The organism is Goekera deserti, from assembly GCF_010685995.1.
Taxonomy (GTDB): Bacteria; Actinomycetota; Actinomycetes; order Mycobacteriales; family Geodermatophilaceae; genus Goekera; species Goekera deserti.
In genome coordinates this window covers 1-224,597 of sequence record NZ_JAAGWK010000005.1, presented here as the reverse complement: position 1 = coordinate 224,597, position 224,597 = coordinate 1, and the positions used below count along the sequence as shown (strand labels likewise).

At 74.2% G+C, this 224,597-nt stretch carries 232 protein-coding genes and 4 tRNA genes (1 of these 236 running past the window's edge); 173 read left to right on the top strand and 63 right to left on the bottom strand.

Annotated features, from left to right (window positions below; genetic code table 11):
* Window positions 1–1,183, bottom strand: partial view of a PHP domain-containing protein gene (locus G1H19_RS02630; protein WP_152731982.1) — the 5' portion only. The gene continues 518 nt to the left of window position 1, outside the view; 1,183 of the gene's 1,701 nt are visible here — the first part of the coding sequence; the start codon lies at window positions 1,181–1,183; the stop codon falls past the left edge of the window.
* A 302-nt stretch (window positions 1,184–1,485) separates the two neighbouring features.
* On the opposite strand from G1H19_RS02630, the gene G1H19_RS02625 reads away from it, so the two are divergent.
* The 3 genes from G1H19_RS02625 to ppk2 are packed head-to-tail and all read left to right on the top strand — an operon-like array spanning window position 1,486 to window position 4,689.
* Entirely contained in the window at window positions 1,486–2,424 is a 939-nt protein-coding gene (locus G1H19_RS02625; RefSeq protein WP_152731984.1) for a lysophospholipid acyltransferase family protein, read from the top strand.
* Window positions 2,421–3,632, top strand: a complete 1,212-nt coding sequence (locus G1H19_RS02620) for a glycosyltransferase (protein ID WP_217269503.1) — start codon at window positions 2,421–2,423, stop codon at window positions 3,630–3,632. Before G1H19_RS02625 ends, G1H19_RS02620 begins: the two co-directional genes overlap by 4 nt.
* Window positions 3,633–3,675: 43 nt before the next feature.
* Window positions 3,676–4,689 carry a polyphosphate kinase 2 gene (gene ppk2 / locus G1H19_RS02615; protein WP_235910609.1) on the top strand — a complete coding sequence of 338 codons (1,014 nt, stop codon included), beginning with the start codon at window positions 3,676–3,678 and terminating at the stop codon, window positions 4,687–4,689.
* Here ppk2 and G1H19_RS02610 read toward each other — a convergent pair.
* The 3 genes from G1H19_RS02610 to G1H19_RS02600 form a co-directional block, all read right to left on the bottom strand.
* Entirely contained in the window at window positions 4,643–5,074 is a 432-nt protein-coding gene (locus G1H19_RS02610; protein ID WP_152731985.1) for a hypothetical protein, read from the bottom strand. The genes ppk2 and G1H19_RS02610 overlap by 47 nt on opposite strands.
* Window positions 5,075–5,137: 63 nt before the next feature.
* On the bottom strand, window positions 5,138–6,055 hold the full coding sequence (gene mshD / locus G1H19_RS02605; RefSeq protein WP_268895187.1) for a mycothiol synthase: 918 nt from the start codon (window positions 6,053–6,055) through the stop codon (window positions 5,138–5,140).
* A gap of 47 nt (window positions 6,056–6,102) precedes the next feature.
* A complete protein-coding gene (locus G1H19_RS02600) occupies window positions 6,103–6,864 on the bottom strand; it encodes a winged helix-turn-helix transcriptional regulator (protein WP_152731989.1) in 762 nt (253 codons plus the stop codon).
* 162 nt (window positions 6,865–7,026) lie between these two features.
* Here G1H19_RS02600 and G1H19_RS22875 point away from each other — a divergent pair, with 162 nt between their 5' ends.
* The 7 genes from G1H19_RS22875 to G1H19_RS02565 all read left to right on the top strand — a co-directional run bounded on the left by G1H19_RS22875 (window position 7,027) and on the right by G1H19_RS02565 (window position 11,680).
* Window positions 7,027–7,848, top strand: a complete 822-nt coding sequence (locus G1H19_RS22875) for a hypothetical protein (RefSeq protein ID WP_152731991.1) — start codon at window positions 7,027–7,029, stop codon at window positions 7,846–7,848.
* Window positions 7,845–8,531, top strand: a complete 687-nt coding sequence (locus tag G1H19_RS22870) for an LmeA family phospholipid-binding protein (protein ID WP_162393143.1) — start codon at window positions 7,845–7,847, stop codon at window positions 8,529–8,531. Before G1H19_RS22875 ends, G1H19_RS22870 begins: the two co-directional genes overlap by 4 nt.
* Before the next feature lie 45 nt (window positions 8,532–8,576).
* Entirely contained in the window at window positions 8,577–9,038 is a 462-nt protein-coding gene (locus G1H19_RS02585) for a TlpA family protein disulfide reductase (RefSeq protein WP_235928168.1), read from the top strand.
* 175 nt (window positions 9,039–9,213) lie between these two features.
* Window positions 9,214–9,678 (top strand): DUF4395 domain-containing protein, encoded by a 465-nt coding sequence (locus G1H19_RS02580; RefSeq protein ID WP_152731993.1) that lies wholly within the window; start codon window positions 9,214–9,216, stop codon window positions 9,676–9,678.
* 46 nt (window positions 9,679–9,724) lie between these two features.
* The gene (locus G1H19_RS02575) at window positions 9,725–10,558 is read left to right on the top strand and encodes a sulfurtransferase (protein WP_152731994.1); all 834 of its coding nucleotides are present in this window, start codon (window positions 9,725–9,727) and stop codon (window positions 10,556–10,558) included.
* Window position 10,559: 1 nt separating this feature from the next.
* Complete coding sequence (locus G1H19_RS02570; protein ID WP_162393142.1) at window positions 10,560–10,853, top strand: DUF1416 domain-containing protein; 294 nt, start codon at window positions 10,560–10,562, stop codon at window positions 10,851–10,853.
* Window positions 10,854–10,969: 116 nt separating this feature from the next.
* Entirely contained in the window at window positions 10,970–11,680 is a 711-nt protein-coding gene (locus G1H19_RS02565; RefSeq protein ID WP_152731997.1) for a VOC family protein, read from the top strand.
* A gap of 9 nt (window positions 11,681–11,689) precedes the next feature.
* Here the strand turns inward: G1H19_RS02565 and G1H19_RS02560 are convergent, their stop codons facing one another.
* Window positions 11,690–12,439: a DUF4184 family protein gene (locus G1H19_RS02560; RefSeq protein WP_152731998.1), complete on the bottom strand. Its 750-nt coding sequence runs from the start codon at window positions 12,437–12,439 to the stop codon at window positions 11,690–11,692.
* A gap of 228 nt (window positions 12,440–12,667) precedes the next feature.
* Between G1H19_RS02560 and G1H19_RS23765 the strand changes: the two genes are divergently transcribed.
* Genes G1H19_RS23765 through G1H19_RS02550 form a run of 3 tightly spaced genes read left to right on the top strand, consistent with a single transcriptional unit; the run spans window position 12,668 to window position 15,089 of the window.
* Window positions 12,668–12,793, top strand: a complete 126-nt coding sequence (locus tag G1H19_RS23765) for a hypothetical protein (RefSeq protein WP_268895180.1) — start codon at window positions 12,668–12,670, stop codon at window positions 12,791–12,793.
* Window positions 12,790–13,362: a heme-binding beta-barrel domain-containing protein gene (locus G1H19_RS02555; RefSeq protein ID WP_152732000.1), complete on the top strand. Its 573-nt coding sequence runs from the start codon at window positions 12,790–12,792 to the stop codon at window positions 13,360–13,362. The genes G1H19_RS23765 and G1H19_RS02555 overlap by 4 nt, the downstream gene beginning before the upstream one ends.
* Window positions 13,359–15,089, top strand: a complete 1,731-nt coding sequence (locus G1H19_RS02550; protein WP_152732002.1) for a DUF885 domain-containing protein — start codon at window positions 13,359–13,361, stop codon at window positions 15,087–15,089. The genes G1H19_RS02555 and G1H19_RS02550 overlap by 4 nt, the downstream gene beginning before the upstream one ends.
* A 74-nt stretch (window positions 15,090–15,163) precedes the next feature.
* On the opposite strand, the gene G1H19_RS02545 is transcribed toward G1H19_RS02550, so the two are convergent.
* The 10 genes from G1H19_RS02545 to G1H19_RS02500 form a co-directional block, all read right to left on the bottom strand.
* Window positions 15,164–15,535, bottom strand: a complete 372-nt coding sequence (locus G1H19_RS02545) for a DUF6992 family protein (protein ID WP_152732006.1) — start codon at window positions 15,533–15,535, stop codon at window positions 15,164–15,166.
* Window positions 15,532–16,266 (bottom strand): hypothetical protein, encoded by a 735-nt coding sequence (locus G1H19_RS02540; RefSeq protein ID WP_162393141.1) that lies wholly within the window; start codon window positions 16,264–16,266, stop codon window positions 15,532–15,534. The genes G1H19_RS02545 and G1H19_RS02540 overlap by 4 nt, the downstream gene beginning before the upstream one ends.
* A gap of 360 nt (window positions 16,267–16,626) precedes the next feature.
* Entirely contained in the window at window positions 16,627–17,994 is a 1,368-nt protein-coding gene (gene nhaA, locus G1H19_RS02535) for a Na+/H+ antiporter NhaA (RefSeq protein WP_162393140.1), read from the bottom strand.
* Between the two features lie 72 nt (window positions 17,995–18,066).
* Window positions 18,067–18,948 carry an aminotransferase class IV gene (locus tag G1H19_RS02530; protein WP_162393139.1) on the bottom strand — a complete coding sequence of 294 codons (882 nt, stop codon included), beginning with the start codon at window positions 18,946–18,948 and terminating at the stop codon, window positions 18,067–18,069.
* A gap of 41 nt (window positions 18,949–18,989) precedes the next feature.
* A complete protein-coding gene (gene rbsD, locus G1H19_RS02525; protein ID WP_162393138.1) occupies window positions 18,990–19,373 on the bottom strand; it encodes a D-ribose pyranase in 384 nt (127 codons plus the stop codon).
* Window positions 19,370–20,296, bottom strand: coding sequence for a ribokinase (locus G1H19_RS02520; protein WP_162393137.1), 927 nt, complete (start codon window positions 20,294–20,296; stop codon window positions 19,370–19,372). Before G1H19_RS02520 ends, rbsD begins: the two co-directional genes overlap by 4 nt.
* A complete protein-coding gene (locus G1H19_RS02515) occupies window positions 20,293–21,231 on the bottom strand; it encodes a substrate-binding domain-containing protein (protein ID WP_152732008.1) in 939 nt (312 codons plus the stop codon). Before G1H19_RS02515 ends, G1H19_RS02520 begins: the two co-directional genes overlap by 4 nt.
* A gap of 58 nt (window positions 21,232–21,289) precedes the next feature.
* Window positions 21,290–22,273, bottom strand: a complete 984-nt coding sequence (locus tag G1H19_RS02510; protein WP_152732011.1) for an ABC transporter permease — start codon at window positions 22,271–22,273, stop codon at window positions 21,290–21,292.
* A 110-nt stretch (window positions 22,274–22,383) separates the two neighbouring features.
* On the bottom strand, window positions 22,384–23,892 hold the full coding sequence (locus G1H19_RS02505) for a sugar ABC transporter ATP-binding protein (protein ID WP_152732013.1): 1,509 nt from the start codon (window positions 23,890–23,892) through the stop codon (window positions 22,384–22,386).
* Window positions 23,889–24,947 (bottom strand): LacI family DNA-binding transcriptional regulator, encoded by a 1,059-nt coding sequence (locus tag G1H19_RS02500; protein ID WP_162393136.1) that lies wholly within the window; start codon window positions 24,945–24,947, stop codon window positions 23,889–23,891. The genes G1H19_RS02505 and G1H19_RS02500 overlap by 4 nt, the downstream gene beginning before the upstream one ends.
* Before the next feature lie 166 nt (window positions 24,948–25,113).
* Here G1H19_RS02500 and G1H19_RS02495 point away from each other — a divergent pair, with 166 nt between their 5' ends.
* The 8 genes from G1H19_RS02495 (at window position 25,114) to G1H19_RS02460 (ending at window position 31,177) form a co-directional block, all read left to right on the top strand.
* Window positions 25,114–25,551 (top strand): Fur family transcriptional regulator, encoded by a 438-nt coding sequence (locus G1H19_RS02495; protein WP_235928167.1) that lies wholly within the window; start codon window positions 25,114–25,116, stop codon window positions 25,549–25,551.
* A complete protein-coding gene (ygfZ, locus tag G1H19_RS02490; RefSeq protein ID WP_152732017.1) occupies window positions 25,548–26,753 on the top strand; it encodes a CAF17-like 4Fe-4S cluster assembly/insertion protein YgfZ in 1,206 nt (401 codons plus the stop codon). The genes G1H19_RS02495 and ygfZ overlap by 4 nt, the downstream gene beginning before the upstream one ends.
* Window positions 26,750–27,661: a beta-keto acid cleavage family enzyme gene (locus G1H19_RS02485; protein ID WP_235928166.1), complete on the top strand. Its 912-nt coding sequence runs from the start codon at window positions 26,750–26,752 to the stop codon at window positions 27,659–27,661. The genes ygfZ and G1H19_RS02485 overlap by 4 nt, the downstream gene beginning before the upstream one ends.
* A complete protein-coding gene (locus G1H19_RS02480) occupies window positions 27,658–28,218 on the top strand; it encodes an RsiG family protein (RefSeq protein ID WP_162393135.1) in 561 nt (186 codons plus the stop codon). Before G1H19_RS02485 ends, G1H19_RS02480 begins: the two co-directional genes overlap by 4 nt.
* 147 nt (window positions 28,219–28,365) lie before the next feature.
* A complete protein-coding gene (locus G1H19_RS02475; RefSeq protein WP_235928165.1) occupies window positions 28,366–29,331 on the top strand; it encodes an asparaginase in 966 nt (321 codons plus the stop codon).
* A 165-nt stretch (window positions 29,332–29,496) separates the two neighbouring features.
* Window positions 29,497–29,949: a helix-turn-helix domain-containing protein gene (locus tag G1H19_RS02470; RefSeq protein ID WP_162393134.1), complete on the top strand. Its 453-nt coding sequence runs from the start codon at window positions 29,497–29,499 to the stop codon at window positions 29,947–29,949.
* The gene (locus G1H19_RS02465) at window positions 29,946–30,764 is read left to right on the top strand and encodes a hypothetical protein (protein WP_162393133.1); all 819 of its coding nucleotides are present in this window, start codon (window positions 29,946–29,948) and stop codon (window positions 30,762–30,764) included. The genes G1H19_RS02470 and G1H19_RS02465 overlap by 4 nt, the downstream gene beginning before the upstream one ends.
* A gap of 128 nt (window positions 30,765–30,892) precedes the next feature.
* On the top strand, window positions 30,893–31,177 hold the full coding sequence (locus G1H19_RS02460) for a DUF2516 family protein (protein WP_152732022.1): 285 nt from the start codon (window positions 30,893–30,895) through the stop codon (window positions 31,175–31,177).
* Between the two features lie 39 nt (window positions 31,178–31,216).
* On the opposite strand, the gene G1H19_RS02455 is transcribed toward G1H19_RS02460, so the two are convergent.
* The 3 genes from G1H19_RS02455 to G1H19_RS02445 all read right to left on the bottom strand — a co-directional run bounded on the left by G1H19_RS02455 (window position 31,217) and on the right by G1H19_RS02445 (window position 33,828).
* Complete coding sequence (locus tag G1H19_RS02455; RefSeq protein WP_152732023.1) at window positions 31,217–31,417, bottom strand: PspC domain-containing protein; 201 nt, start codon at window positions 31,415–31,417, stop codon at window positions 31,217–31,219.
* A gap of 37 nt (window positions 31,418–31,454) precedes the next feature.
* Window positions 31,455–32,333, bottom strand: a complete 879-nt coding sequence (locus G1H19_RS02450; RefSeq protein ID WP_162393132.1) for a spermidine synthase — start codon at window positions 32,331–32,333, stop codon at window positions 31,455–31,457.
* A 214-nt stretch (window positions 32,334–32,547) separates the two neighbouring features.
* Window positions 32,548–33,828, bottom strand: a complete 1,281-nt coding sequence (locus G1H19_RS02445; RefSeq protein ID WP_162393131.1) for a lipase family protein — start codon at window positions 33,826–33,828, stop codon at window positions 32,548–32,550.
* A 290-nt stretch (window positions 33,829–34,118) separates the two neighbouring features.
* Here G1H19_RS02445 and G1H19_RS02440 point away from each other — a divergent pair, with 290 nt between their 5' ends.
* Window positions 34,119–34,577 carry an NUDIX hydrolase gene (locus tag G1H19_RS02440; protein WP_152732027.1) on the top strand — a complete coding sequence of 153 codons (459 nt, stop codon included), beginning with the start codon at window positions 34,119–34,121 and terminating at the stop codon, window positions 34,575–34,577.
* Between the two features lie 19 nt (window positions 34,578–34,596).
* On the opposite strand, the gene G1H19_RS02435 is transcribed toward G1H19_RS02440, so the two are convergent.
* Window positions 34,597–35,463, bottom strand: coding sequence for a methyltransferase domain-containing protein (locus G1H19_RS02435; RefSeq protein WP_162393130.1), 867 nt, complete (start codon window positions 35,461–35,463; stop codon window positions 34,597–34,599).
* Between the two features lie 84 nt (window positions 35,464–35,547).
* Between G1H19_RS02435 and G1H19_RS02430 the strand changes: the two genes are divergently transcribed.
* The gene (locus G1H19_RS02430; RefSeq protein WP_162393129.1) at window positions 35,548–36,672 is read left to right on the top strand and encodes a UDP-N-acetylmuramate dehydrogenase; all 1,125 of its coding nucleotides are present in this window, start codon (window positions 35,548–35,550) and stop codon (window positions 36,670–36,672) included.
* Between the two features lie 54 nt (window positions 36,673–36,726).
* Here G1H19_RS02430 and G1H19_RS02425 read toward each other — a convergent pair whose 3' ends face one another.
* Window positions 36,727–37,512, bottom strand: coding sequence for an SDR family oxidoreductase (locus tag G1H19_RS02425; RefSeq protein WP_152732029.1), 786 nt, complete (start codon window positions 37,510–37,512; stop codon window positions 36,727–36,729).
* Window positions 37,513–37,691: 179 nt separating this feature from the next.
* Between G1H19_RS02425 and mshA the strand changes: the two genes are divergently transcribed.
* From mshA to G1H19_RS02405, 4 genes are read left to right on the top strand one after another with little or no spacing between them, the layout of a single operon-like run.
* Entirely contained in the window at window positions 37,692–39,059 is a 1,368-nt protein-coding gene (gene mshA, locus G1H19_RS02420; RefSeq protein WP_235928164.1) for a D-inositol-3-phosphate glycosyltransferase, read from the top strand.
* Window positions 39,056–39,625: a type III secretion system chaperone family protein gene (locus G1H19_RS02415; RefSeq protein ID WP_162393128.1), complete on the top strand. Its 570-nt coding sequence runs from the start codon at window positions 39,056–39,058 to the stop codon at window positions 39,623–39,625. Before mshA ends, G1H19_RS02415 begins: the two co-directional genes overlap by 4 nt.
* A gap of 42 nt (window positions 39,626–39,667) precedes the next feature.
* Window positions 39,668–39,967, top strand: coding sequence for a hypothetical protein (locus tag G1H19_RS02410; protein ID WP_152732031.1), 300 nt, complete (start codon window positions 39,668–39,670; stop codon window positions 39,965–39,967).
* A 16-nt stretch (window positions 39,968–39,983) separates the two neighbouring features.
* On the top strand, window positions 39,984–40,739 hold the full coding sequence (locus G1H19_RS02405; RefSeq protein WP_152732032.1) for a phosphoglyceromutase: 756 nt from the start codon (window positions 39,984–39,986) through the stop codon (window positions 40,737–40,739).
* Window positions 40,740–40,790: 51 nt separating this feature from the next.
* Here G1H19_RS02405 and phoU read toward each other — a convergent pair whose 3' ends face one another.
* On the bottom strand, window positions 40,791–41,453 hold the full coding sequence (gene phoU / locus G1H19_RS02400) for a phosphate signaling complex protein PhoU (protein ID WP_162393127.1): 663 nt from the start codon (window positions 41,451–41,453) through the stop codon (window positions 40,791–40,793).
* Between the two features lie 175 nt (window positions 41,454–41,628).
* Between phoU and G1H19_RS02395 the strand changes: the two genes are divergently transcribed.
* Together G1H19_RS02395 and G1H19_RS02390 are read left to right on the top strand one after the other, a co-directional pair.
* Window positions 41,629–43,116, top strand: a complete 1,488-nt coding sequence (locus G1H19_RS02395; RefSeq protein ID WP_162393126.1) for a sensor histidine kinase — start codon at window positions 41,629–41,631, stop codon at window positions 43,114–43,116.
* Complete coding sequence (locus G1H19_RS02390) at window positions 43,113–43,793, top strand: response regulator transcription factor (protein ID WP_152732034.1); 681 nt, start codon at window positions 43,113–43,115, stop codon at window positions 43,791–43,793. Before G1H19_RS02395 ends, G1H19_RS02390 begins: the two co-directional genes overlap by 4 nt.
* A gap of 195 nt (window positions 43,794–43,988) precedes the next feature.
* On the opposite strand, the gene G1H19_RS02385 is transcribed toward G1H19_RS02390, so the two are convergent.
* Together G1H19_RS02385 and G1H19_RS02380 are read right to left on the bottom strand one after the other, a co-directional pair.
* The gene (locus G1H19_RS02385) at window positions 43,989–44,216 is read right to left on the bottom strand and encodes a DUF3072 domain-containing protein (RefSeq protein WP_152732036.1); all 228 of its coding nucleotides are present in this window, start codon (window positions 44,214–44,216) and stop codon (window positions 43,989–43,991) included.
* A gap of 10 nt (window positions 44,217–44,226) precedes the next feature.
* Window positions 44,227–44,433: a hypothetical protein gene (locus tag G1H19_RS02380; RefSeq protein ID WP_152732038.1), complete on the bottom strand. Its 207-nt coding sequence runs from the start codon at window positions 44,431–44,433 to the stop codon at window positions 44,227–44,229.
* An 81-nt stretch (window positions 44,434–44,514) separates the two neighbouring features.
* Between G1H19_RS02380 and G1H19_RS02375 the strand changes: the two genes are divergently transcribed.
* Window positions 44,515–45,636, top strand: a complete 1,122-nt coding sequence (locus tag G1H19_RS02375) for a helix-turn-helix domain-containing protein (protein ID WP_152732039.1) — start codon at window positions 44,515–44,517, stop codon at window positions 45,634–45,636.
* On the opposite strand, the gene G1H19_RS02370 is transcribed toward G1H19_RS02375, so the two are convergent.
* Window positions 45,538–46,365, bottom strand: a complete 828-nt coding sequence (locus G1H19_RS02370; RefSeq protein WP_174277983.1) for a hypothetical protein — start codon at window positions 46,363–46,365, stop codon at window positions 45,538–45,540. The two genes, G1H19_RS02375 and G1H19_RS02370, sit on opposite strands and share 99 nt — an antisense overlap.
* Window positions 46,366–46,452: 87 nt before the next feature.
* Between G1H19_RS02370 and G1H19_RS02365 the strand changes: the two genes are divergently transcribed.
* From G1H19_RS02365 to G1H19_RS24305, 10 genes are all read left to right on the top strand, one after another.
* Window positions 46,453–47,397 (top strand): Ppx/GppA phosphatase family protein, encoded by a 945-nt coding sequence (locus tag G1H19_RS02365; protein WP_152732042.1) that lies wholly within the window; start codon window positions 46,453–46,455, stop codon window positions 47,395–47,397.
* A complete protein-coding gene (locus G1H19_RS02360; protein ID WP_152732044.1) occupies window positions 47,397–48,164 on the top strand; it encodes a hypothetical protein in 768 nt (255 codons plus the stop codon). The genes G1H19_RS02365 and G1H19_RS02360 overlap by 1 nt, the downstream gene beginning before the upstream one ends.
* Before the next feature lie 287 nt (window positions 48,165–48,451).
* Window positions 48,452–48,598 carry a hypothetical protein gene (locus G1H19_RS02355; RefSeq protein ID WP_162393125.1) on the top strand — a complete coding sequence of 49 codons (147 nt, stop codon included), beginning with the start codon at window positions 48,452–48,454 and terminating at the stop codon, window positions 48,596–48,598.
* Complete coding sequence (gene proC / locus G1H19_RS02350) at window positions 48,595–49,440, top strand: pyrroline-5-carboxylate reductase (RefSeq protein ID WP_235928163.1); 846 nt, start codon at window positions 48,595–48,597, stop codon at window positions 49,438–49,440. The genes G1H19_RS02355 and proC overlap by 4 nt, the downstream gene beginning before the upstream one ends.
* Before the next feature lie 467 nt (window positions 49,441–49,907).
* Window positions 49,908–50,255: a helix-turn-helix domain-containing protein gene (locus G1H19_RS24940; protein ID WP_235910613.1), complete on the top strand. Its 348-nt coding sequence runs from the start codon at window positions 49,908–49,910 to the stop codon at window positions 50,253–50,255.
* A 262-nt stretch (window positions 50,256–50,517) separates the two neighbouring features.
* Entirely contained in the window at window positions 50,518–50,682 is a 165-nt protein-coding gene (locus G1H19_RS24935) for a 30S ribosomal protein bS22 (protein WP_456071372.1), read from the top strand.
* Between the two features lie 4 nt (window positions 50,683–50,686).
* The gene (locus G1H19_RS02335) at window positions 50,687–51,793 is read left to right on the top strand and encodes an NAD-dependent epimerase/dehydratase family protein (protein ID WP_152732046.1); all 1,107 of its coding nucleotides are present in this window, start codon (window positions 50,687–50,689) and stop codon (window positions 51,791–51,793) included.
* On the top strand, window positions 51,786–52,691 hold the full coding sequence (locus G1H19_RS02330; RefSeq protein WP_152732048.1) for a lysophospholipid acyltransferase family protein: 906 nt from the start codon (window positions 51,786–51,788) through the stop codon (window positions 52,689–52,691). The genes G1H19_RS02335 and G1H19_RS02330 overlap by 8 nt, the downstream gene beginning before the upstream one ends.
* A gap of 17 nt (window positions 52,692–52,708) precedes the next feature.
* Window positions 52,709–53,482, top strand: coding sequence for a hypothetical protein (locus tag G1H19_RS24310; RefSeq protein ID WP_202925936.1), 774 nt, complete (start codon window positions 52,709–52,711; stop codon window positions 53,480–53,482).
* The gene (locus G1H19_RS24305; protein ID WP_202925935.1) at window positions 53,464–54,273 is read left to right on the top strand and encodes a GNAT family N-acetyltransferase; all 810 of its coding nucleotides are present in this window, start codon (window positions 53,464–53,466) and stop codon (window positions 54,271–54,273) included. Before G1H19_RS24310 ends, G1H19_RS24305 begins: the two co-directional genes overlap by 19 nt.
* Window positions 54,274–54,279: 6 nt before the next feature.
* On the opposite strand, the gene G1H19_RS02320 is transcribed toward G1H19_RS24305, so the two are convergent.
* Genes G1H19_RS02320 through G1H19_RS02310 form a run of 3 tightly spaced genes read right to left on the bottom strand, consistent with a single transcriptional unit; the run spans window position 54,280 to window position 57,026 of the window.
* A complete protein-coding gene (locus G1H19_RS02320) occupies window positions 54,280–55,281 on the bottom strand; it encodes an HAD family hydrolase (protein WP_152732050.1) in 1,002 nt (333 codons plus the stop codon).
* A gap of 51 nt (window positions 55,282–55,332) precedes the next feature.
* Entirely contained in the window at window positions 55,333–56,271 is a 939-nt protein-coding gene (locus G1H19_RS02315) for a DUF5667 domain-containing protein (RefSeq protein ID WP_152732051.1), read from the bottom strand.
* Window positions 56,268–57,026 (bottom strand): sigma-70 family RNA polymerase sigma factor, encoded by a 759-nt coding sequence (locus G1H19_RS02310; RefSeq protein ID WP_202925934.1) that lies wholly within the window; start codon window positions 57,024–57,026, stop codon window positions 56,268–56,270. Before G1H19_RS02310 ends, G1H19_RS02315 begins: the two co-directional genes overlap by 4 nt.
* A gap of 206 nt (window positions 57,027–57,232) precedes the next feature.
* On the opposite strand from G1H19_RS02310, the gene G1H19_RS02305 reads away from it, so the two are divergent.
* From G1H19_RS02305 to G1H19_RS02235, 15 genes are all read left to right on the top strand, one after another.
* Entirely contained in the window at window positions 57,233–58,780 is a 1,548-nt protein-coding gene (locus G1H19_RS02305) for an AMP-binding protein (protein WP_162393124.1), read from the top strand.
* Window positions 58,773–59,027 carry a glutaredoxin family protein gene (locus G1H19_RS02300; protein ID WP_152732055.1) on the top strand — a complete coding sequence of 85 codons (255 nt, stop codon included), beginning with the start codon at window positions 58,773–58,775 and terminating at the stop codon, window positions 59,025–59,027. The genes G1H19_RS02305 and G1H19_RS02300 overlap by 8 nt, the downstream gene beginning before the upstream one ends.
* A gap of 231 nt (window positions 59,028–59,258) precedes the next feature.
* Window positions 59,259–59,990 carry a redox-sensing transcriptional repressor Rex gene (locus tag G1H19_RS02295; protein WP_202925933.1) on the top strand — a complete coding sequence of 244 codons (732 nt, stop codon included), beginning with the start codon at window positions 59,259–59,261 and terminating at the stop codon, window positions 59,988–59,990.
* Window positions 59,987–61,408: a glutamyl-tRNA reductase gene (locus G1H19_RS02290; protein WP_152732058.1), complete on the top strand. Its 1,422-nt coding sequence runs from the start codon at window positions 59,987–59,989 to the stop codon at window positions 61,406–61,408. Before G1H19_RS02295 ends, G1H19_RS02290 begins: the two co-directional genes overlap by 4 nt.
* Entirely contained in the window at window positions 61,405–62,358 is a 954-nt protein-coding gene (gene hemC, locus G1H19_RS02285; protein WP_162393123.1) for a hydroxymethylbilane synthase, read from the top strand. The genes G1H19_RS02290 and hemC overlap by 4 nt, the downstream gene beginning before the upstream one ends.
* Before the next feature lie 109 nt (window positions 62,359–62,467).
* Window positions 62,468–64,036 carry a bifunctional uroporphyrinogen-III C-methyltransferase/uroporphyrinogen-III synthase gene (locus G1H19_RS02280; protein ID WP_152732060.1) on the top strand — a complete coding sequence of 523 codons (1,569 nt, stop codon included), beginning with the start codon at window positions 62,468–62,470 and terminating at the stop codon, window positions 64,034–64,036.
* Window positions 64,033–65,040: a porphobilinogen synthase gene (gene hemB, locus G1H19_RS02275; RefSeq protein WP_162393122.1), complete on the top strand. Its 1,008-nt coding sequence runs from the start codon at window positions 64,033–64,035 to the stop codon at window positions 65,038–65,040. The genes G1H19_RS02280 and hemB overlap by 4 nt, the downstream gene beginning before the upstream one ends.
* Before the next feature lie 6 nt (window positions 65,041–65,046).
* Complete coding sequence (locus tag G1H19_RS02270; RefSeq protein WP_193616557.1) at window positions 65,047–65,649, top strand: hypothetical protein; 603 nt, start codon at window positions 65,047–65,049, stop codon at window positions 65,647–65,649.
* A complete protein-coding gene (hemL, locus tag G1H19_RS02265; RefSeq protein WP_162393121.1) occupies window positions 65,646–67,022 on the top strand; it encodes a glutamate-1-semialdehyde 2,1-aminomutase in 1,377 nt (458 codons plus the stop codon). The genes G1H19_RS02270 and hemL overlap by 4 nt, the downstream gene beginning before the upstream one ends.
* Window positions 67,019–67,711, top strand: coding sequence for a histidine phosphatase family protein (locus tag G1H19_RS02260; protein WP_162393120.1), 693 nt, complete (start codon window positions 67,019–67,021; stop codon window positions 67,709–67,711). The genes hemL and G1H19_RS02260 overlap by 4 nt, the downstream gene beginning before the upstream one ends.
* Window positions 67,708–68,316: a TlpA family protein disulfide reductase gene (locus G1H19_RS02255; protein WP_152732061.1), complete on the top strand. Its 609-nt coding sequence runs from the start codon at window positions 67,708–67,710 to the stop codon at window positions 68,314–68,316. Before G1H19_RS02260 ends, G1H19_RS02255 begins: the two co-directional genes overlap by 4 nt.
* Window positions 68,309–69,229 carry a cytochrome c biogenesis CcdA family protein gene (locus G1H19_RS02250; protein WP_152732063.1) on the top strand — a complete coding sequence of 307 codons (921 nt, stop codon included), beginning with the start codon at window positions 68,309–68,311 and terminating at the stop codon, window positions 69,227–69,229. Before G1H19_RS02255 ends, G1H19_RS02250 begins: the two co-directional genes overlap by 8 nt.
* Complete coding sequence (gene resB, locus G1H19_RS02245) at window positions 69,226–70,893, top strand: cytochrome c biogenesis protein ResB (RefSeq protein ID WP_162393119.1); 1,668 nt, start codon at window positions 69,226–69,228, stop codon at window positions 70,891–70,893. The genes G1H19_RS02250 and resB overlap by 4 nt, the downstream gene beginning before the upstream one ends.
* The gene (ccsB, locus tag G1H19_RS02240; RefSeq protein ID WP_162393118.1) at window positions 70,890–71,867 is read left to right on the top strand and encodes a c-type cytochrome biogenesis protein CcsB; all 978 of its coding nucleotides are present in this window, start codon (window positions 70,890–70,892) and stop codon (window positions 71,865–71,867) included. Before resB ends, ccsB begins: the two co-directional genes overlap by 4 nt.
* A gap of 209 nt (window positions 71,868–72,076) precedes the next feature.
* Entirely contained in the window at window positions 72,077–72,493 is a 417-nt protein-coding gene (locus tag G1H19_RS02235; RefSeq protein WP_152732065.1) for a hypothetical protein, read from the top strand.
* Between the two features lie 271 nt (window positions 72,494–72,764).
* On the opposite strand, the gene G1H19_RS02230 is transcribed toward G1H19_RS02235, so the two are convergent.
* Window positions 72,765–72,992: a hypothetical protein gene (locus G1H19_RS02230; protein WP_162393187.1), complete on the bottom strand. Its 228-nt coding sequence runs from the start codon at window positions 72,990–72,992 to the stop codon at window positions 72,765–72,767.
* Window positions 72,993–73,109: 117 nt separating this feature from the next.
* Between G1H19_RS02230 and G1H19_RS02225 the strand changes: the two genes are divergently transcribed.
* Window positions 73,110–73,538 carry an Lrp/AsnC family transcriptional regulator gene (locus tag G1H19_RS02225; RefSeq protein WP_235928162.1) on the top strand — a complete coding sequence of 143 codons (429 nt, stop codon included), beginning with the start codon at window positions 73,110–73,112 and terminating at the stop codon, window positions 73,536–73,538.
* Window positions 73,531–73,842, top strand: coding sequence for a DUF4229 domain-containing protein (locus tag G1H19_RS02220; RefSeq protein ID WP_152732067.1), 312 nt, complete (start codon window positions 73,531–73,533; stop codon window positions 73,840–73,842). Before G1H19_RS02225 ends, G1H19_RS02220 begins: the two co-directional genes overlap by 8 nt.
* A 160-nt stretch (window positions 73,843–74,002) precedes the next feature.
* On the opposite strand, the gene G1H19_RS02215 is transcribed toward G1H19_RS02220, so the two are convergent.
* Together G1H19_RS02215 and menE are read right to left on the bottom strand one after the other, a co-directional pair.
* The gene (locus G1H19_RS02215; protein WP_152732163.1) at window positions 74,003–74,875 is read right to left on the bottom strand and encodes a 1,4-dihydroxy-2-naphthoate polyprenyltransferase; all 873 of its coding nucleotides are present in this window, start codon (window positions 74,873–74,875) and stop codon (window positions 74,003–74,005) included.
* Window positions 74,876–74,878: 3 nt separating this feature from the next.
* Window positions 74,879–76,069, bottom strand: coding sequence for an o-succinylbenzoate--CoA ligase (gene menE, locus G1H19_RS02210; RefSeq protein ID WP_162393670.1), 1,191 nt, complete (start codon window positions 76,067–76,069; stop codon window positions 74,879–74,881).
* An 87-nt stretch (window positions 76,070–76,156) separates the two neighbouring features.
* Between menE and G1H19_RS02205 the strand changes: the two genes are divergently transcribed.
* Both G1H19_RS02205 and menD read left to right on the top strand, forming a co-directional pair.
* Window positions 76,157–77,164, top strand: coding sequence for an o-succinylbenzoate synthase (locus G1H19_RS02205; protein WP_162393669.1), 1,008 nt, complete (start codon window positions 76,157–76,159; stop codon window positions 77,162–77,164).
* Complete coding sequence (menD, locus tag G1H19_RS02200) at window positions 77,161–78,930, top strand: 2-succinyl-5-enolpyruvyl-6-hydroxy-3-cyclohexene-1-carboxylic-acid synthase (RefSeq protein ID WP_162393668.1); 1,770 nt, start codon at window positions 77,161–77,163, stop codon at window positions 78,928–78,930. Before G1H19_RS02205 ends, menD begins: the two co-directional genes overlap by 4 nt.
* Before the next feature lie 67 nt (window positions 78,931–78,997).
* Here the strand turns inward: menD and G1H19_RS02195 are convergent, their stop codons facing one another.
* On the bottom strand, window positions 78,998–80,287 hold the full coding sequence (locus tag G1H19_RS02195; protein WP_174277984.1) for an isochorismate synthase: 1,290 nt from the start codon (window positions 80,285–80,287) through the stop codon (window positions 78,998–79,000).
* Window positions 80,288–80,325: 38 nt separating this feature from the next.
* On the opposite strand from G1H19_RS02195, the gene G1H19_RS02190 reads away from it, so the two are divergent.
* The 18 genes from G1H19_RS02190 (at window position 80,326) to G1H19_RS02105 (ending at window position 101,743) form a co-directional block, all read left to right on the top strand.
* The gene (locus G1H19_RS02190) at window positions 80,326–81,060 is read left to right on the top strand and encodes a demethylmenaquinone methyltransferase (protein ID WP_235928481.1); all 735 of its coding nucleotides are present in this window, start codon (window positions 80,326–80,328) and stop codon (window positions 81,058–81,060) included.
* A 275-nt stretch (window positions 81,061–81,335) separates the two neighbouring features.
* Window positions 81,336–82,619, top strand: a complete 1,284-nt coding sequence (locus G1H19_RS02185; RefSeq protein WP_235928478.1) for a geranylgeranyl reductase family protein — start codon at window positions 81,336–81,338, stop codon at window positions 82,617–82,619.
* Window positions 82,620–82,860: 241 nt separating this feature from the next.
* A complete protein-coding gene (locus tag G1H19_RS02180; RefSeq protein WP_407647201.1) occupies window positions 82,861–83,223 on the top strand; it encodes an NADH-quinone oxidoreductase subunit A in 363 nt (120 codons plus the stop codon).
* Between the two features lie 91 nt (window positions 83,224–83,314).
* Window positions 83,315–83,983: a NuoB/complex I 20 kDa subunit family protein gene (locus G1H19_RS02175; protein ID WP_152732162.1), complete on the top strand. Its 669-nt coding sequence runs from the start codon at window positions 83,315–83,317 to the stop codon at window positions 83,981–83,983.
* The gene (locus G1H19_RS02170; protein ID WP_162393667.1) at window positions 83,980–84,672 is read left to right on the top strand and encodes an NADH-quinone oxidoreductase subunit C; all 693 of its coding nucleotides are present in this window, start codon (window positions 83,980–83,982) and stop codon (window positions 84,670–84,672) included. The genes G1H19_RS02175 and G1H19_RS02170 overlap by 4 nt, the downstream gene beginning before the upstream one ends.
* A gap of 31 nt (window positions 84,673–84,703) precedes the next feature.
* Complete coding sequence (locus tag G1H19_RS02165; RefSeq protein WP_152732161.1) at window positions 84,704–86,026, top strand: NADH-quinone oxidoreductase subunit D; 1,323 nt, start codon at window positions 84,704–84,706, stop codon at window positions 86,024–86,026.
* Window positions 86,026–87,075, top strand: coding sequence for an NADH-quinone oxidoreductase subunit NuoE (gene nuoE / locus G1H19_RS02160; protein ID WP_152732160.1), 1,050 nt, complete (start codon window positions 86,026–86,028; stop codon window positions 87,073–87,075). The genes G1H19_RS02165 and nuoE overlap by 1 nt, the downstream gene beginning before the upstream one ends.
* A gap of 3 nt (window positions 87,076–87,078) precedes the next feature.
* Window positions 87,079–88,407, top strand: coding sequence for an NADH-quinone oxidoreductase subunit NuoF (nuoF, locus tag G1H19_RS02155; RefSeq protein ID WP_152732159.1), 1,329 nt, complete (start codon window positions 87,079–87,081; stop codon window positions 88,405–88,407).
* Complete coding sequence (locus G1H19_RS02150; protein WP_152732158.1) at window positions 88,404–90,917, top strand: NADH-quinone oxidoreductase subunit G; 2,514 nt, start codon at window positions 88,404–88,406, stop codon at window positions 90,915–90,917. Before nuoF ends, G1H19_RS02150 begins: the two co-directional genes overlap by 4 nt.
* Complete coding sequence (nuoH, locus tag G1H19_RS02145) at window positions 90,914–92,425, top strand: NADH-quinone oxidoreductase subunit NuoH (RefSeq protein WP_152732157.1); 1,512 nt, start codon at window positions 90,914–90,916, stop codon at window positions 92,423–92,425. Before G1H19_RS02150 ends, nuoH begins: the two co-directional genes overlap by 4 nt.
* Window positions 92,418–93,071 (top strand): NADH-quinone oxidoreductase subunit NuoI, encoded by a 654-nt coding sequence (nuoI, locus tag G1H19_RS02140; RefSeq protein WP_152732156.1) that lies wholly within the window; start codon window positions 92,418–92,420, stop codon window positions 93,069–93,071. The genes nuoH and nuoI overlap by 8 nt, the downstream gene beginning before the upstream one ends.
* Window positions 93,068–93,922: an NADH-quinone oxidoreductase subunit J gene (locus G1H19_RS02135; RefSeq protein ID WP_152732155.1), complete on the top strand. Its 855-nt coding sequence runs from the start codon at window positions 93,068–93,070 to the stop codon at window positions 93,920–93,922. The genes nuoI and G1H19_RS02135 overlap by 4 nt, the downstream gene beginning before the upstream one ends.
* The gene (nuoK, locus tag G1H19_RS02130) at window positions 93,919–94,218 is read left to right on the top strand and encodes an NADH-quinone oxidoreductase subunit NuoK (RefSeq protein ID WP_152732154.1); all 300 of its coding nucleotides are present in this window, start codon (window positions 93,919–93,921) and stop codon (window positions 94,216–94,218) included. The genes G1H19_RS02135 and nuoK overlap by 4 nt, the downstream gene beginning before the upstream one ends.
* A gap of 73 nt (window positions 94,219–94,291) precedes the next feature.
* Window positions 94,292–96,196: an NADH-quinone oxidoreductase subunit L gene (nuoL, locus tag G1H19_RS02125; RefSeq protein WP_174277985.1), complete on the top strand. Its 1,905-nt coding sequence runs from the start codon at window positions 94,292–94,294 to the stop codon at window positions 96,194–96,196.
* A gap of 58 nt (window positions 96,197–96,254) precedes the next feature.
* A complete protein-coding gene (locus G1H19_RS02120) occupies window positions 96,255–97,805 on the top strand; it encodes an NADH-quinone oxidoreductase subunit M (protein ID WP_152732153.1) in 1,551 nt (516 codons plus the stop codon).
* The gene (gene nuoN, locus G1H19_RS02115; RefSeq protein WP_152732152.1) at window positions 97,805–99,397 is read left to right on the top strand and encodes an NADH-quinone oxidoreductase subunit NuoN; all 1,593 of its coding nucleotides are present in this window, start codon (window positions 97,805–97,807) and stop codon (window positions 99,395–99,397) included. Before G1H19_RS02120 ends, nuoN begins: the two co-directional genes overlap by 1 nt.
* Window positions 99,397–100,464: a polyprenyl synthetase family protein gene (locus G1H19_RS02110; protein WP_152732151.1), complete on the top strand. Its 1,068-nt coding sequence runs from the start codon at window positions 99,397–99,399 to the stop codon at window positions 100,462–100,464. The genes nuoN and G1H19_RS02110 overlap by 1 nt, the downstream gene beginning before the upstream one ends.
* Before the next feature lie 67 nt (window positions 100,465–100,531).
* Window positions 100,532–101,743, top strand: a complete 1,212-nt coding sequence (locus G1H19_RS02105; RefSeq protein WP_152732150.1) for a PQQ-dependent sugar dehydrogenase — start codon at window positions 100,532–100,534, stop codon at window positions 101,741–101,743.
* Here G1H19_RS02105 and G1H19_RS02100 read toward each other — a convergent pair.
* Window positions 101,727–102,452 carry a pyridoxamine 5'-phosphate oxidase family protein gene (locus tag G1H19_RS02100; RefSeq protein WP_235928476.1) on the bottom strand — a complete coding sequence of 242 codons (726 nt, stop codon included), beginning with the start codon at window positions 102,450–102,452 and terminating at the stop codon, window positions 101,727–101,729. The two genes, G1H19_RS02105 and G1H19_RS02100, sit on opposite strands and share 17 nt — an antisense overlap.
* A gap of 252 nt (window positions 102,453–102,704) precedes the next feature.
* On the opposite strand from G1H19_RS02100, the gene pdxR reads away from it, so the two are divergent.
* Complete coding sequence (pdxR, locus tag G1H19_RS02095) at window positions 102,705–104,117, top strand: MocR-like pyridoxine biosynthesis transcription factor PdxR (protein WP_235928187.1); 1,413 nt, start codon at window positions 102,705–102,707, stop codon at window positions 104,115–104,117.
* A gap of 83 nt (window positions 104,118–104,200) precedes the next feature.
* Here the strand turns inward: pdxR and G1H19_RS02090 are convergent, their stop codons facing one another.
* Both G1H19_RS02090 and G1H19_RS02085 read right to left on the bottom strand, forming a co-directional pair.
* Complete coding sequence (locus G1H19_RS02090; protein WP_235928188.1) at window positions 104,201–105,325, bottom strand: 2-oxoacid:ferredoxin oxidoreductase subunit beta; 1,125 nt, start codon at window positions 105,323–105,325, stop codon at window positions 104,201–104,203.
* A complete protein-coding gene (locus tag G1H19_RS02085; RefSeq protein ID WP_152731627.1) occupies window positions 105,322–107,301 on the bottom strand; it encodes a 2-oxoacid:acceptor oxidoreductase subunit alpha in 1,980 nt (659 codons plus the stop codon). The genes G1H19_RS02090 and G1H19_RS02085 overlap by 4 nt, the downstream gene beginning before the upstream one ends.
* Window positions 107,302–107,501: 200 nt before the next feature.
* Here G1H19_RS02085 and htpX point away from each other — a divergent pair, with 200 nt between their 5' ends.
* Complete coding sequence (gene htpX, locus G1H19_RS02080; protein ID WP_202925953.1) at window positions 107,502–108,374, top strand: zinc metalloprotease HtpX; 873 nt, start codon at window positions 107,502–107,504, stop codon at window positions 108,372–108,374.
* A gap of 40 nt (window positions 108,375–108,414) precedes the next feature.
* Here htpX and G1H19_RS02075 read toward each other — a convergent pair whose 3' ends face one another.
* Window positions 108,415–108,906, bottom strand: coding sequence for a YajQ family cyclic di-GMP-binding protein (locus tag G1H19_RS02075; protein WP_152731629.1), 492 nt, complete (start codon window positions 108,904–108,906; stop codon window positions 108,415–108,417).
* 91 nt (window positions 108,907–108,997) lie between these two features.
* Here G1H19_RS02075 and G1H19_RS02070 point away from each other — a divergent pair.
* Window positions 108,998–109,079: transfer RNA gene (locus tag G1H19_RS02070), tRNA-Tyr, on the top strand.
* A gap of 57 nt (window positions 109,080–109,136) precedes the next feature.
* Here G1H19_RS02070 and G1H19_RS02065 read toward each other — a convergent pair.
* Window positions 109,137–109,565, bottom strand: coding sequence for a pilus assembly protein TadG-related protein (locus tag G1H19_RS02065; protein WP_162393202.1), 429 nt, complete (start codon window positions 109,563–109,565; stop codon window positions 109,137–109,139).
* Window positions 109,566–109,663: 98 nt separating this feature from the next.
* On the opposite strand from G1H19_RS02065, the gene G1H19_RS02060 reads away from it, so the two are divergent.
* The 9 genes from G1H19_RS02060 to G1H19_RS02020 all read left to right on the top strand — a co-directional run bounded on the left by G1H19_RS02060 (window position 109,664) and on the right by G1H19_RS02020 (window position 117,942).
* Entirely contained in the window at window positions 109,664–109,945 is a 282-nt protein-coding gene (locus tag G1H19_RS02060; RefSeq protein WP_152731630.1) for a hypothetical protein, read from the top strand.
* Window positions 109,942–112,074: a hypothetical protein gene (locus tag G1H19_RS02055; RefSeq protein ID WP_152731631.1), complete on the top strand. Its 2,133-nt coding sequence runs from the start codon at window positions 109,942–109,944 to the stop codon at window positions 112,072–112,074. The genes G1H19_RS02060 and G1H19_RS02055 overlap by 4 nt, the downstream gene beginning before the upstream one ends.
* A gap of 560 nt (window positions 112,075–112,634) precedes the next feature.
* Window positions 112,635–115,034: a putative bifunctional diguanylate cyclase/phosphodiesterase gene (locus G1H19_RS02050; protein ID WP_152731632.1), complete on the top strand. Its 2,400-nt coding sequence runs from the start codon at window positions 112,635–112,637 to the stop codon at window positions 115,032–115,034.
* Between the two features lie 125 nt (window positions 115,035–115,159).
* Window positions 115,160–115,232 (top strand) — tRNA-Thr (locus tag G1H19_RS02045).
* 46 nt (window positions 115,233–115,278) lie between these two features.
* Window positions 115,279–115,352: transfer RNA gene (locus G1H19_RS02040), tRNA-Met, on the top strand.
* Window positions 115,353–115,438: 86 nt separating this feature from the next.
* On the top strand, window positions 115,439–115,603 hold the full coding sequence (gene rpmG / locus G1H19_RS02035) for a 50S ribosomal protein L33 (protein WP_152731633.1): 165 nt from the start codon (window positions 115,439–115,441) through the stop codon (window positions 115,601–115,603).
* 28 nt (window positions 115,604–115,631) lie between these two features.
* Window positions 115,632–116,078, top strand: a complete 447-nt coding sequence (locus tag G1H19_RS02030) for a MaoC family dehydratase N-terminal domain-containing protein (protein ID WP_152731634.1) — start codon at window positions 115,632–115,634, stop codon at window positions 116,076–116,078.
* Complete coding sequence (locus G1H19_RS02025; RefSeq protein ID WP_162393203.1) at window positions 116,075–116,503, top strand: MaoC family dehydratase; 429 nt, start codon at window positions 116,075–116,077, stop codon at window positions 116,501–116,503. Before G1H19_RS02030 ends, G1H19_RS02025 begins: the two co-directional genes overlap by 4 nt.
* Window positions 116,500–117,942, top strand: coding sequence for a M1 family aminopeptidase (locus G1H19_RS02020; RefSeq protein WP_235928189.1), 1,443 nt, complete (start codon window positions 116,500–116,502; stop codon window positions 117,940–117,942). Before G1H19_RS02025 ends, G1H19_RS02020 begins: the two co-directional genes overlap by 4 nt.
* Here G1H19_RS02020 and G1H19_RS02015 read toward each other — a convergent pair.
* On the bottom strand, window positions 117,939–119,192 hold the full coding sequence (locus G1H19_RS02015; RefSeq protein ID WP_152731636.1) for a pyridoxal phosphate-dependent aminotransferase: 1,254 nt from the start codon (window positions 119,190–119,192) through the stop codon (window positions 117,939–117,941). The genes G1H19_RS02020 and G1H19_RS02015 overlap by 4 nt on opposite strands.
* 207 nt (window positions 119,193–119,399) lie before the next feature.
* Between G1H19_RS02015 and G1H19_RS02010 the strand changes: the two genes are divergently transcribed.
* From G1H19_RS02010 to rplA, 5 genes are all read left to right on the top strand, one after another.
* A tRNA-Trp gene (locus G1H19_RS02010) sits at window positions 119,400–119,472 on the top strand.
* A 94-nt stretch (window positions 119,473–119,566) separates the two neighbouring features.
* Entirely contained in the window at window positions 119,567–120,178 is a 612-nt protein-coding gene (gene secE, locus G1H19_RS24300; RefSeq protein ID WP_162393204.1) for a preprotein translocase subunit SecE, read from the top strand.
* A gap of 49 nt (window positions 120,179–120,227) precedes the next feature.
* A complete protein-coding gene (gene nusG, locus G1H19_RS24820) occupies window positions 120,228–121,151 on the top strand; it encodes a transcription termination/antitermination protein NusG (RefSeq protein ID WP_162393205.1) in 924 nt (307 codons plus the stop codon).
* A 112-nt stretch (window positions 121,152–121,263) separates the two neighbouring features.
* Complete coding sequence (rplK, locus tag G1H19_RS01995; RefSeq protein ID WP_152731637.1) at window positions 121,264–121,692, top strand: 50S ribosomal protein L11; 429 nt, start codon at window positions 121,264–121,266, stop codon at window positions 121,690–121,692.
* 141 nt (window positions 121,693–121,833) lie between these two features.
* On the top strand, window positions 121,834–122,553 hold the full coding sequence (rplA, locus tag G1H19_RS01990) for a 50S ribosomal protein L1 (protein ID WP_152731638.1): 720 nt from the start codon (window positions 121,834–121,836) through the stop codon (window positions 122,551–122,553).
* An 82-nt stretch (window positions 122,554–122,635) separates the two neighbouring features.
* Here rplA and G1H19_RS01985 read toward each other — a convergent pair whose 3' ends face one another.
* Window positions 122,636–123,469, bottom strand: a complete 834-nt coding sequence (locus tag G1H19_RS01985; RefSeq protein WP_152731639.1) for a DUF1295 domain-containing protein — start codon at window positions 123,467–123,469, stop codon at window positions 122,636–122,638.
* Window positions 123,470–123,599: 130 nt separating this feature from the next.
* Window positions 123,600–124,916: an SAM-dependent methyltransferase gene (locus G1H19_RS01980; protein WP_235928190.1), complete on the bottom strand. Its 1,317-nt coding sequence runs from the start codon at window positions 124,914–124,916 to the stop codon at window positions 123,600–123,602.
* 343 nt (window positions 124,917–125,259) lie between these two features.
* Here G1H19_RS01980 and rplJ point away from each other — a divergent pair, with 343 nt between their 5' ends.
* The 4 genes from rplJ (at window position 125,260) to G1H19_RS01960 (ending at window position 134,413) form a co-directional block, all read left to right on the top strand.
* Window positions 125,260–125,901 (top strand): 50S ribosomal protein L10, encoded by a 642-nt coding sequence (rplJ, locus tag G1H19_RS01975; RefSeq protein ID WP_152731641.1) that lies wholly within the window; start codon window positions 125,260–125,262, stop codon window positions 125,899–125,901.
* A gap of 16 nt (window positions 125,902–125,917) precedes the next feature.
* The gene (rplL, locus tag G1H19_RS01970; protein ID WP_152731642.1) at window positions 125,918–126,307 is read left to right on the top strand and encodes a 50S ribosomal protein L7/L12; all 390 of its coding nucleotides are present in this window, start codon (window positions 125,918–125,920) and stop codon (window positions 126,305–126,307) included.
* 576 nt (window positions 126,308–126,883) lie between these two features.
* Window positions 126,884–130,384: a DNA-directed RNA polymerase subunit beta gene (rpoB, locus tag G1H19_RS01965; protein ID WP_217269506.1), complete on the top strand. Its 3,501-nt coding sequence runs from the start codon at window positions 126,884–126,886 to the stop codon at window positions 130,382–130,384.
* Between the two features lie 120 nt (window positions 130,385–130,504).
* Window positions 130,505–134,413 carry a DNA-directed RNA polymerase subunit beta' gene (locus G1H19_RS01960; RefSeq protein WP_152731643.1) on the top strand — a complete coding sequence of 1,303 codons (3,909 nt, stop codon included), beginning with the start codon at window positions 130,505–130,507 and terminating at the stop codon, window positions 134,411–134,413.
* A 133-nt stretch (window positions 134,414–134,546) separates the two neighbouring features.
* On the opposite strand, the gene G1H19_RS01955 is transcribed toward G1H19_RS01960, so the two are convergent.
* From G1H19_RS01955 to G1H19_RS01945, 3 genes are all read right to left on the bottom strand, one after another.
* Window positions 134,547–135,587 (bottom strand): LLM class F420-dependent oxidoreductase, encoded by a 1,041-nt coding sequence (locus G1H19_RS01955; RefSeq protein WP_162393206.1) that lies wholly within the window; start codon window positions 135,585–135,587, stop codon window positions 134,547–134,549.
* 157 nt (window positions 135,588–135,744) lie between these two features.
* Window positions 135,745–135,960: a hypothetical protein gene (locus G1H19_RS01950; protein ID WP_162393207.1), complete on the bottom strand. Its 216-nt coding sequence runs from the start codon at window positions 135,958–135,960 to the stop codon at window positions 135,745–135,747.
* 112 nt (window positions 135,961–136,072) lie between these two features.
* Complete coding sequence (locus G1H19_RS01945; RefSeq protein ID WP_152731644.1) at window positions 136,073–137,080, bottom strand: serine/threonine-protein kinase; 1,008 nt, start codon at window positions 137,078–137,080, stop codon at window positions 136,073–136,075.
* Between the two features lie 707 nt (window positions 137,081–137,787).
* Here G1H19_RS01945 and rpsL point away from each other — a divergent pair.
* The 36 genes from rpsL (at window position 137,788) to truA (ending at window position 160,969) form a co-directional block, all read left to right on the top strand.
* Window positions 137,788–138,162 (top strand): 30S ribosomal protein S12, encoded by a 375-nt coding sequence (gene rpsL, locus G1H19_RS01940; protein ID WP_029340027.1) that lies wholly within the window; start codon window positions 137,788–137,790, stop codon window positions 138,160–138,162.
* A gap of 1 nt (window position 138,163) precedes the next feature.
* Entirely contained in the window at window positions 138,164–138,634 is a 471-nt protein-coding gene (gene rpsG / locus G1H19_RS01935; RefSeq protein WP_152731645.1) for a 30S ribosomal protein S7, read from the top strand.
* 86 nt (window positions 138,635–138,720) lie between these two features.
* On the top strand, window positions 138,721–140,820 hold the full coding sequence (gene fusA, locus G1H19_RS01930; RefSeq protein WP_152731646.1) for an elongation factor G: 2,100 nt from the start codon (window positions 138,721–138,723) through the stop codon (window positions 140,818–140,820).
* 88 nt (window positions 140,821–140,908) lie between these two features.
* Window positions 140,909–142,102: an elongation factor Tu gene (tuf, locus tag G1H19_RS01925; RefSeq protein ID WP_162393208.1), complete on the top strand. Its 1,194-nt coding sequence runs from the start codon at window positions 140,909–140,911 to the stop codon at window positions 142,100–142,102.
* 117 nt (window positions 142,103–142,219) lie between these two features.
* On the top strand, window positions 142,220–142,525 hold the full coding sequence (rpsJ, locus tag G1H19_RS01920) for a 30S ribosomal protein S10 (protein WP_012950483.1): 306 nt from the start codon (window positions 142,220–142,222) through the stop codon (window positions 142,523–142,525).
* A gap of 13 nt (window positions 142,526–142,538) precedes the next feature.
* Window positions 142,539–143,204: a 50S ribosomal protein L3 gene (rplC, locus tag G1H19_RS01915; protein ID WP_152731647.1), complete on the top strand. Its 666-nt coding sequence runs from the start codon at window positions 142,539–142,541 to the stop codon at window positions 143,202–143,204.
* Window positions 143,201–143,974, top strand: coding sequence for a 50S ribosomal protein L4 (rplD, locus tag G1H19_RS01910; RefSeq protein ID WP_162393209.1), 774 nt, complete (start codon window positions 143,201–143,203; stop codon window positions 143,972–143,974). The genes rplC and rplD overlap by 4 nt, the downstream gene beginning before the upstream one ends.
* A complete protein-coding gene (gene rplW, locus G1H19_RS01905; protein WP_152731648.1) occupies window positions 143,971–144,273 on the top strand; it encodes a 50S ribosomal protein L23 in 303 nt (100 codons plus the stop codon). Before rplD ends, rplW begins: the two co-directional genes overlap by 4 nt.
* Before the next feature lie 69 nt (window positions 144,274–144,342).
* Window positions 144,343–145,176: a 50S ribosomal protein L2 gene (rplB, locus tag G1H19_RS01900; RefSeq protein WP_152731649.1), complete on the top strand. Its 834-nt coding sequence runs from the start codon at window positions 144,343–144,345 to the stop codon at window positions 145,174–145,176.
* A gap of 23 nt (window positions 145,177–145,199) precedes the next feature.
* A complete protein-coding gene (rpsS, locus tag G1H19_RS01895) occupies window positions 145,200–145,481 on the top strand; it encodes a 30S ribosomal protein S19 (RefSeq protein ID WP_152731650.1) in 282 nt (93 codons plus the stop codon).
* A gap of 19 nt (window positions 145,482–145,500) precedes the next feature.
* Window positions 145,501–145,965, top strand: coding sequence for a 50S ribosomal protein L22 (rplV, locus tag G1H19_RS01890; RefSeq protein ID WP_152731651.1), 465 nt, complete (start codon window positions 145,501–145,503; stop codon window positions 145,963–145,965).
* Window positions 145,965–146,897, top strand: coding sequence for a 30S ribosomal protein S3 (gene rpsC / locus G1H19_RS01885; RefSeq protein ID WP_162393210.1), 933 nt, complete (start codon window positions 145,965–145,967; stop codon window positions 146,895–146,897). The genes rplV and rpsC overlap by 1 nt, the downstream gene beginning before the upstream one ends.
* Before the next feature lie 2 nt (window positions 146,898–146,899).
* Window positions 146,900–147,316 carry a 50S ribosomal protein L16 gene (gene rplP / locus G1H19_RS01880; RefSeq protein WP_152731652.1) on the top strand — a complete coding sequence of 139 codons (417 nt, stop codon included), beginning with the start codon at window positions 146,900–146,902 and terminating at the stop codon, window positions 147,314–147,316.
* A complete protein-coding gene (rpmC, locus tag G1H19_RS01875) occupies window positions 147,316–147,549 on the top strand; it encodes a 50S ribosomal protein L29 (RefSeq protein ID WP_152731653.1) in 234 nt (77 codons plus the stop codon). The genes rplP and rpmC overlap by 1 nt, the downstream gene beginning before the upstream one ends.
* Window positions 147,546–147,836 carry a 30S ribosomal protein S17 gene (gene rpsQ, locus G1H19_RS01870; protein ID WP_152731654.1) on the top strand — a complete coding sequence of 97 codons (291 nt, stop codon included), beginning with the start codon at window positions 147,546–147,548 and terminating at the stop codon, window positions 147,834–147,836. Before rpmC ends, rpsQ begins: the two co-directional genes overlap by 4 nt.
* Before the next feature lie 210 nt (window positions 147,837–148,046).
* Entirely contained in the window at window positions 148,047–148,415 is a 369-nt protein-coding gene (gene rplN / locus G1H19_RS01865) for a 50S ribosomal protein L14 (RefSeq protein WP_026844850.1), read from the top strand.
* Window positions 148,416–148,417: 2 nt separating this feature from the next.
* A complete protein-coding gene (gene rplX / locus G1H19_RS01860; protein ID WP_174277986.1) occupies window positions 148,418–148,753 on the top strand; it encodes a 50S ribosomal protein L24 in 336 nt (111 codons plus the stop codon).
* A gap of 5 nt (window positions 148,754–148,758) precedes the next feature.
* Complete coding sequence (rplE, locus tag G1H19_RS01855; protein ID WP_152731655.1) at window positions 148,759–149,370, top strand: 50S ribosomal protein L5; 612 nt, start codon at window positions 148,759–148,761, stop codon at window positions 149,368–149,370.
* A 19-nt stretch (window positions 149,371–149,389) separates the two neighbouring features.
* A complete protein-coding gene (locus tag G1H19_RS01850; protein ID WP_152731656.1) occupies window positions 149,390–149,575 on the top strand; it encodes a type Z 30S ribosomal protein S14 in 186 nt (61 codons plus the stop codon).
* Window positions 149,576–149,767: 192 nt separating this feature from the next.
* Complete coding sequence (gene rpsH / locus G1H19_RS01845; protein WP_456071373.1) at window positions 149,768–150,172, top strand: 30S ribosomal protein S8; 405 nt, start codon at window positions 149,768–149,770, stop codon at window positions 150,170–150,172.
* Window positions 150,173–150,187: 15 nt separating this feature from the next.
* On the top strand, window positions 150,188–150,727 hold the full coding sequence (rplF, locus tag G1H19_RS01840; protein WP_152731658.1) for a 50S ribosomal protein L6: 540 nt from the start codon (window positions 150,188–150,190) through the stop codon (window positions 150,725–150,727).
* Window positions 150,727–151,143 (top strand): 50S ribosomal protein L18, encoded by a 417-nt coding sequence (rplR, locus tag G1H19_RS01835; RefSeq protein WP_152731659.1) that lies wholly within the window; start codon window positions 150,727–150,729, stop codon window positions 151,141–151,143. Before rplF ends, rplR begins: the two co-directional genes overlap by 1 nt.
* A 64-nt stretch (window positions 151,144–151,207) precedes the next feature.
* Entirely contained in the window at window positions 151,208–151,843 is a 636-nt protein-coding gene (gene rpsE, locus G1H19_RS01830; RefSeq protein ID WP_152731660.1) for a 30S ribosomal protein S5, read from the top strand.
* A 1-nt stretch (window position 151,844) separates the two neighbouring features.
* Window positions 151,845–152,027: a 50S ribosomal protein L30 gene (gene rpmD / locus G1H19_RS01825; RefSeq protein ID WP_152731661.1), complete on the top strand. Its 183-nt coding sequence runs from the start codon at window positions 151,845–151,847 to the stop codon at window positions 152,025–152,027.
* Between the two features lie 16 nt (window positions 152,028–152,043).
* Window positions 152,044–152,487 carry a 50S ribosomal protein L15 gene (rplO, locus tag G1H19_RS01820; protein ID WP_152731662.1) on the top strand — a complete coding sequence of 148 codons (444 nt, stop codon included), beginning with the start codon at window positions 152,044–152,046 and terminating at the stop codon, window positions 152,485–152,487.
* Between the two features lie 164 nt (window positions 152,488–152,651).
* Window positions 152,652–153,962: a preprotein translocase subunit SecY gene (secY, locus tag G1H19_RS01815; protein ID WP_162393211.1), complete on the top strand. Its 1,311-nt coding sequence runs from the start codon at window positions 152,652–152,654 to the stop codon at window positions 153,960–153,962.
* Window positions 153,962–154,573, top strand: a complete 612-nt coding sequence (locus G1H19_RS01810) for an adenylate kinase (protein WP_162393212.1) — start codon at window positions 153,962–153,964, stop codon at window positions 154,571–154,573. The genes secY and G1H19_RS01810 overlap by 1 nt, the downstream gene beginning before the upstream one ends.
* A 66-nt stretch (window positions 154,574–154,639) precedes the next feature.
* Complete coding sequence (map, locus tag G1H19_RS01805; RefSeq protein ID WP_152731663.1) at window positions 154,640–155,443, top strand: type I methionyl aminopeptidase; 804 nt, start codon at window positions 154,640–154,642, stop codon at window positions 155,441–155,443.
* A gap of 284 nt (window positions 155,444–155,727) precedes the next feature.
* Complete coding sequence (gene infA, locus G1H19_RS01800; protein ID WP_012950459.1) at window positions 155,728–155,949, top strand: translation initiation factor IF-1; 222 nt, start codon at window positions 155,728–155,730, stop codon at window positions 155,947–155,949.
* Window positions 155,950–156,036: 87 nt separating this feature from the next.
* Entirely contained in the window at window positions 156,037–156,150 is a 114-nt protein-coding gene (gene rpmJ, locus G1H19_RS01795) for a 50S ribosomal protein L36 (protein WP_012950458.1), read from the top strand.
* A gap of 13 nt (window positions 156,151–156,163) precedes the next feature.
* Window positions 156,164–156,544 carry a 30S ribosomal protein S13 gene (rpsM, locus tag G1H19_RS01790; RefSeq protein WP_152731665.1) on the top strand — a complete coding sequence of 127 codons (381 nt, stop codon included), beginning with the start codon at window positions 156,164–156,166 and terminating at the stop codon, window positions 156,542–156,544.
* 225 nt (window positions 156,545–156,769) lie between these two features.
* A complete protein-coding gene (gene rpsK / locus G1H19_RS01785; RefSeq protein ID WP_152731666.1) occupies window positions 156,770–157,174 on the top strand; it encodes a 30S ribosomal protein S11 in 405 nt (134 codons plus the stop codon).
* A gap of 34 nt (window positions 157,175–157,208) precedes the next feature.
* Entirely contained in the window at window positions 157,209–157,835 is a 627-nt protein-coding gene (rpsD, locus tag G1H19_RS01780; RefSeq protein ID WP_162393213.1) for a 30S ribosomal protein S4, read from the top strand.
* 97 nt (window positions 157,836–157,932) lie between these two features.
* Window positions 157,933–159,003 carry a DNA-directed RNA polymerase subunit alpha gene (locus tag G1H19_RS01775; RefSeq protein WP_152731667.1) on the top strand — a complete coding sequence of 357 codons (1,071 nt, stop codon included), beginning with the start codon at window positions 157,933–157,935 and terminating at the stop codon, window positions 159,001–159,003.
* Window positions 159,004–159,288: 285 nt separating this feature from the next.
* Complete coding sequence (gene rplQ / locus G1H19_RS24930) at window positions 159,289–160,068, top strand: 50S ribosomal protein L17 (protein ID WP_152731668.1); 780 nt, start codon at window positions 159,289–159,291, stop codon at window positions 160,066–160,068.
* 4 nt (window positions 160,069–160,072) lie between these two features.
* On the top strand, window positions 160,073–160,969 hold the full coding sequence (gene truA, locus G1H19_RS01765; RefSeq protein ID WP_152731770.1) for a tRNA pseudouridine(38-40) synthase TruA: 897 nt from the start codon (window positions 160,073–160,075) through the stop codon (window positions 160,967–160,969).
* 12 nt (window positions 160,970–160,981) lie between these two features.
* Here truA and G1H19_RS01760 read toward each other — a convergent pair whose 3' ends face one another.
* Together G1H19_RS01760 and mobA are read right to left on the bottom strand one after the other, a co-directional pair.
* Window positions 160,982–161,647, bottom strand: coding sequence for an NAD(P)H-binding protein (locus G1H19_RS01760; protein ID WP_152731669.1), 666 nt, complete (start codon window positions 161,645–161,647; stop codon window positions 160,982–160,984).
* 28 nt (window positions 161,648–161,675) lie between these two features.
* The gene (gene mobA / locus G1H19_RS01755) at window positions 161,676–162,278 is read right to left on the bottom strand and encodes a molybdenum cofactor guanylyltransferase (RefSeq protein ID WP_152731670.1); all 603 of its coding nucleotides are present in this window, start codon (window positions 162,276–162,278) and stop codon (window positions 161,676–161,678) included.
* Window positions 162,279–162,319: 41 nt separating this feature from the next.
* Between mobA and fdhD the strand changes: the two genes are divergently transcribed.
* Entirely contained in the window at window positions 162,320–163,147 is an 828-nt protein-coding gene (gene fdhD, locus G1H19_RS01750; protein ID WP_162393214.1) for a formate dehydrogenase accessory sulfurtransferase FdhD, read from the top strand.
* A gap of 283 nt (window positions 163,148–163,430) precedes the next feature.
* Here fdhD and brig1 read toward each other — a convergent pair whose 3' ends face one another.
* The 5 genes from brig1 to G1H19_RS01725 form a co-directional block, all read right to left on the bottom strand.
* The gene (brig1, locus tag G1H19_RS01745; RefSeq protein ID WP_152731672.1) at window positions 163,431–164,216 is read right to left on the bottom strand and encodes an anti-phage DNA glycosylase Brig1; all 786 of its coding nucleotides are present in this window, start codon (window positions 164,214–164,216) and stop codon (window positions 163,431–163,433) included.
* Window positions 164,217–164,728: 512 nt separating this feature from the next.
* Window positions 164,729–165,229 carry a MogA/MoaB family molybdenum cofactor biosynthesis protein gene (locus G1H19_RS01740; RefSeq protein WP_152731673.1) on the bottom strand — a complete coding sequence of 167 codons (501 nt, stop codon included), beginning with the start codon at window positions 165,227–165,229 and terminating at the stop codon, window positions 164,729–164,731.
* A complete protein-coding gene (moaC, locus tag G1H19_RS01735) occupies window positions 165,226–165,714 on the bottom strand; it encodes a cyclic pyranopterin monophosphate synthase MoaC (RefSeq protein ID WP_235928191.1) in 489 nt (162 codons plus the stop codon). The genes G1H19_RS01740 and moaC overlap by 4 nt, the downstream gene beginning before the upstream one ends.
* Window positions 165,711–166,916, bottom strand: coding sequence for a molybdopterin molybdotransferase MoeA (gene moeA / locus G1H19_RS01730; protein ID WP_162393215.1), 1,206 nt, complete (start codon window positions 166,914–166,916; stop codon window positions 165,711–165,713). Before moeA ends, moaC begins: the two co-directional genes overlap by 4 nt.
* A gap of 68 nt (window positions 166,917–166,984) precedes the next feature.
* A complete protein-coding gene (locus G1H19_RS01725) occupies window positions 166,985–167,482 on the bottom strand; it encodes a PGPGW domain-containing protein (RefSeq protein WP_152731674.1) in 498 nt (165 codons plus the stop codon).
* A 257-nt stretch (window positions 167,483–167,739) separates the two neighbouring features.
* Between G1H19_RS01725 and rplM the strand changes: the two genes are divergently transcribed.
* The 15 genes from rplM to add all read left to right on the top strand — a co-directional run bounded on the left by rplM (window position 167,740) and on the right by add (window position 184,016).
* The gene (gene rplM / locus G1H19_RS01720; RefSeq protein WP_162393216.1) at window positions 167,740–168,183 is read left to right on the top strand and encodes a 50S ribosomal protein L13; all 444 of its coding nucleotides are present in this window, start codon (window positions 167,740–167,742) and stop codon (window positions 168,181–168,183) included.
* Complete coding sequence (gene rpsI, locus G1H19_RS01715) at window positions 168,180–168,593, top strand: 30S ribosomal protein S9 (protein WP_162393217.1); 414 nt, start codon at window positions 168,180–168,182, stop codon at window positions 168,591–168,593. Before rplM ends, rpsI begins: the two co-directional genes overlap by 4 nt.
* Before the next feature lie 11 nt (window positions 168,594–168,604).
* A complete protein-coding gene (glmM, locus tag G1H19_RS01710; RefSeq protein ID WP_162393218.1) occupies window positions 168,605–169,948 on the top strand; it encodes a phosphoglucosamine mutase in 1,344 nt (447 codons plus the stop codon).
* Window positions 169,949–170,038: 90 nt separating this feature from the next.
* Entirely contained in the window at window positions 170,039–171,901 is a 1,863-nt protein-coding gene (gene glmS / locus G1H19_RS01705; RefSeq protein ID WP_152731676.1) for a glutamine--fructose-6-phosphate transaminase (isomerizing), read from the top strand.
* Between the two features lie 211 nt (window positions 171,902–172,112).
* Window positions 172,113–175,343, top strand: a complete 3,231-nt coding sequence (locus tag G1H19_RS24290) for a S41 family peptidase (protein WP_162393219.1) — start codon at window positions 172,113–172,115, stop codon at window positions 175,341–175,343.
* Entirely contained in the window at window positions 175,340–175,819 is a 480-nt protein-coding gene (locus tag G1H19_RS23750; RefSeq protein ID WP_162393220.1) for a holo-ACP synthase, read from the top strand. The genes G1H19_RS24290 and G1H19_RS23750 overlap by 4 nt, the downstream gene beginning before the upstream one ends.
* Complete coding sequence (locus G1H19_RS01690) at window positions 175,816–177,300, top strand: NAD(P)H-hydrate dehydratase (RefSeq protein ID WP_174277987.1); 1,485 nt, start codon at window positions 175,816–175,818, stop codon at window positions 177,298–177,300. Before G1H19_RS23750 ends, G1H19_RS01690 begins: the two co-directional genes overlap by 4 nt.
* A 58-nt stretch (window positions 177,301–177,358) precedes the next feature.
* Window positions 177,359–178,495: an alanine racemase gene (gene alr, locus G1H19_RS01685; RefSeq protein ID WP_235928192.1), complete on the top strand. Its 1,137-nt coding sequence runs from the start codon at window positions 177,359–177,361 to the stop codon at window positions 178,493–178,495.
* The gene (locus G1H19_RS01680) at window positions 178,492–179,700 is read left to right on the top strand and encodes an alpha/beta fold hydrolase (RefSeq protein WP_162393221.1); all 1,209 of its coding nucleotides are present in this window, start codon (window positions 178,492–178,494) and stop codon (window positions 179,698–179,700) included. The genes alr and G1H19_RS01680 overlap by 4 nt, the downstream gene beginning before the upstream one ends.
* A gap of 41 nt (window positions 179,701–179,741) precedes the next feature.
* The gene (locus G1H19_RS01675; protein WP_162393222.1) at window positions 179,742–180,368 is read left to right on the top strand and encodes a uracil-DNA glycosylase; all 627 of its coding nucleotides are present in this window, start codon (window positions 179,742–179,744) and stop codon (window positions 180,366–180,368) included.
* Window positions 180,369–180,402: 34 nt separating this feature from the next.
* Window positions 180,403–180,855 (top strand): tRNA (adenosine(37)-N6)-threonylcarbamoyltransferase complex ATPase subunit type 1 TsaE, encoded by a 453-nt coding sequence (gene tsaE / locus G1H19_RS01670; RefSeq protein ID WP_162393223.1) that lies wholly within the window; start codon window positions 180,403–180,405, stop codon window positions 180,853–180,855.
* 39 nt (window positions 180,856–180,894) lie between these two features.
* Window positions 180,895–181,542 carry a tRNA (adenosine(37)-N6)-threonylcarbamoyltransferase complex dimerization subunit type 1 TsaB gene (gene tsaB / locus G1H19_RS01665; RefSeq protein WP_162393224.1) on the top strand — a complete coding sequence of 216 codons (648 nt, stop codon included), beginning with the start codon at window positions 180,895–180,897 and terminating at the stop codon, window positions 181,540–181,542.
* Window positions 181,539–181,991 carry a ribosomal protein S18-alanine N-acetyltransferase gene (rimI, locus tag G1H19_RS01660; protein ID WP_235928193.1) on the top strand — a complete coding sequence of 151 codons (453 nt, stop codon included), beginning with the start codon at window positions 181,539–181,541 and terminating at the stop codon, window positions 181,989–181,991. Before tsaB ends, rimI begins: the two co-directional genes overlap by 4 nt.
* Window positions 181,988–183,031 carry a tRNA (adenosine(37)-N6)-threonylcarbamoyltransferase complex transferase subunit TsaD gene (gene tsaD / locus G1H19_RS01655; RefSeq protein ID WP_152731678.1) on the top strand — a complete coding sequence of 348 codons (1,044 nt, stop codon included), beginning with the start codon at window positions 181,988–181,990 and terminating at the stop codon, window positions 183,029–183,031. The genes rimI and tsaD overlap by 4 nt, the downstream gene beginning before the upstream one ends.
* A gap of 4 nt (window positions 183,032–183,035) precedes the next feature.
* On the top strand, window positions 183,036–184,016 hold the full coding sequence (gene add, locus G1H19_RS01650; RefSeq protein ID WP_202925954.1) for an adenosine deaminase: 981 nt from the start codon (window positions 183,036–183,038) through the stop codon (window positions 184,014–184,016).
* Between the two features lie 59 nt (window positions 184,017–184,075).
* On the opposite strand, the gene G1H19_RS01645 is transcribed toward add, so the two are convergent.
* From G1H19_RS01645 to G1H19_RS01635, 3 genes are read right to left on the bottom strand one after another with little or no spacing between them, the layout of a single operon-like run.
* A complete protein-coding gene (locus tag G1H19_RS01645) occupies window positions 184,076–184,498 on the bottom strand; it encodes a hypothetical protein (RefSeq protein ID WP_152731679.1) in 423 nt (140 codons plus the stop codon).
* The gene (locus G1H19_RS01640; RefSeq protein ID WP_152731680.1) at window positions 184,491–185,453 is read right to left on the bottom strand and encodes an ABC transporter substrate-binding protein; all 963 of its coding nucleotides are present in this window, start codon (window positions 185,451–185,453) and stop codon (window positions 184,491–184,493) included. The genes G1H19_RS01645 and G1H19_RS01640 overlap by 8 nt, the downstream gene beginning before the upstream one ends.
* 46 nt (window positions 185,454–185,499) lie before the next feature.
* Window positions 185,500–186,771 (bottom strand): class I SAM-dependent methyltransferase, encoded by a 1,272-nt coding sequence (locus G1H19_RS01635; protein WP_162393225.1) that lies wholly within the window; start codon window positions 186,769–186,771, stop codon window positions 185,500–185,502.
* Window positions 186,772–186,972: 201 nt separating this feature from the next.
* On the opposite strand from G1H19_RS01635, the gene groES reads away from it, so the two are divergent.
* Window positions 186,973–187,281 carry a co-chaperone GroES gene (gene groES, locus G1H19_RS01630; protein WP_162393226.1) on the top strand — a complete coding sequence of 103 codons (309 nt, stop codon included), beginning with the start codon at window positions 186,973–186,975 and terminating at the stop codon, window positions 187,279–187,281.
* A gap of 269 nt (window positions 187,282–187,550) precedes the next feature.
* Entirely contained in the window at window positions 187,551–189,194 is a 1,644-nt protein-coding gene (gene groL / locus G1H19_RS01625) for a chaperonin GroEL (RefSeq protein WP_152731681.1), read from the top strand.
* Between the two features lie 256 nt (window positions 189,195–189,450).
* On the opposite strand, the gene G1H19_RS01620 is transcribed toward groL, so the two are convergent.
* Entirely contained in the window at window positions 189,451–189,750 is a 300-nt protein-coding gene (locus G1H19_RS01620) for a WhiB family transcriptional regulator (RefSeq protein WP_152731682.1), read from the bottom strand.
* A 484-nt stretch (window positions 189,751–190,234) separates the two neighbouring features.
* On the opposite strand from G1H19_RS01620, the gene G1H19_RS01615 reads away from it, so the two are divergent.
* Window positions 190,235–190,972: a response regulator transcription factor gene (locus tag G1H19_RS01615; RefSeq protein ID WP_152731683.1), complete on the top strand. Its 738-nt coding sequence runs from the start codon at window positions 190,235–190,237 to the stop codon at window positions 190,970–190,972.
* A gap of 175 nt (window positions 190,973–191,147) precedes the next feature.
* On the opposite strand, the gene G1H19_RS01610 is transcribed toward G1H19_RS01615, so the two are convergent.
* The gene (locus G1H19_RS01610) at window positions 191,148–191,552 is read right to left on the bottom strand and encodes a DUF5319 family protein (RefSeq protein ID WP_152731684.1); all 405 of its coding nucleotides are present in this window, start codon (window positions 191,550–191,552) and stop codon (window positions 191,148–191,150) included.
* Window positions 191,553–191,669: 117 nt separating this feature from the next.
* On the opposite strand from G1H19_RS01610, the gene guaB reads away from it, so the two are divergent.
* The 3 genes from guaB to guaA all read left to right on the top strand — a co-directional run bounded on the left by guaB (window position 191,670) and on the right by guaA (window position 195,958).
* Entirely contained in the window at window positions 191,670–193,175 is a 1,506-nt protein-coding gene (guaB, locus tag G1H19_RS01605; protein ID WP_152731685.1) for an IMP dehydrogenase, read from the top strand.
* Between the two features lie 75 nt (window positions 193,176–193,250).
* A complete protein-coding gene (locus G1H19_RS01600) occupies window positions 193,251–194,393 on the top strand; it encodes a GuaB3 family IMP dehydrogenase-related protein (protein WP_152731686.1) in 1,143 nt (380 codons plus the stop codon).
* A 2-nt stretch (window positions 194,394–194,395) separates the two neighbouring features.
* Entirely contained in the window at window positions 194,396–195,958 is a 1,563-nt protein-coding gene (gene guaA / locus G1H19_RS01595; RefSeq protein WP_152731687.1) for a glutamine-hydrolyzing GMP synthase, read from the top strand.
* A 60-nt stretch (window positions 195,959–196,018) separates the two neighbouring features.
* Here the strand turns inward: guaA and G1H19_RS01590 are convergent, their stop codons facing one another.
* On the bottom strand, window positions 196,019–196,801 hold the full coding sequence (locus G1H19_RS01590; protein WP_152731688.1) for a PspC domain-containing protein: 783 nt from the start codon (window positions 196,799–196,801) through the stop codon (window positions 196,019–196,021).
* A gap of 62 nt (window positions 196,802–196,863) precedes the next feature.
* A complete protein-coding gene (locus G1H19_RS01585) occupies window positions 196,864–197,349 on the bottom strand; it encodes a GtrA family protein (RefSeq protein ID WP_152731689.1) in 486 nt (161 codons plus the stop codon).
* Between the two features lie 132 nt (window positions 197,350–197,481).
* On the opposite strand from G1H19_RS01585, the gene G1H19_RS01580 reads away from it, so the two are divergent.
* The 3 genes from G1H19_RS01580 to G1H19_RS01570 all read left to right on the top strand — a co-directional run bounded on the left by G1H19_RS01580 (window position 197,482) and on the right by G1H19_RS01570 (window position 200,092).
* The gene (locus tag G1H19_RS01580; RefSeq protein WP_235928194.1) at window positions 197,482–198,651 is read left to right on the top strand and encodes an ATP-binding protein; all 1,170 of its coding nucleotides are present in this window, start codon (window positions 197,482–197,484) and stop codon (window positions 198,649–198,651) included.
* Complete coding sequence (locus tag G1H19_RS01575) at window positions 198,648–199,313, top strand: response regulator (protein WP_162393227.1); 666 nt, start codon at window positions 198,648–198,650, stop codon at window positions 199,311–199,313. Before G1H19_RS01580 ends, G1H19_RS01575 begins: the two co-directional genes overlap by 4 nt.
* A gap of 101 nt (window positions 199,314–199,414) precedes the next feature.
* Window positions 199,415–200,092 (top strand): alpha/beta hydrolase, encoded by a 678-nt coding sequence (locus G1H19_RS01570; RefSeq protein ID WP_152731691.1) that lies wholly within the window; start codon window positions 199,415–199,417, stop codon window positions 200,090–200,092.
* Between the two features lie 83 nt (window positions 200,093–200,175).
* Here the strand turns inward: G1H19_RS01570 and G1H19_RS01565 are convergent, their stop codons facing one another.
* The 3 genes from G1H19_RS01565 to G1H19_RS01555 form a co-directional block, all read right to left on the bottom strand.
* Window positions 200,176–201,552: an acetamidase/formamidase family protein gene (locus G1H19_RS01565; protein WP_152731692.1), complete on the bottom strand. Its 1,377-nt coding sequence runs from the start codon at window positions 201,550–201,552 to the stop codon at window positions 200,176–200,178.
* A gap of 102 nt (window positions 201,553–201,654) precedes the next feature.
* Window positions 201,655–202,395, bottom strand: a complete 741-nt coding sequence (locus G1H19_RS01560) for a PIG-L deacetylase family protein (RefSeq protein WP_162393228.1) — start codon at window positions 202,393–202,395, stop codon at window positions 201,655–201,657.
* 27 nt (window positions 202,396–202,422) lie between these two features.
* Window positions 202,423–202,692, bottom strand: coding sequence for a chorismate mutase (locus G1H19_RS01555; protein ID WP_152731693.1), 270 nt, complete (start codon window positions 202,690–202,692; stop codon window positions 202,423–202,425).
* A 275-nt stretch (window positions 202,693–202,967) separates the two neighbouring features.
* On the opposite strand from G1H19_RS01555, the gene pcrA reads away from it, so the two are divergent.
* Entirely contained in the window at window positions 202,968–205,259 is a 2,292-nt protein-coding gene (gene pcrA / locus G1H19_RS01550; RefSeq protein ID WP_152731694.1) for a DNA helicase PcrA, read from the top strand.
* 3 nt (window positions 205,260–205,262) lie between these two features.
* On the opposite strand, the gene G1H19_RS01545 is transcribed toward pcrA, so the two are convergent.
* Together G1H19_RS01545 and G1H19_RS01540 are read right to left on the bottom strand one after the other, a co-directional pair.
* Window positions 205,263–206,075: a M23 family metallopeptidase gene (locus G1H19_RS01545; protein ID WP_235928195.1), complete on the bottom strand. Its 813-nt coding sequence runs from the start codon at window positions 206,073–206,075 to the stop codon at window positions 205,263–205,265.
* Between the two features lie 319 nt (window positions 206,076–206,394).
* Window positions 206,395–207,333: an alpha/beta fold hydrolase gene (locus G1H19_RS01540; RefSeq protein ID WP_235928196.1), complete on the bottom strand. Its 939-nt coding sequence runs from the start codon at window positions 207,331–207,333 to the stop codon at window positions 206,395–206,397.
* 394 nt (window positions 207,334–207,727) lie between these two features.
* Here G1H19_RS01540 and G1H19_RS01535 point away from each other — a divergent pair, with 394 nt between their 5' ends.
* The 7 genes from G1H19_RS01535 (at window position 207,728) to purH (ending at window position 216,133) form a co-directional block, all read left to right on the top strand.
* The gene (locus tag G1H19_RS01535; RefSeq protein WP_193616546.1) at window positions 207,728–208,675 is read left to right on the top strand and encodes a hypothetical protein; all 948 of its coding nucleotides are present in this window, start codon (window positions 207,728–207,730) and stop codon (window positions 208,673–208,675) included.
* Window positions 208,629–209,942, top strand: a complete 1,314-nt coding sequence (gene sucC, locus G1H19_RS01530) for an ADP-forming succinate--CoA ligase subunit beta (protein ID WP_328726586.1) — start codon at window positions 208,629–208,631, stop codon at window positions 209,940–209,942. Before G1H19_RS01535 ends, sucC begins: the two co-directional genes overlap by 47 nt.
* Window positions 209,943–210,032: 90 nt before the next feature.
* A complete protein-coding gene (sucD, locus tag G1H19_RS01525) occupies window positions 210,033–210,911 on the top strand; it encodes a succinate--CoA ligase subunit alpha (RefSeq protein ID WP_152731695.1) in 879 nt (292 codons plus the stop codon).
* Between the two features lie 213 nt (window positions 210,912–211,124).
* Window positions 211,125–212,570 carry a hypothetical protein gene (locus G1H19_RS01520; protein ID WP_152731696.1) on the top strand — a complete coding sequence of 482 codons (1,446 nt, stop codon included), beginning with the start codon at window positions 211,125–211,127 and terminating at the stop codon, window positions 212,568–212,570.
* A gap of 140 nt (window positions 212,571–212,710) precedes the next feature.
* The gene (locus tag G1H19_RS01515; RefSeq protein WP_152731697.1) at window positions 212,711–213,907 is read left to right on the top strand and encodes a cell division protein PerM; all 1,197 of its coding nucleotides are present in this window, start codon (window positions 212,711–212,713) and stop codon (window positions 213,905–213,907) included.
* Window positions 213,908–213,951: 44 nt separating this feature from the next.
* A complete protein-coding gene (gene purN / locus G1H19_RS01510; protein WP_235928197.1) occupies window positions 213,952–214,566 on the top strand; it encodes a phosphoribosylglycinamide formyltransferase in 615 nt (204 codons plus the stop codon).
* 16 nt (window positions 214,567–214,582) lie between these two features.
* On the top strand, window positions 214,583–216,133 hold the full coding sequence (gene purH / locus G1H19_RS01505) for a bifunctional phosphoribosylaminoimidazolecarboxamide formyltransferase/IMP cyclohydrolase (protein ID WP_152731699.1): 1,551 nt from the start codon (window positions 214,583–214,585) through the stop codon (window positions 216,131–216,133).
* Between the two features lie 123 nt (window positions 216,134–216,256).
* Here the strand turns inward: purH and G1H19_RS22440 are convergent, their stop codons facing one another.
* Complete coding sequence (locus G1H19_RS22440) at window positions 216,257–217,114, bottom strand: hypothetical protein (protein WP_193616547.1); 858 nt, start codon at window positions 217,112–217,114, stop codon at window positions 216,257–216,259.
* 140 nt (window positions 217,115–217,254) lie between these two features.
* Between G1H19_RS22440 and G1H19_RS01495 the strand changes: the two genes are divergently transcribed.
* The 5 genes from G1H19_RS01495 (at window position 217,255) to G1H19_RS01475 (ending at window position 221,844) form a co-directional block, all read left to right on the top strand.
* Window positions 217,255–218,151: a bifunctional methylenetetrahydrofolate dehydrogenase/methenyltetrahydrofolate cyclohydrolase gene (locus G1H19_RS01495; RefSeq protein ID WP_162393230.1), complete on the top strand. Its 897-nt coding sequence runs from the start codon at window positions 217,255–217,257 to the stop codon at window positions 218,149–218,151.
* On the top strand, window positions 218,148–218,474 hold the full coding sequence (locus G1H19_RS01490) for a DUF3017 domain-containing protein (RefSeq protein WP_152731700.1): 327 nt from the start codon (window positions 218,148–218,150) through the stop codon (window positions 218,472–218,474). The genes G1H19_RS01495 and G1H19_RS01490 overlap by 4 nt, the downstream gene beginning before the upstream one ends.
* A gap of 46 nt (window positions 218,475–218,520) precedes the next feature.
* Window positions 218,521–219,474, top strand: coding sequence for a malate dehydrogenase (mdh, locus tag G1H19_RS01485; protein ID WP_152731701.1), 954 nt, complete (start codon window positions 218,521–218,523; stop codon window positions 219,472–219,474).
* Window positions 219,475–219,553: 79 nt separating this feature from the next.
* Window positions 219,554–220,768 (top strand): NADP-dependent isocitrate dehydrogenase, encoded by a 1,215-nt coding sequence (locus G1H19_RS01480; RefSeq protein ID WP_162393231.1) that lies wholly within the window; start codon window positions 219,554–219,556, stop codon window positions 220,766–220,768.
* Window positions 220,769–220,998: 230 nt separating this feature from the next.
* The gene (locus G1H19_RS01475; protein ID WP_152731702.1) at window positions 220,999–221,844 is read left to right on the top strand and encodes an endonuclease domain-containing protein; all 846 of its coding nucleotides are present in this window, start codon (window positions 220,999–221,001) and stop codon (window positions 221,842–221,844) included.
* 70 nt (window positions 221,845–221,914) lie between these two features.
* Here the strand turns inward: G1H19_RS01475 and G1H19_RS22835 are convergent, their stop codons facing one another.
* Window positions 221,915–222,307 (bottom strand): CAP domain-containing protein, encoded by a 393-nt coding sequence (locus G1H19_RS22835; RefSeq protein ID WP_235928198.1) that lies wholly within the window; start codon window positions 222,305–222,307, stop codon window positions 221,915–221,917.
* Window positions 222,308–223,075: 768 nt separating this feature from the next.
* Between G1H19_RS22835 and G1H19_RS01465 the strand changes: the two genes are divergently transcribed.
* A complete protein-coding gene (locus G1H19_RS01465) occupies window positions 223,076–224,491 on the top strand; it encodes a hemolysin family protein (RefSeq protein ID WP_162393232.1) in 1,416 nt (471 codons plus the stop codon).
* Window positions 224,492–224,597 lie beyond the last annotated feature (106 nt).

The following is a 224,597-nucleotide window of genomic DNA, read 5'->3' as shown; positions in this document are numbered from 1 at the left end:
TGACGTAGGTGCGCCGCTGAGCGGCCACCAGCGTGGAGCTGTAGTACCCGGGCCAGAAGTCGCCGTAGCCCGTCTGCTGCACGCCGGTGTCGATCGGCGTGCCCCGGCTGCCGGTGGTGGCGTAGGGCTGCTCGCCGGGCTCCAGGGTGTCCAGCCAGACCTGGTGGGAGTCCGACGTCGAGGTGACCCACCACGGCCGGCCCTCGGCGAGCAGGGAGTCCCACAGCCCGCCGACCTTCGCGGTCATCCAGTCGAAGCCGCCGTAGGTGCGGTAGGGGTTCTCCGTCGCCGAGGGGGCGTAGCCCGGGAAGCTGTCCTCGGTGGGCGCGAAGTCGTAGTAGCCGCGCGCCTTGCCGGGGCCGCGCATGTCCAGCGGGATGCCGGCGGCCTGGTGCCCGGGAGCGCCCTCCATGCCCACCGCCACCTCGGGGGCCGCATCGCGCCAGTTGCGGATCTCGTGCGGGCTGTCGATGCCCCGACGGGCCGGGTGGTTGGCGAACATGAGCGCGATCTCGGCACGCCCGCCCCGCACCTGCTGGTCGAGGTACCGCAGTGCCTCCAACGCGAACGGCTCACCGTCGCCGGAGGTGGACCGCACCACCTTCTTCTGATCGGCCAGCACCGATCCGTCGTACCCGGCCTCGAAGGCGCGCAGGATCTCGACGCTGTTGGCGCCCGGCGGCAGGAACACCGTCGCGTGCTCGGCGCCGGGGATGTTCCACTCCAGGCCCTGGTACACCAGCAGGTCGCGGTGCGCCTCGCGGGACGCCTCGATCCGGGGGGTGACCTGGTCGATCGAGTACTTCTGGTGCGCGGTCCCGCCGTGGTCGGTGACGACCATCCAGTCCAGGCCGTACTCGGCGGCCTTGGACACCTGGGTCTCCACCTCGTACTGGGCGTCCGGACTGAACTGGGTGTGGATGTGGTGGTCACCGGCGAGGAACCGGTTGGTGCCCGTCCACGGGTTCACCGGTGTCGGCCTGCCCTTCGGCGCCGCGGCCGCGACGCCCTGGCCGAGGCCGGCCACCGTGCTGCCCAGGCCCGCGGCTGCCCCGGCCGCGACGGCACCGGCGAGGAAGCGGCGACGGGACACCGAGAGCCGGTCGCCGGCCTCCGGGTCCCGCCAGCTGCCCGCGACCTCGGTGTGGTCGTGGTCGTGCGGGTGGTCGTGTCCGTGACCCATGTCCTGCTCCTCTGTCCTGGGTGGGCCCCATGCGCACATGGCGATGCGTGCACCTGTCGGCTCCCTGCGAGGGGACCCGCTCCGGGTGTACGGAGAGCACCTGCGCGGGCAACTCCAGGTGTCGGCTCGGCGACCAGGGCATGAGGCGGGTGGGACGCACGAGGCCGGCCTGCCGTGGCACCGACGCTGTCGGCCAGTCGTCGTGGCGCCGCCGCCCCGCGGACACCGCAGGGCCACCTCCCCGGCCGATCCTCGAGGCGTCCGGGGCCCGCAGGGGGCTCCCGACACCCCGAGGTGTCGACGTGACCGCCATGCCCGAGACCGCCGTGCCCCCGACTGCCGTGCCCTCCGCCGTACCGTCGCCCACCCACGCGGCGGCGCCGCTGCCGTCCGCCGACGCCGGGCCGTACCCGCCGATGCCGTCCCCGGCCGTCTCGCTGCTGACCCACCCGATGCTCGGCGAGCCGTCGCCGCCGGTGCCGGCACAGCTGTCGCGCCGCACCCTCCGGCACCGGACCCCGGGGCGGCACGCCGCCGTCCCGGCCGGGCCGGCGGCGCGCTACCGGGACGTCGTCCGGGTGGCGGGGACGATGGCCGGTGTCGCCGCCTCCTCGGCGCGGGTGCCGCTCACCGGGCCCCGGGGCCGCCAGCGCCTGGTCACCTGCGCCGCCGCGCGAACGCTGACCGCACTGGGCGTGCGGGTGGAGGTGCACGCCTCGCCGGTCGCCTGGCCGCGCACCGGCCCGGACCGGGGCCCGGGCCTGCTGGTGCTCACCGGTCCGCTCTGCTGGCTGGGCGACCTGGCGCTGCTGACGGTGCTGCCCGCCGTGCCCGTCGCGTCCGGGGAGCTCGCCCGCTCGCCGCTGGTCGGCCCGCTCGTCCGGCGGGCGGGAGCCGTGCTGCCGGAGGACGGGTCCTCGCTCGCCGATCGGGTGGCCGAGCTGGTCGCCGCGGGCCGGTCGGTGACGCTGACCGGCTCCGATCCGGGCCACCCCGCGGTGCTGCGCGCCGCGGTGGAGGCCGGTGCCACGGTCTGCCCCGTGCGGGTGCGCTACCGCGGGAGCGGGCCCGGCGTGTCCGGTGAGCCGGCCGCACGCTCCCCGTGGCGCGACCTCGCCGGGGCCGGGAGCACCCGCGGGCTGGTCATCGAGGTGCACCTGCTGCCGCCGGTGCCGCCAGTCGACGCCGTGTACGCGCCGGTCGCGGCAGCGACGTCGCAGGACCGGGTCCGGACGACGTGACCGTGCTCGGGTCCCGGGCGCTGCCGCCCGGCGCCCTCGGGTCCGGGGTCGACACCGTGCGGCGGGACGCCCTGGTCGGTGACGGCATGCGCGTCGCGGTGGTGGCCGAGACGTTCGTGCCCGCCGTGAACGGCGTGGTCACCTCGGTGCTGCGCGCCGTCGACCACCTCGCCGTCCGTGGGCACGCCCCGGTGGTGGTGGCCCCGTCGGGTGCCAGCTACGAGTCGCGGTGCGGCGCGGAGATCGAGGTCGTCCGGGTGCCCTCGCTGCGGATGCCCGGCTACCGGGAGCTGTCGGTGGCCCGCCCCGGCACCGCGCTGACCGACGTGCTGCGCCGGCTGGCCCCGGACGTGCTGCACCTGGCCTCGCCGGCCGTGCTCGGTGGTGCCGCTGCGCGGGCCGGGCGGGCGCTCGGCATCCCGTCGGTGGCCGTGTTCCAGACCGACCTGGCCGCCTTCGCCACCCGCTACCGGCTGCCGGGCGGAGCGGGGACAGCCTGGCGCCGGCTGCGCGCGCTGCACGCCGCCGCCGACCTCACGCTGGCGCCGTCGTCGGCGTCGGCGACCCTGCTGCGCCGGCACGGGATCGGGCCGGTGGCGCTGTGGCCGCGCGGGGTGGACCTCGAGCAGTTCTGCCCCCGCCGGCGGGACCCGGTGCTGCGCCGCGAGCTGGCCCCGGGCGGGGAGCTGCTGGTCGGCGTGCTCGGCCGGCTGGCCGTGGAGAAGCGCGTGCACCTGCTGGCCCCGCTGAGCCGGCTGCCCGGGGTGCGGCTGGTGGTGATCGGTGACGGGCCGCAGCGGCGGCAGCTGGAGCGGGCGATGCCGGCTGCCCGCTTCGTCGGCCAGCACGTCGGCGACGAGCTCGGCCGGCTGGTGGCCAGCCTGGACCTGCTCGTGCACCCGGGTGCGGACGAGACGTTCTGCCAAGCGGTGCAGGAAGCGCTCGCGGCCGGGGTGCCCGCCGTCGTCGCGGCGTCCGGTGGCCCGCTGGACCTGGTGCGGCACCGGGAGAACGGCTGGCTGTGGGCCGGCGACGACCCGCACGAGCTGGCCGCGCTGGTGGCCGGCCTGCGGGACGCGCCGGCGACCGTGCGGGAGGCCGCCGGCCGGGCCCGGGCCTCGGTGGCCCACCGCACCTGGGCCCGGGTGGGCGACGAGCTGCTGGACCACCTCGCCGGGGTCTGCACCAGGCACGCTCGCACCGGCTGACGTGTGGTGCATGACACGCCCGGTGGCTGGGGACACCCTGTCCATGACGGATGTGCAGAGCCGCCCGGACGCCGACCCGCAGACCGACCTGGATGCCGCCATGGACGCCGACGACCCGGCCGAGAGCATCGACCTCAGCCGCTGGAGCCTGCACGAGCTGCTCGACACCGACGGCGAGGGCGACTGGGACGACGACCGTGACCTGGTCGACCCCGAGGGCGCCCTGGTGGACACCTGGCGGGAGAACTACCCGTACGACGAGCGGATGCAGCGCAAGGAGTACGAGCGGGAGAAGCGGCAGCTGCAGATCGAGCTGCTGAAGCTGCAGAGCTGGGTGAAGGACACCGACCAGAAGATCGTCGTGCTCTTCGAGGGCCGGGACGCGGCCGGCAAGGGCGGCACGATCAAGCGGATCACCGAGCACCTCAACCCGCGCGGGGCCCGCGTCGTCGCGCTGGACAAGCCCTCCGAGCGCGAGCAGCGGCAGTGGTACTTCCAGCGCTACGTGCAGCACCTGCCCGCCGGCGGGGAGATCGTGCTGTTCGACCGGTCCTGGTACAACCGCGCCGGCGTGGAGCGGGTGATGGGCTACACCTCCGAGGAGGACTACCTGGAGTTCATGCGCCAGTGCCCGGAGCTGGAGCGGATGTTCGTGCACAGCGGCATCCACCTGGTGAAGCTCTGGTTCTCGGTGTCCCGCTCGGAGCAGCGCACCCGGTTCATCGTGCGCCAGATCGACCCGGTGCGCCGGTGGAAGCTGTCCCCGACCGACCTGGCCTCGCTGGACAAGTGGGACGCCTACACCGAGGCCAAGGAGGTCATGTTCGCCGCGACCGACACCGACTTCGCGCCGTGGACGGTGATCAAGAGCAACGACAAGAAGCGCGCCCGGCTCGAGGCGATGCGGCACCTGCTCAACCGGTTCTGCTACACCGACCGGGACGAGGACGTCGTCGGCACGCCGGACCCGCAGATCGTGGTCTCCGCCGCCGACGTGCTCGACGACGACGTCACGGTGCCGGCCACCCCGCGTCCGGGCGTGACGGTGCGGGGCTGACCCCCGGCACCGGACGGTCCGCCTGCCGGTCGCGCACCCGGGCCAGGCCCCGCTCCCACCGGAGGTCCCTCGGCTCCTCGGGGGCCCACCGGGCCACCAGGAGCCGCCGCTGCAGCGCCGAGGCCGACAGCACCGCCACGACCAGGACACCGACGGTGCCCAGCGCCTGACCGCGGGTCTCCACCGTCCAGGTCAGCAGCCAGCAGGCGCCCCCCAGGGCCGAGGAGGCGACCCAGCGGACCAGCACCGGGGCGGCCTCGGGCTGCTCGTGCGTCCACCACCACTGCCACCAGTCCTCGGAGCGGACCTCCTCGATCCAGCAGCCGTACGCCAGCTGGTGCACCAGCACCGCCACCACGGTCACCGACCACCCGATCCAGATCACCCGGGGGACGGTAGGGCGCCGGGCTCCCTCGGCGCAGGCCCCGACGTCGTGCCTGTGGACAGGTCAGTCGTGTGGTCGGACCCAGTTCACGTCGACGGCGTACCGGGTGAAGCCGCTGCGCTCGTACAGCGACACCGCGACGGCGTTGTCCTCCTCGACGTAGAGCAGCACCTCGCCCAGGCCCAGGCCCCGCAGGTGGGCCAGCCCCACGTCGGTCAGCGCCCGGCCCAGCCGCATGCCCTGGGCGTCGGGGTCGATGCCGAGCACGTACACCTCGCCGACCGGGTCGGGGCCGGCGTCGCCGGCGGCGTGCACCTTCGTCCAGTGCGACCCGAGCAGCCGCTCGCCCCTGTCCGGCTCCGTGCGCCAGGCGAGGAAGAAGCCGTCGGGGTCGAACCACGGCTCGGCCTCCCGCAGCGCGAGGTCCGCAGGCGTCCAGCGGCCCTGCTCCGGGTGGGTGGCGAACGCCCGGGCGTTCACCGTCAGCCAGGCGGCCTCGTCCACGCCGGGCCGGAAGGTGCGCACGGTGACGCCGTCGGGCAGCCGCGGCTGCGGGTCGGGGTCGACACCGGCCAGCGGCCGGCGCATCTGCAGCAGCACCCGGGCCCGCAGGTAGCCGTGGCTGCGCGCCAGCTCGCCCGACCCGGGCACCTGGCCGTGCGCCCACACGCGCAGCGCCGCGGGGCCGGCGAGCTGCTCCACCCGGGCGAGCAGCGCCCGGCCGACGCCGCGGCGCCGGGCGCCGGGGTGCACGACCAGCTCGGCCTCGGCGCCGTCCACCGCGTCACCGGCGTCGCCGGTCTCCAGCCGGGCGTAGCCCACCAGCACCCCGGCGTCGTCCCGGGCCAGCACGTCGCGGTTACCCGGGGGGCCGCCGTGCTGCAGCCGCAGCTCGCCCTCCTCGGAGACCGGCCGGACGCCGTCCACGGTGGTGGCGACGTCCAGCAGCGCCAGCACGTCGGCCACGTCGACGGCCGACAGCCGCTCGACGTCGGTGACGTGAGCGGCTGCCGGGGAGGGGCCAGGGCTCAGGAGACGACCTGGTCCGCGGTGTCCCGCCCCGTGCCGGCCGCGGCGTCGGTGGCCACGCCGGCGGCGGCCGTCGCGTCCGCCACCTGCTGGTCGAGCTTGTAGCCCACGTTGCGCACGGTGCCGATCAGCGCCTCGTGCTCGGTGCCGAGCTTGGCCCGCAGCCGGCGGACGTGCACGTCGACCGTGCGGGTGCCACCGAAGTAGTCGTAGCCCCAGATCTCCTGCAGCAGCTGCGCGCGGGAGAACACCCGGCCCGGGTGCTGCGCCAGGTACTTCAGCAGCTCGAACTCCTTGTAGGTGAGGTCGAGGGGGCGCCCGCGCAGCTTGGCCGAGTAGCTGTGCTCGTCGATGACCAGCTCACCGGCCTTGGTGACCCCGCCGTCGGCGGACTCGGTGGGCGTGGCGGCGGCGAGCCGGCGGGCGGTGGCCCACTTCAGCCGGGCGTCGACCTCGGCCGGACCGGCGGTGTCCAGGACGACGTCGTCCACACCCCAGTCCGCCGACAGCGCGACCAGCCCGCCCTCGGCGAGCACCGCGACCAGCGACGCGGCCACGCCGGTGGAGGAGAGCAGCGCGCACAGCGTGCGCGCGGAGATCAGGTCGTGCCGGGCGTCCACGAGGACGACGTCCCCGGCGTCACCGTCGAGCAGGCTGGACAGCTCGGGTGCCACGACGCGCACCTGGTGGGCCAGCAGCCCGAGGGCCGGCAGCACCTCCGTGGTGGCCTGGCGGGCCGAGGTCATGAGCACGAGTCGCATGTCGTCTCCTCAGGAGGCATCGACAGCTCTGTCGAGGTGGGAGCCAAGGGTAACGGACGACAGGCCGGTCCGGTGATCACGCTCGGGTGACGATGCGCGCGCCGACGGCGCGGCCCTCCGTGCCGCCCGGTCCGCCGGGTCGGGGTCTGCGACGATCGACCGGTGAGCCACGCCGCCCTGGAGACCGACCTCCCCGCACGCGCGCACCACCTGCCCGCGGCCGGGGTCGTGGTGGTCTCCGTCGCGCTGCTCGCCCTGGCGCCCGAGCAGTTCGGGGACGCCGGTCGGCTGGCCGCGGTGCTGGCCCTCCAGCTGCTCCTGGTCGCCGCCTGGGTGACCGCCACCGGCATCCGCGGCTTCGTCGGCTCGCTCGGCATCGGCGCTGCCGCGGCGATCAGCGCCGACCTGCTGATGGTCCTGCCCGAGGAACCGCGCCTGGACGGGCTGCTCGTCGTCCTCGGCGCGGGGTTCCTGGTCATGGTGGTGCACCAGATGCTCCGCCCGGCGCCGCGCCGCTACCTGGTCGCCTCGCTGGCCGGCGTCGTGCTGCTGGTCTGCGCGGTCTGCGCCCTATCCTTCCTGCTCACCCTGGGCCGCGTGGACGACGGGCCGCGCGCGGTCACCACCGCGGTGCTGGCCGCGGGGGCGGCACTGCTCGCCGGGCACCTGGTCGACCTCGTGCTGCCCCGGCCCACCCTGGCCGACGGCGTGCCCCGCGGGCTCCTCGGCCTGCTGCTCGCCGTCCTCGCGGCGGTCGGGGTGCTGGTGCTGCGGCAGCAGCCCGACGGGCTGGAGGAGCAGCTCTCGGCCGGCACCGCGGGCGCCGTGCTCGGCGTGGTCACCGCGCTGATGGCGGTCGGTGCCTCCTATGTGGTGGCCGAGCGACCGCAGCGCGGCTGGGCGCTGCCGGTCGTGCAGGCCGTGCTGCCGCTGGCCGCCGTCGCGCCGATCGCCTACTCGGTGGCGCTGCAGGTGCCGCTGTGAGGAAGCTGCTCGTCGTGCTCCTGGTGCTCGTCGCGCTGCTCGTGGCCGCCGACCGGGTGGGTGTCCGGCTCGCCGAGCAGGCCGTCGCCCGGCAGCTGGCCTCCCAGGGCGGGCTGACCTCGGCACCCGACGTCGACATCACCGGCGTCCCCTTCCTCACCCAGGTGCTGGGCGGCAGCTACGACGACGTGCGCGTCGCGCTCACCGCCGAGGAGCTGGGCCAGCCGGCCGGCACCACCGCCCAGGTCTCGCTGCGCGGGGTGCACGTGCCGCTGTCGGACCTGGTCGGCGGGCAGGTCGCCGAGGTGCCGGTCGACCGCATCGACGGCCGCGCCACGCTGTCCTACGCGCTGCTCGCCGAGCAGCTCGGCGGCGACGCCACGGTCACCCGGGACGGCGACGGCCTGCGCGTCACCCGAACGGTCGAGGTGGTGGGGTTGGACGTCCCGCTCGCCGGGTCGGGCACGGTCCGGCTGGACGGCCAGGACGTCGTGGTCACCGTCGACCGGGTCTCGGTCGTGGGCGTGGACCTGCCGCCGGCCGTCGTCGACGGCGTGCAGGGGTTGCTCGACCTGCGCTACCCGGTGCCCGAGCTGCCCTTCGGGTTGCAGGTCACCGGGCTGCGGGTGGCCGGCGACGGCCTGCTCGTCGACGTGCGCGCCACCGACGCCGTCCTGCGCTGAGCCGCCGGGGGAACACCGCGGCTGCGGGGGTGGTTGGCGCTTGCCGTGAGCGGAGTCGGCGTCGTCGTCCTCGGGGTGGCCCTGCTGGTCAGCGCCCTCGGGGCACTCTGGGTGCGCGCCCGGGACGGCGCGGTGCGGGCTCCCATGTCGTCGGTGGGTGGGCAGGGGGCGCAGGTGACCACGCAGTCGGTGCTGGCCGGCCTCGGGATCGACCCGGGCGCGGCCGACCTCACCGTCGTCCAGTTCTCCACGGCGTTCTGCGCGCCGTGCCGGCAGACCCGGGCTCGGCTGCAGCAGATGCAGACCAGTCGCCCGGGGCTGGCCTACGTGCACGTCGACGCCGAGAGCCACCTGGACGAGGTGCGCCGGCTGGACGTGCGGCGCACCCCGACGCTGTTCTACCTCGACCGGGCCGGCACCCTGCTGGGCCGTTCCAGCGGTGCCCCGCGGCCCGCCGAGCTCGAGGCGCTGGCCGACGCGCACGCCCCCGTGGGGGGAGGGCGGTGATCGGCGGTACCGGGCGGCGCCGGCGCGTTGCTACCCTCGGCGCCGTGGACCCCCTGCTGACCTCGCGCCGCACAGTCGACCTGTGCCGCCTGGGCAGCTGCCTGTGTCCGGTCTCCTGAGGGCGTGACCACCCGCCCAGACGCGCCCTGTCCGCCGTCCGGAGGCCCGCACCACCATGACCATCCCCGCTCGTCCCGCTGACGCTCGCCAGGTCGACCCGCGCGGGCTGCGTCTCGCCGCCTGGCTGACCAGCGCGGTGCTCGTCGCCGTCCTGCTCACCGGCAGCGGCGTGCTGCTCGCCGTCCAGCTGGCGGTGTTCGCGGTCGGCGCGCTCGCCGGGCTGCGGTACGCGCCCTACGGCCTCCTGTTCCGGGTGCTCGTCGCACCCCGCCTCGGGCCGCCGACCGAGCGCGAGGCCGAGGGGCCACCGCGCTTCGCCCAGGCCGTCGGGGCCGGCTTCGCCCTCGTGGGCCTGGTCGGCTACGCCACCGGGCTGCCCGTGCTCGGCGCCGTCGCCACCGGTGCGGCGCTGGTCGCCGCCCTGCTGAACGCCACGACCGGCTTCTGCCTCGGCTGTGAGGTGTACCTGCTCGCCAGGCGGGCCACCGCCTCGCGCAGTGCCGGCCCGCACCCCGCCTGACCCACCCCACCAGCTCCGCACCACCACCTACCGGGAGGAACCACCCATGAGCCGCAACGACGTGCTCGTCACCGCCGACTGGGCGCAGGAGCACCTCGGCGACGCCGGGATCGTCTTCGTCGAGGTCGACGAGGACACCAGCGCCTACGACAAGGGCCACATCGAGGGCGCGGTGAAGCTCGACTGGAAGACCGACCTGCAGGACCCGCTGCGCCGTGACTTCGTCGACCGCGAGCAGTTCGAGCAGCTGCTGAGCGCCAAGGGCATCGGCAACGACGACACCGTCGTGCTGTACGGCGGCAACAACAACTGGTTCGCCGCCTACGCGTACTGGTACTTCAAGCTGTACGGGCACCGCGAGGTCAAGCTCATCGACGGCGGCCGCAAGAAGTGGGAGCTGGACAGCCGCCCGCTCTCGCCCGAGGCCGTCAGCCGCCCGGCGACCCAGTACTCGGCGTCCGAGCCCGACACCTCCATCCGCGCGTTCCGCGACGAGGTCGTGTCCGCGATCGGGGAGAAGAACCTGGTCGACGTCCGGTCGCCCGACGAGTTCGCCGGCAAGCTCGTGGCCCCCGCGCACCTGCCGCAGGAGGGTGCCCAGCGCCCCGGCCACATCCCGACCGCGGTGAACGTGCCGTGGAGCAAGGCCGCGAACGAGGACGGCACCTTCAAGAGCGACGAGGAGCTGGCCGAGCTCTACGCCGACGCCGGCCTGGACACCTCCAAGGACACCATCGCCTACTGCCGCATCGGCGAGCGCTCCAGCCACACCTGGTTCGTGCTGCGCGAGCTGCTGGGCCACCAGAACGTCAAGAACTACGACGGCTCGTGGACCGAGTACGGCTCGCTGGTCGGCGTCCCGATCGCCAAGGGAGCCTGACGTGTGCGGGGCGCCCAAGCAGGGCGGTGCGCTGGCCGGGATCGACCTGACCACGCAGACCGTCATCCAAGGCCAGGTGTGGCACGACGGCTCCCCGGTGGCCGGTGCCTACGTGCGGCTTCTGGACTCCACCGACGAGTTCACCGCCGAGGTGGTCACCAGCCCCGAGGGCGAGTTCCGCTTCTTCGCCGCCCCCGGGAACTGGAAGCTCCGCTCGCTGGCGCCGGTCGGCCGGGCCGAGCGCACGCTGGCGGCCCAGGTCGGCCTCAACGAGACCACCCTCGCCATCGCCTGACCGTTCGACACCCCACGGTGCCCGTCCCCGCACGTGCGGGGACGGGCACCGTGCTGTGCGGGGGTGGTCGCTGCCGGCGGGCGCGGGTGTCGGGGGTGGTGGGCAGGATGGGCGGCATGAGCGCACCCACCGACCTGCTCTCCCGCACCGACGCCTCCGCCGCGGTCGCCGACGCCGGATGGCGGTTCCTGCTGGGCGCGCTGGCGGCGTCCGTGCCCGTGCCGTCGCTGACGGACGCCGTCGACGTCGCCCGCACCGCGGTGCAGGCGTGCGGCGCGGACGCCGACGCGCACCTGCGGGCCGACCTGCGCCCCGACCGGGTGGAGCTGCTGCTGCAGACCCGGGCGCTGGGCGCGGTGACCACCCGGGACGCCGATCTGGCGCGGGCGGTCACCCATGCGCTGGGCGGCCCCGCCGTCCTCGCGGCCCCGTCCGGACCTGCCCGCCCGGTGCAGGCGCTGGAGATCGCCGTGGACGCCCTCGACATCGCCCGGGTCCGCCCGTTCTGGGCCGCCGTGCTCGGGTACGTCGCCGAGCCGCACCCGGACGGCCCGTCCGCGGACTCCCTGGTCGACCCGGCCGGTCAGCTGCCCGCGGTCTGGTTCCAGCAGATGGACACCCCCCGCCCGCAGCGCAACCGCATCCACCTCGACCTCACCGTCGCCCACGACGAGGCGCCGGCCCGGGTCCAGGCCGCGCTGGACGCCGGCGGGCGGCTGCTGGACGACTCGGCCGCGCGCTCGTTCTGGGTGCTCGCCGACGCGGAGGGCAACGAGGTGTGCGTCTGCACCTGGCAGGACCGCGACGAGCGGGCAGCGGCGGGCTGACCAGGGCGGTCACCGCCGGGCGGCGCTCCGGCCGCGCACGGCGTACGCCACCCACCAGGCCGCCGCGAGCACCAGCGCGGCGGTGACAGCCACGCCGCCGCCGCGGAACGCCGCCGCGACCGCCGCGGACCGCAGACCCGGTGCGCCCGGCACCGCGCTGAGCCCACCCACCACCCCGGCTGCACCGACCACGAGCCACGGCCACCACCACCCGGGACGGGCCGGCACCGGCACCGCCGTCGTCCGCCGCCACCACAGCACCAGCCACACCCCGACCACGAGCAGGCCGAGCACGCTGCTGGCGTCCTGGGCCCAGCGGTACCCCGGTGCACCGGCCCAGGTGCTGCCCAGCACCGACAGGTGCTCGGTGCCCCAGCGGCGAGGATGGGTGAACTCGTCCCACAGCACGTGCGTGGCCGCACCCAGAACCACCGCGCCGGCCAGCAGCGCCGCGTCCCGGGCCGAGCGCACCCGCCGCCGCACACCGATCGGGACGTCGGGCAGCCGCCCGCGCAGTCCGGCCGGGGCGGCCCGGAGCAGCGGTGCCGCGAGCAGCCCGTGCCACAGCGCCCAGAGCCCCACCCCGAGCAGCAGGTCCACGGTCACCACGGCGAGCGCGGTGTGCGTGCGGAAGCCCGGGTGCACGGGCAGGTAGGAGACGACGTCGGGGGCCAGGCTGCCCGCCACCAGCGCCGAGGCGGGCAGCGGCGTGCGCAGGAACGGCAGGACCGCGGCGACGTGGCTGCCGGTGAACGGCACCTAGCGCTCCCGCGGCGCGGCCGGCAGGGCGTGGGACGAGTCGGTGAGCTCGCGGGTCGGCTCGGCCCGGGCGGGTACGCCGGCGGTGGTCACCACGCCGGGGAGTGTGACAGCCCGGAACCGGTTCGCGCGCCGGTGGACGCCCCAGGGCGCAGGCAGCCGGCGGGAGGTCCTCGGCCGCCGGGGTCGGGCGCTGCCGCGTCCGGGAGCCGCCGATAGCGTGGGGCCATGGGTCTGGTCTCCGCATGGGTGCTCGTCGCCCTCACCGTCCTCGGCGCGCTGTGGTGCGCGTCGGGGGCCGTCCGACTGTCCAGGCGCCCGGTCCGCCGCGAGCGCGAGGGGCGCACCCGATGAGCGCCCCGCTGCCCCCCGGGCTGCCCGGCGAGCCCGCCGCCGGCCCGACCGTGCTGCCCGTCCCGGACACCGTCGACGTGCGGGAGGGCCCGGAGGTCGCCCATGCCCTGCTGTCGGTGCTGCCGCTGCTGGGCGAGTGGCACGGCGAGGGCCAGGCCGCCGGTGCCGCCGGCGACCACCGGTTCGGCCAGTGGGTGCGGTTCGCGCACGACGGGCGGGACTTCCTCGCCTACGAGTCGCGCACCTGGCGGATCGCCGACGACGGCTCGGTCGCCGGGCCGGACACCCGGGAGTCCGGGTTCTGGCGCCCGCGGGGCGAGGACGAGGTCGAGCTGCTCGTCGCCGCACCGGACGGCCTGGTCGAGATCTACGTCGGCCGGGCCCGCACCACCACCAGCTGGGAGCTCACCAGCGACGTCCTGGCCCGCACCCCCGACCACCCCGACGTCGTCTCGGCGACCCGGCTGTACGGCATCGTGGACGGCGCGCTGATGTACGCCGTCGACCGCGCCGCCACCGACCAGCCGCTGCGCCCGACGATGTCCGCCCGCCTGGAGAGGATCCGATGACCGAGTCCGCCCGCCCCACCACCCCCGGGTCCGCCCGCCCCGCCACCCCGCGACAGGTGGCCGACGCCCACGTCGCCGCCGTCTGCGCGCTGGACCCGATCACCGCCACCGCGCTGGGCACCGACCCGGCCAGCGACCGGCTGCCGGACACCAGCCCCGCCGGGCTGGACGCCGAGGCCGACCTCGACCGGGCGACGCTGGACGAGCTGGAGCGGGTGCTCCGGGAGGACCCGGCACTGCGCGAGGACCCGGTGGAGCGCCGCTGCGCGCGGCTGTTGCGCGAGCGGCTCACAGCGAGCCTCGCCCAGCACCAGGCCGGCGAGGGTCTGCGGCAGGTGTCCAACCTGTTCTCCCCGCTGCACTCCATCCGGCAGGTTTTCTCGATGATGCCGACGGCCACCGAGGAGGACTGGTCCGTCCTGGCCAGGCGGCTGGCCCGCGTGCCCGAGGCCTACCGCGGCTACCGCGAGTCGCTGACCGCCGGCGCCGACCGCGGCCTGTTCGCCGCCCCGCGCCAGGTGCACACCGTGGTCGGTCAGCTCGGTGAGTGGCTGGCCGGGCCGTACTTCGCCTCCGTCGTGGCCGCCGGCCCCGACTCGTTGCGCACCCAGCTGGACGACGCCGCACGGCTGGCCGATGGCGCCGTCGCCGAGGTCCGTGACTTCCTGCGCGACGAGTACGCCCCCCGGGCCGAGGGCACCCCGGACGCCGTCGGCCGGGAGCGCTACGCGCGCTTCGCCCGCTCCTGGAACGGCACCGACCTCGGCGCGGGCACCGGGCTGGAGGACGCCTACGCCTGGGGCTGGGCCGAGCACCAGCGGATCCTGGTCGAGCAGCGCGCCGCCGCGCACGAGGTGCTGGCCGGCGCCACCCCGATGCAGGCCATGCGCTGGCTCGACGAGCACGGCGAGTCCGTGCAGGGCGTGGAGCAGGTGCGTCAGCGGCTGCAGGCGATGATGGACGAGGCGATGGACGCCCTCGACGGCACGCACTTCTCCCTCGCGGAGCCCATCCGCCGGGTGGAGGCGATGATCGCCCCGCCCGGCAGCGCCGCGGCGCCGTACTACACCCGCCCCACCCAGGACTTCTCCCGGCCCGGCCGCACCTGGCTGCCCACCCTGGGCCGGGAGCGCTTCCCGCTGTGGGATCTGGTCTCGACCTGGTACCACGAGGGCGTCCCGGGCCACCACCTGCAGCTGGCGCAGTGGGCCTACGTCTCCGGCGACCTGTCCACCTACCAGACCTCGCTCGGCTCGATCGGTGCCAACGTCGAGGGCTGGGCGCTCTACGCCGAGCGGCTGATGGACGAGCTGGGTTTCCTCACCGACCCCGGCGCCCGGCTGGGCTACCTGGACGCCCAGCAGATGCGCGCCGTCCGCGTCGTCGTCGACATCGGCATGCACCTGGAGCTGCCGATCCCGGACGACGCCGAGGGCTCCCTCGCCGAGCACCGCGGGAAGCCGTGGACCCCGGAGCTGGCCCGGGCGTTCTTCGGGGAGAACTGCGGCCGGGACGCCGCGTTCCTGGACAGCGAGCTGGTGCGCTACCTGGGCATGCCCGGCCAGGCGATCAGCTACAAGCTGGGGGAGCGTGCCTGGCTGGCCGGGCGGGAGGCCGCCCGCCGCGCCCACGGCGACGCCTTCGACCTCAAGGCCTGGCACATGGCCGCGCTGTCCCAGGGCAGCCTGGGCCTGGACGACCTGGAGCGGGAGCTCGCCGAGCTCTAGTCCCCCGACCCGACCCGACCCGACCCGACCGCCGGAACTGACTTGTGCCCGAAAAAGTCAGTTGGGGGACGGGGTCAGGGGAGGGCGCGGGCGGCGGTGGCGTCGAGGGCCAGCAGGAACGCGCCCTGGACGACGACGCCCCAGCCGTCGCCGGCCCACCGACCGTGCCGGACCAGCGCGGCGCCGGCCAGCACGTAGCCCACGTCCAGGCCGGCGTTGAGCAGCAGCACCCGGCGCAGCCGCACCGGGTCGGTCGGGCCCTTGCGGGCCCGGCCCCGGGCGCCGGCCCAGGCGATGACGCCGTCCACCGCGCCCCAGGCCGCCGTCTGCCGGCCGAAGGCCCGGGTGCGTGGCGACAGCGACAGCGCCGCGCCGCCCACCACCGACGCCACCGCCCAGCCGCCGAGCGCCCGGGTCAGCCGTTCCTCCACCAGCGGCGGGGTCATCCCCGCACCGGCCGCGGCGGCGCCGGGTTGACCTCGTCGGACTCCCAGTGCAGGGCGTCGGTCGGCACGGCCGGCGCCACCTCCAGGCCCTCGATCTCCAGCAGCTCGGCGACGCACGCGGTACCGGCCGCCACGTAGGTGCTCATCAGGTCCACGTCGGTGGCCACCACCCAGGAGCGGTCGGCCGGCCACCACACGTGCGCACTCTGCTCCCACGGCTCCGGGGCGAGGTTGCGCACGGCGTCGGCCACCCGGCCGCGCACCAGGACCATCGGGTACGTGGGCAGCACCAGCCGGGGGACGCCGGCCAGCGCCGCGGTGTCGTGGCCCAGACCGTCCCAGCGGCCGAAGAAGCAGTCCTCGGGGGTGGCGGTGTGCCGGGCCAGCACCGCGGCGAGCACCTCGGCGACCTGCACAGGCAGGTGGCCGTCACTCGGGGCGCCGTCCCAGGTGGGCGGCTGGCTGTCCTCGGCGATGTACTGCCAGCCCCCCGTGATGGCCGGCCACTGCATCAGCGGGTGGTCGACGGTGCCGTTCTCGGCGGCCACCTCGGCCCACTCGACGTCGATGTCGTCGTCGCCGTCGTAGCGGGCGGCGGGGTGGAACACCCGCGCGTGGGCGGGGTACCCGGCGGGCACGAGCGAGGCGACGGTGCCCGGGGCGCCCAGCGCCGCCGGCAGCCACGCGCCGGCGGTGACGTCGTGCGCGACGGGGAGGCCGCCGAGCTGCACGTGACCCCCCCCGGAGAACGGACAACCCCCGAGCTGTTCCGCCGGTTCTCACCCACGGTGGGTGGGGAGCTGCGGGCGGGCCGACTGGACACGGTCGGCGGCTCGGGGGTCGGGTGACTGTCCGGTTCTCGCCAGCCGCCGGGTCGACGGACGGGCGGGATGCCTCTCGCTCAGCGACGCGGTCGGTCTTCGACCGGGTGCAGAGCGGGCGGCCCATCTGGACGGCGGCTAGCGGACAGCCACCTCACGAGTCCTGAACGTATGCAATTTCTGGACCACCTCCTCTCCCGTGTTGCATCGACCGTACGACTGCCGGGGCGGGGTCTGCAAGCCTCTTTCTCAGCTCTGGGCGAACGTGGCTCAGCGCTCCTCGAGGGGGTGCGCGCCACTGCTCGGGCGGGGCTGCCGGGGCCGCACGTCGTCCGGGTGCTCGTACACGTCGGGGATGCCGTCCTCGTCCTCGTCGACGGTCTCCTCCTCGCAGATCCGCTTGTAGCGGGCGTTGCGCAGCCGCAGCAGGACGGCGGCGATCAGCGCGGCCAGCAGGGTGCCCACCAGCACCCCGATCTTCACGTGCTCGTCCCGCTCGGAACCGGCGCCGAAGGCCAGCTCGCCGATCAGCAGCGACACGGTGAAGCCCATCCCGCCGAGCACCGCCAGGCCCAGGACGTCGGGCCAGCCGAGGTCGTCGTCCAGCTCGGCCCGGGTGAACCGGCTGACCAGCCAGGTGGCGCCGGTGATGCCGACCGCCTTGCCGGCCACCAGGCCGACCACGATCCCGATCGCCACGCTGTCCGACAGCGCGGTCCCCAGGCCGGACAGGCCGCCCACGGTCACCCCGGCGGAGAAGAACGCGAACACCGGGACGGCGAGGCCGGTCGACAGCGGCCGCACGCGGTGCTCGAAGTGCTCGGCCAGGCCTGGTCCGGCGTCCGGTCCGCCGGCGGCGTCGCTGCGCACGACGGGCACCGTGAAGGCCAGCAGCACCCCGGCGACGGTGGCGTGCACGCCGGACTCGTGCACCAGCACCCAGGTGATCAGGGCCAGCGGCAGCAGCAGCCACCACGACCGCACCCGCCGCTGCACCAGGAAACCGAACAGGGCCAGCGGCACCAGGGCCAGCAGCAGTGGGGTCAGCGCCAGCGTGGAGGTGTAGAAGACCGCGATGATCGTGATGGCCAGCAGGTCGTCGACGATCGCCAGGGTGAGCAGGAAGGTGCGCAGCGCCGTGGGCAGGTGCGTGCTGATCACCGCGAGCACCGCGAGGGCGAAGGCGATGTCGGTGGCCGTCGGGATGGCCCAGCCGCGCAGCGCGTCCCCCTGACCCAGGTTGACCAGCGTGTAGAGCAGCGCCGGCACGATCATGCCGCCGACCGCGGCGGCCACCGGGAGCGCGGCTTTCCGGGGGTCGCGCAGGTCGCCGGCGACGAACTCGCGCTTGAGCTCCAGGCCGGCGACGAAGAAGAAGATCGCGAGCAGGCCGTCGGCGGCCCAGGTGCCCAGCGTGAGGTCCAGGTGCAGTCCGAACAGGTCCGAGGGGCCCACGACCGTGTCCCGCAGCGACTCGTAGCCGTCTGCCCACGGGGTGTTCGCCCAGATCAGTGCGGCGGCCGCGGCGATCATGAGCAGGACGCCGCCGACGGTCTCGCGGCGGAGGACGCCGGCGATCCGGCTGGCCTCGCTCCACGACCCGCGGCTGAACAGGCGGCTCGGTGCGGGGGAGGTCACGGGGCAGCTCCGGGGGTGCGAAGGTCGGCTGAGGAGTTGCCGACCAGACTTCCCGGCGCACCGGGGACGACCCTACCGGGCGAGCAGCTCCCGCACCTGTCGGCCGAGACCGGCGTCGCCCCGCGGCACGCCGTCCAGGGTGTGCACGGTGGCCGCGCCCCGGATGCCGGACAGCAGCCAGACGGCGTCCGCGGCGTGCAGGTCGGCGACCGTGCCGGAGCTGACCGCGGTGGGCCAGCCGACGTCGGCGGCCCGGGCGAACAGCCGCGCCTGGGTGGTGCCGGCCAGGATCCCGGTGGCGACCGGCGGGGTGTGCAGCACGCCGCCGGCGGCCCACACCACCGTCGACGTCGGGCCCTCCAGCAGCTCACCGCCCACCGCGGTGAACACCACGTCGTCGGCGCCCTGCGCGTGCGCGTGCCGCTGCGCGGCCATGTTGACCGCGTAGGACAGCGTCTTGGCCCCGCCCAGCAGCCAGGGCGCGTGTGCCCGCACGTCGGCGGCGAGCCCGTACGTCAGGGCGACGACGGAGATCCCGGCGGTGCGCTGCACCAGCGTGTCCGCGGGGACGGCGGACAGCAGCGCCAGCGCCGTGGGCGGGCCGTCGTCGCCCGTCCCGCGGGTCAGGAACAGCCGGCACACGCCCTCGGTGCCGGCCGGCCAGTCACCGGTGACCGCGGCCACCAGCGCCCGCCAGGCGTCGTCGCCGGGGCTGGTGAGGTCCAGCAGCGCTGCCGACCGGGCCAGCCGGGTGAGGTGGTCGGCCAGCCACGGGGTGCGGCCGCCGGTGACCAGCACCGACTCGAACACGCCGTCGCCGCGGGACAGCCCCAGGTCGAAGGCGGTGACCACCGGCTCGTCCGGCGGCACCGGCACCGCCGTGCCGTGCCGCCAGACCGCCACCCGGCGGCCGGCTGCGGGGACGTCGTCGGGTGCTGCTGCGGCTGCGCTCACGCCCTCCAGCCTGCCGCACCCGCCGGCGACCGGCTGCCGGCTCAGAACGGGACGCCGCAGCGCAGCACCACGTTGGCGTAGGCGGTGGCCTCGCCGGTGCGCAGGAACAGCCGGGCCGAGGCCGTCAGTGCCTTGAGGTCGGCGTGCGGCACGTAGCCGACCTCGGCGAACCGTTCGGTGACCCAGCCGGCCGCCGGGCCGGAGCGGGCCTCCTCGGCCGCGACGCAGCCCTCGAAGACGGCGTCGGCCAGCAGGGCGTCCAGCACCTGGGTGAAGCGCGGGACGCCGTGCACGACGGCGAGGTCGACGAACGGCACGCCGTCCGGCACGGGCAGGCCGCAGTCGGCGACGACCACCACGTCGCCGTGGCCCAGCCGGCTGACGGCCTCGTTGAGCCGGCCGTTGAGGATTCCGCTGCGCTTCACCGCGCCACCTCGGGCAGCGCGTCGTCCAGCGTGGGGTAGGACGGCTGGGTGCCGTGGCCCTGCACCGCGTGCGCGCCGACCCGGACGGCCAGCTGTACCGCCTCCAGCAGGGAGGCGCCGACCGCCAGCCGGGCGGCGAGGGCGCCGACGAACGCGTCGCCGGCCCCGGAGGTGTCCACCGCCCGCACCGTCGGCGCCGGGACGGTGTGCGTGCCGTCGGCGTCCGAGCAGATCGCGCCGGCCGCGCCCCGGGTGAGGGCCACCGAGGCGATGCCCTGCGCGCGCAGGGCGGCTACCAGGGCGGCGTCGTCGGACGGCGTCCCGCTGCCCGGCGCGAGCTGCTCCAGCAGCAGCCCGGCCTCGTGCTCGTTGACCACCAGGGGGTCGGCCAGCCGGACGACGGACGGGTCGAGCGGGATCACCGGGGCGAGGTTCAGCAGCACCCGGCCGGTGGCCGCACGCGCCGCGGCCGCCACCCCGGCTGCCGGTATCTCGCCCTGGAGCACGACGACCGCGGCCCCGGCGACCACGCCGGCGTGCCGGGACACCGCGTCGGCGTCGACCGCCGTGTTGGCACCGGGCACCACGACGATCGAGTTCTCGCCCGCGTCGTCGACGGTCACGATGGCCAGCCCGGTGGGTCCGGGCACGACCTCGACGGTGGTCACGTCCACGCCCGCGGCGCGCAGCAGCGGCAGGGCGGCGGCGGCCGAGGAGTCGTCGCCGACCGCGCCGACCAGGGTGGTGGCCGCGCCCAGCCGGGCCGCGGCCACGGCCTGGTTCGCGCCCTTGCCGCCGGGCAGCAGCGTCATGCCCGTGGCCAGCAGGGTCTCCCCGGGGGCGGGCAGCCGGGCGACCCGGACGACCTGGTCGACGTTGACCGACCCGACGACGACGACCTCACCTGCGCCAGGAGCTGTCACTGGGCGAAGTCGGCGACGTTGTCCTTGGTCACCGTGACGACCTCGACGGACTGGGTGGCCTCGACCTCGTCGCCTGCGATGGCCGCGAGCGCGGCGTCGACGGCGAGCTTGCCGAGGTCGCCCGGCTGCTGGGCGATCGTGGCCACCATCGTGCCCGCCTGCACCGCGGCGATGCCGTCGGTGGTGCCGTCGAACCCGGCCACCTGCACGTCGGTGCCGGCGCGGTCCCCGAGTGCCTGCACGGCACCCAGCGCCATCTCGTCGTTCTCGGCGAAGACGCCCACGACCCCGGGGTTGGCCTGCAGCAGGTTCGTGGTGACGTCCAGCGCGGTCGCCCGGTCGAAGGCGGCGGTCTGCTGGGCGACCACGGTGATGCCGGGGTAGGCGGCGATCCCCTCGGCGAAGCCCTGGCCACGGTCCCGGCTGGCCGAGGTGCCGGCGACGCCCTGGAGCACGATGACCTGGCCCTGCCCGCCGATGGCCGCGGCGAGCGCGTCGGCTGCCTGCTTGCCGCCGGCCACGTTGTCGCTGGCGATGAAGGAGGCGACGTCGGCGCCGGTGACGGTGCGGTCGACCGCGACCACGGGGATCGAGGAGCCGTTGAGCGCCGTGACCGACGCGCCGACGGCGTCGGAGTCGACCGGGTTCACGATGACGGCGTCGGTGCTGGCGGAGTCGGCGGTCTGCAGCTGGTTGGCCTGGGTGGCCGAGTCGTTCTGGGCGTCCACGACCTGGAGGTCCGCGCCCTTCGCGTCGGCCTCGGCCTGGGCGCCGTCCCGCAGCTCGACGAAGAAGGGGTTGTTCAGCGTGGAGAGCGACAGCACGACGGTCGGCTGGGACGCATCGGCGCTGCTCTCCCGGTTGCAGCCGGCGGTGGCGGCGAGGACCAGGGCGGTCATGGTGGCGATCGTGGCGGTGCTGCGCAGTGACGTCATCGTCGGTGTCCTTCGGTCGGGTCGGGAGGTGCGGGTCAGGTGTGGGGGAGAGGGGGGGTCAGCCGGTGCGGGTCCGGCGGCGCAGCACGTCGAAGCCGACGGCGATCGCGATGACCAGGCCGATGACGACCTGCTGCCAGAAGGAGGTGACGTTGAGCAGGTTCAGGCCGTTGCGGATCACCACCAGCACCAGCGCGCCGATGACGGTGCCCGAGATCCGGCCGACGCCGCCGGCCAGCGAGGCGCCGCCGATGACCACCGCGGCGATGGCGTCCAGCTCGTAGCCCACGGCCGCCTGCGGCTGGGCCGAGTCCAGCCGGCCGGCCAGCAGCAGCCCGGCGAGCGCGGCGAACAGCCCGGACAGGGCGAAGACCGTGACCAGGATGCGCTGCACCGGCAGCCCGGACAGTCGGGCCGCCTCCGGGTTGCCGCCCACCGCGTACATCGACCGGCCGACGACCGTGCGGTTGAGCACGAAGGAGGCGACCAGCGCGGCGAGGACCAGCACGATCACCGGCACCGGGACCGGCCCGACGTCCGAGCCCAGGAACGACACCTGCGGCGACGTCGGGATCGGTCGGCCGTCGGAGATGACCAGCGTGAGACCGCGGGCCACGCTGAGCATGGCCAGGGTCGCGATGAACGACGGCAGCCGGCCGTAGGCGCTGGCCAGCCCGTTGACCACGCCGGTCAGCAGGCCGGTGAGCAGGCCGGCGAGCAGCGCCAGCCAGCCGGGCAGCCCCGCGGAGGCGAAGAACCAGCCGGACACCATCGACGACAGCGCCGCCACCGAGCCCACCGACAGGTCGATGCCCCCGGCCACGATGACGAACGTGACACCGAAGGCGAGCACCGCCACCGTGGACACCTGGATGCCGATGTTCAGCAGGTTGCGCCCGGTGAGGAAGTCCGGCGTCGCGATGAACAGCGCGACGCAGAGCACGACCAGGCCCACCAGGGCGCCGTTGTCGGCCAGGAAGCGGGCGACCCGGGTGCGCCGGTCCGGGGTCGTCGGTGGTGCCTGTTCGAGGGTGCTGGTCATGACGTCGTCCTTCTCGGGGAGGCCGGTGGCCGGGTGCGTGCCGGGTCGTGCGGCGGGGTCGGGTGCCCGGGGTGGGCCGGTCACGGGTGCGCGGGTCACGGGTGCGTCGCTCACGGCTGCGCGGGGGCCACGTCGCGGGTGGCCAGGGTCATGACGGCGTCCTGGGTGGCCTCGGCGGCGCTCAGCTCGCCGGCGATCCGGCCGTCGCGCATCACCAGCACCCGGTCGCTCATGCCGAGCACCTCGGGCAGCTCGCTGGAGACCATGACGATGGCGCCACCGCCCGCGGTGATCGCGTTGATCAGCTCGTAGATCTCCACCTTCGCGCCGACGTCGACGCCGCGGGTGGGCTCGTCGAGCAGCAGCACCGTGGAACCGGCGATGACCCAGCGGCCGAACACGGCCTTCTGCTGGTTGCCCCCGGACAGCGAGCGGACCGGCTGGTCGATGTCGTGCATGCGGATGCGCAGCGTGCCCGCGACCTGCTCGGCGCGGCGGCGCTGGCCCGCGAAGTCGACCAGGCCCATCCGGGCGGTGGAGGCGAGCGTGGCGTACCCCAGGTTGTCGTTGACCGAGGCGTCGAGCACCAGGCCCTGGGCCTTGCGGTCCTCGGGGACGTGTCCGACGCCGGCCGCGACGGCCGCGCCGACGTCCCCCGGGCGCAGCCGGCGGCCGCGCACGGTGACCGTGCCCGCGTCGTACCGGTCGGCGCCGGCGATGGCCCGCAGCAGCTCGGTGCGGCCGGCACCGACGAGCCCGGCGATGCCCAGCACCTCGCCCTGGCGCACCCGGAAGCTGATGTCGCTGAACGAGCCCGCCGAGCTGAGACCGTCCACGGCCAGCACCTCGGTGCCCTCGGCGACCGGCCCGGTCCCGCGCGGGTACTGCTCGTCGATGCTGCGGCCGACCATCAGCCGGACCAGCTCGTCCTCCGGGGTGCTGGCGGGCACCTCGGCGACGGCGTGGCCGTCGCGCAGCACCAGCACGGTGTCGCCGATCTCGGCGATCTCGTCCAGGTGGTGGCTGATGAAGACCATGCCCACGCCGCGGGCGCGCAGCTGCGCCACGACCCGGAACAGGTTCTCGGTCTCGCGCCGGGTCAGCGCGGCGGTCGGCTCGTCGAGCACGAGGATGCGGGCGTCCACGCTCAGCGCCTTGGCGATCTCGACGAGCTGCTGGCGGGCGATGCCCAGGTCACCCACCCGGGCGTCGACGTCGACGTCGAGCCCGATGAGGTCCAGGGCGGCCCGGGCCCGGGCGCGCAGCTCCCGGCGGTCGACCAGGCCGAACCGGGTCGGGATCCGGCCCATCATCACGTTCTCGGCCACGCTCAGCGACCCGACCAGGTTCAGCTCCTGGTGGATGGTGGCGATGCCCAGCTGCTCGGCGGCGTGCACGTTGGGCAGCTGCACCGGCCGGCCGTCGACGAGCACGCGGCCGCCGTCGGGCTGGTGCACCCCGGCCATCATCTTGATCAGCGTCGACTTGCCGGCGCCGTTCTCGCCCAGGAGCACCTGCACCGCGCCGGCGTGCACGTGCACGGTGACGTCGCTGACCACGGTGACCGGCCCGAAGGACTTGCTCACCCGCTCGAGCGTGAGGAGGGGCTGCTGGGTCATGACGGTTGCTCCCGGGGGGTGGACGGCGGCGGGACGGCGACAACCGGGCGGGCCGGTACCGCGAAGTCGGAGGAGGCGCGCGGGACCAGCGAGCTGGGCAGCCGCACCGGGTCCGGGCGCTCGCCGGCCATGACGGCCAGCAGCAGCCGGACGGCGGCGCGGCCCATCGCCTCGACGCTGTGCGCGATCCCGGTCAGCGGCGGGTTCATCAGCGAGAACCACTCGATGTCGTCGAAGGCGACCACGGCCACGTCCACGCCGATCCGGATGCCGCGCTCCTGCAGCTGGCGGACCGCACCCACGGCCATGAGGCTGTCGGCGGCGAGGATCGCGGTCGGCGGGTGCGCCAGCTCCAGCAGTGACCGGACGGCGGCCGACCCGCTCGCGGCCTGGAAGTCACCGGACACGACCAGGGCCGGGTCGGCGTCCAGCCCGTGCTCGGCGAGGGCGCGGGTGTGGGCGGCGAGCCGCTCGCGACCGGTGGAGGCGGTCGGCGGGCCGGCGATGTAGCCGACCCGGCGGTGGCCGTGCCCGGCCAGGTGGGCGACCGCCTCGCGCAGGCCCGCGTCGCTGTCGGTGGTCACGCTCGGCACGTCGACCCCCGGGACGGTCCGGTCGACGAAGACCGTCGGGATGCCCCGGGCCACCAGGGTGGCGATGCTGGAGCTGCCGTCGCCCTGCGGGGCCACGATGACGCCGTCGACCCGCCGGGAGATCAGCGTGTCCAGGTAGCGGTCCTGCTGCTGCTCGCTCTCGTTCGCGTTGCCCAGCAGGGTCACGTACCCGGCCTCCAGCGCGGCCTGTTCGACGGTGTGCGCGAGGTCGGCGAAGAACGGGTTCCGGACGTCGGAGACCAGCAGCCCGATGCTGTCCGAGCGGGTGCGCCGCAGCGCCCGGGCCTGGGCGTTGGGCCGGAAGTCCAGCTCGCGGGCGGCATGCTCGACCCGGGCCCGGGCCGCCGGGGAGGTGGCGGGGTTGCCGGAGAGCACCCGGGAGGCCGTCGCCGCGGAGACGCCGGCGAGCGCGGCGACGTCCCGGATGGTGGCGGGGTCCACGGGTCTGCTCCGTCCGGTCGATGGCTTGGAATCGATTCCATGGAATCGGTTCCAGGACTGTATGAGCCACACCACAGAGGTGTCAAACGACGGGGCCGGGCAGCCGGCGGGCGACCCCGGCGTCCGGGCTCCCCGGGCGCGCGGTGGTCGCCGTAGGGTCGGGGCCGTGGAGACCGGGCCGGACCTGGCGGAGCAGCTGCGGGCACGCGGGCTGCGCTCGACGACGCAGCGCCAGCAGGTGCTGGCCGCCGTGGTGGAGCTGGCCCACGGCACACCGGAGGACATCGGGGCGCACGCCCGCGCCGCCTCGGGCAGCACCGCCCCGGACACCTCCACCGTCTACCGCACCCTGGAGCTGCTGGAGCGGCTCGGCCTGGTGTGGCACACCCACCTGGGCAAGGGCGCGCCGATCTACCACGCCGCCGAGCGGCCGCACCTGCACGTGGTGTGTGCCTCCTGCGGCGACATCGCCTCGGTCGACACCGACCTGCTCAGCGACGCGGCGGAACGTCTCAGCGCCGATCTGGGTTTCACCCTGGACGCAGGCCACGTGGCGCTGTCCGGCACCTGCCGGGCCTGCCGCACCCGATCGGAGCAGTCATGACCGCCTCCCCCCTGCTCGCCCGACCCGGCGCGGTGTCGCTGGAGGACATGCCCCCCGGCCGCGGCACGCCCGCCGCCGGCGCGTTCCCGGTCGCCGCCCACTACGGGCAGCCGCTGCCCGAGCAGCGCTGGGCCGCCGAGGGCGCCGCACTGGTCGACCGCAGCAACGCCGACGTCGTCGCCGTGCCGGGACCGGACCGGCTGAGCTGGCTGCACAGCCTCACCAGCCAGCACCTGGAGCAGCTGGCCGACGGCACCGGCACCGAGTCCCTCGTGCTGTCCCCGCACGGGCACGTGGAGCACCACCTGACCCTCGCCGACCTGGGCGGCGCCGTGTACGCCGACGTCGAGCCGGGCACGGGCGCCGCGCTGACCGCCTGGCTGGACCGGATGCGCTTCATGCTGCGGGTCGAGCCGGCGCTGGTCACCGACGCGTGGGCGCTGCTGTCGCTGGTCGGCCCGCACGGGGACGACGTCCTGGCCGCCGCCGGTTGGCCGGTGCCGCAGGCCCCCTACGCCGTCCTGCCGCTCGACGGCGGTGGCTTCGTGCGCCGGATGCCGCCGATCGGGGACGGGTCGGCCGCCGTGGTCGACGTGCTGGTGCCCCGTGCCGAGACCGCGGCCCGCGCCGACCTGCTGCTGGACGCCGGGGCGGTGCTCGCCGGCCTGGACGCCTACGAGGCGTTGCGGGTCGAGGCCCGCCGTCCCCGGGCGGGCGTGGACACCGACCACCGCACGATCCCCAACGAGCTGCCCTGGCTGGGCACCGCGGTGCACCTGCAGAAGGGCTGCTACCGCGGACAGGAGACCGTGGCCCGGGTGCACAACCTCGGCCGGCCCCCGCGGCGCCAGGTGCTGCTGCACCTGGACGGCGTCAGCGAGGTGCTGCCCGCGCCCGGCACGCCGGTCACGGCCGGCACCAGGCCGGGTGGGGTCCGGGGGCAGGGCGGGGCCACGGGTGGGGTCCGGGGACAGGGCGGGGTCACGGTCGGCCGGATCGGGACGGCGGTGCGGCACCACGAGCTCGGCGTCGTCGCCCTCGCCCTGGTCAAGCAGTCGGTGCGGCAGGACGCCGTGCTGCACGCCGGTGAGGCCGTGGCCGCCATCGACCCGGACGACGCGGCGCCGCAGGCCCCCGACGACACGACGGCCGCGGCCCGGGAGCGGGTGCGGGCCGTGCGGTCTGCCACGATCGGCCGGTGACCCCCGCCCCCGCGGTGCCCGCCGGCACCCTGATCACGGTCGCCCCCACCGGCGCCGAGACGGCGAAGGCCGACGTCCCGGCGCTGCCGGTCTCGGTCGAGGAGATCGTGGCCGCCGCCCGGAGCTGCGAGGCCGTCGGCGCCTCCGTCGTCCACCTGCACGTCCGGGACGGCCAGGCGCGGCCCACCCTGGACCTCGGCCACGTCGGCGAGCTGGTGGCCGCGGTGCGGGAGGCCACCGCGCTGGTCGTGCAGCTGTCCAGCGGGGGAGCGGTGACCGACCCGCTGCCCGAGCGGGTCGCGGTGCTGGAGGCCGCGCCGGACGCCGCCTCGCTGACGCTGGGCACGGTCAACTTCGGGGACGACGTGTTCAGCAACCCGTGGGGGCTGATCGTCGAGCTGCACACCCAGATGCAGGCCCGCGGCATCGTGCCCGAGTACGAGGTGTTCGACCTCGGGCAGCTGGCCACCCTCGCCCGGCTGCTGGACCGGCACGGCCTGCCGCACGGCGGGCACGTGCACGTCGACCTGGTGATGGGCGTGCCCGGCGGCATGCCGGGCACCACCGCAGCCCTGGCCGCCTGCGTCGCCGAGGTGCGCAGCACGCTGCCCGCGGGCACGACCTTCGCCGCCACCGGCGTCGGCCGCACCTCGCTGCCGGTGATGCTGGCCGCGCTGTCGGCCGGCGGGCACCTCCGGGTGGGCATGGAGGACACGCTCACCTACGCTCCGGGGGAGCCGGTGCGGGACAACACCCAGCTGGTCGCCCGGGCCGCCGGGCTCGCCCAGATCGCCCAGCGCCCCCCGCTGACCCCCGACCAGGCCCGGACGCTGCTCGGCATCGCACCTGCCGGCGGCGCCGGGACCGGCACCACCCCGAGCCCGACCGACACCGGAGGCGCCCCGTGACCGAGACCCCGGGCCAGGCCGGCGGCGCCGCCGTCGACGCCCTGCTCGACCCCGCCTACCTGGAGCGCGCCGCCGCGCTGCCGATGGCCGACGTGCGTCGCGAGCGCCGCCGTGCCGAGCAGGAGGAGGTCAACCTCTCCTACACCCGGCGCCTGCTGCAGGGCCGGCTGGACATGGTGCGCCGCGAGCTGCAGCGCCGGGCCGAGCACGACGGCCGGTCGCTGCTGGACCTGCTGCCGGAGATCCTCAGCGAGAAGGGCCGCGGCCCGGCCCACGGCCTCGGCCGACACCAGACCCTGCAGCCCTCCGAGCTGCTGGAGCTGGAGCACTGGGTGAACAGCCTGGCCCCCGGCGTCGACCTCTCCGACATCGCCGAGCTGCCCGACGACCAGCTGGAGACCGCGGCGCGGGCGCTGGCCGCCGCCGAGCGCGGGCTGTCCGAGCGGCGTCGCGGCGTGCAGCAGGTCATGGACGCCCTCGCCGGCGAGCTGGGCCGCCGCTACCGCGACGGGGAGGCCGACGTCGCCGCCCTGCTCGCCGCGGAGGCCCGCCACTAGGGGAAGGACCCCCTCGCCCCCCACGACTCGCAGGCTCGCCGCGGGACCCTGCGACGGGGCCGGCGTCGTGCCCGCCTGACTGCTCCGGGCGCACGGCACCTGACTTTTTCGGGCTCGAGTCATCTGGTCGATCGGGAGGACGTGGTCGTGGGCTGGTCGGATGCGCCGGTGCTGGTGGAGGTGGAGCGCTCGGGTTTCCTGGAGTCGGTGCACCGGGGGGCGCTCGTGGTGCTCGGCCCGGACGGCGCGGAGCTGTTCTCCGCCGGGGACGTGCGGCGGCCGGTGCTGCCCCGGTCGTCGAACAAGCCGGTGCAGGCCACCGTCTTCCTGGACGCCGGGTGGCTGCCGGCCAGCACGGAGGAGCTGGCGATCTCGGCCGCCTCGCACTCCGGGGAGGACGGCCACCGTTCCCTCGCCGAGCAGGTCCTGCGCGGTGCCGGGCTCGGTCCCGAGGCGCTGGGCTGCCCACCCGCGCTGCCCGGGGACGAGCCCACCCGGGCCGGCTGGCTGGTGGCCGGCCGGCCGCCGGAGGCGCTGGCGATGAACTGCTCGGGCAAGCACGCCGCGATGCTGGCCGCCTGCGTCGCCGCCGGCTGGCCCACCGAGGGGTACCTGGCCCGCGACCACCCGCTGCAGCAGGCCGTCGAGGCCCGGCTGGGCGAGGCGGCCGGTGAGCCGGTCGCCGCGGTGGTGGTCGACGGGTGCGGCGCACCCCAGCACGCGATCTCGCTGACCGGGCTGGCCCGCGGGGTGCTCGGGCTGGTGCAGGCCCCGCCGGGCACCCCGGGCCGGGCCGTCGCCGACGCGATGCGCGCGCACCCGTGGCTGGTGGCCGGCACCGGGCGCGAGGACACCGAGCTCATGCAGGCGGTGCCCGGGCTGCTGGTCAAGGGCGGCGCCGACGGCGTGCACGTCGCGGCCCTGCCGGACGGCGGCGCCGTCGCGCTCAAGCTGGACGACGGCGGAGACCGCGGCCGGCTGCCCGCGCTGACCGCCGGGCTGCTGAGGGTCGGCGTGCCCGCCGGGCTGCTGGAGCGCTGGGCGGTCACGCCGGTGTCCGGCGGCACCGGCACCGTCGGTGCGGTGCGCGCCGCCGCCGTCCTACGCTCCTGACACCCCCGGTCCGATCGTCCCCCCTCAGCCCGCCGAGACGGCCATCGTGGCGGGCTGGCGGTGTCGATCCGAGCGGACGTGAAGGCCCCAGCCGGGTGAGCAGCGTCACCCGGGCTGCTAGCCAGTCTGCTTGCAGGAGCTAGCACCCGCGCCTACGGTGGAGCCGTGCAGAAGCCCACCGACTTCGTCCGCGAGCAGGTGACCTCGGTCCGCGAGACCGTGGTGACCGCCGCGGCCGAGGCCGGCACGGTCGGCTCGACCGTCGGGGAGTTCATCCGCGAGCAGCGCGCGGCGGCGCAGGTGTCGCTGCGCGAGCTCGCCCGCACCGCCGGCGTCAGCAACCCCTACCTCTCCCAGGTGGAGCGGGGGCTGCGCAAGCCCTCGGCCGAGATCCTGGCCCAGATCGCCCGCGGCCTGAAGATCTCCGCCGAGACGCTGTACGAGCACGCCGGCATCCTCGACCGCCGCTCCGGCACGCCGGAGACCGTCGCCGCCGTGCTCGCCGACCCCGCGCTGAGCGAGCGGCACAAGCACGTGCTGCTCGAGCTCTACGAGACCTTCACCCGCGCGGACTCCGTACCGCACACCCCCACCGCCCCCCAGGAGGAACCAGCATGAGCACCACCGACACCCTCAAGAGCTACGGCGACACCGCCGCCAACCAGGGCCGCACCGGCCTGCTGGCCGCCATCGGTGCCGGCGACGTCGTCCTGGACAAGGCGCGCACCGTCGTCGAGCAGCTGCGGTCCCGCGCCGAGGCGTTGCCGGGCGAGCTGCAGGTCCAGGCCGACCTGGCCGCCAAGGAGGCCCGCCAGCGGGCCGAGCAGGCCGCGGCGGCTGCTGCCCAGGCGCGCACCGCCGCCACCCAGGCCGCCTCCTCGGTGCGCCCGGAGGCCCTGGCCGACACCATGGCCGGCCTGGTCGAGAGCGCCCGGAAGCAGGCCCTGGTGACCATCGAGCAGCTGGCCGAGCGCGGCGAGAAGCTGGTCGGCGAGCTGCGCCGCCAGCCGGGCTTCCGCGCCGTCGTCAGCCGCACCGAGCGGGCCGTCGACGCCGTCGAGGACGCGCTGGAGGACGTGCTCGAGGAGACCTCCGAGGCCGTCGACAAGGCCTCGGCCGAGGTGACCTCGGTCGCGCAGAAGACTGCCGCCCGTGCCGACAAGGCCATCGACGAGGTCGAGGGTGAGGCGCGCTCCGCCGCGGCCGCTGCCAAGGCCGCCGTCACCGAGGTGGCCGAGGGTGACGCCACCGCCGCCCCGGTGACGAAGGCCCCCCGCAAGAACGCCCGCACCACCGTCGCGAAGACGGCGGCCCCGAGCTCCTCGGACACCGCGCCGCACTCCGCCGACACCGCCCCGCGGGCGTCCCGGGCGCGGACCGCCAAGCCGGCCGACCCCACCGCCGTCCCGGCCAAGAGCACCCCGGCGGGCTGAGCCCGCAGCACCACCAGACCACGGCCCCCCGGCGCACCGCGCCGGGGGGCCGTGGCGTCCTCCCCGGGCGCTGCGGCGCGCGTGGCCGTGGAACCCTCGATCGACGGCCCGACGGGTACCCTCGCGGCATGACCTTCGACGAGCTCGTGTACCTCGTCGTCCGCTGGGCCTGCCTGGGGCTGGCGGCCTGGGCGCTGGTCGATGCGCTGATCCGCCCCGCAGAGGCCTACGTCGCCGCCGGCAAGCTCACCAAGGCGGCCTGGCTGGGCATCACCGGTGTCGCGCTGGTGCTGCTGTACGCCATCGGCCCGCTGAGCTTCCTCGGCCTGCCGGCCGTGATCGGCGCCGTCGTGTACCTGGTCGACGTGCGCCCGGCCATCCGCGGGCTCAAGCGCGGCAACTCCAGCTGGTGACCTGACGGCCGCCCTGTCATCGGCGGGGCGGCCCGGTGCTCAGCGGTCGGCCGGCATGACCACCCAGAGCACGACGTAGGCGATGAACTGCGGGCCGGGGAGCACGCAGGACACCAGGAACGCCAGGCGCAGGCCGGTACGGGAGAGCCCGTAACGCCGGGCCAGCCCGGAGCACACGCCGGCCACCACCTTGTGACGGGTGTCCCGGGCGAGGCGGCGTCCGTACGGCGAGGTGGTCATGCCGCCGACCCTAATCCCCGTGGCTGGGGTCCCGCTGTCAGGAACCGAAGACCCCGTCCGGGGGCGCCGGCGAGGGTTCGGCGGCGATGTCGGTCACCGGCCGGGCGTCCCCCACGAACCGGGCCAGGTCGACGTCGTCGACCACCCGGGACGGCATCGGGTCCGCCGCGCAGCGGCGGGTGAGCGCGGCGACCGGCAGCTCGCGGCGCGAGGCGACGGCCACCAGGTTGCCGAACCGCCGCCCGCGCAGGGTGCCCGGCTCGGCCAGCAGGCAGACGTGGTCGAACACCGCCCGCAGCGTGGCCACCTGCGCCCGGGCGAACCGCAGCGGCGGGCCGTCGGCGACGTTGGCGCACGTGACGCCGTCCGGGCGCAGCACGCGGGCGACGTCGGCGGCGAACTCCACGCTGGTCAGGTGCGCCGGGGTGCGGGCACCGGCGAACACGTCGGTGACCACCACGTCCGCGCTCGCGTCGTGCAGGGCCGCCAGCCCGGCCCGGGCGTCGGCGGCGCGGACCCGCACCCGGGCTCCCCGCGGCAGGGGCAGGTGGGTGCGCACCAACTCGGTCAGCGGCTCGTCCAGCTCGACCACCCGCTGCCGGGAGCCGGGCCGGGTCACGGCCACGTAGCGGGCCAGCGTCAGCGCACCGCCCCCCAGGTGCACGACGTCCAGCGGGCGGCCGGGATCGGCGGCCAGGTCCAGGACGTGGCCCATCCGGCGCACGTACTCGAACTCCAGGTGCGTGGGGTCGACCAGGTCCACGTGCGACTGCGGCGTCCGCTCGACCATGAGCACCCAGGAGTCGTCCCGGTCGGCGTCGCCGAGCAGTTCGGCGGTGCCGCCGAGCACCGGGACCGGGCCCGGCGGCAGGACCTCGGGTGCGGCCCGCCGCACCGGCCCGCCCCGCCGGCTCACGCGCGTCCGCCCGTGGGCCGGGGTGCGGCAAGCTGTCGGGCGGGTGCACCGGCACGCCGGGTGAGCGGGACGACGGCCCCCCTGCACGGGTCGGCGGGCGAGACGGTCACCCGGTGATGGTGCCGCACGCCCGGTGGTCGCCCGGTGGCCGGACACCCGAGGAGCGCGGCCGCTGGACGCGGCCGCGCTCCTCGGTCTCCGACCGATCAGGCCGTCAGCGCGGGCAGTTGTTCACCGGGGCGCGGTCGTTGAACCGGTTCCGCAGGAACGTCGCGACGTCAGGCTGGTTGGTGAGGGCACCGGTGACGTGGATGCCCGGGTAACGGGCGACCTGCACCGTCATGCCCTGCCCGCAGTAGGCGGTCACCAGGGCGTCCTGGGTGGCCGGCGGGATCACGTCGTCGCTGCGGGCACCGTTGAGGAACACCGGGGCCTTGATCGGCAGCTTGCCCAGCTCGTTGGCCGCCAGGACCTTCTGCCACTCCGGGATGGCGAGCAGCTGGTCGAGTCCGGAGCCGTCCTTGGTCAGCGTCGAGATCCGCGTGGTGGCGAAGTCCAGGATGGTCTCCAGCGTGCACTCCTGCGGGCGCACGGCCTTGTCCAGCGCGGCCACGCCCTTCGCGTTGAGCAGGTCGCGCAGTGGCGTCGCGGGATAGGCCTGGTTCAGCCCGATGACGGCGTCGATCAGGAAGCCCGCGTACGGGCCGCCGTCCAGGCTGCGTGCGGTGGCCACGAGACTGGTGGGCACGCCGCCCGCGGCGACGCCCTTCAGGTTGAGGGTCGGGGTGTAGCTGGGGGCCAGCTGACCCGCCCACGCGACTGCCTGGCCACCCTCGGAGTAGCCGGAGAGGACCACCGGCGCCGTCGGGGAGAGCCCGGACCCGGGGATCTGGGTGGCGGCCTTGACGATGTCGAGCACGTTGTGGCCGAGCGTCTGACCGGCGATGTAGGTGTGCACGTCACCGTTGGTGTATCCGGCGTAGTCGGTCATCAGCACCGCGTAGCCGTTGAGCAGCATGCTGCCCAGTCCGAAGACGTCGTACTGCCGGTTGTTCTCCAGCGCCTTCGACGGGGCGCAGTTCGAGCCCAGGCCCTGCGTGCCCACCGCGAAGGACACGATCGGTCGTGGACCCGCGCCGCGCCACGGGGCCTTCGGGATCAGCACCGAACCGGTGACCCCCGACGGCGCCCCGGGCGTGAGCGGGTCCCCGTTCGGCGAGGAACCGGTCGACCGGTACATGATCGTGTACGCCGTGGCGCCCAGGTTCTGCAGGCTGGCGTTCTGCGGGCGGTACTTGATCAGGTCACCGTGCTCACCTGCGGGCAGCGGGTTGGGCACCGTGTAGAACTCCGGCGTGGCCGGGGAGGGCCCCGTCGGCGCCGCCATGGCGGTGTTGGGCACCGCCAGCAGGCCGATGGCCATGGCGGTGGCGACGGCGAGCCGTCCCAGCCCGCCGAGCCGTCCGGTGGTGGTCTGTCCGTGCTGCAGTGTCACGCGTTCCTCGGCATCCGTGCGGTGGTCGGCGCCGTGCTCGGCGCCGCGAGCGGTCCCCCCAGGGTCCGCTGCGGAGCGCAGCATGCAGTGACGTGGGTCATGTGGTCCACATCCCAATCGACGAGGACCTGATGTGATGGAGGCGACTCGGCGGGCCATTACTGGCCAGTAGGTTTGGCGTACCTGTGCGTTACATGCAGGTAACCCGAACGGGGTAGGAACCGTGACGCCGGTGGAGGCAGGCGCGACCCTCAGCCGCAGGACCCGGGTGCGCGGCCAGGAGGAGTGCGATGACGGTTCGACGCTCGGCCCGGCTGCGGGTGGGGGCCTACGCGGTGTGCCTGCGGGACGGACAGGTCCTGCTCGCCCGGCTCACCGGCCGGGGCGCCGGGCGGTGGACCCTGCCCGGCGGCGGCATCGACCACGGTGAGGACCCGCTGGACGCCGTGGTGCGCGAGGTGGCCGAGGAGACCGGGCACGACGTCGTCGTGGACGCCCTGCTCGGGGTGGACTCGGTGCGCCTGGACATCGTCCGGGACGAGAACACGGTCGACCACCACGCCCTGCGGCTGGTCTACGCGGCCACTGTCACCGGCGGTGAGCTGCGCTCGGAGGTGGGCGGCTCGACGGACGCAGCGGCGTGGGTCGACCTCGCCGAGCTGCCCGGCCTGCCCCGGCTGACCCTCGTGGACGTCGGCCTGGACCTGCTCCGGGAACGCCCCCGGACCGGTCGGCTCGACCCCGGCTGACCGGTGCGGGGTGGGCTGCTCAGTCGGTCACGGCGGACCAGCGCACCGTCATCTCCCCCTGCCGCCAGCGCCGCCGGCTGCCCACCAGGGGCCAGCCCTGGTCGGCCAGTGCCTCCACCGCGGCCGCCCAGCGCTGCCGCGTCCCGAACGCCGACAGCCCGGCGGCCGCGGCCCACGCTGCGTCGAAGGCGGACAGGAAGGTGTGCACCGGTCTCCCCGGCACGTTGTGGTGGATCAGCGCCTTGGGCAGCCGCTCGGCCAGGTCCGAGGGCCGGTCGAGGTCCGACAGTCGGGCCGCCAGGGTGAGGGTCACCGGGCCGTCGGCGTCCAGGGCCACCCAGGCGGCGCGGCGGCCCCACTCGTCGCAGGTGCCCTCCACGACGATCCCGCCCGGGGCCAGGGCCCCGCGCATCGTCTCCCACGCCCGGGCCGCCGACGGCTCGTCGTACTGGCGCAGCACGTTGAACGCCCGCACCACCACCGGCTGCAGCCCGGCCAGCTCGAAGCCGCCGAGGCGGAAGTCGACCCGAGGCGGGTCCCGGTCCCCGGCGACGGCGGCGACCCGCGCCGGGTCGATCTCCAGGCCGACCACCTCCAGCCCCGGCACCAGCGGGGCGAGCCGGTCCACCAGCTCCAGGGTGGTGACGGCCGAGGCGCCGTAGCCGAGGTCGACCACCAGCGGGCGGACGGCGTCCCGCAGGCGGGGCACCTGGGTGGCCGCCAGCCAGCGGTCCACCCGGCGCAACCGGTTGGCGTTGGTGGTCCCCCGGGTGGGCAGGCCCAGAGCTCGGGCGCGTCCAGCGGCCAGCCGGGGGGTGCGGCGGGCCGGCGGCAGCGTGGCCCGGCGGGTGTGGTCGCCGCCCTGCCCCGCACCGGATCCGCTCACCGGTCCGGAGGGTAGTCGGCTCACCCGGTGGTGACGCCCGTCCGCCTCGCGGCCGGGCGCCGGGCACACGGTTAGCGTGGTGGGGTGCCGGTCCGCTCCGACGTCTCCCTCGCCGACCTGACCACCCTCGGCGTGGGCGGCCCGGTCGGGCACCTGGTCGAGGTGGCCGACGCCGCCTCGCTCGTGGCCGCCGTGCGGGCCGCCGACGACGCCGGCCGGCCGCTGCTGCTGCTCGGTGGAGGCTCGAACCTGGTCGCCCCGGACGCCGGCTGGCCGGGCGACGTCGTGCTCGTGCGCTCCCGCGGGGTGCACCAGGTGCCGGGCCCGCTGCCCGCGCCTGCCGGGGCGACCGCCGGCTCCGACGCCGGGCCCGTCGACGCCGGCGCGGTGCTGCTGGAGGTGCAGGCGGGCGAGCCGTGGGACGACCTCGTCGCCGAGACCGTGCGCCGCGGCCTGGCCGGCGTCGAGGCGCTGTCCGGCATCCCCGGCTCGACGGGCGCGACGCCGGTGCAGAACGTGGGCGCCTACGGCCAGGAGGTCTCCCAGACCATCGTCGCGGTGCGGGTGTTCGACCGGACCGCCGGCACCGAGCAGGTGCTCACCCCCGCCGACTGCGGCTTCGCCTACCGCGACAGCCGGCTCAAGCAGCAGCCCGGCCGGTACGTGGTGCTCACCGTGACCTTCGCGTTGCAGCCCGGCCCGCTCTCGGCGCCGGTCGGCTACGCGGAACTGGCCCGCCGGCTCGGCGTGCAGGTGGGGGAACGGGCGCCCCTCGAGCAGGTGCGCGAGGCGGTGCTCGGGCTGCGCCGTGGCAAGGGCATGGTCTGGGACCCGGCCGACCCGGACTCGCGCAGCGCCGGCTCGTTCTTCACCAACCCCGTCGTCGCCGACGCGGTGGCCGCCGCCGTACCCGACTGCCCGAGCTGGCCCGCCGGTGCAGGCCGGCGCAAGCTCAGCGCCGGCTGGCTGGTCGAGCACGCGGGCTTCGGCCGGGGCACCCGGGAGGGCCGGGTCGGCACGTCCTCGCGGCACAGCCTGGCCCTGACCACCGAGCCCGGCGCCACCGCCGCGGAGCTGATCGCCTTCGCCGCCCGCGTCGTCACCGCCGTCGAGCAGCGGTTCGGCGTCACCCTGGTGCCCGAGCCGACGGTGCTGGGACAGGGCGGTCCGGGCGGATCACACCGCGGCCAGGCGCCGTCCCCCCGGTGACCGGAGCGCGTCCAGCCACTCGCTCGGGGACCCTCCGGACCACGCTCGCTCGGCTCAGCTCTCGAGCCGGGCGACCTTGTGCTGGGCGGCCTGCGCCCGCGGGCGGACCACGAGCAGGTCGACGTTCACGTGGTGCGGGCGGGTGAGGGCCCAGGCGATGCAGTCGGCGACGTCCTCGGCGACCAGCGGCTCGGCGACGCCGCGGTAGACGGCGGCTGCCCTGTCGGCGTCCCCACCCTGGCGGTTGAGCGCGAACTCCTCGGTCCGGACCATCCCGGGGGCGATCTCGATCACCCGGACCGACTCGCCGCACAGCTCCAGCCGCAGCGTCTCGGCCAGCGTGTGCACCCCGTGCTTGGCGGCGGTGTAGGACGCCCCGCCCTCGTAGCTGACCAGGCCGGCGGTCGACCCGACGAACAGCACGTCACCCGCCCCGGACGCCCGCAGCGCCGGCAGCAGCGCCTGGGTGACCCGCACGGTGCCCAGCACGTTGACCTCGAAGGACCGGGTCCAGGAGTCCGGGTCGGCGTCGGCCACGGCCGCCGCGTCGAAGGCACCGCCGGCGTTGTTCACCAGCACGTCGACCCGCGGCAGCCCCGCGGCGAAGGCCGCCACCGACTCCGCCGACGTGACGTCGAGTGCCAGGGCCCGGCCGCCGATCCGCCCGGCGAGCTCCTGGAGCCGGTCCAGCCGGCGTGCCGCGAGCACCACGTCGAACCCCTCGGCGGCCAGCCGGGTGGCGGTCGCCGCGCCGATCCCGGACGACGCGCCGGTGACGACGGCGACCCGCCCGGCGCCGGGCGGGGACGGGACGGGGGTGGGGGGGACGGGGGAGACCATGCGCCCATCCTGGCGCGGGCCGGCCCGCCGGCCGGACACGGGTGGCGTTCGCGGGAATGAGCGGCGGTCCCCCGGAGCTGCACCGGGAGGCCCCCGGGTGAGACCGCCCTGGTCGGGCCCGGGTGGTGGTCGTGCATCATCACCGCCCGGACCGGTGTCGACGAGAGCTGGAGGTCCGCGTGCCAGGACCGCGCCTGTTGCGTGCCCGCACACCCCGCCGGGTGGCGATGCTGTCGGTGCACACGTCCCCGCTGGACCAGCCAGGTGCCGGGGACGCCGGCGGGATGAACGTCTACATCGTGGAGCTGTCCCGGCGGCTGGCCGCCCGCGGCATCGCCGTCGACGTGTTCACCCGCGCCACCTCCAGCGACCTGCCCCCGGTGGCCCAGCTGACCGCCGGGGTGACCGTGCGGCACGTCAACGCCGGCCCGTTCGAGGGCCTGGGCAAGGACGACCTGCCCGCCCAGCTGTGTGCCTTCACCGCCGCCGTGCTGCGCGAGGAGGCCCAGCACGAGCCGGGCTTCTACGACGCCGTCCACTCGCACTACTGGCTGTCCGGGCAGGTCGGCTGGCTGGCCCGCGACCGGTGGAGCGTGCCGCTGATCCACTCCGCGCACACCCTTGCCAAGGTCAAGAACGCCGCGCTGGCCGAGGGCGACGCACCCGAGCCGCGGGCCCGGGTGATCGGCGAGGAGCAGGTGGTCGCCGAGGCCGACCGGCTCATCGCGAACACCGACGAGGAGGCCCGCCAGCTGGTGCGCTGGTACGGCGCCGACCCGCGCCGCGTCGTCGTCGTGCCCCCGGGGGTGGACCTGGACCGCTTCCAGCCCGCCGACCGGGCGCGCGCCCGCGAGCAGGTCGACCTCGCCCCGGACGACGTCGTGCTGCTGTTCGTCGGCCGCATCCAGCCGCTGAAGGCGCCCGACGTGCTGCTGCACGCCGCGGCCCGCATGCTCGCCGACGACCCGTCGCTGCGGGACAGGCTGCGGGTGCTGGTGGTGGGTGCGCCCAGCGGGTCCGGGCTGACCGAGCCGCAGAAGCTGCAGGAGCTCGCCGCCCGCCTTGGGATCGCCGACCGGGTGCGCTTCGTGGCCCCGCAGCAGCCCGCGCAGCTGGCCCAGTACTACCGGGCCGCCGACGTGGCCGTGGTGCCCAGCCACAACGAGTCCTTCGGCCTGGTCGCCCTGGAGGCGCAGGCCTGCGGCACGCCGGTGGTCGCCGCGGCCGTCGGCGGGCTCACCACCGCCGTCGAGGACGGCGTGTCCGGCGTGCTGGTCGCCGGGCACGACCCGGCCGACTACGCGACCGCGGTGCGCAGCGTGCTCGCCCAGCGCGAGCTGCTGTCGGCCGGGGCGCGCCGGCACGCCAGCCGGTTCAGCTGGGACCGCACCGCCGAGTCCCTCGTGGCGGCCTACACCGCCGCCGGCGCCGAGCTGGCCGCCGCCGAGGTGCGGGGACGCCGGGAGCGGTTGCGTCCCGCCGTCCGCGCCGTGCCCTCCGCCCTGGCTCCCGGTACCGCGCTCCCCGGCGTGCGGGTGGCCCGGTGAGCCGGCCGCTGGCGGAGCTGTGCGCCGTCGTCGAGCAGACCCTGCGCGACAGCGGGCTGGAGTTCGAGCAGCCCGCCACCGGGAAGTTCCTGGTGACGCTGCCCGGGGTGAAGAAGCTGCGCACCGTGGTCGGGCTCATCGTCGGTGAGCACGCGCTGCGGGTCGAGGCGTTCGTCTGCCGGCAGCCGGACGAGAACCGTGAGCAGATGTGGGCGTACCTGCTGCAGCAGAACGCCCGCACCTACGGCGTGAGCTACTCGATCGACCCGGTGGGCGACGTCTACCTGACCGGCCGGCTCGGCCACGGCTCGATCACCCCGGAGGAGATCGACACGATCCTGGGCTCGGTGCTGACCTACGCCGACGAGCACTTCAACACCCTGCTCGAGATCGGCTTCGGCACCTCCATCCGCAAGGAGTGGGACTGGCGGGTGGCCCGTGGTGAGCCGCTGACCAACCTGGAGGCGTTCGCCGCCTTCGCCGACCCGGCACGCACCCCCCGGCCGATCACGCACTACTCCCGGCCCGACGAGACCGACGACGACCGGCCGGTGTCCCACCGGTAGGTCGGCCCCGTGCGGCGGTCCGCGGCGCTAGCGTGGGGTGCGGTGCGGGACACGGCGGAGCAGCAGCGGCAGACCCGGCTGCTGGTGAGCGTGGTGGCCGCCTCGGCGCTGGTCTACCCGATGCTGTTCTGCGCGGTGCGGCTGGTGGTGAGCCAGTTCCTGCGGCCGGACACGGTGGCCACCCTCGCGTGGGGTGTGCTGGGCCTGGCCTGCAGCGTCGGCGTCGTCGCGGTGGTGCGCTGGGGCGCGCGGAGGCGGCCGCTGAGCCCCTGGCTGCTGGTCGGGCTGGTGCCCCCGGGGCTGTTCGAGCTCTACCTGTACTGGCCGTACCTCACGGGCTGAGCGGCGGTCCGGCAGGATGGCGCACGTGACTGGGACTCTGGTGCTGCTCCGCCACGGCGAGAGCGAGTGGAACAAGGCCAACCTCTTCACCGGCTGGGTCGACGTGCCCCTGTCGGAGAAGGGCCGGGCCGAGGCGGCGCGCGGTGGCGAGCTGCTCGCCGCGAACGGTCTGCTGCCCGACGTGCTGCACACCTCGCTGCTCCGGCGGGCGATCAACACCGCCGAGCTGGCGCTGGCAACCGCGGAGCGCAGCTGGATCCCGGTGCGCCGGTCGTGGCGGCTCAACGAGCGGCACTACGGCGCGCTGCAGGGCAAGGACAAGGCCGCCACCCTCGCCCAGTACGGCGAGGAGCAGTTCATGACCTGGCGGCGCTCCTACGACACCCCGCCGCCGCCGATCGAGCCCGGCAGCGAGTTCAGCAACGACCTCGACCCGCGCTACGCGTTCCTGCCGCCGGAGGCCCGGCCGGCCACCGAGTGCCTCGCCGACGTCGTCGTCCGGATGCTGCCGTACTGGTACGACGCGATCGTGCCGGACCTGCGCGCCGGGCTCACCGTGCTGGTCACCGCGCACGGCAACAGCCTGCGCGCGCTGGTCAAGCACCTGGACGGCATGGGCGACGCCGAGGTGGTCGGGCTGAACATCCCCACCGGGGTGCCGCTGCGCTACGACCTGGACGACGACCTGCGCCCGGTCACCACCGGCGGGCAGTACCTGGACCCCGCGGCCGCCGCGGCCGCGATCGAGGCCGTGAAGAACCAGGGCAAGTGACGACGACGGGCCCGCAGCCCCGAGGGGGTGCGGGCCCGTCGTGCGCGGGTGTCAGCTGGACGGCGCCAGGGCGATCGGGCGCTCGCCGGTGACCAGGTAGACGACGCGGCGGGCCACGCTGACGGCGTGGTCGGCGAACCGCTCGTAGTAGCGGCCGAGCAGGGTGATGTCGATGGCCGACTCGATCCCGTGCGGCCAGTCGTCGCTGAGCAGCTCGCGGAACAGCTGCTGGTGCAGCTTGTCCATCAGGTCGTCCTCGGCCTCCAGCTCCATCGCGGCGTCGACGTCGCGCTTGGCGATGACCCGGCCGGTCTTGGCCACCAGGCTCTCGGCCACGTGCCCCGCCTCGAGGAACACCGGCCGCACCTCCTGCGGCACCGCCGGCTCCGGGAAGCGCATCCGCGCCACCTTGGCGATGTGCTGGGCCAGGTCGCCCATCCGCTCCAGGTCCTGCACCGTGGCCATCGCGGTGGTGATCGCCCGCAGGTCGGTGGCCACCGGCTGCTGGCGGGCCAGCAGGGTGAAGCAGCGCTCGTCCACCGACACCCGGACGGCGTCGATGTGCGCGTCGCCGGCGATCACCAGGTCGGCGAGGGCGACATCGGCGTCCAGGAGGGCCGTGGTGGCGGTGCTCATGGCGGACCCGACGGAGTTCGTCAGCTCCACCAGGCAGTGGTTGATGTCGTCCAGCTCTTCGCGGTAGCTCTCCCGCACGGGGTCTCCTCAGTGGTGCACCGACGGTGTACACCGAGGGTAGGCAACCCCCGGCCGCCGGGCCGACCGGCGAGGTGAACGATGGCCGTCCCGGCCGTGAACAGTGCGCCCCAGGGCCCGCCGGGGCCCCCCGACGGGCGATGCCCGCTGCTGGCGGGCCTCTAGCATCACAGGCGTGCACCCGCTGATCGCCCTGGCGGTCGGCCTGCTGCTCGGCGGCGGGACTGCCGCCCTGCTGCTGTCCCACCCCTGGGCGTCCCCGGCCGACCGCCGCGCCGACCCGGCCGCCGGCCCGGTCGGCGACACCTCCCTGGTTCGGCGCCTGGTCGACCACATGGACCCCGCGGTCGTCCTGCTCGCCTCCGACGACCAGGTGCTCATCGCCAACCCGTCGGCGCGGGCGCTGGGCATCGTCCGGGACGACCGGCTGCTGGTGCACGACCTGCTCGACGTCGCCCGCGCGGTCCGCGCCGGCGGCAGCCACCGGGCCGACGTCGCCCTGCCCGGTGACCTGGTCGGCGGTGGCCCCCGCATGGTCGGCGTGCACGGCATGCGGCTGGACACCACCGCGGGCCGCTCGGACGGACCGGTGGGCCTGGTGCTGCAGGACGTCACCGAGGCCCGCCGGGTCGAGGCCGTCCGCCGCGACTTCGTGGCCAACGTGGGGCACGAGCTGAAGACGCCGGTCGGCGCGCTGGCGCTGCTCGCCGAGGCCACCGAGGACGCGGCCGACGATCCCGAGACGGTGCGCCGCTTCGCCGCCCGGATGAGCCACGAGGCCGACCGGCTGTCCCGGCTGGTGCGCGAGCTGATCGACCTCTCCCGGCTGCAGGGCGCCGAGCCGATGCCGGACCTCGCCCCGGTGCGCGTCGACGACGTGGTCGCCGAGGCCGTGGACCGCACCCGGCTGGCTGCGGCGGCCAAGGGCATCACCCTCGCCGTGGGCTCCGGCCCGGACCTGGTCGTGCGCGGGGTGGAGGCCCAGCTGGCCACCGCGGTCACCAACCTGCTGGCCAACGCGGTCGCCTACTCACCCGCCGGACGGAAGATCGCCGTCGGTGCGCGGGCCCGGGCCGGCTTCGCCGAGATCGCGGTGACCGACAGCGGCATCGGCATCCCGCGCAGCGACCGGGGTCGGGTCTTCGAGCGCTTCTACCGGGTCGACCAGTCGCGGGCCAGCGCCACCGGAGGCACCGGTCTGGGGCTGGCGATCGTCAAGCACGTGGCCACCAACCACGGCGGCTCGGTGACCGTGTGGAGCGAGGAGGGCCTCGGGTCCACGTTCACGCTGCGCATCCCGCTGGCCCCGGCGGAGCCGCCCCCGGCACCGGGCGGGCCGGGTGCCCCCACCCCCCGCGGGCCCCGGCACCTCGACGCGTTGCGCGCGGCGGTCGGGTCCGAGCAGCGCGGCCGGCGGGCCACCGACCAGCCGGCCGACGAGCACCCGGGCGTCTCGGTGCCCCAGCGCGACGAGGCCGTGACCGGCCCGCGCTGGGCCGACACCGACCGCGCCGCTGCCGCGGAGGACCACCAGGCGGAGGAGCGGCGTCGCGACGCCGGCGTCCCCGCCACCACCGGGACGGGCGACGACGGCCAGCAGGACGGCGTCGCCGGAGCACACCCCGTGTCCGAGAGCCGGGCACGCACGAAGGGACGGTCATGACGCGAGTGCTCGTGGTGGAGGACGAGGAGTCCTTCTCCGATGCGCTGTCCTACATGCTGCGGCGGGAGGGCTACGAGACGGTCGTCGCGGCCAACGGGCCCGACGCCCTCGCCGAGTTCGACCGGGGCGGCGCCGACATCGTGCTGCTGGACCTCATGCTGCCCGGCCTGCCGGGCACCGAGGTCTGCCGCACGCTGCGGTCCAAGAGCGCCGTGCCGATCATCATGCTCACCGCGAAGGACACCGAGATCGACAAGGTCGTCGGCCTCGAGCTCGGCGCCGACGACTACGTCACCAAGCCCTACTCCGCCCGTGAGCTGGTGGCCCGGATGCGCGCGGTGCTGCGCCGCCGCGGCGAGCCCGAGCCCAGCGAGGACGGCGCGCTCGCCGCCGGGCCGGTGCGGATGGACGTCGACCGGCACGTGGTCGCCGTCGCCGGGGAGCCCGTCTCGCTGCCGCTCAAGGAGTTCGACCTGCTCGAGCTGCTGCTGCGCAACGCCGGGCGGGTGCTCACCCGGGGCCAGCTCATCGACCGGGTCTGGGGCTCGGACTACGTCGGGGACACCAAGACCCTCGACGTGCACGTCAAGCGACTGCGGGCCAAGGTCGAGCCGGACCCGGCCAACCCGCAGTACCTGCTCACCGTGCGCGGCCTGGGCTACAAGTTCGAGGTCTGACGGAGGACCCCGCTGCCCCCCACCACGAGCACGCTCGCGGAGGGACCCTGCAGCGGGGCCGGGTCGCGTGCGAGGTGCCGGGTTGGGTTGGGCTGAGCGCTTCCCGTCGGTCCGGAGGTGGACCCGGCGGGCCCGCCGTCCGGACCGACCGCCTGCGGCGGTGGTGGTCCTGGCGCGGGCCGGCCGGGCCGGCGGTCAGTTGCCGCGGCCGGTCTCCTGCTGGAGCTCGTCGATCTTCATCGAGGCCTCGGCCTTGTTCAGGTCGTCGGGCACGTCCTCGCCGGCCTGGCGGGCCAGGGTGTGCAGGTAGCTCTGCTGGGCGCCGGTGGCGGGCTCCTCGCCGGTAACCCAGTCGTGCGGGTCCTTCTCCGCGGTCGGGTCGCCCTGCTGGCCGGAGTTCACGGGTGCGTCGGATTCGCTCATGTGTTCGAAGCTACGCCGGGACGGGCGCCTCCGCAGCCCGAGCGGCGACGCGCGCCCGGGCCTCCTCCCAGCGGCGGCCGGTGCGGTACACGTGCAGCTGCCCGCACGGGCACTCGACCTCCATCGCCACGTGCGTCGGGTGGTTGGTGACCGACCGGACGCGCCGCTCGGCGACGAGCTCGTCGGTGTGGGTGACGGGGCAGGTGATCAGCAACATGCGAGGAGCGTGCGCCGGTCGACCGCGCCGGACGAGTGGCAGGACCGACCATGATCGCAAGGAAGCTGCCATGATGTCGGCATGCCAGCACCGGATCGCCCGCTCGTGGTCAGCGCCGTCGTCGCCGACGGTCTCGTCGGCAGCTTCGGCCTGGGCGTGTCCGCCGAGGTGTTCGGCTACGACCGGCGGGAGATGGGCCTGCCGGCGTTCGACTTCGCGCTGGTCACGCCACGTCCGGGGCTGCTGCGCACCGACACGGGCATCGGCATCCAGGTCGACCACGGACTCGAGCGCCTCGCGCACAGCGACATCGTGATGGTGACCGCCTGGGAGCTGGTCGACGTCGCGCCGCCGCCGGAGCTGCTCGACGCGCTGCGCGCCGCGCACGCCCGCGGCGCCGTGCTGGTCAGCCACTGCACCGGGGCCTTCGTCGTCGCGGCGGCCGGGCTGCTCGACGGCTGCCGCGCCACCACGCACTGGCGCTACGCCGGCGAGCTCGCCGCGCGGTACCCGGCCGTGCACGTCGACCCCGCGGTGCTCTACGTCGACTGCGGGCAGGTGATCACCGGCGCCGGCACGGCGGCCGGGGTCGACACCCTGCTGCACCTGGTGCGCCGGGAGTGGGGCGCCGCCGCCGCCAACGCACTGGCCCGGGAGATGGTCGTGCCGCCGCACCGGGACGGCGGCCAGGCGCAGTTCATCGACGCCCCCGTCGCCCGCTGCGAGGACGACCTGCTCGGGGTGGTGCTGCACTGGGCCCGTGGCCACCTCGCCGAGGACGTCACCGTCGAGCAGCTGGCCCGCCGGGCGCTGATGAGTCCGCGCAGCTTCGCCCGCCGCTTCCGCTCCGCCACCGGGACGACGCCGCACGCCTGGCTGCTGGCCCAGCGGCTGGCCGCCGCCGAGGCGCTGCTGGAGGAGACCGACGCACCGGTCGAGGAGATCGCCCGCCTGGTCGGCTTCGGGACGGCCGCGGGCCTGCGCGACCAGTTCGTCCGCCGCCGGGGGGTGCCGCCGCGGGCCTACCGGCAGACCTTCCGCAGCGCCGGCCCGGCCGGGCCGGCTGCCTCCGCCGGGTCGGCTGCCTCGGTCGGATCGGCGGCCTCAGCCGGGTCGGCGGCGCAGCAGCTCGACGGGCACGGCGCCACCGCGGGCCGGGGGGCTGGCCGGGTGCGGGGCGACGAGGCCCTGGTCCAGGCGTGAGCCCGCCAGCCGGCGCAGCTCCGCGTACGCGGCCGGGCCGAGCAGTGCGGTGAGCTCGGCGGCGTAGGTGTCGTAGAGCGGCTCCGGCGACACGTGCGCCGCCGGCGCCCCGGTGCACCACCAGTGCAGCTCGTGCCCGCCGGGGCCCCAGCCGCGCCGGTCGAACTCGCCCACGGTCGTGCGCAGCACCCGGGTGTCGTCGGGCCGGTCGACCCACTCCTGCTCCCGGCGCACCGGCAGCTGCCAGCAGACGTCGGGCTTGGTCTCCAGCGGGTGGCGTCCGGTGCGCAGCGCCAGGGCGTGCAGCGCGCAGCCGGCCCCACCCGGGTGGTCCGGGCCGTTGAGGAACACGCACGCGCCGTCGGCCCGCCGGGTGCGCGGCTCGCCCGCGCCGTCGTCGGAGTCGTCGTCGGGGTCCTCGGCCTCCTCGAGCTCCACCCACGGCGCGGTGCCGTGCCGCTGCCAGTCCGCCGGGGTCAGCTCGGCGACGGCGGCGCCCACCCGGCGCACGTCGTCGTCGTCGGTGAGGAAGGCGCCGTGGCTGCAGCAGCCGTCGTCCGGGCGACCGGTCTCGACCCCGGCGCAGCCACGGCCGTAGACGCAGGTCCAGGCAGACGTCAGCCAGGTCAGGTCGGCGCGGACCAGGTGGGCCGGCTCGGCCGGGTCGGTGAACTCCACCCACTCGCGGGTGAAGTCCAGCGGCACCTCCTCGGGCGGGTCCTCCTGCACGCTCCCAGCCAAGCACGGGGTGCCGCCGGTCCGGGAGGCGACCACCGGGCCGGACGGCGCGGCGCCACCGCACGGCAGACTGACCCCATGCGCCTGGGAGTCCTCGACATCGGCTCGAACACCGTGCACCTGCTGGTGGTCGACGCCCACCGGGGTGCGCACCCGACGCCGATGCACGACGACAAGTCGATGCTGCGGCTCGCCGAGCACGTCGGTGCCGACGGGATGCTGTCCAAGGCGGGGGAGAAGGGCCTGGTGGCGGCCGTGCAGCGGGCGGTGCAGCAGGCCGAGGAGCAGAAGTGCGAGGAGCTGCTCACCTTCGTCACCTCGGCCATCCGGGACGCCGAGAACGGCCCGGCGGTGCTGCGCCGGGTGCGGGAGCAGACCGGTGTCGAGCTGACCGTGCTGTCCGGTGAGCAGGAGGCCGAGCTGACCTTCCTCGCCGTGCGCCGCTGGTTCGGCTGGAGCGCGGGCCGGCTGCTGGTGCTGGACATCGGCGGCGGCTCGCTGGAGCTGGCCGCCGGCCTGGACGAGGAGCCCGACGTGGCGCTGTCCCTGCCGCTGGGCGCCGGCCGGATGACCCGCCGGTTCCTGCCCGCCGCCCACGACGGCGGCCGGCCCGACCTGGAAGCCCTCGCCGCGCTCGACGTCTATGCCAAGCGGCTGCTCGCACCGGCCGCCAAGCGACTGCGCAGCGCCGGCCAGCCGGACGTCGCCGTCGCCACCTCCAAGACCTTCCGCACGCTGGCCCGGCTCACCGGCGCCGCGCCGTACGACGCCGGCCTGCGCGTGGACCGGCAGCTCAGCCTGGCCGGGCTGGAGCAGCTCGTCGGCTTCGTCTCCCGGATCGAGTCCTCCGCGCTGGCCGAGCTGCAGGGGGTGTCGGTGGACCGCGCCCACCAGGTGCCCGCGGGCGCCGTCGTGGCGCAGGCCGCCATGCGTGCCGTGGACGTACCGTTCGTCCGTGTCTGCCCGTGGGCACTGCGCGAAGGTGTCATCCTGCGTCGACTGGACCAGATCGAGGGAGCGTGATGGCAGGGGAGCAGACCGACCCGGGGAGGTCGCTGGCCGACATCCTCCGGGAGGCCGGCGTCGACGCCCCGACGCGGCCCGGCCGCCGTCGGCGCTCGACCGACCCCGAGCCCCGGGACGGCGTCGACCCCGCCGCCCAGCGCCGCTTCTTCCCCGAGGGTGAGCCGCTGACCGGCCCCGGCAAGGTGGTCTACGGACGCCGTGCCACCGACGTCGTCCCGCCGGTGCTGCCCGCCACCGGGACGACGGCCTTCGCCCGCGCCGAGCCGACCACCGAGGCGATCGACGGCCTCCGTGTCTCCCGCAAGCCGGAGGTGCCCGGTCCGCCGTCCGGTGACCGGCGCGCCCCGACCACCGGCCCGCGCACCGTGTGGACGGAGGAGCAGCGGGCTGCCGAGCGCAAGCGGCGGGCCGCCCTGGCCGCCGCGGCCGCCGCGGGCGAGAGCCTGGCGCCCGAGGAGGAGGACGAGGAACCGCTCACCGGCCTGGCCGGGGTGCTGGCCTGGCTGCGGTTCGGCCTGGAGATCGTCGCGGCCGCCGCGGTCGGCATCGCCGTCCACTACGTGTTCAGCCTGCTGTGGGACCTGGCCCCCTACGCGGCCGTCGTCGCGGCACCGCTGGCGGTGACCGGGCTGGTCGGCGGGGTCGGCTGGTGGCGGCAGCGACGCGGTCGCGGCCCGGTCGGCCTCCCGCTGCTCCTGGTCCTGCTCTTCGCCGGCACGCTGCTGGTCATCGTCCCGGCGGCAGGCCTGCTCTCCCCGACCTGATCCGCCGGCGGTCCGGCCCTTTCCGCGGAAGTGGCCGCTGGTGGTCCGGCCCTTTCCGCGGAAGTGGCCGCGGGTGGTCCGGCCCTTTCCGCGGAAGTGGCCGCGGGGGGCAGGGTGTTCGTGCGGGCGGGGGCGGCCCGGCCTACGTGATCGCCAGCGGGTCGACCGGAGAGCCGGTCGCCCGGTGCGCCTCCAACGGCGCGGCGGGGCTGCTCTCCCCGCCCCGATCCGCTCCTCGACCTGATCCGCGCGGCGGGCGCCCCGCCGGCTCGCACTACGGTCTGGGCGTGCCCGGCGCGGATGGGATGGCGCTGGCCGTCGACCTCGCCGCCGGGCACGCCACTGCCCGCCCACCGCACACCTGGGAGCTGCTCATGCCCGACGCCGTCCTGCCCGCGGAACGGGTCCACCTGTGCCCCCGAGGTGCCGCGTGAGCGCCCCGGCGCAGGGCGCCGGCGGCCCCGGGGTGGTCGTGGGCGGGCTGGCGGTCGTGGGCGGCGGCAAGATCGGCGAGGCCCTGCTGTCCGGTCTGGTGCGGCAGGGCGGCGGCGCGGGCATCGTCGTCGTCGAGCGCAGCGTCACCCGCGCGGCCGAGCTGGCCGGGCGCTACGGCATCGGCACCGCCGACCTCGCCGGTGCGGCCGCCGGGGCGCGGGTGCTGCTGCTCGCGGTGAAACCGCAGGACATCGACGGTCTGCTGGTCCAGCTGGCCCCGCACGTGGGTCCGCAGCACCTCGTGGTGTCGGTGGCCGCCGGGGTGCCCACCAGCCGGCTGGAGGCCGCGCTGCCGACCGGGACGCCCGTCGTCCGGGTCATGCCGAACACGCCGGCCCTGGTCGACGAGGGCATGAGCGTGCTGTCGGCCGGCCGGTACGCCGCCGAGGCCCACCTGGACGAGGCCGAGGCGCTGCTCTCCCCGGTGGGGCAGGTGCGCCGGGTGCCCGAGTCGCAGCAGGACGCCGTCACCGCCCTGTCCGGCAGCGGTCCGGCCTACTTCTTCTACCTGGTCGAGGCGATGATCGACGCCGGCATCCTGCTGGGCCTGCCCCGGGACCTCGCCGCCGACCTGATCGTCCAGACCGCGCTGGGCGCCGCGGTGATGCTGCGCGACTCCGGCGAGCACCCGGTGCGGCTGCGCGAGGCGGTGACCAGCCCCGGCGGGACCACCATCGCGGCGGTGCGCGAGCTGGAGCGGCACGGGGTACGGGCGGCGCTGATCGCTGCCATCGAGGCCGCCCATGACCGCTCGGTCCAGTTGGGCCGTTCGGCGACCTGACCGTCCGGGGCGGTGTCCGGCTCGTCGGGGCTCCGGGGGTGGGCCCAGGAGCGCCCACCCCGCCCACGGGACACTGGCAGAACTACACGCGTGTCGTACCCGGCGGGTACAGATGTGTTCGCTGATGCTAGTGGGACGCACGGTTCGATCGAGAAAGTGCCAGCGCACGACCCGTGTGGCAGCAGAGCCAGTCGGGTAACGGGGCAGCCAGGGTCTTTGGTCCTCGGTCGACCCGCCGATTTGTCGACGGAGAGTCACGAAGGGGCACGGATTCGGCTTCGACTCGCCGTATTGAGTGGTGGGTGCCTCTGCGCGGTCAGGTGTTGACCAGGCATCCCCTCACTACCTGTTCGTTTCACCCATCGCATGAGTCACACGCGACCCCTAGGTTCATCTCCAGCACGTACGTGTCCCGTCCGCCGGTGGGGAAGCCGGCGGCCCGATCCGTGCTAACGGAGATGACCGACATGACCATGCCCCAGCGCCAGCCGATGCCCGCGCACCGCCCGCTGAACGCCGGACCCCGCCCCATGGGCGGCCGTCCGATGAACGCCGCTGCCGTCGCCCGCCCCGTCCCCGCGCAGCACCCCGCCGCGATGCCGGTGGGCCGCCCGAACGTCGCCCCGCCGCAGCGCGCCGCCGTCACGTTCCTCACCGTGGCCGAGGTCGCCGCGATGATGCGCGTCTCGAAGATGACCGTGTACCGCCTCGTGCACGGTGGCGAGCTCTCCGCCGTCCGTGTCGGCCGGTCCTTCCGGGTGCCGGAGCGCGCCGTCCAGGACTACCTGCGCGACGCGTACACCGACATCGCCTGAGGAAGGACCCTGTTGCCCCTCACCCCTCGCACGCCCGGGGCGGGGCCCTGCGCCGGGGCCGGGAGTGGGCGGCCGCTGGTGCGGAGGCTGGTCCCGGGGAGGAGCGGCTCGAGCACACGGGCCGGCTGGGTCCGTCGCGCGTGCTGTCGGGAGTGGGTCCAGCGCCTGCCGGACCGCACCGGGACGGCGCCGGGTACGCTGGCCGTTCGTTCGGTCACCGCCCGCGAGGGCGGGACACCGTCGACTTGATCACCTCGCCGGGGTGGTCCGGCCTGACCTCCGGGTCACCGCCTGGGCACCGCGCGACCACGACGTCGGGAGCACCACCATGGGTTCAGTCATCAAGAAGCGCCGCAAGCGCATGGCGAAGAAGAAGCACCGCAAGCTGCTGAAGAAGACGCGCGTCCAGCGCCGCAACAAGAAGTAGTCCCATGCCGCCTGCGGTCGTCCTGGTCACCGGTGTCAGCCGGTGGCTGGGCGGCGCGCTGGCCGGCGAGCTCGCCGCGGACAGCTCGATCGAGCGCGTCATCGGGGTGGACACCGTCCCCCCCTCGCCCGAGGTGCTGCGTCGCCTGGGCCGCACCGAGTTCGTCCGGGCCGACATCCGCAACCCGCTGATCGGCAAGGTCATCACGGGTGCCTCCGTCGACACCGTGGTGCACATGAACATCAGCGCCACCCCCGGTGGCTCCGGCGGACGCACGTCGATGAAGGAACTCAACGTCATCGGCACGATGCAGCTGCTCGCCGCCTGCCAGGCCGCGCCCTCGGTGCGCCGGCTCGTGCTGAAGTCGACCAGCGCCGTGTACGGGGCGAGCTCCCGCGACCCGGCCGTGTTCACCGAGTCGATGCAGGCCCGGCGCGTCCCCGGAGGGGGCTTCGCCAAGGACAGCCTGGACATCGAGGGGTACGTGCGCTCCTTCGCCCGCCGCCGCCCCGACGTCGACGTCGCGGTGCTGCGGTTCACCAACTTCATCGGCCCGCGCATCGACTCGCTGCTCACCACGTTCTTCCGCATGCCGCTGGTGCCCACGGCCCTCGGCTACGACGCCCGGGTGCAGCTGCTGCACGAGGACGACGCCCTCGCGGTGCTCACCCGCGCCACCACGCAGGACTTCACCGGCACGGTGAACGTCGGCGGGGACGGCACGCTGCTGCTGTCCCAGGCGATCCGGCGCGTCGGCCGGGTGCCGGTCCCGCTGCCCACCCCCGCGATGGGCTCCATCGGCCGGCTGACCCGCGGCGGCAGCCTCGTCGACTACTCGCCGGAGCAGATGCGCTTCCTGAACTTCGGCCGGGTCGTGGACACCACGGTGCTGCGCGAGGAGTTCGGCTACACCCCCCGCTACACGACAGTCGCCGCGCTGGCCGACTTCGCCCGCACGGTGCAGCCGGTGGTGCCGCCGGCCCTGGTCGACGGGGTCGCGGGCCGTGCGCTGAGCCTGCTGGACGGGCTGGCCCGCGTGAGCGAGTCCGTCGCCGAGCGGCGCCGTCCGGCGCCGCCGTCCATCCCACTGCGGGCGGTGCGCGATGCCTGAGGCCCAGGTCATCCCCCTGCGTCCCGAGGACGACGGCATCGGCGCCCCGGCGCCGGTGCGCTCCTGGGACGACCACGTCGCCGGCGGGATCGAGTTCCTCCGCCGTCGCCTGACCGGCGACTACGACACCGACGAGTTCGGCTTCGACCCCGACCTGACCGACCACGTCGTCATGCCGTCGCTGCGGCCGCTGTTCCGCTCCTGGTTCCGGGTGGAGACCGTGGGCCTGCAGCACGTGCCGGACGCCGGCGGGGCCCTGGTGGTGGCCAACCACTCCGGCACGATCCCGGTCGACGCGCTGATGACCACGGTGGCGCTGCGCGACGAGCACCCGGCAGCCCGGCGGTTCCGGCTGCTGGGCGCCGACCTGGTGTTCGACGTCCCGGTGCTCGGTGCGCTGGCCCGCAAGATGGGTGCCACGCTCGCCTGCAACGAGGACGCCGAGCGGCTGCTGACCGAGGGCGAGCTCGTCGGGGTGTTCCCCGAGGGGTTCAAGGGCGTGGGCAAGCCGTTCAGCGAGCGCTACACCCTGCAGCGCTTCGGCCGGGGCGGTTTCGTCAGTGCCGCGCTGCGCACCGGGGCGCCGATCATCCCGTGCGCGATCGTCGGCGCGGAGGAGATCTACCCCATGATAGGCAACGCCAAGACCCTCGCGCGGCTGCTCGGGCTGCCCTACTTCCCGATCACGCCGACGTTCCCGCTGCTGGGCCCGGTCGGTGCGGTGCCGCTGCCCTCCAAGTGGTTCATCGCCTTCGGCGAGCCGATCGAGACCGCCTCCTACGGCCCCGGTGCCGCCGAGGACCCGATGCTGGTCTTCAACCTCACCGACCAGGTGCGCGAGACCATCCAGCACTCGCTGTACGAGCTGCTCCTGCAGCGGCGGTCCGTCTTCAGCTGACCGGGATGACCGACGCGGTGACCGACACACGGACCGGCCCGCCCGTGCCGGCCGTCGTCGCAGGCGTGCTCGGGGTCCTGTCAGCCGTGCTGACGGAGTTCCAGGCACTGTTCGGCGTCGCGATCAGCGCCTGGGCCGGTGGCTCGTGGGGTGCCGTCCCGGTGTGGCAGTACGTCCTGCTGGGGTGGGCTCCGGTGCAGCTGTGGGCGGCCGTCCGCCTCCTGCGTCGGCGCGGATGGCTGCCCGTGGTGCTGACCAACGCCCCCGGTGCCCTGCTGACCTTCGCCGGCGTCGTCGCGGACGGCGTCGGCGCTGGTGGGCTGTACCTGTTGCCGCAGCTGTCCTGGCCCGCTGTCCCGGTCGTCGTGCTGGGGCTGCTGCCGGGCGTGCGCCAGTGGGCCACCGGCGTGGCCGCGGGGCCGGTGGGCGTCCGGCGCACGCCACCGGCGATGGTGACGGCCCTCGTGCTGGCCGGGGTGTCCGCTGCGGCTCCGGCCTACCTCGCCGGTGGTCTGGTGCTCCGGCCGTGGGCCCTGGTGCAGCCGTCCGGACTGCTCTTCTACGGGCCGCCGCTGATCGCTGCCGCGCTCGTGATCACGGCCAGCGTCCGGTTGCTGCGCCGGGGCGGGGTCGGGCTCATGATCGTTGCGTTGACGCTCACCGCGGTCGTCGTCGTGGTCGCCACCCCCGGCGGGGACTGGTCGTGGCGCGGCCTGCTCTGCTGCTCCTGCCTCCTGGCCGGACTCGCCGCCCTGGCGCCGCAGGTGCGGCAGTGGACGGGCTCGCGCTGACGCGGGGCCCTGGTGCGCGGCCGACGAGCCCCGGTCGGTGGCCGGACGCCGGCCCGGGGGAGCTGCTGGACCGCGCCGCGGACGCGCTGCCCGCGGCCGAGGAGCAGGTGCGGCACGGATGGCGGCTGCGGCACGCCGGCGAGGGGCCGTGGTGGTCCGGGGCCACGCTCGCCCACGGCGGGGTGCCGGACGCCGGGCTGGCGTCCGGCGTGGCAGCGGTCGAGGCGTTCTACGCCGACCGGGCCGCCCCGGCCCTGGTGCAGGTCTGCCCCGGCTGCCCGAGCGGGCTGGACGGGGAACTCGCCGGGCGCGGCTGGCGCCGGCACGGCAGCACGCTGCTGCAGGTCGCCGGGGTCTCCGCGGACCCGCCGCGGCAGGTGCTGGCGCACGGCAGCGAGCAGCCGACCGCCGCCTGGTGGGCGGTGCGCGGCCCGGACGCCGACGTCGCCGCGGAGCGGCGGGCGCTCGCGCGTGTCACGGCGCCGAGCTGGTACGTCACCGCGCACCTGGACGGCGGACCGGTGGCAGTGGGCCGGGCCGTCGCCGACCGGGGCTGGGCCGGGGTCTTCGGCATGGCGACGCTGCCCGCGGCCCGCCGGCGCGGCGCGGGGCGGGCGGTGCTCGCCGCACTCGCCGGCTGGGCCGCAGCACGGGGCTGCCGGGGCCTCTACCTGCAGGTGGAGGAGCGCAACGCCGCCGCCGGACGGCTGTACGCGCGCGCCGGGTTCGGCACTCTGGCCCGGTACCACTACCGCAGCCACCCGCGCGCCGCGTTGCCGCGGTGCGGGTGACGCCGATCAGCCGGGCAGGCCCACGTCGCGCCGGCGGGTGGCCAGCTGCAGCGCCACGGAGCGCCAGGTCACCGGCGGCGGGGGCAGCGGCGGGGGCGGCGGCGCCTGGAACGGCCAGCGCTGTGCCCGCCGCAGGGCCAGCACCCCGCCGACCACGCCACCCCCGAGCGCGGCCGCGCCGACCGTGGGCACCCCGATCCGGGCCGCCTTGCGCCCGGTCCGGTAGTCCTTGACGACCCAGCCGCGGGACCGGGCGACCGCCTTGAGCTCGGCGTCCGGGTTGATCGCGACCGCCCGGCCGACCAGCGAGAGCATCGGCAGGTCGTTGGAGCTGTCGCTGTAGGCGGTGCAGCGGGACAGGTCCAGGCCCTCCCGCTCGGCCAGCGCGCGCACCGCCTGCGCCTTCGCCTCGCCGTGCATCATCTCCCCGACCAGCCGGCCGGTGAACTTGCCGTCGACCACCTCGGACACCGTGCCCAGTGCGCCGGTGAGGCCGAGCCGGTGCGAGATCACCGTGGCCAGCTGCACCGGCGTCGCCGTCACCAGCCAGACGCGCTGCCCGGCGGCGAGGTGCTCCTGGGCCAGCATGCGGGTGCCCGGCCAGATGCGGTCGGCCATCAGCTCGTCGTAGATCTCCTCGCCGGCGCCCTCGATCTCGCTGACCGAGCGGCCGGCGACGAAGGCCAGCGCGTTGTCCCGCACGGTGTGCATGTCGGCGGCGTTCTCGCTGCCGGCGATCCGGAACTTGGCCTGCTGCCAGAAGAAGGAGGCGACGTCGCGGCCGTCGAAGTACTGGCGGGCGGCGAGACCCCGGGCGAACCAGAACAGCGACGCGCCCATCATCATCGTGTTGTCCACGTCGAAGAAGGCGGCAGCCGTGAGGTCGGGCGTGACGGCGGCGGGTGGCTCGACCTCCGCCGCGGCCGCGGAGGCGTTGCCGGCGGCGAGCGCGCGGGCCTCCGGGTCGGCGGTGCCGGAGCCGATGCGGGCGCGCGCGCCACGGAACATGATCCGGGCCACTCCTCCACCCCCTGTCGGTCCGACTGCTGGCAGCCGACCCTAGCGCGGCACCTCGGAGGGCTCCGCGGTACCGCCGGGCGCCGGTGGACCCCCGCCGGGGACCTCGCCGGGTGCCGGGTCGCTGGTCGGGGTGGCGGGCGCGGCCGGCGGCGTACCGGGTCCCGGGGCCGCACCGCCGGGCGGGGCCGGGGTGGCGCAGGGCACCGGGACCGGCCCCCACCGGTCGATGCCGTCCACCGACGTACCGGCGGGGCAGGTCAGCGCCGCGCGGACGGCCGCCGAGCGGCCGGCGACCGTGTCCAGCACGCCGAGCGACTCGGTCACCCGCGCCTCGGCGCCGGCCGGCAGGCGGCCCTCCAGCGCCGCCAGGCCGGCCCGCTGCGCGACCGTCCACTGGTCCAGCACGTCCAGCCCCGCGACGTCGCCGCTGTCGGCGACACCGGTGGTGACCAGCCGGGAGCCCTCGATCGTCTGGGCGTCCATCGTCTCCAGGGTGTCCACGACCAGGTCGGCGTCCACGCCGGCGGCCAGCGGCCCGGTGCCGGCCGGCAGCGCCGCCGGGCCGTCGCCGGCGAGCGCGGCCAGCTCGGCCAGCCGGGTGGTGGCGAAGCCGAGCAGGGTCAGCCCGCGGGAGTCGTCGCCCAGGGCCAGCTCGGTCTGCTCGCTGCCGCGCTTGAGGCCGTAGAGCAGGTCACCGGGGGTCGCGTCCTGCGACAGCGCGACCAGCGTGCCCAGGGCCGTCACGGTCAGCGCCGCGCCGGTGAGGCCCGCGGTGACCCGGGTGCGCCACCGGCCCGGCAGGCGCGGGGAGGTCAGCCGCCGCAGCCGGGACACCGGCGCCGACGGCGTGCGCACCGCGGCCATGGCGACCAGCCGGGCCCGGGCCTCGGCGCGGAAGGCGGGTGCCGGGGCGTCGTCGAGCCCGGCCCCCAGCGCCTGCAGCCGGGTCCGCAGCGCCTCCTCGACCGGGTCGCTCACCGCAGGCCCTCGGGCAGCAGGCCGGCCAGCCGTCGTACGGCCCGGTGCTGCAGGGCCTTGACGGCGCCGTCCTTGCGGCCCATGGCGGCGGCGGTCTCGGCCACCGACATCCCCTGCAGGAAGCGCAGCGCGATGCACTCCTGCTGGTCGGGCGCGAGCTGGGCGACGCAGGCCAGCAACTGCTCGTTGGTCAGCCCCTGCAGCACGGCGTCCTCGGGGCCGGCGGTCGCCCGGTCGGCGTCGCGCATGTCCGCGGTGGACACCTCCAGGCGGTACCGGCTGCTCTTCACGTGGTCCAGCACGATGTTGCGGGCGATGGTGACCAGCCAGGCGCCCACGTCGCGGCCCTGGAAGCTGAGCGAGTCGATGCGCCGCAGCGCCCGGGTGAAGGTCTCGCTGGTGAAGTCCTCGGCGGTCGAGCGGTCGGCGACCCGGTGGTAGAGGAACCGGAAGACCATGTCGACGTACCGGTCGTAGAGCTGACCGAACGCCTCGCCGTCCCCCTCCTGGGCCCGGGTGACCAGCGCCCAGACCGCCTCCTGGCCGTCCTCGTCCCCGGACGGCGGGGCGGTGCCAGGCGCCGGCGCGGTGTCGGACGGCAGCGTGGTGTCGGACGGCGGTGCGGCGTGGGCGGACAGGCGGGACGTGGGGGAGGGGCGCCACCCGAGCGCGGACTCCGTCGAGCGCGGGGCCGGCACGGCCGGCGGCGGGCCGGCGGCGGAGCGCTCGGTTCCCGGGGGCCTGGAGCTGCGCATCGCGGGTGCGGGCCTCCTCTGCTCGTGCACCGGACCGGGAGGTGCTCCTGCCGCGCCCCCGCCGACGCGCACCGGTGGACCGGGGCGCACCTGCGCAGGTGCTGCCATGGTGACAACATCAGGCCCTCTCGTCCACGCGGCTGCCCCTCCGGCCGTCGCCTCACCCTTCCGAGGTGCACGTGCCGGTTGACAGCGACGAAGCCCCCGTGCGCAGCCTCGACGGCCTGGTGCGCCGCGCCGCGGCCGGCGGCGCCGACCGTGCGGCCCTGGTGCACGGCGAGCAGCGGCGCACCTGGGGTGAGCTGGACGCCGAGGTCGACCGCGCCGCGGCCGGCTTCGCCGCCCGGGGGCTGGCACCCGGTGAGCGGGTCGCCGTCCGGCTGCCCAACGGGGTCGACTGGGTCGTCGCGGTGTTCGGGGCGCTGCGGGCCGGGCTGGTGGTCGTCCCGGTCAACACCGCCTACACCGACGACGAGCTGGAGTACGTGCTCGCCGACTCCGGCGCGGCCCTGCTGGTCACCGACGCCGAGCGCGCCCCGCTGGGCGGCGTGCCGGTGCTCGTCGGCCCGCCCGACGGCGGGGACGCCCTGGTGCCGGCCGGCCACGACGGCACCGGCCTGGCGCTGCTGGCCTACACCAGCGGCACGACCGGCCGCCCCCGCGGGGCGATGCTGACCCACGCCGCGCTGCTGGCCAACCAGCGGCAGTGCCTGCAGATGTCCCCGCCGCCGGTGCGCGCCGACGACCTCGTGCTGGTGGTGCTGCCGCTGTTCCACGTCTACGGGTTCAACAGCGGGCTCGGGTTGTCGATCGCCACCGGCGCCTGCGCGCTGCTGCTGGACGGCTTCGACCCCGCCGGGTCGCTGCAGCTGATGGCCGAGGCCGGTGTCACCACCGTCCCGGGGGCGCCGCCGATGTACCAGGCCTGGCTGGCCGTCGCCGACGCGGCCGGCAGCGACGTGGCGCTGCGCCGGGCCTTCGCTGCCGTCCGGATGGCCAGCTGCGGGGCCGCCCCGCTGCCCGCCGAGGTCTGGACGGCGATGCGCGATCGCGCGGCGGTGACGGTGTGGGAGGGCTACGGGCTGACCGAGGCCGCCCCGGTGGTGGCCAGCACGCTGGCCGGCGGCCGCGCCAAGCCGGCCTGCATCGGTGCCGCGCTGCCCGGCGTCGAGGTCGTGCTGCGGGACACCGCCGGCGGCCCGGCCGCCGGCCCCGACCACGGCACCCGGGTGCGCGAGGACGTGTTCGGCGACCCGTTCCCCGACGAGGAGCCCGACCAGGCCGGGGAGATCTGCGTGCGCGGCCCCAACGTCTTCGCCGGCTACTGGCCCGACGGCGCCGACGGCCCGGACGACGCCGGCTGGCTGGCCACCGGTGACATCGCCTACCGCGACGCCGAGGGTGACCTGCACCTGGTCGACCGCCGCGGCGACCTGGTGCTGGTCAGCGGGTTCAACGTCTACCCGGGCGAGGTGGAGCGCGTGCTCGACGCGCACCCCGGGGTCGCCGAGAGCGCGGTCATCGGCGTGCCCGACGCCCGCACCGGGGAGGCCGTGCACGCGGTGGTGGTCCGGGTCCCGGGCCCGGACCCGGTCTCCGAGGCCGACCTGCTGGCGCACGCCGCGGTGTCGCTGGCCCGGTTCAAGGTGCCGCGCTCGGTGCTGTTCGTGCCCACGCTGCCGCACTCGCTCACCGGCAAGGTCAGCCGGGCGCGGCTGCGCGAGCTGGGGCTGGTCGGGGCGGTCGATGACTGAGCCCGGGACGCCGCGGCTGCAGCTGCTCACCCGTGCCGACTGCCACCTGTGCGTCGTCGCCGGCGAGACGGTGCGCCGGGTCGGCGGCGAGGCGGGCCTGGCCGTGACCGAGGTCGACGTGGACGGCGACGACGAGCTGCGGGCCGAGTACGGCGACCGGGTGCCGGTGGTGCTGCTCGACGGCCGCGAGCACTCCTACTTCACCGTCGACGTGCCCCGGCTGCGCCGGGACCTCGGTCTCGGCTGAGCGCGACACCCCCGCGGAGGGGCCCGGAACGGCGTCCGCGGTATGGCTTCGGACACAACAGGGCCCCCGACCTGGGGTTCGTCGTCGGACGACTTTGTTCCTGCGTTCACAAGCACTACCGTTGTGGTGCCGCGCCGACGACACGCCGTCGATCGACCGGCGTCCCCGATGTCCCTCGGTCGTCGACGGCTCCCGCCGTCTGCGCGACCAGGACCGCTGTGGAGTGCGCTCGTGACCCAGTCGCGCCCCCGGATGATCCCGGAGGCCACCGTCGCCCGGTTGGCCGTGTACCTGCGCGTGCTGACGGTGCTGCTCGACGCCGGCCGTACCAGTGTCTCCAGTGGTGAGCTGGCGTCCGCAGCCGGGGTCAACCCGGCCGGTCTGCGCAAGGACCTGAGCTACCTCGGCTCCTGCGGGGTGCGCGGCGTCGGCTACGAGGTGGCCGTGCTGCACGGCAGGATCGGCGCCGCCCTGGGCATGGAGCGCCGGCGGGCCTGCGTCCTCGTCGGCATCGGCAACCTGGGGCACGCGCTGGCCGACTACGCCGGTTTCGGCAGCCGCGGTTTCGAGTTCGTCGCCCTGCTGGACGCCAGCCCCGCGCTGGTCGGGCAGCAGGTCGGCGGGCACACCGTCCGCCCGGTCGAGGAGCTGGAGGCCGCCGTCGCCGAGACCGGTGCCTCGATCGGTGTGCTCACCACGCCCGCGGAGGTCGCCCAGTCGGTCTGCGACCGGCTGGTGGCGGCCGGGGTGCGCAGCATCCTGAACTTCGCGCCGGTGGCGCTCGCCGTCCCCGCGGGAGTGGACGTGCGCAAGGTCGACCTCTCGGTCGAGCTCCAGGTGCTGTCCTTCCTCGACCAGCAGCGCACCGACCAGCAGCTGGCGGCGGCGTCCCGGCCGGCCGACGACGACCGGGACGGCGGCGCGCGGGCGACCGTGGCCGCCGGGACAGGAGCGCTCCGATGAGCCTGCTCGCGGTGGGCATCAGCCACCAGACGGCACCGGTCTCGCTGCTCGAGCAGGTCGCGATGACCGCCGACGAGAAGGCCAAGACGCTGCACGAGCTGGTCGCCAGCGACCACGTGACCGAGGCGATCGTGCTGGCCACCTGCAACCGGGTCGAGGTCTTCGCCGAGGTCGACCGCTTCCACGGCGGCGTCACCGACGTCAGCCGGGTGCTGGCCCGGCAGGCCGGCACCACGGTCGAGGAGCTGTCGCCGTACGTGACCGTGCACTACGAGGACCAGGCGATCGCGCACCTGTGCACCGTGGCGGCCGGCCTGGACTCGATGGTGGTGGGGGAGACCCAGGTCCTCGGCCAGCTGCGCGCCGCCTACGCGCTGGCGCAGGAGGAGGGCACGGTCGGCCGCGAGCTGCACCCGATCGCCCAGCGGGCCCTGCGGGTCGGCAAGCGCGTGCACGCCGAGACCGGCATCGACAAGGCGGGCGCGAGCCTGGTCTCGGTCGCCCTGGAGCGCGCCGAGGGTCGACTGGGCCCACTGACCGGACGCCCGGTGCTGGTGGTCGGCGCCGGCTCGATGGGCGCGCTGGCGGCGACCACGCTGGCCCGCCGCGGTGCCGCGGTCACCGTCAGCAGCCGCACCGCGGCCTCCGCCGTCCGGCTCGCCGAGGCCGTCGGCGGGCGGCAGGCGCCGCTGGAGCAGCTCGTCGACCAGCTCGTCGCGGCCGACGTCCTGGTCACCTGTACCGGCTCGGCCGGCACCGTCATCGGCACCGACGCCGTGGGCGAGGCGATGGCAGCCCGGCCCGGCCGCCCGCTGGTGGTCATCGACCTGGCGCTGCCGCGCGACGTCGACCCCGCGGTCGCGGGCCTGCCCGGGGTGCAGGTGGTCGACCTGGTGTCGCTGCAGGGCGAGCGGGTCGACGGCCGGCCGGTGGCCGGGTCCGTCGCCGCCGACGACATCGCCGCCGCGCACGCGCTGGTCGAGCTGGAGACCTCGCTGCTGCGCGCCGAGCGCCAGGCCGCGGCGGTGGCCCCCACGGTGTCCGCGCTGCGCAGCCAGGCCGCCGGCGTCGTGGACGCCGAGCTGCTGCGGCTGTCCACCCGGCTGCCCGACCTGGACGCGCGGGCGCGCAGCGAGATCGCGCGCACCGTGCGCCGGGTCGTGGACAAGCTGCTGCACGAGCCCACCGTCCGGGTGAAGGAGCTGGCCAGCGCCCCGAACGGCACCGACTACGCCGACGCGCTGCGCGCCCTGTTCGGTCTCGGCCTGGACGCCGGCAACGCCCCGCTGGCCGGCGCCGTCAGCGTCGACGCCGACCTGCGCGGCACGCTGTCGCTGGACACCCTGCTCGACCTGCCGGTCGACGGCGGCGCCGACGCCCAGCCCCCGCGCGACGGCAGGGGGCGGACCGGCCCGTGACCACCCCCCTCCGCCTGGGCACCCGGCGCAGCCAGCTGGCGCTCACCCAGTCCCAGCACGTCGCCGACGCCCTCACCGCCGCCACCGGCGTGCCGGTCGAGCTCGTGCACATCACCACCGAGGGCGACCGGTCCGCCGGCGCCATCGCCCAGCTCGGCGGCACCGGCGTCTTCGTGACCGCGATCCGGCAGGCGCTGCACGACGGCCTGGTCGACCTCGCGGTGCACAGCTACAAGGACCTGCCGACCGCGCCCGAGCCCGGTCTCGCGCTGGCCGCCGTGCCGGCGCGGGAGGACCCGCGCGACGCCCTGGTCGCCCGGGACGGGCTGACCCTCGGCGAGCTGCCCGCGGGCTCCACGGTCGGCACCGGCGCCCCGCGCCGGATGGCCCAGCTGCGCGCCCTCGGCCTGGGCCTGGAGGTCGTCCCGATCCGCGGCAACGTGGACACCCGGATGGCCCGGGTCGTCGGCGCCGACGAGCTGACCCCGGGCGTGGGCGGCGACCTCGACGCCGTCGTGCTGGCCCGGGCCGGGCTGACCCGGCTGGGCCGGCAGGGCGCCATCACCGAGACGCTGGACCCGCTGCAGGTGCTGCCGGCACCCGCGCAGGGGGCCCTGGCGATCGAGTGCCGGGCAGACGACGCCCGCACCACCGACCTGCTCGCCGTGCTCGACGACGCCGCCACCCGCGCCTGCGTCGTCGCCGAGCGCACGGTGCTCTCCGTGCTGGAGGCCGGGTGCAGTGCCCCGGTCGCCGCCTACGCCGAGCTGGCCGAGGGCGAGGACGGAGACGAGCTGTTCCTGCGTGCCTCGGTCACCGCGCTGGACGGCAGCGACGGCGTCCGCGCCTCGACCAGCGGCCCGGCGGGCGACGCCGTCCGGCTGGGCCGCGAGCTCGCCGAGGAGCTGCTCGACCGGGGCGCCGGCGCCCTGATGGCGACCGGCCGGTGAGCACCCGGCGCCGCCGGACACCCGGGTGGCCAGCCCCCGCCGCCCCCCAGACCCGCACCACCCCACAGACCGCACACGCCCTCCCGCAGGGCAGGAACAGGAGCACGCGATGACGCGCTCACGCACTCACCACACCGGCACCCCCGGCAGGATCGTCTTCGTCGGCGCCGGCCCCGGCGACCCCGGACTGCTCACCGCCCGCGCGAGCGCGGCGCTGGCCACGGCCGACCTGGTGCTCGTCGACGCCGACGTCTCCTCGGAGGTCGTCGCGGCCGTCACCGAGGCGCACCCCGGCACGGAGCTGAAGCCCACCGCCGGCGAGCCCGCCGAGGTGGCCAGGACCGCGGTCGCCGCGGCCAAGACCGGCAGCGTCGTCGTCCGGCTGGTCGCCGGCGACCCGTTCACCACCGACGCCGTCGTCAAGGAGGTGCTGGCGGTGACCCGCACCAGCATCGCCTTCGACGTCGTCCCGGGCGTGGCCGTCGGCACCGGCGTGCCGGCCTACGCCGGGGTCGCCCTGGGCGGGTCGGCCACGTTCGCCGACCTGCGCGGCAGCGACTCCCCGGCCGCCGACGTGGCCGCGCTCGCCGCCGCGGCGCACGGCACCGGTGGCCCGCTGGTGCTGCAGACCGGCGCCGCCGAGCTGCCCCAGCTGGCCGCCGACCTCGTCGCCGGCGGGCTGCCGGGCTCGACGCCGATCGTGGTCACCACCGCCGGCTCCAGCACCGACCAGCACAGCACCGCCGTGAAGCTGACCGCGGTGGCGGAGAAGACCGCCGGCCTGGACTCGCTCACCGGCACGGTCGTGGCCACCGTCGGGTCCGTCGTCGACAAGCGCTCGAAGCTGTCCTGGTGGGAGAGCCGGCCGCTGTTCGGCTGGCGCGTGCTGGTGCCCCGCACCAAGGAGCAGGCCGGCGACATGAGCGACCGGCTGCGGGCCTACGGGGCCGTCCCGGTCGAGGTGCCGACCATCGCCGTCGAGCCGCCGCGCAGCCCCGCGCAGATGGACCGCGCGGTCAAGGGCCTGGTCACCGGCCGGTACGGCTGGATCGTGTTCACCTCCACCAACGCGGTCAGGGCCGTGCGGGAGAAGTTCACCGAGCTCGGCCTGGACGCCCGCGCGTTCGCCGGCGTCAAGGTCGCCTGCGTGGGCGAGCAGACCGCCGCCGCGGTGCGCGAGTTCGGCATCGTCCCGGAGCTGGTGCCGGCCGGCGAGCAGTCCAGCGAGGGCCTGCTGGTCGACTTCCCGCCCTACGACGACGTGTTCGACCCGATCGACCGGGTGCTGCTGCCGCGGGCGGACATCGCCACCGAGACCCTCGCCGCCGGGCTCAAGGAGCGCGGCTGGGAGATCGACGACGTCACCGCCTACCGCACCGTGCGGGCGGCGCCGCCGGCGGCCAGCGTGCGCGAGGCGATCAAGGGCGGCGGTTTCGACGCCGTCTGCTTCACCTCCTCCAGCACCGTGCGCAACCTGGTCGGCATCGCCGGCAAGCCGCACGCCCGCACCGTCGTCTCGGTGATCGGGCCGGCCACGGCCGCCAGCGCCACCGAGTTCGGCCTGCGGGTGGACGTGCAGCCGGAGACCGCGGCCGTCGGCCCGCTGGTCGACGCGCTCGCGGCCTTCGCCGAGGCCCGCCGCGCCGCGCAGGCGGAGGGCGACGGGGCCGGCTCGTGACGGACGGGTTCGCCCGGGGCCGGCGGCTGCGCTCCACGCCGGCCCTGCGACGGCTGACCGCGCAGACCCGGCTGTCCCCGGCCGACTTCGTGCTGCCGGTCTTCGTCAAGGAGGGCCTCACCGAGCCGGCGCCGATCAGCTCCATGCCCGGTGTCGTGCAGCACTCGGTGGACTCGCTGCGGGCGGCCGCGCACGAGGCGGCCGAGGCCGGCATCGGCGGGTTGATGCTCTTCGGCATCCCGGCGGAGAAGGACCCGGTCGGCTCCCAGGCCGACGCAGCGGACGGGATCGTCAACCGGGCGCTGCGGCACCTGCGCGCCGATCTGGGCGACGAGCTCGTGCTCATGGCCGACCTGTGCCTGTGCGAGTACACCGACCACGGGCACTGCGGGGTGGTCACCCCGGCGCCGGGTGCGGTCCGGGGGCAGGGCGGGGCGATGGTGGTCGACAACGACCCGACGCTGGACCGCTACGCGGCGGTCGCGGTCGCCCAGGCGCAGGCCGGCGCGCACGTGATCGCGCCCAGCGGGATGATGGACGGCCAGGTCGCGGCCATCCGCCGCGGCCTGGACGGCGCTGGTGCCACCGAGACGCCGATCCTGGCCTACGCCGCGAAGTACGCGTCCGGCTTCTACGGCCCGTTCCGGGAGGCGGCCGAGGGCGCGCCGCAGTTCGGTGACCGGGCGACGTACCAGATGGACCCGCCGAACGCCGACGAGGCGCTGCGCGAGGTGGCCCAGGACCTCGCCGAGGGCGCCGACGCGGTCATGGTCAAGCCGGCGCTGCCCTACCTGGACATCGTCCGGCGGGTGGCCGACGCCGTCGACGTGCCGGTGTCGGCCTACCAGGTCAGCGGCGAGTACGCGATGGTGGAGGCCGCCGCCGCGCGCGGCTGGCTCGATCGCCGGCGGGCCGTGCTGGAGACGCTCACCGCCATCCGGCGTGCCGGCGCCGGCACGGTGCTCACCTACTGGGCGGTCGAGGCCGCCCGCTGGGTGCGCTGACCGGGCATGGCGAGCCGGGTGGCCGACGACGGTGACCCCACCGGTGCCCGGTCACCGGTGGGCCACCACGAGCCGGGCGGCTCCTGGCGCCCGCTGTGGACGGCGGCCGCCGCGCTGGCGCTGCTGATCGGCCTGGACGTCGCGGTGGGCGCAGTCGACGTCCCCACGCCGGTCTGGGTGCTGGTGGCCGCCGTCGTGCTCGGCCTGGCGGCGGCGGGCTGCCTGTCCGCCCGGCGGCTGTGGACGGTGCGGGTCGAGGGCCGCGGCGAGGACACCGAGCTGGTGGTCGGGCGCGAGCGCGTCCCGCTGCGGCTGGTCGACGCCGAGCACCTGGCGGCGGTGCGCGGCGGCACGGCCGGGGTGGACGCGGGCGCGCCGGTGCTCGGCGGGGGCTGGTCGCTGCCCGCCGGCCGCAGCGGCCTGCCGCTGAGGCTCGCCGACGGGCACACCGTGCTGGTGCCCACCCGGCACCCGGCGGAGCTCGCGGCGGCCGTCCTGACGGCCCACCCAGGCCGCACCCCAGCAGGTCACAGCGGTGACACAGGCGGACCAGGATCACCCCACCGCCCCGAGCCGCCGTCCCCGGGAGCGGGGACACTGGGCTCGTGAGCTCTCCGTACCCCTACGACGCGCCCGCCTCCGCCGCCCTGTTCGACCGTGCGTCCCGGGTCACGCCGGGCGGGGTGAACTCCCCGGTCCGGGCGTTCCGCGCGGTGGGCGGCACGCCGCGGTTCATGGTCTCCGGCTCCGGCCCGTGGATCACCGACGCCGACGGGCGCCGCTACGTGGACCTGGTGAGCTCCTGGGGGCCGATGATCCTGGGTCACGCGCACCCCGCGGTCGTCGAGGCCGTCACCGCCGCGGCGAGCCGGGGGTCCACCTTCGGCACGCCCACCGGCGGCGAGGTCGACCTGGCCGAGGAGCTGGTGCAGCGGGTCGCCCCGGTGGAGCGGGTGCGCCTGGTCAACTCCGGCACCGAGGCGGTGCTGTCGGCGATCCGGCTGGCCCGCGGCGCGACCGGCCGGCCGGTGGTGGTCAAGTTCGCCGGCTGCTACCACGGCCACGTCGACTCGCTGCTGGCCTCGGCCGGCTCGGGCGTGGCCACCCTGGGCCTGCCCGACACCCCCGGGGTCACCACCGGCGCCGCGGCGGACACCGTGGTGGTGCCCTACAACGACGTCGCCGCCGTCGAGGCGGTCTTCGCCGAGCGGGGCAGCGAGATCGCCTGCGTGATCACCGAGGCGGCTGCCGGGAACATGGGCGTCGTCCCGCCGCTGGACGGCTTCAACGCCGAGCTGCGCCGGATCACGTCCGCGCACGGCGCGCTGCTGGTGGTCGACGAGGTCATGACCGGCTTCCGGGTCACCCGCTCCGGCTGGTACGGCCTGGAGCCGGTGGACGCCGACCTGTTCACCTTCGGCAAGGTCATGGGCGGTGGCCTGCCCGCCGCGGCGTTCGGTGGCCGGGCCGACGTCATGGAGCAGCTCGCGCCGTCCGGGCCGGTGTACCAGGCCGGCACGCTGGCCGGGAACCCCGTGGCGGTCGCCGCCGGGCTCACCACGCTGCGGCACTGCACCCCGGACGTCTACGCCCGCTGCGACGAGGTGGCGCTGACCCTGCGCGGCGCGGCCAGCGCGGCGCTGTTCGCCGCCGGCGTGCCGCACCGGGTGCAGCAGGCCGGCTCGATGTTCTCGGTGTTCTTCGTGCCCGACGAGCGGCAGGTGCGCGACTACGACGACGCCCGCACCCAGGACACCGCCCGCTACACCGCGTTCTTCCACGAGATGCTCGCCCGCGGCGTGTACCTGCCGCCGTCGGCGTTCGAGTCGTGGTTCGTCAACGCCGCCCTGGACGACGACGCCGTGGGCCACGTGCTCGACGCCCTGCCCGCCGCCGCCCGCGCCGCCGCGGCCGCCAGCAGTGACGACGAGCCGGCCGAGCGGTCCGCCGTGGCCCACGACGCCCAGGTGCTCCAGCCGTGACCCCACCCGACCGCCCTCGGGGTGCGGACACGGGGGACGGCCTCGGTGAGACCACGGTCGTGCACCTGCTGCGGCACGGGGAGGTCTTCAACCCCACCGGGGTGCTGTACGGCCGGCTGCCCGGCTTCCACCTGTCCGAGGCGGGGCACGGCATGGCCCGCACCGCCGCGGCCTGGTTCGCCGAGCCCGCCCGGCTGCCGGCGGTCACCCACGTGGTGGCCAGCCCGCTGCAGCGCGCCCAGGAGACGGCCGCGCCGATCGCCGCGGGCCTGGGCCTGGACATCGCCACCGACGAGCGGCTGATCGAGGCCGGCAACCAGTTCGAGGGCCAGGCCTTCGGGGTGGGGGACGGCGCGCTGAAGCACCCGTCGAACTGGTGGCGGCTGCGCAATCCGTGGACGCCGTCCTGGGGCGAGCCGTACGCCGAGATCGCCGCCCGGATGCTCGGCGCGGTGCACGCCGCCCGGGACGCCGCACGCGGCTCGGCCGCGGTCTGCGTCAGCCACCAGCTGCCGATCTGGACGCTGCGGCTGCACGTCGAGGGCCGCCGCTACCTGCACGACCCGCGCAAGCGGCAGTGCGGGCTGGCCAGCGTCACCTCGCTCACCTACGTGGGGGAGCACCTGGCGGCGGTGGGCTACGCCGAGCCCGCGGGCCCGGCCGGGAAGGGCCAGGTGGGCGGGGCATGAGCGGGACGGTGCGGGGCAGGGGCGCGCGGGCGCTCGTCGCCCTGGCCGGTGCCACCGCCCTGCTGGCTGGCTGCTCCACCGGCGACGACGCGGTCGACGTCGCCAACGGTGGGGAGTTCCGCTTCGTGGCCGGCACCCCGGCCGGGGAGGTCATCCCCGGCGCCGAGCGGGCCAGCGCCCCGGACTTCACCGGCACCCTGCTCGGCGGCGGGGCCTTCGACTCCACCTCGCTGGACGGCGACGTCGCGGTGCTCAACTTCTGGGGGTCCTGGTGTGCCCCGTGCCGCGTGGAGACCCCGGACTTCCAGGAGGTGTACGCCGAGGTGCAGGACCAGGGCGTGCAGTTCCTCGGCCTCAACGTGAAGGACACCGAGCAGCTGGCCACCGCGTTCCTGGACACCCGCGGGATCACCTTCCCGTCGCTGTTCGACCCGCGGGGCGAGGTGGCGCTGGCCTTCCGGGACTACCCGGCGAACAGCATCCCGTCCACGATCGTGCTGGACGACGACGGACGGGTGGCGGCGGTGTACACCGGAGTGGTGCAACAGGACGACCTGCGCGCCGTGATCGACCGGCTGGTGGAGGAGCGGGAGACCGATGGGTGAGACGTTCGGCGACCTGGTGACCGACGGCCCGCTGCTGGTCGCCGCCGCGGTGGCCGCCCTCGTCGGCCTGATCAGCTTCGCCTCGCCCTGCGTGCTGCCGCTGGTGCCGGGTTACCTGTCCTACGTCACCGGCCTGGTCGGCAGCGGCGCCGCCCGCCCCGCCCCGGCCCCGGCCCCCACACCCACACCCACTTTTTCGGGCTCAAGTCAGGGAAGCCCCACCTCGGCTCCTCCGGGCTCACGTCAGGGGACGCCCCTCCAGGACCCGGTCGGTCCGGACGTCGTCGGCACGGCGGTGGGCCGGCCGGTGGAGGACGAGCGGGCCCCGCGCGGCCGGATGGTGCTGGGCGCGGTGCTGTTCGTGCTGGGCTTCACCGCCGTGTTCGTGGCCTACGGCGCCGCCTTCGGTGGGTTGGGCCGGCTGCTGCTGGTGCACGCGGAGCTGCTCGACCGGGTCTTCGGGGTGATCACCATCGTGCTGGGGCTGGGCTTCCTCGGCTGGCTGCCGCTGCTGCAGCGCACCCAGCGACTGTCCGCCCGCCCGGCCGCCGGGCTGGCCGGGGCCCCGCTGCTGGGCATCGTGTTCGGGCTGGGCTGGACGCCGTGCCTGGGCCCGACGCTCGGGGCGGTCAACGCCCTCGCCTACAACGAGGCCACCGCCGGCCGCGGCGTGGTGCTCGGCGTCGCCTACTGCCTCGGGCTGGGTGTGCCGTTCGTGCTGGTGGCCATGGGCGCGCGCTGGGCGGTGGGCGCCACCTCGTTCCTGCGCCGGCACGCCCAGGCGGTCACCCGGGTCGGCGGGGCGGTGCTGATCGTCGTCGGCGTCATGCTCGTCACCGGCGCCTGGACCGAGTCGATGCAGTGGCTGCGTTCCTGGCTGGCGACCTACGGGCTCGCGGACTCCTCGCTGTGACCACCACCGCGCCCCCGCGCCCGGCCGCGCCCGCCGGACCGCCGTCCCCGCCGTCGCTCGGCCGCCGGGTCGCCGCCCGGCTGCTGCGCTGGTGGCGCCAGCTGACCGCGATGCGCACCGCGCTGATGCTGCTGTTCCTGCTGGCGCTCGCGGCGATCCCCGGGTCGCTGCTGCCGCAGCGATCGCTGTCCCAGTCGAAGGTGACCGAGTACTTCCGCGACCACCCGAGCCTCGCGCCGGTGCTCGACCGGCTCTACCTGTTCGACGTCTTCGGCTCGCCGTGGTTCTCGGCCGTCTACCTGCTGCTGTTCATCTCGCTGATCGGCTGCATCGTGCCGCGCGCGGTCGAGTACGCCCGCAGCGTCGTGGCCGCCCCGCCGCCGGCGCCGCGCCACCTGCGGCGGCTGCCGGAGCACACCGAGCTGCGCACCACGCTGGACGGCGACGCCGCGCTGGACGTCGTGGAGGAGGAGCTGCGGGTCCGCCGGTTCCGGGTGGTGCGCCGCACCCGGGCGCACGGGCCGGAGCTGTCGGCGGAGAAGGGCCACCTCAAGGAGGCTGGCAACCTGCTGTTCCACGTCTCGCTGCTGGCGATCCTGGTGGCGCTGGCCGGCGGCAAGATGTTCGGCTACGAGGGCAGCATCGTGCTCACCGAGGGCGACGGGTTCTGCAACTCGTTCCAGAACTACGACACCTACTCCGCCGGGCCGCTGGTGCAGGGCAGCGACCTCGGCGACCTCTGCGTCGACCTGCGCTCGTTCCAGGCCACCTACGAGGACGACCTCACCGCCGCGTCGTTCTCCGCCGACATCGACTACGGCCCGGCCGGCTCGGCCACCCGGGACACCACGATCTCGGTCAACCACCCGCTGCGCACCGACGGCGACCGGGTGTACGTCACCGGCCACGGGTTCAGCCCCTGCTTCACGGTGACGCTGCCGGACGGCACCGAGCCCGCCACCGACGAGTGCAGGCCGTTCCTGCCGACCGAGACCCGCACGATGTCCAGCGAGGGCGTGCTCAAGCTGCCCGACCTCGGCCCCGGGCAGACCGACCAGCTCGCCGTCGCCGGCTTCTTCGCCCCGACCGGTGTGGTGCAGGGCGGCCTGCTCACCTCGATCGACCCGCGGCCGCTCAGCCCGCAGGTCGCCGTGCAGGTGTTCCGGGGGTACCTGGGGCTCGACTCCGGGATACCCCAGTCGGTCTACCAGATCGACCAGACGCAGGTGGAGCGCGGCCGGCTGGTCCAGGTCGGCTCGGCGAACCTCACCGCCGGCGAGTCGTTCACCCTGGACGACGGCACCCGGGTCACCTTCACCGGCGTGCGCGAGTTCGCCGCGATCCAGGTGTCCCACGACCCCGGCCAGGTGTACGTGCTGATCGCCTCGATCGGCATCATGATCGGCTCGTTGGCCATGCTGCTGCTCAGCCGTGAGCGGGTGTTCGCGCGCGCCGGACCCGGTGCCGGCGGCGCGGGTACGGTGCTGTCCATCGGGTCGCTGACCCGGGGCAGCGGCGAGACCGGGCCCCGTTTCCAGGCGCTGACCGACGACCTGCAGGACGCACTCACGACCCGGGCAGCCGACGGCGCCCGGCGCACCACCACCCCCGCCACGTCGCCCGACGGCGCGGAGCACGCAGAACCGGAGGCACCCCCCAGGTGAGCGCTGACCAGTGGGCGACGCTGTCGAACACGTCCTTCTCGATCGCCGTCGGGCTGTACTCGCTCGCGGTGATCGCGTTCTGCGCGGAGCTCGCCTTCGGCGGGGTCCGCCAGGCCGACCCGGTCCGTGAGCTGGTCGGAGCCGGCGGCCCGGTGGAGCGGCCGCGTCCCCCGCAGGACCTCGCCCCGCCACCGGAGAGCGACCGCGGGCGCCGCTACGGCGCCCTGGCCATGGGCCTCACCGTGCTCGGTGCACTGGCGCACCTCACCGTGCTGGTCGCCCGCGCGGCCGGCACGGACCGCTGGCCCTGGGGCAACATGTACGAGTTCGCCACGGCCTCGGTGCTGGTCGCGGTGGTGGCGTACCTGAGCTTCGCCTTCCGCGCGCCGTCGCTGCGGCACATCGGCGTGTTCGTCATGGGGCCTGCCGTGCTGTGCATGGTGCTGGTCGGCCTGTTCCTCTACGCCGAGGCCGGGCCGGTCGTCGCCTCGCTGCGCTCGGCCTGGCTCGCGGTGCACGTGTCCTCGGTCGTGCTGGCCATGGGCCTGTTCTTCACCAGCGGCATCGCCAGCGTGATGTACCTGGTGCGCACCCGCTACGACGCCCGGGTGCTGGCCGGCGACGCACCGGCCAGCCGGGTGGTGCACCGGCTGCCGCTGGCCGCCACGCTGGACCGCACCGCGCACCGCATCGCCATCTGCGCCTTCCCGATCTGGACCTTCGGCGTCATCGCCGGGGCCATCTGGGCGGAGAGCGCCTGGGGCCGTTTCTGGGGCTGGGACCCGAAGGAGACCTGGGCGTTCATCGCCTGGGTCGTCTACGCCGCCTACCTGCACGCCCGGGCGACGGCCGGCTGGCGCGGGCGCCCGGCCGCGTGGGTCAACGTCATCGGCCTGGTCGTGATGATCTTCAACCTGCTCTACGTCAACCTGGTGAGCACCGGCCTGCACTCCTACGCCGGCGTCGGCAACTGACGACGGCGGGCGCCCGTCCCCGGACGGCGCCCGCCGGCACCGCTCGCCCGACCGGAGGACCGTCGGTCATCCGCCCGGGTGACGGTGGCGTGTCGCAGGGGCCCGCCCGGGCGTCCCGCCGTGGCAGGGTGCGGTCATGACCTGGGATGTCGTCCTCCGCACCGGTGCGCGTCACCGGTCCGGTGCCACCCGGCCCGAGGGGCCCCGGCGTGGGTAGGCACGCCGCCGGCGAGGCCGAGGGCACGCACCCGCTCGTGGCCGCGGCCCTCGCCCGCCGGGCCGCCGTCGGTCCCGCGCGGGTGCCGTCCGTGTCCGGTGGTCCGCTCGGGTGGCCGGGTGACGTGCACCCAGGCTCGGGCCTCGGCTGGCCCGGACCGGTGCCGGACGGCGCAGCTGCGCTGCCCGTCGCGGAGTCGATGGCGGTGCAGGACCGGCCGGTGGACGTGCCCCCCGCGGACGCACCGCCCGCTGGCCCGCGGGCGGTGCGCGCGTCCGCCGCGGTGTCCCCGGCCCCGCCCGAGCGGGCGACGGTGCTGCGGCCCGCACCGCGCGGTGGGCGCTGGCGCCGCTTCTTCGTCGGTGGCCGCGCTACGTCGGCCGGGCGGGACACCAGCTCCCGGGTCTGAGCCGGTTCACGCCTGCACGTCGGACGCGCCGGACGGTCGGACCTGCTCGGGCCCGACCGATGGACGCCCTCGGCTGGCACGTGTCCGGGTCGACCTGCGCAGGATCCCTCGCGGGTGCGCCCTGTGCCGCCCGGACGGCCCGCGCGGGCAGGGGAGCATGAGCGGACGTCGACACGACGAGGCCGCAATCGGCCCCGTCGGATCGTCGTCGGCGATCGTCGTCCGGTCCAGGACGACGCGCACGGCGCGGTGTCGCGCCGTGCGCGCTCGGTCAGGCGGGGGTGCCGTCGTCCCGGCGGGTGCGCCGGTCGAGCTCCCGGAGGAAGTCCGGGTCGTCGTCCGGGCCGAGCACCGACGGCGGGCGCGTCGGACGCGGCTGCCTCGGGGGGCGCGGCGTGCCGCCCCGCCCCGGCCCCTCCGGGCCACGCTGGATCGCGGACTTGCGCATCATCATGACCACCACGGCCACGGCGATCACCATCAGGAGCAGGAAGAGCACCGGATCACCACCCTCGTCGGACTCCAATGTACGACCGGAGCGATACTCGCAGCAGCAGGAGCGGTCACCGACTCCTGGGACCGCCTGCGCGCGCGAGGAGGACCGGCCATCGACGCGGTGGACGAGCAGCTGATCTCCCTGCTCCGTGAGAACGGCCGGGCCAGCTACGCCGAGCTGGCCCGGCAGGTCGGACTGTCGGCGCCGGCCGTGCACGAGCGGGTCGGGAAGCTCGAGTCGGCCGGGGTGATCACCGGTTACCGTGCGGTGGTGGACCCGGCGGCGGTCGGGCTCGGGGTCACCGCGCTGGTCGGGCTGATCGAGAGCGACTCCGTCGTCGAGGAGGGCATCGAGGACGCGCTGCGCGAGGTCCCCGGCGTCGAGGACTGCTGGTTCGTGGCCGGCAGCGAGGGCTACATGCTCAAGGTGCGTGTGCCCGACATCCCGGCACTGGAGAGCACCATCAGCGCGTTGAACAGGATCCGGGGCGTCGCCCGCACCCGGACGACCGTCGTGCTGTCGACCAAGTGGGAGGGCCGTCATGGCTGAGCCGAGCACCACCACACCCGTCGGACCGGACGGGCAACCGGCCCGGCCCCCTGCCCTGGCACCGCTGCTGATCGCCTACACCCTGGGCCGGCTGCTCGTCGCCGGCGTGCTCGTGGCCCTGCTGTGGTCGGTCGGCCTGGTCGGCATCCCGGCGCTGCTGTTCGGCCTGCTGCTGTCCATGCCGGTGTCCTTCGTGCTGCTCCGCTCGCTGCGGGAACGCCTCACCGAGGCCCTGGTCGCGCGCGGCGAGGTGCGCCGCCGTTCCAAGGAGGAGCTCCGCGCCCGCCTCAAGGGCTCCGAGTAACCCCCTCCCCCCCCGCCCCCGCCCCCAGCCGCCCCCCACCCCCCAGCCCCCGCCGCGATCATGGAGCTGTGTGAACGGCGCGCCGGCGGGTCGCTCGTGCAGCTCCATGATCGCCGGGCGATGGGGGGCGGTGAGGGGGTAGTGGCGTGGGGCGGGAGGGTCAGCTGCTGAGGGCGAGGCCGGTGGCCAGCAGGATGCCGGTGACCAGGGTGACCAGGCCGGTGGCGCGCAGGGCGCCGATCAGCACGGGGCCGCGTCCGCCGCGCAGCACCGTGCGCACCGGCGGCACCGCCAGCGGGGCGGCCAGCAGGGCCAGCAGCGCCCAGGGCCGGGCGAGGCCGATCAGCACGACGGCGAGGAACGGCACCACCATCAGCCCGGCGTAGGCGTACCGGCTGCGCGCCTCGCCGAGGAGCACCGCGACGGTGCGCTTGCCGACGGCGGCGTCGCCGTGCACGTCGCGCAGGTTGTTCACCATCAGCAGCGCCACCGACAGCAGCCCGATCGGCACCGCGGCGGCGAACGCGAGCCCGTCGACCGAGCGGGTCTGGCCGAAGGTCGTGCCCACCACGGCCACCAGGCCGAAGAAGACGAACACGAACACCTCGCCCAGCGCCCGGTAGCCGTAGGGGATCGGGCCCCCGGTATAGGTCCAGGCCGCCGCGATGCACGCGGCGCCCACCGCCACCAGCCACCAGCTGGACACCGCGGCCAGCGCCAGACCGGCCACCCCCGCGACGGCGAAGGACAGCAGCGCCGCCACCAGCACCTGCCGCGGCGTCGCCGCCCCGGAGCCGACCAGCCGCATCGGCCCGACCCGCTCGGCGTCGGTGCCGCGCTTGCCGTCGGAGTAGTCGTTGGCGTAGTTGACCGCCACCTGCAGCGCCAGCGCCACCACCAGGGCGAGCAGGGCGGGGCCGGCCCGGAACTCGTCGAGGGCGCCGGCGACACCGGAACCCACCAGTACGGGGGCGAGGGCGGCGGGCAGGGTGCGGGGGCGGGCGCCCTCGACCCACTGGGCGGGGGTGGCCATGGGTCAGTGCGCTCCTGCGTCGGGGATCGGGGGTGCGGGGTGCAGGGTGCCGTCGAGGACGGCGGCCGCCACGCCCCGCCGGTCCGGCTTGCCGGTGTGCAACGTGGGGACGGCGTCGACCAGCCACAGCTCGCGGGGTGCGGCGGGCGCGCCGAGCCGCCCGGCCACCCAGGGCCGCAGCTCGGCCAGCGCCGGTGCGGCGCCCGGGGCGGGCACCACCACCGCGACGAGCCGCTGCCCCCACTCCGGGTCGGGCCGGCCGGTGACCACGGCGTCGGCGACGGCGGGGTGCTCCCGCAGCGCCGCCTCCACGGCCTGCGGCGCCACGTTGACCCCGCCGGTGACCACCACGTCGTCCAGCCGGCCGTGCACGGTGAGCCGGCCGTCGGGGGTCAGCGAGCCGGCGTCCCGGGTGGTGAACCAGCCGTCGGCGAAGGCAGCGGCGGTCGCTTCCGGGTCCAGCCGGTAGCCGTCGGCGAGCACGGGGCCGGCCAGCTGCACGCCGTCCCCACCCACCCGCACCCGGACGCCGTCCAGCGGGACGCCGTCGTACACGCACCCGCCGGCGGTCTCGCTCATGCCGTAGGTGGTGCGCACCGCGACGCCGGCGGCGCGTGCCCGGGCCAGCAGCGCCGGGTCGGTGGCGGCGCCGCCGACGAGCACCCCGTCCAGGGTGGCCAGTGCCTCGGGCTCGTGGTCCAGGTAGCGCAGCAGCTGGGTGGGCACCAGCGCCGTGTACCGCCGGTCGCCGGCCGGCATCCGGGCCAGCGCCGCGGCCAGCGACTCGCCGCCCGGCCGGTCGAGCACGGTCGGCACCCGGCCGGCCAGCGCGCTGCGGCAGAGCACCTGCAGGCCGGCGATCGCCGAGGTGGGCAGCGCCAGCAGCCAGCTGCCCGGCCCGCCCAGCCGGTCCAGCGTGGCGCTCGCCGAGGCCCGCAGCGCCCCGGCCCCGAGCAGCACGCCGCGGCCACCGCCGGTCGACCCGGAGGTCAGCACCACGAGGTCGGCGCCGGGCTCCAGCGGCCGGTCCGGCTGCAGCACCCGCGCCGCGGCGGCGGCCGCGGGCGCCGGAGAGCTCGGGACGACGGCCAGCGGGGCGCCGCCGTCCAGGGCCGCGCGCAGTGCCGGCCACACGGTGTCCAGCACGCCGCCGGGGCAGTCGGGCGCGGGCACGAGTGTCAGGTGCCGGGCCACGACTGACCACCCTATGGCCTCGTCGCCGGGGCCCGCGGCGAGCGGAGCGGGGCGTGGCGGGCGACGGGGTCCTTCTACGCTGGACGGGTGATCACCGCCGGCCCCGACGCGCCGTCGGTCGCGCTGTCCGCCCACGTCTACCGCATCCCGCTGCGCACCCGGTTCCGCGGCATCGACGTGCGGGACGCCGTGCTGGTGCAGGGCCCGGCCGGCTGGGGCGAGTTCTGCCCGTTCTGGGACTACGACGACGCCACCAGCCGCCGCTGGTGGGCCAGCGCCGTCGAGGCCGCGGTGCTGGGCTGGCCGGCCCCGCAGCGATCCACCGTGCCGGTCAACGTCACCGTGCCCGCGGTCGGCCCGGAGCAGGCGCACGCCCTCGTGACGGCGTCCGGCTGCAGCACCGCGAAGGTCAAGGTGGCCGAGCCCGGCCAGACCCCCGCCGACGACGTCGCCCGGGTCGAGGCGGTGCGTGACGCCCTGGGTCCGGCCGGCGCCATCCGGGTCGACTCCAACGCCGCCTGGGACGTCGACACCGCCGTGGCCCGCATCCGCGAGCTGGACCGGGTCGGCCTGGAGTACGTCGAGCAGCCGTGCGCCACGGTCGCCGAGCTGGTCGCGCTGCGCCGGCGCACCGACGTGCGGATCGCCGCCGACGAGGTGCTGCGGCTGGCCGCGGACCCGCTGCGGGTGGACCTGCGCGAGGCCTGCGACGTGCTGGTGCTCAAGGTCGCCCCGCTGGGCGGCGTGCGGGCTGCGCTGGCCGTCGCCGAGGCGCACGGGCTGCCCTGCGTGGTCTCCTCCGCGCTGGAGAGCTCGGTCGGCATGGCCGCAGGCGTGGCGCTCGCCGCGGCCCTGCCCGAGCTGCCCTTCGCCTGCGGCCTGGCCACCGTGGCGCTGTTCACCGACGACGTCACCTCCACCCCGCTGCTGCCGGTCGACGGCGCCGTGGCCGTGCGCGCCGTGGTGCCCGACCGGCTGGCCGAGACCGCCGCGGACCCGGACACCGAGCGGCGCTGGCTGGACCGGCTCGCCGCGGTGCAGGCCGGATCCCCGCCCTGCCCCGGGACCGCGCCCGTGTCCGGGGCGTCGGCGTGAACCCGTCCACCGCCTTCGCGCGGGTCTTCGTCGACGAGCTGCTGCGCGGGGGCGTGCGGGACGCCGTCGTCTGCCCGGGGTCGCGGTCGGCGCCGGTGGCCCTGGCGCTGGCCGACGCCGAGGCCGCCGGCCGGTTGCGGCTGCACGTGCGCATCGACGAGCGCACCGGTTCCTTCCTCGCCCTCGGTCTGGCGAAGGCGTCCGGCCGGCCGGTGCCGGTGCTCACCACCTCGGGCACCGCCGCGGCCCATCTGCATGCCGCCGTGCTGGAGGCGGCGCACAGCGGGGTGCCGCTGCTGGCGTTGACCGCCGACCGCCCGCCGGAGCTGCGCAGCACAGGCGCGAACCAGACAGTCGACCAGGTCGGGCTCTACGGCGGCGCGGTGCGCTTCGCCGCCGACCTGGGCGTGCCCGAGCCCGGCCGGGAGGCCGTGCAGAACCGCTACTGGCGCTCGCTCACCGCGCGGGCGCTGCTGCTGGCCGTCGGAGCGCTCTCCGCCGACCCCGGCCCGGTGCACCTGAACCTGGCGCTGCGCGACCCGTTGATGCCGGACGCCGACGACACCGCCGAGCCCGGCGCCGAGCCGACCTCGCCCTGGGCGGGCCGGCCGGACGGCGCCCCGTGGACCTCGGCGGCCACCGAGCCCGGGCCGCTGGCCGCGCCGTCACTGGCCTCGCTGGCCAGCCGGCGGCGCCGTCGCACCGTCGTGGTCGCCGGGGACGCGCCCACCGCGGTGGGCCGCGCGGCAGCGGTGATCGCCGACCAGCGCGGCTGGCCGGTGCTGGCCGAGCCGAGCAGCGGTGCCTGGGGGGCCACCGGGGCGGTGCGCGGCGCGGCGCTGCTGCTGGGCACCCCGCACTGGATCGCCGAGCACCGGCCCGACCGGGTGCTCGTGGTCGGCCGGCCCACCCTGTCCCGGCCGGTGGGTGCCCTGCTGGCCGACCCGGACGTCGCCGTCGAGACGCTGGGCCCCACGCCGCGCTGGCCCGACCCCGGGCGGGGCAGCGCCGTGGTGGGTGGCGTGCGGATCGACCTGGGCAGCGTGCTGGGCGGTGCCGACGCGGCGGGGTCGACGGACGAGGCCTGGCTGCCGGCGTGGTCCGACGCGGCCGCGCGGGTCGGCGCCGCCGTCGACGCGGTCCTGGACGCACCGGTGGACGGGCGGCCGGCGCTCACCGCCGCGCGGCTGGCGCGCGACCTGGTGGCGGCGCTGCCGGCCGGTGCCCTGCTGGTGCTGGGCAGCTCCACCCCGGTGCGCGACGTGGACCGGCTGGCCGTGCCCCGCGCCGGGCTGACCGTGCTGGCCAACCGCGGCGTGGCCGGCATCGACGGCACGATCTCCACCGCGACCGGCGCCGCCCTGGCCCACCAGGCCGCCGGCGGCGGACCGGCGTTCGCGCTGATGGGCGACCTCACGTTCCTGCACGACATGACCGGGCTGGTCGAGGGCGACGGCGAGCCGCTGCCCGACCTGACCGTCGTCGTCGGTGACAACGACGGCGGCGGGATCTTCGCCCAGCTCGAGCCCGGCCGTGACGCCTACCGCGACCGGTACCGCCGGGTGTTCGGCACCCCGCACGGCCGAGACCTGGTCGCGGTGGCCCGGGCGCTGGGCTGGCCGGCGACGGCGGTCACCACGCCGGACCAGCTGCAGCAGGCGCTGGCCGCCGGTGGCCGGCGCGTGGTCGTCGTCCGCACCGACCAGCGCGCCGAGGCCGAGCTCGCCACCCGCCTGCGGGATGCCGCCGCCACCGCGCTGAGCTGACCGGACGGCCCCGCTGCAGGGTCCCGCCGCGAGCGTGCAAGTGGTGGGGGGGCAGCGGGGTCCTTCCTCAGTCCTCCAGGGCGGCCTGGAAGGCGGCGAGCTTGTTCTGCGTCTCGGCCAGCTCGGCCGCGGGGTCGGAGCCGGCGACGATGCCGCAGCCGGCGAACAGCCGGGCCTGGGCGCCGCCGTCCTCGCCGGTGAGCTGGGCGCAGCGCAGCGCGATGCCGAACTCGCCGTCGCCCCGGGCGTCCAGCCAGCCGACCGGCCCGGCGTAGCGGCCGCGGTCCATGCCCTCCAGCTCGGCGATCACCCGGGCCGCGACCGGCGTCGGCGTGCCGCAGACCGCGGCCGTCGGGTGCACGGCGTCCACGAGCTCCAGCAGGCCGGCGGCCCCCCGGGCGCCGCTGCGCCGCTGGGTGCCGCGCACGTCGCTGGCCAGGTGCCGCACGTTGGGCAGGGTGAGCAGCTCGGGCTCCGCCGGGGCGACCAGCTCGGAGCAGAACGGCTGCAGCGCGGTGACCAGCGAGTCGACCGCGTAGCGGTGCTCGGCCCGGTCCTTCGCCGAGCCGAGCAGGCCGGCGGCCAGCACGTCGTCCGCGGCGCCGGCCCCGCGGGGCGCGGTTCCGGCCAGCACCCGGGCGGACAGCTCGCGGCCGGTGCGGCGCAGCAGCAGCTCGGGGGTGGCGCCGAGCAGGCCGTCGACGGCGAAGGTCCAGCAGTCGGGGAAGCGGCTGGCCAGCCGGAGCAGCAGCCGGCGCGGGTCCAGCCGGTGGTCGGCGGTGACCAGCAGGTCGCGGGCCAGCACCACCTTGGCCAGGTCGCCGGCGTCGATGCGCTCCACGGCCGCGGCCACCGCACCGCACCAGGTGACCGGGTCCAGCGAGCCGTCGGCGTAGCGCAGCTGGCCGATCGAGGTGTCCGCCTCCTCGCCCGACGTCTCGAACACCGGGCGGTCCACGGCGTCGTCGGTGGTGGTCACCCAGGTCTGCCCGCCGCGGCGGCCCACGACCACCTCGGGGACGACGAAGACCGACGTCGAGGCCTCGGTGTCGAAGGCGATGGAGGCGAACACGACCGGGCCGGAGCCGGGCACCCGCAGCGGGTCGACGACGGCGGTGCGGGCGCAGCGGTCGGCCCACCACTCCTGGGCCTCGGCGAGCGCGCCGGGCCCGGACACCTCCAGCCGGTCGGCCTCGCCCCAGCCGACGAGCCCCTCACCGCGGCGCACCCAGGAGACTGCGCCCTCGACGGGGAGCAGGTGGAGCAGCGGGGTGCGGCGCCGCCCGAGCGGGGTGGTCAGGGTGCTGGACCGCCATGACGCCGGGTCCCGCGGGGAGGTGACCGCCGCTGTGCTCACCCCCCGAGGGTAGGAGCTGTGCGGGTACCGTCGCCGCCGTGGTGACCCGCGAGGAGGAGACGCGCAGCACGCTCCGGAGCCGACGGGGTCTGCGCGCCGACCTGGACAAGCGCCCGGCCGAGGTCGCCGCGATGTTCGACCGGGTCGCCGGCCGCTACGACGTGACCAACACCGTGCTCTCCGGTGGCCTGGACGCCGGCTGGCGCCGGGCCACCCGGCAGGCCCTCGGCGCCCGTGCCGGGCAGACCGTGCTGGACGTCGCCGCCGGCACCGCGGTGAGCACCGTGGAGCTCGCCGCCGGCGGGGTGCGGGCCATCGCCTGCGACTTCTCCCAGGGCATGCTCTGGGCCGGCATGCAGCGCCCGGTGCCCAAGGTCGCCGGCGACGCGATGGCGCTGCCGCTGGCCGACGAGAGCGTGGACGGCGTGGTCATCTCCTTCGGCCTGCGCAACGTGGCCGACCCGGACGCCGCGCTGCGCGAGTTCCGCCGGGTCACCCGGCCGGGCGGCACGCTGGTGGTGTGCGAGTTCTCCTCGCCGGTGTGGCGCCCGTTCCGCACCGTCTACACCGAGTACCTGATGAAGGCGCTGCCGCGGATCGCCGACCGGGTGAGCAGCAACCCCGACGCCTACGGCTACCTCGCCGAGTCGATCCGGGCCTGGCCGGACCAGGCCGCGCTCGCCACCCGCCTGCAGGGTGCCGGCTGGAGCGACGTCGCCTGGCGCAACCTCACCGGCGGGGTCGTCGCGCTGCACCGGGGCACCCGCGCCTGATCAGCGGTTGCCGGGCCGTGGACGCGGGCACGCACCGGCCATGACGTCACCGCCGATGCCCGTCCCGGACCAGCCCTCGCCGTCGCCCTCCCCGGTCGACCCGCCCCCGCCGGGCGCCCCGCCGCCCGGCTCGCCCGCGCCCGGCCCCACGCCCAGCCCGACCGACCCGGTCGCCCCGCCGCCGCCCGCCGGCTGACCCGCCCGGGGTCGTCTGCTTACGATCACCGGGCCCGCGCCCACCCGGCCGGCGCCCGGACGACGAGGTGGTGAGCACGGTGACCGGCACCGACGACCAGCGCGCCGACGTGCAGGGCCGCACCGCCGACGTCGTCGTCGTCGGCGCCGGGCCGGCCGGGTCGACCGCCGCCTGGTGGCTGGCGCGGGCCGGTCTGGACGTCGTCGTGCTGGAGAAGGCGGTGTTCCCCCGGGAGAAGGTCTGCGGCGACGGGCTGACCCCGCGCGGGGTCGCCAGCCTGCAGGCCATGGGCATCGACACCTCCGAGACCGCCGGCTGGACCCGGCACCGGGGGCTGCGGGTGTTCGGCGGTGGCCAGGTCGTCGAGGTCGACTGGCCGCAGCTGACCCGCTGGCCCGGCTACGGCCTCATCCGCACCCGCGCCGACCTGGACCAGCAGCTGGCCGGGCACGCCGCGGCCGCCGGCGCGCAGGTGCACCAGGACGTCACCGTCACCGACCCGCTGCTGGACGACGCCGGCCGCGTGGTGGGCGTGCAGGCCCTCGCCGGGCCGGGGAAGCGGCCGGTCACCTGGCACGCCCGGCTGGTCGTCTCCGCCGAGGGCTCGTCGGGCCGGCTGGCCAAGTCCTTGGGCCTGGAGCGGCGCACCGACCAGCCGCTCGGCGTCGCGGTGCGGCAGTACGTGCGCACCCCCCGGTCCGCCGACCCGTGGCTGGACATCTCCTTCGACCTGACCGACCGCGGCCCGGACCGCGCCTCGATGCCCGGCTACGGCTGGCTGTTCGGCATGGGCGACGGCACGGCCAACCTGGGCTTCGGCTTCCTCGACACCCGCCGCACCGGCCCGGACGACGCCCGCACCGTGTACCGCCGCTGGGTCGAGACGCTGCCGCCGGAGTGGGAGCTCGAGCCGGTCACGCCGCTGCGCGGGGCCGGCCTGCCCACCTCGCTGGGACGCCGCCCGGCCTACACCCGCGGTCTGGTGCTCGTCGGGGACACCGTGGGGGCGATCAACCCGTTCAACGGCGAGGGCATCAGCTACGCCATGGAGACCGCGCGCACCGCGGCCGAGGTCGTCGTCGCCGCGCTGGCCGCGCCCGGCCCGGTCGCCGCCGAGCAGCTGCTGCGCACCTACCCGGACCGGCTGCGGGCCGAGTACGGCGGCCACCACCGGCTGGGCGCCGGGTTCCTGGCCCTGCTGGCCCGCCCGGACGTCGTCCGGTTCACCACCGCGCACGGCCTCAAGCGCCCCGCCCTGGTGCGCGCCGCGCTGCGGCTGATGGGCAACCTGCACGACGGCCGGGACGGCGACGCCGTCGACCGCGCGATCGCCGTCCTCACCCGGGTGCTCCCCGCCGCCTGAGCGCCGACCGGGGCGACGTGCCCGGCGCACCGCCCCCGCGCAGCCCGCGCACGGCCCGGTCGGTGCGGGCCGCCGTCCCCGGCCCGGCGGGGTGCCCGCGGGTGAGGGTGCCCTGCGTTACGACATCGCAACCCCGCCTGCTTTCGTTCTCTGTGACCGAGGGCATAGGGTCGACAAGGAAACTTTGTGAATTACTTCACAAGCTGGTCGAGTGGGGCGCGGTGCGCCGGGGGAGCCGTCGATGTTGTCCAACTACATGCCGTTCGTCGGGCTCTTCGTGCTGGCCGCGGCGTTCGCCCTGTTCTCCGTGGCGGCCGCCCCGTACGTCGGCCCGCGGCGCTACAACCAGGCCAAGCTCGAGGCCTACGAGTGCGGCATCGAGCCGGTCGACCAGCCGCTGACCGGCGGCCGCTTCCCGGTGAAGTTCTACCTGACCGCGATGCTCTTCATCGTCTTCGACATCGAGATCGTCTTCCTCTACCCGTGGGCGGTCAGCAACGAGGCGCTCGGCGTCTTCGGCCTGGTCGAGATGGCGGTCTTCATCGCCACGGTCTTCATCGCCTACGCCTACGTCTGGCGCCGCGGGGGCCTGGAGTGGGACTGACCCGCCGCCCGGCACCCGCACCCCTCCTGCGCAGAGAGCTCCACGCTCTCTGTACGGGAAGCGTGACCACCACCGACCGGAGGGGCTGAGCATGGGCCTGGAAGAGAAGATCCCCAGCGGCATCCTGCTGACCAGCGTGGAGAAGGTCGTCAACTGGACCCGCAAGTCCTCGCTGTGGCCGGCGACGTTCGGCCTGGCGTGCTGCGCGATCGAGATGATGGCCTCCGGTGCCGGCCGTTACGACCTGGCCCGCTTCGGCATGGAGGTGTTCCGGCCCTCCCCGCGCCAGGCCGACCTGATGATCGTGGCCGGCCGGGTGAGCCAGAAGATGGCGCCGGTCGTGCGGCAGATCTACGACCAGATGCCCGAGCCGCGCTGGGTGCTGGCGATGGGTGTCTGCGCCAGCTCCGGCGGGATGTTCAACAACTACGCGATCGTCCAGGGCGTCGACCACATCGTGCCGGTGGACATGTACCTGCCCGGCTGCCCGCCGCGGCCGGAGATGCTGATGGACGCGATCCTCAAGCTGCACCACAAGATCCAGCACGAGCCACTCGGTCCCAAGCGCGCGGCAGCCCTGGCCGCGGCCCGCGCGGACGGGACGGCGAAGGAGCTGCACGTGGCGATGCCGTCGTCGGTGCGCGCGCACAAGGAGAGCCGGGAGGCCTACGAGCGGGCCGCGGCCGCCGGGCGCACCGGCCAGTTCGCCATCGAGCAGCGTGACGGCGCCGCCGTCCGGCTGCCGGAGGCGCGGCCGTGACCGGGGGCGCGGCGGGTGGCTTCAAGCGCGGGGCGTTCGGCGTCTCGGGCAGCGGGGACACCTCGGGCTTCGGCGGGCTGGTGCGTGTCGAGCCCGGGGGTGCCGTCGCCCTGCACAGCAGCGAGCGGCCCTACGGCGGCTGGTTCGACGAGGTCACCGACGCGCTGATCGAGGCCGTCGGGCCAGCCACCTACGCGGCCGCCGTCCCGCGGGTGGTGGTGGACCGCGGGGAGATCACCTACTTCGTGCTGCGCGAGCACCTGCTGACGATCGTGCAGGCGCTGCGCGACGACGAGGCGCTGCGCTTCGAGCTGTGCAGCAGCGTCTCCGGCGTCGACTACCTGGACAGCGGCGGCCCGGACGTCTCCGAGGTGCTCCGGCTGCACGTGGTGCTGCACCTGACGTCGATGACCTACCGCCGTCGCGTGCGGCTGGAGGTGGCGGTCAGCGCCGAGGACCCGCACCTGCCCTCGGTCACCGGCGTGTACCCGACCGCGGACTGGCACGAGCGGGAGACCTGGGACATGTTCGGGATCGTCTTCGACGGTCACCCGGCGCTCACCCGGATCCTCATGCCCGACGACTGGGACGGGCACCCGCAGCGCAAGGACTACCCGCTGGGCGGCGTGCCGGTCGAGTACCACGACGCCCAGATCCCACCCCCGGACCAGCGGCGGAGCTACCGGTGACCGCCGACCGCGAGACCAGCGGGAGCAGCTCATGAGCACCACGTTCGACCCGTACGCCGGCTCACGGCAGACCACCGAGGGTCGCGTCTACACCGTCACCGGCGGCGACTGGGACCAGACCTTCGGCGGTGACCAGCTCGGCGAGGAACGGCTCGTGGTCAACATGGGCCCGCAGCACCCCTCGACGCACGGGGTGCTGCGCCTGGTCCTCGACCTCGAGGGCGAGACGGTGACCAAGGCGCGGGTGGTGATCGGCTACCTGCACACCGGCATCGAGAAGAACATCGAGTACCGCACCTGGACGCAGGGCACCACCTTCGTCACGCGGATGGACTACCTGGCCCCGCTGTACAACGAGGCCGGCTACTGCCTGGCCGTGGAGAAGCTGCTGGGCATCGAGGCCCCGCAGCGGGCGCAGACCATCCGGGTGCTCGTGATGGAGCTCAACCGGATCGCCTCGCACCTGGTGGGGCTGGCCACCTTCGGCATGGAGATGGGCGCCCTCACCGGCATGACCAACGGCTTCCGCGAGCGGGAGATGATCCTCGACCTGCTCGAGGAGATCACCGGCCTGCGGATGAACCACGCCTACATCCGCCCCGGCGGCCTGGCCCAGGACCTGCCCGAGGGCGTGGAGGGCCGCATCCGCGACTTCCTCGACGTCATGCCGGCCCGCGCGCAGGACTTCCACAAGCTGCTCACCGGCCAGCCGATCTGGCAGCGCCGGCTCAAGGACGCCGGGTACCTCGACGTCACCGGCTGCATCGCGCTCGGCGTGACCGGGCCGATCCTGCGGGCCGCGGGCCTGCCGTGGGACCTGCGCAAGGTCGAGCCCTACCTCGGCTACGAGGACTACGACTTCGAGGTGCCCACCGCCGACACCTGCGACGCGTGGGGCCGCTACCTGGTGCGGATGGCCGAGGTGACCGAGTCGCTGAAGATCATCGAGCAGGCCCTGGACCGCCTGGAGCCGGGCCCGGTGATGGTCGAGGACAAGAAGATCGCCTGGCCGGCGCAGCTGTCGCTCGGCTCCGACGGCATGGGCAACTCCCTGGAGCACGTGCAGCACATCATGGGCCAGTCGATGGAGGCCCTGATCCACCACTTCAAGCTGGTCACCGAGGGCTTCCGGGTGCCGGCCGGGCAGGTGTACTCGGCGATCGAGAGCCCGCGCGGCGAGCTCGGCTTCCACATGGTCAGCGACGGCGGCACCCGCCCGTTCCGCTGCCACGTGCGCGACCCCAGCTTCGTCAACCTGCAGGCCACCGCGGCGATGAGCGAGGGCGGCATGATCGCCGACGTCATCGCCGCCGTGGCGTCGATCGACCCCGTCATGGGGGGAGTGGACCGCTGATGAGCGCGCTTCCTGGATCCACCGAGGGCACGGCCGTCACCGGCCTGGACTCCTCGCCGGTCGAGCCGGTCGCGGCCGACCTGCCGCCGCTGACCGAGCAGACCCGGCTCGAGTGCCGGGAGCTGATGGCCCGCTACCCGCAGGCCCGCTCGGCGCTGCTGCCGATGCTGCACCTGGTGCAGTCGGTGCAGGGCTACGTCTCGCCCGAGGGCGTCGCGCTGTGCGCCGAGGAGCTGGGGCTGACCAAGGCCGAGGTAGGCGCGGTCGCGACGTTCTACACGATGTACAAGCGCAGCCCCACCGGCCGGCACATCGTCAGCGTCTGCACCAACACGCTGTGCAACGTGCTCGGCGGCCAGCGGATCTTCGAGGCGGTCAAGGCCGACCTCGGCGTCGGCCACGACCAGACCACCGCCGACGGCTCCATCACCCTGGAGCACGCCGAGTGCCTGGCGGCCTGCGACTACGCGCCGGTGGTCACCGTCGACTACGAGTTCTACGACCAGCAGGACGTCGAGAGCACCCGGGAGCTCGTCGCGGCGCTGCGCCGCGGGGAGAAGCCGCTGCCCACCCGGGGCGCGCCCCTGACCGACTTCCGCGGCGTCTCCCGCCAGCTGGCCGGCTTCTCCCAGCACGCCGACGCCGAGGCCGCCCGGGCCGCCGTCGACGGTCCGTCCGCCGGGGTGCCCACGCTGGTCGGCGTCCGGCTGGCCGAGGAGCGCGGGGAGGCCGCCCCGCCGATGCAGGCCCCGGCCCCCGCGCCGACACCGGACGTCGACGAGCCGCGCGCCGCCACCCGGCCCACCGGTCGGACCGGCCAGGCACCGGAGAAGGAGGCCTCCGACGCCCGCGTCGCGGCGGCCGGCAACCCGGCCGAGCGTGCCGGGGCGAAGACGGCCGACCCCGACCGGAAGGGCCCGTCCCGCCGGCGCACCGGCACGCGCGCCACCGGCACGGACACCCCGGCCACCCCCGCGCAGTCCGGATCCGGAGAGGGTCCCGCCCCCTCGACCAGCCCGAGCCCACCGACCGCCCAGAGAGAGGTCTGAGCCATGCCGCTCACCCCCGTGCTCACCGAGCGCTACGCCGTCGAGCGGTCCTGGACGCTGGCCGCCTACGAGGCCACCGAGGGCTACGTCGGCCTGCGCCGCGCGCTGCAGATGACCCCCGACGAGCTCGTCACCATGGTCAAGGACTCCGGCCTGCGCGGTCGCGGCGGCGCCGGCTTCCCCACCGGGATGAAGTGGAGCTTCATCCCGCAGCCCAAGCCGGGGGAGACCCCCACCGGGCCGGCGGCCAAGCCCAAGTACCTGGTGGTCAACGCCGACGAGGGCGAGCCGGGCACCTGCAAGGACATCCCGCTGATGATGGCCGACCCGCACTCGCTGGTGGAGGGCGTGGCCATCGCCGCCTACGCCATCCGCTCGCACTTCGCGGTCATCTACGTCCGCGGCGAGGCCGTGCACGCCCACCGCCGGCTGGTCGCCGCCGTCGAGGAGGCCTACGCCGCCGGCTACCTCGGCACCGACGTGCTCGGCTCGGGCTACGACCTGGAGGTGGTGGTGCACGCCGGGGCGGGGGCCTACATCTGCGGCGAGGAGACCGCGCTGCTGGACTCCCTGGAGGGCCACCGCGGCCAGCCGCGGCTCAAGCCGCCCTTCCCCGCCGTCGCCGGGCTGTACGGCTCGCCCACGGTGGTCAACAACGTGGAGACCCTGGCCAGCGTGCCGTTCGTCGTCCGGGGCGGGGCGGCGTGGTTCAAGGCGTTCGGCCCGGAGAAGTCGCCCGGCCCGAAGATCTACTCGCTGTCCGGCCGGGTCGTGCGCCCCGGCCAGTACGAGGCACCGATGGGCACCACGATGAACGAGCTGCTGGAGATGGCCGGCGGGGTGCGCCCGGGCCACCAGCTCAAGTTCTGGACGCCGGGCGGCAGCTCCACGCCGTACTTCACCGCCGAGCACCTCGACGTCCCGCTGGACTTCGACTCGGTGGCGGCGGCCGGCTCCATGCTGGGCACCACCGCGCTGATGGTCTTCGACGAGACCGACTCGATCGTCGAGGCCACCCTGCGGTTCACCCAGTTCTACGCCCACGAGAGCTGCGGCAAGTGCACCCCGTGCCGGGAGGGCACCTACTGGCTGGTCCAGATCCTGCAGCGGCTGGTGGACGGCCGTGGCACCGCCCGCGACCTGGACCTGCTGCTGGACACCTGCGACAACATCCTCGGCCGCTCCTTCTGCGCGCTCGGCGACGGTGCCACCAGCTGCATCGCCAGCTCGCTGAAGTACTTCAAGGACGACTACGTGGCCCTGCTGCCCGCCGACGAGCGGGACCGGCTCGGCCGCACGCTGAAGCTCGAGCCCGTGGGAGCCATGGCATGACCACCACCCAGCCCGCACCGCCCGGCACCGGCGCTGACGGCCCGCCGGAGCTGCCCCCGCCGGCCGAGGGCCACGTCCGCTGCACCGTCGACGGGTTCACCGTCGAGGTGCCGAAGGGCACGCTGATCATCCGGGCCGCCGAGCAGATCGGCGTCCAGGTGCCCCGGTTCTGCGACCACCCGCTGCTGGAACCGGTGGGCGCCTGCCGGCAGTGCCTGGTCGAGGTGGAGGGCCAGCGCAAGCCGGTGGCCTCCTGCACCGTCCCGGTCACCCCGGACATGGTGGTCAGGACGCAGCTCACCAGCGAGGTCGCCGACAAGGCGCAGCAGGGCACGATGGAGCTGCTGCTGGTCAACCACCCGCTGGACTGCCCGGTGTGCGACAAGGGCGGGGAGTGCCCGCTGCAGAACCAGGCGATGAGCAGCGGCCGCACCGAGAGCCGCTTCGTCGACGTCAAGCGCACCTACCCCAAGCCGATGCCGATCAGCTCGCAGGTGCTGCTGGACCGCGAGCGCTGCGTGCTCTGCGCCCGCTGCACCCGGTTCTCCCAGCAGATCGCCGGCGACCCGTTCGTCGACCTGTTCGAGCGTGGCGCGCTGCAGCAGGTGGCGATCTACACCGACGAGCCGTTCGAGAGCTACTTCTCGGGCAACACGGTGCAGATCTGCCCGGTCGGAGCGCTGACCAGCGCCGCCTACCGCTTCCGCTCCCGGCCCTTCGACCTGCGCAGCGAGCCCAGCGTCTGCGAGCACTGCGCCTCGGGCTGCGCCCAGCGCACCGACTACCGGCGCGGCACCGTGATGCGCCGGCTCGCCGGTGAGGACGCCGAGGTCAACGAGGAGTGGAACTGCGACAAGGGGCGCTTCGCGTTCCGCTACGCCGCCTCCAACGAGCGGCTCACCACGCCGCTGGTGCGCCGGGACGGCGTGCTGCAGCCGGCGTCCTGGCCCGAGGCCTGGGCCGCCGCCGCGCGGGGCCTCGCCGCGGCCGCCGACGCCGGGGGCGTCGGCGTGCTGCCCGGCGGCCGGCTGACCGTCGAGGACGCGTACGCCTACGCCAAGTTCGCCCGGGTGGTGCTGGGCACCAACGACGTCGACGCCCGCGCGCGGGCCCACTCCGACGAGGAGCAGGCCTTCCTGGCCGCGCACGTCGCGGGCTCCGCGCCCGGCGCCGGCGCGGTCACCTACGAGGAGCTGGACGCCGCCCCCGCCGTGGTGCTGGTCGGCTTCGAGCCCGAGGAGGAGTCGCCGATCGTCTTCCTCCGGCTGCGCAAGGCCACTCGCGCCCGCGGGCTGCCGGTGTTCGACATCGCCCCGTTCGTCACCCGCGCGGCCGGCAAGCTCAGCGCGACCGTGCTGGCCGCGGCCCCGGGCGAGGAGGCGCTGGTGCTGGCCGGCCTGGCCAACGGCACCGGCGACCCGGACGCCGTCGCCGCGGTGCGGATGCCCGGCGCGATCGTGCTGGCCGGCGAGCGGCTGGCCGAGGTGCCGGGGGCGTTCTCCGCGCTCACCGGGCTGGCCCACCAGACCGGCGTCCGGCTGGCCTGGGTGCCGCGGCGGGCCGGCGAGCGCGGGGCGGTCGAGGTCGGCGCGCTGCCCACCATGCTGCCCGGCGGCCGCTCGGTGCTCGACCCCGCCGCCCGCGCGGAGGTCGGCCGGCTGTGGGGCGCCGAGGTGCCGGCCACCCCGGGCCTGGACCTCACCGGCATCCTCACCGCCACCCGCGACGGCCGCCTCGCCGGGCTGCTCGTCGGCGGCGTCGACCCCGCCGACCTGCCCGACCCGCTGCTGGCCGAGCAGGCGCTGTCCGCGGCCGGCTTCGTGGTCAGCCTGGAGCTGCTGCCCAGCGCGGTCACCGCGCACGCCGACGTCGTCCTGCCGGTGGCCGCGGCCCCGGAGAAGGCCGGCAGCTACCTCGACTGGGAGGGCCGGGTACGCCCCTTTGACGCCACCCTGCACGGCACCGGCCAGCTGCCGGACGCCCGGGTGCTGCACGGCCTCGCCGACGCGATGGACGTCGACCTCGGCCTGCCCGGGGTCGACGCCGCCCGCAGCGAGCTCATCGCGCTCGGCGGCGCCGGCCGGATCGGCCACGTCCAGGGCCTCGACGTGCCGCCGCCCGCCCCGCGGACGCTGCAGGACGACGAGGTCGTGCTGGCGTCCTGGCGCCAGCTGCTCGACGACGGCACGCTGCAGCGCGAGGAGCCGGCCATGGCCGGCACCGCCCGCCCCGCGGTGGCCCGGCTCGGCCGGGAGCTGGCCGCGCGCACCGGCGTCGGCACCGGCGACCCGGTCACCGTCACCGGCCCGGCCGGGGCGATCACGCTGCCCGCCCTGGTGGTCGACATGGCCGACCGGGTCGTGTGGCTGCCGATGCGGTCACCGGGCAGTGCCGTGCGCACCGCCCTGGGGGCGGGTCCCGGCAGCGTCGTCCGGGTGTCCGCCGCCGTCCCGATCGACGCCCGCACCGGTGCCACCGCCGTGTCCGACCTGACCGGAGAGCCCGCATGAGCCTGCTCGCGAGTGCCGACCAGCCCACGCTGGAGGACTTCGGCACCGACGTCTGGTGGATCGTGCTCATCAAGATCGTCGGTGTCTTCGGGATCCTCGTCCTGCTGACGCTGTTCGCGATCATCTTCGAGCGCAAGGTCGTCGCCCGGATGCAGCAGCGGATCGGCCCCAACCGGGTGGGCCCGCGCGGCTCCCTGCAGAGCCTGGCCGACGGCCTGAAGCTGGCGCTGAAGGAGGACATCATGCCGGCGCTGGCCGACCGGCCGGTGTACTTCCTGGCCCCGGTGCTGGCCACCGTCCCGGCGTTCCTCGCGTTCTCGGTGATCCCGCTGGGGCCGACGGTCAGCATCTTCGGCGAGCGCACCCCGCTGCAGCTCACCGACGCCCCGATCGGGGTGCTCATCGTGCTGGCCTGCTCGGCCATGGGCATCTACGGGATCGTGCTCGGCGGCTGGGCCTCCGGCTCCACCTACCCGCTGCTGGGCAGCCTGCGCAGTGCCGCGCAGATGGTCAGCTACGAGATCGCCATGGGCCTGTCCATCGTGGCGGTGTTCCTCTACGCGGGCTCCATGTCCACCTCGGAGATCGTCGCCGCCCAGGCCGGTGGCAACCAGGTCTCCTTCTTCGGCTTCGAGACCCAGGGGCCGAGCTGGTTCGCCGTCCTGCTGCCGGTCTCCTTCGTCATCTACGTGATCGCGGTGGTCGGGGAGACCAACCGGGCGCCGTTCGACCTGCCCGAGGCCGAGAGCGAGCTGGTCGGCGGGTTCCACACCGAGTACTCGTCGCTGAAGTTCGCGCTGTTCTTCCTGGCCGAGTACATCAACATGGTCACCGTCTCGGCGCTGGCCGCGACGCTGTTCCTCGGCGGCTGGCGGGCGCCGTGGCCGATCTCGATCTGGGACGGCGCGAACACCGGCTGGTGGCCGCTGCTGTGGTGGACGGCCAAGGTCGTGCTCGCCCTGTTCGTGTTCGTCTGGCTGCGCGGCACGCTGCCCCGCATGCGCTACGACCAGTTCATGAGCTTCGGCTGGAAGGTGCTGGTGCCCACGGCGCTGGTCTGGATCCTCGTCGTCGCCACCATGCGCACCGTCGGCCGCGAGGCGGACCTGGACTCCGGTGAGGTCGCCTTCTACATCGGGGTGCCGATCGCCGCGGTGCTCATCGCCGGGCTGCTGATCGCCTCGCGCCGCCGCAACCGGGCCACCCGGGTCGCCGCGCTCAAGGCCGCGGCCGGGGCCACCCGGGCCACCGAGCCCGAGCCGGAGGTGCTGCCGGCCGCCGGCCCGCGCCGCCGCCCGGCCCAGGCCGGTGGGCCCAGCCGCTCCGCGGGCGGGTTCCCGGTGCCGCCGATGGACCTCGTGGTGCCGCCGTCGCCCCGGCTGCGCAGCAAGGAGCCGGTCGGTGCCGCCGCCGGTGTGGTGGCCAGCGGCCGGCGCGGCCGCCCCGGTGGCGCCACCGCCGCCGACAGCACCCCGACCACCCCCGACCGAGAGGACGACGATGCCTGACCAGACCCCCGCCCGCCGTGGCGACGGGCAGGTCGCCCGGCCGGCCGGCGCGGACCGGGCGCCGGTGAAGCCGCAGCGCCCCAGCCTGCTGCCGGCGCCGCTGCAGGGCTTCGGCATCACCTTCTCGACGATGTTCAAGAAGGTGACCACCGAGGAGTACCCCGAGGTCGCCAAGGTGACCAAGCCGCGCTACCACGGCCGGCACGTGCTGAACCGGCACCCCGACGGGCTGGAGAAGTGCGTGGGCTGCGAGCTGTGCGCCTGGGCCTGCCCGGCCGACGCGATCTACGTCGAGGGCGGGGACAACACCGACGAGCAGCGGTTCTCACCGGGTGAGCGCTACGGCCGCGTCTACCAGATCAACTACCTGCGCTGCATCTTCTGCGGGTTGTGCATCGAGGCCTGCCCGACCCGGTCGCTGACCATGAGCAACGACTTCGAGCTGGCCGACGACAACCGGCAGGACCTGATCTTCACCAAGGAGCAGCTGATGGCGCCGCTGCTGCCCGGCATGGAGCAGCCCCCGCACCCGATGCGGCTCGGGGACGACGCCGACTACTACGCCCCGCGGCCGGCCCGCCCGGCCGCGCCCGCCCTGGACGCACCGCCGGCGGCCGGCGCCACCCCCGTGGGCGGCCGGGCATGACCGTGCTCGCCGCCGCCGCCGGCGGGGCGCAGATCGGCACGGGGGAGACGGTGGCCTTCTGGCTGCTCGCCCCGGTCGCGCTCGCCGGCGCGCTGGGCATGGTGTTCAGCCGCAACGCCGTGCACTCGGCGCTGTTCCTGGTGAACAGCATGCTGGCGCTCGGGGTGTTCTACGTGATCCAGCAGGCGCCGTTCCTGGGTGCCGTGCAGATCATCGTCTACACCGGCGCGATCATGATCCTCTTCCTGTTCGTGCTGATGCTGGTCGGCCGGGACTCCGCGGACTCCGTGGTCGAGACGCTGCGCGGCCAGCGGCTGGCCGCGATCGTGCTCGGCGTGGGGTTCGCCGGCCTGGTCGGCGCGGGCATCGCCCGGGCCACCGAGGGTCTGGTGGTCACCGGCCTGGAGGGCGTGCAGGGCACCGACGGCAACGTGCCGGCCATCGCCCGCTCGCTGTTCACCGACTACCTGCTCGCCTTCGAGGTGACCAGTGCCCTGCTGATCACCGCGGCGGTGGGCGCGATGGTGCTGGCCCACATCGAGCGCGAGCCCGGCAGCCGGCAGACCCAGCGCGAGCTGTCCCGGGCCCGCTTCCTCACCGAGCGGCCGCAGACGCTGCCCGGACCGGGCGTCTACGCCCGGGCCAACTCCATCGCCGCCCCGGGCCGGCTGCCCGACGGTGGCATCGCCGAGAGCAGCTTCGCCACCGGCGTCGAGCCGCAGGACGTCGACGAGATGCCCCGCCCCGGGCTGTCGGAGACCGGTCCGCGGGGCCGGGCCATCGAGGACTCCGACGCCTCGCTGGGCAGCACGTCGGGCACTGGCCAGCAGCGGGGGGAGACGCCGCGATGACGCTGACCAACTACCTGGTGCTCGCCGCCGTCCTGTTCACGATCGGTGCCATCGGCGTGCTGGTGCGCCGCAACGCGATCGTCGTCTTCATGTGCATCGAGCTGATGCTCAACTCGGTCAACCTGACGCTGGTCACCTTCGCCCGGGCCACCGGGACGATCGACGGCCAGATCATCGCCTTCTTCGTGATGGTGGTCGCCGCGGCCGAGGTGGTCGTCGGCCTGGCGATCATCATGTCGATCTACCGCACCCGCCGGTCGGCCTCCGTCGACGACGCCAACCTGCTCAAGTACTGACCCGCGCCACCCCCCCCACACCACCACCCGCTGACGACGGCGAGACGGAGCTGCCCCGTGCTGGGATACGACCATGCCTGAGACGCTGCCCGCGACCGGGCTGCTCTCCGCGTCCTGGCTGCTGATCGCGCTGCCGCTGCTGGGCGCCGCCGTGCTCCTGCTCGGCGGCCGCCGCACCGACCGCTGGGGCCACCTGCTGGCCACCGGGCTGGTCGCCGCGTCCTTCGTCCTCGGCGTGCTGTCGGTGGTGCAGCTCGCCGGGCTGGCCGAGGAGTCGGTGACGGTGGACCTGTTCACCTTCATCGACAGCGGCTCCCTCGACGTCCGGGCCGGGCTGCTCGTCGACCCGCTGTCGGCGGTGTTCCTGCTGCTCATCACCGGCGTCGGCACGCTGATCCACGTCTACTCGATCGGCTACATGGCGCACGACCCCGGCCGCCGCCGGTTCTTCGCCTACCTGAACCTGTTCGTCGCCGCGATGCTGGTGCTGGTCCTGGGCAACTCCTACGTCGCGCTCTACGTCGGCTGGGAGGGCGTCGGCCTGGCGTCCTACCTGCTCATCGCGTTCTGGTACACCCGCCCGTCGGCCGCCACCGCGGCCAAGAAGGCGTTCATCATGAACCGGGTCGGCGACGTCGGGCTGGCGATCGCGATCTTCGTGATGTTCGCCCAGCTGGGCACCACGTCCTACGAGGACGTGTTCGGCTCGGTCGGCCTGCTGGCCGGCGGCACCGTCACCGCCATCGGCCTGCTCCTGCTGCTGGGCGCCTGCGGCAAGAGCGGCCAGTTCCCGCTGCAGGCCTGGCTGCCCGACGCCATGGAGGGCCCGACCCCGGTTTCGGCGCTGATCCACGCGGCCACCATGGTCACCGCCGGGGTGTACCTGATCGCCCGGTCCGCCCCGGTCTACGACGCCACCGAGACCGCGCGGACCGTCGTCCTGGTGATCGGGGCGGTGACGATCCTGATCGGTGCGGTGATCGGCTGCGCCCACGACGACATCAAGAAGGTGCTGGCCTACTCCACGGTCAGCCAGATCGGCTACATGTTCCTCGCCGTCGGCCTCGGCCCGGTGGGCTACGCGGCCGGCATCGCGCACCTGGTCACCCACGGCTTCTTCAAGGCGGGGCTGTTCCTGGGCGCGGGCTCGGTGATGCACGGGATGGGCGACCAGGTCGACATGCGCCGCTTCGGCGGCCTGGCCACGAAGATGAAGACCACCTTCGTCACCTTCGGCCTGGGCTACCTGGCGCTGATCGGGTTCCCGTTCCTGTCCGGCTACTGGACCAAGGACGCGATCATCGAGGCCGCCTTCGACAAGGGCGGCACCTCGGGCTGGCTGCTCGGCGGGGTCGCCGTGCTGGGCGCCGGGCTGACCGCGTTCTACATGACCCGGCTGATGTTCATGACCTTCTTCGGCACCCCCCGCTGGGAGGACGGCGTGCACCCGCACGAGTCCCCGCCGGTGATGACCGTGCCGATGATCGTGCTGGCCGTCGGGTCGGTCGCCGGCGGCTTCCTGCTCACCCAGACCTTCCCGCTGGTCGAGTGGCTGGAGCCGGTGTTCGGCCCGGAGGCCGAGCGCGAGCACGTGATCGCGCCGCTGCTGGTCAGCGTGCTGGTCACCGCGGTCGTGGCCGTCGGCGTGATCGCCGCGTGGCTGCTGGTCGGCCGCCGCGAGGTGCCGGTCACCGCACCCGCCCGGGTGTCGCCGGTGGTCACCGCCGCCCGGCGCAACCTGTACGCCGACGCCCTCAACGAGTCGGTCTTCATGCGTCCCGGCATGTGGCTCACCCGCGCGCTGGTGTGGGTGGACAACCGGGGCGTCGACGGCGCGGTCAACGGCCTCGCCGCCGGGCTGGGCGGCTCGTCGTCCCGGCTGGGGCGGGCGCAGACCGGCTTCGTGCGCAGCTATGCCCTCGGCATGCTCGGTGGCGCCGTCATCGTGACCGCGGCCCTGCTGGCGGTGGCCTCGTGAGCGCCCTGCCCACCCCGACGACCGCACCCCGGACGACGATGCCCGCGGAGGCGACCCGATGACCGACTTCCCGTGGCTGATCGTCATGATCGCCCTGCCGCTGGTCGGTGGTGCGGTCGTGGCCGCACTGCCCGCCGGCCGCGACCCGCTGGCCCGGGGGCTGACCCTCGGGGTGAGCCTGGCCGTGCTGGTGCTCGCCGCCGGCGCGACGATCGCCTTCGACACCGGCGGCGACCGGTTCCAGCTGACCACCAGCACGCCGTGGATCGAGAGCTTCGGCGTCGACTTCGCCCTCGGTGTGGACGGCATCGCGCTGGTGATGCTGCTGCTCATCGGGGTGCTGGTGCCCGTCGTGGTGGTCGCGTCCTGGGACGACACCTCCGCCGGCCGCCGCTCGATGCGCGGCTACTTCGCCTGGCTGCTGGTGCTCGAGGCGATGATGGTCGGCGTCTTCGCCGCCACCGACGTGTTCCTGTTCTACGTGTTCTTCGAGGCGATGCTCGTCCCGATGTACTTCATCATCGGGAGCTTCGGCGGCCCGCGCCGGCAGTACGCGGCGGTGAAGTTCTTCCTCTACAGCCTGCTCGGCGGGCTGGTCATGCTCGCCTCGGTCATCGGCCTGTACGTGGTGAGCAACTCCCAGCTCGGCGAGGGCACCTTCGCCTTCGACGCGCTGCGCCAGCTGGAGATCGACACCGACGTGCAGAAGCTGCTGTTCCTCGGCTTCTTCCTGGCCTTCGCCATCAAGGCGCCGCTGTTCCCGTTCCACACCTGGCTGCCGGACTCCGGTGCCGAGGCCCCGATCGGCGGCGGCGTGCTGCTCGTCGGGGTGCTGGACAAGGTCGGCACCTTCGGCTTCCTGCGCTACTGCCTGCCGCTGTTCCCCGACGCCGCCCGCGACTTCGCGCCGTGGATCCTGACCCTGGCGGTCATCGGCATCATCTACGCGGCCCTGCTGGCGATGGGCCAGAGCGACCTGAAACGGCTGGTCACGTACACGTCGATCGCCCACTTCGGGTTCATCGCGCTCGGCATCTTCGCCTTCAGCACCGAGGGCGGCACCGGCGCGGTGCTGTACATGGTCAACCACGGGATCAGCACCGGCCTGCTGTTCCTGGCCATCGGGATGCTCATCGCCCGCGGCGGCACGCGGGAGATCTCGGCGTACGGCGGGGTGGCCAAGCGGGCGCCGGTGCTGGCCGGGGTGCTCCTGATCGCCGGCCTGTCGTCGCTGGCGCTGCCGGGCACCAACAGCTTCGTCAGCGAGTTCCTGGTGCTCATCGGGTCCTTCCCGACCCGGCCGGCGTTCACGGTCGTCGCGACCGTCGGCATCGTGCTGGCCGCGCTGTACGTGCTGCTGCTGGTGCAGCGCACCATGCACGGGCCCGAGCGGGGCCTGGTCGCCGAGGAGCCGGGGCGCTTCCACGACCTGGACCGCCGCGAGCTCGTCGTCGCGGCGCCGCTGATCGCGCTGGTCATCGGCCTCGGGGTCTACCCGCAGCCGCTGCTGGACCTGATCGACCCCGCGGTCAGCGCGACCATGAGCGACATCGGGTCCGATCCCGCCGGCACCACGCCGGCCATCACCGAGGCAGGAGCGGGGGACTGATGGGCGCCAGCCCGGTACTCGACACGGCACGGTTCGACACGGTCGCGGTGGACGCGATCAACGCCCCGGACTTCTCCCTCGCGGGCATCACGCCGCTGCTGTGCGTCTTCGGCGCGGCCGCCGTCGGCGTGCTGGTGGAGGCCTTCGCGCCGCGGAACGTGCGGCACCCGGTGCAGGTCGCCGTGGCGCTGGCCGGCACGCTCGGCGCGCTGGTGGCCTGCGTGCTGCTCGCCGGGACCCGGGAGGTCACCGCCGCGCAGGCGCTCGCCGTCGACGGGGCGGGGCTGTTCCTGCAGGCGACCATCGCCGGGCTCGGGGCGCTGTCGATCCTGCTGTTCGCCGAGCGGTCGCTGGACCCCGCCCGCTCCTCCTTCGTGGCGTCCGCGGCCGTGCCGGCCGGCAGCGCCCGGGACCGCGAGCTGATGACCGCGCAGCGGGTGCAGACCGAGGTCTACCCGCTGGCGACGTTCGCCATCGCCGGGATGATGCTGTTCACCGCGGCGAACGACCTGCTGATCATGTTCGTCGCCCTCGAGGTGCTCAGCCTGCCGCTGTACCTGCTGGCCGGGATGGCCCGCCGCCGCCGGCTGCTGTCCCAGGAGGCGGCGCTCAAGTACTTCCTGCTGGGCGCCTTCGCCTCCGCGTTCTTCCTCTACGGCCTGGCGCTGGTCTACGGGTCCACCGGCAGCGTGCAGCTGGCCGACATCCGGGCCGCCGGGCTGGAGGACAGCACCTCGACCCTGCCGGTCATCGGCCTGGGCCTGCTGATCGTCGGCCTGATGTTCAAGGCCAGCGTCGCCCCCTTCCACACCTGGACGCCGGACGTCTACCAGGGCAGCCCCACCCCGGTCACCGCCTTCATGGCCGCGTGCACCAAGGTCGCCGCCTTCGGGGCCATCCTGCGGCTGCTCTACGTGGCCTTCGGCGACAGCGAGTGGACGTGGCGGCCGCTGGTCTACGGCATCGCGATCGTGTCGATGCTGGTGGGCGCGGTGCTCGGGCTCACCCAGACCGACGTCAAGCGGATGCTGGCCTACTCCTCGATCGCGCACGCCGGCTTCCTGCTCACCGGTGTGCTGGGCCTCGGGCCGGGTGGCACGGGCTCCGGGCTGCAGGCCACGATGTTCTACCTGCTCGCCTACGGCATCAGCACCGTCGGGGTCTTCGCCGTGGTCACCCTGGTGCGCGACGGGGACGGCGAGGCGACGCACCTGTCGCAGTGGGCCGGGCTGGCCCGCCGCTCGCCGCTGACCGCCGCCATCATGACCCTCTTCCTGCTCGCCCTGGCCGGCATCCCGCTCACCAGCGGCTTCATCGGCAAGTTCACCGTGTTCCGCGCGGCGATCGAGCAGGGCGCGTGGCCGCTGGTCGTGGTCGCCCTGGTGGCCAGCGCCATCGCGGCGTTCTACTACCTGAAGCTGGTCGTGCTGATGTACTTCTCCGACCCGGCCGAGGACGGCCCCACGGTCGGCGTGCCCGGCCTGCCGACGACGATCGTGCTGGCCGTGACCGTGTCGGCGACGCTGGTCCTCGGGGTCGTGCCCGGGGCGGTGCTGGAGCTCGCCGAACGTGCGGCTATCTTCGGCGCTTGATGACCGGGAACGCCGCCGCGGCAGCGCACGACGCGACCGAGGGCACGACGCAGCTGTGGCACCGGACGGCCCCACCGGCCTCCACGATCGGCCCGTGGCTGCCCGACGGTGAGCTCGGCGACGCGCTGTCCGACGCCCTCGGCGTGGTCGAGTCGGCGCTGGAGTCGGCGGTCACCAGCGAGCACGCCTTCGTCACCGAGGCCGCCGGGCACCTGATGCTCGCCGGGGGCAAGCGCTTCCGCCCGCTGCTCACCCTGCTGGCCGCGCAGCTCGGTGACCCGCACGCCCCCGGCGTGGTGCCGGCCGCGGTCGTGGTGGAGCTGACCCACCTGGCCACGCTCTACCACGACGACGTCATGGACGAGGCCGACCTGCGGCGCGGGGCGCCCAGCGCGAACAGCCGCTGGGGCAACAGCATCGCCATCCTGGCCGGGGACTTCCTGTTCGCCCGCGCCTCGGACCTGCTGGCCGACCTCGGCCCCGAGGCGGTGCGCATCCAGGCGCGCACCTTCGAGCGGCTGGTCACCGGCCAGATCCGGGAGACCGTCGGCGCCACCCCGGGTGAGGACCCGGTGGCGCACTACCTGGCCGTGCTGGGTGACAAGACCGGCTCGCTGGTGGCCACCTCGGCCCGCTTCGGCGCCTCGTTCGCCGGCGCGCCGGCCGCACTGGTCGAGGAGCTCACCGCGTTCGGCGAGGACGTCGGCATCGCCTTCCAGCTGTCCGACGACCTGCTGGACATCGTCAGCCAGGGCGGCACGTCGGGCAAGGCGCCGGGCACCGACCTGCGCGAGGGCATCGCCACGCTGCCCGCGCTGCTGGCCCTGGCCGGCACCGACCCGGCCGAGGCCCGGCTGCGCGAGCTGGTGGCCCGCCCCGTCACCGACGACGCCGAGCACGCCGAGGCGCTCGCCCTGCTGCGCGGTTCCGCATCGCTGGCCCGGGCCACCCGGATGCTCGAGGAGTACGCCGGCCGAGCCCGTGCCCGGCTCACCGCCCTGCCCGACGGCGAGGTGCGCGACGCGCTCTCGGCCCTCTGCGACTACGTGGTGACCCGCAGCTCCTGAGGCCCGCGGCGCCGGACGCGTCCGTGGCCGGCCCCGGCACGGGTCGGGACCGGGGATGCTGGGGTGCATGCACCTGCCCCGACGCCTCACCGCGCCCCTGGCCGCCCTCACCGTCGGCGTCCTGCTCGCCGGCTGCAGCAGCGACCAGCCGGGGTCGCCCAGTGCGGCCACCGGCGGCCCACCCCCGGCCGCCCCGGATCCGGCGCCGGCCGGGGCACCCGCGTTGCAGGTCGAGGTGGTCGCCGACGGGCTGGACCACCCGTGGGACGTCGCCCAGGCCCCCGACGGCACCCTGCTGGTCGACGAGCGGGACGGCCGGCTCAGTGCCGTGCTGCCCGACGGCACCGTGCAGCAGGTGCAGGCCGACATGGACGACCTGTTCGCCGACGGGGAGACCGGCTTGATGGGGCTGGTGCTGGACCCCGACTTCGCCGGCACCCGCACCTTCTACACCTGCCAGGGCATCACCGACGACGACGGCACCCGGATCGCGGTGCTGTCCTGGACGGTGTCCGCCGGCTGGACGACGGCCACCCGCGGTGCCCGCCCCGTGCTCGACGACATCCCGGTCAACGAGGCCTCCGGCCGGCACGGCGGCTGCCGGCTGCGCATCGACCCCACCGGCCAGCTGCTGGTCGGCACCGGGGACAACGCGCTGGGCACCAACCCGCAGGACCTGACCTCGCTGGCCGGCAAGGTGCTGCGGCTGGACCCGCGCACGGGTCAGCCGTCGGACGGCAACCCGTTCCTCGGCCGGTCCGACGTGTCCCCGTACCTCTGGACCACCGGGCACCGCAACGTGCAGGGCCTGGCCGTGCAGCCCGGCACCGGCACGGTGTTCGCCGCCGAGCAGGGCACCGACCGCGACGACGAGGTGACCCAGCTGCGCCCGGGCGGCAACGGCGGCTACGACCCGGTGGGTCAGGGCGTCTACGACGAGAGCGTGCCGATGACCGACCCGGAGACCGCCGACGTGCTGCCGGCCGCCTGGGCCTCCGGCGAGCCGACGATCGCGGTCAGCGGTGCCACCTTCCTCGACGGCCCGCAGTGGGGGAGCTACGACGGGCTGCTGCTGCTCGGCGTGCAGAAGGACACCGGTGTGCTCGCCCTGCGGCTGGACGGCTCCGGCGGGCTGGTGGAGCAGTTCCGGCTGCCCGAGCTGGAGGACAGCCGCGGCCGGATCCGCACCGTGCAGACCGGCGTGGACGGCGCCCTGTACGTGACCACCGACAACGGCGGCGGCGCCGACGAGGTCCTGCGGGTCACCCCGGCCGGCTGAGCCCGCGCTCGCGCACCCGGGCGGGCACGGGGACGCCGTCCGGCAGCAGCGGGCAGGGCTCCGGGGCGCCCAGCACCGTGCTGACCGGCAGGACGCCGGCCCAGTCGCCGGCGTTCGCGGCCACGTCCCGTTCGTCGTCCCCGGGTGGGCCGGTGCGGACCTTGAGGCTGGCCTCGGCCAGGTCGAGGGCCAGCACCACCGTGGCCGCCAGCTCCCGCCGGTCCGGCTGCCGGGTGGCCGCCCAGGAGCCGGGCGCGAGGTGGTCGGTGAGCACCTGCAGGCCGAGCAGCCGTTCCGCCGGGTCGGTGACCACCCTCGCCGCCCCGTGCACCACGGCGCAGCGGTAGTTCATCGAGTGGTGGAACGCCGAGCGGGCGTAGACCACGCCGTCGACGTGCGTGACGGTGAAGCAGACCGGGGTGCCCGCGGCCGCCGCCCGCAGCGTCGCCGCACCGGTCGAGCCGTGCAGGTACAGCGTGTCGCCGTCCCGGCCGTAGCCGGTGGGCAGCACGTACGGGCTGCCGTCGACGCTCACGCCCAGGTGACCGACCAGCCCCGCGTCGAGCACGGCGTACAGCTCGGCGCGGTCGGTCCGCGCCCGCCGGGCACCGCGCCGGATCGTGCTGCGCGGTGTCGCCGAGAGCGCCGCCGCCGCGGGCTGCCCCGTCGGGGGACGGGGCGGGGTGGTGGGCACGGATGAGCTGGTCACTGGACCATCCTGCGTGCCACCGTGGCCTGGTCCAACGGCCAATACACGGTCATCTCACCAGGCCACAATCTACGTCGCGACCCCTCGCTCCGCCACGATGGCCAACAAGGCGCCGCCAAGATGGCCATTAGGGCGCCGCCCAGATGGCCATCTTGGCGGGGCGGGGCGGGGCGGGGCGGGGGCGGGGCGGGGCGGGTCGGTCGGGATCGGGGTGGGTCAGAGACGGAGGTCGAGGTGCCCGAGGTGCCACCGGTGTTGCTGGACCGGTCGGCTGCGGCGCCGCTCGCCGTGCAGCTGGCCGACGGGCTGCGCCGGGCGACGGTCGGCGGTTCGCTGCGCCCCGGGGACCGGCTGCCCTCCACCCGGGAGCTGGCGACCGTACTCGGCGTGAGTCGCACGGTCACCGCCGCCGCCTACGACCAGTTGCTGGCCGAGGGCTGGGTGCAGGGCCGCCGCGGGGTGGGCACCTTCGTGGTCGGCACCCCCGGGGTCGGCCCCGCGGCAGCTCCGCCCGTGCTGCCGGCGGCGGTGACCCCGGCACCGGCCGGCGGGGCCGGGCACGTCGACCTGCGGGCCGGCTCGCCCTGCCTGGAGGTGCTCGACCGGGCGGCGTGGCGGCGGGCCTGGCGGGCCGCCGGTGACCTGGCCCCGGACGGGCGTCCGGACGGGCACGGCGACCCGGGCTTCCGCGCTGCGGTGGCCGAGCACCTGCTGCGGCACCGGGGTCTGGTCGCCGGACCGGACGACGTGCTGGCGACCAGCGGCACCTCCGCCGCGGTCGCTGAGATCGCCGCGCTGCTGCCGGCGGGTGCCCGGGTCGCCGTCGAGGAGCCGGGGTACCAGCGGGCTGTCGGCGCGCTGCGCGACCGCGGTGTCACCGTCGTCCCGGTGCCCGTGGACGACGACGGCCTGGTCGTCGACGCGCTGCCGGACCGGTTGGCGGCCGTCTACTGCACGCCGGCGCACCAGTACCCGCTGGGCCGGCGGCTGTCGGCGCCCCGGCGGTCGGCGCTGGTGGCCCGGGCCCGCACCGAGGGCTGGTGGGTGCTGGAGGACGACTACGACGGCGAGCTGCGCTACGACGTGGCGCCGCTGCCGCTGCTGGCCGCACTGGGGCCGGACGTCGTGGTGCATCTGGGCACCGCGAGCAAGGTGCTGTCCTCGACGCTCGGCGTGGGCTGGATGGTGGCCCCCGGGCCGTTGCGGGACGGACTGGTCGAGCGGCGGGCACGGACCGGCACCCGGCCGCCCCGCGCCGGGCAGCGGGTGCTCGCCGCGCTGGCCACCAGCGGCGACCTGTCCCGGCACCTGCGCCGGCTGCGCCGCGAGCTGGTGGCCCGTCGGGCACTGGTCCTCGCGGCCGTCGAGGCCGGTGGGGCAGTGGCGCACGGTGACCTGGCCGGGGCGCACGTCGTCGTCCCGCTGCCCGACGCGGCCACCGAGGCGGCCGTGCTGGCGGCTGCGGAGCAGCGGGGTGTGCTGCTGGACGGCCTGGCCCGCCACCACGCGTCGCCCGCCGGCCCGCGCCGGTCGGGCATGGTGCTGGGCTGGGCGGCCCCGTCCCGCACCGAGCTTGTCGGCGCGCTGGCGATCCTCACCGACGTGCTGACCGCCACCGTCCCGAAAGAGCCCGGTTCAGCGCGGCGCCAGGACCGCGCACGGTGAGCCAGCGCGGTCCGCCATCACCCCCGGCCCCCTGCATGGTCCCGCCACGAACCTGCGAGTGGTGGGGGGCAGGGGGTCCTCCATCAGGCGACGACCCAGTTGTCGTTGCCGCTGAGCAGGGCACCGAGGTCGGCCGGCTGCTCGGCGCGGGCGTCCTCGAGCTGATCGGCCATCATCCGCTCGTAGACCGGCTTCTGCACCGAGCGGAACACGCCCATCGGGGTGTACCGCAGGTCCTGGTGCGAGAGCCGGGACAGTGCGAACGCGTACGACGGGTCCTCGCGGTGCGCGTCGTGCACCACGATCTGCGCGGCGTCCACCTGGTTGGTCTCGGCGATCCGCAGCCCGCCGAACTCGTCCCGGACGACGCAGGCGCCGCCGTCGGGACCGAAGACCAGCGGCTGGCCGTGAACCAGCGGGATCGACCACTGAGCGCCGGTGGCCGGGTCCTTGAGCAGGTCGAAGGCGCCGTCGTTGAAGATGTTGCAGTTCTGGTAGATCTCCACCAGCGACGTGCCCTGGTGCTCCGCCGCCTGGCGCAGCACCTCGGTGAGGCCCTTCCTGTCCGAGTCCATCGCCCGGCCCACGAAGGTCGCGTCGGCACCGAGGGCCAGCGAGATCGGGTTGAACGGGTGGTCCAGCGAGCCCATCGGGGTGGACTTGGTGACCTTCCCGATCTCGCTGGTGGGGGAGTACTGGCCCTTGGTGAGGCCGTAGATCCGATTGTTGAACAGCAGGATCGTCAGGTTCACGTTGCGCCGCAGCGTGTGGATCAGGTGGTTGCCGCCGATCGACAGCGCGTCGCCGTCACCGGTGACCACCCACACCGACAGGTCGGGGCGGGAGGCGGCCAGCCCGGTGGCGATGGCCGGCGCCCGGCCGTGGATGGAGTGCATCCCGTAGGTGTTCATGTAGTACGGGAAGCGCGAGGAGCAGCCGATGCCCGAGACGATGACCATGTCCTCGCGGGCGATCCCGAGGCTGGGCAGGAAGCTCTGGACCGCGTTGAGGATGACGTAGTCACCGCACCCGGGGCACCAGCGCACCTCCTGGTCGGTCTTGAAGTCCTTGGCCTTGAGGGCCGTCTGCTTGTCCCCGCCAGCAGCGACCGCTGCGGCGATCGGGTCGGCGGCCGGCATGCCCAGGTCGTGGACGTGCCCGGCGGTGGGGTCGGGGTGTGACAGCAAGGGGTCGGGCAGGGTGGTCACGCGTGTCCTCCGGTCGTGGCGGCGCCCGCGGGCGCCGCGCCTGCGTCGATGACGTCCTGCAGGACGGCGGCGAGCTCGGCCGCCCGGAACGGCAGCCCGCGCACCTGGGTGTGGCTCTCGACGTCGATGAGGTACTTCGCCCGCAGCAGCATCGCCATCTGCCCGAGGTTCATCTCGGGGCAGACGACGCGGTCGTAGCGGGCGAGGATCTCGCCCAGGTCGGCCGGCAGCGGGTTGAGGTGCCGCAGGTGCACCTGGGCGATGGACCGGCCGGAACGGCGGATCCGCCGGCAGGCGGCACCGATCGGGCCGTAGGTGGAGCCCCAGCCGATGACCGCCACCCGCGCGTCGCCGTTCGGGTCGTCGACCTCGGTGGCCGGCAGGCTGGCCGCGATGCCGTCGATCTTGGCCTGCCGGGTGCGCACCATGAAGTCGTGGTTGGCGGCGTCGTAGGAGATGTTGCCGGTCTTGTCCGCCTTCTCCAGCCCGCCGATGCGGTGCTGCAGGCCGGCCGTGCCGGGCACGGCCCACGGCCGGGCCAGCGTCTCCGGGTCGCGCAGGTAGGGCAGGAACTGGCCCTCGGTGCCGTCCTCGGCGCTGCCGTTGGGCTCGGTGGTGAACTCCACCCGCAGGTCGGGCAGCGAGTCGACGTCGGGGATCGCCCAGGGCTCGGCGCCGTTGGCCAGGTAGCCGTCGGACAGCAGGATCACCGGCGTGCGGTAGGTCAGCGCGATCCGCGCGGCCTCGATCGCGGCGTCGAAGCAGTCCCCGGGCGAGCGCGGTGCGACCACCGGCACCGGGGCCTCGCCGTTGCGGCCGAACATCGCCTGCAGCAGGTCCGACTGCTCGGTCTTGGTGGGCAGGCCGGTCGAGGGCCCACCGCGCTGCACGTCCACGATCACCAGCGGGAGCTCGGTCATCACGGCCAGGCCGATGGTCTCGGCCTTGAGCGCGACACCCGGACCCGACGTCGTCGTGATCCCCAGCGCGCCGCCGAAGGAGGCGCCCAGGGCGGCGCCAATGCCGGCGATCTCGTCCTCGGCCTGGAAGGTGCGCACGCCGAAGGACTTGTGCTTGGACAGCTCGTGCAGGATGTCCGACGCCGGCGTGATCGGGTAGGCGCCGAGGAAGACCGGCAGCCCGGACCGCTGGCCGGCAGCCACGAGGCCGTAGCTCAGCGCCTGGTTGCCGGAGATGTTGCGGTAGCGCCCCGGTGCCATCGGGGCGGGCTTGATCTCGTAGGAGACCGCGAAGGCCTCGGTCGTCTCGCCGTAGTTGAAGCCGGCACGGAAGGCCGCGATGTTGGCCGCGGCGATCTCCGGCTTCTTCCGGAACTGGCGCTCCAGGAAGCGGACCGTGCCCTCGGTCGGGCGGTGGTACATCCAGGACAGCAGGCCGAGGGTGAACATGTTCTTGCTCCGCTCGGCCTCCTTCTTGCCCAGTCCGGAGCCCGACAGCGCGTCGGTGGTCATGCTGGTCAGCGGGACGGCGACCAGCTGCCAGCCCTCCAGCGAGCCGTCCTCCAGCGGGTTCGTCGCGTAGCCGACCTTGGCCAGGTTCCGCGGGGTGAACTCGTCGGAGTCGGCGATCAGCAGGCCACCGCCGGGCAGGTCCACCAGGTTCGCCTTCAGCGCGGCCGGGTTCATCACGACCAGGACGTCGGGGGCGTCGCCCGGCGTCATGATGTCGTGGTCGGCGAAGTGCAGCTGGAAGGAGCTGACCCCGGGCAGGGTCCCCGTTGGCGCCCGGATCTCGGCCGGGAAGTTCGGCAGCGTCGACAGGTCGTTGCCGAAGGACGCCGTCTCGCTGGTGAACCGGTTGCCGGTCAGCTGCATGCCGTCACCGGAGTCGCCGGCCAGCCGGATCACCACCCGGTCCAGGGCGACGACGTCCTTGACCAGGCCGCCCGGGGCCGAGGAGACCTCGTCGTTCACGCCGCCGGGCGCGGGGGTGCCTGCGGGGATGGTTCCAGTCATCAGTGGTGTACCTCCACCCGTCGAGGTTACGGGCCTGTTGCGGTCGGGGGGCCGGTGAGAGCCGACCGTGAGGCAAGGCACACAGGGTGCCCGCGTGTCCTCCGATGACACGGTGCGGGTGGTCCCGGCGGCCCGCACCCCCGGGGGGTGGGTGGCCGGCGACGGGGAACGGGCGCTGGTCAGAGCACGTTGAGGTCCACGTGCACCGCTGGAACAACGGTCTGAAGACCGCCCTGCTGCTCGGCCTCATGGGCGGGGTCATCCTGGCCGCAGGCGCCGTCATCGGTGGCCGCGGCGGACTGTTCGTCGCGCTGCTGATCGCACTCGGGGTGAACGGCTACGCCTACGTCAACTCCGACAAGCTGGCGCTGCGGGCCATGCGGGCGTTCCCGGTGACCGAGACCCAGGCACCGCAGATGTACGCCATCGTGCGCGAGCTGGCGACCGAGGCCCGCCAGCCGATGCCGCGGCTCTACGTCAGCCCCACCGACCAGCCCAACGCCTTCGCCACCGGGCGCAACCCGCGCAACGCTGCCGTCTGCTGCACCCAGGGCATCCTGGAACTGCTGGACGCCCGCGAGCTGCGCGGCGTGCTGGCCCACGAGCTGTCGCACGTCTACAACCGCGACATCCTGATCAGCTCGGTGGCCGGGGCCATGGCCACCGTGGTCACCTACCTGTCGCACATGGAGATGTTCGCCTCGCTGTTCGGCGGCCGATCCGAGGACGACCGGGGCGGCGGCAGCGCCCTCGGCAGCCTCCTGCTGATCGTGCTCGGCCCGATCGCGGCCGGGTTGGTGCGGCTCGCGGTGAGCCGCAGCCGTGAGTACCAGGCCGACGCCTCCGGTGCCGCGCTGTCGCGCGACCCGATGGCCCTGGCCGACGCGCTGCGCAAGCTGGAGCGGGGCGTCACCGCCCGCCCGCTGCCCCAGGAGGACCGGCTCGTGGCCCAGAGCCACCTCATGATCGCCAACCCGTTCCGCGGCGCCGGCATGGCGTCGATGTTCGCCACGCACCCGCCGATGCCGCGGCGCATCGCCCGGCTGGAGGCCATGGCCCGCGATCTGGGGTGACGTACCCCCGCCGTGTCGCACGACGGGGTCGTCCGTCAGGTCAGCGGTAGTTGTCGAACTGCAGGGCGATCTCGAAGTCCTTGCCCTTGAGCAGCTGCTGGACGGCCTGCAGGTCGTCGCGCTTCTTGCCGCTGACCCGGAGCTGGTCGCCCTGGATCTGGGCCTGGACGCCCTTGGGGCCCTCGTCGCGGATCGCCTTGGCGATCTCCTTGGCCTTGTCCGAGGCGATGCCCTGCTGGATCTTCGCGGTGATCTTGTAGACCTTGCCGGAGTGCTGCGGGTCGTCGGCGTCGATCGCCTTCATCGAGATGCCCCGCTTGACCAGCTTCTCCTTGAACACGTCCAGGGCGGCGGCGACCCGCTCCTCGGTGTCGGCCTGCAGGGTCACGCCCTCCTCGCCGGCCCAGACGATCGTGGCGTTGGTGCCGCGGAAGTCGAAGCGCTGCGACAGCTCCTTGCCGGCCTGGTTCAGGGCGTTGTCCACCTCCTGGCGGTCGACCTTGCTGACGACGTCGAACGATGCGTCGGCCATCGGTGTGTCTCCTCTCGTCATCGGGACGCGCCCGGGTGCCCCCGGGACGACGCCCACGTCCTCTTGTAAGCTCACCAGGCACCAACCGCACGGCGGGTTGCCCGAGTGGCCAATGGGAGCGGACTGTAAATCCGTCGGCTTAGCCTACGAAGGTTCGAATCCTTCACCCGCCACGCCCGGTGCGACGGCCCCCGACCTCACCGAGGTCGGGGGCCGTCGTCATGCGCCCACTACCCGGTCGGCGCCCGGGCACTGGCGACGGCGGTGCGCTCCAGCGGCTGCCCGCCCAGGAAGAGCCAGCCGAAGGCGACCTCGACCGACCGCGAGCAGCGCACCGTCACCTCGGCGCCGTCGGTCTCGGTGCTCCAGGCGTCGAGCGCCTGGCCGCCGTCGGCCAGCTCGTCCGCGACCGCAGCCGCGGTGCTCGCCGCGGTCAGCGGCAGTTCGTCGCCGACGCCGGCGCGGTAGACGAGGCCCTCGTCGGTCTGGTTGGCCGCGGCGACGGCTGCCCCGTCGCAGACCGACTGCACCTCCTGCTGGGCGAGGAACGCGTCCGAGGCGCAGATCGCCCCGAAGGCCATGAGGGCGGCGACCAGCCAGCAGACCAGCACGAAGGGCAGCGTGGAGCCGCGCTCCGGTTCCTGCTCCCAGCGGTCCACCGGCGCAGGGTACGGGCGTCCGGGGTGCCTGCGGCAGCCGTCCACACCCTGTGGAAGGAGGCCCCGCGCGGGCTGCCGGCAGCGTCACACTGCCCGGCATGACGATCGAGGTCCTCCCGGAGGAGCTGTACGCCCTCGCCGACACCCTGCGCGCGGGCTCCGAGCTGGCGCTGGACGTCCAGGGCCCGCTGCTGCCGGAGTCCTTCGGGGGGCCGCTCCAGGCCGCCGTCGAGGAGTTCACCGCCGGGGCGCGGGCGGCAGCCGGGGCGCTGGCGGGCGAGCTCGGCTGGTTGGGCGACACCGTGGCCGGGGTCGCCGACTCGTGGCTCGGGCTCGACGGCTCGCTGCTGCCCGCGCGCGGCACGGCGCTGCCGCGGTGACCCTCGACCTGCCGGACGCCGTCCCCCTGCCGGACCCGCCGGGCTCACCACAGCTGCTCGGCGACGTCGTCGACGGGGTGCGGGCCGCGGCGCTCGACGCCTGGGTGCTCGACGTCCGGCTCGCCGCGCCGGTGGCCGCCACACCCGGCTGGCAGGGCACCGATGCGGAGGCCGCCGCCGTCCAGCTCGCCACCACTCGCGTGGTCGCCGGTGACCTGTACCTGGCGCTCAGCACCGGTGCCACCCGGCTGGACCGGCACCGGGAGCTGATGGAGGACGTGCGGGCGCAGCTGTCGGCGCTGCGGGAGGAGCAGGACGCCGACCGCGCCGTGTGCGCCGCCCGGATGCCCTCGACCGCGGGGGTCGAGCTGGCCACCGACCCCACCCTGTTGGCGTCGGCCCAGGTGGTGCGGGACGGATACCGGGAGCGCGACGCCGGCCGTGCCACGAGGCACGCGGACCTGGTGCAGGAGCTCGCCGACGACGCCACCGCGGCCGCCGCCGAGCTGACGACCGCGCTCGCCCCCGTCTCCGGGGGAGCGCGGGGCGCGGCCGCCGTGACGGCGCACCTGGCCGGGGTCCTGCCCGGCTGGGGTACGCCGGAGCTGACCGATCTGGGGTTCGAGGCGGCCTCGGCGCTCGTCATGCCGCAGACGGCGGAAGACCTGTCCGCCACTGCCGCGGAGTACGCGGCCTACCTCGACGAGCCGGCCTTCGCCGTGGCACTGATCGCGCGTCTGGGCGTCGACGGTCTCGTCGTCCTGCTGCAACGGGTGGGGTGCCTGCTGCCCGATCGTGACGACGTGCTCCCGGGCGTCCTGGGTCGGGTGCTGGGCGCCGCTGCTCGTGGCGACGGTCGCGCTGCGTCGGCCGTGCTGACCGCCACGGTCCTGCCGACTGACGCTCGGAGTACCGGCAGCGTGGCGGACCGAGACGTCATGGCGGGCATGGCGCGGGTGCTCTGCACCGGTTGGGTGAGTTCGGCGACAGCCGCCGCGTGGACCCGGCAGGCACTCGACAGGGAGCAGGCACTGCAACGCCGAGGAGCCGACCCGGAGGCCGTACCGCCCGCGGGCCTGGTGGAGGCCGGATTGACCCAGTTGGCCCGTGACCCTGCCGCTGCCGCGGCCTTCCTGGACCAGTCACATGAATGGCGGCACCTGCTCGGTCGCCCCTGGAGCGACGGTGCCGCCTCCCTGAGCTCGGTGCTCGTTGCCGTGAGGCAGTCCGATCCGGCGCTGACCGAGGCCGTGGCGCTCGCGGCGCTCCAGGGCGCGGGTGGGTCCCTGCAGTCGATGCTGGACGGGACTGGCCCCGGTGACCGGACACAGGAGGCTCTGGCGGTGCTGTCGGGCGACGTGGCCGTGCTGCTCGCCTCGCACCTGGACGCCATCGAGCCGCTCCTGGTCGCAGGTGCCGGTGGTCTCGGTGTCCCGAGCCGGGCGCTGACCCCGGCGGAGCTGCAGGTGGTCCGGGGGATCGGGTTGGTGGCCATCGACTCCGGGGCCCGCGAGACCCTGATGCTGGCGGTGACCTCGCGAGCGATGCAGGCTCCCGTGGTCGCGGGGGCGGACCTGCGACCGGCCAGCTACGCGCAGGGCTCGTTCGTCGCCGCGGTCGCCGGGGGCGAGCACGTGGCCGACCAGCTGCACGTGCTCGGTCGGAGACGCTCGATCGAGGCCGGGCAGCGTGCGTTCGCCATTGCGACGATGCCTCTCGGCTTCCTCCCGGGCAAGACCGGCGACGCCGTGGGCAAGCTCTTCGCCCTGGCAGCCCCGCTGCTGGCCCCGGAGGACCTGTCGGGTGTCGTGGGCGAGGCCCTCGAGCTGACACCCAGCACGGGCGCCGCCGACGCAAAGTTGATGGCCATCGCAGCCGCGCTGCCCGGCCTGGTGGCTGCCGGGGCCCTGCCCGACCCCGGGCCCGACGCGTCGCCGGCGGAGCTGTTGGAAACGGGGAGCAGCTACGAGGCGCGCCTCCCGATCGGCGTGCGTGTCTCCGTGTGGGACGCGGTACGGGGCACCGCGGCCGACGGGTACGGCGAGATCGCCCAGCAACTGGGTCTGGAGGCCGACGACGGTGACGAGCGGGCCACGGCCGCTGACGGCATCCGCGTCACCGACAACTGAGCTCCGCTCACCCGTTCGTGTGGCGATGGTGAGTCCGAGGTGACGGACCGTGACTCGTTCGAGCGTCGTCACCCGATGGTGATCTCCAGGACCTTGCTCGATCGGGTACCTGGTCGCAGACTGTGAGCAGCGGTTCTCAGCCGAACTCTGCTCTGCCCCCGCATGGACAGGCTGCCGCTCACCGAGGTCCGTCCATGCCTGAGGAGGCACCATGTCCGCCACCCGTTCCGCCCGTACGTCGCCCCGTTCCGTCCGCACCGTGCGCTGGGGCTGAGCGCTCCAGGCCCCGTGATCCAGGGCGGTCGGCACAGGTCGACCGCCCTGGATCATGCTCCGTGCGAGTGAGTCAACTCGGACTCTCGATCACTCACTGTTAGCGTTCGGCCTGCGTACCTGCCCCGACAGACAGGCATCCGTTGGCCGAGCTCCAGGAAGAGACGTTCCCACCGCAGCAGCCATGGCTACGTCCGTGGCTCCCTGCTGCTCTGGCGACGGTCCTGGCGCTGGTGACAGCGGCACTCGTCTTCCCCTCCGCGGGCGGAGTTCCGTCACCTCTCGCGATGCTGGCGGTCTTCGGGGCCTTCTGGGTCACCGAGAGGGTCCAGATCTCCGTCGAGTTCCGGCAGCACGGGATCACGATCTCGGCGAACGAGGTCGCCTTCGTCGTCGGCCTCGTCGAGGTGGGCGGTGTGTGGACCGCCGTTGCTCGCGTCGTTGCGGCGGCCGTAGTCCTGGCGTCGAGTCGGACGCCTGCAGCGAAGTTCGCGTTCAACCTGGCACTCAGCGTCCTTGAGGTCGCTGTGGCCACTGCGGTCCTCTCAGCGTTCTCGACCGACGACATCTCTGATCCGCTCACCTGGCTGGCCCTCGCGCTGGCCTTGCTGGTCACGGGGGCGACGAGCGTCGCCATGGTCGGACTGGCGATCGCGACCACGGCCGAGTGGCCCGGCTTGCGCTGGTGGGCCGTAGGCCTGCTGCCGCTGCCGGTCACAGTGCTGCTCAGTGTGATCGTCGGGGTGATCGCACTCGTGCTCGCCGATGCGACTCCTTGGGCTTGGGTCCTCGTAGTCCCGCTCGTGTTGGCCGCTGTCACGGCGTTCCGGGTGTACGAGAAGTCGAGCCGGGGTCGCCGGGACGTGCAGAAGGTCTACGACTTCGCCCGGCGCGTCGAGGACGTGACCCCGGACGAGGCGGGCACGCGGGCGATCGTCCGCTCCGTACGCGCACTGCTCAATGCCGACCGGGTGGCGCTCTGGCTGCCGCCGTACCTCGATGAGGCGCCGCGACTGGTCGTCGACTCGGTCGACGGGGCCGACTGGTTCGACGGGCCTGGCGACCCGGACGACCACATCCGCCGCTCCGCTCTCGCGGCATCAGGTGGCCCGGTGTTTTTGACCCACGCGCGCGCCGACGAGTGGGAGCGAGCAGCGCTGGACCGCCGGGGCGCACGGGAGCTCTTCGGCGCCGCGGTCCCCACCGCTGCCGGCGAGCCCGGTTACCTGGAGGTCTGCGACCGGGCCGGGATGGCTTCGGTCTCGTTCTCCGACGGTGACCGCGCCGTGCTGGCATCGATGCTCACCCACGTGAACGCAGCGATCCGGCAGCAGCAGCTGCTCACCCAGATCCGCTACGACGCCGACCACGACCGGCTGACCGGGCTGCCGAACCGGCAGCGGCTGGCGTTGGAGATCGACGACCTGCTCGGGTCGGCCGACGCCACCACGCGGGTCGGCCTGGTGCTGGCCGCGCTGGACAACTACACCGACATCACCGACACGCTCGGGCACGCGGCCAGCGACGAGCTGCTGCTGGTCACCGCAGGCCTGCTGCGCGAGCACGCGCCCCCGCAGGCCGTCCTGGCCCGGATGGAGGGCGAGCGCTTCGCCATCCTGCTGCCGGGGCTGTCGCTGGCCGCCACCGAGCGCGCGGCCCGCCGGCTGCGCGAGGCGGCGGCGACCCGCGCCCGGGTGGCCGGCCTCGACCTCGAGGTCAGCCTGGCCATCGGCGTCGCCGCGGCCCCGGTGCACGGCGGGGACTCCGGCACGCTGATGCAGCGCGCCGACGTCGCCCTGCTCGCCGCCCGGGCCAGCAGCGGCGGCGTGGCCACCTACCACCCCGTGCTCGACCAGCAGAGCCTGCGCCGGCTGCAGCTGGGCACCGAGATCGAGTCGGCGATGGCCGAGGGTCAGATCAGCGTGGTGTTCCAGCCGATCGTCGACGCGAAGACCTCCGACATCGTCTCGGTGGAGACGCTGGCCCGGTGGGCGCACCCGCGCTACGGCAACATCTCCCCGGACGACTTCATCGGCCTGGCCGAGCAGATCGGCCGGATCGGCGCGCTCACCGACTTCGTCCTCGACCTGGCGCTGGCCCGCTGCCGCCGCTGGCTGGACGACGACATCGCGCTGTCCGTGGCCGTGAACCTGTCCGCACGCTGCCTCATGGAGCCCGACCTCGTCGACCGGGTCAGCCAGGCGCTGCGCCGCCACGGCGTGCCCGGGGAGCTGCTCATCCTCGAGCTCACCGAGGGCAGCGTCGTGGACGACTCGGTACGCAACTCCACCGTGCTGGCCGACCTGCACGGCCTCGGCCTGCGGCTGTCGATGGACGACTTCGGCACCGGCTACTCCAGCCTCTCCCAGCTGCGCCAGCTGCCGATCGACGAGCTGAAGATCGACAAGTCCTTCGTGCTCGGCATGTCCACCAGCCAGAGCGAGTCGTTCATCGCCCGGTCGATCGTGGAGCTGGCGCACAACCTGGGGCTGCGCGTGGTCGCCGAGGGCGTCGAGGACGAGCTGACCCGGGACCTGCTGGCCGAGATGGGCTGCGACAAGCTGCAGGGCTTCCTGGTCAGCCGCCCGCTGCCGGAGGACCGGCTGGAGAGCTGGCTGCTGGCCCGGGCCGGGGTGCGCTCCGCCGCGCCCGGGGCGACCCACCGCCGCCTCTTCGTCCGCTCCTGAGCGGTGGGGCCCGGCCCTGGACACCCGCAGCGGCGCGGCCCACGGGTGCCCCGCATGCTCCGGGCGGGTCCCCGCGACGGGCGCGGACGGGGTCGGGTAGAGTGCTCTTCGGCTCCTCGGAGCAGGCCCCTTTAGCTCAGTCGGCAGAGCGTCTCCATGGTAAGGAGAAGGTCTACGGTTCGATTCCGTAAAGGGGCTCCGACCAGCCGGTCCAGTCGCCACGACCGGGCCGTGAGGTCATCGTGGCGGTGTAGCTCAGCCTGGTAGAGCAAACGGCTCATAATCGTTGTGTCACCGGTTCAAGTCCGGTCACCGCTACTCATGACGGGCCCCGATCTCGGGGCCCGTCGCCGTGTCCGGCACCCGTCGGGGACTGAACGACCGAGAACAAGGCGAGGAAGCTCATGGCAGCCACTGACGTACGTCCGAAGATCACCCTGGCCTGCCAGGAGTGCAAGAACCGCAACTACATCACCCGCAAGAACCGGCGCAACGACCCCGACCGGCTCGAGCTGAAGAAGTACTGCCCGACCGACCGGAAGCACACGGTCCACCGCGAGACCCGCTGACCGCAGCGGCGAGACGAGGGCGGGGAGCATGACGCTGGACGCAGGACTGGTCGGGCGCAGCTACCCGCCCTCTGCCGTCTACGAGGTCGGGCGGGAGAAGATCGCCGAGTTCGCCACCGCGATCGGCGACCCGGACCCGGCCTACCGGGACCAGGCAGCGGCGCGGGCCCTGGGCCACCCCGACGTGATCGCACCGCCCACCTTCGCCATCGTCGTGACGATGGGGGCCGGGTCCGTCGTGCTGGACGACCCGGACGTCGGCATCGACTACAGCCGGGTCGTGCACGGCGAGCAGCGCTTCACCCACCACCGACCGATCCGCGCGGGCGACCGGCTGGTCTGCACCGCCACGATCGACGCCGTGCGCTCGGTCGCCGGCAACGACATGCTCACCACCCGCGTCGACGTGTCCACCGACGACGGCGAGCCCGTCTGCACCGCCACGTCGATGCTGGTCGGCCGGGGCGCCTCGTGAGCCCCCGCCCGGTCCTCGCCGACGTCGAGAAGGGCACCGAGCTGCCCGAGCAGGTCCACCGGGTCACCCGGGCGGACCTGGTGCGCTACGCGGGGGCGTCCGGTGACCTCAACGTCATCCACTGGAACGAGCGCGTTGCCCTCGAGGTCGGCCTGCCCGGTGTCATCGCCCACGGCATGCTGACCATGGGCCTGGCGGCCCGCTCGGTCACCGCGTGGGCCGGCGACCCCGGCGCGCTGGTGGAGTACCACGTGCGGTTCAGCCGGCCGGTCGTCGTCCCCGACGACGACGCCGGCGCCGAGGTCGTCGTCCGCGGGCGGGTGTCGGCGCTGCTCGAGGACGGCCGTGTCCGCGTCGACCTGACCGTGACCAGCGGTGGCGACAAGGTGCTCTCCCTCGCCCGGGCCGTCGTCGACCTGTCGTGACCCGCGGCTGCCGGCCCGCCGCAGCGGCACTGGCGGCGGCCCTGCTGCTCGGCGGCTGCACCTCGTTCACCGAGACGGCACCGGTCGCCCCGGTCGCCTCGGCGACGGGCTGCCCGGGGACCCGCGCGGTACCCGACCCCGACCGGCCGGTGGTGCAGCTGGACCTCACCCTGGACGACGACCTCCGGCGCGTCACCGGCACCGAGACCGTCCGCTTCACCCCCGACCTGCCCACCGCGGAGCTGGTGTTCCGGCTCGTGCCGAACAACCCGGACACCGCCGCCCGGGGCAGCCGGCTGGTGGTCGACGGCGTCCGCGGGGACGACGTGGACCGGGGCGTCGTGGAGCGCGCGGGCGCGGCCGACCCCGGTGGGCTCTACGTGGTGCGGCTGGACCGGGAGCTCGAGCCGGGGGAGACCACCGAGGTCACGCTGGACTTCACCCTCGACCTCGGCTCGGCCGGCTTCGACCGGGTCGGCTCCGACGACGGGCTCGCCTGGTGGGCCAGCGGTGCCCCGCTGCTGGCGTGGGAGCCCGGCGTCGGGTGGTCGCGCGCACCGTTCGTCGGCGTGATCGGGGAGACCGCGTCCAGCCCGGTCGCCGACACGACCGTGCGGGTGAGCGTCCCGGACGGCCTGGTGGTGCTGATGACCGGTGACCAGGCCCCGCCGTCTCCGGTCGTGGACGGCCGCCGCACCTGGACGTCCACCGAGCCGGTGGCACGGGACGTCAGCGTCGCCGTCGGCCGGTTCGGCACCGCCGAGCTCGACGTGGACGGCGTCCGGGTGACCGCGGGGGTGCTGCCGGGTGCCGAGCTGACCCCCCGGCAGCTCGCCGAGCGCACCGCCGAGGCGGTCCGTGCCCTGGCCGACCGCTTCGGCCCGTTCCCCTACGCGACGCTCACAGTGCCGCTGCTGCCGCCCTACGGCGGCGGGATCGAGTACCCCTCGTCGATCCTGATGGCGAGCCCGCGCACCGACGTCCTGGTGCACGAGGTGGCCCACATGTGGTTCTACGGGATGGTCGGCGACGACCAGTTCCGCGACCCATGGCTGGACGAGGCGTTCGCGACCTACGCCGAGGCGCTCGTCGACGGCGCGGCAGATCCGTCCGACGCCCTGGACGGCGCGGGCGACGTCGGCGGCTCCATGGCCGACCAGTCCGACGACGACGGCTACCTGCGCCTGGTCTACGGCAAGGGCGCGGCCGCGCTGCTGGCGGCCCGTGCGGCCGCCGGCGGGCCCGCCTTCGACGCTGCGCTGCGCTGCTACGTCGACGCGCAGGCCTGGACCACCGCCACGCCGGACGACCTCGCCGCGGCGCTGGCCGGGCTGCCGGCGGCCCTGGACGTGCTGGTGCGGGCCGGTGCCCTCGACGAGGACGACCTGCCCGCGGGCGTGGCCGGATCGACGGGCGGCCCGGCCACACCGACGGACTAGGCGGTCTGGGTCAGCAGCCGCTGCATCCGGCTGACGCCCTCGACCAGGTCGTCGTCCCCCAGCGCGTAGGACATCCGGATGTAGCCCGGCGTCCCGAAGGCCTCACCGGGGACGACGGCGACCTCCGCCTCTTCCAGGATGATCTCGGCCAGTTCCACGCTGCTGCTCGCCGTGCGCCCGGCGATCGGCCGCCCCAGCAGGGCCTTGACCGACGGGTAGACGTAGAACGCACCCTGCGGCTCGGGGCAGGCGACGCCGGGGATCTCGCGCAGCATCGACACGATCGTCTGCCGCCGCCGGTCGAACGCCGTGCGCATGGTCGCCACCGCCGACAGGTCGCCCTCCAGCGCGGCGATGGCGGCCGCCTGGGACACGTTGGCCACGTTGGAGGTCGCGTGCGACTGCAGGTTGGTGGCGGCCTTGACCACGTCGGCGGGGCCGAGCACCCAGCCCACCCGCCAGCCCGTCATCGCGTAGGTCTTGGCCACCCCGTTGACGACGACGCACTGCCCGGCGATCTCCGGGACCAGTGCCGGCATCGACGGTGCGGTGACGCCGCCGTAGACCAGGTGCTCGTAGATCTCGTCGGTGACCACCCAGATGCCGTGCTCCAGCGCCCAGCGGGCGATCTCCTCGACCTGCTCCGGCGGGTACACCGCGCCGGTCGGGTTGCTGGGGGAGCAGAACAGCAGGACCTTCGTGCGCGGGGTGCGCGCGGCCTCGAGCTGGCCCACCGACACGAGGTAGCCGCTCTCCTCGTCGGCGACCACCGGCACCGGGACGCCGCCGGCCAGCCGGATCGCCTCCGGGTAGGTCGTCCAGAACGGTGCGGGCAGGACGACCTCGTCGCCCGGGTCCAGCAGGGCGGCGAACGCCTCGTAGACCGCCTGCTTGCCGCCGTTGGTCACCAGCACCTGGTTCACCGCGACCTGCAGGCCGGAGTCCCGGGCGGTCTTGGCGACGATGGCCTCCTTGAGCCGCGGCAGCCCCCCGGCCGGGGTGTAGCGGTGGTAGGCCGGGGTGCGGCAGGCCTCGATCGCGGCCTCGACCACGTAGTCCGGCGTCGGGAAGTCCGGCTCACCGGCGCCGAAACCGATGACCGGCTTCCCGGCGGCCTTGAGCGCCTTGGCCTTGGCGTCGACCGCCAGCGTCGCCGACTCGGCGATCGAGCCGATCCGCTGGGACACGCGCCGCCGCTGCTGCGGCTGGGCGGTCGACGGGGTGGACTGCGACGGTGACGTGGCGGTCATGGGGGGATCCTCCCAGGTGGCTGTGGGCCGGGTCGCGGCAGCGTGCCCGGCGGTGGTCGTCGCCCCGCTCCGGCGTCACGTATGCTCTTCTGCGGGTCCGTTGACCCCGCCACCGGCGTGCCCACGATCTCCTGGCGGAGGCAGTGTCCGCACCGGGTGGCGGAGTCCACCGGACCCGGGCCGCCGGAGCAGCAGCCGGCCGGCCCTAGGGGTGTAGCTCAATTGGCAGAGCAGCGGTCTCCAAAACCGCAGGCTGCAGGTTCAAGTCCTGTCACCCCTGCCCGTGCCGCCCACCGGGTGGGCACCGTGCACCACGCGCTGCAGAGCACGTGACCAGCACACCCCACGACCGGACGACGACGAGGCGAGGCGCAGTGAGCGACGAGAAGCCGGGCGACGAGAACGGGCAGCCCCGCCCGTCCCGCGCCGAGGGCGCCGACGCAGCGGACGACGCCGGTCTCACCGACGAGCAGATCGACGCCGAGACCCCGGGCGTCGAGGACGCCGGCGAGCTCGAGGCGGCCGAGGACGCGATCGCGGCCGAGGCCTCCGAGGACGAGGACAAGGTCGTCGCGACGCCCACCCGCCGTCGTCGCGGCCGGATCGTCGCCGACGGCGCCGAGGACGAGGACGACGACGAGAGCCCGCGCACCCGCCGGGGCGCCCGCCCCGCCGGTGGAGCCACCGCCGCCGGCGCCGGTACCGCGCCCCAGCGGTCCCGCGGGTCGGAGCCCTCGGCCGAGCCGGCAGGCACCCGTTCCCGCGCCGCGGCCGAGCGTGCCCGCGCTGCGGAGTTCAAGGACAAGCGCAGCATCGGCCGGTTCCTGCGCGAGGTCGTCGCCGAGCTGCGCAAGGTCATCTGGCCGGGTCGCCGTGAGCTGATCACCTACACCACGGTCGTGATCATCTTCGTGTCGTTCATGGTGGCGCTGGTCGCCGGTCTCGACGTCCTCTTCGCCCAGGGCGTGATCGCCGTCTTCGGCTGATCCCCCTGCCCATCCCGAGCGCCACCACCAGAAGGAAGTGACCCACCCCGTGACCGACCCCCGCCAGCCCGACGAGGACACCACCGTGGGCGAGGCCGTCGACCTCGACGCCCCCGACCTCGACGACGCGGTCGTGGACGAGGCCGGGTCCGTCGACGTCGAGACCGGCGTGCGCGAGACCGGCGCCGCCGAGGGCTCCGTGGACACCGCCGACCTGACCGCCGACAACCCGGTGGCCGACGCCGTCGCCGGGGGCGCGGGCAACTCCCGTGGCTCGGTCGACCCCGCCCTCGTGGCCGACCCGCTGGCCGAGCCGGCGCCGGACCACGACCCGCTCGTGACCGAGACCCTCGAGGCGGCCGAGGAGGCCGACGAGGACCCGGTCGAGGCGCTGCGCAACGCCCTGCGCACCGCCCCCGGTGACTGGTACGTCGTGCACTCCTACGCCGGGTACGAGAACAAGGTGAAGACCAACCTCGAGTCCCGCATCCAGTCGCTGGACATGGAGGACTACATCTTCCAGATCGAGGTCCCGACCGAAGAGGTCACCGAGATCAAGAACGGCAAGCGCACCCAGGTCAACCGCAAGGTCTTCCCCGGGTACCTGCTGGTGCGCATGGACCTGGTCGACGAGTCCTGGGGCGCGGTGCGCAACACCCCCGGCGTCACCGGCTTCGTGGGTGCGACGTCCCGGCCCTCGCCGCTGACCCTCGACGAGGTCGTCAAGATCCTCGCCCCGGCCACCACGCCCAAGGCCGCGGCCGCCACCGAGACCCAGACCAGCTCCTCCCCGGCCCCCCTCGTCGACTTCGAGGTCGGCGAGTCGGTCACCGTCATGGACGGTCCGTTCGCCACGCTGCCGGCCACGATCAACGAGATCAACGCCGAGCAGCAGAAGCTGCAGGTGCTCGTCTCGATCTTCGGTCGCGAGACCCCCGTCGAGCTCTCCTTCAGCCAGGTCCAGAAGCTGTAGCGGAAGGGCCTCGGCGCCCCCCTCCCCACGCTCCGCGCGGGAAGGGTCCCTGCGCCGAGGCCGTTCCAGTCCAGACCACGCACGTCCGTCACGTCACTCACGAAGGAAAGTCATGCCCCCCAGGAAGCGGTTGACCGCGGTCATCAAGCTCCAGATCAACGCCGGTGTCGCGACCCCCGCGCCGCCCGTGGGCCCCGCCCTCGGTCAGCACGGCGTGAACATCATGGAGTTCTGCAAGGCCTACAACGCCGAGACGGAGTCGCAGCGCGGCAACGTCATCCCGGTCGAGATCTCGGTCTACGAGGACCGCTCGTTCACCTTCGTCACCAAGACCCCGCCGGCCGCGCGGATGATCCTCAAGGCCGCCGGTGTCGAGAAGGGCTCGGGCGAGCCGCACAAGACCAAGGTCGCCACCATCACCCGGGACCAGGTCCGCGAGATCGCCACCACCAAGATGGCCGACCTCAACGCCAACGACCTGGACCAGGCCGAGAAGATCATCGCCGGCACCGCCCGGTCGATGGGCATCACCGTCAAGTGAAGGACCTTGGTGCCCCCCGACCCACGCTCCGCGCGGGTCGGGACCCTGCACCAAGGCCGTTCCATCACGTGTAGTCGTGGGAGGGCCGGCCAGGCCCGTTCACCACAGGAGTGGGGCAGCAGCCCCCGAGAGAGGACCATCATGGCCAAGCACAGCAAGAAGTACCGCGCCGTAGCAGAGCTGGTCGACAAGGACGCGCTCTACTCCCCGCTGCAGGCCGCCGGCCTGGCGAAGAAGACGTCGACCACGTCCTACGACGCCACCGTCGAGGTCGCCATGCGCCTGGGTGTCGACCCGCGCAAGGCCGACCAGATGGTGCGCGGCACCGTCAACCTGCCGCACGGCACCGGCAAGACCGCCCGCGTCATCGTCTTCGCGACCGGTGACAAGGCCGCCGAGGCCGAGGCCGCCGGCGCGGACGTCGTGGGCTCCGAGGACCTGATCGAGCGCATCCAGGGCGGTTTCCTGGACTTCGACGCCGCCATCGCCACCCCGGACCAGATGGCCAAGGTCGGCCGGATCGCCCGCATCCTCGGCCCCCGCGGCCTGATGCCGAACCCGAAGACCGGCACCGTGACCCCGGACGTCACCAAGGCGGTCAACGACATCAAGGGCGGGAAGATCAACTTCCGCGTGGACAAGCAGTCGAACCTGCACCTGGTGATCGGCAAGACCTCCTTCGACGAGGAGAAGCTGGTGGAGAACTACGCCGCCGCCCTCGACGAGGTCCTCCGCGCCAAGCCGTCCGCGGCCAAGGGCCGGTACGTCCGCAAGGTCACCGTCTCCACGACCATGGGCCCGGGCATCCCCGTCGACCCGAACCGCACCCGCAACCTGCTGGTGGACGAGCCCGCCAACTGAAGGAGCACCCCGCTGCCCCCACGCCACGCTCCGCGCGGTGCGGGACCCTGTAGCGGGGCCTACGTGCGAACGGCGCCGTCCCCTACCGGGCGGCGCCGTTCGGCGTCTCGGTGCGGGGCGGCAGCGGCACGAAGCCGCTCGTGCGGGCCACGTACTCCGCGAAACCGGGGCGGCTGCTGGCCATCCGGCGCTCGGTCATGGCCGCGCCGCTGCCCTTGACCAGGTTCAGCGTCATGGCGATCGGGCACAGCACGAACACCCAGCCCGACCAGTGCGTGGCCGTCAGCAGCCACAACCCCCACCAGACGGTGGCGTCGCCGAAGTAGTTCGGGTGCCGGGTGTAGCGCCACAGGCCACGGTCGTTGACCAGTCCGGCGTTCGCCGGGTCGGCCTTGAAGCGCTCCAGCTGCCAGTCGCCCACGGCCTCGAAGTACAGCCCGACCGCCCACACCACGATCGCCAGCACGGTGACAGCCAGCGACGCCCCGGACCACAGCGGGCCCTCCTGGTACGCGGCCACCTGCAGCGGCAGCGAGACGAACCACAGCACCGCCGCCTGCGGCAGGTAGACCCGGCGGTAGACGTGCGCCGCCGGCGACCCGGTCGCCCGGGCGAGGATGTCCACGTAGCGCGGGTCCTCCCGGCTGCCGTTGCGCACCCCGATGTGCACGGCCAGCCGCAGCCCCCAGGCGGCCGTCAGGCCCAGGGTGAGCAGCCAGCGGCCGAGGTCGCCGTGGCCACCCGCCTGCGCCGCCAGCAGGCTCACCAGCGCGACGACGACGAAGCCCGACCCCCAGACGACGTCGACGACCGAGTGCCGCCCCAACCGCAGCGCCAGCAGCCAGGTGGCCGTGAAGACCGCCAGGGTGACGCCCAGGGTGAGCAGCGCGTTCAGGCCCAGCGCAGCCCAGTCCATGCCCATCTCCTTCCGTTCCACCTCGCCGTCGGCCTCGCTGGGCAGTCTGTCCTGTCGGCCCGGCTGCAGGGTCCCGCGGCGCGCAGAGCGTGGCGTGGGGGGCAGTCGGGTCCTCGAGCTGTCGGACCCGTCACCAGCCTCGCCGGGTGGCGGGCATGCCACTGCGCCCGTCCGGCAGCGGCCGGACGAACAGCAACTGGTCCACGCCCATCCGGTTCTCCGCGAAGGTCAGCCCGCCGCCGGCGAGGTACAGCCGCCAGATGCGAGCCCCGGCCACCCCGATCTCGGCCACGACGTCGTCCCAGCGCCGCTCCAGGGTGTCCGCCCAGGCACGCACGGTCCAGACGTAGTGCTCCCGGATGCTCTCCACGTCGCGCAGCTCCAGCCCGGGGCGGGCCAGCATCGCAGCGGTCCCCCAGGTGGGCCGCATGTGCATGTCGGGGGCGACGTACCGCTCGATGAACGCCCCGCCGCCGGGGGCGCTGGGGTGGCTCATCGCCTGCACCAGCACCCGCCCACCCGGCCGCACCAGCCGGTACAGGGTCGCGGCGTACACCGGGTACTGCTCCTGACCGACGTGCTCGCTCATCTCGATCGAGGAGATCGCGTCGTAGGGGCCCTCGACCGGGACCGGGACGTCGCGGTAGTCCTGCAGCCGCACCGTGACCCGGTCGGCCAGGCCCCGCTCGGCCACCAGCTTCTCGATGTGGTCGCGCTGCTGGGCGGAGATGGTCACACCGGTGGCGTGCACGCCGTGGTGCTCGGCCGCGTAGAGGATCATCGAGCCCCAGCCGCAGCCGACGTCCAGCAGGCGCATCCCCGGTTCCAGGCCCAGCTTGCGGCAGACCAGCTCCAGCTTGTCCCGCTGCGCCTCGGTGACGCCGTAGCTGCCGTCCGCGGCGCCGGGGTCGGTGGCCGGGTCCTGGCGGTAGTAGGCGCAGGAGTAGGCCATGTGCTCGTCCAGCAGCGTCGCGTACAGGGCGTTGCTCTGGTCGTAGTGGTAGCTGATCGCCTCGCTGTCCCGGCCGGTGCTGTGCTTCTCCCCGTCCAGCACCGCCTCCTCCGGCGGTGCCGGCGGCCGCGGACCGACGATGCCCAGCCGCAGCGCGGTCCCGGCCCAGCGCAGCTGGTCCCGGCGGCCCGGGAGCACCGGCGGGCGGGCCCGCACCAGGCTCCACACCCGGGACAGCCCGACGGACAGGTCGCCCTCCACGTCGATCTCCCCCGCGACGTAGGCCCGCGCCAGGCCCAGCTCGTTCGGGTCCCACAGCAGCCGGCGCAGCGCCGTCCGGCTGCGCAGGACGACGACCGGCGCGTCGGCCGGGCCGGCCTCGGAGCCGTCCCATGCGCGGATGCGCACCGGCACGGTGCCGCCGAAGACCTCCCCGACGAGGCCGGCCAGGGTGCCGGCGACGGTCCGGTCGCGGCGGGGGACTGAGGTGGGCACGGGTGCTCCTGGGGTCGTCGGGGGCGGCACGGGTCCTGCGGTGTTCGCGGTGGGCCGGGCTGCCGGATGGCCCCGGCCGGGGCGGGCGTGCACCGGCGGTGGTAGCTTGGTGTCGTTCCCCCCAGACCGCTCGGTCGTCGCACGTCCACGTGTGATCGAAGGTCCCGGTGTCACCGGGCGACCCGCGCAGGAGGACGGTACGACGTCCGCGTCGCCGAGCAGTGCTCGCGCCCGCGTCCCTCGCCCCGTGCGCCTCGCGCCGGGGCGTTCCTCGTCTCCGGGCCCCTCGCTCGCGCCGGACCGCGTCCTGTCCGACGGTCGCCCGACCGACGAGAGGAGGCCCATGCCCACGCAGGCGAAGGCCGCTGTGATCGACGAGATCACCACGCGGTTCCAGGAGTCCAGCGCAGCCGTGCTCACCGAGTACCGCGGGCTGACCGTGGCGCAGCTGACCACGCTGCGCCGTTCCCTCGGTGCGGGCAGCAGCTACGCCGTCGTCAAGAACACCCTGACGAAGCGGGCGGCGGACGCGGTCGGTCACTCCGACCTCGCCCCGCTGCTCAACGGCCCCACCGCGATCGCCTTCATCCAGGGCGACCCGGTCGAGGCCGCGAAGGCCATCCGCGACTTCGCGAAGGCCAACCCGCTGCTCGTCGTCAAGGGCGGTGTGGTCGAGGGCCGCACGGTCGACGCCGCCGAGGTCACCCGCCTCGCCGACGTCGAGAGCCGTGAGGTCCTGCTGGCCAAGCTGGCCGGCGCGATGAAGGGCAACCTGACCAAGGCCGCCGGCCTGTTCCAGGCCCCGCTGTCGCAGGTCGCCCGCCTCGCCGCCGCACTGCAGGAGAAGAAGGAGTCCGAGGGTGGCCCCGCCGCGACTGCTGTCGCAGCGGACACGGCCGCTGCGGACGCTCCTGCCGACGACACCTCTGCTGCCACCACCACCCCCGACACTGCTGCCGCGGACTCCGCGGTCAGCGCCGACTGACCCAGAAGGAGCCACCATGGCCAAGCTCTCCACCGACGACCTCCTCGACGCCTTCAAGGAGATGACCCTCCTCGAGCTGTCGGACTTCGTGAAGCAGTTCGAGACCACCTTCGACGTCACCGCCGCCGCGCCGGTCGCCGTCGCTGCCGCCGGTGGCGGCGGTGGCGCTGCCGCCGCCGAGGCCGAGCCCGAGCAGGACGAGTTCGACGTCATCCTCGAGGCCGCCGGCGACAAGAAGATCCAGGTCATCAAGGAGGTGCGCAGCCTGACGTCCCTGGGCCTCAAGGAGGCCAAGGACCTGGTCGACGGCGCACCCAAGCCCGTCCTGGAGAAGGTCGCCAAGGACGCTGCCGAGAAGGCCAAGGCGTCCCTCGAGGCCGCCGGCGCCACCGTCACCGTCAAGTGAAGGACCTCGTCGCCCCCCACACCACGCTGCGCGCGGTGCGGGACCCTGCGACGAGGCCGAACGCTCGGCACTAGACGCCGGGAAGAGCAGCACACCGAGGGCCGGTCCGCGTATGCGGGCCGGCCCTCGGGTCGTCTGCGCAGGTGTGGAGCGGGTCCGTGGGGCGGATGGGGCTCAGAGGGGCAGGCCGTCCACAGCGAGCGGCGTGGCGGCTGCCGGCGGGCGCCGTCGCTGGCATCATCTCCGGCGGCACCACCCCCGTCCCGCCGTCCGCGGGCCGTCGTGGCCGGCCAGGGTCGCCCCCCGCGCGGGTGTGGTCCTCGTCGCCCGCGCGGTACCCGCGTGGACACGGGCCCGGAGCGAGGGTAGGGTCTCCTGTTGCGCTGCCCTCTGACAACTGTCGCCCGCCGAGACGGGTCACCAGGGGTGCCCGGAGGAGTCCGGCCCACCCCCGCTGACCGGCCGAAGAGGCTCCGTCAGCTGTTCCCGGGGCAGGCGCGCCGACACCGCCGACGACGACCCAGGACGACCAGCACCGACCGCCCGTACGTCGTGAGGTCCTTGGAAGGACGCATCTTGGCAGGCTCACGCCCCACCAGCACCACCCAGCCCGGCACCACCGAGCAGCTCGACCCCGCACCGACCCCGGCCGGCACCCGCACCGGCGAGGCCGACCAGCAGAAGATCCCCGGCGCACCGCTGCGCGTCTCGTTCGCCAAGATCAAGGAGCCCCTCGAGGTCCCGGACCTCCTGGCTCTCCAGACCGCCTCCTTCGACTGGCTCGTCGGCAGTCCGGAGTGGAAGGCGACCCTGGCCCCCGAGGAGCAGGCGAGCGCCATCGGCGGTCTGGCCGAGATCCTCGAGGAGATCAGCCCGATCGAGGACTTCAGCGGTTCGATGTCGCTGTCCTTCTCCAACCCGCGCTTCGAGGACGTCAAGGCCTCCCTCGAGGAGTGCAAGGACAAGGACATGACGTACGCGGCGCCGCTGTTCGTCACCGCCGAGTTCATGAACAACACCACCGGCGAGATCAAGAGCCAGACGGTGTTCATGGGCGACTTCCCGATCATGACGAACAAGGGCACGTTCGTCATCAACGGCACCGAGCGCGTCGTCGTCTCGCAGCTGGTCCGTTCCCCGGGCGTCTACTTCGACAAGACCCTGGACAAGACCAGCGACAAGGACGTCTACAGCGCCAAGGTCATCCCCAGCCGCGGTGCGTGGCTGGAGTTCGACGTCGACAAGCGCGACACCGTCGGCGTCCGCATCGACCGCAAGCGGCGTCAGCCGGTCAGCGTGCTGCTCAAGGCGCTCGGCTGGACCGAGGACCGCATCCGCGAGCACTTCCAGTGGTCCCCGACCATGCTCGCCACCCTGGAGAAGGACCACATCCCGGGTCAGGACGAGGCGCTGCTGGACATCTACCGCAAGCTGCGCCCGGGCGAGCCGCCGACGCGCGAGTCGGCCCAGGCGCTGCTGGAGAACCTCTTCTTCAACCCCAAGCGCTACGACCTCGCCAAGGTCGGCCGCTACAAGGTGAACAAGAAGCTGGGCGTCTCGGTCGCGCAGGGCACCTCGACGCTGACCGAGGACGACATCGTCGCCACGATCGAGTACGTCGTGCGCCTGCACGCCGGCGAGCCCGACCACGGCACCGACGACATCGACCACTTCGGCAACCGTCGCCTGCGCACGGTCGGTGAGCTGATCCAGAACCAGATCCGGGTCGGCCTGTCCCGCATGGAGCGCGTGGTCCGCGAGCGGATGACGACCCAGGACGTCGAGGCCATCACGCCGCAGACCCTGATCAACATCCGGCCGGTCGTCGCCTCCATCAAGGAGTTCTTCGGCACCAGCCAGCTGTCGCAGTTCATGGACCAGACCAACCCGCTCGCGGGCCTGACCCACAAGCGCCGCCTGTCGGCGCTGGGCCCGGGTGGTCTGTCCCGTGAGCGCGCCGGCATGGAGGTCCGCGACGTGCACCCCAGCCACTACGGCCGGATGTGCCCGATCGAGACCCCGGAAGGCCCGAACATCGGCCTGATCGGCTCGCTGTCCTCCTTCGGCCGGGTCAACGCCTTCGGGTTCATCGAGACCCCGTACCGCAAGGTCGAGGGTGGCCAGGTCACCGACCACATCGACTACCTGACCGCCGACGAGGAGGACCGCTTCGTCGTCGCCCAGGCCAACTCCGTGCTGAGCGCCGAGGACCGGCTCACCGAGGACCGCGTGCTGGTCCGCACCAAGGGCGGCGAGGTCGACTACGTCGCCCCGGAGAACGTCGACTACATCGACGTCTCGCCGCGGCAGATGACCTCCGTCGCCACCGCGATGATCCCGTTCCTCGAGCACGACGACGCCAACCGCGCGCTCATGGGCGCGAACATGCAGCGTCAGGCCGTCCCGCTGTTGCGCAGCGAGGCGCCGCTGGTCGGCACCGGCATGGAGCTGCGTGCCGCCGTCGACGCCGGTGACGTCGTCGTGGCGGAGAAGGCCGGCGTGGTCGAGGACTCCACCGCCGACTACGTCACGGTCATGGCCGACGACGGCACCCGGCAGACCTACCGCCTGCTGAAGTTCCGCCGCTCGAACCAGGGGACCAGCATCAACCAGTCCCCGGTCGTCGAGGAGGGCCAGCGGGTCGAGGTCGGCCAGGTCATCGCCGACGGTCCGTGCACCGACCAGGGCGAGATGGCGCTGGGCAAGAACCTGCTCGTCGCCTTCATGCCGTGGGAGGGCCACAACTACGAGGACGCGATCATCCTGTCGCAGCGCCTCGTGCAGGACGACGTCCTGTCCTCGATCCACATCGAGGAGTTCGAGGTCGACGCCCGCGACACCAAGCTGGGCGCCGAGGAGATCACCCGGGACATCCCGAACGTCTCCGAGGAGGTCCTCGCCGACCTGGACGAGCGCGGGATCATCCGGATCGGTGCCGAGGTCGTCCCCGGCGACATCCTCGTCGGCAAGGTCACGCCCAAGGGCGAGACCGAGCTGACCCCCGAGGAGCGGCTGCTGCGCGCGATCTTCGGCGAGAAGGCCCGCGAGGTCCGCGACACCAGCCTCAAGGTCAAGCACGGTGAGTCCGGGAAGGTCATCGGCGTCCGGGTCTTCTCCCGCGAGGACGGCGACGAGCTCCCCGCCGGCGTGAACGAGCTCATCCGGGTCTACGTGGCCCAGATGCGCAAGATCTCCGACGGCGACAAGCTCGCCGGCCGGCACGGTAACAAGGGCGTCATCTCCAAGATCCTGCCGCAGGAGGACATGCCGTTCCTCGAGGACGGCACGCCGGTCGACATCGTGCTCAACCCGCTGGGCGTGCCCGGCCGGATGAACGTCGGCCAGGTCCTGGAGACCCACCTCGGGTGGGTCGCCAAGACCGGCTGGCAGGTCGAGGGCGACCCGGAGTGGGCCGCCAAGCTGCCCCAGGGCGCGCGGTCCGGTGCCCCCGGCACCCGTGCGGCGACCCCGGTCTTCGACGGTGCCCGCGAGGAGGAGATCGTCGGCCTGCTGGGCTCGACGACGCTCACCCGCGACGGTCAGCGGCTGGTCAAGGACACCGGCAAGGCGCGGCTGTTCGACGGCCGGTCCGGGGAGCCCTTCCCCGAGCCGATCTCGGTGGGCTACGTCTACATCCTGAAGCTGCTGCACCTGGTGGACGACAAGATCCACGCCCGGTCCACCGGCCCGTACTCGATGATCACGCAGCAGCCGCTGGGTGGTAAGGCGCAGTTCGGTGGCCAGCGCTTCGGTGAGATGGAGTGCTGGGCGATGCAGGCCTACGGCGCGGCCTACGCGTTGCAGGAGCTGCTGACGATCAAGTCCGACGACATCCTCGGCCGCGTCAAGGTCTACGAGGCCATCGTCAAGGGCGAGAACATCCCGGAGCCGGGCATCCCGGAGTCGTTCAAGGTGTTGCTCAAGGAGCTCCAGTCGCTGTGCCTCAACGTCGAGGTGCTGTCCGGCGACGGGCAGGCGATCGAGCTGCGCGACACCGACGACGAGGTCTTCCGGGCCGCGGAGGAGCTGGGCATCGACCTGTCCCGCCGCGAGCCCTCCAGCGTCGAAGACGTGTGAGGAAGGACCCCCGTGCCCCCCGCCCCACGCTCCGCGCGGGGCGGGGCCCTGCACGGGGGCCTCTCCGACCAAGACATTGCATGAAGCGTTTCGTTACGAACCCCGGAAAGGGGTAATCAGTTGCTCGACGTCAACTTCTTCGACGAACTGCGCATCGGCCTCGCCAGCGGTGACGACATCCGCCAGTGGTCCCACGGCGAGGTGAAGAAGCCCGAGACCATCAACTACCGCACCCTCCGCCCGGAGAAGGACGGTCTGTTCTGCGAGAAGATCTTCGGTCCCACCCGGGACTGGGAGTGCTACTGCGGGAAGTACAAGCGGGTCCGGTTCAAGGGCATCATCTGCGAGCGCTGCGGCGTCGAGGTGACCCGGGCCAAGGTCCGTCGTGAGCGCATGGGCCACATCGAGCTGGCCGCGCCCGTCACGCACATCTGGTTCTTCAAGGGCGTGCCGTCGCGGCTGGGCTACCTGCTCGACCTGGCGCCCAAGGACCTCGAGAAGATCATCTACTTCGCGGCGTACCTGATCACCACGGTGGACACGGACGCGCGTCACCGCGACCTCCCGACCATCGAGGCCGAGATCAGCGCGGAGAAGCACAACCTGGAGTCGCGCCGCGACGCCGACGTGGAGGGTCGCCAGCAGAAGCTGGAGGCCGACCTCGCCGAGCTCGAGGCCGAGGGCGCCAAGTCCGACGTGCGCCGCAAGGTGCGCGAGGGCGGCGAGCGCGAGATGCGCCAGATGCGCGACCGCGCCCAGCGGGAGATCGACCGTCTCGACGAGGTCATCGACACCTTCCGCAAGCTCGAGGTCAAGCAGCTCATCGCCGACGAGAGCCTCTACCGCGAGCTGCGCGACCGCTTCGGTGAGTACTTCGAGGGCGGCATGGGTGCCGCGGCGCTGCAGAAGCTGCTCGCCGACTTCGACCTGGACGCCGAGGCCGTCTCGCTGCGCGAGACCATCCGCAGCGGCAAGGGCCAGCGCAAGCTGCGCGCGCTCAAGCGGCTGAAGGTCGTCGCGGCGTTCCTGCAGACCCGCAACTCGCCCATGGGCATGGTGCTGGACTGCGTCCCGGTCATCCCGCCGGACCTGCGCCCGATGGTGCAGCTCGACGGTGGCCGTTTCGCCACCAGCGACATGAACGACCTGTACCGCCGCGTGATCAACCGGAACAACCGGCTCAAGCGTCTGCTCGACCTCGGCGCCCCCGAGATCATCGTGAACAACGAGAAGCGGATGCTCCAGGAGTCCGTGGACGCGCTGTTCGACAACGGCCGTCGTGGCCGTCCGGTCACCGGTCCGGGCAACCGTCCGCTGAAGTCCCTGAGCGACCTGCTCAAGGGCAAGCAGGGCCGGTTCCGGCAGAACCTGCTCGGCAAGCGCGTCGACTACTCCGGCCGTTCGGTCATCGTCGTCGGCCCGCAGCTGAAGCTGCACCAGTGCGGTCTGCCCAAGCAGATGGCCCTGGAGCTGTTCAAGCCCTTCGTCATGAAGCGGCTGGTCGACCTCAACCACGCGCAGAACATCAAGTCCGCCAAGCGGATGGTCGAGCGCGCTCGTCCCGTCGTCTGGGACGTGCTGGAGGAGGTCATCACCGAGCACCCGGTGCTGCTGAACCGCGCGCCGACGCTGCACCGCCTGGGCATCCAGGCCTTCGAGCCGCAGCTGGTCGAGGGCAAGGCCATCCAGATCCACCCGCTGGTCTGCACCGCGTTCAACGCGGACTTCGACGGTGACCAGATGGCGGTGCACCTGCCGCTGTCGGCCGAGGCCCAGGCCGAGGCCCGCATCCTGATGCTGTCGAGCAACAACATCCTGAGCCCGGCCGACGGTCGCCCGATCACCGCGCCGACCCAGGACATGGTGCTCGGCATCTACCACCTGACCACGCTCAAGGCGCGCGCCACCGAGCGCGGTGCCGACGAGCTGGTCGAGGCGTACAGTACCGCGGCCGAGGCGATCATGGCCTACGACCGAGGGCTGCTCGGGCTGCAGGAGCGGGTGCTCATCCGCCTCGAGGAGGTCTTCGGCGTCGACAACGGCCCGGCCAACGACCCGTGGGTCGCCCCGGAGGACTGGTCGCCGGGTCAGCCGGCGGTCATCTCCACCAGCCTGGGTCGGGTGCTGTTCAACGAGGCACTGCCCGAGGACTACCGCTTCGTCAACTACCAGGTGCCGAAGAAGGAGCTCGGGGCGATCGTCAACGACCTCGCCGAGCGCTACCCCAAGGTGCAGGTCGCCGCGACCCTGGACGCCCTCAAGGCGGCCGGGTTCCACTGGGCCACCCGGGCCGGGATCACCATCGCCATCGACGACGTCGTCACGCCGCCGTCGAAGCAGGCGATCCTGGACCGGCACGAGGACGAGGCCCGGAAGATCGAGAAGCAGTACGAGCGCGGTGTCATCACCGACAACGAGCGTCGTGCCGAGCTGATCGAGATCTGGACCCGTGCCCGCGCCGAGGTCAGCCAGGCCATGGTGGACAACTTCCCGACCACCAACCCGGTCTGGGTCATGGTCAACTCCGGCGCCCGCGGCAACATGATGCAGATCAGCCAGATCGCCGGCATGCGCGGCCTGGTGGCCAACCCCAAGGGCGAGATCATCCCGCGGCCGATCAAGGCGAACTTCCGCGAGGGTCTGTCCGTGCTGGAGTACTTCATCTCCACGCACGGTGCCCGCAAGGGCCTGGCGGACACCGCACTGCGCACCGCCGACTCCGGCTACCTCACCCGCCGGCTGGTCGACGTCAGCCAGGACGTCATCATCCGCGAGGAGGACTGCGGCACCGAGCGCGGCGTGCTCATGCCGATCGGCACGGTGCACGACGGTCGGGTCGTCCGTGACCCGCACGTCGAGACCAGCGTGTACGCCCGCGCCCTGGCCGCCGACGCCCTCGCGGCCGACGGCACGGTCGTGGCTCAGGCCGGCGCCGACCTGGGCGACGTCCTGATCGCCGAGCTGGTCGACGCCAACGTGGCCGAGGTCAAGGTCCGCTGCGTGCTCACCTGTGAGTCGCTGCTGGGCACCTGCGCCACCTGCTACGGCCGGTCGCTGGCGTCCGGCAAGCTGGTGGACGTCGGCGAGGCGGTCGGCATCATCGCGGCCCAGTCGATCGGTGAGCCCGGCACGCAGCTGACCATGCGCACCTTCCACACCGGTGGTGTGGCCGGGTCGGACATCACGCACGGTCTGCCCCGCGTGGTCGAGCTCTTCGAGGCCCGCGTGCCCAAGGGCAAGGCGCCCATCGCCGAGCTCGCCGGGTCGGTCCGGATCGAGGACAGCGAGCAGTTCCGCAAGCTGACCATCACCCCGGACGACGGCTCCGACGAGGTCGTCTACGACAAGCTGTCGCGGCGTTCGCGGCTGCGGGTCGAGGACGGCGGTCACGTCGAGGTCGGCGAGCAGCTGACCGAGGGTGCGGTCGACCCGCACGAGGTGCTGCGGATCATGGGCCCGCGCGAGGTGCAGCTGCACCTGGTGCGCGAGGTCCAGGAGGTCTACCGCAGCCAGGGCGTGTCGATCCACGACAAGCACATCGAGGTGATCATCCGCCAGATGCTGAAGCGGGTGACCATCATCGACTCGGGCGCGACCGACTTCCTGCCCGGTGCCCTGATCGAGCGCACGCTGTTCGAGACGGAGAACCGTCGGGTCGTCGCCGAGGGTGGCGAGCCCGCCTCGGCCCGCCCCGTGCTGATGGGGATCACCAAGGCGTCGCTGGCGACGGAGTCGTGGCTGTCGGCCGCCTCCTTCCAGGAGACGACCAAGGTGCTCACCGACGCCGCGATCCAGGGCAAGAGCGACAGCCTGCTCGGGCTCAAGGAGAACGTGATCATCGGCAAGCTGATCCCGGCCGGTACCGGGATCAGCCGCTACCGCAACATCACGGTCGAGCCCACCGAGGAGGCCCGCGCCGCGGTCTACACGATGGCCGGCTACGACGACGGGCAGTACTACAGCCCGGACGTCTTCGGTCAGGGCACCGGCGAGGCCGTGCGCCTGGAGGAGTACGACTGGCGCAGCTGATCGGCTGAGCGAGTGACAGGAGGGCCCCCGGTGCACCAGCACCGGGGGCCCTCCCGTTCACCGGCACCCCGACCCCCGGCACCCCTGGCCGTCACGTGACGGAACCAGGAGCGGTCAGGGGTGGCGGCGCGGGTCAGCCGGCCAGGCGGCGCATGGTCTCCACGGTGCGCAGGCGACCCTGGGGGCTGCCGTCGAGCGGCTGCAGGACCAGGGTGGTCACCCCGGCCTCGGCGAAGGCGGCGATGCGCTCGGCGACGTAGGACTCCGGGCCGATCAGCGACGTCGCACGGATGAGCTCTTCGGGCAGGGCGGCCGCAGCCTCGTCCTTCCTGCCGGCGAGGTAGAGGTCCTGCACCGTCTCGGCCTCCGCCTCGAAGCCGTACCGACGGGCGAGGTCGTTGTAGAAGTTCTTGCCCTTGGCGCCCATGCCGCCGACGTACAGCGCGATCCCCGGGCGGACGGCGTCGAGCAGCTGTTCGGCGTCCTCCCCGATGGCGACCGGGACGCCGGTGACGACCTGCAGCTCGCCGAGCGCGGGGTCACGCTTGGCCCGCCCGGCGGCCAGGGCGTCGCCCCAGACGTCACCGGCCCGCTCGGGCATGAAGAAGATGGGCTCCCAGAGCTCGGCGATCTCCGCGGCGAGCTCGACGTTCTTCGGGCCCAGCGCTGCCAGCATGACCGGGATGCGCTCGCGCACCGGGGTGTTGATCAGCTTCAGCGGCTTGCCCAGGCCGGTGCCCTGGTCGGCCGGCAGCGGGACGCTGTACTTCTTGCCCTCGTGCTGGAGCTTCTCCCGGCGCCACACCTGACGGCAGATCTCCACGACCTCGCGGGTGCGCTGCAGGGGGGCGTCGTACGGGACGCCGTGCCAGCCCTCGATCACCTGCGGACCGCTGGCACCCAGGCCGAGGGTGAAACGGCCGCCGGACACGAAGTCCAGACCCGCCGCGGTCATCGCGGTCAGGGCCGGGGTGCGGCTGTAGATCGGCAGGATGCCGCTCATCAGCTCCACCCGCTCGGTCACCGCGGCGAGGTAGCCGAGCTGGCTGACCGCGTCGAAGGTGTAGACCTCGGCGCACATGGCGAGGTCCAGGCCGGCGGACTCGAGGTCCTTCAGCTCACTGGCGGTCTGCTGGAAGTCCCCGGCGTAGGCGGCCTGGATCCCGATGCGCACGTGCTCTCCTCGCGTCCGGTGGCCGCGGGTCCGCCATGGGGCGGACCGGGCGCGGCCGGGGCGTCGACTCCGGCGTCGACGCTCTCCGGCTGACCGTAGCGGGGGGCGGCGCGGCCGCCCCGGCCTCCTGCCGGGGCCGGCGGGGTCAGCCCGGCCGTCAGAGGGCGCGGACGGTGCCGACGACCTGGGTGACCACCCGGACGCCGTCGACCGCCGACGGCACCTGCGCAGCGGTCGCTGCGTCGACCAGGTCCACCTTGACCACGTACTCGGCGTCCCGCCGGGCCAGCCCGACGCCGGCCACGCCGGGCACGGCGCCGAGCTGGTGGACCAGGGACGACTTGGCCGCCCGGGCGGCTGCGCGATCACTCACCTCCCCATGGTGCGCCTCTGCGGGCCTCCTGGACAGCAGGAGCAGCCCGGTCTCCTCCGGACTCGTGAGCCCGGGCGGTCCCCGGGGGCGGGCTCGCAGGCACCGCCGAGGGTCAGCTCTCGGGCCAGGCCACGCCCAGGGTGGACAGCACGGTGGCCAGCGGGTTGGCGAAGGTGACCCCGCCGCCGGCACTGCCCCCGGTCGAGCTGCCCGCGAACAGCAGTCCCACGGGCACCCGGTCGCGGCTGCGCCAGATGACCGAGCCGGAGTCGCCACCGTCGCTGAACCCACCCGTGAGGCCCTCGATCTCCACCTGGTCGTCGAAGGTGAACACCGCCGTCTCGTACTGGACGCCCACCCCGTCCACCTCCACGGCGGAGATCCGCCCGCGGGTGTGTCCGGTCGTCCGCCCGACCCTCTCCACCAGCTCGTCCGGGTCGACGTCCAGGGCGTCCGACACCCGCGGGGCGAGCGGCCCGCCCGGGTAGTCGCCCGGGTCGGCCTGGACGCCGTCGTCGAGGGCCGCCACCGCGGCGTCGACCAGGCTGGCGCCGGTGGGGGAGAAGGGCTGGAAGGCGGTCAGCGTGCCCACCCGGTCGGCGGGCGTGCCGCGGTCGGCGCGTCCGGGCTGCAGGACGGCGTCCCCCACCTGGGCGGCGTCGCTGGCCGCCAGCACGTGGTCGTTGCTGAGTGCCAGCAGCCCGGGGCGGCCGGGCGCCCGGACGAAGCCGCCGAGCGTCCCCGCCGTCACGTCCGGGTGGCCGATCGAGATGCCCGGCCGCAGGGGCCGCGACCGCTGCTGCAACCGGGCGGGCGACCAGCGGTCGTCGTCACCGGTGGGCGGGGGAGCGGTGAGCGGGCGCACCGGGCCGATGACCCGCACGTCCACCTCGGCCAGGGCCGCGGCGCCCAGCCCGCGCAGGACGACCTCCGCGTCCGCGCGGGCCAGGAGGCGGACGGCCAGGTGCACCTGGCCGGGGGCGACGGGGGCGAGTCCGAGCGCGACGCCGGACCAGCCGGAGCCGTCGACCGAGCCACGGGCCACGACGGCGCCCGGGGGCACCTCGGCCAGCCGCTGGGAGAGCTCTGCCTTCAGTGCTCGTGCGGAGTCTGGGAGCACGGGTCCTCCTCGTGGTGCCGGCGCCGCCCACCGGTGACGAAGCGCCGGCGGCTGGCTGTGTGCGGGTCAGTACTCACCGTAGGGGCCGGGTACGACAGCAGCGAGACGACCGGGTGCACCCACCCCTGCGCGGCCGGTGACAGGGGGACAGGGGTACATTCGACGGCGGTACGGTCCCGGCCGGCCGCTGCCCGGAGGTCTCGCGACCGCCTCGCTGCGGCCGGGCACCACGGAGCCGTCGCCACCCCGTCCCGGTGGGCCTCCTCGGAGCAGTCGCCGGACACCGGGGTGACGGCGTCCTCGAGGTGTCCGCACTGGCGTGACGGACCCGGCTTTGACCGGGTCCCAACGCCCGGGTATCGTGGTCAGCCGTGCCCAGGAACGATCTGGGCTGCTCCCTCATCGCGGTGCACCCGAGTCCCGGTGGTCCTCGTACCACTCGGCCCCCAGGCTCCGCCCGCCGGCTCAGGTCGACGGCAGGCCGGTGTGGCCGACGACAGGGGTGATCGACTCGGCCTGACGGCCAGCCGGTCCGGGCAAGGTCAACACGCCCGACCGCGTGGGTCGGACGAGCGACACGGGCCGCACGTAGGCGCAGGTCAGGCGCACGGTCGGACCAGCACGACGACGACACAGCAGCACAGCGACGCGCACGGCACCACTCATCCACTGCACCACCCAGCTCAGGTAGGAGATCCAGGCCGCTCATGCCCACGATCAACCAGCTGGTCCGCAAGGGCCGCGAGGACAAGGTCGAGAAGACCAAGACCCCGGCGCTGAAGGGCTCCCCTCAGCGTCGTGGCGTGTGCACGCGGGTCTACACGACGACCCCCAAGAAGCCGAACTCCGCGCTGCGCAAGGTCGCGCGTGTCCGGCTCACCAGCGGGGTCGAGGTCACCGCCTACATCCCGGGTGTCGGTCACAACCTGCAGGAGCACTCGATGGTGCTCGTGCGTGGCGGCCGGGTGAAGGACCTCCCCGGCGTCCGCTACAAGATCATCCGCGGCTCGCTGGACACCCAGGCCGTCCGCGGTCGCAAGCAGGCTCGCAGCCGTTACGGCGCGAAGAAGGAGAAGAGCTGACATGCCTCGCAAGGGACCCGCGCCGAAGCGTCCGCTCATCGCCGACCCGGTCTACAACTCGCCCCTGGTCACCCAGCTGGTGAACAAGGTGCTCGTCGACGGCAAGCGTTCCGTCGCCGAGGCGATCGTCTACGGCGCGCTCGAGGGCGCCCGGGCGAAGAGCGACACCGACCCGGTCGTGACGCTCAAGCGCGCGCTGGACAACGTCAAGCCGGCCCTCGAGGTCCGCAGCCGCCGCGTCGGTGGCGCGACCTACCAGGTGCCGATCGAGGTCCGCCCCTCGCGCAGCACGACCCTGGGCCTGCGCTGGCTCATCCAGTACAGCCGCGGCCGTCGCGAGAAGACGATGACCGAGCGCCTCATGAACGAGCTCCTCGACGCCAGCAACGGCCTCGGTGCCGCGGTGAAGCGCCGCGAGGACACGCACAAGATGGCCGAGTCGAACAAGGCCTTCGCGCACTACCGCTGGTGACAACAGTCCACCTGCGACCGCTGCCCGCGGTGACGACGGGCCACCCCCGGCCACCGCGCACGGACAGACGAGAAGAGGAGTAGGGAATGGCCAGCAACGAGGCCGCACTGCGCAAGACGCGCAACATCGGGATCATGGCGCACATCGACGCCGGCAAGACGACGACGACCGAGCGCATCCTCTTCTACACCGGTATCAACTACAAGATCGGTGAAGTCCACGACGGCGCGGCCACGATGGACTGGATGGAGCAGGAGCAGGAGCGCGGCATCACCATCACGTCGGCCGCGACGAAGTGCACCTGGAACGGTCACGACATCAACATCATCGACACCCCCGGGCACGTCGACTTCACCGTCGAGGTCGAGCGTTCGCTGCGCGTGCTCGACGGTGCGATCGCGGTGTACGACGGCGTCGCCGGTGTCGAGCCGCAGACCGAGCAGGTGTGGCGCCAGGCCGAGAAGTACGGCGTGCCGCGCATGTGCTTCGTCAACAAGCTGGACCGCACCGGTGCGAACTTCTTCCGCTGCGTCGACATGATGGTGGAGCGGCTCAACGCCAACCCGCTGGTGCTGCAGCTCCCGATCGGCGCCGAGGGCGACTTCATCGGCGTCGTCGACCTGGTCACCATGAAGGCGCTCACCTGGCGCGGCGAGACCAAGCTCGGTGAGGACTACGCGGTCGAGGAGATCCCGGCCGAGCTCGCCGACCAGGCCGCCGAGTACCGGGAGAAGCTCCTCGAGGGCATCGCCGAGTTCCACGACGAGATCATGGAGTCCTACCTCGCCGGCGAGGAGCTCTCCGTCGAGACGCTGAAGGCGGCGATCCGCAAGTCCACGATCGCCGGTCAGCTGAACCCGGTCGTCACCGGCTCGGCCTTCAAGAACAAGGGCGTGCAGCCCATGCTCGACGCCGTCATCGACTACCTGCCCAGCCCGCTGGACGTCGAGGCGATCGTCGGCACCGCGCTGGACGGCGAGACCGAGGTCCTGCGGCACGCCGACGAGGACGAGCCGTTCTCCGCGCTGGCGTTCAAGATCCAGACCGACCAGCACCTCGGCAAGCTGACCTACATCCGCGTGTACTCCGGGCGTCTGGATGCCGGGTCCCCGGTGCTGAACAGCACCAAGGACCGCAAGGAGCGGGTCGGGAAGATCTACCAGATGCACGCCAACAAGCGCGAAGAGCGCGCGGGCGTCGGCGCCGGCCAGATCGTGGCCGTCAACGGGATGAAGCAGACCACCACCGGTGACACGCTCTGCGACCCGCAGAAGCCCGTCATCCTGGAGTCGATGACCTTCCCCGCGCCGGTCATCTCGGTGGCCATCGAGCCGAAGACCAAGAGCGACCAGGAGAAGCTGGGCACGGCGATCCAGAAGCTCGCCGAGGAGGACCCCACCTTCCAGGTCCGCCTGGACGAGGAGACCGGCCAGACCGTCATCTCCGGCATGGGCGAGCTCCACCTGGAGATCCTGGTCGACCGCATGCGCCGTGAGTTCAACGTCGAGGCGAACGTCGGCAAGCCGCAGGTGGCCTACCGCGAGACGATCCGCAAGGCCGTCGAGCGCGCGGACTACACGCACAAGAAGCAGACCGGTGGCTCCGGCCAGTTCGCGAAGGTGCAGATCAGCCTGGAGCCCCTCGAGGTCACGGCGGACGGCCCGACCTACCTCTTCGAGAACAAGGTCAGCGGCGGTCGGATCCCGCGGGAGTACATCCCGTCGGTCGACGCGGGCATGCAGGACGCCATGCAGTACGGCATCCTGGCGGGGTACCCGATGGTCGGCGTGAAGGCCGCCCTGCTCGACGGTCAGTACCACGAGGTCGACTCGTCCGAGATGGCGTTCAAGATCGCTGGTTCGATGGTCTTCAAGGAGGCCGCGCGCAAGGCCAGCCCCGCTCTGCTCGAGCCGCTGATGGCCGTCGAGGTCGTCACGCCCGAGGAGAACATGGGCGACGTCATCGGCGACCTCAACTCCCGCCGCGGCACCATCCAGGCCATGGAGGAGCGTTCCGGCGCCCGCGTGGTCAAGGCGCTGGTGCCGCTGTCGGAGATGTTCGGCTACGTGGGTGACCTGCGCAGCCGCACCCAGGGCCGGGCCAGCTACACGATGGTCTTCGAGACGTACGCCGAGGTCCCGCAGAACGTGGCCAAGGAGATCATCGCGAAGGCGACCGGGGAGTAAGCGAGCCCGCTCGTCCGGCACCATCGAGACTGCCCGTACCCCCCAAGACACGCGAACGACTGCGAAGACACGAGGAGAGGAACCCACTGTGGCCAAGGCCAAGTTCGAGCGGAACAAGCCGCACGTCAACATCGGGACCATCGGTCACATCGACCACGGGAAGACGACGCTCACCGCGGCGATCACCAAGGTCCTGCACGACAAGTACCCGAACCTGAACGAGGCGTCGGCGTTCGACCAGATCGACAAGGCTCCCGAGGAGAAGGCGCGCGGGATCACGATCTCGATCGCCCACGTCGAGTACCAGACGGAGAACCGTCACTACGCGCACGTCGACTGCCCCGGGCACGCCGACTACATCAAGAACATGATCACCGGTGCCGCCCAGATGGACGGCGCGATCCTCGTGGTCGCGGCGACCGACGGCCCGATGCCGCAGACCAAGGAGCACGTGCTCCTGGCCCGCCAGGTCGGCGTCCCCTACATCGTCGTGGCCCTGAACAAGTCCGACATGGTGGACGACGAGGAGATCCTGGAGCTCGTCGAGCTAGAGGTCCGCGAGCTGCTCAGCGAGTACGAGTTCCCGGGCGACGACCTCCCCGTGGTGCGCGTCTCGGCGCTCAAGGCCCTCGAGGGCGACGCCGAGTGGGGCAACAAGCTGCTCGAGCTCATGGACGCGGTCGACTCGGCCATCCCCGAGCCGGAGCGCGAGATCGACAAGCCGTTCCTCATGCCCGTCGAGGACGTCTTCACGATCACCGGTCGTGGCACGGTCGTCACCGGCCGCATCGAGCGCGGCATCGTCAAGGTCTCCGAGGAGATCGAGATCGTCGGCATCCGCCCGACCTCGTCGAAGACCACGGTCACCGGCGTCGAGATGTTCCGCAAGCTGCTCGACCAGGGTCAGGCAGGCGACAACGTCGGGCTGCTCCTGCGCGGCATCAAGCGTGAGGACGTCGAGCGCGGCCAGGTCGTCGTCAAGCCCGGCTCGATCACCCCGCACACCTCCTTCGAGGGCTCGGTCTACATCCTCTCGAAGGACGAGGGCGGCCGTCACACGCCGTTCTTCAACAACTACCGTCCCCAGTTCTACTTCCGGACGACGGACGTCACCGGCGTGGTCACGCTGCCCGCGGGCACCGAGATGGTCATGCCCGGCGACAACACCGAGATGTCGGTCGAGCTGATCCAGCCGATCGCCATGGAGGAGGGCCTGCGCTTCGCCATCCGCGAGGGCGGCCGCACGGTCGGCGCCGGCCGCGTCGTCAAGATCAACAAGTAGCACCCCGGGCAGGGCGGCGGCCGCACCGGCCGCCGCCCTGCCCACCCGGGTCAACCGACCCACAGCGCACCACCACTGACTTACATGAACACCGATCGGCAGGAGCGAACACAGGCGATGGCGGGACAGAAGATCCGCATCCGGCTCAAGGCCTACGACCACGAGGCCATCGATGCCTCGGCGCGGCGCATCGTGGAGACGGTGACCAAGACCGGAGCGCGCGTCGTCGGCCCGGTGCCGCTGCCGACCGAGAAGAACGTGTACTGCGTCATCCGCTCCCCGCACAAGTACAAGGACTCGCGGGAGCACTTCGAGATGCGTACGCACAAGCGGCTCATCGACATCCTCGACCCGACGCCGAAGACGGTCGACGCGCTCATGCGCATCGACCTGCCGGCCTCGGTCGACGTCAACATCCAGTAGGGGCGCGCAGACAATGGCGAGCACATTCCGTGGTCTCCTCGGCGAGAAGCTGGGGATGACCCAGGTATTCGACGAGAACAACCGCATCGTGCCGGTCACCGTCGTCAAGGCGGGTCCGTGCGTGGTCACCCAGGTGCGCACCCCCGAGGTCGACGGCTACTCGGCCGTCCAGCTCGGCTTCGGCGCGATCGACCCCCGCAAGGTGAACAAGCCCGCAGGTGGGCACTTCACCAAGGCGGGCGTGACGCCGCGGCGTCACCTGGTCGAGCTGCGCACCAAGGACGCCTCGGACTACACGGTCGGCCAGGAGCTCAACGCCGACGTGTTCACCGACGGCGCCTCGGTCGACGTGATCGGCACCAGCAAGGGCAAGGGCACCGCCGGTGTCATGAAGCGTCACGGCTTCAAGGGACTCGGCGCCAGCCACGGCACCCAGCGCAAGCACCGCTCGCCCGGCTCGATCGGTGGTTGCTCCACCCCGGGTCGCGTGTTCAAGGGCATGCGCATGGCGGGCCGCATGGGTGGCGAGCGCACGACGACGCTGTCGCTCAAGGTGCACAAGGTGGACGCGGAGAAGGGGCTGATCCTGATCAAGGGCGCCGTCCCCGGTCCGCGCGGTGGGCTCGTCCTGGTCCGCACTGCGGTCAAGGGCGGCTCTGTGGGGAGTGACACGAAGTGACCAGTCCGTCCAGCACCAAGGCGACGGTTCGCGCAGACCGCACGGTCGACGTCCGGACGCCGGCGGGCGGGACCTCCGGGTCCGCCACGCTTCCCGGTGACCTGTTCGACGCGAACGCCAACGTCTCGCTGATGCACCAGGTCGTGGTGGCCCAGCTGGCCGCCGCGCGCCAGGGCACGCACGCGACCAAGACGCGGGCGCAGCGCAGCGGTACGGGCGCCAAGCCCTACCGCCAGAAGGGCACCGGCCGGGCCCGTCAGGGCTCGCTGCGTGCGCCGCAGTTCGCCGGCGGTGGCATCGCCCACGGCCCGCAGCCGCGCAACTACGAGCAGAAGACCCCGAAGAAGATGAAGGCCGCCGCCCTGCGCGGTGCCCTCTCCGACCGGGCCCGCGAGGACCGCGTGCACGTCGTCTCCTCGTTCGTCGACGGTGACGTGCCCTCGACCAAGACCGCGCTGAAGGTGCTCCAGGGCATCAGCTCCGCCAAGCGCGTGCTGGTCGTCCTGGACCGCGAGGACGCGCTCGGCTGGGTCAGCCTGCGCAACGTCCCCGAGGTCCACCTGATCGAGTCGGGTCAGCTGAACACCTACGACGTGCTCTGCTCCGACGAGGTCGTCTTCACCGAGGCCGCGCTCGCCGAGTTCGTCGCCGGGCCGGCTCGCAGCCACAAGGCGCGCGGCGCCGGCAACGGCCCCGACCTGCACACCGAGCTGGTCGAGGACGTCGTCCCGTCGATCGCTGCCGAGGACACCACCGAGGAGAAGGCATGAGCGTCCGCGACCCCCGGGACGTCCTGCTGTCCCCGGTGATCTCCGAGAAGAGCTACGGCCTGCTCGACGAGAACAAGTACACGTTCATCGTCCGGCCGGACGCGAACAAGACCCAGATCAAGATCGCAGTGCAGCAGGTCTTCAACGTGAAGGTGCTGTCTGTGAACACGCTCAACCGCCAGGGGAAGAGGAAGCGCTCCAAGGGCGCTGTGATGGGCAAGCGCAAGGACACCAAGCGCGCCATCGTCTCCGTCGCCCCCGGCGATCGCATCGAGCTCTTCGGCGGTCCGGGCGCCTGACGGTCACCACCGTCACACGCACTCGACCACCGATCCGGACCAGAGAGAAGACAGGGACTCAGAGGAACCATGGCCATCCGTAAGTACAAGCCGACGACGCCGGGCCGCCGCGGCTCGAGTGTCGCCGACTTCGCCGAGGTCACCCGCGACCATCCCGAGAAGTCGCTGGTCCGGCCGTTGCACGGTCGTGGCGGGCGCAACGCCCACGGGCGCATCACCACGCGCCACCAGGGCGGCGGGCACAAGCGCGCCTACCGGCTGATCGACTTCCGCCGGGCGGACAAGGACGGGGTGCCGGCCAAGGTCGCGCACATCGAGTACGACCCGAACCGCACCTCGCGGATCGCACTGCTGCACTTCCTGGACGGCGAGAAGCGCTACATCATCGCCCCGGCGAAGCTCAAGCAGGGCGACGTCGTCGAGTGCGGGCCGGCCGCCGACATCAAGCCCGGCAACAACCTGCCGCTGCGCAACATCCCGGTCGGCACGGTCGTGCACGCCATCGAGCTCCGGCCCGGTGGCGGTGCGAAGATCGCCCGCTCCGCTGGTACCAGCGTGCAGCTGGTGGCCCGGGAGGGCCGCTTCGCCCAGCTGCGGATGCCCTCGGGCGAGATCCGCAACGTGGACGTGCGCTGCCGCGCCACCATCGGTGAGGTCGGCAACGCCGAGCAGTCCAACATCAACTGGGGCAAGGCCGGCCGGATGCGGTGGAAGGGCAAGCGCCCGACCGTCCGCGGTGTCGCGATGAACCCGGTCGACCACCCGCACGGTGGTGGTGAGGGGAAGACCTCCGGTGGACGCCACCCGGTCAACCCCAAGGGCAAGCCCGAGGGCCGCACGCGCAAGCGCAAGGCCAGTGACGACATGATCGTGCGCCGCCGGCGTACCGGCAAGAAGCGCTGAGCGGGTAGAGGAGTCCGACAGACATGCCACGCAGCCTCAAGAAGGGCCCGTTCGTCGACGACCACCTGCTCGCCAAGGTGGACGTCCAGAACGAGAAGGGCACCAAGACCGTCATCCGCACGTGGTCGCGGCGTTCGACGATCATCCCCGACATGCTCGGGCACACGATCGCCGTGCACGACGGCCGCAAGCACGTCCCGGTGTTCGTCACCGAGGCGATGGTCGGGCACAAGCTCGGCGAGTTCGCGCCCACGCGCACCTTCCGTGGGCACATCAAGGACGACCGCCGGTCGCGGCGCGGCTGACGGCGAGGAGACAGACACCATGACTTCCCCATCAGGGGTGGACGCCCCGACCGCCCGGGCCCAGGCCCGGTTCGTCAGCGTCACGCCCATGAAGGCACGCCGGGTGGTGGACATGATCCGCTACCTGCCGACCGACGAGGCCCTGGCCCTGCTGCGCTTCGCGCCGCAGACCGCCAGCGAGCCCGTGGCCAAGGTCGTCGCGAGCGCCGTCGCCAACGCCGAGCACAACCTGCAGCTCGACCCGCAGGCGCTCGTCATCAGCGCGGCCTACGTCGACGAGGGCCCGACGCTCAAGCGGATCCGTCCGCGGGCACAGGGCCGGGCGTTCCGCATCAACAAGCGGACCAGCCACATCACCGTCGAGGTGACCGAGGTGACCACCAGCGACACGCTGGCACTGCGGTCGCGCAAGGCTCGTCGCGAGACCGGGCAGTCCGGCCCGGCCGTCCAGCAGAAGAGCAACACGAGGGGAGGGACCCGCTAGTGGGTCAGAAGGTCAACCCGCACGGGTTCCGGTTGGGCATCACCACCGAGTACAAGTCCCGGTGGTACGCCGACAAGCTGTACGCGGACTACGTCAAGGAGGACGTGGCGATCCGCAAGCTGATGGGCAAGGGCATGGAGCGCGCCGGCATCTCGAAGGTCGAGATCGAGCGCACCCGTGACCGCGTCCGCGTCGACATCCACACCGCCCGTCCCGGCATCGTCATCGGCCGCCGTGGCGCCGAGGCAGACCGCATCCGCGGCGAGCTCGAGAAGCTCACCGGCAAGCAGGTGCAGCTGAACATCCTCGAGGTCAAGAACCCCGAGAGCGACGCGCAGCTGGTCGCCCAGGGTGTTGCCGAGCAGCTCTCCTCCCGGGTCAGCTTCCGCCGGGCCATGCGCAAGGCGATGCAGTCCGCGCAGCGCAGCCCGCAGGTCAAGGGCATCCGCGTGCAGTGCTCCGGTCGCCTCGGCGGCACGGAGATGAGCCGGTCGGAGTTCTACCGCGAGGGGCGCGTGCCGCTGCACACCCTGCGCGCGAACATCGACTACGGCATCTACGAGGCCCGCACGACCTTCGGTCGGATCGGCGTCAAGGTGTGGATCTACAAGGGCGACGCGAGCGGCTCACGTGCCGAGCGCGAGGCACTCGAGGCCCTCGCCCAGCGTCAGCAGCGTCGTGAGCGCGCCCAGCGCCCGCGCCGTTCGGGCTCCTCGGGCACGACCGCCGGTGGCACCGAGGCCGGGCGTGCGTTCGCCGAGGGCGGTCCCGAGGTCCCGGCCGAGGCGCCGGCGGACTCGACCGTCGCCGTCACCGTTGGTGACGTGGACACCACCCAGACCGTCAGCGAGGCCGCCGAGTCGACGGCCCCCGCGACCGCCGCGACGGCCCCGGCCGTCGACGAGAACACCTCGCAGGGACAGGGGGCCTGATCATGCTGATCCCGCGCAGGGTCAAGCACCGCAAGCAGCACCACCCGAGCCGTTCGGGTGCTGCCAAGGGCGGTACCGAGATCAACTTCGGCGAGTACGCCATCCAGGCCCTTGAGCCGGCGTACGTCACCAACCGTCAGATCGAGTCCGCTCGTATCGCCATGACCCGCCACATCAAGCGTGGCGGCAAGGTGTGGATCTCGATCTACCCGGACCGTCCGCTCACCAAGAAGCCCGCCGAGACCCGCATGGGTTCCGGCAAGGGCTCGCCCGAGTGGTGGGTCGCCAACGTGAAGCCCGGTCGCATCATGTTCGAGTTGTCCGGTGTCGCCGAGCCCGTGGCCCGCGAGGCCATGCGTCGCGCCATCCACAAGCTCCCCATGAAGTGCCGCTTCGTGACCCGTGAAGGAGAGGTGTGATGGCAGCCGGTCTGTCCGCACCCGAGCTGCGCGAGCTCTCGGTCGACGAGCTCGCCACGCGGCTGCGTGAGTCGAGGGAAGAACTGTTCAACCTGCGTTTCCAGGTGGCCACCGGCCAGCTGGACAACAACCGGCGACTGCAGACCGTCCGCCGCGACATCGCCCGGATCTACACGATCATGCGCGAGCGCGAGCTGGGTCTCTCGGTCGCCCCGAGTGAGGGTGTGGCATGAGCGAGTCGGAGCAGGCCGCCGGCCCGGCAGCGGGCGGTCGCGGGTACCGCAAGGTCCGCGAGGGCCTCGTGGTGAGCGACAAGATGGACAAGACGGTCGTGGTGGAGGTCGAGGACCGCGTCAAGCACGCGCTCTACGGCAAGGTCCTCCGCCGCACCAGCAAGCTGAAGGCGCACGACGAGGAGAACACCGCCGGGATCGGCGACCGGGTCCAGATCATGGAGACGCGTCCCACCTCGGCCACCAAGCGCTGGCGCCTGGTGTCGATCGTCGAGAAGGCCAAGTAGTCACTGTCCCGGGGTGACCAGGCCGACCAGCAGGTCGGCCTGGTCACCGGGTACCCTGGACGACTGGCGCAGCCTGAGGGCCGCGCCGATCCCCGGACCCGTGTACGGACGCACCGGCAGCACTCGCAGCCGGTGCGTCCGCACGTGTGGACCGGACAGCCGCTTCACCGATCCGGCCCGGCTGTCACCACTAGTACGAGGAGCTCAGAAGTGATCCAGCAGGAGTCGCGGCTTCGAGTCGCCGACAACACCGGAGCCAAGGAGATCTTGTGCATCCGGGTTCTCGGTGGCTCCGGGCGGCGCTACGCGGGCATCGGTGACGTCATCGTCGCCACCGTGAAGGACGCCTTGCCCGGCGCCGGCGTGAAGAAGGGCGATGTGGTCAAGGCCGTCATCGTCCGCACGGTGAAGGAGCGCCGTCGTCCCGACGGTTCCTACATCCGGTTCGACGAGAACGCAGCAGTGATCATCCGTGACAGCGGTGACCCGCGCGGGACACGCATCTTCGGTCCTGTCGGTCGCGAGCTGCGCGACAAGCGGTTCATGCGGATCATCTCCCTGGCCCCGGAGGTCTTGTGATCATGGCTGAGAAGACGCCTTCGCTGAAGGTCAAGAAGGGCGACACCGTGCTGGTGCTGTCCGGCAAGGACAAGGGTGCCAAGGGGCGGGTGATCGCGGCCTTCCCGAAGGCCCAGCGTGTCCTCGTCGAGGGCATCGGCCGGGTGAAGAAGCACACCCGCACGAGCACCAGCCAGCGCGGTTCGCAGCAGGGCGGGATCGTCACGCAGGAGGCGGCCATCCACGTGAGCAACGTGATGGTCATCGACAGCGAGGACAAGCCGACCCGGGTCGGCTACCGCAAGGACGAGGAAGGCCGCAGCATCCGGGTCTCGCGGCGTACCGGCAAGGACCTGTGAACCCGATGACCGAGACCCAGACCCAGACCCAGACCAGCTCGCACGACCGTGAGCTGCCCCGCCTGCTCGCCCGCTATCGCGCGGAGATCGCGCCGGCGCTGCGGGCCGAGTTCGACTACGCCAACGTCATGCAGATCCCCGGTCTCGTGAAGATCGTGGTCAACATGGGCGTCGGCGAGGCCACCCGCGACGCCAAGCTCATGGACGGCGCCGTCCGCGACATGACGGCGATCACCGGCCAGAAGCCGCAGGTCGTCCGGGCGCGCAAGTCGATCGCCCAGTTCAAGCTGCGCGAGGGCATGCCGATCGGCTGCAAGGTCACGCTGCGCGGTGACCGCATGTGGGAGTTCCTGGACCGCCTGCTGGCCCTCGCCCTGCCCCGCATCCGCGACTTCCGTGGCCTGAACCCGAAGCAGTTCGACGGCCACGGCAACTACACCTTCGGTCTCAACGAGCAGTCGATGTTCCGCGAGATCGACGTCGACAAGATCGACCGGCCCCGCGGCATGGACATCACCCTGGTGACCACCGCGACCAACGACGAGGAGGGTCGCGAGCTGCTGAAGCTGCTCGGCTTCCCCTTCGCCGGGTTCGAACCCGTGACCACGGCCCGCTGAGTCCGGGCGAGGAGAAGACATGGCCAAGAAGGCGCTCGTCAACAAGGCGAACCGCAAGCCCAAGTTCGCCGTCCGTGCGTACACCCGCTGCCAGCGCTGCGGGCGTCCGCACGCCGTCTTCCGCAAGTTCGGCCTGTGCCGGATCTGCCTGCGGGAGATGGCACACGCCGGGGAGCTCCCCGGCGTCACCAAGTCCAGTTGGTGAAGGACCCCCTCCCTGCCCACGACGCGCTCCGCGCGCCGCGGGACCCTGGGAGGGGGCCGGTTCCAGACAGCAGCCGGGCGGTCCGGCTGCAGTCCCCCTCATGCACCACCGATCGCTGAAGGCCTGTGCGCCAAGTCCGATGACCCGGCGCACGAGGAACCACTGCGAGAGAGGCACCACGACACCATGACGATGACCGACCCGATCGCAGACATGCTCACGCGGCTGCGGAACGCGAACTCGGCCTACCACGACGCAGCGGCCATGCCGTCGTCGAAGCTCAAGACCAAGGTCTGCGAGATCCTCCAGCAGGAGGGGTACATCGCCGGCTGGAAGGTCAACGACGTCGAGGTCGACGGCCACGTCCGCAAGGAGCTGGTGGTCGACCTGAAGTACGGCCCCAACCGTGAGCGGAGCATCGCCGGCATCCGGCGGGTGTCCAAGCCCGGTCTGCGCGTCTACGCCAAGTCCACCGCACTGCCCAAGGTCCTCGGCGGCCTCGGGGTGGCGATCATCTCCACCTCGACCGGTCTGCTGACCGACAAGCAGGCGAACAAGAAGGGCGTGGGTGGGGAAGTCCTCGCCTACGTCTGGTAAGAGGAGCGAGCAGAGATGTCACGGATCGGACGACTCCCCGTCCCCGTGCCGGGTGGCGTGGACATCGCCATCGACGGCCGGACGGTGAACGTGAAGGGCCCCAAGGGCCAGCTCTCGCACACGGTCGCAGCGCCCATCACCGTCGAGCGGGCCGAGGACGGCACGCTCCTGGTGCAGCGTCCCGACGACGAGCGGGAGAGCCGCGCACTGCACGGGCTGTCCCGCACGCTGATCGCCAACATGATCACCGGCGTCACCGAGGGCTACACCAAGTCCCTCGAGATCGTCGGCGTCGGCTACCGGGTCCAGGCCCGGGGTTCCGACCTCGAGTTCGCACTGGGCTTCAGCCACCCGGTGCTGGTGAAGGCCCCCGAGGGGATCACCTTCACGGTCGACGCGCCCACCCGCCTGCGGGTGAGCGGCATCGACAAGCAGCTGGTGGGAGAGGAAGCGGCCAAGATCCGCAAGATCCGCAAGCCCGACCCGTACAAGGGCAAGGGCGTGCGTTACGCGGGCGAGGTCATCAAGCGCAAGGTCGGGAAGACGGGCAAGTGATGGCAGCCAAGGCACAGACCGAGAAGGCCGCCCGGGTGCACAAGCCGGTCGGCACCGATGTCAGCACGGCGCGCCGGGTCTCCCGGCTCCGTCGTCACAACCGCCTGCGCAAGCGCGTCACGGGCACGACCGCTCGTCCTCGCCTGGTGGTCAAGCGCTCCAGCCGGCACATCCACGTGCAGGTCGTCGACGACACCGTCGGCCGCACGCTGGTGAACGCCTCGACGCTGGACGCCAGCCTGCGGGGTGCCGAGGGCGACAAGTCCGCGCTGGCCCGCCAGGTGGGTGTGTTGGTCGCCGAGCGCGCCAAGGCCGCCGGCATCACCGCTGTCGTCTTCGACCGTGGCGGCAACCGCTACCACGGCCGGATCGCCGCGCTCGCCGACGCCGCCCGCGAGGCGGGGCTGGACTTCTGATGCACACCACCACGCAGGTTTCGCACAGGGCCGTTCACGGCCTGATGATCGAGAGGGACGTCTGATGCCCGGACCACAGCGACGCGGCGGCGGCACCGGCGCCGGCCCCGGCGGCGCGGCCGGCGGCAACGACCGGCGCGACCGTCGTGACGGCGGTCGGGGGCCCGGCGGCGCCCCGGCCGAGAAGAGCAACTTCATGGAGCGCGTGGTCGCCATCAACCGCGTCTCCAAGGTCGTCAAGGGAGGCCGGCGCTTCAGCTTCACCGCGCTGGTGATCGTCGGCGACGGCGACGGCACCGTGGGTGTCGGCTACGGCAAGGCCAAGGAGGTGCCCGCGGCCATCGCCAAGGGCGTCGAGGAGGCCAAGAAGCACTTCTACAAGGTGCCTCGCATCGCCAGCACCATCCCGCACCCCGTGCAGGGTGAGGCGGCGGCCGGCGTCGTGCTGCTCAAGCCGGCCAGCCCGGGTACCGGCGTCATCGCCGGCGGTCCGGTGCGCGCCGTGCTGGAGTGCGCCGGGATCCACGACGTGCTCTCCAAGAGCCTCGGGTCCTCGAACCCGATCAACATCGTCCACGCGACCATGCAGGCGCTCAAGGACCTCGTCCGTCCCGAGGAGATCGCGGCCCGCCGCGGTCTGCCCCTGGAGGACGTCGCTCCCGCGGCCATGCTGCGGGCGCGTGCCGGTCAGGGGGTCTGACATGGCGCAGTTCAAGGTCACCCAGATCAAGTCGTCCATCGGCTGCAAGCAGAACCAGCGCGCGACGCTGCGCTCGCTCGGGCTGAAGCGGATCAACGACTCGGTCGTCCAGGAGGACCGTCCCGAACTCCGCGGGATGGTCGCGACGGTGCCGCATCTGGTGCGCGTCGAAGAAGTCAGCTGAGCAGGGGCACACACACATGACTCTCAAGGTCCACCACCTGCGTCCGGCACCCGGCGCCCACACCAAGAAGACCCGTGTGGGTCGTGGTGAGGGCAGCAAGGGCAAGACCGCCGGCCGTGGCACGAAGGGCTCGGGCGCGCGCGTTCAGGTCTCCGCACGCTTCGAGGGTGGTCAGACGCCGCTGTTCATGCGCCTGCCCAAGCTCTCGGGCTTCACCCCCCGCAACAAGGTCGTGTTCCAGGTCGTGAACCTCGACCGGATCGCGGCGCTCTTCCCCCAGGGCGGGGCCGTGAACCCGGACTCGCTCGCCGACGCCGGCGCCGTCCGCCGGGGCCACCCGGTCAAGGTCCTCGGCTCCGGCGACCTCGGCGGCGTGACCGTCCAGGTGCACGCGCACGCCTTCTCCAAGTCCGCCGAGGACAAGATCGGCGCGGCCGGGGGCAGCACCACCCAGCTCTGAACAGCCGACGACCCCCGCCGACGCACCCGCGTCCGGGGGTCGTCTGCTCTCCACTCGACCGGAGGACCCCCGGCCGGCCCCCTGTAGTGTCCCGCTGCGGGCACGCGAGCGCCGGGGGGTCCCCTGTCGTCGTCACGCTCACAGGACCTACTCGGGGAGGGCACGTGCTGCAGGCTTTCGCCGCGGCGTTCCGGACGCCAGACCTCCGGCGCAAGCTGTTGTTCTCCCTGGCGATCATCGCCGTCTACCGGCTCGGTGCCAGCGTGCCCGGGCCGGGCGTCTCGGTGCCGGCGATCAACAGCTGTCTCGACCAGGCCAACAGCGGCGCCCAGCAGGACGTCTACTCGCTGGTCAACCTGTTCTCCGGCGGCGCGCTGCTGCGGCTGTCGGTGTTCGCGCTGGGCATCATGCCGTACATCACGGCGAGCATCATCGTGCAGTTGCTGGTGGTGGTCATCCCGCGCTTCGAGATGCTGAAGAAGGAAGGGCAGTCGGGTCAGGCCAAGCTGACCCAGTACACCCGCTACCTGACGATCGCGCTCGCGGTGCTCCAGAGCACCGGCATCATCGCCCTCGCGCGCAGCGGGCAGCTCTTCCCGGGCTGCGCCCAGGAACTGATCCCGTCGAACTCCATCTGGACCACGATCGTCCTGGTCATCTCGCTGACCGCCGGTACCGCCGTCATCATGTGGCTGGGCGAGCTGCTCACCGAGAAGGGGATCGGCAACGGCATGTCCGTGCTGATCTTCACCTCGATCGCGGCCCGCATCCCGGCCGAGGGCGGCGCCATCCTGCAGTCCCGCGGCGGGCTGATCTTCACCCTGGTCTGCGTGCTGGCCGTGCTGATCATCGCCTCGGTGATCTACGTGGAGCAGGCGCAGCGCCGGATCCCGGTGCAGTACGCCAAGCGGATGGTCGGCAGGCGGATGTACGGCGGCACGTCGACGTACCTCCCGCTGAAGGTCAACCAGGCCGGCGTCATCCCGGTCATCTTCGCGTCGTCGCTGCTGTACCTGCCCCAGCTGCTCACCCAGTTGCAGGGTGACAGCACCGGCGCCGTCCGGAGGTTCGTGGAGGACTACCTGGTCGACCAGACCAGCTCGGTGCACATCGCGGTCTACTTCGCACTGATCATCTTCTTCACGTACTTCTACGTGTCGATCACGTTCAACCCCGAAGAGCGAGCCGACGACATGAAGCGCTACGGCGGCTTCATCCCCGGCATCCGCCCCGGCCGGCCCACGGCCGAGTACCTGCAGTACGTGCTCTCGAGGATCACGCTGCCCGGCTCCATCTACCTGGGGCTCGTGGCGGTGCTGCCCAACTTCTTCCTGTCGGTGACGCAGGAGGGGCAGAACCAGAACTTCCCGTTCGGCGGGACCGCGGTACTGATCATGGTGGGAGTGGGCTTGGAGACGGTGAAGCAGATCGAGACGCAGCTCAACCAGCGCAACTACGAAGGGTTCCTCCGCTAGTGCGCGTCGTCATGCTGGGCCCGCCCGGTGCCGGCAAGGGCACCCAGGCGCAGGTCATCGCCAAGGAGCTGTCCATCCCGGCCATCTCGACGGGGGACATCTTCCGGGCGAACGTGAGCGGTCAGACCGAGCTCGGCCAGCAGGCCAAGTCGTACATGGACGCCGGGGACCTCGTGCCCGACGAGATCACCGTGGCCATGGTGTCCGACCGGCTGGCCGAGGCGGACGCCACGGACGGCTTCCTGCTGGACGGCTTCCCCCGGACGATCGCCCAGGCCGAGCAGCTGCGCGACAGCCTCGCCGAGCGTGGCCAGCGGCTGGACTGCGTGCTCGAGCTCGTCGTCGAGACCGACGAGCTGGTGCGCCGGTTGTCGGGTCGCCGCATGCTCGTCGACGGTGTCTGGGTGCAGCGCGGCGACGACAAGCCGGAGACGGTGCGGCACCGGCTGGACGTCTACCGGGCGCAGACGGCGCCGCTGTCCGGCTTCTACGAGTCGGCCGGGCTGCTGGCCCGGATCGACGCCGTCGGAGCCGTGGACGAGGTGACCCAGCGGGCCCTGGCGGCGCTCCGGGAGGCCGAACGACGAACCGAGCAGTCGGACGAGGGCTGAGGGCCGGTCTCCATGGGCACCGGCCTGCTGTCCCGCGTGCCGCTGCTCGCGAAGTGGAGTGGACGCATGATCCAGATCAAGACGGCACACGAGATCGAACTGATGCGCGGCGCCGGCCTCGTCGTGGCCGGGGCGCTGGCGGCGGTGCGCGCCGAGGTCCGGCCGGGGGTCACCACCGGCGAGCTCGACGCCGTCGCCGAGGACCACATCCGCAGCGCGGGGGCGATCCCCTCGTTCCTCGGCTACCGGGGCTTCACCGGGAGCATCTGCGCCTCGATCAACGAGGAGATCGTGCACGGGATCCCCGACCGGGGCCGTGCCCTCGCCGCCGGGGACAACATCTCCATCGACTGCGGGGCCATCCTCGCCGGCTGGCACGGTGACTCGGCGATCACCGTCACGGTCGGGGAGCCCTCCACCGAGGACGCCGCCCTGATGGCCGTGACCGAGCGCTCCATGTGGGCCGGGCTGGCGCGGGCGGTCGTCGGCGGCCGGCTGACCGACATCAGCCACGCCGTCGAGGAGGCCGTGCTCGCCGAGGAGCACGAGTACGGCATCGTCGACCACTACGGTGGTCACGGCATCGGCACCGAGATGCACCAGGACCCGCACGTGCTGAACTACGGACGTGCCGGCCGCGGGCCCAAGCTCGTCCCAGGCCTCTGCCTGGCGATCGAGCCGATGGTCACCGTCGGGGACCCGACCACGGTGGAACTCGAGGACGGGTGGACCGTGATCACGAAGGACGGGTCCCGTGCCGCGCACTTCGAGCACACCGTCGCCATCACGCCCGAGGGCCCCTGGGTCCTAACCGCCGAGGACGGCGGCGTCTCCGGGCTCGCACCATTCGGCGTCACCGCCCGCTCCTGACGGAGCACCCGCCGCGCCGCGGGGCCGCGTGCTGCCGCCCGCGTCGGCCTGCGTGGTGTGGCCGGGGCCTCGCCCCCGGGGAGGGGGCTGGGTTGGTCCGCCGTCTGACGTCGGGGTACAGTGGCCGACGGCGTTAGCGCCGCTCCGTCGCCGTGCTGTGGCCGCATCGCGACGAGCGCCCTCTGCGATACCGCCGGACGCTCCAAGCAATCCTGCACGACTGTCCGCGCCTGCTCAGGCGTGGACACCGAGTACTGCGAAGACCGAGAGGGGCCGTGTAGGGCATGGCAAAGAAGGACGGGGCCATCGAGGTCGAAGGTCGTGTCGTCGAGCCGCTGCCCAACGCGATGTTCCGGGTCGAGCTGCAGAACGGACACCGGGTGCTCGCCCACATCAGCGGCAAGATGCGCCAGCACTACATCCGCATCCTGCCCGAGGACCGCGTGGTCGTGGAGCTCTCGCCCTACGACCTGACCCGCGGCCGCATCGTCTACCGCTACAAGTAACCAGTCCCGGTCGGCCCTGCCGACCACGTCCGGTCGGCCCCAGGGCCGGCCAGGGCCCACGACCTGACAGGAATGAGGGCGGCACCGGTGAAGGTCCAGCCGTCGGTGAAGAAGATCTGTGACAAGTGCAAGGTGATCCGCCGGCACGGCCGGGTCATGGTCATCTGCGACAACGCCCGGCACAAGCAGCGCCAGGGCTGAGGGAGTACCTGACATGGCACGTCTGGCTGGCGTCGACCTCCCGCGCGACAAGCGCATGGAGATCGCGCTCACGTACATCTACGGCATCGGCAAGACCTCCGCGCAGGCCACCTTGGCGGCGACGGGCATCAGCCCCGACCTCCGCACCAAGGACCTGACCGACGAGGACCTGCTGAAGCTCCGCGACTACATCGACGAGCACTTCCGCGTCGAGGGTGACCTGCGACGGGAGGTGGCCGGCGACATCCGCCGCAAGGTGGAGATCGGCTGCTACCAGGGGATCCGGCACCGCCGGGGCCTGCCCGTCCACGGTCAGCGGACGAAGACCAACGCGCGCTCGAGCAAGGGCCCGCGCAAGACCATCGCCGGCAAGAAGAAGGCCGGCAAGAAGTAAGGACCTCGGCGCCCCCCGAGCCACGCTCCGCGCGGCTCGGGACCCTGCGCCGAGGCCGGCTCCGGTACTGCACCGGGGCCGAGTGCACCGTTGCTGCGCTCCCGGTAGGGGGCCGGTGCGCCGCCGCCCGACGAGGGCGGGCGGCCCAGCTCCGCAGAGGGGGCGACGGGTGCGCTGCCCCACCCAGCACGATCCCAGGCCACGAACAACACAGACCGGAGAGACATGCCTCCCAGGGCCCGCGCGGCAGGTGCCAAGAAGGTGCGCCGCAAGGAGAAGAAGAACGTCGCTCACGGTGCGGCGCACATCAAGAGCACCTTCAACAACACCATCGTGTCCATCACCGACCCCACGGGCAACGTGATCAGCTGGGCCTCGGCCGGGCACGTCGGGTTCAAGGGCTCGCGCAAGTCCACGCCGTTCGCGGCGCAGATGGCTGCCGAGAACGCCGCCCGCAAGGCGCAGGAGCACGGCATGCGCAAGGTCGACGTCTTCGTCAAGGGCCCGGGCTCGGGTCGGGAGACCGCCATCCGGTCGCTGCAGGCCACTGGCCTCGAGGTCGGCCAGATCCAGGACGTGACGCCGCAGCCGCACAACGGCTGCCGGCCCAAGAAGCGCCGCCGGGTCTGACCGGTACTGACGAGACGATCTAGGAGTAACTGACGTGGCCCGTTACACCGGAGCCGACTGCCGCCTGTGTCGGCGCGAGAAGATGAAGCTGTTCCTCAAGGGCAGCAAGTGCGAGTCCGCGAAGTGCCCGATCGAGATCCGGCCCTACCCGCCGGGCGAGCACGGCCGTGGCCGCAGCAAGGACAGCGAGTACCTGCTCCAGCTGCGCGAGAAGCAGAAGGCCCGCCGCATCTACGGCGTGCTGGAGAAGCAGTTCCGCGGCTACTACCAGGAAGCCAACAAGAAGCAGGGCAAGACCGGTGAGGTCCTCCTGCAGATCCTGGAGTCGCGGCTGGACAACGTGGTCTACCGGGCCGGCTTCGCCGAGTCCCGCGACATGGCGCGCCAGCTGGTGCGTCACGGCCACATCAAGGTGAACGGCCGCAAGGTCGACATCCCCTCCTACCGCGTGAGCGCGAACGACATCATCGAGGTGGCCGCGAAGTCCGCCGAGATGGCTCCGTTCCAGCTCGCCCAGGCCAAGGCCGGCAGCCGTCCCGTGCCGCCGTGGCTCGAGGTCATCAGCACGCAGCTGAAGGTGCTGGTGCACAGCATCCCGGCCCGTCAGGTGATCGACACCCCGGTCCAGGAACAGCTGATCGTCGAGCTGTACTCGAAGTAGCAGAAGGACGGCGGGGTGGGCGGACAGATGTCCGCCCCGCCTGCACCACCACCTCACGGCGTCATATGGCGGTCGCCGGAGGACCTGAAGGAGAACCATGCTCATCGCACAGCGCCCCACCCTGACCGAGGAGACGATCGACGCCTCTCGGTCCCGCTTCGTCATCGAGCCCCTGGAGCCCGGCTTCGGGTACACCCTGGGCAACTCGCTGCGGCGGACCCTGCTGTCCTCCATCCCCGGCGCGGCTGTCACCAGCATCCGCATCGAGGGCACCCTGCACGAGTTCACCACCGTGCCGGGCGTCAAGGAGGACGTCACCGAGCTCATCCTGAACCTCAAGGGCCTGGTCGTCAGCTCCGACTCCGACGAGCCGGTCACCATGTACCTGCGCAAGCAGGGCCCCGGTGAGGTCACCGCCGCCGACATCGCGCCCCCGGCCGGTGTCGAGGTGCACAACCCCGAGCTGCACATCGCCACGCTGAACGCGAAGGGCCGGCTCGAGATCGAGCTGGTCGTCGAGCGTGGCCGCGGCTACGTGCCGGCGACCCAGAACAAGCAGCCCGGCCAGGAGATCGGACGGATCCCCGTCGACTCGATCTACTCGCCGGTCCTGAAGGTCACCTACGCCGTCGAGGCCACCCGCGTCGAGCAGCGCACCGACTTCGACCGCCTCGTGGTCGACGTCGAGACCAAGCCGTCGATGGACCCGCGCGACGCGATCGCCAGTGCCGGCTCCACCCTGGTCGAGCTGTTCGGCCTGCTCCGCGAGCTCAACGTCGACGCCGAGGGCATCGAGGTCGGGCCCAGCCCGGCCGAGGCCGCCGACATCGCGAACTTCTCGATGCCGATCGAGGACATGGACCTCACCGTCCGGTCCTACAACTGCCTCAAGCGCGAAGGTGTGCACACCGTCGGTGAGCTCGTCACCCGTTCCGAGGCCGACCTGCTGGACATCCGCAACTTCGGTGCCAAGTCGATCGACGAGGTCAAGCTGAAGCTCGCGGCCATGGGCCTGGCGCTCAAGGACAGCCCGCCCGGGTTCGTCCCCACCTCGGTGGAGAGCTACGACGAGGGCTACGAGACCGACGCCTACCAGGGTGTCACCGAGTACGCCGAAGGCCAGGAGTACGCCGCAGAGGGCGACTTCCGGGAGACCGAGCAGCTCTAGAAGGACCCCGCTGCCCCCCACGACGCGCTCCGCACGCCGTGGGACCCTGCAGCGGGGCCGCCGCTGCAGCTCATGACGTGCTCCGCACGCCGTGGGACCCTGCAGCGGGGCCGCCGCTGCAGCTCATGACGTGCTCCGCACGCCGTGGGACCCTGCAGCGGGGCCGCCGCTGTGGCTCCCACGACGCGCTCGTCGCGTCGTGGGAGGCTGCAGCGGAGCCTGACCGCACCACCCGCTGAGATGCAGCCGGCGACGCCCCGCCCGGCCGCCTGAGGAAGGACCGACATGCCCACCCCCACCAAGGGTCCCCGCCTCGGCGGGTCCCCCGCGCACGAGCGGCTGATGCTGGCGAACCTGGCCACCTCGCTGTTCGAGCACGGCAAGATCACCACGACCGAGGCCAAGGCGAAGCGACTGCGCCCGCTGGCCGAGAAGCTGGTGACCTTCGCCAAGCGTGGTGACCTGCACGCTCGCCGTCAGGTCATGACGACCATCCGCGACAAGAACGTCGTCCACCACCTCTTCGCCGAGATCGGTCCTCGCTACGAGAACCGGCCCGGTGGCTACACCCGCATCGTCAAGGTGGGTCCCCGTAAGGGCGACAACGCCCCGATGGCGGTCATCGAGATGGTCGAGGCGCTGACCGTGGCCCAGCAGGCCGTCGGCGAGGCCGAGCGCGCTCGCGGCACCCGGTTCGCCACCCCGCGCAGCGGTGGCTCGTCGGCCGCCGGTGAGGTCACCGCCGACACCGCCGCCCTCACCGATGCCGGCGGCACGACGGGCCCCGGTGGCGACACCAGCCCGGACGTGACCGAGGGCTCCGAAGGTGTCGACGACGCCCAGGCCGTCGTCACCGACGTCTTCACCCCGGACGGCGAGACCCAGGACGACACCGCCGTCACCCCCGAGCCGAAGCGTGAGAACGCCGCGGTCGTGGACGACGAGGCCATCTCGCCGGAGGTGGCCGCCGCAGCTGCCGCCGAGGTCGAGGCCGCCGAGCTGGGCGACGCCGCGACCGCCGGCCGCCAGGCACCCGGCGGCGAGTCCGAGCGCGACCCCAAGTGATCCGCTGAACCACCCGCACGACAGCGACGAGCCCGCCACCCCCACCGGTGGCGGGCTCGTCCGCGTTCGGCTGGACCTCGGCTACGACGGGACGGCCCTGCACGGATGGGCCCGCCAGCCGGCACAGCGGACGGTGCAGGGCGAGCTGGAGCTGGCACTGTCCACGGTGCTCCGGCACGACGTCGACCTGACCGTCGCCGGCCGCACCGACGCCGGGGTGCACGCCACCGGCCAGGTCGCCCACCTGGACCTGCCCGCCGGCCTGTGGGAGTCGGCGCGGGGACGGCTGCTCCGCAGGCTGCGCGGCGTGCTCGCCCCCGACGTCGTCGTGACCTCGGCGCGGGCGGTGCCCGCGGACTTCGACGCCCGGTTCGCGGCGCTGCGCCGGCACTACGTCTACCGGCTGACCGACGCCGACTCCGGGCCGTCTCCGCTGCGCCGGGTGGACGTGGTCGGCTGGCCGCGGCAGCTGGACACCTCGCTCATGCAGCAGGCCGCTGGGCCGCTGCTCGGGCAGCACGACTTCGCGGCGTACTGCCGGCGGCGGGAGGGCGCGACCACCATCCGCACCCTGCTGGTGCTCGACGTCCGGCGGGTGGACGACGACGAGGGCGGGCCGCAGCGGGTGGAGGTCCGGGCCGGCGCCGACGCGTTCTGCCACTCGATGGTGCGCAGCCTGGTCGGTGCGCTGCTGGCCGTGGGGGAGGGTCGCCGGGCCCCGGACTGGCCGGCGTCGCTGCTGACCCGGACCAGCCGCGCCGACGACGTCCCGGTGGCACCGGCCGCGGGCCTGACCCTGGTCCGGGTGGACTACCCCGCCGACGACGAGTTGGCCGATCGCGCGCTGGTGACCCGGGCCCGCCGCGACGCACCGGCCGCGGGGCACTCTGGGTGCTGCTGAGGGCCGCTGTCCTCAGAGCTGGGCGGCGACCGCGTCCTCGACCGGGGTGGGACCGTTCGTCAGCTCGAGCACGCCCTCGTGGTGCTGCCGGGTGAGCAGCGCGGCGAGCACGGCGGCGACGTCGTCGCGGGTGACGTCACCCCGCTCGACGTGCCGGTCCAGCATGACGTGCCCGGTGCCCGGGTCGTCGGTGAGCCGGCCGGGGCGCAGCACCACGGTGTCCAGCCCCGGCCGGGGCAGCAGCGCCTCCTCGGCGGCGAGCTTGGCCCGCAGGTAGGCGACGAACACCTCGTCCACCCCGTCGGGGGTGGCACCGCCGGCGACCTGCTCAGTGCCCATCGAGGACACCAGCAGGTAGCGGCGCACCCCGGCCGCCTCGGCGGCGTCGGCCAGCAGCACCGCCGCGGCCCGGTCGACGGTGTCCTTGCGGGCGATCCCGCTGTTCGGACCGCCTCCCGCGGCGAACACCACCGCGTCGGCGCCGCGTAGGCCCGCGGCGAGCTCGCCGACGTCGGCGTGCTCCAGGTCCAGGACCAGCGGCCGCGCGCCGTCGGACTCCAGGTCGGCCACCTGCCGGGAGTCGCGGACGATCCCGGTGACGGTGTCCCCGCGGGCGGCGAGCAGGCGGGTGAGGCGGCGGGCGACCTGGCCGTGGGCGCCGGCGATGACGATGTCCATGGGCGCGGGCTACCCGGTCGGGTCGCGATCAGTCGGCGGGACGCGGTGCGGCGGCGCGGGCCCGGGCCAGTTCCGCGGGGGTGTCGCAGTCGGTCCAGGGCACCGGTCGCCCGGCCACCGGCGTCGGGCGGTGCCGGTGCACGGCCAGCGGGGTCAGCAGCGCGCGCATCGACGTAGGGCCGTGCACTGCACCGACCGCCGCCCGCAGCGTGGCGGTGCGCCAGACGCCGAGCAGGTACTGGTCCCGTCCGGCCCCGTCCACGACGAGCACCCCGTCGCTGCTGCCGCGGCCGACCAGCTCGGTGGCCAGCGCGTCGACCAGGTCGGCGGTGAGGAACGGCAGGTCGGCGGCCAGCACCGCGACGACCTCGGCGTCCACGGCGGCGAGACCGGCCCGCAGCGCCGGCACGGGCCCGCCGCGCGGCGGCTGCTCGCGCACCAGCAGGACGCCGTCCGGCACCGGCTGCGGCGGGCCGACCACGACGCGGGGCGCGGCGTGTTCGACGGCGGCCAGCACGGCCGCCAGCATCGTGCGCCCGCCGACCTCCAGCTGGGGCTTGTGCTGGCCGCCCAGCCGAGCGGACTTCCCGCCGGCCAGCACGACGGCGGCGAACGGGGGGCGGTCGGTCATGCTGCGCACCGTAGGCGCTGGCGGTGGGTACCGTCGCCCGGGTGGGACGAGTCACGAGCAGGACACCGGTGCTGCGCATCCGCGGGTCGCAGCGCAGCACCCGGCCGGACACGGTGGCGGCCGAGGAGCCGCTGGAGATCCGGCTCGACGGGACACCGCTCGCGGTCACCATGCGCACCCCCGGCCACGACTTCGACCTGGTGCACGGCTTCCTGGCCACCGAGGGAGTCATCGCCGGGGTGGACGACATCAGCGCGCTGCGGTACTGCGACTCGGTCGACGCCGAGGGCCGGAACACCTACAACGTGGTCGACGTCGTCCTGGCGCCGGGTGTGCAGGCGCCGGACACCGCGCTGGACCGGAACTTCTACACGACCAGCTCCTGCGGCGTGTGCGGCAAGGCGAGCATCGACGCCATCCGCACCAGGACGACGCACGACGTCGCCTCGGACGGCACCCGGCTGACCCTGGACACGCTGCTGGCCCTGCCGGACCGGCTGCGGGCCGCCCAGCAGGTGTTCGACAAGACCGGCGGCCTGCACGCCGCGGGCCTGTTCACCGCCGCCGGCGAGCTGGTCGCCCTGCGCGAGGACGTGGGCCGGCACAACGCGGTGGACAAGGTCGTCGGTGACGGCGTGCGCACCGGCGGGCTGCCGCTGGCCGGCTCGGTGCTCATGGTGAGCGGCCGGTCGTCCTTCGAGCTGACGCAGAAGGCGGCGCTGGCCGGCATCCCGGTGCTCGCCGCCGTGTCCGCGCCGTCGTCGCTGGCGGTGGAGCTGGCCGCCGAGGTGGGGATCACGCTGATCGGCTTCCTGCGCGGGGACGGGTGCAACGTCTACACCCACACAGAACGCGTGGAGCTCGGCTGACGGCTCGCCTCGTAGTGTTTGCGAATGCCAGCAACTTCCGCGACGCACGCCGCTTTCCACGACCGCACCGGCATCGCCCGTCCATCTGAGCTCTGTCCCGAATGCATGGGCGACTCTGGCGGTGAGGACGTGACTGCACTCTGGTCGGATCAGCCGCATGCATTCGATGCCCACCCGACTGCCGAAGGACTGTGCATCCTGTGTGGCGGCTGTCGGACGACACACGAAGACAGCCGACGGTCGTGACGCTCGGGCCCGCCGTGTGTACGGGCTGGACGAAGTCTCAGAGCTTGGCCGAAACCAGCGCGTCACGAAGCCGCTCTACCTCATCGGTGCTCGGCGGACCGGCACTCCCGGCGTGCGACTCCGTGACGAGCAGCTGCCTCGAAGACAGCTCGAAGACTCGGACCGAGCGGGAAGCGACCGTCGAGCCGTAGTCCCGGCCACCTCGGCCGAAGACGCCAGCCGGCTGGAGCTTGAGGTCGCTCTCAGCGAGCTGGGCCCACGGGGCGCCGAATGCGAAGACGTACCGCACGTCGATGTCCGCGATCGGGTCCCACACGAACTGCCTGATCAGGTGCGGTGGTGGGCTCATGCGGCCCACCACCGCCGTGGAATGCCACGGGTAGAGTTCCCACAGCAGCATGTCGTTGTACCCGGCGGCCGGATCGCCGAGCCAACGACGAGTGAAGCCCCGTCGCCCGCGGTAGAAGCGGTTCGGGCCGTACCGGGCCAACCAGGGGTCTCGGTCGTACGGCGCGCTGCGGGCCCAGGCGCTGTAACTGCCGGCGGCTCTGATCTCCTCGGCGAACAGCCCGTCCCTTGCCTGGAGGTCGGGAAGGTATTGACCGGGATTGAGCCCGAGCAAGACCATGCGCGGTTCCGTCTCGTGTCCGCCGAGATCGCCCTGGAACGGCTCGACGAAGCCGTCGCGCGTCACGGCGCCCAGGCCTCGTCCCGAGTAGCTGCCAAACCAGGCGTCGAGCGGATCAGGGAGGGGATCGGCGCCGTCGAGCCAGGAGCGAATGTGGGCGTCCCAGAAGCCGCCGATGGCAGTACGAGATGACATCTCCCCAGCATGCCGTTCGATCCTGGGTGAGGCACCCGCTGCAACGTCCCTGGCGCCCCGAACTGAGCCACCAAACCCAGCGGGTCTACGCCGGGGGCGGGCACGGAAGTGCCCGCGGGTCGTAGATCGACTCCGTGGACGTCGTGCAGTCGTGGGCCAACGGGAACTGACCCACAGGGCACCGCATTAAGGCGCAGGTCTTCGCGAGTGCCGTCCGACAGGGATGCGACGGCGGCGCGGACGTCGGTGCACGCTGGAAGATCAGCGACCGCGGGTTGATGTCGCCTCTTCTGCAGAACGGATCATGGCTCGGAGCGACAGCTCACCGAGACAACACCCCAGCCCTCAGAAGCTGCGGCCGGCCGATGACGGGACATGCACAGTCACGGTGGGCTCGTCGTCGCCGTCGTTCAGGGTGAGCGGCCAGCGCTCGCCGTTGACGGTTACCGAGCGCCTGCTCCTGGACTGAGCGCCCGCCCCGCCCTCCGCCGCCTCGCGACGCGGGATGGGCGTCAGGGGGAGGGGTGGTCGCCGCCGCGGAGCTGGCCGACGACGTGCGGCAGCAGCGGGCCCAGGACGGCGAGCCCGTCGCGCACCCCGCCGGTGGAACCGGGCAGGTTGACGATCAGCGTGCGCCCGGCGACGCCGGCCAGCCCGCGGGACAGCACCGCCGTCGGCACGCCGTCCTGGCCGTACCGGCGGATCGCGTCGGCGATGCCGGGCGCCTCCCGCTCGATCACGGTGCCGGTGGCCTCGGGCGTGACGTCGGTGGGGGAGAGCCCCGTGCCGCCGGTGGTCAGCACGACGTCGGCGCCGCCCTCCACCGCGTCCACCAGGGCCGCGCTCAGGGCGACGACGTCGTCCGGGAGCACGTGCGGGCCCTCGACGGCGAAACCGAGCTCGCGCAGCCCGGCGGCGAGGGCCTGGCCGCTGCGGTCCTCGTAGACCCCGGCCGAGGCCCGGTTGGAGGCGGTGACGACGACGGCGCGGGCGTCGGCGGGCAACTCGCTCATCGGACCCAGTCGCCCTTCTTGCCACCGGTCTTGGACAGCAGCCGCACGTCGGTGACGCTCGCCCGGGGGTCGACCGCCTTGACCATGTCGATCACCGTCAGCCCGGCCACGGCGACCGAGGTCAGTGCCTCCATCTCCACGCCGGTGCGGTCGGCGGTGCGGGCGGTGGCGGTGATCTCGACGGCCTCGTCGGTGACCTCGACGTCCACGGTCACCCCGTGCAGCGCGATCGGGTGGCACAGCGGGATCAGGTCCGGCGTCCGCTTGGCCCCGGCGATGCCGGCGATCCGGGCGACGGCGATCGCGTCGCCCTTGGGCACGCCCTCACCGCGCAGCAGCGCGACCACCTCCGGGCTGACCAGCACCCGGCCGGCCGCGGTGGCGACCCGGGCGGTGACCTCCTTGCCGGTCACGTCGACCATCCGGGCCGCGCCGCGGGCGTCGACGTGGGTCAGGCGCCCCGGGCTGCTGGGTCCGTCGGTCACTGCAGGGCTCCTTCGACGAGGACGACGCCGACCTCGGCGCCGGCGTCCAGGTGGGTGACGTCCTCGGGCACGACGACGAGGCAGTTGGCCCGGGCGAGGTGGGCGACCAGGTGCGAGCCGGGCCCGCCGACCTGGTGCACCTCGCCGTCGTCGTACCAGCCGCGCAGGAACTGGCGGCGCCCGGCGGGGGAGCGCAGCTCGCTGGTGAGCCGGGCCGGCGCCCGCAGCCGGTCGGGGTGGGTGTGGCCCAGCGCCCGGCGCAGCGCCGGCCGGACGAACACCTCGAAGGACACGAACGAGCTCACCGGGTTGCCGGGCAGGGTCACCACGGGCACGCCGTCGACGGTGCCGGCGCCCTGCGGCCCGCCGGGCTGCATGGCCACCTTGACGAACTCGACGGTGCCCAGCGCGCCGAAGGCGTCCTTGACCACCTCGTAGGCACCGGCGCTGACGCCGCCGCTGGTGATCAGCAGGTCGGCGCCGGCCAGCTCGGCGCGCACGGTGGCCAGGAACGTGTCGACGTCGTCGGGCACGAAGTGCAGCGTGCGGGCCTCGCCGCCGGCGGCCTGGACGGCGGTGGCCAGCAGCACCGAGTTGGACTCGTAGATCTGCCCGGGCTGCAGCGGCGTACCCGGCTCGACCAGCTCGCTGCCGGTGGAGAGCACCAGCACGCGGGGGCGCCGGCTCACCGGCAGGGTGGTGTGCCCGACGGCGGCGGCGAGGCCCAGCTGCGCGGCACCCAGCGCGGTCCCGGCGGGCAGGGCGACGCTGCCTACGGCGATGTCCTCCCCGGCGTGCCGCAGGTGCGTGCCCGGCGCGGGGACGCCGGTGATGGTGACGACGCCGGTGGCCGCGTCGGTCTGCTCGACCGGCACGATCACGTCGGCGCCGTCCGGCACGGGGGCTCCGGTCATGATCCGGTGCACCGTCCCCGGGACGAGTGCGACGACGTCGCCGCGGCCGGCCGGGATGTCCTCGACGACCGGCAGTCGCACCGGGGTGGCCGGCGTGGCCGCCTGGACGTCCTCGTGGCGCACGGCGTAGCCGTCCATCGCGGAGTTGGTGAACCCGGGCAGCGCCACGAGGGCAGGCACGTCCCGGGAGAGCACCCGCCCGGCCGCCTCGGCGAGGGCGACGTGCTCCTCGGGCAGCTCGCGCAGGAGCGCGGTGACGACCGCCTGGTGTTCCTCGACCGTGCGCACGCGACCATCCTGCCGCGCGGGCGGCCCGCGCCGGGTGGGCGGCCCGGGTCGGGCCCCGGGCCGACAGGTCAGAAGAGGTCCTCGACCCGGTCGACGAGCTGGAAGTGGCCGACCGCCCAGAAGGCGACGGCGGCCAGGGCCAGGCCGCCGACGGTGATGGCCAGCGAGCTGGCCGGGTGCTCCTTCGCGTGGTCCCAGGCGTCCCGGGCCTTCTTCTTGAACGCGTCGAAGAACCGCCGCGCCCAGGCGAACTCGGTCGACCACACCCACAGCCCGGCGAGCACCGGCGGGATGGTCAGCGGGCCGGGCAGGACGGTGAGCGCGACGCCGAGTGCGACCAGCAGCAGGCCGAGGACGAAGACGCCGACCCGCCACACCTGGGTCAGCGCCGGGTTGGCGTGCACCCGGGCGCGCAGCGAGCCCGGCCTCGGCGGGTGCGACTCGCCCAGGCCGTCGCGCCAGACGCGCGCGCCGGACGTGCTGCGGTCGTCGGCGACGGTGTTCCCCGCCACGACGGTCCGCCGGTCGGTGGCGGGCGTGTGCTGCGGGGTGCTGGGGCGGGTCATGGCTCTCCCGGTACGACGAGGGCTCGAGGCCCGCGGTCGGGACGCACGGGTGCGGCGTCCCGGTGGGCGTCATCCGGTGGTGCCCACCCGGGCGCCCGCTCACGCCTGGACCGCGGCGGGGCGGCGTGTCGCCGGCTGGTATCGTGGCTCGCTGGTGCTGCGCCGGCTGGTGCGCGCGCCGTCCATGACCGATCGGTCCGTCCCCCGTGCTCGGGGAGGCGATCCACCAGCCACCCGACGACGACGAAGGACGCCCTGTGCGCACGTACACGCCCAAGCCCGGTGAGATCACCCGGGCGTGGCACGTCATCGACGCCACCGACGTGGTGCTCGGTCGACTGGCCAGCCAGATCGCCATCCTCCTGCGCGGCAAGCACAAGCCGCAGTTCGCCCAGCACGTCGACGTCGGCGACTTCGTCGTCGTCATCAACGCCGGCAAGGTCGCGCTGACCGGGTCGAAGCGGGACGCCAAGACCGCCTACCAGCACTCGGGCTACCCGGGTGGTCTGCGCAAGATCAACGTCGGTGACCAGCTGCGCACGCACCCGGACCGGGTCGTCGAGCGGGCCGTCAAGGGGATGCTGCCGCACAACACGCTGGGCCGGCAGATGCTCTCCAAGCTCAAGGTGTACGCGGGTCCGCAGCACCCGCACACCGCCCAGCAGCCCCAGCCCTTCGAGATCAAGCAGGTTGCCCAGTGACCACCGCCATCACCGACGCCACCGGGCGTCCCGTGCAGACCGTCGGTCGCCGCAAGGAGGCCATCGTCCGCGTGCGCCTCGTGCAGGGCACCGGGCAGTTCACCCTGAACGGCCGCACGATCGAGCAGTACTTCCCCAACAAGGTGCACCAGCAGCTCATCCGTGAGCCGTTCGTCATCCTGGACAAGAACGAGCAGTACGACGTGATCGCGCTGCTCAACGGCGGCGGCGTCAGCGGCCAGGCCGGCGCCCTGCGCCTGGCCATCGCCCGCGCGCTCATCGCCGTGGAGATCGACGACCGCCCGGTGCTGAAGAAGGCCGGCTTCCTCACGCGTGACCCGCGAGTCACCGAGCGCAAGAAGTACGGCCTGAAGAAGGCCCGCAAGGCGCCTCAGTACTCCAAGCGCTGACCGGCGCGCTGGTGGGTCGCCTCTTCGGGACCGACGGCGTGCGCGGCCGGGCCAACACCGAGCTCACGCCGGAGCTGGCTCTCTCGGTGGCCCGCGCCGCCGCCAGCGTGCTCGCCGACCGCGACGGGGCCTCGCGCCCCGTCGCGGTCGTCGGCCGCGACCCCCGCGCGAGCGGGGAGATGCTGGAGGCCGCCGTGGTGGCGGGCCTGGCCAGCGCCGGCGCCGAGGTGCTGCGCGCGGGCGTCCTGCCCACGCCGGCCATCGCGTTCCTCACCGGCCGCACCGGTGCCGACCTCGGCGTGATGATCTCCGCCAGTCACAACCCGATGCCCGACAACGGCATCAAGCTGTTCAGCCGCGGCGGGCACAAGCTGCCCGACGCCGTCGAGGCGTCCATCGAGCGCACCGTCACCGGCCGTGTCCTCGACGAGCAGCGGCCCACCGGCCGTGGTGTCGGCCGTGTTCGCGACCTCGCGCGCGGCGCCGAGGACTACGTGGACCACGTGCTGTCCGCGCTGCGCCAGCCGCTGGCCGGGCTCACCGTCGTCGTGGACTGCGCGCACGGTGCCGCCGCCCGCTGCGCGCCCGAGGTGTACCGCCGGGCCGGGGCGACGGTGCACGTCATCGGCGGCGAGCCGGACGGCTGGAACATCAACGACGGCATCGGCTCCACCCACCTCGGCCCGCTGACCGAGACCGTCCGCCGCACCGGCGCCGACATCGGCATCGCCCACGACGGCGACGCCGACCGCTGCCTGGCGGTCACCTCCGACGGCGCCCTCGTCGACGGCGACGAGATCCTGGCGATCTGCGCCCTGGCGCTGCACGAGAGCGGCGCCCTCAAGGACGACACCGTCGTCGCCACGGTGATGAGCAACCTGGGCTTCCACCACACCATGCGCGACGCCGGCATCGCGGTGGCCACCACCGCGGTCGGTGACCGCTACGTGCTGGAGGCGCTGCGTTCCCGCGACCTCTCCCTGGGCGGCGAGCAGAGCGGCCACCTGGTGTTCCTGGAGTGGGCGACCACCGGCGACGGCCTGCTGACCGGGCTGGCGCTGCTGTCCCGGATGAGTGCGACCGGCGCCTCGCTGGCCGAGCTCGCCTCGGTGGTGCAGAAGCTGCCGCAGACGCTGGTCAACGTGCCCGTCACCGACCGGCTGGCCGTCGCGGCCAGCGACGAGGTGGCCCGCGCGGTGAACGAGGTCGAGGAGGAGCTCGGGGACACCGGCCGGGTGCTGCTGCGCCCCTCGGGCACCGAGCAGCTGGTGCGGGTCATGGTCGAGGCGCCGTCCCAGGAGCAGGCCGACGCCGTGGCCGCCCGGCTGGCCGCGGTGGTCGCCGCCACCGGCTGACGGGACCGGCCGGCCGGGCGACCTGGGGCGGCTGGGGCGTACGGGGCGAGCTGCACGGGATCGGTCCGTCCCGGCGGTATCGTCACCCCAATGTGCGGAATCGTGGGGTACGTGGGCCCGCAGAACGCCCTCGACGTCGTCCTGGAGGGGTTGCGCCGCCTCGAGTACCGGGGTTACGACTCGGCCGGTGTCGCGGTCGTCGTCGACGGCGTCCTGACGACGGCGAAGAAGGCCGGCAAGTTGGCGAACCTGGAGAAGGTGCTCGCCGACCAGGGCCTGCCTGCGGCGACGACCGGGCTCGGGCACACCCGCTGGGCCACGCACGGGGGCCCCACCGACCGCAACGCGCACCCGCACGTGTCCGCCGACGGCCAGGTGGCCGTGGTGCACAACGGGATCATCGAGAACTTCGCCGCGCTGCGCGCCGAGTGCGAGGCCACCGGCACCGAGTTCAGCTCCGACACCGACACCGAGGTGGTCGCCCACCTGCTGGCGGCGGTCTACCCGACGCTGCCGGAGTCCCCGGACCGGCTCGCCGAGGCGCTGCGCCGGGTCAGCCGCCGGCTGGAGGGCGCTTTCACGCTGGTCGCCACGCACGCCGCGGAGCCGCACACCATGGTGGCCTCCCGGCGCAACAGCCCGCTGGTGGTGGGCGTCGGCGACGGTGAGTACTTCCTGGGCTCCGACGTCGCGGCGTTCATCGGGCACACCCGGCACGCCCTGGACGTCGGCCAGGACGAGGTCGTGGAGATCGACCGCACCCGCGGGGTCACGGTCACCGACTTCACCGGCCGGGTGGTGGAGCCGCCGTCGCGCACCGTCGACTGGGACGCCGCCGCCGCCGAGAAGGACGGCTACGACTGGTTCATGCTCAAGGAGATCGCCGAGCAGCCGCACGCGATCGCCGACACGCTGCTGGGCCGGCTCTCCGACCACGGCGCGATCGTGCTCGACGAGGTGCGCATCTCCGACCAGGAGGTGCGCGACATCGACAAGGTCTTCGTCGTCTCCTGCGGCACCAGCTACCACGCCGGGCTGATCGCCAAGTACGCCATCGAGCACTGGACCCGCATCCCGGTGGAGGTCGAGCTGGCCAGCGAGTTCCGCTACCGCGACCCGGTGCTGGACCGGTCCACGCTGGTCGTGGTCATCTCCCAGTCCGGGGAGACGATGGACACCCTGATGGCGATGCGGCACGCCAAGGAGCAGCGCGCCCGGGTGCTGGCGATCTGCAACACCAACGGCTCGACCATCCCGCGCGAGTCCGACGCCGTGCTCTACACCCGGGCCGGACCCGAGGTGGCCGTCGCCTCGACCAAGGGGTTCCTGTCCCAGGTGGTGGCCTGCTACCTGGTCGGGCTGTTCCTCGCCCAGGTGCGCGGCATCAAGTACGCCGACGAGGTCGCCGCCATCGTCGACGAGCTGCGCGCGCTGCCGGCCGCCGTGGAGAAGGTGCTGTCGGAGATGGAGCCGGTGCGCGAGCTGGCCCGCTCGCTCGCCGACAGCCCGACGATCTTGTTCCTCGGCCGGCACGTCGGCTACCCGGTGGCGCTGGAGGGTGCGCTCAAGCTCAAGGAGCTGGCCTACATCCACGCCGAGGGCTTCGCCGCCGGCGAGCTGAAGCACGGCCCGATCGCGCTGATCGGCGAGGGCACCCCGGTGGTCGTCGTCGCGCCGTCGCCGCGGGGCCGGGAGTCGGTGCACGGCAAGGTGGTGTCCAACATCCAGGAGGTACGGGCCCGCGGGGCACGCACCATCGTGATCGCCGAGGAGGGCGACGACGACGTGCTGCCCTACGCCGACCACGTCATCCGGGTGCCGCGCACGCCGACCCTGCTCGCCCCGGTGGTCACCACCATCCCGATGCAGGTGCTGGCCTGCGAGATCGCCGACACCCGCGGCCTGGACGTCGACCAGCCGAGGAACCTGGCCAAGAGCGTCACGGTGGAGTGAGCTCCGCAGGGAGCGCCAGCGACCGAGGAGCGCCAGCGAGTCCGGAACTCGACCAGCGTCAGCGTCGGGTGACGAGGCCCCTGCAGGGCGGCCGTCCCAGCCGGCCACCTGTCCGGTGCCAGGCCGGGCCGGGCCGGGATGACCGTTCCAGCCGGTGACGGCCCATGCCGTGGGTGAGCGGGGTGTCGGAAAGGGTCGCTACCGTGCGCCGGTGGCTCCTCCCTACCTCCGTCACCCGGACGTCCGCGGCGACCTGGTGACCTTCGTGGCCGCCGACGACGTCTGGCTCGCGCCGGTCGCCGGTGGTCGTGCGTGGCGGCTGACCGACGACCGCACGCCCGTCCGCAACTCCCGGTTCTCGCCCGACGGCAGCGCCGTGGCCTGGACGTCGACCCGCGACGGGCACAACGAGGTCTACGTCGTCGACGTCGACGGCGGCGTGCCGCACCGGCTCACCTGGTGGGGCAGCGCCACCACCTCGGTGCTCGGCTGGACCGCCGACGGGCGCGTGCTGGTGGCGTCGGCCGCCCGCGAGGCCAACTCCAGCCGGCAGGTGGTGCACGCCGTCGGCCGTGACCTCGTCGCCGAGCGGCTGCCGGTCGGTCCGGCGTCGGGCATCGCCGTCCGGGCCGACGGCGCGACGGTCGTGGCCACGGTCGGCAGCCGGCCGCCCGCGCACTGGAAGCGCTACCGCGGCGGGACCGCCCCGCGGCTGTGGCTGGACCGCACCGGCGCCGGGCAGGCCTGGGAGCAGCTGCTGCCCGACGAGGCGGCCTCGCTGGTCGACCCGTCCTGGGTCGGGGACCGGTTGGTGTTCGTCAGCGACCGCGCCGCCCGGCTGCCCGGCCCGGCCGACGAGGTCGCCGACCTGTGGTCGCTGGACGTCGACGACCCGGCCGCCGGCCCACGCCGGGTCACCACGCACACCGCCGCCGAGGGCTACGTGCGCGACGCCCGCACCGACGGCACCCGCGTCGTCTACACCGCCCACGGCACCCTGTACCTGCTGGCCGACCTCGACGGCCGCCCCGAGGCGCTGGCCGTCACGCTGCCCGGCTCGGTGGGGGCGCGCAGCTCCCGCCAGCTCGAGCCGACCGAGGACCTCGCCGAGTTGCGCCCGGACACCGGCGGTGACGCCAGCCTGGTGGAGTGGCGGGGCAAGGCCTTCCTGCTCAGCCACCGGCAGGGCCCCGGGCGGGCGCTGGCGGCCGACTCCGCCGTCCGGGCCCGGCTGGTGCGCCCGCTGGGCACCGGCGGGTCGGCGGTGCTGGTCAGCGACGCCGACGGCGAGGACGCGCTGCACGTGCACCCGCTGACCGGCGGGCCGGGGCGCCGGCTGGACACCGGCCCGCTCGGGCGGGTGCTGCACCTGGAGAGCGACCCCGCCGGCGCCCGGGTGGCGGCGGTGTCCTCCGACGGCGCGGTGCGGGTGGTCGACGTCGAGACCGGGACCGCGCGCCAGGTGGGCAGCTCCCGCAACGGCGAGGCCACCGGGCCGGCGTTCTCCCCGGACGGCCGCTGGCTGGTGTGGTCCCAGCCGGTGCGCCCCTTCGGGCAGAGCCGGCTGGTGCTGGCCGACCTGGACGCACCCGACGCTGACCCGGTCGCGCTGACCTCCGGCCGCTTCGACGACACCTCCGCGGCGTTCACCCTGGACGGCCGGCACCTGGCGTTCCTGTCCGCCCGGACGTTCGACCCCGCCTACGACAGCCATGTGTTCGACTTGTCGTTCCCCGCGGCGGTACGCCCGTACCTGGTCCCGCTGACCGCCACCGAGCCCGCGCCCTTCGGCCCGAGCGCCGACGGCTGGCGGATCAGCAAGCCCGACCCCGCACCCGCCGACGCCGACGCACCCGCCACCCCGCCGCCGGTGTCGGTCGACGTCGAGGGCTTCGAGCAGCGGCTGGTGGCCTTCCCCGTCCCCTCCGGCAGCTACCGCGACCTGCACGCGGCCAAGGACGGCGTCCTCTGGGTCCGCGAGCCGGGCGAGGAGTCCACGCTCGGTGCCCGACGGGCCGGCGTCGAGGGCGAGGCGCCCGGCGCGGTCGCCGAGTTCTTCTCCTTCCTGACCCGCGAGCTGGTCGAGCTGACCGACCGCGCCGACACCGTGGCGGTCAGCGGGGACGGCGAGCGCCTGGTGCTCCGCTCCGGCGACGACGTCACCGTGCGCCCGACCGGGCGCGTGGTGAAGGCCGAGGACCCGGACCTCGTGCGGGTGGACCTCGGTCGGCTCCGCTTCGAGCTGGATCCGGGCGCGGAGTGGCGGCAGATGTTCACCGAGACCGCCACCCTGATGCGGGACCACTACTTCCGAGCCGACCTCGACGGCGTGGACTGGACGGCGGTGCTCGACCGGTACCGCCCGCTGGTCGATCGGATCGCCGGCCACGACGACCTCGTGGACCTGCTGTGGGAGGTGGTCGGGGAGCTGAACACCTCGCACGCCTACGTCCGCACCGACGCCCCGGCCGGGGACCAGGAGCGCCGGCTGGGCCTGCTCGGCGCCGACCTGAGCCCGGCCGACGGCGGCTGGCGCATCGACCGGGTGCTCGACGGGGAGTCCAGCGACCCGCAGGCCCGGTCACCGCTGCGCGCCGCCGGCGTGGGCGCCCGGGCCGGCGACCTGGTGGTGGCCGTGGACGGCCGCCCGGTGGACCCGCAGGTCGGGCCTGCGGCCGGCCTGGTGGGCGCCGCGGACCGCCTGGTGGAGCTGACCCTGCGCTCCGGTGGGGAGGACCGCCGGGTGGTGGTCGTCCCGCTGGCCTCCGAGGAGCAGCTGCGCTACCACGACTGGGTGCGCGGCCGGGCCGCCTACGTGCAGGAGCACAGCGGTGGGCGCCTGGGGTACGTGCACGTGCCGGACATGATGAGCCTGGGCTGGGCCCAGCTGCACCGTGACCTGCACCTGGCCACCGAGGCCGAGGGCCTGGTCGTCGACGTCCGGTACAACCGCGGCGGGCACACCAGCCAGCTGGTGCTGGAGCGGCTGGCCCGCCGTCCGGTCGGCTGGAGCCGCGCCCGGCACGTGGACGGCGCCGAGCCCTACCCGCTGATGTCCCCGCGTGGCCCGGTCGTCCTGGTGGCCAACGAGTACTCGGGGTCCGACGGGGACATCGTCAACGCAGCGGCCCAGGCACTCGGGCTCGGGCCGGTCGTGGGCACCCGGACCTGGGGCGGCGTCGTGGGCATCGACAACCGTTTCGAGCTGGTGGACGGCACCCAGGTGACCCAACCCAGGTACGCATTCTGGCTCGAGGGCAAGGGCTGGGGGGTGGAGAACCACGGCGTCGACCCGGACATCGAGGTGGTGCACACGCCGGCCGACCACGACGGTCCCGGCGATCCGCAGCTGGACCGGGCGATCGCCGAGGCGCTGCAACGGCTGTCCCGGACACCCGCCGCCCGGCCGCCGGCGCTCCCCCTCCCGCGCGTCCACCCGTGATCATCGGGGTGGGTATCGACGTGTGCCCGGTGGAGCGGTTCGCGGCCTCGCTGGCGCGGACGCCGGGGCTGCGGGACCGGCTGTTCACCGCCGACGAGCAGCGCACCCTGTCCGGTGCTGCCCGGACGGCCGAGTCGCTGGCGGCCCGGTTCGCGGCCAAGGAGGCGCTCGCCAAGGCGCTGGGGGCACCCGGCGACCTGCACTGGCACGACGCCGAGGTGCAGGTGGGCGAGCGGGGCCGGCCGCTGCTCGTCGTCCGGGGCACGGTCGCCCGGCGGGCCGCCGAGCTGGGCGTCACCCGCTGGCACGTGTCGCTGAGCCACGACGGGGGCATCGCCTCGGCCGTGGTCCTCGCCGAGTCCGTGCCGCCCGCCGACGCCACGCGGCCCGGCGACCCCGCGCCGCCCACCGGCGCCGTCCCGCCGGCCGACCCCGTGCCGCCGTCCCGGCCCGGTGGCGCGCCGGTCGCGCCGTGAGGCAGCTGCACACCGTCGCGCAGCTGCGGGCCGCGGAGCAGGCGGCCCGCGCCGGCCTGCCCGACGGCACCCTGATGCAGCGGGCCGCGACCGGGCTGGCCACCCACTGCCTGGCTCTGGCCGGCCGGGCGCACGGCCTGCGGGTGACGCTGCTCGTCGGTGCCGGTGACAACGGTGGGGACGCGCTGCTGGCCGGCGCCCTGCTCGCCCGCCGCGGCGCCCGGGTCACCGCGGTGCTGCTCGCCCCGGACCGGGCGCACCCGGGCGGCCTGGCCGCGCTGCGGGGGGCCGGTGGGCGCCTGGCCGACCTCGCCGACGCGGGCCTGGACCGGGCCGACCTCGTGCTCGACGGCATCGTGGGCATCGGCGGCCGCGGCGGCCTGCGGCCCGCCGCCGCCGAGCTCGCCCGGGCCGCCGCGGCCGGGCCGGGCCTGCTGGTGGCCGTCGACCTGCCCAGCGGGGTCGACGCCGACACCGGCGCGGTCGACGGCGAGGCGTTCGCGGCCCAGCACACGGTCACCTTCGGCACCCGCACCCCGGGCCTGGTCGTGGGCGCCGGGCGCCGGCACACCGGTCGGCTGCACCTGGTCGACATCGGCCTCGGGCCGCACCTGGCCGCCGCGGCCACCCGGCAGCTCACCGACGCCGACGCCGCCGACCGCATCGAGGCGCCCTCGGCGGCCAGCGACAAGTACACGCAGGGCGTCGTCGGCATCGTCGCCGGCTCGGCGACCTACCCCGGCGCCGGCGTGCTCTGCACCGGGGCCGCGCTGCACACCCGCCCCGGGCTGGTGCGCTACGCCGGCACCGCCGCCGACGGCGTGCGGGCCGCCTGGCCGGAGGCGATCGTGACCGCCGGCCGGCCCGGTGACGCCGGCCGGGTGCAGAGCTGGGTCGTCGGCCCCGGCGTGGGCACCGACGACGAGGCGCGCAGCGTGCTGGCCGAGGTGCTGGACACCGACCTGCCGGTGGTCGTGGACGCCGACGCGCTGACGATGCTCGCCGACGACCCGGACCTGGTGCGCGCCCGCACCGCACCCACCGTGCTCACCCCGCACGACCGCGAGTTCGCCCGGATCGCCGGCGACGTCGGCCCCGACCGGCTGGCCGCCGCCCGCCGGGCCGCCGCCGACCTGGGCTGCACGGTGCTGCTCAAGGGCAGCGCCACCGTCGTCGCCGACGCCGACGGCAGCGCCTTCGTCAACGGCACCGGGACGCCGTACCTGGCCACCGCGGGCACCGGCGACGTGCTGGCCGGTGTGCTCGGCGCGCTGCTCGCCTCCGCCGCGGTGACCGGCCTGCCGGCGGTGGAGGCCGCCGCGGTGGCCGCGCACGTGCACGGCCGGGCCGGGGAGCTCGCCGCCGCGCGCGGCCCGCTGCTGGCCGGCGACCTGGTGCGCCTGCTGCCGGAGACCCTGCACCGGCTCCGCGAGGCGCCCGGGCCGCATGGAGTGCCGGCGGCGAGGGGACCTGCGCAGTGACACTCCACAGGCGGACCGCGCCCGCCGACCGCGTGTCCGAGCTGGGAGAGTGGGCACCGTGAGCACCGACCGGGCCGAGGTGGTGGTCGACCTCGACGCCATCGCCGCCAACACCGCCGTCCTGCGTGCCCGCGTCGACCGCCCGCTGATGGCCGTGGTCAAGGCCGACGGGTACGGCCACGGCCTGGTGCCCGCCGCGCGCGCGGTGCTGGCCGGCGGCGCCGACGCGCTGGGCGTGGCGGTGGTGGAGGAGGCGCTGGCGCTGCGCGCGGCCGGGGTCACCGCGCCGGTGCTGGCGTGGCTGGCCGGGCCGGGGGAGGACCATGCCGCCGCGCTCGCCGCGGACGTCGAGGTGTCGGTCAACGCCGAGTGGGGCCTCGCCGAGGTGGTCGCCGCCGCCCGGGCCACCGGTCGCACCGCGCAGCTGCACCTCAAGTGCGACACCGGCCTGTCCCGCGGCGGCGCGACACCCGCCGACTGGCCGGGTCTGGTCACCGCCGCCGCGAAGGCGCAGGCGGACGGCGACGTCCGGGTGGTCGGGCTGTGGAGCCACCTGGCCTACGCCGACGCACCCACCCACCCGACCATCGCCGCCCAGGTCGCGGTCTTCGAGGAGGCCACCGCCCTGGCCCGGGCCGCAGGGCTGACCGACGCGCGCCGGCACCTGGCCAACTCCGCGGCCACCGTGGCCCTGCCCGCCACCTGGTACGACCTGGTGCGCCCGGGGATCGCCCTCTACGGGCTCGACCCGCTGGGCGGCGACCCGGCCGAGCACGGCCTGCGCCCGGCGATGACCGTGCAGGCCCGGGTGGCGCTGACCAAGCGCGTCCCGGCCGGCGCCGGCGTCAGCTACGGGCACACCCACACCACCGACCGGGAGACGACGCTGGCGCTGGTGCCGGTCGGTTACGCCGACGGCGTGCCGCGCGCCGGCGGCAACCGGGCGCCGGTGCTGGCCGCCGGTGCGCAGCGCACCATCGCCGGGCGAGTCTGCATGGACCAGTTCCTGCTCGACGTCGGGGACGACGCCGTCGCACCCGGCGACCAGGTGGTGCTGTGGGGTCCCGGCGACGGCGGCGAGCCGACCGCGCAGCAGTGGGCCGACGCCGTGGACACCATCCACTACGAGCTGGTCACCCGGGTCGGTGGCCGGTTCACCCGCCGCCACGTCGGCACGGCCGGTGTGGCCCGGTGACGCGCGCGCCCCGCCTGCCGCACCCCAGCGGCCGCACCGCAGGGCTGATCGGCGCCGCGGTCGGGCTGGCCGCGGCCGGGACCGCGGTCGGGGTCGCGGTCAGCCGCACCGCCGGCAGTCGCGTGCGCGCCGACGAGCTCGGCCGGTCGGCCGGGGCGGACGAGCTCCCCGCGCACCGCCCGGCTGCCGACCGCGCCGACCTCGCGCCGTCGGTGCTGCGGGAGGACGACCCGCTGGGCTCCGGGTCACGACCGGCCGACCGCACGGCGCTGGTCCGGGCCGACGACGGCGTGCTGCTCTCCGTCGAGGAGATCGGCCCGACCGACGCCCCGCTCACCATCGTCTTCGCGCACGGGTACGCGCTGTCGATGGCCTCCTGGACCTTCCAGCGGCGTGACCTGGGGGCGTCGCTGGCCACCGCCAACGGCCACCGGCCGCAGGCGCGGCTGGTGTTCTACGACCAGCGGGGGCACGGCTCCTCCGGCCGGGGCGACGCCGCGCACGCCACCATCGACCAGCTCGCCGACGACCTGGCCGCCGTCCTGCGGGCGCGGGTGCCGCGCGGCCCGGTGCTGCTGGCCGGCCACTCCATGGGCGGGATGACGGTGCTCAGCTTCGCCGGTCGGCACCGCGACGTGTTCGCCGCACGGGTGGCCGGGGCGGCGCTGGTGTCGACGTCCAGCGGGGGGCTGGCCGACCTCGACTTCGGCATGCCGCACCTGCTCACCCGGCTGCGGGCCGCCGTCCTGCCGATCGCGGCGTGGGCGATGCGGCACCGGCCGGGCTTCGCCGAGCGCGCCCGCCGGGCGGCTCGGGACGTCGTGTCGGCGGCGACCTGGTCGCTGTCGTTCGCCTCCCGGGACGTCGACCCGGCACTCGGCCGGTACGTGGACGCGATGATCGCCGGCACCCCGGTCGACGTGATCGCCGAGTTCTACCCGGCCCTGGTGGGGCTGGACGCCAGCGCCGCGCTGGAGCCGTTCCGCTCGGTGCCCACGCTGGTGCTCACCGGCGACGAGGACAAGATGATCCCGATGCGGCACAGCGAGCTGATCGTGGAGGCGCTGTCCTCCGACAGCACCGAGCTCGTCGTGGTGCCCCGGGCCGGGCACCTGGTGCTGCTGGAGCGGCCGGAGGAGGTCACCGCCGCCCTCACCCGGCTGGTGCGCCGGGTGGCGGCGGCCCGCTCGTCGTCCACCGCGTGACCCGTGGGGCAGCGGTGCGGCTGCCCGCCTAGGGTCGTGCCGTGGCCCCACCCCGCCCGCCGCGCCTGGACGCGGCCGCCGACGAGGTCGCCCGCACCGCGGCCGCCGCCCCCGACTGGGACTCCCTGGCCGCCGCGGCGTCCGGCTGCCTGGCCTGCCCGGAGCTCGCCGCGACCCGGCAGCACGTCGTCGTCGGCGACGTCCCGGTGCACGGCCGGCCGCGGCTGGTGGTGATCGGCGAGGCACCCGGCGCCACCGAGGACCAGACCGGCCGGCCCTTCGTCGGGAAGTCCGGCCAGCTGCTGGACCAGCTGCTGGGCGAGGCCGGCGTCGACCGCGCGGACGTGGCCGTGCTCAACATCGTCAAGTGCCGCCCGCCGGGCAACCGGACGCCGCGGATCCCGGAGGTGACGGCCTGCAGCGGCTGGCTGCGCCGCCAGCTGGAGCTGCTCGGTGCACCGGTCGTGGTCGCGCTCGGGCTGTCCTCGGCGAAGTGGTTCCTCGGCCCGAAGACCGTGCTGGGCCAGGTGCGCGGGCGCCCGCACGAGGTCGACGGCCGCTCGGTCTGGGCCACGTACCACCCGTCCGCGGCGATCCGGTTCGGACCGCGGGGGGCACCGCGGGCGGCACTGGCCGAGGACCTCGCGGCCGTGGCGGCGTCGCTGTGAGCCCCGCTGGGCGGGTGGCTGCCAGGTGGTCGCGGTGAGGCGGGAGCACACGCTGCCCACCCCGGCGGACACGCACGCCCTCGGCGTCGAGCTGGCCGGGCTGCTCGCGGCCGGTGACCTGCTGGTGCTGTCCGGGCCGCTGGGGGCCGGCAAGACCGCGCTGACCCAGGGCATCGGGGCTGGCCTGGGCGTGCGCGGCCCGGTGACCTCGCCGACGTTCGTGCTGGCCCGCGTGCACCGCGACGGCCGGCTGCCGCTGGTGCACGTGGACGCCTACCGGCTGGGCGGGCTGGCCGACGTCGAGGACCTGGACCTGGACGCCTCCACCGCGGAGTCGGTCACCGTCGTCGAGTGGGGCCACGGTCTGGTCGAGCAGCTCGCCGACGAGCACCTGCTGGTCGAGCTGGACCGCGGCGACGACGGCGAGGCCCGCACCGCCCGGCTGGTGCCGCACGGCCCGTCGTGGGAGCGCCGGCTGGCGGGCTGACGCCCGGGCGGGGGACGGCGGCCCTTAGGGTCGTCAGTCGTGCTCGTCCTCGCCCTCGACACCGCCACCCCGACGCTGGTCGTCGGTCTCGCGCGCTGGTCGGCCGGCGTGCCCGCCGAGGTGCTCGCCGAGACCGCCGTCGAGTCCGGCAACCGGCACGCCGAGCTGCTCACCCCGGCCGTCCGGGCCGTGCTCGCCGACGCCGGGGTCGGCATGGCCGAGCTGGGTGCCGTGGTGACCGGGCTGGGCCCGGGCCCGTTCACCGGCCTGCGGGTCGGCATCGTCACCGCCGCCGCGCTCGCCGACGCCCGCGGGCTGCCCGTCGTCGGCGTCTGCTCGCTGGACGCCGTCGGCACCGGCGCGCGCTCGGTGGTCACCGACGCCCGCCGCAAGGAGGTCTACTGGGCCGGCTACGACGCCGACGGCACCCGGGTGGCCGGTCCCGGCGTCGACCGGCCGGAGGACGCCGCGCTGAGCGACCCGGTCGTCGGTGACCCCGGCTTCGCCGAGCGCCTCGGCCGGCCGGTGCAGGCCGCCGCCGTGACCACGGCCGGGCTGCTGCGCGCCGCCGGCCCGCAGCTGGCGTCCGGCCGCCCCGACCCGCTGGTGCCGCTGTACCTGCGCCGTCCGGACGCCGTGCCGCCGGCCGCACGCAAGGCCGTCTCCCAGCGGGTGGCCGGGCAGTGACCGTCCAGCTGCGGGACATGACGCCGGCGGACCTGCCGGCGGTGATGGTGCTGGAAGAAGAGCTCTTCGCCCCGGACACCTGGACCCGGTCGATGTACGCCGACGAGCTGCGCCGCACCGAGACCCGGCACTACGTGGTGGCCGTGGACGAGGCGGGCACCGTGCTCGGGTACGCGGGCCTGATCGCCTACCCCGAGGAGGCACACATCGCCACCATCGGCGTCACCGCCACGGCGCAGGGCCGGGGCATCGGCGCGCAGCTGCTGGACACCCTGCTGGCCGAGGCCGACCGCCGCAGCCGCGTGGTGCTGCTGGAGGTGCGTGCGGACAACGAGGTGGCGCAGGGCCTCTACCGTCGCCGCGGGTTCACCGAGGTCGGCCGGCGGCGCGGCTACTACCAGCCCAGCGGCACCGACGCCGTCGTGATGAGCCGGGAGGTGCCGGCATGAGCGACCAGCCGCTGGTGCTGGGCTTCGAGACCTCGTGCGACGAGACCGGGATCGGTCTGGTGCGCGGGTCGACGCTGCTGTCCGACGCGCTGGCCACGTCGGTGGCCGAGCACGAGCGCTTCGGCGGCGTGGTGCCCGAGATCGCCTCCCGCGCGCACCTGGAGGCCATGGTGCCCACCGTGCACCGGGCGCTCGCCGACGCCGGGGTCACCCTGGGCGACGTCGACGCCGTCGCGGTCACCGCCGGCCCCGGGCTGACCGGGGCCCTGCTGGTCGGCGTGGCCGCCGCCAAGGCCTACGCGCTGGCGCTGGACCGGCCGCTGTACGGGGTCAACCACCTGGCCGCGCACGTGGCCGTCGACGAGCTGGAGCACGGCCGGCTGGCCGAGCCCTCGATCGCGATGCTGGTCTCCGGCGGGCACAGCTCGCTGCTGCTGGTGCCCGACCTGTCCCAGGACGTGCAGCCGCTGGGCCAGACCATCGACGACGCGGCGGGGGAGGCCTTCGACAAGGTCGCTCGCGTGCTGGGCCTGCCCTTCCCGGGTGGCCCGTACGTCGACCGGGCGGCCCGGGACGGCGACCCGGCCTCGATCGCCTTCCCGCGCGGGCTGACCGGGCAGCGCGACGCGCCCTACGACTTCTCCTTCTCCGGGCTGAAGACCGCCGTCGCCCGCTGGGTGGAGGCCCGCGAGCGGGCCGGGGAGCCGGTGCCGGTGCCGGACGTCGCCGCGGCGTTCCAGGAGGCCGTCGTCGACGTGCTCACCGCCAAGGCGGTGCGCGCCTGCCGCGACCACGGGGTGGACCACCTGGTGATCGGTGGCGGCGTGGCCGCCAACTCCCGGCTGCGCGCGCTCGCCTCGGAGCGGTGCGCGGCCGCCGGCATCGTGCTGCGCACCCCGAGCCCGCGGCTGTGCACCGACAACGGCGCCATGGTCGCCGCGCTCGGGTCCCGGCTGGTGCAGGCCGGCGTCGCGCCGTCCGACCCGTCGCTGGGTGCGGACAGCTCGATGCCGATCGACGTCGTCAGCCGCGCCGGCTGAGGCGGTGCGCACCGGCCCGCGCGACCCCGCGCTGCTGCCCACCGCGCACCTGCACGTACACCTGGAGGGCAGCATCCGGGACGCCACCCTGGCCGAGCTCGCCGGCCGCCCGCTCCCGCCGCAGCGGGCCGCCCATCCGGGCTTCGCCGCGTTCGCCGCCGCCAACGGCGCCGTCCGGGAGCTGCTCGACTCACCGGCCGCCTTCCGTCGGGTGGCCGAGGAGTTCTGCGCCGACCAGGCCGCCGCCGGGGTGCGCTGGGCCGAGGTGACGGTCACCGCCGCCTCCCACGGCGAGCGGCTGGGCGACCCGGTCATGCCGCTGGAGTCGGTGCTGGAGGGGCTGGCCGCGGGGCAGGCCGCGCACGACGTCGAGGTGCGGGTGCTGCTGGACCACCCGCGGCGGCGGTCGGTCGAGCGCTTCGCCGCCACCCTCGCGCTGGCCCGGCGGTACGCCGGAGACGGGGTCGTGGGCATCGGGTTCGCCGGTGCCGAGTCGCACCCGCTCACCCCGTTCGCCCGGCTGGTCGACGAGGCCGCCGACGCCGGGGTGCGGCTGGTGCACCACGCGGGCGAGGAGTGCGGTCCGGCGAGTGTCCGGGAGGCCCTCGAGGTCGGGCGGGCGGACCGGATCGGCCACGGCATCCGGGCCCTGGAGGACGCCGACCTCGTCGCCGAGCTGCGCGAGCGGCAGGTGCCGCTGGAGGTGTGCCCGTCGTCCAACGTGGCGCTCGGCCTGGTGCCGAGCCTCGCCGCGCACCCGCTGGCCCGGATGCGGGACGCCGGCCTGGCGGTGAGCGTGCACACCGACGTGCCCGCCGTGACCGGCCGGACGCTGGCCATCGAGCACGCCGCCGTGCGTGCGGCCCTCGGCTGGGACGACGCGGACCTCGCCGGCCTGGCCCGGGCCGGGGTGCGCGCGTCGTTCGCCCCGCCCGCCACCCGGGACCGGCTGCTCGCCGGCGTCGACGCCTGGCTGGCCGGCTGACGGTCCGGCCCGGCGGTCCCGCCATCCACCCCGGTCGGCGGTCGCCGGGGCCGGGGCGGTCAGCCGGCGGAGAGCAGCTCGCGCACCCAGGCCCCGGCGGCGTCGACGTCGACGAAGGTCCGCTGCGGGTAGCCCGGGCCGTGGCCGGTGGCCGGGGCGTCCCGGGTGAGCGACCGGTAGCGACGCTCGTCGTAGACGTCGGCCCACGCCGCGATCCGCGGCACCAGCTCCGCGAGCTGCCCGGCGGCCCAGCTCTCCAGGGCCGCGCGTCCCTCCGCGGTGGGTGCACCGAGCAGACGACGGTCCAGCACCACGGCGAACCGGCCGTCGGCCACGGCCAGGGCGTCGGCGATGAGCGCGATGTCCGCGGCGGCCAGCCGGCCGACCAGCGCCACCCGCAGCACGGCGCCGTCCCAGGCCGCGGACGAGCCGGCCGGCCCGGGCGGCGCGGACCCGGTGACCGGGCCGACGTCGTCAGGCACCGGTGAACTCGGCGAACCGGGACGCGGCGTCGGCGGACGTCGCGGGCTCGCCCTCGTCCAGCAGCACCGCGCGCACGTCGTCGAGCACCCAGGACACGGAGAACGCCGAGGAACCGAGCCACACCTCACCGCTCACCTCGTGGACCGCCTCCCCGGTGACCGCCGACAGGCTCGACCACAGCGGCGAGGCGGTGAGCGCGTCGGTGGCGTAGGGGCCGCCGGAGAGCAGGAAGAGCACGTCGCCGTCCTGCTCGGGCAGCGTCTCGGCGGTGAACAGGACGAAAGGGCTGGTGCTGTCACCGGGGGCCTGCTGGGCCGCCGGTCGGCTCAGTCCCACACCGGCCAGCGCCGACCCGACGGCCGTCGCGGCCGGCGGGGAGAAGAAGCCGCTGTTGTCCCCGACGACCGAGGCGACCGCACCGGCCCGGCCGGCATCCTCCAGGGCGGCGGCGACCTCCGCCGTCTGCTCCTCGACGCGGCTGACCACCGCGTCGGCCTCCGAGTCGCGGTCCAGGGCGCCGGCGACCGTCGCCAGCTGCTCGTCCCAGCTGCCGGCGTAGTCGATCACCGTGGTCGGCGCGATGGCGTCCAGCTGCTCCTCGGCCGCGACGGTGGTCGGGATGGACACACCGATCACCACGTCCGGGTCGGCCGCGGCCACCGACTCCACGTCCAGCTCCGAACCGTAGGGCGCCGTCGTCACCCCCAGGTCGTCCAAGATCGCCGACGTCGACTCGTACTCGAAGACCTCCAGCACCAGGTCCGGCCGGACGCCGAGGGTCAAGGCGTGCAGCGCGGCGAAGTCGTCGAGTGCGACGACGACCTGCCCGTCGTCCGCCGAGGGGGAGGCCGCACCGGAGCTCGACGACTCACCGGACGTGTCACCGGAACAGCCGGTCAGGAGGACGGCGCCCGTCGTGCAGAGGGCGGCCAGGGCGACGCGAGGGGAGGACACCCGCTCTTTGTACTGAGGCCAGCCTCACCTCACAAGCACGAGATGATCACACCGTTGCCCGGCCGGGGCCGGCCAGGGGAGCGGCGGGCCCGCAGACGATGGCGGTCGGGGCGTCCATCACCCTGGTCACGACGACGACCGCCCGCCCGCTGCCCGGTCCGCGCAGCCGGCGCGCCAGGGTCTCGGGCTCGACGGGGGAGCCGCGCTTCTTGACCATCACCCGGCCGACGTCCCGGGCGCGCAGCAGTGCGGTGAGCCGCTTGACCGAGAAGGGCAGCACGTCGAGCACCGGGTAGGAGCTGACCCACGGGGAGTCCGATGCCGCGTCCGAGGTCAGGTAGGCGATCTGCGGGTCGACCAGCGTCGCCCCCAGGGTGTCGGCCACGGTGGCCACCAGCCCGGAGCGGATGACCGCCGGGTCCGGCTCGTGCAGCCAGGCCCGGACCGGCGCCGTCGGGGCCCGCCCCGGGTCGGTGTCGGCCACCAGCTCCAGCACCTCGTCGCCGGCGCCGCGCACCAGGGTTGCCCGGCGCCAGGTCGAGGACAGGCCGCGGCCCCACAGCAGCGCCTCCACGATCGAGCCACCGACCGACACCCACTCCGCCTCCACGCCGTCCGGCACCCGCTCGTGGTCCAGGCCCGGCGCCACCTTCACCACGCACGCCGGCACCCGGTCCAGCAGGGCGGTGACCGTCGACCAGGGCGGTGACCAGCGGTCCGGGTCCAGCACGCGGCGCCCACCGGAGCGCCGCGCGGGGTCCAGCACCGCCGCGTCGCAGCCGGCCACCCGGCCGTCGGCGGCGTCCGCGACCAGGTCCACCACGTCGGCGTCGCGCACCTCGACGTCGCCGAGCCCGAGCGCGGTGACGTTCGCCCGGGTCAGCTCGCGGGCCACCGGGTCGCGGTCCACGGCCAGCACCCGGGCACCGGCCCGGGCCAGGGCCACGGTGTCGGTGCCCGAGGCGCAGCCCAGGTCGGCCACCGACCGGGCACCGCCGGCCAGCAGTCGCGCCGCCCGACGGTCGGCCAGCTGCGGGCGCCCGGCCTGCTCCAGGGTGCCGGTGGTCCACAGCAGCCGGTCGGCGTCGTCGCCGAACACCGGCCGCGCCCGGGCCCGCACCCGGGCGATGCCCCAGGCCGGCCCGGCCAGCTCCGCGCCCACCTCGGCCCGCAGCCGGGAGAGGGCGGCGACGACGTCGGTCCGGTCGGTGAGCAGCTGCGACGCCCTGGCCAGCGCGGCTGCGCCGGCGGGGGTGGCCAGGGCCCGCAGCTGGCGGACGGTCTCCGCTGCCTGGGCCGGGTCGGCGTCGTCGCTCACGGGCCCGGCTCGCTCACGCGGGTGACGCTACGGGACCCCCGACCGACCCGGTTGAGCAGCTGGCACTCGCATGGGTAGAGTGCCAACCGACACGCAGACGGCGCCTGACCCCCGCGACGGCAGGTCCGCACCTCGTGCCACCGCGTCAGCACTGCCCAGAGATCCATCCCAGCTCATCGACATGAAGGGGGCGTCACCGACGTGACGACCGCTACCAAGGTCAACATCAAGCCGCTGGAAGACCGCGTCGTGGTCCAGGCGAACGAGGCCGAGACGACCACCGCCTCCGGCCTGGTCATCCCGGACACCGCCAAGGAGAAGCCGCAGGAGGGCACGGTCATCGCCGTGGGCCCCGGCCGCGTCGACGACAACGGCAACCGCGTCCCGCTCGACGTCTCCGTCGGCGACGTGGTCATCTACTCCAAGTACGGCGGCACCGAGGTCAAGTACGCCGGTGAGGACTACCTCGTCCTCTCCGCGCGCGACCTGCTCGCCGTCGTCGAGAAGTAAGGACCCCTCTGCCCCCCACCGCACGCTCCGCGCGCGGCGGGACCCTGCAGAGGGGCCGGTTCCAGCCTTCCGCGTGGAGGCTGGTCCGGACCCCTTCTGCCCCCCACCGCACGCTCCGCGCGCGGCGGGACCCTGCAGAGGGGCCGGTGCCAGCCTCCCGAGTGGAGGCCGGTCCCGATCCCCGCACCACCGAACGCCCCGGGCGGCCCGTACTCCGGGTCTCCCGGGGCGTTCGTCGTGACGCACCCCTGACCTCGTAGAGGAACCCCATGGCAAAGAGCATCAAGTTCAACGAGGACGCCCGCCGGGCCCTCGAGCGCGGTGTCGACAAGCTCGCCGACGCCGTGAAGGTGACGCTCGGCCCGCGCGGCCGCAACGTCGTGATCGACAAGAAGTTCGGCGCCCCCACGATCACCAACGACGGTGTCACCATCGCCCGCGAGATCGAGCTCGACGACCCGTTCGAGAACCTCGGCGCCCAGCTGGCCAAGAACGTCGCCACCAAGACCAACGACGTCGCCGGTGACGGCACCACCACCGCCACGGTGCTCGCCCAGGCCCTGGTGCACGAGGGCCTGCGCAACGTCGCCGCCGGTGCCAACCCCACGGCGCTGGGCCGCGGCATCAACACCGCCGTCGCCGCCGTGCAGGCCGCGCTCGACGCCGTCGCCATCCCGGTCGACGAGCGTCGCGCGATCGCCGAGGTCGCCACCATCTCTGCGCAGGACGCCGAGGTCGGGGCCCTGATCGGCGAGGCGATGGAGCGGGTCGGCAAGGACGGTGTGATCACCGTCGAGGAGTCCAACACGCTGCACACCGACCTCGACGTCACCGAGGGCCTGCAGTTCGACAAGGGCTACCTGTCGCCGTACTTCGTCACCGACTCCGAGTCCATGGAGGCCGTCCTCGAGGACGCCCTCGTGCTGCTGGTCAGCGGCAAGGTCAGCGCCCTGGCCGACCTGCTGCCGCTGCTGGAGAAGGTGCTCGCCACCGGCGGTCAGCCGCTGCTGATCGTGGCCGAGGACGTCGAGGGCGAGGCGCTGTCGACGCTGGTCGTCAACAGCATCCGCAAGACGCTGAAGGTCGTGGCGGTCAAGTCGCCGTTCTTCGGTGACCGCCGCACCGCGTTCATGACCGACCTCGCCGTGGTCACCGGCGGCCAGGTCGTCAGCGGCGACGTCGGCCTGTCCCTGGACACCGTGGGCCTGGAGGTGCTCGGCACCGTCCGCCGGGTCACCGTCACCAAGGACGACACCACGATCGTCGACGGCGGCGGCACCAGTGAGGCCATCGCCGACCGGGTCGCCCAGATCCGCCGGGAGATCGAGGACACCGACTCCGACTGGGACCGCGAGAAGCTGACCGAGCGGCTGGCCAAGCTCGCCGGCGGCATCGGCGTCATCCGGGTGGGTGCCGCGACCGAGGTCGAGATGAAGGAGCGCAAGCACCGCATCGAGGACGCCATCGCCGCCACCCGCGCCGCGGTCGAGGAGGGCGTGGTCGCCGGTGGCGGCTCCGCGCTCGTGCACGCCGCGGCCGCCGTCGACGCGCTGGAGCTCACCGGGGACGAGCTCACCGGTGCCCGCGCCGTCCGCAAGGCCCTGGACGCCCCGCTGGCGCTCATCGCCACCAACGCGGGCTTCGAGGGCCAGGTCGTCGTCGGCACGGTGCGGGAGCTGGGCGCCGGTCAGGGCTTCAACGCCGCGACCGGTGAGTTCGGCGACCTCGTCGCGCAGGGTGTGATCGACCCGGTGAAGGTCACCAAGGCAGCACTCGGTCACGCCGCCTCCATCGCGGCGATGATCCTGACCACCGACTCCGCGGTCGTCGACAAGCCGGCCGACGAGCACGAGCACGCCGGTGGGGGTCACCACACCCACGGCCACGGCGGCGGGCACGGGCACAGCCACTGAGGCAACGCCCCCTGCCGGGCCCTGCCACGCACGAACGTGCGGGGGCCCGGCAGGGGGCCGGCCCGGCAGCGGGCCCCATCCGTGAGGCAGTAGGACGACGAGAGGCCGGTCCCCGCGTGGGGACCGGCCTCTCGTCGTCAGCGGGCGGACGTCGTCCGCGCGCTGCGGTGGTGCCGGCGGCCTGCCGCCGCGGGCCGCGCCCGGCCCCGTCGTCCCGGGGCGGGCCCGTCCCACCCGTGGTCGGCAGGCGGGTCGCTCAGACGCCGGCGGCGATCGCGGCGGGCTCCGCGGCGATCAGCCGGGCCCGCTCCTCCTCGCTCATGCCGCCCCACACGCCGTAGGGCTCGCGCACGCTCAGGGCGTGCTTGAGGCAGGCCTCGACGACCGGGCAGCGGCCGCACACCGCCTTGGCTGCGTTCTGCCGGCGGGCTCGGGCGGGACCGCGCTCACCGTCGGGGTGGAAGAACAGCGAGGTGCTCTCACCGCGGCAGGAACCGTGCAGCTGCCAGTCCCAGACCTCGGCGACGGGGTTGGGCAGTCGGCGGATGTCAGCCATGTCGATCTCCTCGGCTCAGTAGGCCGGGGGGACTGCCCGGCTGCAAGGGGGCGGTGCCCGTGCCCGGTGCGCGCTAAACAAGATCGCGGTTTGTTTCTCCTGCAGGATCGGCCGAGGTGTGCGATACGCACCGCCACGCCCGGGTGACGTGGACCACCGGACGGGTGTCCGGTGGGCCACGGGCCCGTCGTCGCACGGGTGCCGTCGGACCACGGACGAGGGTCGGTAGGGCTCCCCGACCAGCAGACCGTCACCTCCTCCCCCGCGCGGGTGACACCCGGGCACCACCTCGGCGTCCCGGGTCAAGCAGGCGCGCCGCACTGCCGACGACCGGGTGGGGACCTCCCCGTCCGGCCCGCGACCGCGGTGCCGAGCGGGCCCGGCCGACGTGCCACGTGCGTCGGGCGGCCCCCGGGCGAGTGCCACTCGCACCGCCGTAGTCCCCGGTCCGCTCACGCGGCCCGGTGGGGGACAAGGAGCATCGATGATCGAGGACAGGACCCGGACGAACGGCGGCCCGGGCGGCACCGGCACGTCGGTGTGGGTGTTCGACGAGCGCCGACGCGTGCGGGACGACGTCGCCGCACGACTGGTCGCCCTGTCGTTCGTGAGCCGGGTGGAGGTCGTCGGCGACGCCGCGTCCCTCCTGCAGCGACTCACCGCGCGCCAGCCCGACGTGCTGCTCGTCGGCACGCAGCGCGCCATGGACAGCGGTCTGGCGGTGGCCACCCAGGTGCTCCGCTCGCACCCGACGCTGCCCGTGCTCGTCCTGGGCGCCCCGGACGACGCCGAGACCGTCGGTGCCGCCGTCGCCTTCGGTGCCCGCGGGTACCTCCGCTGGGACGCCACGCCCCTGGAGATGGGCCTGGGGCTGTCCCGGGTGGGGCTGCGGGCCGAGCCCGTGCGCCCGCAGCACACCGGGCCGCTGGCCGGGGTCGGCGCGTCCGGTCCGGGCTGGACCGGCGCCAGCCCGCTCAACGGCGGCAGCCCGGCGACGGTGCGCTCCACCGTGCGCGAGATGACCGCCGCGGCCCTGTCGGCCCGCGAGATGCAGGTGCTCACCGGCATGAGCCAGGGCAAGAGCAACGCCCAGATCGGCCGGGAGCTCTACCTCTCCGAGGACACCATCAAGACCCACGCCCGCCGGCTCTTCCGCAAGCTGGGCGCCAAGGACCGCGCCGAGGCGGTGGCCACCGGCTTCCGCCGCGGCATCATGACGTAGCGCCTGGTCGCGCTGCGCGCTCCGACAGCGTCCCGATGAACGCCAGGACCCCGCCCCGGCGCTCACGGCGGGGTCTGTGCGTTCATCGTGGAGGACGGCTGCGGTGCACGATGCGGGCCGTGTCCGGCGTCGGGTCGTCGCCGGTCAGGTCCTGCCAGTCCCCGGCGGGCACGGCTCAGTCGAGGGCGTGGCGGCCGGAGCTGGCCGGGCCCGAGGGCTCGTCGCGCTCGGCGGCGGCGGAAACTCCGTCGGCGTACCCACTGGCGTAGTCCCAGCTGACGTAGTCGTCGGGGTCGGGGTCGAAGGGCGGCTCGTGCCGGCCGGTCTGGCCCTCGTCGAGCAGCTGCCGCAGGTTGGCCTGCATGAGCGCCCAGTCGACGTGGTGCTCCTCGTCGCAGTCGGGGCAGTCGACCACGATGCCCTTGACCCCGGTGGGCTCCAGGAGGGTGCGGAAGACCTCCAGCTCGGCGAGGTCGTCGAGCACGCCCGCCCGCTCGTCGATGCTCAACGGCGGCGGACGGTCACCCGACTCGTAGTCGGGTCCGAAGTCCGGACCCGGGGTCTCGTCCCACGTGCTCATGTGGGCCCACGGTAGTGGGCTGGAGGCGGGCGTGGGAGCGCCGCCTACGATCGGGGGTGGTTCTCGCGCGCCCCGCCGGGCGCCACCACCGACCTGTCGAGAGGGTGGCGGCCACCCATGCAGCCCGACGAGCGCACTCCCGAGCTCCCCGCCAAGTTCGCCCCGCTGGGCCTGACCTACGACGACGTCCTGCTGATCCCGGGCGCGTCGGACGTCGTGCCGGGCGACGTGGACACCAGCAGCCTGCTGACCCGTGACATCCGGCTGGCCATCCCACTCGTGTCCGCGGCGATGGACACGGTGACCGAGGCACGCATGGCGATCGCGATGGCGCGGGTCGGCGGGCTCGGCGTGTTGCACCGCAACCTGTCTGCAGAGGAGCAGGCCGGCCAGGTCGACCTGGTGAAGCGCTCGGAGTCGGGGATGATCACCAACCCGGTGACGTGCTCGCCGGACAACACCCTGGCCGAGGTCGACGCACTGTCCGGGCGCTACCGCATCTCGGGCGCTCCGGTCGTCGACGCCGACGGTGTCCTGGTGGGCATGGTCACCAATCGCGACATGCGCTTCGAGACCGACCAGAACCGACTCGTGCGCGACGTCATGACCCCCCTCCCGCTGGTGACCGCGCCCGTCGGGGTCGACGGCGAGACTGCCCTGGGGCTGCTCCGCCAGCACAAGATCGAGAAGCTCCCGTTGGTCGACGAGGCGGGTCGGTTGCGCGGGCTGATCACCGTGAAGGACTTCGTCAAGCGCGACCAGTACCCGAACAGCACCAAGGACGCCGACAACCGACTCGCCGTCGGGGCGGCCCTGGGCGTCGGCGAGGACGCCTACAAGCGGGCCGGCCTGCTGGTGGACGCGGGCGTCGACGTGCTCATGGTGGACACGGCGCACGGGCACCAGCGCGCTGTGCTGGACATGGTCGCGCGGGTCAAGGCGTCGTTCTCCGTGCAGGTCGTAGGCGGGAACATCGCCACCCGCGCCGGGGCCCAGGCCCTCGTCGATGCCGGTGCTGACGGGGTGAAGGTCGGCGTCGGCCCGGGGTCCATCTGCACCACCCGGGTCGTCGCCGGCGTCGGGGTCCCGCAGGTCACCGCGGTCTACGAGGCCTCGCTGGCCTGCCGGCCGGCGGGTGTCCCCGTCATCGCAGACGGCGGTCTCCAGTACTCGGGGGACATCGCCAAGGCGCTCGTCGCCGGGGCGGACACCGTGATGCTCGGCAGCCTGTTCGCCGGGGTCGAGGAGGCCCCGGGTGACCTGGTCTTCATGAACGGCAAGCAGTTCAAGTCCTATCGGGGCATGGGGTCCCTCGGGGCGATGCAGAAGCGTGGCAGCCAGTCCTACAGCCGAGACCGGTACTTCGCCGACGATGCCCTGTCCGACGACAGCCTGGTGCCGCAGGGCATCGAGGGGCAGGTGCCCTACCGTGGCGCGCTGTCGTCGGTCGCCCACCAGTTGGTGGGCGGCCTGCAGGCCGCGATGGGCTTCGCGGGGGCGGCCACCGTCGCCGATCTCCAGGCCGACGGCCGACTGACCCGGATCACCTCCGCCGGGCTGACCGAGAGCCACCCGCACGACATCCAGATGACCGTCGAGGCACCCAACTACCGTGCCCGCTGACCGCGGCGCGGGCCCCCGACGTCCGAGCACCGTGACCTCCCTGACCACGACCGACGACCGGGCCGGTGACAACTGATGGCAGTGCGCGACCACGAGGAGATCGGGCGGGGGCGGTTCGCCCGCCGCGCCTACGACCTGGACGAGGTCTCGATCGTCCCGTCCCGGCGCACCCGGGACGTCGACGACGTCTCCACCGCCTGGCAGATCGACGCCTTCCGCTTCGACATCCCGCTGGTGGCCTCGCCGTCGGACGCCGTGATGAGCCCGGCGACGGCGGCGGCCGTGGGTGCGGCCGGCGGCCTGGGCGTGCTGAACGCCGAGGGCCTCTGGACCCGCTACGACGACCCGACCGACGTCTACCGGCAGGTGGTCGAGGCCGCCGCGGCCGACAGCGGCGCCATGCTGGAGACCACGGCACTGCTGCAACGGCTCTACGCCGAGCCGGTCAAGCCCGACCTGGTCGCCGCCCGGGTCAAGGACCTGCACGACGCCGGGGTGACCACCGCGGCCCGCATCTCACCGCAGCACACCCAGCAGCTGGCGCCCGCGGTGCTCAACGCCGGGGTCGACCTGCTGGTCATCCAGGGCACGATCGTCTCCGCCGAGCACGTCACCAGCCAGGGCGACGACGCGCTGAACCTCAAGGAGTTCATCGCCGACCTCGACGTCCCGGTGATCGTGGGTGGCGCGGCCGACTACCAGACGGCGCTGCACCTGATGCGCACCGGCGCAGCCGGCGTCATCGTCGGCATCGGCGCGGACAGCTCCTCCACCGCGGACGCCGTCATGGGCGTGCGGCTGCCGCTGGCCAGCGCGATCGCCGACGCCGCCGCCGCCCGCCGGGACTACCTGGACGAGACCGGCGGCCGCTACGTGCACGTCATCGCCAACGGCCGGATCGAGACCAGCGGGGCGATCGCCCGGGCACTGGCCTGCGGTGCCGACGCGGTGCAGCTGGGTGAGCCGTTGCGGCTGGCCGCGGAGGCACCCGGGCAGGGCACCTGGTGGGACTCGGTGGCCTCGCACCCCCGGCTGCCCCGCGGCACCGTCTCCGGGCCCAGCCCGGCGCGCGGCTCGATGGAGCGGGTGCTGCTCGGCCCGGCCGAGGCCGCCGACGGCCGCACCAACCTCTTCGGTGCGCTCAAGCGCACGATGGCCAAGACCGGCTACCGGGACCTGAAGGAGTTCCAGCGGGTCGACCTGGTCGTGGGCTGGTGACCATGGACTTCCCGACGGTCCTCGTCGTCGACTTCGGCGCGCAGTACGCCCAGCTCATCGCCCGGCGCATCCGGGAGGCCGGCGTCTACTCCGAGCTCGTCGGCTCCGACACCCCCGTGGCGGAGCTGCTGGCCCGCAAGCCGGCGGCGATCGTGCTGTCCGGTGGGCCGTCCAGCGTGTACGCCGAGGGCGCGCCGCAGGTCGACCCGGCGGTGTTCGAGGCCGGCGTGCCGGCCTTCGGCATCTGCTACGGCTTCCAGGCGATGGCCGCCAGCCTCGGCGGCACCGTGGCCCGCACCGGCGACCGGGAGTACGGCGGCACCCCGCTGACCGTCACCACCCCCGGCTCGCTGTTCGGTGCGCTGCCGGCCGAGCAGTCGGTGTGGATGAGCCACGGCGACGCGGTGAGCGCTGCCCCGCCCGGGTTCACCGTCACCGCGACGTCCACCGGCGCCCCGGTGGCGGCCTTCGAGGACGTGGACCGCCGGCTGGCCGGGGTGCAGTTCCACCCCGAGGTGCGGCACACCGCGCACGGCCAGACGGTGCTCGAGCACTTCCTGTTCGACATCGCCGGCCTGGAGCGCTCCTGGACGATGGCCAACGTCGTGGAGGAGCAGGTCGCGGCCGTCCGGGCCCAGATCGGTGACCGGCGGGCGATCTGCGGGCTGTCCGGCGGCGTCGACTCCGCGGTGGCGGCCGCGCTCGTGCAGCAGGCCATCGGTGACCGGCTCACCTGCGTGTACGTCGACCACGGGCTGATGCGCGAGGGCGAGACCGAGCAGATCGAGCGGGACTTCGTCGCCGTCACCGGCGCGGACCTGCGGGTCGTCGACGCCGGCGAGCAGTTCCTCGGCGCGCTGGCCGGGGTGAGCGACCCCGAGCAGAAGCGCAAGATCATCGGCCGGGAGTTCATCCGGGTGTTCGAGCAGGCCGCCCTCGACGTCGTCGCCGAGGCCGAGGAGCACGGTGAGACCGTCGACTTCCTGGTGCAGGGCACGCTCTACCCCGACGTCGTGGAGTCCGGCGGCGGCACCGGGACGGCGAACATCAAGAGCCACCACAACGTGGGCGGACTGCCCGAGGACCTCACGTTCACCCTCGTCGAGCCGCTGCGCACGCTGTTCAAGGACGAGGTGCGGGAGGTCGGCCGCCAGCTGGGCCTGCCCGACACGCTGGTGCAGCGCCAGCCGTTCCCGGGCCCCGGCCTGGGCATCCGGATCGTCGGCGAGGTGACCCGGGAACGGCTGGACGTGCTGCGCCAGGCCGATGCCATCGCCCGCGAGGAGCTGTCGGCGGCCGGGCTGGACACCGAGATCTGGCAGTGCCCGGTGGTGCTGCTGGCCGACGTCCGGTCGGTGGGGGTGCAGGGCGACGGCCGCACCTACGGCCACCCGGTGGTGCTGCGCCCGGTGTCCAGCGAGGACGCGATGACCGCGGACTGGACGCGGCTGCCCTACGACGTGCTGGCCCGGATCTCCACCCGGATCACCAACGAGGTGGCCGAGGTCAACCGGGTCGTCCTCGACGTGACGAGCAAGCCCCCCGGCACGATCGAGTGGGAATGAAGGACCTCGTCGCCCCCCACGACTCGCACGCTCGTCGCGGGCCCCTGCGACGAGGCCAGGTCACCTGGTGAGCTCGATGTCGCCGGCGCCGCTGTCGAGCGTGATCACGAACTCGGGCTGCCCGTCGTCGGTCCAGGACGCCGAGCCGCTGCCGGGGTAGAGGCCGGGGTCGCCGTCGGCGTCGAAGACGTCCACGTCGCCGGCGCCCTCGTCCACCCGGACCTGCACGTCGGCCGCCTCGGGCACCCGCACCTCGACGTCGCCGGCACCGGACTCGATGCGGGTCTCGATCGGCTCGTCCAGGTCGGAGACGTCGATCCGGGAGAGGTCGACGTCCAGGTCACGGCTGCCGCTCTCGTAGACATCGGCGACGGCACCGGCGGAGCGGGGCTGCACGTCGCGGTCGCCGAAGCCGAAGCCGGGGCCGCCGCGGCCGTCGCGGCCCCAGCGATCGCCGAACACCGCGCCGAGCACGATGCCCACCACGGCCAGGACGGCCAGGACGGCGATGCCGATGCGCAGGATCCGCCGGCTGCGGCGGCTGCTGTCGGCGGTGCTGCCGGCCCGGGGCATGAGCACCCACAGCAGCAGGTAGACGAGCAGGCCGGCGCCGCCGGCGAAGGTCAGCGCGATGGCACCGACCCGCCAGAGCAGGGCGTCGATGCCGGTGTGCTCGGCGAGCCCGCCGCAGACGCCGCCGATGACCTTGTCCTGCCGGCTGCGCCGCAACGGCGGGCGACCGGGCCGGGGAGCGGGGCCGGGGGCGGGCGGGAGGACGTCGGTGGGTGGCTCGGTGGTCGGGGGCACCGGCGGGGCGGGGGGAGGCGGAGGTGCTGCGGTCATGTCCCCAGCCTGCCGCCGGGGCCGGCGCCGCGGTATCGGGGAAGCCCCTGAACCGACCCTGATCAGGCGGTGCGCCGGGTGAGCACCCAGCGCAGGGTCACGAAGCGGGCGAGGCCGATCGCGGCGCTGACGAGCGCGACGACGGCGAGCTGCAGGAGCTGGCCCGAGCCGTCGGTGACGCCCTCGAGCAGGGCGAGCGTGACGCTGCTGGCGAGCAGGCCCGCGGCCGCCACGCCACCGCCGGCCCATTGCGCGGCGGCCCAGCCCACCCGGTCGGCGGCGTGGAAGGTGAGCCGCCGGTGCAGCTCGTTGGCCAGCGCGGTGGAGGCGACGACGGCGACGAGGTTGGCCAGCTGGGTGCCCGCGCTGCCCAGCGCCAGGAACAGGGCGGCGTAGACGACGTTGGCCGACCCGCCGGCGAGCACGAAGCGCACGAACTGGCTGCGGGCGTCCTCGCCCTCGCGCAGACCGCGCAGCCGGCCCGCGGCCGGGGCGGGGGCGGGCGGGCCGGCCACCGGGCGGGGGTCATGCAGTACGGCGCTGGTCATGGGACCAGGCTGCTGCGCGCCGCTGGGCGGCACATCGGGGGAGACCCTGGCCGTGCCCTGAACCGGCCGGGGCCTCCGGATCAGGGTGATCACCCGTGGTGCGGGCGACCCGGCGGGTGCGACGATCGACCGGTGACGACCCTGCTGGCCGCGCCGCCGCGGCCGCCACTGGTGCGCCCGGCGCACGGGCGGCTGCTGTCCGGTGTCGCGGCCGGGACGGCGGCCCACCTGCGGCTGAAGCCTGTCGTCGTCCGGGTGGCGTTCGTGGTGCTGACGTCGTTCTTCGTCGGGTTCGTGGCCTACGCGCTGCTCTGGTTCCTCATGCCGGTGGCGACCGCCGAGCAGGACGACCAGGTGCGCGCCCCGGAGCCCGGCCGGCTGCAGACCCTGGGTCTGGCGCTGCTCGGCTACGCCGCGCTGGTGTCGTTCACCAGCTCGCTCGGCTGGGGCGGCTCCGGCCTCGCGGTGCCGCTGCTGCTGCTCGGCACCGGCCTGGTGGTCATCTGGCGCCAGCTGGACACCGACCGGGCACTGGACCGGGCCACCGAGCGGTGGGCGCTGGCCGGCGGCACCCTGCTCGGCGTCCTCGGGGTGTTCGCGCTGCTGAGCACCACCGGTCAGCTGGCCAACGCGCGCAATGGCTTCGCCGCGACCCTGGTGATCCTGGTCGGCATCGTGCTGGCCACCGCACCGCTGTGGCGCCGGCTGCTGGTGCAGCGCGCGGCCGAGCGCTCGGCCCGGATCCGCTCCGAGGAGCGGGCCGCGCTCGCCGCGCACCTGCACGACTCGGTGCTGCAGACGCTCTCGCTCATCCAGCGCCACGCGCACGAGCCGCAGCAGGTCGGCCGGCTGGCCCGCAGCCAGGAACGCGAGCTGCGGGCCTGGCTGTACGAGCCGGCCGTCGCCGCCGGCGGCACGTGGGCGGCGACGGTGAGCGCGCTGGTCGCCGAGGTCGAGGCCGACCACCTGGTCACCGTGGAGTCCGTGGTCGTCGGTGACACCCCGCTGGACGACGCGGTCACCGCGCTGGGCCAGGCCACCCGGGAGGCCGTCGTCAACGCGGCGAAGCACTCCGGGGCGACGTCGGTGGCGCTGTACAGCGAGGTCGGCGTCGACCAGGTGTCGGTGTTCGTCCGCGACCGGGGCACCGGCTTCGACCCCGGTGCCGTCCCGGCGGACCGGCGGGGCCTGCGGGACTCCGTCGTGGGCCGGCTGCACCGGCACGGCGGCACCGCGCTGGTGCGCTCGGCCCCGCACGAGGGCACCGAGGTCGAGCTGTGCCTGCCGCGGGGTGCCGGGTGAGCGGGCGCACCCGGGTCTACCTGGTCGACGACCACGCCATGGTCCGGGCCGGTGTCCGCGCCGAGCTCGGCGACCACGTGGAGGTCGTGGGGGAGGCCGCCGACACCGACGCCGCGGTGGCCGGCATCCGCGCCAGCGCACCGGACGTCGTCCTGCTCGACGTGCACCTGCCCGGCGGTGGTGGCCGGGTCGTGCTGGAGACCGTCCGCGCGGAGCTGCCGGACACCCGGTGGCTGGCGCTGTCGGTGTCCGACGCGGCGGAGGACGTCATCGCCGTCATCCGGGCCGGTGCGCGCGGCTACGTGACCAAGTCGATCTCCGGGCCCGAGCTGCTCGACGCGGTGCGCCGGGTGGCCGACGGCGACGCCGTGTTCAGCCCCCGGCTGGCCGGCTTCGTGCTCGACGCGTTCTCCGCGGCCGCGGCACCCGCCCCACCGGTGCCGGCCGACCCGGAGACCGACCCGGGGCTGGACCTGCTGTCGGCCCGCGAGCGCGAGGTGATGCAGCTGCTGGCCCGCGGCTACACCTACCGGGAGATCGGCCAGCGGCTGTTCATCTCGATCAAGACCGTCGAGTCGCACGCCTCGAACGTGCTGCGGAAGCTGCAGCTGTCCAACCGCAACGAGCTCACCCGCTGGGCGGCGACCAACCGCCTGCTGTGACCTCACGGTCCTCCGATCGCCGAGCCGCGAGACGCCCCCGCTCGTCACGACTGGACTGAGCCCTGATCAAAGGGTCCTCGCGGGCTACGTTCTTCCGCACCATGGTCCCGCAGAGCTTGCTCCACTGGCCGCCGGAAGAGGTCCGCGCGGCCCTGCCACCGGTCGTCCTGCTCCACGGCAGCGGGCAGGACGAGCGGAGCTTGCTCACCTTTGCCGCTCGTGCCTGCCCGGGGCACCCACTGGTCCCGGTTCGAGGCCGCATCCCCTGGGAGAGCGGCTTCGCCTTCTTCCGTCGCAATCCCGACCGCACGCTCGACCTCGCCGACCTCGCCGAAGGGGCTGCGGCTCTCCAGGAGCTGCTGAGCCGTCTTCGGGAGGTGGGTCACCGGCCCCCGATACTGCTCGGATACTCCAACGGGGCCATCGTTGCTGCGGCGGCGCTGGCGCGAGACGCGACGGCGGCGGCCGGTGCGGTCCTGCTGCGCCCCCTCACCCCGGCGCCGAACGCCCCGCTGCCTGCGATGTCGGCCTGCCCGGTGCTCCTGGTCGCCGCCACCCACGATGAGCGGCGCAAGCCCCAGGACGCGCGAACGCTGTACGAGCAACTGCTCACTGCGGGCGCAGCACCGATGCTGGTCGCGCTCCCCGCGGGGCACCCGCTGACGGTCGGCGACGCGGCCGTCGTTGCCGCCTGGCTCGGCGCCCTCGTCGCCCGAACAGGCGGGACATGGTCGGCGGTGCGCGCAGGACAGGAGCAACCGTTCGATAGCGGCGGGTAGTGCCGGCCACCCGCTGCCCGACCCGCTCCAGGTCAGCTCCGACGTCGGAGTCGGACGAGCTCCGCTCGGCGTGACAGTCCGGGTCAGCCGAAGTGGCTCTTCGGGATCACGCCGTGCACGCCGACGGTGCGGTCGACGACCTGGGAGACCTCGAAGTCGACCGCGGCCGAGAGGTAGGCGTAGGCCACGGCGCGGTCCATGCCCAGGTCGGCCTGGAGGAAGTCCAGCGCGTTGACCACCGCCCGCCGGGACGCCACGTCCAGGTCGCTCACCTGGCCGCCCCGCGCGCCGTCCGGGTCGGACAACCCGATCGGCACCCACGCGTCCGCGGTCTCGCCGAACGGGTACCGGAAGGCCACCGACGGGGCGTCCCCGGAGCCCGGCCGGCACACGGTGAGCCGGAAGGTCAGGCGCAGCGAGCCCTCCAGCGCGGTGAGCGCCACCTCGCCGTTGCCCATGGACATGTGCGGGTCGCCCACCGAGAACAGCGCGCCCGGGGCCACCACCGGCAGGTAGAACGCCGAGCCGACGGCCAGCAGCCGGACGTCGATGTTGCCACCGCCGACGGTGGGCGGGATCGAGTTGACCAGCGGGTCGTTCAGCGTCGCGGCGTCCCCGACGGTGGCCACCGACATCAGCCCGGCGAACGGCGTGATCGGCCAGCTCACCTCACCCGTGGTGCCCACCGGCAGGTACGCGTCCGGGACACCGCCCCGGCCCGAGCGCACCGGGGTGAACACCGACACGTTGCCGTACTGCAGCGGGTCCTTCGTCGCCCGGCCGTCGGGAGTGGTGGGCATGACCTCGGCGGCGCTGATCCCACCGGCCGCCGTCGCGAAGGACACCGACAGCGCGCCCTTGCCGTGCCGGCTGGAGATGACCCCGTAGGGCACCCGCGGCAGCGCCGACAGCGGCTCGATCTTCAGCACGTCGCCCGGGCGGGCCTCCTCCACGTACACCGGGCCGGTGACGACGTGCGGGCCGTCGGCGTCGAAGTCGCGGGGGTGCCGGGCGTACCCGGCGGCGATCGCCACGGCGTCGTCCAGCACCTGGTCGCGTGGGACGCCCTTGCCGGCGAACCAGGCGGCGGGGTCGCGGCCCTGGTCCTCCAGCAGGCCCTCGTGGCTGACCGTGTCCACGGTGATCGTCCGGCCCGAGCGGACCCGGGCCACCGGTGCGTCCGTGGTGCGGGGCAGGTAGCCCCACAGCACCTCGTCGGTGCGTGAGGGCAGGTAGACGTCGCCGTCGATCGGGCCGGTGCCCGGCTGCAGCACCTCCCGCGGCAGCCGCGGGCGGGCCGACGGCGTTGCGCCGGCGGGAGCGGCCGCCGCGACCCCGGCAGCGAGCACCGCCCCGGTGGCCAGGGCCGCCTGCACGAAGGCGCGCCGGCCGAGCCCCCGCTCGACGAGGTCGGCGGCGGTGGCAGGGTCGACCCGCGGGTGCTGCGGACTCAGGGTCATCACGGGCTCCGGTCCTCGGGTGCGATGTCGCAGCCGGTTGTACGGGGCCGGTGTTGCAGCGGGATGACCGCGAGCGAGCCGGTGTTGCAGGCGCGTGACGGGTCAGCTGGTGAACACGACGTGGAACGCCTCGGCCAGGCGGTCGTCGGGCAGGCCGTGGGTGCGCGCGGTCTGCCGCATCCAGCCGGTGACGAACTCGCGCAGCTGACCGTCGGGCTGGTGGCTGACCTGGGTCACGTGGCTCATCAGCGCGGCGAACTTCCGCTCCACCACGTCGGTGACGTCGACGGCGTGGTCGGCCCGCGGGCTGGCGCCCAGCCACACCTCGTCCACGGTCCAGGCGTCCAGGCCCTCCTGGTCCAGCAGCTCGGGGTGCGCGAACGGGTTGCGGGCGTCGGGGTAGACCGCGCGCAGCGTCGACTCGCCGACGGTCATGTGGTCGGGGTGGCTGGCCCCGATCCGGTCGTACATCCGCTCCGGCGAGGAGGTGAGCACCCGCTGCGGCCGCACCTGCCGGATGACCCGGCTGATGTCGCGCCGCAGGTCCAGGGTCAGCTCCAGCCGGCCGTCGGGGTACCCCAGGAAGCGCACGTCGCTCACGCCGACCGCCGCGGCGGCCGCCCGCTGCTCGGCCTGGCGCAGCCGCGGCATCTCCGCGCGCGGGGTCTCGTCGAAGCCCCCGGCGTCGCCGTCGGTGACGATGCAGTAGACGACCTCGGTGCCGGCCGCCGTCCAGGTGGCCACGGTGCCCGCGCTGCCGAAGTCGACGTCGTCGGGGTGGGCGAGCACGCACAGCGCGCGCTCCACGTGCTCGACGGGACGGCGGTCAGCGGGTGCGGTCACCGACCGAGCCTATTCGGGGGTCCTCCCTCACAGGGCGCCGCGGCCGCCGCGGAGCAGCATCATGCCCAGCGACGCGCCGTCCGGGCCCAGCGCCTCGCTGAAGCGGGCCAGCACCTGCTGCTCCCGGGCCAGCGACAGGCGGGTGCCGCCGGAGGCGGTGCGCAGCGCGCCGATCTCGTGCGAGATGGCCAGCCGGCGCTGCACCAGCCGGATCAGCTCGGCGTCGCAGTCGTCGATCTCCTGGCGCAGGTCGCCGATGCGCCGGGCCGGGTCGGTGGCGGGGGTGGTCGAGCTCATGGCGGTTCCTCCTGGTGCGGGGAGGCCGTCGGACCCCGGACACGAGAAAGCCCCGGGCTCGTCCGGCCCGGGGCGTCTGGTGCGGTGGCTGCTGCTCAGCCAGCGGCTACGGACACCGGGACCCGGTGACCGTAGGGAAAGCTGCGGTGGCTGCGCACGCCGCGGAGTCTGTCACAGCACCCGGCGGCGCGTCACGGGGGACGCGCCCGGGCGGCCCGGTGCACCGGCACGAGGCAGCCGGGACGTCGGACCCCCCGCCTAGAGTGGGACCGGTCATGAGCAGCCCGCAGCACGCCCTCCCCGGTACCGCCACACTGGCCCGCCAGACCACCGGATCGGTCGGTCGTGAGCTGGACCGGATGCTCGCCGGCCTCAACGGCCCGCAGCGCGACGCGGTCGTGCACGAGGGCGGTCCGCTGCTCATCGTGGCCGGCGCGGGCTCGGGCAAGACCCGGGTGCTCACCCACCGGATCGCCTACCTGCTGGGTGCCCGGCACACCCAGCCCGGCGAGATCCTGGCGATCACCTTCACCAACAAGGCCGCCGGGGAGATGAAGGAGCGGGTGGCCACCCTGGTCGGCCCGCGCGCGCGGGCGATGTGGGTGTCGACCTTCCACTCGATGTGCGTGCGCATCCTGCGCGCGGAGGCCGCCAAGCTCGGCATGAAGACGTCGTTCACCATCTACGACCAGGGCGACTCGGTCCGGCTGATGACGATGGTGGCCCGCGACCTGGAGCTGGACAGCAAGCGGTACCCGGGCCGCAGCCTGGCCACCCAGGTGTCCAACCTGAAGAACGAGCTGATCGACGAGGAGAGCTTCGTCCCGGTCACGCCGCCGGAGAAGGTGCTGGCCGAGGTCTACAAGCTCTACCAGCGGCGGCTGCGCGAGGCCCACTCGATGGACTTCGACGACCTGATCATGACCACGGTCCACCTGCTGCAGGCCTTCCCGGACGTCGCCGAGCACTACCGGCGCCGCTTCCGGCACGTGCTGGTCGACGAGTACCAGGACACCAACCACGCCCAGTACGTGCTGGTCCGCGAGCTTGTTGGCACCGCCGGCGGCCCGGTGCCGCCGGCGGAGCTCTGCGTCGTCGGTGACGCCGACCAGTCGATCTACGCCTTCCGCGGCGCCACCATCCGCAACATCGACGAGTTCGAGCGCGACTACCCCGAGGCGACCACGATCGTCCTGGAGCAGAACTACCGCTCGACGCAGCGCATCCTGCGCGCGGCGAACCAGGTCATCGCCCGGAACACCGCGCGCCGGCCGAAGAACCTGTGGTCCGACGCCGGGGACGGCGAGCTGATCGAGGGCTACGTCGCGGAGAACGAGCACGACGAGGCCGCCTGGGTCGCCGAGCAGATCGACGCGCTGGTCGACGAGGGTGCCGCGCAGCCGAAGGACATCGCGGTCTTCTACCGCACCAACAACGCCTCCCGCGTGTTCGAGGAGGTGTTCATCCGCGTCGGCATGCCCTACAAGGTCGTCGGCGGGGTGCGCTTCTACGAGCGCAAGGAGGTGCGGGACGCCGTGGCCTACCTCAAGGTCGTGGCCAACCCGGCCGACGTGGTGAGCCTGCGCCGGGTGCTCAACACGCCGAAGCGCGGCATCGGCGAGCGGGCCGAGGCGGTGGTCGAGCGGTTCGCCGACCGGGAGCGGGTCGCCTTCGGCACGGCACTGCGGCGGGCATCGGAGATCGGGGAGCTGGCCACCCGCTCGCTGAAGGCGATCACGGAGTTCGTGTCGCTGCTGGAGGAGTTCGAGCACCTGGTCGCGACCGGCTCCGGGCCGGCCGCGCTGCTGGAGAGCATCCTGGACCGCACCGGCTACCTGGCCGAGCTGGAGTCGAGCACCGACCCGCAGGACGAGGGCCGGGTCGACAACCTCAACGAGCTGATCTCGGTGGCCGCGGAGTTCGAGGCCGCCAACCCCGGCGGCACGGTCACCCAGTTCCTGGAGCAGGTGTCACTGGTGGCCGACGCCGACCAGATCCCGGTCACCGGCGACGACGCGGGCGTGGTCACGATGATGACGCTGCACACCGCCAAGGGCCTGGAGTTCCCGGTCGTGTTCCTCACCGCCCTGGAGGACGGCGTCTTCCCGCACCTGCGCGCCCTGGGCGACCCGCGGGAGCTGGAGGAGGAGCGCCGGCTGGCCTACGTCGGCATCACCCGGGCGGAGAAGCGGCTGTTCCTGTCCCGGGCCACGGTGCGCACCAGCTGGGGGCAGCCGGCCTACAACCCGCCGTCCCGGTTCCTGGACGAGCTGCCCGAGGACGCCGTGCACTGGACGGGCATCGACTCTAAGCCCAGCGCGATGCGGGGCTCGGCGCAGCAGCGGGTGGCCGCGACGGGGCTGTCGTCGGGTGGCCTGCGGGGCGGCACCGGCAACCGGGCGGTCATCTCGGTCGAGGTCGGCGACCGGGTCAGCCACGACGCGTTCGGGCTGGGCACCGTGGTCGAGGTCACCGGCGTGGCCGACAAGGCGCAGGCCACGGTCGACTTCGGGTCCGGCGGCACCAAGCGCCTCGTGCTGCGCTATGCCCCCCTGGTCAAGCTGTAGGGGTCACACCACGACGCCGCGCTCGGCCAGCCAGGCCTCGGGGTCGGTGGGCTTGCCGCTGACGCCACCCACGTGGATCTCGAAGTGCAGGTGTGGGCCGGTGGACTGGCCCTCGCTGCCCACCTTGGCGATCTGGTCGCCGGCGGACACGACGTCGCCCTCGCTGACCGAGTAGTGCCGCATGTGCCCGTAGATCTCGACGTTGCCGTCTGCGTCCAGGATGTAGATGGCGTTGCCGTAGCCGGTGGCGGGGCCGGCGCGCAGCACGACGCCGTCCGCGGCGGCGTAGATGGGCGTGCCCAGCGGCGCGGCGAGGTCGATGCCCCAGTGCATCTGGCCCCAGCGGGTGCAGAAGCAGGTGCTCATCCGGCCGGCGGTCGGGGAGAAGAACTTCGGTGCGCGCGCGGCGCGGGAGACGGCCACCTCGGCGAGCCGTGCCTGGGCCTCGACCAGGCTGAGCTCCTTGCGGTCGGACATGTCGTCGATGCCGCCGGCGAACCCGGTGTCGGTCTCGCTGCCCAGGCCGTACTCCTCGGCCGAGATGGCCTCGGCCACCGGTGCGGGCGTGGTGGTGACGCCGCCGTTGACGGCCGCGACCAGCGCGCCCATGACGAGGGCGAGCAGCAGGGCCGGTGCGCGGTGCCGCGTCGGGACGGCCCGCCGGCGGCGGCGCTGTACGGGGGTGACCGCGGTGCTGCCGGGATGCCGGGTGGCGAGCAGCCGGCGCTGCGCGGCGGCGAGGACCCCGTCGCCGGTCGTCCCGGCCTCGTCCGGGTCGGACCGTGGACCGCCCGGCAGGTCGAGGAGCAGGGACACGGCACCTCCCAGGCGTTTGGCTCCGGAGGGCGAGACGGTGCTCGGTCCGGGCGACGGTCACATCTCGTGGTCGACGGCCCACCTCAGCGGCGGGCCGTGATCGAACGGTAACCAAGCGTCAGGGGCGGATCAATCACCGCGGACCACGTGTCGCGCCTCCCGTCAAGCCCCTCACGTCCCGCTGACCCCAGCGACACTCGGGGAGGTGGGCCAGAGTCCGTCCTGATGTCGCAGCGCTGGTGCGGGACGACGGAGTCTGCCGCGGAGAGCGGTGCGACAGGCAGCCTCGCGGGACGGGTCCACGGCGCCCGCGCGGGGCCTACGCGACGGCGATGGTCTCCGTCGGCTGGGTGCGGGAGACCGGGCGGCGTCCGGCCAGGGTGGCGGCGACCTCGTCGACGACGGTGCGGTGCACCGGCAGGGACATGTGCCCGACGCCGCGCACCAGCACGTTGCGGGCCTGCAGGTCTGCGTGGTCGCACCGCCCGGAGCGGGCCGGGACGACGACCTGGTCCAGGTCGCTGTAGACGGCGGTGATCTCAGTGGTGCATGCCGCGCTGGGCTGCTCGAGCTCGGCGAGCAGCTCCGAGCCCGGCCGCAGCTGGCGCACCAGGGGTGCGGGGAGCAGGTGCGCCCACACGGTGCCGGAATGCGGCGTCCCCAGGGTGACCAGGGAGGCGACCCGGTCCGAGCCGCCCTGGCACTGCACGTGGTAGCGGGCGATCAGCCCACCCAGGCTGTGGCCGACCACGTGCACCCGGTCGTGGCCGGTGGCCGCGCAGACGTCCTCCAGGTGCCGGCCGAGCTCCTCGGCGGCGGCCCGGACGTCCTGCAGGAGCGGGCTGTAGTTCCAGGAGCAGACCGAGGTGAACCCGCGGCGGCGCAGGCTGCGGCGCATCAGGGTGAACACCGAGTGGTTGTCCACGAAGCCGTGCACCATCACGACCGGGATCCGGGCGGCCAGCGGGTCGTCGGCGAACAGGGCGCGCACGGCGGCGGACTGCTCGCCCGGGCGGATGCGCGCGTCGGGCCGCAGCGCGTCCGCGCGGGTGCCGAGCGGGTACAGCAGGGCGTGCGCGCCGACCCAGGCGAGCTCGGTGAGGCCACCGGCGATGCCGGCCGGGGAGCAGTACTGGCGCACCGTGCGCGCGATGCTCCGGGACGTGCCGACGTCCTCCGGCTCGCCGGAGTCGGTGACCGTCGCGGGCGCACCGGCGTGCCACCCTGATCCCGCCAGCGTGCGGGGTGTGCGCGTCACGTCCGTCCTCCCCGCTCCTGGTCGGTGGGCCTGGCGCCCGTCGTCGGTGTGGTCGGCGGGACACCCTGGGGTGTTCTCCGTCGTCAGCACGGTAATGCCCACTGTGTGAACAGTCACACATCCTGCCCTCGACACGCTCCGTGTCCGGCTGATCACTCAGCAGTTGTGGCCCGACGACGAGAGGAACGCCGTGCCGTCCCGTGATGGAAGTCCCGAACGGGGCCGTCCGACGTCCACCCGGACCTCCGGCCGCAGCTCCGCCCGCACCTCGTCCGCGTCCGCAGCCGCCCCGTCCCCGGAGGCCCGGGCCCGGCGCTCGCCACGGGCGGGCGCACCGGCGGGACCCGGCGCCGGCAGCGGCGGGCCCGCCGGTGACCGGCTCGTCGTCGGCGACGTGCCGCTGCTCGCCCGGGCATCCGGTCTGGTGCAGGTGCTGGCCGGGCTGGTCGGCCTGGTCGCCCCGTTCCTGGCCTACCTCGTCGTCGGCGGCGAGGAGGTACGGCTGGTGTCCGGCCCGGCCGACGTCCTCGTCGTGGTCCTGCTGCCCCTCGCCTCCGTGGCGGCCGGGCTGATCCTGCTGGCCGGGCGGGTGCCCAAGCTGGGGCTCGCCTACGGCGCCGTGGCCGGCACGCTGGCCGTCGGTCGGCTGTGCATCGAGCTGTACGAGGGCCGGGCGTCGACCGCCCGCCCGGGCAGCGAGGTGATCTCTGGGCAGCTGGTCACCACCTCCACCGTGCAGGCGCAGGCGGGCTGGGTGCTCGGCGTCGCCGCCCTCGCGCTCACCGTGCTGGCCGGGCTGCTGGCCGCGGCCGCGTGGGGCCGCACCGTCATGGAGGACGGCGGCTCGCTGGACCCCGCCCGCCCCGCGCTGGCCGGCACCGCGGCCGCGCTGGGCGCACTGACGGTGCTGTGCCTGACGCTGCCGCCGGTGGACGTGCCCGACGAGCTGGTCACCGACCCGGACACCGGCCTGGTGACCGTGGTGACGCGCGAGGGCTCCCAGGCCCTGCTGGAGCGGCCCGGCCTGGCGCTGCTGGGTGGGCTCCTGCTCGCCGGCGCGCTGCTGCTGTGCTCGGTGATCGCGCCCTCGCTGCGCCCGCGGCTGGCCGCCGTCGGTGGGCTGGCCGCCGTCGGCCTGGTCGTGCTGGCCCAGGGGCTCACCGGGCTCCGGGACGCCGCGACGTCCGACGACGTGGTCTGGACCGTGCCCGGAGCGGGGCTGCTGGTGCTCGGTCTGCTCGACGTGCTGCTGGCCGTGGCGGCCTGGCGGCACCGGCCGGTCCCGCGCCCCGACCGTGGCCCGGCCGCCGTGTCGGGGGCACCGGCACCGGACACCCGCTGAGGGCCCGAACCCGCAGCTGAGCCCGCTGTGGCCCTGTGATGCCCCCCACGGAGCGGGACCGGTGGGAGACGGCGGGGTCACGAGGGCGTTACGGTCCTCCATCGTGGATCTCTTCGAGTACCAGGCCCGAGACATGTTCGCCGCCCACGACGTCCCCGTGCTCCCCGGTGGGGTGGCCGAGACGCCGGAGCAGGCGGAGGCGATCGCCCGCGAGATCGGCGGCACCGTCGTCGTCAAGGCGCAGGTGAAGACCGGCGGCCGTGGCAAGGCCGGTGGCGTGAAGCTCGCCGAGACCGTCGAGGACGCGAAGGCGCGCGCGCAGGACATCCTGGGCCTCGACATCAAGGGCCACATCACCCACCGCGTGCTCGTGGCCCAGGCCAGCGACATCGCCGCCGAGTACTACTTCTCCTACCTGCTCGACCGGTCCAACCGCACCTTCCTGGCCATGGCCTCGGTCGAGGGCGGCATGGAGATCGAGGAGATCGCGGTCAGCAAGCCCGAGGCGCTGGCCCGCATCCCGATCGACGCCACCGTCGGCGTGGACGCCGCCAAGGCCGCCGAGATCGTCGACGCCGCGAACTTCCCCGCCGACGTGCGCGACCAGGTGATCGCCATCGCGGTCCAGCTGTGGGACGTCTTCGCGAAGGAGGACGCCACCCTGGTGGAGGTGAACCCGCTGGCCAAGGACCCGTCCGGCAAGGTGCTCGCCCTCGACGGCAAGGTCACCCTGGACGAGAACGCCGGCTTCCGGCACCCCGAGCACGAGGCGCTGGAGGACGCGGCGTCCGCGGACCCGCTCGAGGCCGCCGCCAAGGCCAAGGGCCTCAACTACGTCAAGCTCGAGGGCGAGGTCGGCATCATCGGCAACGGCGCCGGGCTGGTCATGAGCACCCTGGACGTCGTCGCGTACGCCGGTGAGGAGTTCGGCGGCGTCCGGCCGGCCAACTTCCTGGACATCGGTGGCGGCGCCTCGGCGCAGGTGATGGCCGACGGTCTGGGCATCATCCTCGGCGACCCGGCCGTGAAGAGCGTGTTCGTCAACGTCTTCGGCGGGATCACCGCCTGCGACGCCGTCGCCGACGGCATCGTGTCGGCGCTCGCCATGCTCGGCGACGACGCCACCAAGCCGCTGGTCGTCCGCCTGGACGGCAACAACGTCGACGAGGGCCGGCGCATCCTCGCCGAGGCCGCCCACCCGCTGGTCACCGTCGTCGACACCATGGACGGCGCAGCCCGCCGCGCCGCCGAGCTCGCCTCCGCCTGAGGAAGGACCCCCTTCCTCCCCACCACTCGCAAGCTCGCGGCGGGCCCCTGGAAGGGGGCCGCTCCATCATCTTCTGAACAGGAATCCGAGATGTCGATCTTCCTCAACGAGAACAGCAAGGTCATCGTCCAGGGCATGACCGGCTCCGAGGGCCGCAAGCACACCCAGCGGATGCTGGCCTCCGGCACCGCGATCGTCGGTGGCGTGACCCCGGGCAAGGGCGGCCAGACGGTCGACTTCGACGGCGCCACCGTCCCGGTCTTCGGCAGCGTGGCCGAGGCCATGAAGGAGACCGGGGCCGACGTCACCGTCATCTTCGTGCCGCCGAAGTTCGCCAAGGGCGCCGTGCTCGAGGCCGTCGACGCCGCCATCGGGCTGGCCGTCGTCATCACCGAGGGCATCCCGGTGCACGACTCCACCTACGTGTGGGCGCACGCCCAGGGCGCGAGCACGCGGATCATCGGGCCCAACTGCCCGGGCCTGATCAGCCCCGGGCGCTCCAACGCCGGCATCATCCCGGCGAACATCACCCAGGCCGGGAAGATCGGGCTGGTCAGCAAGTCCGGCACGCTGACCTACCAGATGATGTACGAGCTGCGGGACATCGGCTTCTCCACCGCCGTCGGCATCGGCGGCGACCCGGTCATCGGCACCACGCACATCGACTGCCTGCAGGCGTTCCAGGACGACCCGGAGACCGAGGCCATCGTGATGATCGGTGAGATCGGTGGTGACGCCGAGGAGCGCGCCGCCGACTACATCAAGGCCAACGTCAGCAAGCCCGTCGTCGGCTACGTCGCCGGCTTCACCGCCCCCGAGGGCAAGACCATGGGCCACGCCGGCGCCATCGTCTCCGGCTCGGCCGGCACCGCCGCCGCCAAGCAGGAGGCCCTCGAGGCCGCCGGCGTACGCGTCGGCAAGACCCCGTCGGAGGCCGCGCGCCTCATGCGGGAGCTCGTCAACGGCTGAGCGGGACCCCCGCTCCAGCGGGCTGACCGGCTGCCCGGCACCCCCACGGGGTGCCGGGCAGCGGCGCGTCCGGTGCCGGGCTGCGCCTCGGGGAGCGGGCACCGCGGCACCCCTCCGGCGGGGTGAGGGCCAGCGTGGCTGCCTCGACGGAGCCCGGGCGCTCGGACATCCTGGACGCAGGAGACTGCTCACGATCGAGGAGACGGCTGCGCGATGACCACGAGTGAGCCCGACCGGACCCCGGACTCCCCGGGTCCGCCGCCGGCGTCCGGGCCCGGCGCCTCCCCGGAGGCCGCCGGTCAGCCGTCGCAGGCCGGGTGGCAGCCGCCGCAGGCGACGCCGCCGCCCGGCTACGCGCCGCAGGCCGCACCGGCCGTGTACGGGCCGTCCGGGTACGCGCCGCAGGCCCCGCCGTCGTACGGGCAGCAGGCCCCGGCGTCCGGTCCCGGGCAGCCCCCGGTGGCGCCGTCCGGCTACGGGCAGCCGCAGTACGCGCAGTCGCAGGGCCAGCAGTACGGGCAGCCCCAGGGCCAGTCGTACGGGCAGGACCAGTACGGGCAGCAGGCGTACACGCCGCAGGCGACGCCGCCCGGGTACTCCCAGTCGGGTCCGCCCGGCTACGGCCCACCTCCCGGCTACGGCCCGCCACCCGGCTACGGCCCGCCGCCCGGCTCGGGTCCGTCGCAGTACGGGCCCCCGGCCGGCTACGGCCCGCCGCCGGCCTACGGTCCGCCGCCGGGTGCCACGGGTGGGCTGCCGCCCGGGAGCGGGCCGGGTCAGGGTGTGGCCGTCGACGTCCGGCGGCTGACGATCGCCGACTACGTCATCGGCGCCAGCGCCCTGCTCTACCTGGTGTTCGCGCTGCTGCCCTGGTTCAGCGAGGACCCCCAGACCTACGACTACGGGTTCGGCGTGGCCGGCACCATCCCGGGCTACTCGGTGCAGGGCTTCGACTTCGGGCTGATCAGCTTCGCCTTCGTGCTGCTGCTGGCCGCCGCGGTGTGGGCCCTGCTGCCGGCCGTGACCGACCTGCGGGTGCCGTTCCCGCGCAGCCTGGTCACGGTCGGGCTCACCGGGCTGGCCGTGCTGCTGACCCTGATCGAGTTCGTCACGTTCCTCACCGACATCGACTCGTTCAGCGTCTTCGGGCTGCTGACGCTGCTGGTGTCGCTCGCGTCGCTGGCCTTCGCGCTGCTCCGGCTGCTCCCGGAGATGCGCGCGGGCAGGCCGCTCACCGGTGGGCTGGCCGGTGCCGCCCAGTGGGCGAACCAGGGTGGCCCGCGCTTCGGCAACCACGGCGCCCCCGCACCCTGGCAGGGTCCGCCCGCCGGCCCCTGGAACGGCCAGTCGGGACCGGGACAGCAGGGACCGGGACAGCAGGGACCGGCACAGCCGCCGGCCGACGGGGACCGCGGGGCGGCGCAGCCGGCCGGCGGGCACGACGCCGACAGCCGGCCCGGCAGTGACGGGCACGGCCGCGGCCAGCAGGGCGACCCGACCGCGGGCGGCCCCGGGCTGCCCGAGGCCGCGACCGTGCAGGCCGCCCGCCCGCCGGTGCCCGGACAGCCCGGCCCGGCGCCGGCCGGTCCGGTCCCGGCGCAGGACGGTCCGCACGGCAGCACCGCCCTCGGTGGGGGAGCGGAGCCAGGTCGCTCCTGACGCCCGCTGCGGGCTGCGCACCACCGGCGAGGTCCGTCGAGCCGCACGGCTCGGCGGACCTCGCCGCGTCTCACCGGCTGTGACCGGACGATCCGCGCGTGCGCCGCCCATCTGCCGCGCGCACTTGCGAGAGTGGTGGGGTGACCTCGCTGCTGGCGCGACTCCCGCGCCCCGGACGCCGCGACGACGCACCCCTGCCCGTGGTGGCCGTCGGCGGGCTGGCCGCTGCCGCGGCGGTCGCCGTCACCGCGACGGCGCTGCTCGGCCTGTGGCTCGGGCTCGTCGTCGTCAACACCCTGGACCCCGACGGTGGCCTCTCCTCCGGGGGGTCGGCGCGTGTGGCGGCCCAGCTCTGGCTGCTCGCCGGCGGCGCCGGGCTCACACTGCCGTCCGGCCCGCTGGTGGTCGCGCCGCTGCTGCTGACCACCGGCCTGGTGTGGGCGCTGTCCCGCGCCGGCCGCTGGGTGGTCCGGCACGCCGACGTGACCGGGCCGGTCGGCCCGGCGGTGCTGCTCGGCGCCCTGGTGTCCACGCACACCGGGCTGATGACGCTGCTCGCGCTGGCCGCGGACGCCCCGGGTGCCCGGGTGGGGCTGCTGCGCGTGGTGGCCGGGGCGCTGGTGCTGTCGCTGGCGGCCGCGGGCCTCGGGGTGGCGCGGGAGACCGGCCTGCTCGACGGCGCGCTGGACGCCGCCCGGTGGCCGGCCCGGGCCCTCGCCCGGGCCGTGGTCGCCGGGACCTGCGCGCTGTGCGCGCTCTGCGCGCTGGTGCTGGCCGTCGCCCTGGCCAGCGACGCCGACGGCTTCGCCGCCCTGCTCCGCAGCCTGGGTGGCGCCGGCGCCGGCGTCCTCGGGTTGCTCGCGCTGTGCGTGCTGCTGGTGCCCAACGCGGCCCTCGCCGTCGCCGGCCTGGCGGCGGGGCCCGGCTTCGTCGTGGGTGAGGCCACGCTCGTGTCGGTCGGCGGGGTGACCCTCGGGACGGTGCCGGCGCTGCCGCTGTTCGCCGCCCTGCCCGACACCCAGGCCGTGCCGTTCATCGCCTTCGTGTCCCAGGCCGTGCCCGCGATCGCCGGCCTGGTCGCCGGGGTCACCCTCGGCCGGCACATGCGCGCCGAGGACGGCGGCAGCCTGCTGGCCGGGCTGTGGGGCGTGGCCGCCGGGCTCGGCGTCGGGGTCGCCGTCGGCGTGCTGGTGTGGGTGGCCGGCGCCCAGCTCGGGGACGGCGGGCTCACCGAGGTCGGCGCTCCGGCGTTCGCCACGGGCCTCGCCACCGGCGCCCAGGCCGGCATCGCCGCCGCACTCGCCGGGCTCGTGACCCGCTGGCGGTCCCCGGGCTGAGCGGGGGACACCGCGGTGCCGCGGGGCCACTAGGGTTGGCGGACGTGCCCGCCCCTGCCGCCCCCGCACCGGCGCGGGCCCGGGTGGTGGTGCTGCTGTCCGGCACCGGCTCGCTGTGCGCGGCCCTGCTCGAGGCCACCGACGCCGCGGACTACCCGGCCGAGGTGGTCGCCGTCGGCGCCGACCGGCCGGCCGCCCCCGGGCTCGCACTCGCCCGCTCGCGCGGGCTGCCCACGTTCGTCCTGCGCGTGGCCGACCACCCCGACCGGGCCGCCTGGGACCGCGCCCTGGCCGGCGAGCTGCGGGCGCACGCCCCCGACGTCGTCGTCTGTGCCGGGTTCATGAAGCTGCTGGGCCCCGCGGTGCTCGCCGCGTACGGCGGGCGGCTGCTGAACACCCACCCCGCGCTGCTGCCCGCCTTCCCGGGCGCGCACGCCGTGCGCGACGCCCTGGCCGCCGGCGTGCCGGAGACGGGTGCGACCGTGCACCTGGTCGACGCCGGCGTGGACACCGGGCAGGTGCTGGCCCAGCGCGCCGTCCCGGTGCTGCCCGGCGACGACGAGGCCCGCTTGCACGAGCGGATCAAGACCGTGGAGCGCAGGCTCCTGACCGAGACGGTGGCGTCCTTCGTCACCGCCGACCATGACGGCGCACGTTGAGCAGGGAGACCACCCGATGACCGACCGCACGCCGATCCGCCGCGCCCTCCTCGGCGTCTACGACAAGACCGGCGTCGAGGAGCTCGCCCGCGGGCTGGTGGCCGCCGGCGTGGAGCTGGTCAGCACCGGCGCCACCGCCGCCCGGATCGCCGCCGCCGGGGTGCCGGTGACGCCGGTGGAGTCGGTCACCGGCTTCCCGGAGTGCCTGGACGGCCGGGTGAAGACCCTGCACCCCGCGGTGCACGCCGGCATCCTGGCCGACCGCCGCAAGCCCGACCACGTGCAGCAGCTGGCCGACCTGGAGATCGCGGCCATCGACCTCGTGGTGGTCAACCTGTACCCGTTCAGCGAGACGGTGGCCTCCGGGGCGTCGCCGGACGAGTGCGTCGAGCAGATCGACATCGGCGGGCCGGCCATGGTGCGCGCGGCCGCGAAGAACCACCCGTCGGTCGCCGTCGTCGTCGACCCGGCCCGCTACGGCGACGTGCTCGCCGCCGTGCAGGCCGGCGGCTTCACCCTCGACGAGCGGCGCCGGCTGGCGGTCGCCGCGTTCCGGCACACGGCCGCCTACGACACCGCCGTCGCCTCCTGGATGGGCTCGGTGCTGGCCCCGGACGACGAGACCGGCTTCCCGACGTGGGTCGGCGGCAGCTGGGAGCGGACCGACGTGCTGCGCTACGGGGAGAACCCGCACCAGCGGGCCGCGCTCTACCGCAGCCCGCAGCCGGGCCTGGCCCACGCCGAGCAGCTGCACGGCAAGCCGATGTCGTACAACAACTACGTCGACACCGACGCCGCCTGGCGCGCCGCGCACGACCACACCGACCCCTGCGTGGCGATCATCAAGCACGCCAACCCGTGCGGCATCGCCGTCGGCTCGGACATCGCCCAGGCGCACCGCAAGGCACACGCCTGCGACCCGGTGTCGGCCTTCGGCGGCGTGATCGCGGTCAACGGCGAGGTCGACCTGACCACCGCCGAGCAGATCGCCGAGGTGTTCACCGAGGTGGTGGTGGCGCCGTCGTTCACCGAGGACGCCGTCGAGGTGCTCACCCGGAAGAAGAACATCCGGCTCCTGCGGCTGCCCGACGCCCCGGCGTCCCCGCTGGAGATGCGGTCGATCAGCGGCGGCCTGCTGCTGCAGAGCACCGACCGGATCGGCGGCGACGGCGACGACGCCGCCAACTGGACCCTCGCCACCGGCGAGCCGCTGGACGCGGCGTCCCTGGACGACCTGGTGTTCGCCTGGCGCAGCGTGCGCGCGGTGCGCAGCAACGCGATCCTGCTCGCCCACGACAAGGCCACGGTCGGCGTCGGGATGGGCCAGGTCAACCGGGTGGACGCCGCCCGGCTCGCCGTCGCCCGCGCCGGGGACCGCGCGGCCGGGTCGGTCGCCGCCTCGGACGCGTTCTTCCCGTTCGCCGACGGCCTGCAGGTGCTGCTGGACGCCGGCGTCCGCGCGGTGGCCCAGCCCGGCGGGTCGGTGCGCGACGAGGAGGTCGTCGCCGCGGCGGCCGCCGCCGGCGTGACCATGTACCTCACCGGCACCCGCCACTTCGCCCACTAGCCACCCGCCGACGGTCGTGCCCGGCGATCATGGAGCTGCGTGAGGTGCGGGGCGGCGTGTCGCTCACGCAGCTCCATGATCCCGCGCGGGACAGCCCGGCGGGGCTGGGTGGAAGAGCGGGGGTCAGGTGGGGCCGGCGGTGGCGTACTTGGGGCCGGTGAGCAGGGCCTTGAGGGCGCCGAGCAGGCCCAGGACGGCGACGGCGATGGCGACGTAGAAGCCGAGGTCGAAGGTGTCCATCCGGAACCGCTCCTGGACCAGCGGCACCAGCACCGCGGCGACCACCCCGCCGGCCACGAGCAGCGCCAGCAGCCCGAGCAGCCGGTGCCTGCGGGCCGGCAGGAACATCAGCAGGCCCAGCAGGGCCAGCGCGCCACCGCCCAGCACCACCAGCAGCGGCTGCCAGAAGCCGGAGTCGACCACGTCGGAGAACGACGTCCGGACCTGGTCGACGCCGGTGCGCACCAGGTCGGTGCCGGTGCGGCCGTCGGGCAGCCAGTCCAGCACCAGGCTGACGCCGGCCGCCACCCCGGCCAGCAGCAGCAGCAGGCCGGCCAGCACGTCGGGACGCCGGAACGCCACCGGGTTGCTGCGGTACTGCGGCGCGGTGGCCGCCCCCGCAGGCGCGGCCTGCGACTGCGGGCCGACCGCCGGCTGCACGCCGGTGCCCCCCGGGTGGGGCGCCTGCTGGGGCGGGGCCTGCGGCGCCGGCTGGTACCGGGCAGCGTCGTCCTGGGTCGGCTCCGGTCGACCCCCGTCCGGGCGCTGCCATGCCTGGTGGTCGGCGCCGCCCAGCTGGTCGTCCCGGGTGGCGCCCTGCACCGCCGGCCCGCCGGGCGACGGCTCCGTCGCCGGCTCGGCGGGACGGCCGGTGTCCGAGGTCCCGGCCGCCGAGCTGCCGTGGGCCGGCCCGCCGCTGGCGGGCGGCTCGTGGCCGTCGACCGGTCCGGTGCCGTCGGCTCGGTGTGCTGGTCCGCTCATCGGGCCTCTCCGCTCTGGGTCGGGCGGCGGGTCGCCGCCGCTCTGGCGCAGGAGCCTAGTGACCGCCCCGGGTCGGCAGCCCGCGGACGCGGCGCGCGGGGGCGGGACCTCCGGCCGGCGTCCTCGGGCAGACTGGCGGGGTGACCGCGACCATCCTGGACGGCAAGGCGACCGCAGCGACCATCCGCACCGAGCTGACCGCCCGCGTCGAGGCCCTGGCCGCCGCCGGGCACCGTCCCGGGCTGGGCACGCTGCTGGTCGGGGACGACCCGGGCAGCCGCTGGTACGTGGGCGCCAAGCACTCCGACTGCGCCCAGGTCGGCATCGCCAGCATCCAGCGCGAGCTGCCGGCGACGGCGAGCCAGGCCGACGTCGTCGCGGTGGTCGAGGAGCTCAACGCCGACCCGGCGTGCACCGGGTACATCGTGCAGCTGCCCCTGCCGCGCGGGCTGGACGAGAACGCCGTGCTGGAGCTGATGGACCCGGCCAAGGACGCCGACGGTCTGCACCCGGTCAACCTGGGCCGGCTGGTGCTCGGGGTGCCGGCGCCGCTGCCGTGCACGCCGCAGGGCATCGTCGAGCTGCTGCGCCGCTTCGACGTGCCGATCGCCGGCGCCGAGGTGGTCGTCGTGGGCCGCGGCATCACCGTCGGCCGGCCGCTCGGCCTGCTGCTCACCCGGCGCAGCGAGAACGCCACGGTCACCCTCTGCCACACCGGCACCCGTGACCTGGCGGCCCACCTGCGCACCGCCGACGTCGTCGTCGCCGCGGCCGGGGTGCCCGGCCTGGTCACCGCCGCGATGGTGAAGCCCGGGGCGGCGGTGCTCGACGTCGGGGTCAGCCGGGTGGACGGGAAGATCGCCGGGGACGTCGCCGCCGACGTCGCCTCGGTCGCCGGGCACGTGGCCCCCAACCCCGGCGGGGTGGGCCCGATGACCCGGGCGATGCTGCTGTCCAACGTGGTCGTCGCCGCGGAGCAGGCGCTGGCGCGCCGCACCGCCGGGCAGGCGCCCGCCCCCGGAGCGCTGACCGCATGACCCCACGGGCCGGCGGCACCGGGGCCACCCGGCCGCCGCTGTACACGCGCCGGCCCGTGCTCGCCGGTCTCATCCGGCAGTGGCCGCTGGGCGTCGTCCTGCTGACGGTCGGGGTGGGGCTGCTGCTGGTGGCCGCCGACTTCTGGCGCCGTGGGCTGATCACGATAGGCCTGGGGGTCGCCGCGGCGGGTGTGCTGCGGTTGCTGCTGCCGGTGCGCCGGGCCGGGTTCCTCGCCGTTCGGAGCCGGCTCGTCGACGTCGTGCTGTGCCTGTCGGTCGGGGTGCTGCTGACGGTGTTCGCCGTCGTCATCCCCGCGGGCTGACCCCTGCCAGGTGTGCTGCAGCGCCGTGGGCGATAGGTTCGTGACCATGGCAGCGAAGCCCCGCACGGGCAAGGTCACCGTCGTCGGCGCCGGTTTCTACGGCTCCACCACTGCTCTGCGCCTCGCTGAGTACGACGTCTTCGAGACCGTCGTGCTCACCGACATCGTGGAGGGCAAGCCGGAGGGCATCGCCCTCGACATGAACCAGTCCCGCCCGATCGAGGGCTTCGAGACCCAGGTCGTCGGCGTCGGCGGCGGGTCCTACGAGGGCACCGAGGGATCCGACGTCGTCGTGATCACCGCCGGCCTGCCGCGCAAGCCGGGCATGAGCCGGATGGACCTGATCGAGACCAACGCGAAGATCGTCCGCCAGGTCGCCGAGAACGTCGCCCGCACCTCACCCGACGCCGTGGTCATCGTGGTGTCCAACCCGCTGGACGAGATGACCGCGCTGGCCCAGCTGGCCACCGGTTTCCCGAAGGAGCGCGTGATGGGGCAGGCCGGCATGCTGGACACGGCCCGCTTCACCAACAACGTGGCCGAGGAGCTCGGCGTCCCGGTGGGCTCGGTGCGCACGCTGACCCTCGGCAGCCACGGCGACACCATGGTGCCGGTGCCCAGCCGCTGCACCGTCGACGGCAAGCCGCTGGCCGACGTGCTGGCCGCCGACCGGATCGAGCACCTGGTCACCCGCACCCGCAACGGCGGCGCCGAGGTCGTGGCGCTGCTCAAGACGGGGTCCGCCTACTACGCGCCGTCCGCGGCCGCCGCCCGGATGGCCCGCGCCGTCATCGAGGACGCAGGGGCCGTCATGCCGGTCTGCGCCTGGGTCGACGGGCAGTACGGCATCAGCGGGGTGTACCTCGGCGTCGAGGCCGAGATCGGCCGCGGCGGCATCACCCGCGTCGTCGAGGGCGACCTGTCCGACAGCGAGCTGGCCGGGCTGCGCGAGGCGGCCGAGGCCGTCCGCGCCAAGCAGGCCGACGTCGCCGACCTCTAGCCCACCCGCCCGGCGCGACCGCCGGGCCTCCTCGGGGCGCAGTCCGCGTCCCGGCCGCTACAGAGAGGGACCACCCCACGTGGACAAGATCAAGGTGAAGGGCACCGTCGTCGAGCTCGACGGCGACGAGATGACCCGGATCATCTGGCAGTTCATCAAGGACCAGCTGATCCTGCCGTACCTGGACGTGGACCTGGAGTACTACGACCTGGGCATGGAGCACCGGGACGCCACCGACGACCAGGTCACCATCGACTCCGCCAACGCGATCAAGAAGCACGGCGTGGGCGTCAAGTGCGCCACCATCACCCCCGACGAGGCGCGCGTCGAGGAGTTCGGCCTGAAGAAGATGTGGCGCTCCCCGAACGGGACGATCCGCAACATCCTCGGCGGCGTGATCTTCCGCGAGCCGATCATCATGAGCAACGTGCCGCGCCTGGTGCCGGGCTGGACCAAGCCGATCATCATCGGCCGCCACGCCTACGGCGACCAGTACCGCGCCACCGACTTCACCTTCCCCTCCGCGGGCACGCTGAAGGTCGTCTTCACCCCCGAGGACGGCTCCGAGCCGATCGAGCGCGAGGTCTTCCAGGCCCCCGGTGCCGGCGTCTCGCTGTCGATGTACAACCTCGACGACTCGATCCGCGACTTCGCCCGGGCCTCGCTGAACTACGGCCTGAACCGCAACTACCCGGTGTACCTCTCCACGAAGAACACCATCCTCAAGGCCTACGACGGCCGGTTCAAGGACATCTTCGAGGAGGTGTTCCAGGCGGAGTTCAAGGAGAAGTTCGACGCCGCCGGGATCACCTACGAGCACCGCCTCATCGACGACATGGTCGCGGCGTCCCTCAAGTGGGAGGGCGGCTACGTCTGGGCGTGCAAGAACTACGACGGCGACGTGCAGAGCGACACCGTGGCGCAGGGCTTCGGCTCGCTGGGCCTAATGACGTCGGTGCTGGCCACCCCGGACGGCAAGACCGTCGAGGCGGAGGCCGCGCACGGTACCGTCACCCGGCACTACCGCCAGCACCAGCAGGGCAAGGAGACGTCGACCAACCCGATCGCGTCGATCTTCGCCTGGACGCGGGGGCTCGCGCACCGCGGCAAGCTGGACGGCCAGCCGGAGGTCACCGCCTTCGCCGAGACCCTCGAGCGCGTGTGCATCGAGACCGTCGAGAGCGGCCAGATGACCAAGGACCTCGCCCTGCTGATCAGCAAGGACGCCCCCTGGCTCAGCACCCAGGACTTCCTCGCCGCGATCGACGCCAACCTGCAGAAGGCCATGGCCTGACCCACCCCGCCCTCCCCCCGACGGCCCCGCACCCCCTCCCGGGTGCGGGGCCGTCGTGCGTCCCGGGGGTGGACGGTGATCACCTCGGGCTGAGCGGGCTGTCCGGCGACCCGACCGCCCGCTGGACCCGTGGTGATCAAGCCTGTGGACGACGGAAGCGGCGGTGGGCGCCGGACGTCGATGCTCTCGTGGTGCCTCCTGCCCCTGGCGTGCCGCCGACCCTGCGGGGGATGGTGTTCCGGGGCACCTGGGCGGTGGGCGCCGGCCTGCTGACCCCCGACCAGTTGCGCAGCAGTGCCTGGCGGCGGGTGCGGCACGACGTCTACGCGCACGTCGACCAGGAGCGCACCCACCGGCTGTACGCCCGCGGCACCGCGCTGGTGATGCCGCCGGGCGCAGCCTTCGGGGGTCGCACCGCCGCAGACCTCTGGGGCGTGCGCGGACTCGTCGGCCCGGACGACCCGGTCGAGGTCCTCCTGCCGCCCGGGACCCGGTGGAGCCCGGCGCCGGGTGTGCGCGTGCGCGCGGCCGACCTCTCGGGCGACGTCGTCCGGCAGGGCCCGTGGCTGCGGTGGACGGACCGTGTCCGGACGGCGGTGGACCTCGCGCGCTCCGGGGCTCCGGATCCCGACGAGGTCGTGGTGCTCCTCGATCGCCTGGTGCACGCCGGCATGGTGGACCTGGGAGACGTGCGCCGTGCCGTCGCTGCGCTGCCGAGGTGCCGGGGGAGCCGGCAGGCACGCGAGGTCGTCGGGTGGGCCGACGGGCTGGCCCAGTCGCCGCAGGAGACCCGGCTGCGGCTCGTGCTGCAGCGGGCCGGGCTGTCCTCGGTGGCTCAGCACGTGGTCCTGCACCGCGGGGTGTTCGTCGCCAGGGTGGACTTCGCCTGGCCCGAACACCGCCTCGCCGTGGAGTACGACGGCCTCTGGCACCGGGACCCGCAGCAGTTCGTCGCCGACCGCCGGCGACTCAACGCGCTGCTCGCTGCCGGATGGCGGGTCGTCTTCGTCACCGCTGCCGACCTGCACCGCCCCGCCGGGATGCTGGTGCGGGTCCACTCCGCGCTGGCGTCATGATCACCCCGGGTGCAGCGGGCTGTCCGGCGGCCGGACACCCCGCTGGACCCGGGGTGATCATGGTCGGCGGTCAGCTGCCGAGGACCTGCGTCCACCAGGGGCCGCCGGGGCCGCGGGCCACGCCCACCCCGAGGGTGCGCAGCGAGCAGTTCAGGATGTTGGACCGGTGGCCGGGGCTGGCCATCCAGCCGGCCATCACCGCGGCAGCGTCGGACTGGCCGCGGGCGATGTTCTCCGCGCGCGCCGTGGACACACCGGCCGCCCGGGCCCGGGCCCACGGGTCCTGTCCGTTGGGGTCCGTGTGGCTGAAGAACCCGCGGTCGCGCATGTCCGCGCTGTGCGCGCGGGCCAGGTCCGCCAGGGCGCCGTCCTGGGTGACGGGTGCGCAGCCGGCGGCGGCGCGCGCCTCGTTCACCAGCGCCAGCACGTCGGCCTCGGCGGCGTCGGCCGACCCGGTGGCCACCGGTGGCGCCGGGGCGGGCGTGGGCGCCGCTGCGGCCGGCGGCGCGGACCCGGCCGGCCCGGCAGGCGTGCCCCGTGGGCCCGTGGTGGCCGCCGGACGCGCGGGGGAGGGGAGCGCCGCGGGCGCCGGCGCGCCGGCGCCCAGCGGAGCCGGGGGCGGTGCCCCGGGTGCCGGAGTCGTCCTGCCCGGGGCCGTGCCACCCGCAGCTGAGCCGCCCGCAGCTGAGCCGCCCGGAGCGGAGCCTCCTGGAGCCGGCACGCCGGGGGGCGCCCCCTCGGGGACAGGGGCCCCGGGCGCCGGGGTGCCCGGCGCGGGAGCACTCGCCGCTCCTGCACCCGGCGCTGGTGCTCCCGGTGCAGGAGCCGGCGACGGGTCACCGGGCGCCGACAGGGCATCGGGCGCCGACGCGTCGGTGCCGACCGCCCGGGCGTCCGCCCCGGCCACCGGGGCGTCGACCTGCCCGGCCACCGCCGCGGGCGCGCCGATCGCACCGACCGCCGGCGGGACCAGCGCGACGGCCACGGCCACCAGGGCGATGGACCAGCGGTGGGTGCGCGGCGCCGTCGTCGTCCGATCGGGCACGCGAGCTCCTCGGCTCAGAGTGTGTGACCCGCTGAGCGTAGACGAGCACGGAGCGTCAGGAGGCCGCCGCGCGGTGCCCGGGCTGCCCGGTCCCCGGCCCGGGCCTCGCGGCGGGCGGCCGGCCCGGTCGCGACTACGGTGGGTGCTCATCGTCCCGCCTCGCCCCCCGAGGGAGCACCACCGCTGGTGAGCGAGATCTGGCTCAACGTCGTCCTGGTCGTCGTGTTCGTGCTGATCGGCGGCTTCTTCTCCGGCGCCGAGATCGCCCTGGTGTCGCTGCGCGAGTCCCAGGTGCGCGCCCTGGAGGGCACCGGCCGCCGGGGGCGCGCGCTGGGCAAGCTGCTCAGCGACCCCAACCGGTTCCTGGCCGCCGTGCAGGTCGGCGTCACCCTGGCCGGCTTCTTCTCCGCCGCCTTCGGCGCCAGCACGCTGTCGACACCGCTGGCCGACTGGTTCACCGGGATGGGCATGGGCCCGGGCCTGGCCGACCCGCTGGCCTTCGTGCTGGTCACCATCGCCATCAGCTACCTGAGCCTCGTCGTCGGGGAGCTCACGCCCAAGCGGCTGGCGCTGCAGCGGGCGGAGGGCTTCTCGCTGCTGGTCGCCGGGCCGCTCAACCGGATCGCCGTGCTGTCCCGGCCGATCATCTGGGTGCTCTCCCGCTCCACGGACCTGCTGGTGCGCCTGCTCGGCGGCGACCCCACGCAGAGCGGGGAGTCGATCAGCCAGGAGGAGCTGCGCGACCTGGTCGCCGCGCACGAGTCGCTGTCCAGCGACGAGCGCCGGCTGATCGACGAGGTGTTCCGCGCCGGTGACCGCGAGGTGCGTGAGGTGATGACACCGCGCACCGAGGTCCAGTTCCTCGACGCGTCGATGACGGCCAGCCGGGCGGGCAAGCAGATCGCCGACTCCCCGCACTCCCGCTACCCCGTGGTGGGCCGTAGCCAGGACGACGTCGTCGGCTTCGTGCACGTGCGCGACCTGGTCCTGCCCAGGCACCCGGCCGGCCGCGCGGCCACGGTCGGCGACCTGGCCCGTGAGGTCAAGCAGCTGCCCGGTACCGCCGGCGTGCTCACCGCGCTGTCGGAGATGCGCCGGGAGAGCCACCACCTGGCGATCGTCGTCGACGAGTACGGCGGCACCGACGGCATCGTCACCCTGGAGGACCTCATCGAGGAGGTCATCGGGGAGATCTACGACGAGTACGACGAGGACGTCGCCGAGGACGACGAGCCCGCCGGCGGCCCGCACGAGGTCGACGGCCTGCTCAACCTGGACGACTTCGCCGAGACCACCGGCCTGCAGCTGCCCGAGGGCCCGTACGAGACGGTGGCGGGTTACGTGCTGGCCGAGCTGGGGCGGCTGCCGGTCGTCGGCGACACGGTGGTCGCCTCCGGCCGCGAGCTCACCGTGGCCGAGCTGGACGGCCGGCGCATCGCCCGGATCACCGTCGCCCCCGACCCGGGCGCCGACGACGAGGAACCGGGCGAGGAGGGCCGGGACGGCGACGAGCGGGGTCGCCGCGCCGACCCGACCGGCGACCTCGAACCGCTCTCCGCCCGCGGCACCGCCGCCTCCCGCACCGGCAGCACCGCGGTCTGACCCGACCGGCCCTTTCCGCGGAAAGGGCCAGCCCGGCTGTCCGGGACGCCGGCCGTTCCCGCGGAAGGACCATGGACGGGGGCGGGGGGGGGGCTCGGGACCGGGT

Excerpts from the sequence above, each read along its gene's own strand:
- G1H19_RS01760 (WP_152731669.1), bottom strand. The coding sequence starts at position 161,647 with ATGGACATCGTCATCGCCGGCGCCCACGGCCAGGTCGCCCGCCGCCTC.
- rpmD (WP_152731661.1), top strand. The coding sequence starts at position 151,845 with ATGGCGCAGTTCAAGGTCACCCAGATCAAGTCGTCCATCGGCTGCAAG.
- glmS (WP_152731676.1), top strand. The coding sequence starts at position 170,039 with ATGTGCGGAATCGTGGGGTACGTGGGCCCGCAGAACGCCCTCGACGTC.
- G1H19_RS02110 (WP_152732151.1), top strand. The coding sequence starts at position 99,397 with ATGACCGGGAACGCCGCCGCGGCAGCGCACGACGCGACCGAGGGCACG.
- rplJ (WP_152731641.1), top strand. The coding sequence starts at position 125,260 with ATGCCCACGCAGGCGAAGGCCGCTGTGATCGACGAGATCACCACGCGG.
- G1H19_RS02290 (WP_152732058.1), top strand. The coding sequence starts at position 59,987 with ATGAGCCTGCTCGCGGTGGGCATCAGCCACCAGACGGCACCGGTCTCG.
- G1H19_RS02455 (WP_152732023.1), bottom strand. The coding sequence starts at position 31,417 with ATGACCACCTCGCCGTACGGACGCCGCCTCGCCCGGGACACCCGTCAC.
- rplC (WP_152731647.1), top strand. The coding sequence starts at position 142,539 with ATGGCGAGCACATTCCGTGGTCTCCTCGGCGAGAAGCTGGGGATGACC.
- G1H19_RS01985 (WP_152731639.1), bottom strand. The coding sequence starts at position 123,469 with ATGGACTGGGCTGCGCTGGGCCTGAACGCGCTGCTCACCCTGGGCGTC.
- G1H19_RS02460 (WP_152732022.1), top strand. The coding sequence starts at position 30,893 with ATGACCTTCGACGAGCTCGTGTACCTCGTCGTCCGCTGGGCCTGCCTG.
- rplB (WP_152731649.1), top strand. The coding sequence starts at position 144,343 with ATGGCCATCCGTAAGTACAAGCCGACGACGCCGGGCCGCCGCGGCTCG.
- rpmG (WP_152731633.1), top strand. The coding sequence starts at position 115,439 with ATGGCAGCCACTGACGTACGTCCGAAGATCACCCTGGCCTGCCAGGAG.
- rplV (WP_152731651.1), top strand. The coding sequence starts at position 145,501 with ATGACTTCCCCATCAGGGGTGGACGCCCCGACCGCCCGGGCCCAGGCC.
- G1H19_RS02060 (WP_152731630.1), top strand. The coding sequence starts at position 109,664 with ATGACGATCGAGGTCCTCCCGGAGGAGCTGTACGCCCTCGCCGACACC.
- G1H19_RS02365 (WP_152732042.1), top strand. The coding sequence starts at position 46,453 with ATGCGCCTGGGAGTCCTCGACATCGGCTCGAACACCGTGCACCTGCTG.
- G1H19_RS02150 (WP_152732158.1), top strand. The coding sequence starts at position 88,404 with ATGACCACCACCCAGCCCGCACCGCCCGGCACCGGCGCTGACGGCCCG.
- map (WP_152731663.1), top strand. The coding sequence starts at position 154,640 with ATGATCCAGATCAAGACGGCACACGAGATCGAACTGATGCGCGGCGCC.
- rpsQ (WP_152731654.1), top strand. The coding sequence starts at position 147,546 with ATGAGCGAGTCGGAGCAGGCCGCCGGCCCGGCAGCGGGCGGTCGCGGG.
- G1H19_RS01585 (WP_152731689.1), bottom strand. The coding sequence starts at position 197,349 with ATGACCAGCGCCGTACTGCATGACCCCCGCCCGGTGGCCGGCCCGCCC.
- rpmC (WP_152731653.1), top strand. The coding sequence starts at position 147,316 with ATGGCAGCCGGTCTGTCCGCACCCGAGCTGCGCGAGCTCTCGGTCGAC.
- G1H19_RS02515 (WP_152732008.1), bottom strand. The coding sequence starts at position 21,231 with ATGACGTCACTGCGCAGCACCGCCACGATCGCCACCATGACCGCCCTG.
- G1H19_RS02255 (WP_152732061.1), top strand. The coding sequence starts at position 67,708 with ATGAGCGGGACGGTGCGGGGCAGGGGCGCGCGGGCGCTCGTCGCCCTG.
- G1H19_RS02600 (WP_152731989.1), bottom strand. The coding sequence starts at position 6,864 with ATGCGACTCGTGCTCATGACCTCGGCCCGCCAGGCCACCACGGAGGTG.
- G1H19_RS01520 (WP_152731696.1), top strand. The coding sequence starts at position 211,125 with ATGACCACGAGTGAGCCCGACCGGACCCCGGACTCCCCGGGTCCGCCG.
- guaA (WP_152731687.1), top strand. The coding sequence starts at position 194,396 with ATGGACTTCCCGACGGTCCTCGTCGTCGACTTCGGCGCGCAGTACGCC.
- purH (WP_152731699.1), top strand. The coding sequence starts at position 214,583 with ATGACCGACCGCACGCCGATCCGCCGCGCCCTCCTCGGCGTCTACGAC.
- G1H19_RS02330 (WP_152732048.1), top strand. The coding sequence starts at position 51,786 with ATGCCTGAGGCCCAGGTCATCCCCCTGCGTCCCGAGGACGACGGCATC.
- G1H19_RS02425 (WP_152732029.1), bottom strand. The coding sequence starts at position 37,512 with ATGGTCTCCCCCGTCCCCCCCACCCCCGTCCCGTCCCCGCCCGGCGCC.
- rpsE (WP_152731660.1), top strand. The coding sequence starts at position 151,208 with ATGCCCGGACCACAGCGACGCGGCGGCGGCACCGGCGCCGGCCCCGGC.
- ygfZ (WP_152732017.1), top strand. The coding sequence starts at position 25,548 with ATGACCGCCTCCCCCCTGCTCGCCCGACCCGGCGCGGTGTCGCTGGAG.
- tsaD (WP_152731678.1), top strand. The coding sequence starts at position 181,988 with ATGAGCGACCAGCCGCTGGTGCTGGGCTTCGAGACCTCGTGCGACGAG.
- G1H19_RS01555 (WP_152731693.1), bottom strand. The coding sequence starts at position 202,692 with ATGAGCTCGACCACCCCCGCCACCGACCCGGCCCGGCGCATCGGCGAC.
- G1H19_RS02085 (WP_152731627.1), bottom strand. The coding sequence starts at position 107,301 with ATGACTGGAACCATCCCCGCAGGCACCCCCGCGCCCGGCGGCGTGAAC.
- G1H19_RS01740 (WP_152731673.1), bottom strand. The coding sequence starts at position 165,229 with ATGAGCGAGTTGCCCGCCGACGCCCGCGCCGTCGTCGTCACCGCCTCC.
- fusA (WP_152731646.1), top strand. The coding sequence starts at position 138,721 with ATGGCCAGCAACGAGGCCGCACTGCGCAAGACGCGCAACATCGGGATC.
- G1H19_RS02390 (WP_152732034.1), top strand. The coding sequence starts at position 43,113 with ATGACGCGAGTGCTCGTGGTGGAGGACGAGGAGTCCTTCTCCGATGCG.
- rplX (WP_174277986.1), top strand. The coding sequence starts at position 148,418 with ATGGCTGAGAAGACGCCTTCGCTGAAGGTCAAGAAGGGCGACACCGTG.
- G1H19_RS02180 (WP_407647201.1), top strand. The coding sequence starts at position 82,861 with ATGTTGTCCAACTACATGCCGTTCGTCGGGCTCTTCGTGCTGGCCGCG.
- G1H19_RS02405 (WP_152732032.1), top strand. The coding sequence starts at position 39,984 with ATGGCGCACGTGACTGGGACTCTGGTGCTGCTCCGCCACGGCGAGAGC.
- rplO (WP_152731662.1), top strand. The coding sequence starts at position 152,044 with ATGACTCTCAAGGTCCACCACCTGCGTCCGGCACCCGGCGCCCACACC.
- rpsG (WP_152731645.1), top strand. The coding sequence starts at position 138,164 with ATGCCTCGCAAGGGACCCGCGCCGAAGCGTCCGCTCATCGCCGACCCG.
- G1H19_RS02120 (WP_152732153.1), top strand. The coding sequence starts at position 96,255 with ATGACCGACTTCCCGTGGCTGATCGTCATGATCGCCCTGCCGCTGGTC.
- brig1 (WP_152731672.1), bottom strand. The coding sequence starts at position 164,216 with ATGTCATCTCGTACTGCCATCGGCGGCTTCTGGGACGCCCACATTCGC.
- G1H19_RS01565 (WP_152731692.1), bottom strand. The coding sequence starts at position 201,552 with ATGACCCTGAGTCCGCAGCACCCGCGGGTCGACCCTGCCACCGCCGCC.
- rplK (WP_152731637.1), top strand. The coding sequence starts at position 121,264 with ATGCCCCCCAGGAAGCGGTTGACCGCGGTCATCAAGCTCCAGATCAAC.
- G1H19_RS02030 (WP_152731634.1), top strand. The coding sequence starts at position 115,632 with ATGACGCTGGACGCAGGACTGGTCGGGCGCAGCTACCCGCCCTCTGCC.
- nuoF (WP_152732159.1), top strand. The coding sequence starts at position 87,079 with ATGCCGCTCACCCCCGTGCTCACCGAGCGCTACGCCGTCGAGCGGTCC.
- G1H19_RS02335 (WP_152732046.1), top strand. The coding sequence starts at position 50,687 with ATGCCGCCTGCGGTCGTCCTGGTCACCGGTGTCAGCCGGTGGCTGGGC.
- G1H19_RS01725 (WP_152731674.1), bottom strand. The coding sequence starts at position 167,482 with ATGACCCGCCCCAGCACCCCGCAGCACACGCCCGCCACCGACCGGCGG.
- G1H19_RS02545 (WP_152732006.1), bottom strand. The coding sequence starts at position 15,535 with ATGACCCCGCCGCTGGTGGAGGAACGGCTGACCCGGGCGCTCGGCGGC.
- mobA (WP_152731670.1), bottom strand. The coding sequence starts at position 162,278 with ATGACCGACCGCCCCCCGTTCGCCGCCGTCGTGCTGGCCGGCGGGAAG.
- G1H19_RS02250 (WP_152732063.1), top strand. The coding sequence starts at position 68,309 with ATGGGTGAGACGTTCGGCGACCTGGTGACCGACGGCCCGCTGCTGGTC.
- G1H19_RS02105 (WP_152732150.1), top strand. The coding sequence starts at position 100,532 with ATGCACCTGCCCCGACGCCTCACCGCGCCCCTGGCCGCCCTCACCGTC.
- nuoE (WP_152732160.1), top strand. The coding sequence starts at position 86,026 with ATGAGCGCGCTTCCTGGATCCACCGAGGGCACGGCCGTCACCGGCCTG.
- G1H19_RS02550 (WP_152732002.1), top strand. The coding sequence starts at position 13,359 with ATGACCGAGTCCGCCCGCCCCACCACCCCCGGGTCCGCCCGCCCCGCC.
- G1H19_RS02555 (WP_152732000.1), top strand. The coding sequence starts at position 12,790 with ATGAGCGCCCCGCTGCCCCCCGGGCTGCCCGGCGAGCCCGCCGCCGGC.
- G1H19_RS22440 (WP_193616547.1), bottom strand. The coding sequence starts at position 217,114 with ATGAGCGGACCAGCACACCGAGCCGACGGCACCGGACCGGTCGACGGC.
- nuoH (WP_152732157.1), top strand. The coding sequence starts at position 90,914 with ATGAGCCTGCTCGCGAGTGCCGACCAGCCCACGCTGGAGGACTTCGGC.
- G1H19_RS01610 (WP_152731684.1), bottom strand. The coding sequence starts at position 191,552 with ATGAGCACGTGGGACGAGACCCCGGGTCCGGACTTCGGACCCGACTAC.
- G1H19_RS02015 (WP_152731636.1), bottom strand. The coding sequence starts at position 119,192 with ATGACCGCCACGTCACCGTCGCAGTCCACCCCGTCGACCGCCCAGCCG.
- G1H19_RS02360 (WP_152732044.1), top strand. The coding sequence starts at position 47,397 with ATGGCAGGGGAGCAGACCGACCCGGGGAGGTCGCTGGCCGACATCCTC.
- G1H19_RS02510 (WP_152732011.1), bottom strand. The coding sequence starts at position 22,273 with ATGACCAGCACCCTCGAACAGGCACCACCGACGACCCCGGACCGGCGC.
- pcrA (WP_152731694.1), top strand. The coding sequence starts at position 202,968 with ATGAGCAGCCCGCAGCACGCCCTCCCCGGTACCGCCACACTGGCCCGC.
- G1H19_RS01850 (WP_152731656.1), top strand. The coding sequence starts at position 149,390 with ATGGCCAAGAAGGCGCTCGTCAACAAGGCGAACCGCAAGCCCAAGTTC.
- G1H19_RS02270 (WP_193616557.1), top strand. The coding sequence starts at position 65,047 with ATGGCGAGCCGGGTGGCCGACGACGGTGACCCCACCGGTGCCCGGTCA.
- rplE (WP_152731655.1), top strand. The coding sequence starts at position 148,759 with ATGACCGAGACCCAGACCCAGACCCAGACCAGCTCGCACGACCGTGAG.
- G1H19_RS02300 (WP_152732055.1), top strand. The coding sequence starts at position 58,773 with ATGACTGAGCCCGGGACGCCGCGGCTGCAGCTGCTCACCCGTGCCGAC.
- nuoL (WP_174277985.1), top strand. The coding sequence starts at position 94,292 with ATGCCTGAGACGCTGCCCGCGACCGGGCTGCTCTCCGCGTCCTGGCTG.
- G1H19_RS01775 (WP_152731667.1), top strand. The coding sequence starts at position 157,933 with ATGCTCATCGCACAGCGCCCCACCCTGACCGAGGAGACGATCGACGCC.
- nuoN (WP_152732152.1), top strand. The coding sequence starts at position 97,805 with ATGGGCGCCAGCCCGGTACTCGACACGGCACGGTTCGACACGGTCGCG.
- rpsM (WP_152731665.1), top strand. The coding sequence starts at position 156,164 with ATGGCACGTCTGGCTGGCGTCGACCTCCCGCGCGACAAGCGCATGGAG.
- G1H19_RS02320 (WP_152732050.1), bottom strand. The coding sequence starts at position 55,281 with ATGTTCCGTGGCGCGCGCGCCCGCATCGGCTCCGGCACCGCCGACCCG.
- G1H19_RS02050 (WP_152731632.1), top strand. The coding sequence starts at position 112,635 with ATGCTGGCGGTCTTCGGGGCCTTCTGGGTCACCGAGAGGGTCCAGATC.
- G1H19_RS02215 (WP_152732163.1), bottom strand. The coding sequence starts at position 74,875 with ATGGCCACCCCCGCCCAGTGGGTCGAGGGCGCCCGCCCCCGCACCCTG.
- sucD (WP_152731695.1), top strand. The coding sequence starts at position 210,033 with ATGTCGATCTTCCTCAACGAGAACAGCAAGGTCATCGTCCAGGGCATG.
- G1H19_RS02280 (WP_152732060.1), top strand. The coding sequence starts at position 62,468 with ATGACGCGCTCACGCACTCACCACACCGGCACCCCCGGCAGGATCGTC.
- G1H19_RS02565 (WP_152731997.1), top strand. The coding sequence starts at position 10,970 with ATGAGCGCACCCACCGACCTGCTCTCCCGCACCGACGCCTCCGCCGCG.
- G1H19_RS01490 (WP_152731700.1), top strand. The coding sequence starts at position 218,148 with ATGACCCCACGGGCCGGCGGCACCGGGGCCACCCGGCCGCCGCTGTAC.
- G1H19_RS23765 (WP_268895180.1), top strand. The coding sequence starts at position 12,668 with ATGGGTCTGGTCTCCGCATGGGTGCTCGTCGCCCTCACCGTCCTCGGC.
- rplQ (WP_152731668.1), top strand. The coding sequence starts at position 159,289 with ATGCCCACCCCCACCAAGGGTCCCCGCCTCGGCGGGTCCCCCGCGCAC.
- G1H19_RS01615 (WP_152731683.1), top strand. The coding sequence starts at position 190,235 with ATGATCGAGGACAGGACCCGGACGAACGGCGGCCCGGGCGGCACCGGC.
- rpsS (WP_152731650.1), top strand. The coding sequence starts at position 145,200 with ATGCCACGCAGCCTCAAGAAGGGCCCGTTCGTCGACGACCACCTGCTC.
- G1H19_RS02465 (WP_162393133.1), top strand. The coding sequence starts at position 29,946 with ATGAGCACCACCGACACCCTCAAGAGCTACGGCGACACCGCCGCCAAC.
- G1H19_RS02385 (WP_152732036.1), bottom strand. The coding sequence starts at position 44,216 with ATGAGCGAATCCGACGCACCCGTGAACTCCGGCCAGCAGGGCGACCCG.
- G1H19_RS02165 (WP_152732161.1), top strand. The coding sequence starts at position 84,704 with ATGAGCACCACGTTCGACCCGTACGCCGGCTCACGGCAGACCACCGAG.
- G1H19_RS01570 (WP_152731691.1), top strand. The coding sequence starts at position 199,415 with ATGGTCCCGCAGAGCTTGCTCCACTGGCCGCCGGAAGAGGTCCGCGCG.
- rpsJ (WP_012950483.1), top strand. The coding sequence starts at position 142,220 with ATGGCGGGACAGAAGATCCGCATCCGGCTCAAGGCCTACGACCACGAG.
- G1H19_RS02375 (WP_152732039.1), top strand. The coding sequence starts at position 44,515 with ATGCCAGCACCGGATCGCCCGCTCGTGGTCAGCGCCGTCGTCGCCGAC.
- rplL (WP_152731642.1), top strand. The coding sequence starts at position 125,918 with ATGGCCAAGCTCTCCACCGACGACCTCCTCGACGCCTTCAAGGAGATG.
- mdh (WP_152731701.1), top strand. The coding sequence starts at position 218,521 with ATGGCAGCGAAGCCCCGCACGGGCAAGGTCACCGTCGTCGGCGCCGGT.
- G1H19_RS02505 (WP_152732013.1), bottom strand. The coding sequence starts at position 23,892 with ATGACCCAGCAGCCCCTCCTCACGCTCGAGCGGGTGAGCAAGTCCTTC.
- G1H19_RS01600 (WP_152731686.1), top strand. The coding sequence starts at position 193,251 with ATGGCAGTGCGCGACCACGAGGAGATCGGGCGGGGGCGGTTCGCCCGC.
- G1H19_RS24940 (WP_235910613.1), top strand. The coding sequence starts at position 49,908 with ATGACCATGCCCCAGCGCCAGCCGATGCCCGCGCACCGCCCGCTGAAC.
- G1H19_RS02175 (WP_152732162.1), top strand. The coding sequence starts at position 83,315 with ATGGGCCTGGAAGAGAAGATCCCCAGCGGCATCCTGCTGACCAGCGTG.
- rplF (WP_152731658.1), top strand. The coding sequence starts at position 150,188 with ATGTCACGGATCGGACGACTCCCCGTCCCCGTGCCGGGTGGCGTGGAC.
- G1H19_RS02075 (WP_152731629.1), bottom strand. The coding sequence starts at position 108,906 with ATGGCCGACGCATCGTTCGACGTCGTCAGCAAGGTCGACCGCCAGGAG.
- rpsL (WP_029340027.1), top strand. The coding sequence starts at position 137,788 with ATGCCCACGATCAACCAGCTGGTCCGCAAGGGCCGCGAGGACAAGGTC.
- guaB (WP_152731685.1), top strand. The coding sequence starts at position 191,670 with ATGCAGCCCGACGAGCGCACTCCCGAGCTCCCCGCCAAGTTCGCCCCG.
- G1H19_RS02135 (WP_152732155.1), top strand. The coding sequence starts at position 93,068 with ATGACCGTGCTCGCCGCCGCCGCCGGCGGGGCGCAGATCGGCACGGGG.
- rplP (WP_152731652.1), top strand. The coding sequence starts at position 146,900 with ATGCTGATCCCGCGCAGGGTCAAGCACCGCAAGCAGCACCACCCGAGC.
- nuoK (WP_152732154.1), top strand. The coding sequence starts at position 93,919 with ATGACGCTGACCAACTACCTGGTGCTCGCCGCCGTCCTGTTCACGATC.
- ppk2 (WP_235910609.1), top strand. The coding sequence starts at position 3,676 with ATGACGGATGTGCAGAGCCGCCCGGACGCCGACCCGCAGACCGACCTG.
- G1H19_RS02380 (WP_152732038.1), bottom strand. The coding sequence starts at position 44,433 with ATGTTGCTGATCACCTGCCCCGTCACCCACACCGACGAGCTCGTCGCC.
- G1H19_RS02575 (WP_152731994.1), top strand. The coding sequence starts at position 9,725 with ATGAGCCGCAACGACGTGCTCGTCACCGCCGACTGGGCGCAGGAGCAC.
- G1H19_RS01590 (WP_152731688.1), bottom strand. The coding sequence starts at position 196,801 with ATGACCGCAGCACCTCCGCCTCCCCCCGCCCCGCCGGTGCCCCCGACC.
- rpsH (WP_456071373.1), top strand. The coding sequence starts at position 149,768 with ATGACCGACCCGATCGCAGACATGCTCACGCGGCTGCGGAACGCGAAC.
- G1H19_RS02310 (WP_202925934.1), bottom strand. The coding sequence starts at position 57,026 with ATGCGCAGCTCCAGGCCCCCGGGAACCGAGCGCTCCGCCGCCGGCCCG.
- G1H19_RS02580 (WP_152731993.1), top strand. The coding sequence starts at position 9,214 with ATGACCATCCCCGCTCGTCCCGCTGACGCTCGCCAGGTCGACCCGCGC.
- rplW (WP_152731648.1), top strand. The coding sequence starts at position 143,971 with ATGAGCGTCCGCGACCCCCGGGACGTCCTGCTGTCCCCGGTGATCTCC.
- nuoI (WP_152732156.1), top strand. The coding sequence starts at position 92,418 with ATGCCTGACCAGACCCCCGCCCGCCGTGGCGACGGGCAGGTCGCCCGG.
- G1H19_RS01620 (WP_152731682.1), bottom strand. The coding sequence starts at position 189,750 with ATGGCTGACATCCGCCGACTGCCCAACCCCGTCGCCGAGGTCTGGGAC.
- infA (WP_012950459.1), top strand. The coding sequence starts at position 155,728 with ATGGCAAAGAAGGACGGGGCCATCGAGGTCGAAGGTCGTGTCGTCGAG.
- rplA (WP_152731638.1), top strand. The coding sequence starts at position 121,834 with ATGGCCAAGCACAGCAAGAAGTACCGCGCCGTAGCAGAGCTGGTCGAC.
- rpsK (WP_152731666.1), top strand. The coding sequence starts at position 156,770 with ATGCCTCCCAGGGCCCGCGCGGCAGGTGCCAAGAAGGTGCGCCGCAAG.
- G1H19_RS02220 (WP_152732067.1), top strand. The coding sequence starts at position 73,531 with ATGGCTGAGCCGAGCACCACCACACCCGTCGGACCGGACGGGCAACCG.
- groL (WP_152731681.1), top strand. The coding sequence starts at position 187,551 with ATGGCAAAGAGCATCAAGTTCAACGAGGACGCCCGCCGGGCCCTCGAG.
- rplR (WP_152731659.1), top strand. The coding sequence starts at position 150,727 with ATGGCAGCCAAGGCACAGACCGAGAAGGCCGCCCGGGTGCACAAGCCG.
- G1H19_RS02440 (WP_152732027.1), top strand. The coding sequence starts at position 34,119 with ATGACGGTTCGACGCTCGGCCCGGCTGCGGGTGGGGGCCTACGCGGTG.
- G1H19_RS01475 (WP_152731702.1), top strand. The coding sequence starts at position 220,999 with ATGGTGTTCCGGGGCACCTGGGCGGTGGGCGCCGGCCTGCTGACCCCC.